Origin of the sequence: Clostridium porci (assembly GCF_009696375.1) — a bacterium.
Taxonomy (GTDB): Bacteria; Bacillota; Clostridia; order Lachnospirales; family Lachnospiraceae; genus Enterocloster; species Enterocloster porci.
Map to the genome: position 1 here is coordinate 113,098 of NZ_VUMD01000002.1, position 212,171 is coordinate 325,268.

Here is a 212,171-nt window from a genome sequence, read left to right on the forward strand (position 1 = left end):
CAAATTTATATTCTCTGTAAAAAAAGCAGCGTATTTAAATAGAAGCAACCAGAATAAATTATATATTATTCCGATGATCAGCCAGCTTGCCCGTCGTGTTTTCCACCTTCGCCTTCCCAGGCAGATTCCTATTTTGTAGTTAACAAGAATCGAAAAAAATAATAAAAAAAGATACCCGGGATGATCCTGTACTCCATAAAAATAGAATAAAAGACTGCCGGCAAAAAGACAAAGGTTTTTCCATTTGCCTGGACTTATGTAATAAAGCGTTAGAAATATAGGTAAAAAATGGAAGATAAATTTGAGACTACTGAAAACCATTTTTGATTCTCCTGCTAAGTGAATAGTTTCATTCATTGCCTATATATTAGACGATTGATATGATAAAAAAGTTGCAGTTGAACCTTTGTGTCTGCGGTGGCAGATAGCAGAACGTGCAACTGTGCCAATAGAAACAAACCCATGGAGAATCAGTGCCGCCGCTTCAAGCAAATGTAACGCTTTTCAATTAAAATCGTGGATGTTTCATCAAGTGTCAGTTCACTCACAGCCTCAGATACATTGAAAAACGGGATTGCGGATGTTGGCAAGAGCGCCATCTGCAATCTCTAAAAAAGACATACCTTTTCCGAAGAAGGAAACGGTCACGAATGTAGGTACTGATGATTTTGCATTTCGTAAAAGATACACCTATGGCACAATCATGGTCGATATTAAAACTTACTGGATGATCGATCTTCTTCGTTCGAGAGAGATTGATTACCTGCTTTTTTAAACGTTTCAGTGTTCATATGGATGAGGCTGCTTAAAGGTAATTGCCCTAATATACCTGTGCTGAAAATACGTTCAGCACAGGCGTATTTTAAGGGCGGCTCTTAGGATCTGGCAGGAGCCTTGCTGGGTTTCTCCTCAATAAAGGGCAGAAAGATCTCGCAAATATAGGCCTTTTCCGGGGCTGGAACAGAAACTCCGAAAACTTCCTCTGCATAAACAAGATGACGTTCAAGAATACCCATCAAAGCGGAGTGTTGATTGATAAATGCTTTCAGGTGAGAGTATTTTAGTGGCTCTCCTTTTATAACTCGTTCCAGCATGTGGGCGCTGTGGAAAATAAATTTCAGGGCAATCTCATCGGAATAGCTGAGATAAAGCTCAGACAGAATTTTATTTAATACGTTCAGAAGCGTGTCGGCGGCCTTGCCGGGGTTTAAAAACGTCAAAGATGGAGAAAGTACTTCGTGGATGATACGATTCAGGAACGAAGTGGTAACAGCACAAGACTGAGATGGAGCCGTAGTTTCGTCTCCTGAAGCCTCCGACATCAGTTCAATGAGAGAGCAGTGCTTATAAGCTGACTTTTCGACCATATGGAGCATGAGAGGCATGGAGGCGCCGGCTATATGCTCCGTTCGGATACCGGTGAGTTGATTCAAGTGGTGGTGCAGGTCTGTGAAGGGTGACATATCAGTAAAAATAATCAGACCAGCATTGTGGTCAGAGGAACGGGTGATGGCAGCCGCCTGTTCTAAAACCTGTTCCAGCGTCACAGAGGGGGTTAAGTCAATGCTGTGCACCAGGGGAAGTTGTACTGCATTGTTTAAAAATGATGCAATCCCTGAGGAGACTCCCTGGCCGTGAAAGATTGCGATAAAATGGACATTGCCGTTAGCAGTCCAGTTAACGGACAGATACAGATACATTGTAATGAAGCACAGCTCAGAGTCCGGAAGCGGCTTTCCTCCAGACTCTTCCAGCAAAGCTTTCAACTTACGGGCTTCTGCGTATTCCTTTGGATAGGCGCGCCGTATATCATTCAGGCTGGGTGGAGACGAAGAGTTTGGAATACATGTATCCTGACGTTTCAGAACGTTATGGAGATGGAGCAAAAGACCGTAATACAGGCGTGGGTTTTCCAAAGCGCGTTTATAGTTGGGAGAAGCCTCCAGCACACGGTCTACAGCCTGGCATAGAAAATCCGGGAAAGAGGCCCGGAGCTGTTCCATACTGTGGGACTGTGTAATACGCATGCGGTTGACGCAGCGGTTTATGTAACCTCCTACATCGGATATTTTCAGTGGCTCTGATGAGATGGGGAGCTTAGGATAGCCTAAAAAGTCTTCCGGAGCCACATCTTGATATATGGGAAGCTCCGGCTGTCCTTCTGGGGTGAAAGTCACATATGCTCCCTGCAGGCAGCTCAGGAGTTTTTGAATCTGCAGTACCTTTTCTTCTCTAGGGAGCGGCGTGGCTGTAACGGTGCAGGGGAGGTGGTGATAACTGATTTCAACAGAGGATGAGGCGTGACTGCCGGTTAGGTACTCCAGATATGCCAGAGAACAGATGCCCTTAACACAGCTTTTGAGCTCACCTATCTGTCCGGGATAAGAGGCATGAAGAAGGCAGGATAGCACATCCTGGTGAATACGCAGGGGAAGTTGAAGGCGTCTGGATTCCCGGCCGAACAAAAGTGTCAGATGCTCCAGCAGCTCTGCGGGGCCGCGATTTGCCAGATCGGGCAAGGGGATCAGCATTGGCATATTTCGCACAAAGCGCTCAATAGAAGGTGAGCCGGCAGGTTCCGTGGTGGTGGCTATGATCATAGCCTCGCCTTCCCGTACCATAGATGCTTCTCCCATGCGGCAAAATGTATTTTTCTCGATCAGAGTAGTTAGAAGCTCCTGAACTTTAGCGGAAAGCCTGTGAACTCCGTTCAGGCAGAGAATACCCCCCTTGGCCTGTTCAATGAGGCCTTGTTTCCCCTTTTCGGCGCCTGGAAGAAAATTTTTGCTATAACCGAAAATTTGGGCCATAAGAAGGTGAGGGGATTTTGAGAAATCCTGACAGTTCAGCAGGACAAATTTGCCGTCGGGGGAGAGACGGCCGCATTTTTTTGCGTACGCGTACATGGCTTTTGAAAAACACAGCTTTCCGATTCCCTCTTTGCCTGTTATCAATGTATGAATACCATGAGGAGGGTAGAGGACAGCTGCCTTGGCTTGCTGCACCGCGCGCTTCATGCTTCCGCTGCTTCCGATCATAGATTCCAGACTGTCTGCTGGACGTTCGTTAGAGATCTGGATGGCATTTTGGGAAGCTAGATAGTCTTCCAGGCGCTCCCCGCATGGAATGGTACTGGGGAAAAATACACGGGGGAAGGAGGTTGCCAGGGCTTCCCGGTGAAGAAACAAAGTGGGTTTGCCCAGACATTTGATCACAAGTCCCTGGCGGTATAGGCGGTTTAGCTCTCTTGATACATTTGTTCGATCCAGATTGGCTGCTGAGGCAAGGCCGGAAGCAGTTAGGCCTGTGATGTTTATGAAATTATTCTCTGCCGCCCGGAGCGTGTTTTCACGGATGAGTTCCAGAACCCGGTCAAGACGTCGAGGTGCGCTTTGATTCATAGTTCGTTCCTTTCCAAATAGTGTCAAAACAGCGTGATTATATAAATATAATAATACACATTAGATAAAATAGCAAATGGGATATATAATACAACTAAAATAACAATAAAATATAAAGAAATATTAAAAAATATAACAATAAATATAGGAAAAATCATATATTTGTGTGTTGTAAAAATGAATGCAGGTAATTTAAATGAACGGCAGCCTGGACAATGTGTGTTATTATTGGTGGAAAAGTTGATAAATCCATCCTAAGTATGTTAATTTCAAAAGCCCATATAGTGAAATAGATCTGGTTTTAACAGGAAAATAGATTTGACACACATTTGTGACAAAACAAAAAAGTGAAAAGTTTTACAGAAAAAAATGGACGTGATATATTCAGCGTAAGGCTAGAAAGGAGGTAGTTGAATGTATCGGGTATTGCTGTTGAGCCATGGAGAGCTGGCCCGGGAGCTTCTGCGGACTGTAGAGATGGTGATTGGAGGTCAGCCTGAGCAGGAGGTGGCGGCATTGCCGCTTCAGCCTGAGCAGGATATGAATGAGTACTACCGGGCGGTGGATGGGTTTGTGAAGGAATCCGGAGCTTGGGGGGGATGTATGGTCTTTACGGATATTGCAGGTGGAAGCCCTTTTATTACATCTGCAAAGGTGTACAGAAAGCGGGCCGGAACGATTAAAATGGATATCATCACAGGAATGAATCTTCCAATGGTGGTTGAGGCAGTCTCAAACCGGGGAAGCAATGATCTGGACGAGGCGCGGATAAGGGCGCTTCGAAATGGAATTGAGGGTATTCACGCATTTTCTTCCAAGCTACAGGATGTAGTGCGGGAGGAATAGATAGCAGAGCTAGGCTTGCAGAAGGGAAGGATTAGAAATGAAAATTGCGATGTGCAGAGTAGATGAACGTCTGGTACACGGGCAGGTGATTGCGTCCTGGTCCAAGATACTGAGTATAAAACAGATTCTGGTAATAGATGATCAGATGGCAAAGGATAGCTTTATGGGGACTGTTTTGGCTATGGCCGCTCCCTCTGGGGTTAAGGTGGAGCTGATCTGCGTAGACGAAGCGGTTCGCCGTATTAAGAAGGAGGGAGGGCAGGAAGGGGTGAATACCATGCTTCTGTTTAAAGTGCCGCAGTACGCGCTGGCTCTTGTGGAAAAGGGGATTGGGATAAAGGAGCTGAATATTGGAAATATGGGTGCAGGACCGTCCCGAAAGGCAATTTCGCGCAACGTATATGCCTCTCAAGCTGAGGTGGATATTTTTAAGAAGCTGCTGAATATGGGAATTAAGGTATACCTTCAGATGGTTCAGCAGGAGAGCCGGGTGGATATTGCTGCAAAACTGTAAACACAAAATCTATTATAGGAGGAGTGGGGATTATGCAACTGTTTCACGCATTGATTATTGCATTGCTTACATGGCTGGCAGCTACGGCGTTTCCAATGTGGCTCAGATGGTCCATGTATTTTGGCGCGCCGCTGGTAGCTGGCTTGGTGAATGGAATTCTTTTGGGGGATCTGACCTATGGGCTGCAGTGTGGAGGTACGATTATGATGGCCTATATTGGGCTGGTGGCTATCGGAGGCTCTCTTCCTTCTGACCTTTCGCTGGCCGGTTATCTGGGGGTGTATATGACGATGGCATCCCAAGCAGATCCATCGGTGGGGCTTCCCATTGCGGTATCTCTGGGCTTTCTAGGAATTCTTTGCTCCAACGCAAAGATGGCGCTGAATCCCATATGGGTTCATAAGGCCGATCAATATGCAGCTGAGGGAAATGACAAGGGAGTTGTCATGATGAACCGGTTGGCATCACAAATCGTACCCTTTATCACATATTTTCTTCCGGCTTTTTTTTGCGTTCTGTTCGGAGCTCCCTTTATGGACAAGATGCTGGCTATAGTGCCGGAGCAGGTGATTGGTATCCTTAAGCTGATCGGAGCCATGATTCCTGCTTTGGGTCTCGCTATGCTGATGAATATGATGAATAAGTGCTCTACAATTCCTTTCTTTTTTATAGGATTTGTACTTGCGGCGTATCTGAAGCTAGATATTATAGCCCTGGCAATTCTGGGAGCTGCCTTTGGCATGCTGCATCTGCTGTATACAAGAGGAAGGAGGATAGAAGAAAATGACTGAGGAAAAAAGAATTATTTTGGATAAGAAAACGCTTCGCCAGTCGTGGTGGAATTGGACCTGCTGGGGACAGATCTGCTATAACTTTGAGCGTATGATGGGGCTGGGATTCTGCCATTCTATGATCCCGATTTTAAAAAAGCTATACCCGGATGACAAGGTTAAAATGGCTGAGGGGATGAGCCGCCATCTGACCTATTATAATACAGAGAATACCTGGGGCTGCCTGATTCCCGGAATCGTAGCTGCTATGGAAGAAGAGAGGGCGAATGGAGCAGATGTGGAGGACGATGCGATCAGCAACATCAAAACTGCTTTAATGGGGCCCTTGGCCGGAGTGGGGGACGCCATTACTCAGGGTATAGTAAAGGTAATACTTCTGGCCATTGGCATTGACCTGGCTATGGAGGGTAATCCTCTGGGGCCATTGCTGTTTGTGCTTATATTTTCAGTGTATGCGCTGGGGGTTGGTTATACCTGTTATATGACTGGATATAAGATGGGGAAAAATGCGGTTGTGAAAATTCTGAGCGGAGGTCTAATCAAGGAGATTACGGAAGGCTGCGGTGCAATGGGAATGATGGTGCTGGGAGGGTTGGTGGCCACAAAAATTGGTATTACGACCCAGCTGTCCTTCACACTGGGAGAAAAGGTAACAGAAGTGCAGGCCCTTTTGGATCAGATTATACCCGCTTTACTGCCGCTGGTGCTGTTCTTTGGTGTGTATGGGCTTCTTAGAAGGGGTATCACACCTATGAAAACCATGGGAATGATATTTTTGGCGGGTATTGTATTGTCTCTCACAGGGGTTTTGGGTTGAGAGCCAACTTGGAATGGAGGAAAATGTATGATGATGGAACAGCATGAGAAAATATTTGGAACGAAAAAGCCTTTGATTGGTTGCCTGCACATGGCAGCTTTGCCTGGAAGCTATTATGCGGCCCCTTCTATGACGTACAGAGATCAGATTAGACGTCTGAAGGAGGACGCCAAGATTCTGATGGAGGAGGGATTTGATGCCTGTGTATTTGCGAATGAGGGTGACCGGCCTTATCTCTCTCAAGTAGGGCCAGAAACGATTGCTTCCTATGTACGGATTGCTGCGGAGGTAGCGGCGGATTTAACGATCCCATATGGCTGTGGGGTTTTGATTGATCCCATTGCTACATTGGCCGTGGCTAAGGCCATTGATGCGAAATACGTGCGTACTTATGTGACCGGGACATACAACGGACTGTTTGGCTGGCAGACCTTTAACCCTGGTGAGATTTTTCGCTATCAAAAGCAAATAGGTGCGGAACATGTGCGTGTGTACACTTACTTTGAGCCTCATGCGGGTACCAGCATGGATAAGAGACTGGTGGAGGAGCAGATCGACGGTGCGCTCATGAACCTGCCCATAGCTGGAGTTCTGATAGGAGGGTCCAGGGCGGGGCTGCCGCCTAAGGCTGCTGCATTGGGAAGCGTAAAGTCCCGGTTCCCGGATATGCCTTTGATTTTAGGAAGCGGCGGGCGTGTAGACAATATAAAGGAGCTTCTGGAATTTGCGGATGGTGTGATTATCGGCACCAGCATAAAAAAAGACGGGATTCTCTGGAATCAGATTGATCCGGTTCGGGCGGCTGCCTTTGTGAAGGCGGCCCGTGAGTTTACATAAAAGGAGATGCCGGAATCGCAGAAAATATGTTGACATAATATATTGACATATAATTAATAAAGGTGTACAGTAAATATAAATTTAAAATATTGATGTACAGGGGGGCAAGCATATGGCTTCAGATGACAAAAAACAAAAAGGGCTTCAGAAAAGCCTGGCACTGATTTTTGTTTATACAGTAGCGACGGGCTCTATCTTTACATATGTCAGCTACTGGGATTCCGTATTCTTTAATTATTGCGGCGCGGGTACGTTTCTTGCGTTTGCGCTTATGACACTGGCGATTTTGCCGATTGCACTTGTGTACAGCGAAATATCACCGCTTTTCCATACGGCCGGAGGAGAGCTGATCTACAATACTGTGGGTTTTAACAAGCATATAGGCTTTCTGGCTTCGTGGCTGATTATGGCGGCATGGATATCCGTTCCTCCGGCAGTTGTTATGGCGGTAGCCACCTTTATCAGCCATACCTTCGGGCTGGGGCTGACCTTTGGCACGACTATGCTGATTGGCGTCCTGATTTTGGTGCTTGTGTTTATTATGAGCATGCAGGATATACAGTTTCTGGTGAAGGCGCAGGCGACCTGCCTGTTCGCCAATATCGTTACAACTGTGATTACAGGTATGCTTCTGCTGTTCTCCGGTCACTGGAGTATTTCCAATATGGCAAATTTGTTTCAGACGAGTTTGGAACCCTCCGGCGGTTTTCCTGGCTGGGTGATTGGTATGGCTCTTTTGATCACTCCATTTTTCGGCTTTGAGACGGTTCCCCAGATGGTTGAGGAGGGAGACTTTCCTACCTCTAATACGAAAAAGGCAATCTGCGGCTCTGTGCTTACCTGCGGGGCTATCTACACCTTTTTCTTCTTCTGCGTAGCCGGTCTGGATTCCTTTTCCAATCTGCTGTCGGAAGATGCTCAGAATGGCTTTATGACCATTACCGCAATGAAGAACATACTTGGATGGAGCGTATGGCCGCTGATTTACGGGTGCATTTCGATTTTAATGGGCATGACGGCCTCAATCCTGGGCTTTTGGATGTCTACTGTAAGAATGATGTATTCCATGGGAAAGAAGAATTTCCTGCCGGAAATATTCACCAGGGTGAACAAGCATCAGCAGCCCATACTGCCTAATATTTTTCTTTTAGGAATCAGTCTTGCATTTATCCTTTTGCAGAATGCAACCACCTTTATGAACGACTTCTTTAATCTTATGTCCTTTGGATGTGCATGCGCCTACGCTCTGACAATGGTTTCCGCAGTCCGTATCCGCCACAAGCACCCGGAGTGGTATGCAAATAACAGGAACGTTGTTAAGGGAGGAGATTTCACCCGTATATTGGCTATGGCCATCATGATTGTGATTGCATTCTTCTGTACGCTTGGACAGGGCAGAGGCTCATGGATTTCCTTTGGAGTATATATGGGTGTAGGGGCGGCAATCTGGCTGTGGATGGCAGCGGTAAGATGGAAGAAGTCAAAGGTTATGATTGAGACACCGGATGGAGAAAAGGAATTTTAAAATAAGTGGAAGCGGCCGGGAATTTATCAGATTCTTGGCTGCATGGAAATTTTCAATAAGCCAAAGATGGGAAAGCGCTTGGAGTCAGCTCCAGGTTCTGACCCAAATATATATAATAAAGGAGAAACATTATGGCTAAGTTAGATGGGAAAGTTGCATTGATTACGGGCGCCGCAGCAGGGCTGGGCGAGGGCATTGCCACTGCTTACGCAAAGTACGGGGCAAAGCTGTGCATGGTGGATCTTTCTAAGGATGTGGAAAAGACCGCACAAAAGCTTCGCCAGGAATATGGCGCAGAGATTATCACGGTGATTGCTAATGTTGCCGATAAGGAGCAGATGAAGGCTGCTGCCGCCCAGACAATAGAAGCCTTCGGAGCGCTTAATGTGGCCTGCTGCAATGCCGGGGTATGCCGGCTTGCGCCCTTTGAGGAAATGCCGGATGAGATTCGGGATTTTCATATTGACGTTAATATTAAGGGAGTATGGAATACATGCCAGTCTGTGATTCCGTATATGCTTAAAAATGGCGGAGGAAATATTGTAATCGCTTCTTCTGTAACAGGCGATATTGTAGCTGATGCAGGAGAGGCCGCATATGCAATGACCAAGGCCGCTTTGGTTGGTCTTACCAAATGCCTGGCAGTTGAGTATGCGGATCGGAATATCCGTGTCAACTGCTCACAGCTTGGATATGCGAGAACCCCCATGGTAGAAAAGATGGCAGTAGAATCAAATCCGGCAGATCCGGAGAGGGCGATCATGGACATTGCTAAGGGAGTTCCAATGAAGCGTCTGGCAAAGCCGATAGAGGTTGGAGAACTGTTTGCGTTCCTCGGAAGCGATGAGTCCAGCTATTTAACAGGCTCTCAGATTGTTATTGATGGAGGCAGCACACTTCCTGAGACAATGAGCATTGGAACCAATTAGTCCACATCAGGTACGGTTTTGAGTAGCTATATTAGCTCCGTTCTCTTAGAGGCAGCCGAGATGTGATATGCTTGTAGACTTGCGCTTTGTTCAGGCCTTTGGGAAGGTGGCGGCCAGGCAGCTCTTAGGAGCGGCCTTTGGCCTATGCGCCTGATTCCGTGAAATTTAAATGGAACTGAAAACTTTGGAAACTAGTTTTAAAATTATCATAGGAGTAGGCAGGGATCAAAGCAAACCAGCAACCCACTGAGCTCAGCCGGTGGTTGCAATGATTGCTACAAAAATTGCCGCATATCCATAGCAAGCTTTTCTTCCAGGTTGATCAGACGTTTCGTAATATTTTTAGATTGCTCGCTGGCTGCCTTATATTGGTTTAAATATTTGTGGAGTGATTTAACGCCCATATTGCTGCCGTCTGTCATAAGATCCGCTATTGTCTGATCGGATTTATTCATAGCCAGTTTAACACGGCTCTTGCTCCATGACATGCTCTGTGCGATGGGATTAGAGGCTTTTCCCTCGTCATGATATTTCTCTAAAAGAATTTTTATTTCCTCTTTCATCTGTATATGCTGGTTTTTACATTCTGCTAGACATTGTTTTAAGGTATCGCTGTGGGTATAGTCCAAAACATCATCAATGGATGCAATCCCCATTTGGATGCCTGCGTCACATTCCCGAAGTAATTTTATGGTATCCTGCTCGATCATGTCCGGTTTATCTCCTTACTTTAGTCTGTAGAATTAGTCTGCCCATCTGAACCCAGATTATTCTGCTGTGATGATGGAATTGCGTTTAATGGATATATAGTGAATTAAGACAGATAATTATGCGGATGTCATTTATGTAGATAGCTTAGGTTAGCTAATTCTAACTTTTTTGTGAAAACCCTGGATCTGCAAACAAGAGTATGATATAATTACTACATAAATTTATAACCCCGGCAATGATAAGGCCATAGATAGCAATGGGCTATGAACCCCATTTAAAAAGCTTTTATTTAATTATAAAGGCGGAGATATAATTATTAATTTATTATAAGGAGGACGTACGATGAAATTACAAAAAGAATTTAATCAGTATTTGGCAGATTTGGCTGTCATGACCTTTAAGCTTCACAACCTGCACTGGAATGTAACCGGTTCCCAGTTCGTTCCTGTCCACGAGTTTACAGAAGCATTATATGATAAATTATTTGAATATTTTGATGCCATAGGCGAGCACCAGAAGATGTATGGCATTTTGCCGGATTGCAGGTTGAGCGAGTATTTAACGAACGCATCCATTCAGGAAGAGGATACAAGGCTGTTTACAGATAAAGAAGTGCTGTCTATTTTGAAGCAGGATTTATCTGCATTAAGGACAGAGGCAACGGCAATAAGGAATGCAAGCGATGAAGAAGGCTGGTTTTCTGCTGTCAGCCTATTGGAGGAGCATGTGGATTACTATAACAAACAGCTTTGGTTTATACAAGCTACCTTAGGTGTATAGCTGGATTCAATGTAATGTCTAAGTGAAGATTCAAAGTGGGAGGCACGTATTAAAGCGTGTCTTCCGCTTTTTTTTGGGCTATTTATGAATAACTGTTACTGAGCGTATAGAGCTGACTTCGTCCTGTGGAATGTATAAAACCAAGGTAAGAATAGATATTTGAAGCTGCTGGAAGCAGAGGAGAGAGCAAATGCTCTGAAAGGACTTTTGTATGTTTTGCGATCAGTTTTGAGAATAAGAAATATGAGTTGGACATAAATAAAAATGGATATATACATAAAATGAAAGGATCATACAATACTGATTCTAAATATTTTCTTATAATAAAAAAATATAGAAAAGAAATTGAATGTTTATGCAAATGCATGTAATACGAGTAGCATATGCAATCAAGCAGCGGATGTAGGCCTGATTTTGGTTGTAAAGCACAGGAAGAAGGGACTGTAATTACAGCTTTAGCCAGGCTTTTCCGTTGCCAAGAAAGGTTTTTAAACATGCAGTTAAATTTGACCACAGACTATGCGTTGAGATGTATGCTTTATCTTGCGGATAAGAAAGGCCTATCTACCTCGTTGGAGATAGGAAGAGCAGTGGGTTTGGAGCGGATGTTTGTTCAAAAGATTTTGCGCTCCCTGCGGGAGGCGAAGCTAGTCTGCAGTGAAAATGGAGGGTATGGCGGATATAAACTGGCGAAGGAGCCAGAGGACATCGTTTTGATGGAAATACTGATTCCGTTTGAAAAGACAATAAAAATAAACCGCTGTCTTGAGAAGGATGGATATTGTGGAAGGAGAGGCGTAGGGAACTGCTCTTTGCATGAGTTCTATAAAAAAGTACAGGGGCTGTTAGATGAATTTTTTCTTAATACAACACTTAGAGATGTGTTGGAACAGAAATTCCGGTTCTATCCTGAACAGACTCATTAACCTTCTGACGGGGGTGGATTCCTTGAGCGGGCAGGTGAATATTTAACCTTCAGGCAAGGCAGGATCGGGCTTGTAAATACGTCATATAAAGCAATGAACAATATAGGAATTATAGTTCTTATAGTTCAAAATAAAATAAGAAAGAGGTAGCGCTATGGCAGACAGAGGTTTTACAGATCAGTTAAAAGGAAAGGCAAAAGAAGTAATTGGTGAAGTGACGGGAGATGACAGGATAAAGGCCAAGGGCCTGGCAGAACAGGTGATTGGAAAAGCAAAGGAAGTTGCTGCTGATGTGAAAGATGCCATGGAGGACGTGGCTGAAAAGACCAGGGAGAAACTAAATAAAGAGTGAAAAAAAGCGTGGTAATTAAGATATTTGTAGCTATCGCGGTGCTGAGCTTGGTGACAGTCGTCGCGATTGTGGCATTTGTGTCTCAAAAAACTTCATCGCAAACATTTTTAATAATTGATGGGAATAAGGTTGACGAGAAGGAATACCGTTGTGCGATGTTTTCCGCTCGCGATGATATTCTGGCCCAAATGAACCAAAGCGGAGATCCTAAACTGATCTGGAACGCTCAAACTGATATAGGAGTCCCTTATGAAATGGTGGCAGAACGAGCCATCCAAATACTTCGGGAGTATTATGCTGTCAATTCTTTGGCAGTCGAATACGGCTATTTAGAGAGTGCCGGCTTTGGAACTCTTACAGAGCAGCTTAAGAGGGAAAATGAATACCGCGCTGCGGCCATTGCTGCCGGAGAGCTTGTTACCGGTCTGACCAGCTATGATTTCGATCAGTACATACAATACCGTATGGACGCGATTCGCCGCCAGTACTGCCAGGATGCTGGTAATCCGGGAATGGCTATATCTGAAACAGAATTGCGGCAGCAGTATGAGCAAGATAAAGGGAGCCTATATACACAGGCGGATGACCTTGACCTGAGCTACATTGAAATTGATACAAATGCTATGGAGCTGTCTGAGCAGGAGCTTTTAGAATTGGAGGCTGAGGTGGAACTCCTTCGTCAGGAGGCTGTGGAATGCGGTTCTTTGCAGGAGGCTTTGACACAGTTCCCGAATTTACGGCAGTATTGTGCTACACTGGCTATTGGCGGGAACGAATATGCCGCCTATGCTAAATCCTACGCGGCTCTGCTCTGTTATGCGGATGGATTGCAGACAGGGGATATTTCTGACCTGATCAGTGAATATGGGACGATTTTTCTGATTGAATGTACGAAAAGAGTAAAAAATGATTATGTACCCTTTGAAAGCCTCACCAGTGTGTTGGAACAGTCTGTTCGCAATCATAGATATGATTGTATGATCCAAGAACGTATCCTTCAATTAAAGGTAGAATACGATGCAGAAAAGCTGTATCAGTATACTGAAGAGCAACTTAGATAAACAAGCGAACGTTTTTATGTTGAAGCAGTTTACGTCCATTGTTGGCTATCGATGGTCAGCGGTATCCGATTCAAGTGTGGTAGCTGGCATTGATTGGCAAACTGTTCGAAAGCAGAAAGGAGTGTAAAAGACTGCATATTTTTCATAGCGAAGTATGTTGTTTCTTTACACTCCTTTATTTGACACTATAAATCACAGTGGTAATGAAAGGAGAAAAGAAAGGAAGATGAGAAGAAAGAAAAGAACGCTGGCTGCTGTTTTGTCTTTGACCATGATGTTAAGCAGCAACATGCCCTTAGCCGCCTTTGCAGAGGAGGCGGCAGCAACGTCCTTTGTTTCCGGCGGCACCGTTGAAGCACCTGCGCCGGCAGAGTCTGGCAGCGGCCATGAAGATGGGGACGCCGCTGATGCTGTGGGCGCCGAATCTACCACATATTATGTGAGTTCGACGAAAGGAAGCAACGAAAACGAGGGAACCAGTGCAGAACAAGCTTTCGCCAGCTTGTTGAAAATTAACGAGATTACTCTTCGGCCTGGTGATAAGGTTCTGTTGGAGCGGGGGTCAGTGTTCCAGAATGAATATCTTCATATAAAGGGATCGGGCAATGCCGATGCACCGATTATAATTGGCAGTTATGGAGACACCGCTTCGCCTCTGCCGCTGATAGCCACGAACGGTTACGGCGTTTGGTATCAGGATTATAATTTGGCCTCTTTGGATAGCACTACCCATGTACTGAGGGGCAATGTTTCTTCATGTATTCTGCTTTATGATGTGGAATATATTGAAATCAGTGATATTGCCATGACCAATGAGGGAAATTTTGCCAGCGGTGAAAGCTACAGCACCGCCGATAGAATGGACCGTACCGGCGTGGCTGCTGTAACCCAGAACATTGGAACAGCAGACCATATTGTGCTGCGAAACCTTGAGATCCGCAATGTGCAGGGCAATGTTTATAATAAGCACATGTGTAATGGCGGAATCTACATGGTATGCGCACAGCCGAAGGATACTGCTACCGGCATCTCAAAATATGATGACGTGTTGATCGAGGGCTGCACCCTGTCTAACGTCAACCGTTGGGGCATCGCAGTGGGATATACCTGCTATTGGGACAAATTCAGAACCAGGGAACTTGCGGATGAAGTCGTCATGGAGTATGGTTCCACCAATGTGGTTGTCCGCAATAACTATCTCTCCGATCTGGGAGGCGACGGAATCACTATGATGTATTGCTATCAGCCTCTGGTGGAGCGCAATGTGGTCACAGCTTTTTCGCGGGATATGAACAATTCCATCTACACCCACCCCGTCAGTAAAAAAAATGGCGGTAAAAACCGCGGCGGTATGCTGGCCGCTGGCATTTGGCCCTGGAAGTGCAAGACGCCGATTTTCCAGTACAATGAATGCTATGACGCACATTACAGTCAGGACAGCCAGGCATGGGATGCCGACTCCGGCGACGGCTGCGTCTATCAGTACAACTACTCATCCAATAATGCCGGAGGCTGTGTAATGTTCTGCCTGCAGCAGGCGGTTAACAGCGTATTTCGCTATAATATTAGCCAGAACGATTTGGGCGGTATTTTGAATCTGTCTGCAAATCCCAATGGAGAAATTTACAACAATGTGTTTTACATAAAGGAAAATGTTCCGGTCAATCGCATGCGAAACGGCACTACCAATATCTACAACAATATTTTCTACTATGCGGGCAGTGCACCGGCCCCGGAGAAGGTTTGCAACTGGAGCTGGATTAAAGGAACCTGGAGCAACAATATTTATTACAATTTTTCCAACATTCCCAACGACGTCAATGCCATTAGGGAGGACCCCCTGTTTGTCAATGGCGGCAGCGCTCCCGTGGGTGCTCAGGACAATGGTTTGGTGTATGACCGCAGCGTCTTTAACGGTTACAAATTGAAGGAGAACTCTCCCGCCATTGACGCCGGCAAACCGGTTAGCAATGCGGGCGAAAAAGACTTTTTCGGCAACAAGCTGGATAAGATGCCTGACATTGGCGCTTATGAGACTGGACTGTATACGGAGGATTCTAACGCTGCAATCATCCGTACGCCTTATATGATCACCGGCAGGGGAGCCAAGCAGACGCTCAATGTGCCCTCCCTGGAAAAGAATCCCACCACCACGGAGGAGGTACTGGCAAATATTGAAATTGCCTCAAAGGCTAACGCCAGTATTTTGAAAGATGGGGAAGAAGCTGAGCCTATGCTGGTAGAAGACGGCATGATTTTGCGAATCTCTGCGGAAAACGGTGTGTACAGGGACTATACCATCAAAATCAAAAACAGCTACGACTATGTTGAGGAATATTCTTCCGCCCAGGGAAATGTCTGGTTCTACCAATACAAATCCAAAGACGGTACTTATGAGAATATGACGGTACAGGATCAGTGGGGCGGATGGATGGAGAGTTATTCGAATGGTATGTCCAATACCTGGGCGACCGTCGCACGGGACAACAAATCCCACGATGGTATTCTTTCAGGACCTTTGTATAACAAAAATGGCTCCAATGTTGAAAGCGCCGTTATGGCATGGCGCGCTCCAAAATCCGGCAGCGTTACGCTAAGCTTCGGCGGCGGTTCTGTCTCCGGCGGCGCAAAGCTGCGCGGACAGACTTCGGGAGGCCCGTCTTACCTCAAAATAACAAAGAACGGCGACAGCATTATCACGCCTATCAACATGACCGATACCGGCGGCGCCTTCGTCAAGCTGGATTCTCAGGTGATTCAGGTCGAGCAAGGCGACTATATCTGCGTGGAATGCATGACGGAAGCGCAAGCAAGCAATCCTGGTTTCTACGTTTCTCCCGTTGTTTCCTATAACAACATAGGCGATGAGAAGGCTCCGTCTGTTCCGGCCAATGTAAGAGCCTCTCAGGTTCAAGACACGAAGGCAGTTATTAGCTGGGATGCTTCCACCGATAACGTAGGCGTAGAGGGCTATAACGTATATGTTGAAGGTGAATTTAAGGGCACGACCAAACGTAACAGCTATCAACTGACAGGTCTGACAAAAGGTAATGAATATACAGTAGAGGTTAATGCCTTTGACCTTGCAAACAATATTTCCGAAAAAGGCTCTGTCAAATTTACTGCAGAAGCACAGGAGCTGATCTACACCCTGCCGGAGCCTGTGAGCCTGAAGGGCACCGAAGGCGGCATTACGCTGGACGAGGAGGTTCTGGATGCAAGCAAAAGCTTGAATGCAATCACCATCACCGCTGAGTTTGTTGGGCCTGCCTCCCTTGGCTCTATCATCAGCTTTTCTGAAAGCAATGCGATGGGAAATCATTTCCATGTTTATGCAGACGGCGAGACCTTGGGGTATGAGCTGCGCGGTGAATGGGGCAATTACAGCGCTAAGGCCAACTGCCTGGAACCGGGTGCCGAAAACTCGATGGCATTTGTTGCCAACCCAAAGGACTATACCATTAAGTTATTTGCCGATGGTGAATTGGTGAATACCAAGCAGTTGAATGCTTCCTCATGGAAGATGCTGAAAGATTATGCTGCTATGGATGCAGTCACCATTGGCCAGACGCCCCGCAGCTATGTCAGTAAATATCCGTTTATTGGTGATATTCTGAACCTGAACGTATATTCTGTCCCCTTATCCGATCAAGATATAAAGGATAGAAGCAGTGAGACGGTGGATGTGCCTGTAACGGTAGAGAAGGAAAAGCAGTCGAAGGATTACAAGCCGAAAGCCAAAGATGAGGTGATTTATATTGGAGACGAGGTGTCTCTGGATGAAGGCAACATAGCGAATCTGGATGAGCTTCCTGATGATATACTGATAGAGGATATTACAGATTTAGACGAAATCCCAACAGATAGGCCAGGAAATTATAGAAACAAAGGAATGCTTAAAATCACATATTCCGATGGTTACGAAAAAATCCTGAAGGTGACGATCCGGGTGCTGTCTGAGGACGGAGTAGGAACCCCAAGCGAGGCAACTCCAAGTGAAGCAACCCCAAGCGAGGCCAAGGAAAGCGACGCAAAGCGATACGACCCCCTTCCTCAAAAAGTGAGAATTAAGCCAGGAGAAACTCTGGAGCCGGAGGAGGGAATCAAGAATAAGGATGAGCTCCCTTCTGATACAGAGTATAAGGATGTAACGCCTTCCAATGTAGACAAAACAAAGGATTATGAGGCAATTATCAAGGTGGTATATCCAGACGGCTCCTCAGAAGCGATCAAGGTTCCTGTGACGGTTTCTAAAGGCTCAAGGGGTACGGGCGGCAGCTGGAGCGGAAAAGCAGGCAGAAGCCAAAGCGGCGGCTCAGGCTCAAAAATAATCAATACCAGCAATGACCAGATCTACTCAGACCCGGATATGAGCGTAAGCAGCGGCTCCGTAGACGGAAGCTGGATTCTGGTAGACGGGGCTTCCAACAAATGGTCCTATCATACCTCAAAGGGGGCTTTGGCGAAAAATGGATGGATGTATATTTCCCATCCATCTGCCAAGGATGAATATGGGAAATTTAGATGGTTTAAGTTTAACGAAGACGGAATCATGGAGTATGGCTGGATCAAGAGCCAAAATGGGAAATGGTATCACCTCCATACAATTTCTGATGGAAATTTAGGAGTATTGCACAGAGGCTGGTATTATGAGCCGATGGACGGAAAGTGGTACTATCTTGACCAAAAGACAGGAGCAATGCGTGAGGGTTGGATACTGATAGACAACCAGTATTACTATTTTACAGAAGCGTCCAGTGATTTGCAGAAGGAGGACGTCTACTGGCACGATGACAATCACAGCAGGAGACCCTATGGCTCCATGTACCAGAATGAAAGAACCCCGGATAACTACTATGTAGATGCCAATGGAGTTTGGAAGCCGGAATCTTAAAGAGAGGTAATCTGTATCGGCGGTCGATCTGACCGCCGGTTTTTGCTGCTGAAATGGGCATCCCAGCTTCTTCACTGAATCCGCACTGCTTCGGCGGGGCAGCCGGTGCTGTGTGATTCTGTGTAAATCTCATTAATTCGTAATGGTTCTCGGCCTGTACTGCCAGAGTACAGGCGGAAAAAACAGAAAATGAATAGAAGCAAAGGCGTATGGTAAGCTGTTAGGAGAGGAGGAAGAGCCCTGACGGTCAGAAGGAATGCTTGCCATAGGCTTACAAGGCTAACAAATTCCTTGACAATGTATAAAATACGCTATAATATGGAAATGATTCCACAGGTGGGAAATGGGAAGGGAGGAGACGAAGTGAGTTACTTTTGTAAAAACAGGCGAATCTGGTCATTGCTTACAGCGCTGCTGGTGGCTTCTGTACTGCTTCTCTCCGGCCTTTTTATTGTTACACATGGGAAGCATGACTGTACAGGCGAGGACTGTAGGGTATGTTCGGAAATAAAAGTTTGCGTTTCCACGATACGCATTTTGTCAGAGGCTGTGGGAACGGGAGCAGCTGTGGTCTTTGTCTATATCGCTGCTCATAAGCTAGTATTTTCTTATATAGCCGGCTTCTTTCTATGCCCGGCTTCTTTGGTCAGCTTAAAAATCCGTTTAGATAATTGAAATATTCTCATAACAAGGCAGACAACATTTTGTAGAAACTGTTTGACACAAACGGGAGGATTATTTCATGAAGAAAAATTCAATAAAGTCACTAAATGTGCTGGCGATGACAGCGCTTCTTTCTGTTGCTGTGCTTTCTGGCTGCTCTGGCACAAAAGGCTTGGGGGAGACTTCCTCTGCAGCCGCTGCCACAGCAAAAGAGAGTGAAACTACAGCCGCTACTGAATCCAAGGAGGCTTTAACGGAAGCTGAGTCAAAGGATACAGGCGGCGGTAAGCTAAAGGTAATAGCCAGCTTTTATCCTATGTATGATTTTGCGGTTAAAATCGGCGGTGACAGGGCTGAGGTAGTGTGTATGGTTCCATCCGGTACAGAGCCTCATGATTGGGAACCCTCAGCCTCCGATCTTAAAAACCTGGAGGAAGCAGACCTTTTTGTTTATAATGGCGCTGGTATGGAGCATTGGGTGGAGGATGTGCTTGCCGGCCTGGATCATAAAGCTCTGGTAATTGCCGAGGCGTCTCAGGGACTGACCTTTCTGGAGGGACACAGCCATGAGGAAGAAGGGGAGGAGGAAGGCCATGATCACGGCCACTACGATCCCCATGTATGGCTCAGCCCTATGAATGGAAAAAAGGAGATGGAACATATTAAAAATGCCTACATAGAGGCAGATCCAGATCATAAGGATTATTATGAAGCGAACTATGAAACCTATGCTGCCAGGTTCGACCAGCTGGATCAGAGCTATAAGGATACTCTGGCCTCCCTTCCCAATAAGGATATTGTGGTATCGCATGAGGCTTTCGGTTATCTCTGCAATGCTTATGGTTTAAATCAGATGGGAATTGAGGGCCTTTCACCGGATTCGGAGCCAGATCCGGCAAGAATGGCAGAAATAATTGATTTTGTGAAGGAGAGAAATGTAAAGGTTATCTTTTTTGAAGAGCTGGTAAGCCCCAAGGTTGCTGAAGCCGTGGCAAAGGAGACGGGAGCCGTTACCCAGGTTTTAAATCCTTTGGAGGGCTTAAGCGATGAGGAGCTGAAAAAAGGCGCTGATTATTTTTCTGTGATGGAAGACAACCTGAAGCAGTTGGAAAATGCGCTGAAATAATACAGACGGGAGGAGAGAGGATGGATGCTATTGCAGTCAAGGGACTGGACTTCTCCTATGGAAGCGTTCAGGTTCTGAATCAGATTCATTTTACTGTTCCAGAAGGCAGGCTGTCTGTCCTGCTGGGACAAAACGGAGCAGGAAAAAGCACTCTTTTAAGGCTTTTGTTGGGAGAATTGACTTCCAATGGGGAAAAGGGAAGTATCTGGCTTCTGGGACAGCAGATCAGACAGTTTAGAAGCTGGCAGGAGATCAGCTATGTCCCTCAGAGAGGAATGGCATCCTATCAAAGTGTTCCGGCTTCTGTGGAGGAGGTTGTCCGGGCGAATCTGTACGCCCAGATTGGACCTTTCCGGTTGGCTGGAAGAAGGGAAAAGGAGCAGGTCCGGCAGGCCCTGCTCCAGGTGGGAATGGCGGATTTTGGCAAGCGGCTGATTGGGCGTCTGTCCGGCGGTCAGCAGCAGAGAATCCTTTTGGCAAGAGCTTTGGTAAATCGGCCCCGCCTTTTGCTTATGGATGAACCCACGTCAGGCATGGATGAGAAAAGCACAGAGGATTTCTATCAATTATTAAGAAGGATTAACCGGGAACAGGGCGTAACGGTGCTGATGGTAACTCACGACCGGAAACGGCTGGAAGCCATCGCTGACAATATCTGGCTTTTGAAGGAAGGCAATATGAAGCTGATTCAGGGGCGGGAGGAAACAGACAATGGAGATATTTAATTATGGTTTCATGCAGAGGGCTTTTATTGTGGGGCTTTTGCTGGCAGCTGTGATTCCATGTATCGGGATGGTGATTGTATGCAAACGCTTGTCCATGATTGGGGACGCTCTATCCCATACATCCCTTGCCGGAGTGGCGGCCGGTCTGATACTGGGAATGAATCCGGTTGCGGCGGCCGCCATAGCCTGCGTGATAGCTTCCCTGGGAATTGAACTCATACGGAGGAAGATGCCGAGATATTCAGAAATCTCCATTGCCGTCATTATGTCTGCTGGCGTAGGATTGGCTGGCGTACTTTCAGGCTTTGTAAAGAATGCGGCTAACTTCAATAGCTTTTTGTTCGGCAGTATTGTGGCAATCAGCGATTCGGAGCTGTATCTCGTGGTTGGCGTCAGCGCCGTTGCTCTTGCTATGTTCCTTCTGATGTACAAGGAATTATTTTATATATCCCTGGATGAACAGAGCGCAAGGCTGGCGGGAGTGCCAGTGGGCAGGGTGAATTTTTTGTTTACAATTTTGATTGCGGTAACGGTTTCCGTTGCAGCCAGGACAGTGGGGGCTTTGATCGTATCCTCCATGATGGTAGTGCCGGTTGCCTGTGCCATGCAGTTTGGAACGAATTACCGTCAGACTGTGCTTTTAGCGGTAATGTTTAACGTTCTATTTATGATGGCCGGACTGTTCGCCGCCTACTATCTGGGGTTAAAGCCAGGAGGAGCCATTGTTCTGACAGGCGTAGCCTTTCTGATATTGATATTTGCAGGAAAGAAGCTTTTAAGGATAAGGGGCTGATAGAAGGTTGGGGCTGAACGGCAGATAAAGAAAAAAAGAGAAGCATCAGGAGGGAGGGTATATGACAGATATTTACATTGTATCCGGCTTTTTGGGTGCAGGTAAGACTACCTTAATAAAGACTATGCTTCAAACTTTATTTAACAATAAGAAAATTGTTGTGATTGAAAATGAGTTTGGAGACGCAGGAATTGACGCGGGACTGCTCCGGGAATGCAGTCTGACAGTTACCAGTCTGAATGCAGGCTGCATCTGTTGCAGCCTGATGGGAGACTTTGAAAAATCAGTAGACCGGATTCTGAACCAGTATGAGCCGGATGCTATTGTGGTGGAGCCTTCTGGCGTTGGAAGGCTTTCTGACATCGCCAAAAGCTGCTTGCGGCTGGAGGAGGAGGGAAGGCTACGCCTTAAAAAAAACATTACAGTCGTAGACGTACGTACCTTTGATAAATACCTGAAAAACTATGGAGGGTTTTTTGAAGACCAGATTACATATGCGGATTTAGTTTTATTAAGCCATCAGACCCAGAGGCAGGAGGAGGCAGGGAGTGTGGAGAGAGCAATCCGGAAGATGAATCCTGAGGCCAGAGTTGAGACGGGCTTATGGGAGTGTATTCCTTGCGGGGCTTTTTTGGATGCTCATAGAAATGCTTCCCTTTTTCAGATGGAGATGGATCTTGCAGTGGCTATGAAGCCTGTCCGGGTCAGAGCGGCCAGACGTAAAAAGGGCTTTTTCCCGTTTTTCTTTGCCAGTGATATATTTTCTGCAGTTACCTTGGAATGTAAGGAAGCTTTTACGAAAGAACAGCTAAGGAAACGGGTGCTTCATGTAATCCAGAATGCGGATGGAGAAATTCTTAGGGGCAAAGGGATTGTAGCGAACGGCTCTCACAGCTGGATTTTCCATTTTGTACCGGATAGCCTGGAAATTGAGCCGGCAAATATAAAAGGAAGTCAGGTCTGTTTTATTGGAACGGGCCTGGATCAACAGCAGATACAGATATTATTTAGCGAGGAACCGTCATTATGAAGACACCTGTATGGGTTATAACCGGATTATTGGATTCGGGAAAAACCACCTTGATCAATAGACTGATTAAAGAGGAGCTGAGAGAGCTGAACCTTCTGATTCTCCAGTTTGAAGCTGGAGAGGAGCTGGTGAAGGAGAGGGAACGGATACAAAGGCTTATGTTTTCCAAAAGCCAGTTGGAACAGACGCCCCTGGATATTGCCGATGGACTGCTGCTTTACCTGGAACAGCACAGCCCGGATTTGCTCCTGATAGAGTGGAACGGAATGGAGCATTTTCATACTCTGGAGAAAATGCTTTTGCAGTTTTCTGCTAAAGCAGTTCTGTGTGTGGAAAAGGTCGTTTATGTTGTTAAGGATGAGGGCCTGCTAAAAAGACTTTGGGAGGCTGGCCCTGCCGCACGTTCGCAGATTGAAGGAAGCGATTTTGCCTATATCAGAACCAAAGAACATAAGCAGAACCGGAAAATCAAGGATATTCTGCATAGCTGTAATCCAGATATCCGGATTTTTACCGTTCAGAAATGGGAGCGCTTTTTGCAGAAAATGGTTCATTTCAGTATGCCGGCACAGCTATGGTTTCTTATGGCTTTGATGACAGCTATCGCCTGCATAACGGCCTTTACTCTGCTGAAGCCCTTTGAAATTTCAATGGGGCGGTTTATCAGTATATTTCTTGGAGTGTTTCTACAGGCGGTTCCATTTCTGGCGATTGGGGTTTTGCTATCCTCGGTGATTCAGTTTTACCTGCCTCAGGATTGGATTCAGCGCAGATTTCCCAAAACGCTTCTGGCTGGTCAGCTGTTCGCGGTGCTGGCGGGCTTCTGCCTTCCTGTGTGTGACTGCGCCTCCATACCGGTTTTTAAGAGCCTGGTAAAAAAGGGAGTTCCAATGCCTGCCGCCGTGACGTTTATGCTGGTATCCCCTGTGATTAATCCGGTGGTCATTCTTTCTACCTGGTATGCATTTAACGGTAATTACCGGATGCTTGCCGCAAGATGTGGTCTGGGTATTTTGTGCGCGGTGCTCTGTGGCCTGACCTATCTGGTAAAACCGCCTGAAGCGAATCTGGCAGAAGATGAGACGCCTTTTCCAGCAGGCTGCCGGAATTACAGTCTGCCTGTAGAGGAGAAAAGCCCTGTGGCGTATTTTCTGTGGATGCTTCGTCATGGGCAGAGTGAATTTTTTTCAGTGGGGAAATATCTTCTTATCGGAATTGCTGTGTCTGCTCTTTTTCAGGATATGCTTCCCCTGGCAGTGGCTGCCGGTAGAGGAACAGCTCCCTGGGCAGCTCTATTGCTGATGATGGGAATGTCCTTTGCCCTTTCTCTTTGCTCATCCTCCGACGCGGTGGTGGCAAGAAGCATGGCAGGCGGCCTCCCTGCGGGAAGCATTGTTGGCTTTCTGGTATTTGGGCCAATGATGGATATAAAAAATGCGGCTATGCTGCTTTCTGGCTTTAAGCCCGGCTTTGTCGCCCGGCTAAGCGTGACCACATTTCTGGTTTGCTTCATAGTAGTTTTAATGTTTATGCTGTGCGGAAGCGGAGGGATTCGGATATGACGTTAAAGGGTAAGGGAATGAACCTTCAAGTGCTGGCAGAATGCTGCTGCTATCTGTTTTTTGGACATCTTCTGTTTCAAATGACCTGGTCTGGAGACTATTTAAACTATGTAACTCCGCGAATGAAGCCCTATCTCTACGGGATGGTTTTGCTGATGCTTCTATGGGCTGCGGTGGAGGGAAGATATCTGCTGACTCCGCAGTATAAGATAAGGCTGGCTCGTTCCTGTGTTTTAATGATACCCATACTGCTCATTTCTCTTCGTCCTGGGCTTCCGGGAGGAAGCAGCATGATACGGGATTACGCGAGCTCAAAGATTGCCAGCACTCCCGGAACGGAGGAAGCAGCCCCTTTGCAGGCTGAAGGGGCTGGCACAGAAGCCGGCGGATATTTAAAAGAAGATTTTCAGGACAGCGCTGTTTTAGCCGGCGATGAAGAACGGCCCTGGTATGCCTTAAATGGTTTGGATGAGAATACAAAAACCATTGTAATTGCAGATGAGGACTACTATACCTGGATGTATGAGCTGGGCTCCTTTCCTGAAAAATATGAAGGCTACACAGTTGAGATGAAGGGTTTTATTTACCGGAGTCCGGAGATTAAAAAGGAACATGACTTTGCCTTGGTTCGCCTGTCCATGTGGTGCTGTGCGGCAGACCTGGCTCCGATGGGGCTTTTAGTTGACAACGGTGGAAAACAGGAATTACAGGATGATACATGGGTGGTGGTTAAAGGAAGCTTCGGAATCACTGAATATGGTTCTGACCCTATCCTGAAGGCCCAGAGCATAGAGCCGGCTGAGAAGCCGGAAGTAGAATATGTGTATCCCTATTTTTAAATCATGACAGGAAGGCTGCTAGTCTAAATCTCGTCCTGAACGTTCTCAGGCTTTCTTTTTACGGGAATTTCATGTATAATGAGATATAAAAGAGCAGAAGTGGGAGCCGGGACGTGTTGGAGAAGTATAAGCTTACTCTTCGGAAAAGCAGGAAGAAGCAGATAAAGCTGTGAAATCAGGATGTCTTTTGACATAGGATTATCCAATGTGTCGTAAGCCCCCTTACTTTAACTATGAGGAGTGTCAAGGAGGCTGCTTATGATACTAAGCGTCAGCAGAAGAACCGATGTGCCAAACTATTATTCTGACTGGTTCCTGAGGCGGATCAGAGAAGGCTTTCTTTATGTCAGCAACCCTGTAAATCCCCATCAAATCAGCCGGATTCATCTGTCGCCAGAGTTGGTGGACTGTATTGTTTTCTGGACTAAAAACCCTGTGGGGATTATAAACAGGCTAGAGGAATTGCAGAGCTATCAGTATTATTTTCAGTACACCATCACAGGCTATGGAAGAGATATTGAACCGAATCTTCCGGATAAAAAAGCATGCTTGATTCCTGCGTTCCAGAGGCTTTCTGGCATGCTTGGCATGGATAGAGTCATCTGGAGGTACGATCCGATCCTGCTGAATGAACGGTATACCTGGGAGTACCATATAAACGCCTTTTCTCAGATAGCCCGAAGCCTGAAAGGATATACAGAACACGTGGTTATCAGCTTCCTGGATCTTTACGCAAAAACAAAAAAGAACACCAGGGGGATGAATATAAAAGTAATGAATCAGGGGGAAATGACTTCTCTGGCAGGAAGGCTGGCAGCGATTGCGGCTGAAAATCATATGACAGTTCAGGCCTGCTGCGAGGATCTTGCTTTGAAGGGGACAGGCCTTTTTCAGGGAAGCTGTATTGATAAAAGACTCATAGAAAAACTTCTGGGCTGCAGAGTGAAGGTGAGTAAAGATCCAAACCAGAGAGTGGAGTGCGGCTGTGCAGCCAGTATTGATGTGGGAGCCTATGACACCTGCCTGAATGGGTGCAGATATTGCTATGCAAATTTTAACAGCGACCGGGTGAAAGCCAACGCTGGACTGTATGATGTAAATTCGCCTCTTTTATGCAAAAACCTTGGGCCGGAGGATAAAGTGACAGAGCGTAAGGCTATATCCTTAAAAGAGGAACAGCTGTCTCTATTTTAGAAAGTCTTAGGATACGCGGCTGGACGAAAAATAAGACTTTTCTCCAGACAATTCAATCAGAATGTGGCAGGATATCCTGGCTTAAACTTGGAAAGGAGACATAAAAGCAGGATTTGGCAGGATTGAGAAGAATAGGCTGTATATCAGAATCAGAAGAGTGGCTGGCCTATATCAGGAGGAAGGGAAATGCTGTATATACATAAGGTCCAATCTCCAGCAGGACTTTTGACCCTCGCAAGCCATGGAGAAAGCATCACAGGATTATGGATAGAAGGGCAGAAATATTACGGAAGCACGCTGGATAAAAGGCTTCTGAACACAGACAGGCAAGGAAGCCTGTGCCTTAAGAAAGGCTGGGAAAAAGAGAAAGGAGTGAAAGCTGGAGGAGATCTTCCGGTTTTTCAGGAGGCTGTCTGCTGGCTAGCAGCCTATTTTGCGGGAGAGGAGCCGGGGCCTTTGCCGCAATTAGCTCCCAGCGGGAGCCGATTCCGGCAGATGGTGTGGAGCCTGCTGCTGGAGATACCGAAGGGCCATACCACCACCTACGGAGCGATTGGAAGGGAGCTGGCCGTCAGGACAGGGCGGGTTCCTATGTCTGCACAGGCAATCGGAGGAGCAGTTGGGCATAACCCTATTTCCATTCTGATACCCTGTCACCGGGTGCTGGGGGCGGACGGCGGACTTAGAGGCTATGCCGGAGGCATTGAGGTCAAAAAAATGCTTCTGGCTCTGGAAGCGCTATGAAAAAGGGTTTCTTTTATTATGCAAATATGGTAAAATATCAGCACAAAGTAAATATTTACTAAATTTAATGTTAGCAATGCTTGAAGGATGAGGAACTATATGGCAACAATTAAGGATATAGCACATATTGCCGGAGTATCACCGACAACCGTATCAAGAGTATTAAGTCAGGATGAAACACTCTCTGTCAGTCAAGAGGTGAGATTGAAAATATTGCGGACGGCCCATGAATTAAAGTATGTATCGCCCAGAGTAAGACACATGCAAGAAAAAGAAAAGCTGGTGATCGGAATTGCGGATTGGCAAATTATTAGACAAGACAGAAAAAATATAAGAATAGCCTCGTTGAATACGATTATGGGAGCAATGTTAAAGAAAATTGATGTTCAGTTTGTCCGGATGGAGAAGAACAAGCCAGGACGGTATGACGGGATTATAGCATTAGGAATTTTTTCACCTGAAGAAATGGAGCAGTTGAAATTACAAAGTATTGCGATTGTATTTATAAATTCGGATGATAAAAATTATGAGTATGATTCAATTATAATGGATTTTAATCGTGGAATAGAAGAAGCATTCGAGTATTTACTCTACAAACGTCAATACCGGACAATCGGATATATTGGGGGCTTATTTAATGATGGGAATATACGTATAGGTTATAGGCGTTTGGAAAGCGTGAAAACACTTTTGCAGCAATATCATTGCCTGGAAGAAAGAAATTTATTTGTTGGAGAGTTCAGTAAAGAAGGCGGCTGCGCTATGGCGAAAAAAGCGATTGAGTCGGGGCATTTGCCGGAAGCCATGCTGCTTGGAAGTGATGAGATTGCAGAAGGAGCCATTGAAGTATTTCAAGAAGCGGGTTTACGTATTCCGAAGGATATTGCGGTCGTAATTTATGAAGATATCAAAACATTAGAATCGAAATGGCAGGAATATACACATATTAGTATGTTCCCGGATATTGTGTGGGAAACAGCAATTAAGCTCTTGCTGGAGCAAATCAGAGAACATCGAGTTGAGAGCATGAAGATCTTACTTCCAGGAAAACTGGTAATGGGAGAAAGTGCATAATTTTTATGATTTACCTGAATTAGTTTTAGATGAACTATTTTCAGGTTTTGATACTAAATCAATGATTGGGGCAAACAATATAACTGGATATTTTGCTGTATCAATAATAAAGGAAAGAGGCGATTAAGTATAAAGCTTAGTCGCTTTTTCTTTGCTCCCAATTTGTAATTTTTACCATACCCTGGACAAAGAGTCTGGGTATGCTTTAAGCTTGTAAGCGCTTGGGTATAATAACAGCTATAGTGAAAAAGAAAGGTAAATAATTAGTAAAATTATTATCAAGTGTGAATAGTCACATTGACATAAAGAAAATCATGATATATAATATAAAATAACATACTAAATATTTAGTAAATTTAAATGAAGCTATACGATGGGAGAGGAGAAAAGATGAAGAAGTTATTTATATTGCTAATGGAGGGAGCGATGCTTTTTTCTCTTGCTGCTTGCGGGGGAAAGCAAACAACGCAAAGCAGCACGGAAGAAATAAGCGGAACGGTAACACTTAAACTTGCGCATAATATGGATTTTGTAACGATACCGGATGCAGTAGCAGCAGCGGCAAAAGCATTAAATGAAAGGTATGCAGCTGAAGGTAAAGATTTGGAAATTGTAATTGAAAAGGATTACCAAAGAATTGGCTGGGATGAATACATGCAAAATATTATGTTTGCGACAAAAAATGGAGATGGTCCAGATATCTTTACTTTTTCAGGGAATATTTTAGATCAAGTAAGAAGCGGACTTTTGCTTGATATCAGTGACATTGATACAAGCAAATTCGTAGAAGGGGCCTTTGATCCGTTTACAGTAGATGGGAAAATCTATTCTATGCCATTTGATGTGCCAACCAGGGCATTATATTATGGGAAGGAGCCTTTAAGAAAACTGGGTTGGACGGATAAAGAAATAGAGGCTTTGCCAAAAAGGATTGCTGATGGAACGTTTACATGGGAGAATTTCATCTCACTTTGCAAGGAAGTGCAAGAAAAAGGAGCGGCAGAGTGGGGGATGCTTCACCGTCCGGGAGCAGGTGATGATTTTCTGGATATATTAAGCCTTTACGGTGGAGATTATTATACAGAAGAAGGAAAGCTGGTAGTAAACCAGGAAGCTATTACAAGCTATTTTCAATTTATGTATGATGCTGCCAATACATGGAACATTACTCCAAAGGATACAACACAGCGTGTTTGGACAGATATTCAGGCTATGGTTGGAGACGGAAGAGCATTTGCTTATTATGGCCCTGTGTTCTCCTCAACCTATATTGCAGATGAAATAAATATGACGCCAGAGGAATTAACGGATATGGTTGGGTTTGCGTTATTTCCAAAATCAGAATATAATGAAAAACCATTTACAGTTGCCGCTCCACAATCAGTAAGTATTAACGCTCATACAAAATATCCTGAAGTCTGTAAAGATTTATTGAAGGAAATCTATGAAGGTGACAGTGTAGAAGCCTTGGCGGTACATGGGGATACAATTTTTTCTTTAGCCTCGGTTAATGCCGCAAACGAAATGGATGCAATCAAACATAATCCTATTTTAGAGAGGATCGGATATATGTCAGATTATGTGAAAACAATTCCTCCGGTCGAAGGGAAAAATGTATTCAGAGATGAGCTTTATAAACAAATCCAATTACTCGAGCTTGGACAAACAACTGCAAAACAGGCATTTGAGGATTTCAAAACTCAGATTGAATTAAATGTGGACGGAGAAGTCATTTTTGAATAAAAAGCAGTGCTTTCAGGAGGGGATTATGACAGAGAAGAAAAGAAATCATATACGAAGGAATCTGCAGGCATATGGTTTTCTTTCACCATTTTTAATTTTAGTGTCTTTGCTTTACATTCTTCCGGCTATTTTGACAATAATTATGGCATTTACGGATCTTGACAGTGCATTTATTTGGGAATTTGTTGGATTAAAGAACTTTAAGAGGATCTTTAAAGATCCTAATACGATCGTAATTATAAAAAATACCTTCCTTTATGTAGGTATAACAATTATATTTACGATTTGTTTGCAGCTGTTTTTTTCAACGCTGACTACATATTTTATCAGAGACGAAAAAAAGGGAAGTTTTTTTAAGGCTTTACTGATGATACCAATGATTACTCCAACTGTAGTATATTCAGTGTTATGGATCTGGTTTTTTGATGCTTCAGAAACAGGAGCGGCTAATCAATTATTGCATGGAGTATTCGGTTTAGGGCCAGTAAACTGGATTGCTGATTATCCGTTTCAAATTGTAATTTTCGCACAGCTTTTAACAAGTGTAGCTTATGGAACAACCATCTATTCCAGCGCCATAAAAAGCATTCCTGAAAATCAATTTAAGGCGGCAAGAGTTGATGGAGCTGGAGAGCTGGAAATATTTAAGCATATTATATTACCAAATTTAAAGCCTCATATTTCTTTTATCTTACTTTGGGAATCGCTTGGTTTATTAACGAATTATACGGCAATTCTGCTGATTACGGATGGGGGACCAGGAATCAAAACAGAAGTATGGGCATTGTCTGCATATCATAAAGCCTTTGGCCAACTGGAGTATGGATATGGATCGGCTATTTCCTTATTGCTGATTTTTGTAGTTGCAGTCATTATGTGCCTGCTTTTAGCCATGAGTGATAAATCAAAAAAGGAGGTTGCACCACGTGAATAAGCATAAGAACGTAGCTTCCCGCGCCAAATTTGAAATCAGGCAGGAGCGCGTCGCGGTAATAATTATGACTCTTTGTATGCTGCCGATTATTTATATTTATGGCAAATTTTTCATATATGCTTTTCTGGATGACAGAACAGGCGCCTGGACGTTAGGGAATTTTAAATTTCTGACAAATTCTGTACAATTAGGGAAAGCAACCATTCAGCCAGTTGGAGCAGCGATGAAAAACACAATCGTGTTTACGGTCATTGTTACATTCTTTGAGGTTACATTCAGCTGTATGGCTGGCTATGCCCTGTCCCGGTTAGAGTTTGTGGGAAAACAGACGATTACACGTTCATTATTGATTCTGCGTATGTTCCCAGGTGTGCTGCTGTTAATTGGAGTAGTTTATGTTTTGATGACTTTGGGGATTGTGGATACGTTATTTGGAGTAATCATTGTTGCGGTGGCATTTAGGCTGCCAGGTTCATCCTTTATCATTCGGAGCTTTTTTGCTCAGGTACCAAGGGATATTGAAAATTCCGCTTTAATTGATGGCTGCAATCGTTTTAGCGCCTTTTTTCAGGTAATTATTTATTTGGTAAAGCCAGGTATCGCGTCAATTTCCATATTTTCATTTATGGCTGCATGGTCCAATTATTTATTGTTTAATGTATTGATTTTTAATTCAAAGACGCCGGTATTAGCTACATACTTGAGAATGGTATCTACAAATGATGAAATGATTGCAGATTATGGAGTATTTTGCGCAATGGCGTTAATTTACATGCTTCCAGTTGTGATTTTCTTCTTAATTTCACAGAAACAGCTGATGGAAGGTAATGTTTCAGGAGGAAAAGGTATATGATTCGTATAGAAGGAATTAGAAAAGAGTTTGGAAAAAACGTAGTTGCGCTGGACAATATTAATCTTAAGATTGAGGATTCTGAGTTTATTGCCCTGCTGGGACCTTCAGGCTGCGGAAAATCAACTACATTAAATTGTATAGCCGGTTTATTAGAGCCTTCTTCAGGGAAAATTTACTTTGATGATGAGGATGTAACAGCTCGTCAGCCCAAAGACAGAAATATCGGGATGGTATTTCAATCTTATGCGTTATACCCACATATGAAGGTAATTGATAATATTGCTTTTTCTTTGAAACAAAAGGGAATGAAAAAGGAAGAGCGTCACAACAAAGCTAGAGAAATTGCAAAGATGCTTCAAATCGAGCAGTATCTAGAGAGGAAGCCGTCTGAATTGTCAGGAGGACAACAGCAGCGGGTATCTATGGCAAGGGCTTTAGTGAAAAATCCTAAAATTTTATTATTAGATGAACCAATGTCCAATCTGGACGCAAGACTTAAAATTGAAATTCGTGACGAAATAAGAAGAATCCAGAGGGAAACGAAAATAACAGCGATTTTGGTAACTCACGATCAGGAAGAAGCAATGTCCATGGCTGATAAAATAGCGATTCTTGATAAAGGGAGCATTCAACAGTTTGACACACCAAAGATGCTGTACCATCATCCTAAAAATTTATTTGTTGCGCATTTTATGGGAAATCCACCTATGAACTTTATTGACGCAGAGCTTGCGAACGAGGGTGGAGCTGTTTATTTAAAGAGTGAATACTTCTATGTGAAGGTGAAAGAAGCCATGAATCAAACACTGCTTAAGTCCGTTGGGAAAAAAGTAGTGCTGGGTGTACGTTCTCATCAGGTTGACGTTTCCTTTAAAGAAAAGGAAGGTTATATTCCCATTCATGTGAGAATGATGGAAAATCTTGGTAAGGAAATTATGATTTCAGGCTATGTAGGTAAGGCCTTTGTTCGAATTACAATGCCGGATCAGCTTGATATAAATTCAGAAGAACTAAATGAGCTTTTTAAAAAGCAGGAAGGAACTGTCTTTATTGGCTTACATTCCGCATACCATGTTTTTGATAAGGAAACAGGCGTTAATCTTACCTGCTAATACAGAATGATAAATAGAGAGGGTATATGATGGATTTAATGGATTTATTAAAGGAATCGTATGGTAAAAAAATCATAGTTGGCGGACATCGAGGTCATAAATCAAATATACGAGAAAATACGATTTCAAACTTTTCTCAATTAGAAGGAAAAAAAATTCCATATATTGAAATTGACGTTCAATTAACAAGGGATTCCTGTGCAGTAATTTATCATGATGTGGATTTGTCACTTCAGACAGAGCTTACTGGTATGATTCGCGATTATACACTGGGAGAACTGAAAGAAAGGTTCGATATATGTACATTGGATGAAGCGGCAGCCTGGTGTAAAGAAAAGCAAATTGGAATTGCCCTGGAAATCAAGCTGCAGCCCTACGCCATGTGGGATGACAGAAAACCACTGGTGAAGGCCCTTGTAGAGGTAATTCAAAAATATGATTTTCACCGGATGTGTTATGTATTTGGGAAAGATTATGAAATGCTGAATTGGATAAAACGTGAGGATTCCAGAATTAATATTGGATTGATCGCTCCCTTTGTACCTAAGAAGCCAGTGGCTTTGATGAACGATATGCAGGCCATTATATACTTGAATTTTGTGGATCAACTTTCCAGAGAGCTGGTAGAGCAATTACATAAAGAGGGATTTCTTGTTGGCGGCTCTGTGGTCAATACAGAAGAGGCGCTTAAGATCGCAGTGGAGCTTGGCGTTGACCTGATTGAGAGTGATGATCCGGAACGAATATTGGGATTATCGGAGGAATGGTATGCTGGCTAACTATCATACACATACCAAATGGTGCAAACATGGCGAGGGGGAAATTGAAGACTATATTCAGGTGGCTCTTGATTATGGATTAAAAGAACTGGCCATCACTGAGCATGTTCCTCATAAGGATAACCTTGATAAGAGAAGGCTTCAATGGGAAGAATTTCCTGCCTTCGATGAAGCGTTAAATAAAGCGATTGATAAATATAAATACAAAATACATATGATCAAAGGATTTGAGTGTGAATATTATCCCGAAGTTATGGATACCTATCGCATGCTGAAAGAGGATTATGGGTATCAGCTTTTCATATTGGGGCAGCATAGAAGCGGAGCAAATCGAGAAATTGATAACTTTGCAAAAAAGGGAATGCAGGAAATGGAGCTATACGCAGATGAAATTTGCAGAGGTATTGAAACAGGACTGTTTGCCTTTTTAGCGCATCCGGATCTGGCAATTCAGGGCTACTCGCCTGGTTGGGATACTAATTGTGAAAAGATTATGCGTCGGATTTATAAAGTATGTGAAGCATTTGATATTCCGGTTGAAATTAATGCCAATGGACTGAGAGATCATCGTTCCTATCCAAGCATAGATGCCTTTCGTTTGTCAACTGAGTACCAACTTAAATATTTAATCAATTCTGACGCCCATACCCCGCAGTGTTTATGTGGTGAAAATATTGTAATGGCGGAAGCCTTTGCTCAAAATTTAAAATTGCCAATTACCGAATTATTACATTTACCGAAATAGAAGGGAGACTTTAAAGCAGGAGATTTAAAGCAGCGATATTTAGCAATAAATAGAGTGATTTGATTTACGGCCTACTTAAATGCTCAGCTATAAGTAGGCTGTTTTTACTAATAACTTATAGAAGAAAGGAAAGAAAATGACATTAGAAACCATAGATTGCTTAAGTAAATTGACGGCTATTTCAATCGTGTTTCGGATTGTTTTGTCAATGTTGTTAGGTGGTGTTTTGGGGTATGAGCGAGGAAAAAAGAGACGTCCGGCTGGATTGAGAACTTATTTAGTTGTATGTATTGGCTCATGCTTAGCTATGATGACTGGCGTATATTTGAATGAGCTGACAGGCGCAGGAGACGCGAGCCGCATAGCAGCTCAAGTAATAAGCGGTATCGGTTTTTTAGGGGCGGGAACCATACTTGTTACCAAGCAAAACCAAGTGAAGGGGCTGACCACGGCGGCTGGGTTATGGGCGGCGGCCTGTATTGGTTTAGCCCTGGGAGCAGGCTTTTACACAGGAGCAATCGTTGGCTTTGTCGCATTGTGGCTGGCATTAGGCATACTGAGCATTATGGACAATCATTTATACATAAATTCCAAGATGATTAATTTATATGGTGAATTTAAGGATATAAGCAGCTTTAGCTTATTTATTTCTGAAGTTAAAAAGGATTCGGGGGTAGTATGTGAAATTGAAACAACGAAAATGAAAAACTTAGATGGATTGAATACCATATCAGCCATTATGACATTAAAATTCAATGAAAAGAAAACGCATTCTCAGATAATTGAAGCATACGGACAAATGAATGGAGTGGTTTTTATAGAAGAATTATAAAAAAGATACATGGATATTTTTTTGTTTTCTAACTGAAAGAATGGACATTATAAATAAATAGACTTATAATTGACATAATTATATAAAAACCTGGAAGGAGACAAAACCATGAGTGAGTGTAACCACGACTGCGGCTCCTGCAGCGCAAGCTGTGATAGCCGTACACCTGATAAACAGCAATTTTTAGAGGCGCTGAATCCGGCCAGTACCGTGAAAAAGGTAATTGGCATCGTAAGTGGAAAGGGAGGGGTAGGGAAATCCCTGGTAACTGCCATGATGGCAGTAAGCTTGAACCGGAAGGGCAGTAAAACAGCCGTTTTGGACGCGGATATCACAGGCCCCTCCATCCCTATGGCATTCGGTATCAGCAGCGACCAAGCTGTAACCTCCCCTGACGGGAAGCTGATGATTCCGGTTAAGTCAATGGAAGGGGTTGAAATTATGTCCTCTAATCTTCTTCTGGATAAGGACACAGATCCGGTTATCTGGAGGGGGCCTGTTATTGCAGGCGCGGTAAGGCAGTTTTGGTCAGAGACGCTATGGCAGGATATTGATTATATGTTTGTGGATATGCCTCCAGGCACGGGAGATGTTCCCTTGACTGTATTTCAGTCCCTGCCTGTAGATGGTATTATTATTGTAACCTCTCCTCAGGAGCTGGTAAGTATGATCGTTTCCAAGGCAGTGAATATGGCTAAAAAAATGGATATCCCGATTGTGGGAATCGTAGAAAATATGAGCTATCTGGAATGTCCTGACTGTAAGAAGCAAATTAGCGTATTTGGAGAAAGCCATGTGGAGGAGGTGGCTCAAGAGCACGGATTAAAGGTGCTGGCAAAGCTCCCCATTGATCCGAAGATTGCCCAGATGGTAGACGCCGGCCGTGTGGAATATCTGGAGCTGCCGTGGCTTGACAGAGCAGTAGAGGCGGTGGAGGGCCTATAACGCAGAAGCGCAAGAGATAATCGATCATGAGGTAAAGCAATGAATATGAATATTAACATGAATCCAAACAGCGAACTCCATCAGTCCATTGTTAATGTGCCGGATCTGGTACAGGTGCCTGAGGTATGGATGAATCAGGCCCGGCAGTTCCAGCAGGCCATGATGAGGTATACCTGCGCCATACGTGAGGTCAAGACAAAGCTGGAGGTGCTCAATGACGAGCTGTCTGTGAAAAACCAGAGAAACCCCATTGAAATGATTAAATCCAGGGTAAAAAAGCCTATGAGCATTTTGGAAAAGCTGCAGAGAAGGGGTGTTGAGGTTTCTCTGGAGTCGATGGAAAAGAATCTGGATGACGTGGCCGGAATCCGCATTATCTGCTCCTTTGTGGATGATATATATGAGGTAGCGGAGATGCTGGTGCGTCAGGATGACGTCACTGTAATTGCTGTAAAGGATTATATAAAGAATCCCAAACCCAACGGCTACCGAAGCTATCATATGATTGTGGAGATTCCCGTATTTTTTTCTGATAGTAAGAAGCCGATAAGGGTGGAGGTGCAAATCCGAACCATTGCAATGGATTTCTGGGCAAGCCTGGAACATCAGCTTAAGTACAAAAAATCGTTGATTGATGAGAACGGAGGGATCAGCAGTCAGCTGAAGGCCTGTGCTGATGTCATCTCCGACACGGATCAGAAGATGCTTATGATACGAAAGCAGATCGAGGCCCAGGGAGTCAAAGTGAGCAAGGAATAGGATAAGTCAGGTCAATTACAAGGGCACAATCTTAAGGAGGCGGGAAGCTGACAAAAAACTTACGCTAGTAAAGGTAATAGGCCAGAGCTTCAACGATAGAAAAGCCGGCTTTTTTGTACAGGCACAGCGCCCCTTCATTGGTTTCTGAAACCTGAAGGAGTAGAGCTTTATAGCCTCTTGCTCCCAGCCATTGTGCAAGTTGGTTTAAGAATTGAAGGGCTAGACCCTGACGGCGGTATTCCGGCCGGGTTTCAAGTGCAAACAGGTATACACTGCTTCCCTGAATCATAAGATGGCAGGTGACTGCCGGAGGCCCTAAAGCGGTGCTATTGGAATCAGCCTTTTGCGAAAGTATGCCGCAGGAAGAATCAGAATTGCCATGCTTTGGTGGCGTGGGATAAGCTACATGCAGTGCTTTCGTCTGAAAGGAGGCGCCGGGCCATGCCCGCACGGTAACAGTCCCTTCTTCCATGGGATATTCCTCAAATGCGTCAGGCTCCCTATAAAATTGAAGCTCCATACAGCCGGTTCTATCCTGGAATCCAACGGAAGAGGAAAGGGGGAGACGCATCAGATATTCGCTGTGAGAATAGGCAGCATTCAAATGCTTAAGTATGTTCAATGCCTGGGGACACCGTTTATCTGTTACAAAGGCCAGCACAGGCTCTCCGTTTTCCAGGCTGTAATCCCAGACCCGATCCAGAAGCTGCGAAAAATACCCTTTTCCCCGGCGATCCGGGCAGGTAAAGGCAGAACATTCCCATAATCCTTTATCTATTTTACAGACAGCGAAATATGCAGCCACAGTCTTACATTCATCTTCAAGAATCCAGTATTCGTCGCCTTCCGCAGGGAAGGAGAGGGTAAGATTGTCAGACAGCCTGCACTGGTTGGTAAGATGGATCAGGGCCTGGGTCTCCCTTGGGGATAAGGTATGTGTATGACGAATGTACATAGGTGAACCTCCGGGTTTTTACGTAAAAGAAATATTCATGCTTATGCGGTGCTGGATCTGAAGCAAGTATATCATAAGCATGGTCTGCAATCAATGCTGTACCGGCAGGAGCAAGACGGATTGTCTGTAGCTGAGGTCTGCAAAGGAAGGTCAGAAAAAACAGCATCCTTATTACGAAGGACATGGAAATGAATGGCTATTTGAGCGGATTGTATTTCTTATGTTTTTCGTGGCCTATGCCTTGAATCTGGAATTATGAGGTGGTAGAATATAGGCCGTGTGCAGGTCTCCTTCCAACAGCTTGCTGGGAAGGAGACCCTTTGCGGCAGCGCCTGATGGACATGAGAGCATGCTCCTTTGGCGTGCTGCCTGTGCAAATAACAGCAGCAGGAGGATAAAGGTACAGGATGAAATACGTAAAGCAGATAGGTGTTATTTTAGGAATTACTATGCTGGGAGAAGTGTTGTATGTGGTTCTGCCTCTGCCGGTACCGGCAGGGGTTTATGGGCTTTTTCTTATGCTGGGCGCTTTGATAAGCGGCTTAGTGAAGCTGGAGAGCGTGGAAGGAACGGGAAACTTCCTTCTTGATACGATGTCCATGATGTTTATACCTGCAACGGTGGGCATCGTGGAAAGCTTTGGGGAAGTAAAGAAGGTGCTTGTTCCTTTTTTGGTAATTATAGCAGTTTCCACCATCCTGGTTATGATTGTTACAGGGAATATCGCTCAGTGGGTCATTGGCCGGAGCGGACAGGAAGAGGCTGCAAATGCCCTGGGAGTCCAGACCTTTAAAGCGTCAGAGGAAAAGGAGGGGATATAGGATGAGAGACAGTATCAGAGAAATACTTGGACAGTCACAGTATTTCGGCCTGGTCTTAAGCATAGGAGCCTATCTGTTTAGCTGCTGGCTGAAAAATAAAACAGGGCTTGCAGTTTTAAACCCGCTTTTAGTTGCTTCTGCATTGATTATTGGCTGTATTGTGGGAGTAGGAATGGATTATGAGACATATAATAAGGGTGCGGGATATTTAAGCTGGCTTCTGACGCCGGCTACGGTCTGTCTGGCTATTCCTCTGTACAAGCAGCTTCATCTCCTAAAAAAGCATAAAGCTGCTGTAGCTGCTGGAATTGTCTCAGGGGTAGGAACCAGCGCTGTAAGTATTTTTCTTATGTGCCGGGTTCTGGGAATGAGCCATACTCAATATGTAACGTTGCTGCCCAAGTCCATTACAACGGCAATCGGTATGGGGGTAAGCCAGGAGGCAGGAGGAATTGTTACACTGACGGTTGTGAGCATTATCCTCACAGGGGTGATTGGAAATATGGCGGGGGAGGCAATCATGAAGCGCTTTCATATCTGCCATCCGGTGGCAAAGGGCCTGGCTCTGGGCACCAGCGCCCATGCGGTAGGAACTGCAAAGGCGCTGGAGATGGGGGAAATAGAGGGAGCCATGAGCAGCCTTTCCATTGCAGTGGCAGGCCTTATGACTGTTATTGTAGTGCCCATAGCGGCAGGATGGCTATAGAGGCTTCGAAGATGAAAGGAGTTGTAAGTATGGTGAAACGAAAGGATGCAGCTGAAAAGGACACCTGGAGGCTGGAGGATATGGTTGCTGATGATGGAACCTGGGAGCGGCTGTTTAGGGAAGCCTCGGAGAAGGTATCTGGGTTTGAGAAATATAAGGAAAGGCTGAAGGAATCCCCGGATACGCTCTATTGCTGTCTTTTGATGGAGGATGAGCTGTCAAAAAATATAGAGCTTCTCTATGTATATGCCAGGATGCGTTCGGACGAGGATACGGCGGATCAGAAGTACCAGGATATGTTTTCAAGAGCTCAGTCTCTTTCCTTTCTATGGGCAGAGCGTTCTTCCTTTCTTATACCAGAAATTCTGGCAATGGATTCAGCGGTTTTGGAAGAGTATAGAAGCTCCGGCAACGGAATCAGCCATTTTGACCGTGTATTTGAGCAAATTCTGGCAAAACGCAGCCATACGCTTTCAAAAGAGATGGAGGAGCTATTGGCTCAATCCTATGAGGCGACCCAGGGGGCCAGTCAGATATTTACCATGTTTAACAATGCGGATATAAAATTCCCGGTGATTACAGGGGAGCATGGAGAAGCGCTTCCAATTACCCACGGCAGCTATAGTTCCCTTATGGAGAATCAGGATCGGAGAATCCGAAGGGACGCTTTTGAGGGGCTGTACCAGGTGTATAAGCAGTATTCCAACACATTGGCGGCTGCCTTTGCTGCCAATATAAAGCAGGCAGTATTTTATGCCAAAGCGAAAAAATATGCTTCCAGCAGGCAGTATTACCTGGCGGAAAATGAAGTTCCAGAGGCTGTATACGATAATCTGGTTCAGACTGTGAGAGAAAATCTTCACCTTCTTCACAGATATACAGGAATTAGAAAGCGGGTTCTGGGGGTAGATGAGCTTCACATGTATGATCTGTATGTGCCTATGGTGGCGGCAGTGGATCGGCATTATACCTTTGACGAGGCAAAGGAGATAGTGAAGAAGGGACTTGAGCCCTTAGGCAGTGAATATTTGCAGCTCTTGCAGGAGGGCTTTGACAACCGCTGGATCGATGTGTACGAAAATGAAGGAAAGCGCAGCGGAGCCTATTCCTGGGGGGCCTACGGAAGCCATCCCTATGTTCTGCTGAATTTTCATGGCACCTTAAATGATGTATTCACTCTTGCCCATGAGATGGGGCACTCCCTCCATTCCTGGTATTCGGATCACAATCAGCCCTTTACCTATGCCGGATATAAGATTTTTGTGGCAGAGGTTGCTTCTACCTGCAATGAGGCTCTGCTGATCCGCCATTTGTTAAAGAACCCGTCGGGATCTGAGGAAAAGGCGTATCTGCTGAACCATTTCCTGGAAAGCTTTCGTGGAACTTTGTTCAGGCAGACTATGTTTGCGGAGTTTGAATATATGGCTCACATAAAGGGCGCAGAGGGTGAAAGTCTGACTGCTCAACGGCTGTGTCAGCTCTACCGCCAGCTGAATGAGGAGTATTTTGGGCCGGAAATGACGGTGGATAACCAGATTGACTATGAGTGGGAGCGGATACCTCATTTCTATACGCCTTTTTATGTGTATCAGTATGCCACAGGGTTCTCAGCGGCTGTAGCAATCAGCAGTAAAATTATAAGGGGAGAGGAAGGAGCGCTGGAGGGCTATAAGAAGTTTTTAAGGGGGGGATGCTCCATGAAGCCAATCGAGCTTTTGCGGCTTTGCGGTGTGGATATGTCCTCACCGGAGCCGGTGAGGGAAGCCTTGACCTTTTTCGGAGCGCTTTTAGATGAATTTGAGAAATGCTGGCAGCAAAGACCATAGGGGGATTTATGACTGAAAGCACAGCTGGAATACCTGCTTGTGAGGAGAGGATTAAAAAAAGAGCAGATTTAACAGAGGGAAGGCCTGGAAGAAGCCTTCTCCTTTTTGCTATTCCCATGATTCTTGGTAATTTGTTCCAGCAGTTTTACAATATGGCAGATTCCATGATTGTGGGTAATTTTGTGGGGGAGGAAGCCCTGGCAGCTGTAGGGGCTTCCTATGCCTTGACCAATGTGTTTATTATGATAGCCATTGGGGGAGGTAACGGTGCGTCGGTACTGACCTCCCAGTATCTGGGAGCCAGACAGCATGGAAGGATGAAAACCTCCATTTCTACCGCTCTTATAACCTTTTTCTGCCTAAGCATCCTGCTGGGAAGCCTGGGTTTTTTACTAAATGGCTGGATTTTAAAAACTCTGGGTACTCCCTCAAATGTGCTGGGACAAGCCCGGCTGTATTTGGGAATCTATTTTCTGGGACTCCCCTTCCTGTTTATGTATAATGTACTTGCCTCAGTTTTTAATGCTCTGGGGGATTCCAGGACGCCCTTGTATCTGCTGATATTTTCATCGGTTCTCAATGTGATTTTGGATATTCTCTCTGTCGCCTGGCTGGGAATGGGAGTGGATGGCGTAGCCGCTGCGACCGTAATGGCCCAGGGGGTGCCGGCTTTGATTTCTTTTTGTATTCTGCTTAGAAAGCTGAAAGGATATGAGACAAGTCCCCAAGATCGTTTTCAGATTTACGACATGAGGATGCTGCTGGGCGGCGCTAAAATTGCGGTGCCTTCGATTCTTCAGCAGTCCATCGTGTCCATTGGAATGCTTTTAGTACAGTCTGTGGTAAATCGTTTCGGCTCAGGCGCACTGGCAGGCTATTCTGCAGGAAGCCGAATCGAATCCATCTGTATTGTGCCTATGATTGCCACAGGAAATGCTATGGCTACCTTTACAGCTCAGAATATGGGAGCGGGAAAGATGGAGCGGGTAAAGGCTGGATACCGGGCCAGCTACAGGATTGTGGCAGGTTTTGGCCTCTTGACGGCTGCTGCCGTTGGATTCTTTAACGGGCCTATGATAGCTGCCTTTCTGGGCGGAGAGATAAGTCCCGATGCCTATAGGGTAGGTACGGGCTATCTATCCTTTGTGGCCTGGTTTATAATTTTTATGGGACTGAAGGCATCTGCGGACGGAGTACTGAGAGGCGCCGGAGATGTGCTGGTGTTTACTCTTGCAAACCTGGTGAACCTAGGAATTCGGGTGTATGTGGCCTTTCACTTTGCGCCTGTATGGGGGGTGGCGGCTGTATGGTATGCGGTACCAATGGGGTGGATAGCTAACTATGTGATATCATGTTCCAGATACCTTTCAGGAAGCTGGAGGACGAAAAAGGTTATCTGAATGGGAGGATACAAAAAGGAGGATTTTTGGACAAACACATTCAGATAAGGAAGCGGAAGGGCTGCATCACAAAGCCTACAATGCTCCAGGCAATTCTCTTGTAAAGGGGAACGGGGGCGACGGTGACGTGCTCCGGTATCTCATAGGAGCCGTCTGCCAGAAGCCGGCGGCAGTCAGCCTGATAGGAATCCATGTAGCCGGAAAGCTCCTTTGTCAGCTGAGGGCTTTGAATTACAAGCATCAGCTCTGTATCCAGGTAGGTGCTGCGCAGGTCAAAATTGTAGGAGCCCACGGCGCAGAGCTCGTCGTCAATAACGACCGATTTTCCATGATAGGAAAGGCCTCCGTCGTATTCGTAGATGGTCATGCCGGTGCGGATAAATTGCTTCTTGTGTCTGGGATAGTCGCTGGAAGCAAAAAAGTTGTCGCCGTTTTCTACGGAATTGAGCATCATAGTGACTGGAACTCTGGCTGCAACTTCGGTCATGGTACGGTACATATCATCATTAAATACTGCGTAGGGGGTGTGAATGGTCACATCCTTTTTTGCGTTTTTCATCAGATGGGTCAGGGTGTAGAATACCACGGGCTCCTTGCTATAGATGGTGGTGGGGTTGGAGACCAGAGTAATTTTGCCGGTGGGAACAGTGTGCGTCTGGTAATAGGACAGGGCGCTGGAGCCGTTCAGTTCCGGCTTCTGTTCTTCTGGTGTCTGGCAATTAACACAGGACAGAAGTGTTGGATAGCTGGCGGCCAGATCCTCGTAGCGTGCTTCCAACAGGCTGATATAGCTTGCGATAGAAGTTTGTTGGGCCAGAGCTTCACGATCGTGGAACAGGGAGGTAATCTTTAGATTCCATACCTGATTAAAATAGGACTCCACCTGGTAGAGGGAGCTTTGTTTTCCTTTTTCTGTTCCGTGGGCTGTGTTATAGACTAAAACCTCCCGGTCATGGCTTCGGGAATTGGTGGGATAGGAGCCAATAAAATAATCGAAGGTGTTGCGTCCCCCCAGGATATATCCATAATCGTCTACAATAACATATTTATCGTGCATCCGTCCCTGGCTGGTCCAGGGTGTCAGAAGGTTCATTTTGTTATAAATTTTGATTTCCACATTGGGGTGGCTGGAAAGGGCGTAAAAGAGCTTATTGGGTTCCATGCGTACCAGCCCGGAAAAGCCGTCCACTAAAATCTGTACCTTTACTCCCTCCTGGGCCTTATGGAGAAGCACCGACATAATATCCCTGGGACTTTCCCCATCCCGGAAATCGAAGGTAGACAAAATAATCCGCTTCCTGGCCAGGCTCATGAGACGCATACGCTCATCCCAGGCGCTCTGGTTAGTTTCCAGAAGCATAGCCCGATCGCAGCTTGGTTCATCCTGATAGAAATCTGCTGTTTGGATAGCTTCTTTTGTATCTTCGGCAACAGATTTAGAGCGGAAGAAGGGCGCAGCTGCTCCGGCCACGAGATAAAGAAAGAAAGCCAGCAAAAGGTAGGCAGCCAGGTGCTTTTTGAGCCAGGAACTAATCATAAAAAACTCCTTTTACATAGTTTTAAAAGATAATGAAGCTACTATACTAAGAATCAGACTGAAAGTCAATGCGTAAGTTAAGGGAAGGGTTTCATATTGGAAGAGCTTTCTTTGAGACTGATGAAAAACTTGACAGGGGGAACCGAAGAAAGCAGAAGGAGAAGTTAATAATAAGTGAATTTTTAAGACAAATTAAAAAAGATAGATTAGTATTGGGATAATCCTAGTAATTATCAGGAAATAGATGTATAATAATATTAATAAAGTAATATTTATAACTTTCAAAAAGAATTGATGGGATAATTTTGAAAGGAGGTATGATTATGTGCCACAAGATAGAACAGCTGAGAAGGATACTGGATAACAGCAAATATACGGTGGCTCTCTGCGGATCAGGGATGATGGAAGAGGGCGGCTTTATAGGAATTAAAAAGCAGGATAAGGCCTATGATATAGAAAGCCGGTATGGTTACTGCGTGGAAGAAATGTATTCCAGCGCTTTCTACAACACCCGTCCGGAACAGTTTTTTGAATTTTATAAAAAGGAAATGCTGCTCCGTGCTCCAAAGGATACAGCCACAGGTCCGGCTTTGGCTGCTATGGAGCAGGCAGGAAGACTTCAGTGCGTGATTGACAGCAATATCTATGATAAAGCCCACAGAGGCGGCTGCCGCCGTGTGATCAATCTCCATGGCTCCATTTATGAGAATCAATGTCCCAGATGTAAGAAGAAATATTCTCTCGCATATATACTGGACGCGAAACGGGTACCGCTCTGTGATGAATGTAACGTTCCGGTGCGTCCTATGATATCTCTTATCGGAGAGATGGTAGACAGTCAGAATATGACTCAAACTACGGAGGAGATAACCAAGTCGGACACTCTGCTTCTTCTGGGAACCACCATGGCTTCTGAGGTGTTTCGGCAATATATTAAGTATTTTTCAGGGAGAAGCCTGGTGATCATCCACAAGGCGCCTCATTATTCAGATAAGGAAGCCACCATGGTAATTCTGGATCATCCTATGAATGTGCTTCCTCTTCTGGGATATGAGGAAAAGAAACAGGCAGAATCAAACGCATCCAGCTAAAAAAAGGCGAGTTCAGAAGCCGGAGGGGCTGAACTCTTTACGAAAATAAGATACAAAAAACACGGTTCCAGTAGCTATGAACGTCACTGGAACCGTATTCGTTTGTTTCAAAGGGGCTGATTTGTGTTTAGATTGCTAGTTCAGTTCTATTGTGCAATATCCCCATAACGATAGCTAAAAGGGGTGGGGAAGCAGCGCCAGGCTTATTGGATTTCAATGTATTTTGGAGCTTCCTCAGCTTTTGGCGTATCCTTGGGAACCTGGAGCTTTAAAACGCCGTTTTCAAAGCCGGCCCGGATATCCTCTTGCCTGGTGTGTTCGCCTACAAAAAAGGTTCTCTTGCAGGAGCTGGTGTAACGTTCCTTACGGATAACAGTGCCATGACCGTCGGTATTCTCGTTAGAAGCTGAAGTTTCGGCGGAAATCGTAAGATAACCGTCCTTTAGCTCAGCCTTGATATCTTCCTTCTTAAAGCCCGGCAGTTCAATTTCCAGCAGGTAGTTTCCGTCTCTCTCGGTAATATCGGTACGCATTACCGGAAGCTTTCTGCTGTCTTCAGATTTTTCAGAGGTCCCTGTGAAAAAGGGATCATTAAAAAATTCATCAAATAAATTAAGTCCATAGTTTCTTCTGGGTATTAACATCATAGTTGTATCCTCCTTACATTGATATAACTGTTTGTCTTGTTTTATTTGTTATATTTGTATTATAACATAATTATTAGCACTGTCAAGAGGTGAGTGCTAATTATTTGTGAAAAAATTGTGAAGTGCTGATTCTTCTTCATTTTGCGAGCTTTACGCTAATCTGTTCTCTTTTAAAGGGTTACGACACCATTCTAACACTATTTATATTCTTTCTTTTTCATTTATTAATAATACCCTTATTTTAAATAATTATCGTTTTCATTATGCACTAGTTAGCCTTTGTCAAAGACATTTCGTTTTCACAGAAAATTGATACAATAATATAGCGATATTAATAAATAAAAACCACTGATTTTTATTATGCGTCAACTATTGAGACAGACCCGCTGACTTAGAAAAAGGAGAAAGGCCTTGAACAATGTTTACAAATAGGATAAAGAGTGATATTCTGGATACAGCGTTATTGTGATAAATAACGGTTGGAGGTTAAGGATAAATGAAACTGATTCAGACGGTGGAGGCAGAGGGGGCGGTGCTCTGCCATGATATTACACAGATTGTCAGAGGGGTTACAAAGGGGGCCATATTCCGCAAGGGACATGTGGTTGCTAAGGAGGATATACCAGTACTGTTAAGCATCGGTAAGGATCGGCTCTATGTGTGGGAAAGGGAGGAGGGAATGCTTCATGAGAATGACGCAGCTGAAATCCTTTGTGCTATGTGCAAGGGCAGACATATGGAGCAATCCCAGGCTAAGGAAGGAAAGATAGAGCTTAGGGCAGCCTGCGACGGACTTTTGAAGGTGGATGATAAGGGTTTGAAGGCAATAAATGGCTTCGGGCAGATGATGATAGCTACACGCCATGGTAATTTCCCTGTGAAGAAGGGGGACAAGCTGGCAGGTACAAGAATCATCCCTCTAATCATAGAAGCAGAAAGGATGGAGGCGGCTAAAAAGGCGGCAGAGCAGGCGACGGGGGGGTTGCCGATTCTGGATTTGAAGCCCTTTGTACATAAAAAGGTAGGAATTATCACAACAGGAAACGAAGTATACTACGGGCGTATTCAGGATACCTTTACGCCTGTAATCGAAGAAAAGATGAAGGAATTTGATACGGAGCTTATGGATCATGCAATCTGGAATGACGACGATACCAAGATAACGGCCAGCATTCTGGATATGATTGAAAAAGGAGCGGATGTGGTAGTGTGTACCGGAGGAATGAGTGTAGATCCGGATGACAAAACGCCGCTTGCCATACGAAACACCGGAGCTCAAATCGTATCCTATGGCGCTCCGGTGCTGCCGGGGGCTATGTTTCTTTTGGCTTATTATCAGGCGAAAGAGAGAGACAACCCACGAACGGTGGCTATTATGGGTCTGCCTGGCTGTGTGATGTATGCAAAGCGCACCATATTTGATCTGGCGCTTCCAAGGGTGATGGCAGATGATAAAATAACGTCCGAGGAGCTGGCTGCCTTGGGTCAGGGAGGACTGTGCCTGGATTGTCCAGTCTGTACCTTTCCAAATTGCGGCTTCGGAAAAGGAGTATAACGATGGAATTTACACATTTTGACAGTCAGGGAAATGCTCTTATGGTAGATGTAGGAGATAAGGAAAATACAAGACGGGAGGCTGTAGCAAAGGGCAGCATTTTCATGAGCAGCCAGTGCTTTCAGAAGGTGAAGGAGAAGGCTATGGCAAAGGGCGATGTTCTGGGAGTGGCCAGGATAGCCGGAATGATGGGGGCTAAGAGAACCTCAGAGCTGATTCCGCTGTGCCATATATTGAACCTGACGAAGTTGTCCATTGAATTTACCTTAATTGAAGAAAAAAATGAGATTGTGGCTGCCTGTACAGCCAGAACCACAGGGAAAACCGGAGTGGAAATGGAGGCTCTAACCGGTGTGTCCGTAGCCCTTTTGACGGTTTATGATATGTGCAAGGCGGTGGATAAGACGATGGAAATTGGCAGCATTTATCTGGAGCGTAAAACAGGAGGGAAAAGCGGGGAATTTGTCAATCCCAGGAGCGACAGCTGAGTCAAAGGATAAGAGGGAGAATGAGGTGTAAGGATGTATGAAGGATTCTTTCGGAAGAACCATTGATTACATGAGGATTTCTATCACCGACCGGTGCAACCTACGGTGCAGGTATTGCATTCCGGAGGGAGTGGAGTGCGTGCCAAGATGGAAGATTCTAAGTCTGGAGGAGATAAAGGCTATTGCCATATGTGCTGCCGGTCTGGGGATTCGCTATATTAAGGTTACAGGAGGGGAGCCTCTGGTGCGCAGAGACTGCTGCCGGCTGATTGAAGGCCTAAAAGCCATTCCTGGTATCGAGAGAGTGACCATCACCACCAACGGAGTGCTTTTGGAGCGGTATCTGTATGAACTGGTGAGGGCAGGGATTGATGGAATTAACATCAGTCTGGATACGTTGGATCGGGAAATGTACCGGGACATAACAGGCTCGGACAATCTGGATAGGGTTCTGGACGTGATTAAAAAAGCCTCTGTGCTTCCTGTTTCCGTGAAGATTAATGCAGTATCCCTGGATTTTGAGCAGATGGCTGCAGGCAGGAGCAGACCTTACAGGCGCGATGGCTGGCAGCAGCTGGCAGAACTGGCCGGGGAGTATCCTGTAGATGTGCGTTTTATTGAGATGATGCCCATCGGTTATGGAAAGAATTTCAAAACCATTAACCATCAGGAGCTTTTGGAAGAGTTGAGAAGATGTTATCCGAAAATGGACAAGGATAATCGAACGCATGGCCCAGGGCCTGCTGTGTATTATCAGATACCGGGGTTTATGGGGAGCATCGGGCTGATCAGCGCTGTTCATGGAAGCTTCTGCGGGTCCTGTAACCGGATCAGGCTTACTTCCCAGGGATATTTAAAGGCATGCCTGTGCTATGAGGACGGAGTGGATTTAAGAAGCATTCTGAGAGACGGGCAGGAAAGTCAATTCCAGGAGGGACATTACCCTTTAAAGAGTAGACTGGAGGATGGGAGGCTTCAGGAAAAACTGAGGGCAGCTATGAGTCAGGTGATTTTGGATAAGCCAGGCGCTCATTGCTTTGAACATCTGGAACAGATTACGGAAGAGAATAATATGATTTCGATAGGAGGATAAAAGGGTGACACAACAGCAGACAGAGAAGGTCTGTCCTACAGGCGTGGTGAAAGCCGTCTGTATCAGCGATAGAAGGGGAATTGGGAAGAAGGCCGTAGAGGAAGGCCATTTTCTGGTGAATTTCGGGATTGAGGGGGATGCCCATGGAGGCAGCTGGCACCGTCAGGTAAGCCTGTTGTCCTATGATAAGGTAAAGGCGTTCAATGAGCAGGGAGCTGGTGTGGACGACGGGGCTTTTGGTGAGAATTTAGTGGTAGAGGGTCTGGATTTCAGAAAGCTTCCGGTTGGGACCAGGCTGTTTGCAGGGACAGCAGAGCTGGTGATGACTCAAATTGGAAAGGAGTGCCATTCTCATTGCGCCATTTACCATCGGATGGGAGATTGTATTATGCCAAGAGAAGGCGTTTTTGCCCAGGTTGTGAAGGAGGGAGTAATCCGGCCGGGAGATACGATGCGGGCTGAAGTTCCGGAGGAGAATCGTCCTTTTACTGCGGCAATTATTACGTTGAGCGATAAGGGAGCCAGAGGCGAACGAGAGGATGAGAGCGGGCCTGCGGCTAAGGAAATACTGGAGGCGGCCGGATATGAGGTGGTGGAATTGCTTTTGATACCGGATGAACCGGAGCAGTTAAAGACTCAGCTCATAAGGCTGGCTGACGGGCGTCAGGTGGATTTGATATTGACCAGCGGAGGGACAGGTTTCTCCTTAAGGGATCAGACGCCGGAAGCTACTCTGGCAGTGGCGGATCGCAATGCGCCTGGAATTGCTGAGGCGATCCGGTACAAATCGCTGCAGCTTACAGACAGGGCTATGCTTAGCAGAGGGGCGTCTGTGATTCGAGGTAAGACGTTGATTGTGAACCTGCCGGGAAGTCCTAAGGCAGTGAAGGAAAGCTTGGGATTTGTAATGGATACTTTGGAGCACGGTCTTGGGATTTTAAGAGGGAGCGCTTCGGAGTGTGCCAGGCAGTGAGGCAAATGTAGGATGTGGGCTTATCCCAGAAACGGATTTTTGAAAATCTATTATTTTGAGGATAAGGGCCATCTATTGATACAAAAATACATATAAAAAGGAGTATTGTATTATGAAGAAACAGCTTTTATTGATAGCAGCTGCCGTGACGGCAGCAGGTGTATTGTCTGGGTGTGCAGGCGCTGCCACGGAGACTGCTGCAGCGGTGACGGAGGCAGCTGCTGAGGCGGATCTGGAAGAGGCAGAGGCAGTCTCTGCCGGGGCGGAAGCTTCCGGGGAGGAGACACAACTTTTGGTGGCAGCGGCGGCAAGTCTTAAAAATGTTTATGAAGATGAGCTGATTCCAATGTTTCAGGAGAGGTATCCGGGCATTACCGTGAAGGGCGCCTATGACAGTTCAGGTAAGCTGCAGACTCAGATTGAGGAGGGATTGGAGGCGGATGTATTTATGTCAGCGGCTGTTAAGCAGATGACAGCTTTGGACGATAAGGGTATGATTGCTTCTGATACCATTACAAACCTGCTGGAAAATAAGATTGTTCTGATCGTTCCTTCAGGAAGCGGTTCTGAGATGACAAGGTTTGAGGATATTGAGAAGGCAGAAAGCATTGCCCTTGGCGATCCGGCTAGTGTTCCGGCAGGACAGTATGCAGAGGAAGCGCTGACAAGTCTGGGAATCTGGGATAATATTCAGGAGCGGGTTAGCTTTGGAACCAATGTAACAGAGGTTCTTAACCAGGTGGCCGCAGCTAGCGCTGACGCAGGTATTGTCTATGCCACAGACGCAGCCAGCATGGCGGATCAGGTGACGGTTATTGCAGAAGCGCCTGAAGGAAGCCTTGGAAAGAAGGTGATTTATCCGGTGGCAGTCGTTAAAAATACTGCCCATGAGGAGGCTGCAAAGAATTTTGTGGAATTTTTAAAAACAGACGAGGCCATAGCTGTATTTGAAGCCTACGGATTTACAAGAGGAGAGTAATAACCGTATGTTCCTCTTCTGCCGGCAGCTCTTTTGAAGGCGGAAGGTTCATCGGACATTCATGGGATTGCTGCGGCTGGCCCCCGGCGGATTCTGGCAGATAACCATGAATGAAAAGACACGAAGGGAGAAAGCGCTGTATATGGATTGGTCACCGGTATTCATATCAATGAGAACAGCCAGTCTGTCTATTTTTATCACATTTTTTCTGGGAATCCTTTCGGCTTGGGCTGTCATCAGCATGAAAAGCGAAATCTGCAAGCTTTTCTGGGATGTCCTGCTTACCCTGCCTTTGGTTTTGCCTCCTACGGTAGCCGGCTTCTTTCTTCTTTATATATTCGGAGTAAAGCGTCCGGCAGGCCAGTTTTTTATTGAATATTTCAGCGTTAAAATTGCATTTTCCTGGTCTGCTACGGTACTTGCAGCTGTAGTTATGTCATTTCCTCTTATGTACCGCTCTGCCAGAGGCGCGTTTGAACAGGTGGATCAGAACCTGGTGGCGGCAGCCAGAACCCTGGGAATGAGTGAGTGGAATATTTTCTGGAAGGTGCTGATAGCCAATGCGGTTCCCGGTGTGGTAAGCGGCGGCATACTGGCCTTTGCCAGAGGGCTGGGTGAGTTTGGAGCTACGGCTATGATTGCGGGAAATATTGCAGGTAAAACAAGAACCTTGCCTATGGCAGTGTACTCAGAGGTAGCTGCGGGAAATATGGACGCAGCCTACGGCTATGTGGCAATTATAATAGTGATTGCATTTATTTCCGTCGTTCTTATGAATCTGGCGGCGCTCCGTACAGGAAACGGAGCAGATAGGAGGAGCAGGAGTGAGAGATGAACAAAGTTTCCGAACATAGCCCTTGCTTAGGAGTAAGCATAAAAAAGAAATTAAAGGAGTTCAGCCTGGATGTAGAATTTGAGACAGGAAAGGGATGTCTGGGGATTTTGGGGCCCTCCGGCTGCGGCAAGAGCATGACGCTTAAATCTGTGGCAGGCATTGTAACGCCCGATAAGGGCCGTATTGCCCTTTCCTACTCCCGGGGAGAGGCGGCAGGCGGCCGCATTTTCTACGATTCCGCCCTGAAAATTAATGAAAAGCCTCAGAGGCGTCATGTGGGCTATCTCTTTCAGAACTACGCTCTGTTTCCTAACATGACAGTAGAGCAAAATATTGGCTCCGGTTTGCAAGCGGCAGGATACGCTGCAAGAGGATGGCCCGGAAGCCATAGGCCCATGCCGGCAGAGGCCCGGAAGCTGAAAATAAAGGAGATGATTGCCCGATTCCACCTAGCTGGCCTGGCAAAGCGGTATCCTTCCCAATTATCAGGCGGACAGCAGCAGAGGGTGGCTTTGGCAAGGATACTGGCTTATGAGCCGGAGATTCTTTTGCTGGATGAACCCTTTTCTGCCATGGATACCTACCTGCGGGAGGGACTTCGTCTGGAGCTGTCTAAGGTAATCAGGGATTATGCAGGAGTAACGGTCATGGTAACGCATGACAGAGATGAGGCTTACCAGCTTTGTGATGCCCTTCTTCTTCTGGATAAGGGACGAGTGCTGGTTGGAGGCCGTACCAGGGAAATATTTCAGAATCCAGTTACCTGCCAGGCAGCCCGGCTTACAGGCTGTAAAAATATATCCCGCATTGAACGGCTGGGGCCTTACTGCATCCGCGCTCTGGATTGGAAGGGCCTGGAGCTGTCCACAGAGGAAAGGGTGGAGGATGACATAACCGCGGTGGGAATCCGAGCCCATGACTTTAAGCCGCTGCCAGAGGGTGAGGAGTTCATCTGGCAGGAGAATCAGAAGGCGAATCTGATTCAGGTGACGGAGCCCAACATTTCTGAAATGCCCTTTGAGTGGTATGTAACTCTTGGAAATGGCCTCTGGTGGAAAACGGAAAAAGGTATTCATACCTGTAACGCCATGGGGGCAGTGCCGAAGTGGCTCAGAGTGGAGCCATCGGCAATACTGCTTTTAAAGGGAGAGATGGAGTGAAAAGAAACGTACTCTGGGTTTGGGAATCTTTCGCTTAGATTCTTAGGGCGTTATTAAGAACGAGATCCGCAAGTAGTGAAAATGTATCCTCTGAACATATGACTAGAGGAAAAACAGTCTAAACAGCCAGGATTAGAACTGGCAGTTCGGGCTGTTTTTACGTCTCCCAGAGGTGAAAGTTTTGGGAGCGCCTTTTCTTAAGCTTCATTTTGTGCTAAGATTACACAAGTAAACCTTGTGAGGGAACCACAAACGGATGAATCAACAAATGGTAATGAATAAACCTATTATTATGAAATTCCTGGAACAAGCGTCTGCCAGGGGGCGGCTCTGTTTGCTGCGGCCGATCAGCCCTATATGAGCCCCTTAACCCTTGTGAAGCTGGTAAGAGGAAGCTGGAGATATCCGGGGACGAGCTAAAAGATATTGATGTGCGGGAGGATTTAGATGGGTAAGGACAGCGGGGGGCTGATCAAGAAAGAAAGAGTGGGAAAGGTAAGGGAGAATGACTTTTCCCAGGGAAGTATAATAAAGAATATTTTGAAGCTGGCTTTGCCTATGACTCTGGCTCAGCTGATCAATGTTCTTTACAACATTGTAGATCGGATTTATATCGGCATGCTGCCGGAGCATGCAACCCTTTCCCTTACTGGGCTTGGGCTTTGCCTTCCGATTATTTCTATGGTCATTGCCTTTGCCAATCTTTTTGGAATGGGAGGTGCGCCGCTTTGTTCCATTGAACGGGGACGGGGCAATGTGAAGGAGGCGGAGGCTATCATGGGCAACTCCTTTGTACTGCTGGCAGGTGCCGGCGTTTTACTTACGGTTCTGGGGCTCATATGTAAGCGCCCCATGCTTTATTGTTTCGGAGCCAGCAGCGCCACCATAGATTATGCGGACGCTTACATAACAACCTACCTTATGGGTAATACATTTGTCATGATAGGACTGGGAATGAACAGCTTTATCAATGCACAGGGCTTTGGCCTGGTAGGAATGCTGAGTGTGCTGGTGGGAGCTGTATTAAATCTTATTCTGGACCCTGTTTTTATCTTTATATTCCATATGGGCGTAAAGGGAGCCGCATTGGCCACGATCCTGTCTCAGCTTGTATCTGCGGTTTGGATTCTCTCATTTTTAACGGGCAAGGGGGCCATATTAAAGCTGAGACCCAGCTCTATGAAGCTGAATGTCAGGCGTATTCTGCGTATTACCGGCTTGGGGATGTCAGGCTTCACCATGGCTATCACAAACAGTTCTGTGCAGATTATGTATAATGCCATGCTCCAGAGGTTTGGAGGCGATCTGTACGTGGGAGTTATGACTGTTATCAATTCCGTAAGGGAGGTTATCACCATGCCTGTCAGCGGACTTACCAACAGCGCCCAGCCTGTGATGGGCTTCAATTACGGAGCCGGGAAGTACGGAAGGGTTAGAAAGGCTATTGTATTTATGTCTTTTGTCTGTATTCTGTATACGATTGGCGTGTGGGGAATGGTGCATACCTTCCCGGAATTTTTTATTCGCATCTTTAACCGGGAGGGGGAGCTGGTGGAGGCGGGTGTTCCTGCCATGAGGGTGTATTTTTTCGGGTTTTTTATGATGTCTTTGCAGTTTGCGGGACAGTCCGTGTTTGTGGGGCTGGGGAAATCGAAAAAGGCTGTGTTCTTTTCTATATTTCGGAAGGTTGTAATTGTAATACCGCTGATTCTAATACTTCCTGCCGTATTGGGCCTGGGAACTACAGGGATACTGATGGCAGAACCTATATCCAACTTTATCGGAGGAGCCGCCTGCTTTGGAACTATGCTTTTCACCCTATGGCCTGAGCTGAAACGGGAGCCTAAAACCTAAAGCCTATAATACGAGGAGAGAAACCAATGAGAAAGTGCCTGCTAATAGCCGCAGCGGCAATAGGAACGGCCGCTGTGTTATTTACCACCGGATTTGCCCGGGCAGAGGAGCATGCCTCAGGAGAAGCCGGATATCTAAAATCAGCTACCTACTATTCTGATGATTGGGTAATTAACTTCTGGAACAGTGAGAGCAAACATATGGAAGAGGAGCTTGCACAGATCCGGGAGGACGGCTTCAACAATATCATTCTGGCAGTGCCATGGCGTGAATTTCAGCCAGGAATCTCACCCTGCACATACAATGATTATGCGTGGGAGAAGCTGGATCGTGTAATGAATGCGGCGTCTGCACAGAATTTGAGCGTAATGCTGCGGGTAGGCTACACCTGGGATTATGCAGGAAGGGACAATGTGCTGGAGCGCTACAAGAAGCTCATGTATGATGTATCTGCGCAAAAGGCATGGATGGAATATGTAGGTCGCCTGTATGAACGGGCCTCGGCTCATGAGAATTTTTGCGGAGGCTTTCTTACGTGGGAGGATTTTTGGAATTTTACGGACAGCAGCGCAGACCTTGGAAATACTGTGGAGGGAAGAAGGCTGGCTCAGGCTTCAGGCTATACGGACTATGCAAGGGCCAACTATAGCCTGGAGGAGCTGTCAAAGATGTACGGTCACAGCATCCGATCCTACGAGGAGCTGTATTTTCCTGATCAAAGCTCCTATGCGAGAAGGGTTTTTTATGAATTTTATGACCAGTTTTTAAATGATATGTTGGTTATGAGCCAGACGGTATTTCCAGGGTTGTCCATGGAGGTTCGCCTGGATGCAGATCCTGTTAATCGCCAGGACGGTATTAAGGAAGGCTTTATGCATACTTCTACCTACCCTTGCGGCAGCGCCGCTTACACCAGCGCTATGTACAGTGTGCCTATGGGCTTTGAAAATAAGAATGAGCGTGTCAGTGCGGCGGAGGCTTTGGAAAAAGCGCCTGTTTTCTTCAACCGTCTCAGAGTGTACAGCGGAGGCAAGCCTGCTTACATCGATCAGCTGCTTTTTACAGATAATACAATTGGCTATGAGCATAATGCACAGCTTCAGGATGACCAGAAGGCTTTGTATCTGGAAGGCCTTGCTCCCATTTTAAAAAATATGACTATGGGTTATGGGATTTGGACCTACCGGGATTACGGGGATAATAAATTATTTAATGCCCAGTTTGCCCTTGGGAGCGAGGGGTGGATGCTTTCAGGAGGCAGCTATCTGACGGAGTGGGAGGGCAGCAAGGCACTTTTGCTTCTGGAAGGAGGATCTGTAAGTCAGAGCATCGGCAATCGTATGACAGGAGCCATAGGTGAGAATGCCTTTGTCCGGTTCAAAGCAGAATCAGAGGACAGCAGCCGGATAACCATCAAGCTGGGAGGCCGCGTCAGAACTGTGGAGGTACAAGGAAGCCGCACAGTGGAGGTTCAGTTTAGAGGCTGCCGCGTCGGAGACCTTTCCATCAGCGTGAGCGGCGGCGCTCCAGTTTATGTGGATGATATACAGGTTTACACCTTTGTGACTCAGGGAGAGCTTTATAATCTGGACGGAACGGAGGGAGCCTGTATCGAGGCTTTGCGGCGGATGAATCAAAACCTGTAAACCGCACATACTATCCTTGTTTATTCCCGCAGGCAGACCAAGGCCGGGGAATCTGCCCCTGCGGCTGCCAAAAGGAAGGTAAATTCCCCGCATCTTGCGAAACGCCTGACCGGTAAAATGAAAACCATAACAAGGAGGTAATAACCATGACGAAGCTGGAATGTAGTGTAAAGACCTGTGTGCACAACGCCGATAATTGCTGCTGTAAGGCCGCGATTGCAGTAGATGGGGCTAAGGCTAAGAACGTAGATGATACCTGCTGTGCAAGCTTTGATGAGAACAGGGGAGGCGTTTTCACAAATCTGTTCAAAACGCCTGAGACCAGACTGGAAGTGGCCTGTGACGCTGTGAAATGTGTTTACAACGAGGATCAACGATGTGCTGCCGAGCATATCAGCATCAGCGGCAATGGGGCCTGTGACTGTACTGAAACAAAGTGCAGCACCTTTAAGGCCCAATAGGATATATCTGATTTGGGAAAGGATTCTCCGGCGGCTAAGGCGGCTGTGGGAGTCCTTTTCTAACATACAGTGATTCAGCTTGAGTTGTTAAGGCGGTTTCGTAATTTCTTAATTTTTCTGGTGAATTCTGAAAGAAAACCATTGACAAAGTTGATGCATTGTAGTAAAGTAACATAGGCTGTAGAAGCAGCTGGCAGGAAAGCAGGTATTCGCCTCACCCTGGCACGAGCAAGTGACCTGGGTTCATAGATGAAGTGATGTGCTGTGGCATTTCAGTGAAAATGCTTCGGCAGATGATTTTATGTGTGTAGGATGCGGATGGCCTGGCTGTCCGCTTTATTTTTGCCCTGGCATACAGGGCGGCTGATTCCTGAAAACATGCTTAAATATGGAGGTGTACGACTATTAGCGAATTAATGATTAACGAACAGATCAGAGACAGAGAAATACGGCTGATTGGCCAGGATGGAGAGCAGCTGGGCATTATGCCTGCGTCGGAGGCGTTTAAGCTGGCTCAGCAGGCTGAGCTGGATCTTGTGAAGATTGCTCCTACCGCAAAGCCGCCGGTATGTAAGATTATCGACTATGGAAAGTACCGCTACGAACTGGCCCGTAAGGAAAAGGAGGCCAGAAAGAAGCAGAAGATAATTGATATCAAGGAAGTTCGTTTGTCTCCTAACATTGACACCAATGATCTGAATACAAAGGTAGGAGCTGCCAGAAAGTTTTTGGAGAAGGGCGATAAGGTGAAGGTGACGCTTCGCTTCAGAGGCCGTGAGATGGCCCATATGTCCAAGTCCAAGTACATTCTGGACGATTTCGCTGAGAGTCTTAAAGATATTGCAGTCATCGATAAGCCCTCTAAGGTGGAAGGAAGAAGCATGATAATGTTTTTAACTGCAAAACGTTAAAATAGAAAGTTTTAAGGAGGAAATTATAATGCCAAAGTTAAAAACCAGCAGAGCAGCAGCAAAGCGCTTTAAAAAGACAGGTACAGGTAAGTTAGTCCGCAATAAAGCTTACAAGTCTCACATCTTAACTAAGAAGTCCACCAAAAGAAAAAGAAATCTTAGAAAAGATATTGTTACCGACGCTACCAACGCAAAGGTAATGAAGAAGATTTTACCATATCTGTAAGTTTGAATTGTAGAAGGAGGAATTACCGATGGCAAGAGTAAAAGGCGGTTTAAATGCAAAAAAGAAGCACAATAGAGTGCTGAAAATGGCAAAGGGCTACAGAGGAGCCCGCTCCAAACAGTATAGAATAGCAAAGCAGTCCGTTATGCGCGCGCTGACCAGCTCCTATGCAGGCAGAAAAGAGAGGAAGAGACAGTTTAGACAGCTGTGGATTGCGCGTATCAATGCGGCAGCCCGTATCAATGGACTGTCCTACAGCAAGTTCATGTATGGACTGAAGTTAGCTGAGGTAGAGATGAACCGCAAGGTTCTTTCCGATATGGCTATTAATGATGCAGAGGGATTTGCGAAGCTGGCTGAGCTGGCAAAGTCCAAAATTGCTTAATGCTCAGATAGAAGGGGTTAAGAAGAGAGGGAGCTGCAGAGACTGCGGCGCCCTCTTTTTTGGGATTACCCCAAAGAGGTATGCACGTTTTTGACTAATCCCATACCTAGTTCCATCTGCAAGAGCTGCTGTAAGAAAAAACTATCTAACAATATCTAACAATAAGAAAGCTCAATACTCAAATTAGAGAGAAATCATTAATAAATGTTGCTTTACAATAATCGCCATCCTATGATACACTGAAAAGGAAGAAGAATCAGGAACAATGATAGGAGTGGTCATGCCTATGCTGGAAATATCAGGTATATACAAGGCTTATCGCAGACAGGAAATTCTTAAGGGGGTCACTCTTACGGTAAAGCCTGGTGAATGTGTGGGTATTGTGGGATATAACGGCTGCGGCAAGACAACCCTTTTATCGATTTTGGCAGGAGCCAGGAAAGCGGACAGAGGAAGTATACGCTACAATGGTAGGGAAGCGGTAGGGTACCCAAGGGTATTTGCAGAGGAGGCAGCCTATGTCCCCCAGGAGAATCCTCTTATGGAGGATCTTACAGTCCGGGATAATCTGCTCTTATGGTACAGAGGCGGAAAAGCGGCTATGAGGCAGGATCTGGAGACAGGGGCAGGCGCCATGCTGGGAGTCGATAAGATGCTAAAGTGTACTGCAGGCAAGCTGTCGGGAGGCATGAAAAAACGGGTCAGCATTGCCTGTGCTCTCTCCAATCATGCGCCGGTGCTGATCCTGGACGAACCGGGAGCAGCATTGGATTTGGAGTGCAAGGAAATAATCAAGGAATACCTCAAAGAATATATGGCAGGAGGAGGAATGGTAATACTTGCCACCCACGAGCTGGGGGAGCTTTCTCTGTGCACCTCTGTTTATGCGCTAAAGGAAGGGCAATTAACGTCAATCGCAGCTGGAATGTCAGCAGAGGAGCTGATTCATCAGTTTCGATAAATATAATGGAGAATGAAGGGCACTGTTTGCCTGTATTCACCTACGAGGAGGAGAAGTAGAATGAAATGTACGAAATGTGGAGCTGAAACGGAAGGGGATGCTTTCTGTCCCAAGTGCAAAGAACCAACGGATGGACGGGAATCACAGGCGTCTGACAAGGAAGCTTTCGAACCGTCTGTTCAGGCAGAGGCAGAGCCTGAGGCTTTGCCCCAGGAGGCAGAGCCGGTTAATCGGTCAGATGAAGCAGGCTTGCAGCAGCAGGAGGAGCCTGCACAAAAAACGGCAGATGGAGCATCCGTACCTGCGGCAGCGCCTGCGCCCAACAAAAAGTTCACCAGAATCTTGACTGCTGTGATAGCTGTTTTGGCAGTGGTATCCATCGGAGCTTTGGCGTGCGTAAAGCTGACAGCCAGGGACCCGAAGCAGGTGGTAATTGACGCCTTTGAACATGTTTGGACCGAGGAGCAGTCCATTCCCTCTGAAGAGCTTTTTGGACGAAAGGCCTTTGCAGAGTCTGTACTGACAGCTAACAGCGAAACCGGCTTTACCTTGAAGATGGACAGCTGTTCTGACCCGGAGATTAACCAGTATGCAGGAAGCGGGCTCCGTTTTCAGGTAAAGAGTGATAAAACCAACAATAAAAGCAGTCTTAACGCCGGAGTGATTTACAATGGCATGGATCTGCTAAACCTGAATGGGTATTACGGGGATGAGACATTGATGGTATCTGTCCCGGAATTGTTTGAATCAGTGCTTACCATTGATTTAAGCGATGGATTGGGAGAGCGTATTGCAAATTCCCCATATTTTAGATCTCTGATGGAAGAAAACGGCGTGGATGTGGAAGGCTTTGCGGCCTATTTGTCTGAAGCGGTAGCGGAGGCAAAGCAGGAGCAGAAGGAAGGGAAAGCTCCATTTGATGTGGAAGCTCTCATAAGCCGTTACAAGGAAGGCTGCAAAGCGCAGGAGAACTTCAAGGCTGCCCTGACTGTGGAAAAAGCGGAAAAAGGTTCGTACACCATGAACGGCAGGGAGGTAAGCTGCCAGGGTTATCAGGTGAATATCAGCAAGGAATCCATGATAGATTTCTTAAGGACATCCTCGGATTTCTTCCTTCAGGATGAGACGCTAAAGCAGGAGTTTCTGAGACAGATGGAATCAACTGTGAGAATGACAGAGATTATGAGCGGGGGCAGTTCAGGGGCCAATGTACTGTCTGCTCAGGAGATGCAGAAACAGTCCTATGACGAGCTGGAGAAAGCATTAAATGATATGATCGACTACCTGGACGGCAGCCTTACAGACATTCAGATGACTGTCTATGTAGATAAGAAGGGGAATCTGGCAGCAGTGGAGGGCTTTACCCAGCTGCAACCGGAAGATGCTGGGGAGGAAGATCGAAAGAAGGTAGACCTAAGCTTTGGCTGTCAGCTTCAGGGCGGCTCCTATCTGCTCCAGAACTTTAAAGGCAATATAACTCTTCGCCAGGACGGTGAGGAAGTTCAGATAGATATTGTAAGACAGGGCTCCTATGATGGGAAAAAGCTGACTGACGATATTTCTGTAGACTTAAATGCAGCGGCAGAAGCTTATAGCTTTGTATACGGCAGCTCTTATAACTCAGAGACTGGCAGCTATCACACCTCGGCTGAATTGAGCGATCAGGAAACTCAATTTGTAAAAGCCTCCATAAGCGGCGTGATAGACCAGCTTGAAAAGGGCAAATCCATCCATATGGATATTGACGCTCTGGAAATCAGCGCTCTGGATAACTCTGTTAATGTCGTTCTCAGCGGTGAGTACTATTATCAGCCGTTGGAAGGTGAGGTTACGGCCTTAGAGGGAGAGCCCATGGATATTGTGGCAGCTACAGAGTCTGACTGGAATGATCTGGGAACAGAGATTGTGCTTAATGCATTTTCTCTAATTAGCCAGACAGGTATTAGCCAGTACTAAAAACAAAAGGATGGGGATCGATGTCTGCACGTTTGGTTTATCTCAAGCTTGAGTTAAAACGGGCATGTAAGAAGCTTCCTCACATCTATGCCGGGGCAATCGTGCTGTTACTGTTGGTGGGTACGATTGCTCTTTTGGCTGGAAAGATGCTGTATGGGGAGAAGGCGGTAGGAAGGATTGCCGTAGGAGTTGTGCTCCCTGAAGGCGACCTTGTTGCCGGCAAAGCAGTTTCTATGCTCAGTACGTTGGATAGTGTGAAAAGTATTTGTGACTTTACCTACATGGAGGCGGGAGAAGCGCTGGATCAGTTAAAGGAAGGAAAGCTATTTGCTGTGATGGAGGTGCCGGAAGGGTTTGTTCAGGATATAATAAATGGCACCAACACACCGGTTCAGATCCTGCTTCCCAAAGAAGCCGGACTGGAAAGCCGGATATTTAAAGAGCTTACAGATGCAGGAGGTACTATAGTAGGGGCCAGTCAGGCTGGTATCTATGCAGGAGATGAGCTCTGCCGCATCCACGGTCTGGTGTCCTCCATTCCGCAGGTGGAGGAGGAGCTAAACCGTATTTATTTGGGATACAGTCTGCCAAGGGCTGATTATTTTCGGAATGTCAGAGTAAGCGCCACCGGGGATGTGGATACACTCACTTTTTATGGAATCAGCGGTGTGTTGCTGTTCCTGCTCTTAAGCGTTGTTCCCGTATCCTCCTATTTGTCTCCACTTGAGTCTGCTATGAAGCAGAAATTACTTATAGTTGGGGTGGGTCCGGGAATGGTAACTACAGCCAGAATATTGGGACTGGGTTTTCTTATGGCTATGGTGGCTTTGCCTGTGGGAGCGGTAGCCCTGGCTGCCGGCTGGATAAGCTGGAGCCTGCCTGGAATGCTGCTCTTTGTGGAGGTTTGCCTGGCTGCCGCTGCCTTCGTGACAGCCTTATATCAGATAGCAGGTACATTGATGGGAGGAGTCATGTTGCTGTTTCTGGTTGTGTCAGTCATGCATTTTTTGGCTGGAGGATTTCTTCCTCTTGTATTTTTGCCTGCCTCCTTTCAGGCTGCAGCTCCCTTTCTTCCCACTTCCATACTTATGGAGGGCATAAAAAATATCGTAATACCGGAAGGGATACCGTTGACAGCGGTACGGCTGATAGTGTTGATTGTAGCCGGATTCCTGATAAGCGTTAGGGCGGAGGTGGTAAGAACGTGAAAACTATGTGGATGTGGTTCCTGATGTCCTGCAAACGCTACGGCAAGCACTTTGCCTTTCTTGGTATTCTTTTTTTACTGCCTATAGGGGCCCTGGCTGCCCGGCATATGCAGGGAAAAGGGGAGCAGGGCATAGGCATTGCCATCGCAGTGCAGGATAATGACAAGCTGGCGCGTCAGATAGCGGAACGTCTTGTAAACCGTAGTCTGGGAGAGAATGGTGGAATGTTCCGGTTTTATCTTTGTGAGGATGAGGAGCAGGTAAAGGAGGAGGTAGCCTCCAGAAGAGCGGAGTGTGGCTATGTTATATATGAAGGGCTTAAGGAAAAGCTGGATTCAGGAAGCTTCCGGCGAACCATTGGAGTGTATTCAGCTCCTTCTACAGTGGTAGCAGCCCTCTCCACAGAAACTGTGTTTGCAGCCTTAGTGGAAATCTACAACAGAGAGCTTCTGGAGGACTATGCCGGGAAGGGAGAGGTTTTTGAAACTCTGGGACTTCCGGGAAGCCAGGAGAGAGCCGCGCTCATAGAAGATGCGGGAACGCTTTATGACCGTAGGCTGACGGATGGCAGTACGTTCCGTTTTGAATACGCTTATTTGGGGCAGGAAAGGACAGCAGTTTCCTCTTCTGACCAGGAGTCTCCGGTATTCCCTGTAAGGGGAGTGGTGGCAGTGTACCTGTTTATCACCAGTCTTTACGCAGGAGTGGTGCTGGGGGAGGATGAAAGAAAAGGACTGTTCCTTCCGCTTTCCTACGGACATCGGCTGCCCTGTGCTCTGGCTTCTCTGGCGGCTCCTGTGGTTATGGCGGCGGTATCGGCTTTGCTGGCCCTGTGGATGGGGGGTAGCCTAAGCGTCATTTCGTTGGAGTTAGGAGCGATGGCCTGCTACTGTCTGAGTCTCATTGCCGTTTCCTGGCTTTTAAAGGCTGTTACCCGCAGTCCCCAGGTATTATGCAGTTCCATACCCTTTTTCACTATAGGAAGCTTTCTGTTTTGCCCTGTATTTATAGATGGAGGGCGTTTCATAGAGGGATTCCATCTCATTGGAAGACTGTTCCCTCCATGGTATTATCTGCGTTTTTTTAGTGTATAGCCATGTTCAAAGGACTAGCTCCAATAAAGTTCAAAAGAGTTAGCTTAATGCAAGGAGTACTCGTTTTCTGTATCTGTGGGAATAAAACAATGGCAGGTGGAATGGCCTGGATTTTAAGTAAAAACCTGCAATGATTGCATAGAAAATCCGATGCTCGTTCTGCCTGCCGCAGCTGTCATGGAAGACGGCTCCCTGATATTTTCTAAAAAAATAAGGAATCCTGAAACAGGATTCCTTATCTGTGCCTGCAGAAGATGGGAGTCGAACCCACAAGGTATTGCTACCACACGGACCTGAACCGTGCGCGTCTGCCAATTCCGCCACTTCTGCGTCTCGCTGCTTTTACAAGCAACGAAAATTATTATATAGTAGGATCACCCATTTGTCAACTGTATTTTACAAAATTTTCCCTGTCATTGCCAGATAAAGGAGCACACAGGTAAGAAGTATCATAAATGCTGTAAGAGCAATTCCAATGGTATTCTGTCTGGAACTGTGGGTGGAAGGCGGTACAAGGCCGGCCTTTCTCAGGGCAGTCACAATAGGTTTGTAAAGAAGCAGGGTGAACGCCATGTTAAGCCCTCCTTTAAAGAGGTTAAAGGGAAGGAATATAGGTATCAGCATGGCGGTTACAGCATCCCTGGGGTACCCCAGGTAAATAGGGGTGAGAAGGTAGTTCCATAAAAGCATGGCAATGGTAGAAGCGATGATGCCGAAAAGCAAACCCGTCGCCGCCCCTTTGAGGGTATGGTTCTTCTTATAATGCCAAGCAGCCAGGCAGGCGAAGCAGCAGCTGGACAGAATATTCATAATACAGCCGATGATGCCGGTGCTGCTGATGCTGATCATCTCTATCAAGCAAACGATGACAGATATAATCATAGCTGTCCAGGGGCCGAAGATAAAGCCTCCGATGGTAATCATTACATCCTTGGGCTCGTAGCTTAGAAACATGACAATGGGAATGCGTCCAATTACCACCATCAAGTAGGAGATGGCACATATCATAGCCACAGTCGTAAGCTTTTTTGTTTTTACATCCTGATTCATAATTAATACCTCCAGATAAATAATAAACACCTGAAAAGCCTATGCCTTTCAGGTGTCCAATGCTCACACTGCGTACCTTTGCCGGTTTGGCTATGCCACCGGTTCTTTCCGCCCTGGCTGACACATCTTCTTTCATCCAGACTATACTGTTGGTTCCGGAATCACACCGGATCGGCGCTGCTGCGCTCGCGGACTTTAACCGCCAGTCGGGAATTTCACCCTGCCCTGAAGACACATCCATATTCAAATGTCAGTATCAGTATAGATCTGCCGCTGGGATTTGTCAAAGTATATTTGTAAAAATGTGCATATTGATAAATATCTGAATACATGTTAAATTTGCATTGAAAGAATGATTCCTAGTTATTACTAATAAAATATTATAAAAAACTGTTGCCAAAAATTACTTTCTGTGCTATACTGTTATTTGTGTCGCGGGAGTGCTGGAACTGGCAGACAGGCAAGACTAAGGATCTTGTGGGTGTATGCTCGTGTGGGTTCAAGTCCCATCTCCCGCACCAGATAATGATAATCCGAACCCGGTTCCAATCGGGGACGGCTTCGGATTTTTAGTATATCTTGAGTGCTAAAGCAAAAGCGGCGGTATCATTTACGATACCGCCGCTTTTGTCATACGCTCCTTTTCTTTTCCGTTTCCTCTGCCCTCTGCGCTTTCCACTCCTCAAATTCTTTTTGTCCCTCCGGGCTTTCAAAGAGTTTTTGGATTTCTGGAAGTAAGCACCGGGCAAGGGCTTCTATTTCATGCTGGGGGATATTTGTGTCTGGTTGCTTTTTTGCCATATATCGCCTTTCTCTGTATTCAGTTGTCAAGGTACAATGCCGCCATGCTGCGGCGTGAAATGTTTTCTGTCATCAATCACCGTTCCCTTGTGTGTCGCTGCTGCCGTTCCAATTCCCTGCGGATTTCCGGCGGAATACGGTCAACCAGCCTTTGCATATCGTGCAGTTCACTTTCCAGCTTTGCCCGCTCCAGTGTATCTTTCATCTTGCCCCTTTTGCTGGCTTTGGCTCTGGCTTCCAACTGTTCATTTTCTGCCAAAAGGTCGTTTATCGTGACCTTGTATTTTTTGAGCTGCCCGGAGAAATTCTCCATCTGCGGGAACCACTTTTTCAGCAGGGAGAGGGCTTCCTCTTTCTTCTTTCCGGCGTTCAGCGGGTTAATTCCGTCAAGAGCCGCTTCAATCGCCCTTGCCTGTTTGGAGAGATTGACCGCCTGCTTGAACAGACGGGTGGGGATATGCTTCCTGCCTGTCTTGCTGGCACTTTCCCCACGCTCCAAGTCGGGATATTTCTCCACCATATAGGCGTGAAAATCGTCCTGCCATTTTGTGAGGTTGGCTCTGTTCCCGATAATCTCCTTTGCACACAGGCGGTTGTCCTCTGTCAGCGGGACAAAAACCAGATGCAGGTGGGGCGTTTTCTCGTCCATGTGTACCACCGCCGACACGATATTTTCTTTCCCTACCCGTCCGATTAAGAAATCAGCCGCCCTCTGGAAAAATTCCTGTATTTCCTTTGGGGACTTCTTCTTGAAAAATTCCGGGCTGGCGGTAATCAGCGTATCCACAAACCGGGTGCTGTCCCTGCGTGTCCGGCAGCCTGCTTGTTCAATACGGTTTTGAATGAAGTGGTAGTACCTGCCCTCCGGCTTAACGATGTGGAAATTGTACTTGCTCCGGTTGGTGTCAATGTCGGGATTGCTGGAATATTGTTCCTTTTGCCGTTCGTGATGGGCTTCCAGCGGTCTTGCCGGATTGCCCTTGTGCTTTTCAAATCGCAAAATTGCGTGTTGTGCCATGAAACTCCTTTCCCCGTTCCGTTCCTTTCCGTCGGCTTTTCTTTGAAAAGCCTGTTTTCACACAGGAAAATCCCGCAGAAAATATCTCGGATAGGATAGGAATGGATAAGATATAAATAAAATCGTTTTAATCTCTGTATTTCTATATACCGTCCGGTTTTCGTACTTCAAGAGGATTGATTATCGTACTCTATGAGTGCGGTTTTCAGTCCTCCGGCGTTCCATAACCGGATTTCTTGAAGTCGGTGTTTGAAACCGCTTCATAGGATTTTGGATAAATGCGGTTGGGTTTTCCACAGCCCTGCTTCTTAATGTCAATCAGTTCCGCATATTGCAGCTCCCGAAGGGTGTTGACCGCTTTCTGCCGTCCGCAGTGGAACAGCTCCACCACCTCGTTGATGGGATAGTACAGGTAAATGCGCCCATATTCGTCCGCCCATCCGTTTTCCGGGACAGGTCTGTCCGGCGCAGGATAAAGGCATACAGTACCTTTGCTTCGCTGGACAGGGGCGTGAATGTGGGAGCTTCAAAAAGGAAATTGGGAAGCCGGGTAAAGCTGACCACCTTTTCCGGCTGATGGATATAAATGGTGTTTGTCATATCGTGTTTTGTGGACGGTTAAAAGCCTATTTCCGGGAGCAGACGGTACTTTCTATTGCCTGCCCCTGTTGTATGCTTGCAAAGCCTTGTAAATCAAGGGATTTTCAGCCCCTAACTGTCCACACAAGACCTCCTTTTCCGTTCACTTTCTGTTTTCTGCCGCCTGTGAACTCTGGCGGCGCAGTCGGGACAGTATTTCGCCCGGTTGGACTTTGGGACAAACATTCTGCCGCAGACCGCACAGCGTTTCAGCTCCTTATCCCGGAAAATCTCTGCTTCCAGCGTTCCGATTTGCGGCAAGACCGACCAGCGGAACCACTTGCAGCAGACCGAGAAAGAAATGGTCTGGGGGCAGGTGTGGGTGTCCCCATCGTCAAGGAGCATACAGTTCCCGTCCTCATAACAGCAGCACTCCCGGCGGATCAGGGCGTTTGCCTGTTTCCTCTGTGCTGGTGCCATGCGGTAAAGGGAACCGTCCTGCTTGCGCTCTATGGGCGGCAGTCGTTTATATGGGTTCTCTCTCATGTGTTCCCTCCATTTTGCTTTCCGTTGCCGTTCTCCACGAAAAGGCTTCCTGCCCCATTCCTTCGGCGTGGTTCTCCTTTGGTACGCAAATGCGCTACTTCTCCGGGAGAGGTATTCCTTTTCGGACGGTCATTCTATTTTCAAGGTGCGGCTCATCGATGAACTACCCTAAGTCTACACGAAAAAAATGCAATTCCCGGAATCTTGCGAGAATTGCATTTTAGGGCAATATTCAATTTCAAAATTGCATTTCTGCAATTCTCCTGTATAATGGGAAGTAAGCAAAGGAGGTGCTGTGTATGGCTTTACCCAGGACACCTGGACAAAGGATTTCCGATTTATGCAACGGCAATCATATTTCTCAAAAGCAGCTTGCAGAGAAGATAGGCGTATCTGCTTCCCAGTTGAGCCGCATTGTTAGCGGAGAAACAAAGACGGTCAGCAGCGATATTCTCATAGGCGTGGCAAAGGAATTTAAGGTATCAACAGACTACATACTGGGATTGTCCACCGTGAGCGTCCGTAAAAGCTATGATATTTCTGAATTAGGCTTGTCTGAGGGGGCTGTGAGAGGGCTTGTGACAGGTATGGTCGATGCGCAAATCCTCAACCGCCTGTTGGAACACAGGAATTTTCCGAAACTGATGGATTTGATACGGATTTATTTTCAAGACACAGCGGCAAAGGGTATCATGGCAAGAAACCAGCTGATTGAACTGGCAACGGCTTCCTTGTCCGATCTTATGAAAGAACACCCGGAACATCGGGCAGAAGCAAGACAGGATTTGCAACTTCTGAACGCACAGAAGATGGGCGAACATGAGGCGGAGATTGAAAAAATCAAGAATGTATTCCTTGCCATCCTGCGGGATATTAAGAAAGATATGGACAGCGGAGAACAGCCGGGAGAAGTGGTCACCGACGCAATGCTTCAAACCATGAGGGACACGCTGGCAGAGCAACAGCAGGAGCCGCTTTCTATGGACGATGTAACTGCTATGATTGCCGGACAGATCGGACAGATTGTGCCGATGGACGCGGAAACCACCAAGCAGTTTCAAGCACTGGCAAAAAAGATGATGGGACAAGTGGGCAGTACACAAAATGAGGAAGAGCCATGAGCGATGTAATGACCCCGGAACAGCGAAGCCGGGCAATGAGCCATATTAAGGGAAAAGATACCAGTATTGAGGTTATACTACGGAAATCACTCTGGCACAAAGGCATACGGTATCGGAAAAATTATAAAAAACTGCCGGGTACGCCCGATATAGCTATAACCAAATACAGGATTGCCATCTTTTGTGACAGCGAGTTCTTTCACGGCTATAACTGGGAGATCAAGAAACAAAAGCTGGGCCATAACCGGGAATATTGGATCAAAAAGATCGAGCGTAATATGGCCCGTGACCGGGATAATGATTTCAAGCTAATTGCTATGGATTGGGTTCCCATGCACTTTTGGGGTCAGGAGATACAAAAACACACAGAAGAATGTGTGCAAGCCGTCGAAGATTTGATTTTTGAATTGCAGATGAGCCAATTTGATGTTATGATAGATGGCACAAGGGACTATATTGAAAACATAAAATAATTACTTTATATTTTCAATATATTTAATGATAAAATAAAAGGAGTACCCTTATGACAATATCAGAACAGATTAAAGTGCTTTGTGTACGCTGCAATATCAGTGTTGCAGAATTGGCAAGGCGTATGGGGACTACCCCTCAGAATTTCAACTCAAAAATGAAACGAGAGAGTTTTACAATCTCTGATTTAGAATATCTGGCAGAAACATTGGGGTGTTCTTTTGAACGCTATTTTGTCCTTCCAGATGGAGAAAAGGTTTAATGGGAGGATTGAATGAATTTATTACACTTTAAAGATAATCCCTCAAATCGGGATGTAATTTCCTTATTTTCCGGGGCAATGGGGCTGGATATTGGCCTTTCAAAAGCTGGCCTCAATATCGTAATCGGACAGGACTTTGACCCTGCTTGTGTCGCAACTATGCGTGCCAATGGGCACAAGGTTTTGGGTGGTGACATCCGTGAAATCAATGAAGAAGATTTGTTGGAACAGACTGGATTGGCACAGGGAGAACCTTTCCTGATTTGCGGTGGCCCACCCTGCCAGCCATTTTCTACTGCCGGCAAGCGGCTGGGGATTAACGACCCAAGGGGCAGCTTGTTTATGGATTTTATCCGAATGATTGACTATATCCATCCTCGTTTTTTCATTATGGAAAATGTAAAGGGGATTATGTCTGCCCCATTAAAGCATATGCCCCTTGCGGAGCGTGACAAAAACGCCCCTGAACAGCATTTAGGAACTGTATTAGATGTTATCCTCTCTGAATTTGATAAATTAGGATATAAAACGGTGTATGGGATTTTGGATGCCGTCAATTATGGCGTACCTCAATTCCGGGAACGGTTTGTGTTGATCGGAAGCCGGGACAATGAAGATCTTTTCCTGCCATTCCCGACACACTTCCAGATGCACCAAGACTCGCAATACCGCTGGCGTACCTTGAATGATACAATCCGGGATTTGGAAAATAATTGCGGGGAATGTGCTGCCTTTAGTAAAGACCGCCTTGCGTATCTCCGCCTTGTTCCGGAGGGCGGAAATTGGCGTGACCTACCGGAAGATATTCGGAAAGAGGCTATGGGCGGTGCTTATGGCTCTGGCGGAGGAAAGGTTGGTTTTTACCGGAGACTATCTTACAGCCAGCCTTCACCAACCTTAGTGACCTCCCCGGTACAAAAAGCAACCATGATGTGCCATCCAACCCAAGATAGGCCTTTGAGTATCCGGGAATATGCCCGTATCCAGCAATTTCCTGATGATTGGCAGTTCATGGGGACAAGCATTGCAAAATACAGGCAGATTGGCAACGCTGTACCGGTTGGGTTGGCATTAGCATTGGGAAATGCTTTGCTTTCTGTTGCGGATCAATCCGCTGAAATCCGCACAAAACGATTCAGAGGGACAGACATACATCAAAAGCTGAAACAAGCTATCGAAATAGGAGGAAGCTGCTATGCCAATAAACAGTAATTACAATGAAGAAGCTATTGTAGAAGCGATTGCAACTGCATTAGATAATTTCTACACTAATTTAATCAGCAACATTGACAAGCTTAACATCAAAAAGGTTATGAAGCGAAAGAACCCGTATTTGTTCCGGGCAAAAGCCATGAATGGGGCCGCACAGATCATTGATGCAATCCTTGCTGCCTTTGTGTCCTCATCCGAGGAAACAATATTTGGAAATGTTTTCTTTGAACCTATTGCTACCGCTGCTGCACAAGGACAGAAAGCATTGGCAGAAGGCGTTGACATTATGGTGGAGCGCGACAATACCATTTATGCCATCGCTGTAAAATCTGGCACAAGCGTTTTTAATGCGGACAGCCGCAAGAAACAGGAACAGAATTTCATGGCGGCAAGCAAACTGGCGCAGCAGGCGAAGAAACGCTTCGTCCCGATTGTTGGTTACGGTTATGGAAAGAAGAAAGCTTCCAACCGCGGGCTTCCCAAGTTCTATATGGAATTGGCAGGCAAGGATTTCTGGACGGAATTAACCGGAGATGAAGAATTCTACATAAAGCTAATCCGTTTCATGGACAGGCTGCCAGAGAAATATGTGGAAGAATTCGATGCTTCCTATCAAAAAGCTTCAAACCGGCTCGTTCGTGAGTTCACCCAAGAGTTTTGCTTTGAGGATGGTAGTATTGACTGGGAGAAGCTTGTTAAATTCAACTCTGGAAATTAACATCGGAGGGATAAGGCATGAGAGATGCACTAAAGAATGCTATACATAATGCAATTTTATTTGAATGCAAATTGCCGCATCAAGAAAGTGGCATAGATAAATCATGCCTTTCTTCCCAAAATGATATTTGTTTCAGTAATTCTAATCCCCAAGAAATTTCCAAAATTATCTATAATGGTATTGTGGAATTTGCAATCAACGAATATGAAATTGATTACACTGCTTTAGAGCGTGAACAGCGAAAAGCTATTCTTAGCCGTATCCGTTATAACCCAGAAGCATCTGAGGATACCAAGCTGAAGTATGGTTTTTATGGTGAAGTACTCTTGGATTTAATCTTGCGTGTGTTTTTAAATACGAGTGTTCTTGCCGCACGAGGATATTTTTATTCTCCTATTGAAAATAGCGAGGCTAAAGGTTTTGATGCTTTTCATTTAATGGAAAGAGAAGGAAATATTGACTTATGGTTTGGAGAAGCAAAATTCTATGTGCAATATAAAAGCGCAATAACCCCTGTGATGGAAAAATTAAGCACTTCACTTTCTGATGGATATTTGAATCGAAATTTACTTGCAATCATAGATGAGCGCCTCCATATCTCAACACACAATGAACAACTTGAAAACTTGTTAAATTCATGGGAAGAAAATCCGGATATTAATCTGTCACAAGAAATAAAGAATAGAGGAATTCGGCTAATATACCCTATATTTATTGCTTATCAAAAAAATAGCACTGATCAATATCATCAGAGCATAAAAAAGTGTATTGAGCATATTGCTTCAGAATATACACGGCTTAATATTATTGTACCCGCTTCGTTTGACTACCGGTTATTTTTTATTTTTTTACCACTGTCGGAAGTTAAGCAAATCAAGGAGAATGTGATAAAATGGATAGACTCACGAGAACCGCTAATATAATTAAAGCGCACTATTCATACAAAAAGAATTCAGATGCTGCAACTTTTGTAAAAGAAGTATGTGGCTTTTTTGACTTTATAAAAAATGAGCCTATCTCTGAAGCGGATATGAATTTCCTTATATTTTTGGCTAATGAAGCGGGAATCCCGCAATATTTTGACTTGTTCAAAGATAAGTTTACAGATTGCCGTATATCTGATGAAAATATCAAAACACTTACCATAAGTGCTCTATTTCATGATGCCAGCCTTATTAGAGGAAATAGCAAATTACATCGGTATCAAAAGAATGTTCTTGACAGTTTTAAAATCGGGCAACAAAATCGTTTTGTTTTGACTGCACCTACTTCTTTTGGGAAGACCTTTTTGGTATATGAAATTATACAAAAGATGCAGTATCAGAATGTCCTTTTGATTTTTCCGGCAATTAGCCTTTTATCCGAAAATTACGCCCGTTTATGCAAGTTGGACACATTTCAATCATATAAGATTCATTCCCTAAGCGAAGAAGAATTTAGTCTATCCGAAAGAAACATCTTTATTTTTACACCCGAACGGTTCTTGTCGTTTATGGATTCGCATCAACACCTTCACTTTGATTTTGCCTTTATTGATGAGGTTTACAAAATTGATAACAGTTTTATCATTGATCCGGAAACATCTGGCGAAAACGAACGTGATACCGCGTACCGTTTAGCATTGGAATTTATTTGTAATTTGACAAGCGATATGCTATTAGCTGGTCCATATATGGCACTTCCCCGACCCAGTACACAGCAACATAAATCGTTTAATAATTTTGCGGAAGATAATGGGTTTTCTTTTTTACGTTACAATCAATTTGAAATTGTTTCAAAGGAATACACAACAGTAAAAGGTAAACGTCAATATCATATAGATGAAATCCCAGTAGAAATTGGTTCTATAAGTAAAGGGCAGAAAATTGCCAATATAATTAAATCGTTAAGCACGCCTAAAGAAAATACGATTATTTATTGTGGCAGAAGAGCCGATACAGAAATGTATGCCAGAACTTTATTAAGGGATCAAATGCTGATTTCTTCTTTTCAAGAAACTTGTTCAGGGATAGAAAGTTCTACTTATGAAATATTTTTAAATCATTTGGAACACACATTTGGCAATGATTGGATTGTATTAAAAGCATTGAAAGGCCGGATAGGTATCCATCACAGCCTTATCCCCAAATACATCCAAAAAGAAATTATAAATTTATTTAATGAGGGGACATTACTATGCCTCTTTTCGACTACGACTATCACTGAAGGCGTAAACACTTCAGCAAAAAACATAATTATTACATCAAACAAAAAGGGCATAAAACCTCTACGGCAATTTGATGCTAAAAATATAGCTGGTCGTGCGGGTAGGTTTTACCAACACTATTCTGGAAGAGTTATAGATTTAAATAATAATTTTGAGGAAATTGTGAATGGACAACCTGAAATACTGGAACATAAAAACTATGATATAACTTTCCCGAAAACGGATGTTGATTACCAGATAACAAAAGATAAATATTTATCTGAAGTTGAACGCCAAGATAAAGAAGATATCCAAGCTCAGATTATTGCATCTGAAATCCCATCAGATGTATTTGATTGTTTCCGGGTTGTTGGACCAAAAGATAAATTAACACTATACGGTTATATTTCAAGTGTGCCATGGTGGACTATTGAAGATATTAAACGTGTTTCAATAACATTGGCAGGCAGCAATGCACACCGACTATATTGGCCCGGATTTCAAGCCATTATGGATATTATCTTGCCCGTTGTACGCGAAGAAAAACTTAAACAACTTATTGCAATACGAGTGGGACAGAATCAGTACTCATTGATAACAAGTCTATTGAGTTCATATCTTTCAGGTGGTTTTCTTTCAATGGTACAATATTATGTTGGGCGGAAAGATAATCCAAAAACAAAGGATGAAGCAATGCGGCAAGTAGCTGACTTCGTTTACAATGTCTTTAAGTATCATTTAGTAAAATATCTCGGCCTTTTTGATGTATTCTTCCGATATCAAATTTCAAAGTCAGAGAATATCGCTATGGAAGATGTGGCTGGATTGGGGTTACTTCTTCAAAAACTTGAATACAATGCCCTTTCTCCCAATGCACGTAAAGTAAGTGATTATGGAGTTCCGTTTAAACTGATAGACTGTTATGATAGTAAAACGCCGTATGATAAAGGTCAATTTGATGCTTATGAACAGCATATTGATCAAGAGATAAACAGATTATTCCAGTAATAGCCAATATACCCACTGCCACTCTTGAAACCGTCCAGCTTTTTGCCCATCCCCATCTGCAAAAACCTGCCCGTTTTCCTGCCGGGCAAAGCGAGCGTTTCCATCCGGCGAAACCCTCATTTTACCCGGCAGCCGTGACAGCAGGTATAACACACTACACTTTGCAAGCAAAGTCGTGTGCCAAAGGGGTACCCTTTGGAAACCCTATTTTGTCGGAGTGTGTAGCCACACTTCTTCCAAAATGCAAAATAAGCGGTTGCAATTTGCTGTAAGACCGCAGCCGGATTGACCGCTTATTATGTTGTAGCCCTCCTTGTTTTTCCTATCCGTTTTACGAGTATATTTCTTAAAAATATGCTTAATGCGGGTTGAAAGAAAACCGTAAAAGTGATATACTAAGCATAGAGGAAACAAGGAGGTTACAGCCCATGAAAGAATTAGGAGAACGCCTGCGGAGATTGCGGGAAAGCGTGAAGCTGTCGCAGGTAAAGATGGCGGAACTTTTGGGAGTGAAGCAGTCCAGTATCAACCGCTATGAGCAAGGGCAGTCGGCGCCCTCTTTGGAAACGCTTGTAAGGTATGCGGATTATTTTGATGTATCATTGGATTACCTGCTTGCCCGGACAGACAATCCGCAAGGCAAGCTATATGAACACCGTCCGAAGATTGCGCCAGGGAGTGAGGAAATGAAACAGTTTATTGAAATGTGTTTTGACCCGCAATCTCCGCTGAATGAAAAATTAAAACAGACGCTTCTTGAAATGATGGAGGTGGAGAGAAAATGAAAGGTGTGATTTATGCCCGTTATTCTTCTGACAACCAACGAGAAGAAAGTATTGAGGGACAGTTGCGGGAATGTAAGGAGTATGCAGAGCGCAACGATATAACAATTTTAGGGACTTATATTGACCGGGCATTGTCAGCAAAAACAGATAACCGCCCCGAATTTCAGCACATGATTAAAGACAGCGCAAAGGGCTTGTTTGATGTTGTACTTGTATGGAAATTAGACCGCTTTGCCCGGAACCGTTACGACAGCGCACGATATAAAAACCATTTGAAAAAGAACGGTGTGAAAGTCATTTCCGCAAGGGAAAATATCTCCGAGGGCAGCGAGGGAATTATTCTGGAAGCCATGTTGGAGGGGTATGCGGAATACTATTCTGCGGAGCTTTCTGAAAAGGTTATTCGGGGACTGACCGACAATGCGCTGAAATGTAAGTACAACGGCGGTACTGTTCCGATGGGATATTATATTGACGAACAACAGTATTATCAAATCGACCCCAAGACTGCCCCGGTGGTGCTGGAAATGTTTACAAAGTATAGCGAGGGAGCAACCATGCAGGAACTTGTCAATCTATTAAATGACAGAGGTATGCGTTCCATTCGTGGCGGGAAAATCACGCTGAATATTATGAACCATCTTTTGAAGAACCGCCGCTATATGGGCGAGTACAGTTATCGTGATGTAGTCAAGGAGGACGGTATTCCGGCGATTGTCCCGAAAGAATTATTTGAACGGGTACAGGAACGGCTGGCGAAGAACAAAAAGGCTCCCGCCCGTCACAAATCCGAGGACGATTACCTTTTGACAACGAAGCTGTACTGTGGGAAATGCGGCTCCTTTATGGTGGGAGAAAGCGGCACAAGCCATACGATGAAAGTACACCGTTATTATCGCTGTGTGAATACCAAGAAAAAGAAGCTCTGCGACAAGAAAGCGGTCAAGAAAGACTGGATTGAAGATTTGGTTGTCAACTATACCATGAAAGCAATTATGAATGATGAAGTCATGGAACGGCTGATTGATACGCTGATGGAATTGCAGAAGAAAGAAAGCACCGACCTGCCCCTTTTGAAAAAGCAGCTTGCAGAAACGGAAAAAGGTATTAATAATATGCTCAACGCCATTCAAGCGGGGATTTTTACCCCATCCACCAAGCAAAGACTGGACGAGTTGGAGGAAACTAAAAGTCAGCTTGAAGTCAGCATTTTGCAGGAGGAAATGCACAAGCCCCTGCTTACAAGAGAACAGATAGCATTTTTCATTTACCGTTTCCGCAAACTTGATGTGACAAAGCGGGAACAACGGCAAAGACTGATTGACAGTTTTGTAAATGCGGTGTATCTTTATGAGGACAAGATAATCCTTACTTTCAACTATAAGGACGGTTCTAAGACTATCACGTTGGCGGAGATTGAGGGTTCGGATTTATCCGTACTCGGTGCATTGACTGGATAGTCCGAAAACCTTATATAATAAGGCTTTTCGGACTTTCTTTTTTGTTTTAGTCTTTGGGAACAAATCCATTTTGTTCCCAAAAAACAGAATTCTGGGAACACTTTTGGGAACAACTTGTTAGGCTAAAGCCTTTTCAAGCATATCTTCCGTCTGTGTTTTATTATATCTGTTGTAACAATAATTCCTAAGTGTAGTTTTCTCATTCTCATGTCCGGCGATACGTCTGACCTCATCAATATTGATTCCATCGTCCAGTAATTTTGAAACAAATGTTTTACGAAGCTTGTGTTGACTTTTAGGAATTGTCTTCATTTTATCACATATGCGGTACAGCTTCTTTTCTACCGCTTCGTATCCCATATGGAAATCCTCATAAAATTCAGACTGAAAAATAAATTCACCTGTAAGGTTATGTAGCTTATTATATTCGTTCAATTCATTCAATAATTCCCTGGCATTATGAACCAGATAAATTTTCCTTTTTCCTGCTTTTGTTTTAGTTCTCTCTACCAGATGTGGAATCTTTTTTGTCGGTTTACCGTTTTTATCAAACTCAAAATCAAAAACATACTGACGGTTTATACTTAAATAAGTTCCGCTCTTTGATAAGTCGGAATATTTTAATCCTAGTAGTTCTGCCCGTCTTAATCCGGTTTTTAGCATAAAGCATATTGCAATGCCTGTTGCTGTTCCATCATGTGCCAAATTCCAAAGTTCCTCTATTTCATCAACAAAGAATACCTGTGTTTCTGGTTCTTCTTTTTCTTCTTGTATGAACTTCTTTTTGCTAATAAGATTTTTGCTATATGGATTAGCTTTAATATAACCTTGTTCAGTGGCATATTCTAAAATCTGCCGTACTGGTGAGGTAGCGTTATAATATTGGTGTACATTAAAATTATATTTATCATTTAAAGCATTTACCCATTCTTTCAGTTCTAAGCTTGTAATACTTCCTAGCGGTTTCTCAATTAAATCATGGGATAATTCTTCTTCCAGGCAGTATTTTTTCCAATCGTACCATAGACGAGTTGGATTTGAGCTTCTACCATCTAGTTGCTTTTCCCTGCTCCATTTAGAATAAAGACTTTTCAAAGTTAAGACTTTTTGTATGGCTTTAACTGGTATAATCGCTTCTTCTTTAAAATACCATGCTGCAAGTTTGTCAAGCAAATCTTCGTAGGTGGGAGCTATCAGTTTATGTCGGCCTTCTTTTTTAGTCATATCATCAACATATGTTGCATACCGTCCATCTTTCAAAGTACTGATTTTTCTATTATGCTTTTTTAATGCTTTTGTTCTATTATCCATAATTGTATCTTTTATCTTACGGATAATGTTATCATTTACTCCATTTATTAAATTGCCAATGTCCATTTCTGACTTATCTAACATTATTTCCATTTCTCCTGCCAATCAATGTTACCCAACCTCTAATGATTGGCTGTTATTTAAGTCACTTTAATTATAACATAGAAACAAAGTGAAAAACAGTCTTGTCATTTCTGGTCGGTTGAGTAAAATTTCTTTTTGATTACTTTTTATAGTGGTGTGATGCTATAAATGCGGCCGCGGACGGAGGAGGAGCATCGCCGTGGTGCCTCTCCGTCTCGTGGATATAATGTAGTGAAAATTGGAAAATGGAACTAAAATAATTAATTTATTTTATAGGGACGGAATATCCCACTAGGAGTTATGAATAAGCATGGCTACCCTCCGGAGGACGAACGTTAGGGACATTGTCCCTTTAATAAGATGATGGCAATGAGGAGGGCTGGATATGGGTAACCAAATAATTAGAGTGGCTAGATATACTAGCGGAAGCATAAATAGCATTGGACGTGAAGAATACAGACATAAATATAATCATAAGAATACGAGCATAGACGAGGCCAGAAGCCGTCTTAATATTACTTTAGGTAATAAAGATAGAAAGACCTTATATCAGCTCTGGAAAACGCATATAGAACATTATGGATTAAATTATGCAGGAAAGAAAAATCAAATTGCCATGGAACAGATTGTTATAACTGCCTCACCAGATTTTTTTAAGCAGCTAGGATGGGATAAAATTGTTGCCAGGGAATGGGACAAAACAGATATTCCAAAAGAAATTTGTCAGTATTTTAATGATTCGCTGAAATTCGTAAAAGAGTACATAGGAAAAGAAAATCTGCTTTCTGCAACGCTTCATTTCGACGAAGAGACACCACATCTCCATGTTGATTATATTCCAGTTATTTGCGGTAAAAGGAAACGCAAGGACGTATACTTAAAGGACGAACAAGGACGCTGTATTCGGAATGAAAGAGGCCATGCTATAAGGGCAAAAGGTTCAGATGGCAAAACACTTTATGAATATGTTGATGAGCCGTCAAGTATTAACAGAAGCCAATTCTGGGCAGAGCGTGGAGGAAGACAGTCATACAGACAGATGCAGGATTTATTTCATGAGCAAGTGGCAAGTAAATATGGTTTAGAACGTGGCAATCGTGGTACGGACAGAAAACATGAAGAACAGTCCATATATAAGGCCAAATTATTAAAAAAACAGATTGAACAGAAACAGGAGGCAATATTAACGTTGGGCAGATTAGAAAATCAAACAGTTGATGAATTAGCAAAGGTTTTACAAAAAAGTCCGCATGTTCTTGGGCGGATTAATCAATCAATTAAAATAGCCATGGGAGAGAAACCACCAAATCAGATTATTACAGTGAACCGGGAACGTGGCAGATAAATAAAGGAGATTATATCAATGACAATAAATGATGATGATTTGCAAATAATTATTGAACAAGTTTTAATGGACGAGCGAGAACAGATATATCTTGAATGGATAGACACAGAAGATATTATTATACCCTCTTTGACAATCAAGCAGCCTTGGCATAGGAAAAAGCCTATAGCTGTTATGGATTTAGAAGACTGGGAACAGTATAGGGCTAATGTAAAAGAGGTCTTACAGGCTTTGTATTATGCTTATATGCGTCTGAAGCTTTTTGAACAGGCTCAAAGAGATACAGCTATATCATTTGATGAATATATCAAGAAAGAAGTATTAGCATATGATTCAGAAGAATTTGAACGGGTACGGGAACATTTTGAGACACAATGTATAGATTCAAGTGAAGCAGATATAGAATTGTAAGTATGGGCACCCTTTCAGAGTGCCCAAATTGTTATTACATTACAAGATTAGCACCATCAAAGACCAGTGAAATGCAGGTTTTGCCATCTTCGGATTCAATTCCTACATGGTTTGCCAAATTAAACAGCATTTTTATAAGTCTGCTATTTTCTGCAATATCATATCCAATATCATTTTTAAGTGTGGCTATTATAACAGAATCATGGGCTTCCTCTATAATGAGAAGGGAGCATGTTTTTTTTGCATATTCCTGCAATATTGGTAATATTGCGACTTTAATCCATTCTAAAGAATGTGTAGTTTGTTCCTGTACAGTCTTTTTTTTGAGCATATCAATAAATTCAGATACCTCTTTTGCTTCGCCCTCTGATAAAGTTTCAATTTTTGCTTCCATTTCATTGATAAAGCCTATTTCATGCTGATAGTCATAAGTTTCCATCAATTTCCTCCATTTATAAACTTTTTTGTAAGTACCTCACTATATTATACCTCACTATATAGTGAATTACTAGATAGATATTTACTGGATATAATGGAATCAATAAAGGGTGGTGAGGATATGGCACATTTGCATATGAGAATCAATGAACTTTTAGAAGAACGTGAAATCAGTAAAAATACAATATGTAAAGAACTGGATATACCACGTTCAAATTTTAACAGATATTGTCGTGACGAGTTTCAAAGAATCGATGCAAATTTAGTATGTAAATTGTGTGAATATTTTGATTGCAACTTAGGAGATTTAATTGAATTTGTAAAAGATTAAAGCAGGCTATTATAAGCCTCTTTTTTTGTTTACAGCTTTTTCGTTACTCTTTAGAATATGCAGTACACAACACCACAATTTTTTCTCAACAATAAGAAAGGTGATAAAACAAATGTTTTTATCATTATACAGGCGGTGGAGAGCTTGTCCCACCGCCAAAATCCATATTACACAGACTACACATTTTTACTCATGTAAAAGCAAGCATTTCAAAAAATAAGATATACTTATAATATTAATGAAAATATTTAATAAATAAAGATACTCAAAGTTAACTCAATAGCAAACGAGTCTCACATATTGTTGATGGAACATAAATATGTTCTATAAAATTTATGGAGGTAAAAAATATAATGAGTGACTATATTAGATTGAACTTTGATATTTCCTCACAGTTTAGGGACAAAATCAGACAGCAGGCAAAGTCATATGGTATGACTACAGCCCAATATTGCAGAATGGTTTTAATGCAAGCTATTGAAACTGGAGGTGATTTGCATGTCAGAGAAAACAGTCACAACACCAACCCTATGTGAGGTACAGACACAAATTCCATTCTTGCCAAAAGAAAAAATGCTCTCCATAATAGCGGAGCATACAACGGCAGGCCATATAAAAGAATGGGCATATATACTACATGATAAAGATATAAAAGAAGATGGCACGCCTAAAGAACCACATTGGCATATTGAACTAAGGTTGACGAGAGGTAGACGTCTTACAGATATCGCTTCATGGTTTGGATTGCCTACGATGTGTATACAAACAAGTAAAAGTGGAAGGTATGAACCTATGCTACAATACCTTATTCATGAAAATTTTTCGGAAAAACATCAATATGCTGAAAGTGAAGTGGTTGCTAATTTCAATTATTCTGAGCGTTTGCAAGCTATACGGGATATGCAAGCCAAAAAAGATGCAAAAAAAGCTGCTGACGAACGAATAGGCGAAATTATTGAGTTAATAGCAAATGGTACGGTTCGTGAATTTAACATTGATGAATTTGTAACTGCCAGGGAATATGATAAATACCGAAGTCATATAAAAAATGCTTTAGAATATAGGAGCATAATTTTAGAGAAACAGAACACACGGAATATGGAAGTTATTTATATATATGGTAAAGGTGGCACAGGAAAAAGTTCGTTTGCAGAGACTATAGCAAAAGAGCGAGGTTTTAGTTTTAAGCGTTCTGCCTCTGAAAGAGACCCTCTTGCAACATACAAAGGTCAAGACTCATTCGCGTTAGACGATGTAAGAGGTAATACATTTGAATTTCAGGATTGGCAAGGCGTTTTAGATAATTTTCAAGATAGACCTGGTTCAAGCAGGTTTCATGATAAACACTTTACAGAATGTAAATTACTATTTATTACTACTACGGATTCAGCGGAAGATTTTTGGAAGGAAATGTCTGCAAAGAGACCTAATGAAGACCCACATCAGTTTTTTAGGAGAATTAAAACAGTTATACATATGACAGGAGATGAAATTCTATGCAAGAGGTATGATGAAGAAACACATCGTTTCGGAAAAGAGCATATCATGGAAAATGATACATACAGTAGATTTGATGTACATTCAGAAACAGCCGAGGAACAAAAAGAAAAACTTGCCCACTCGCTAGGTGTAGACAAGTCTAGGTTAAAACAAAAAATCAAAGTGGAAAAGCCAGAAGGAGTTATAGGTGAACCGATTCCGTTTGAAGCCGTATATCCTACAATTCCTAAAGATATTATAGAACAGGTAAAACATGACCCATGGAAATATCTTGAGGCACACCCTGAACACAAAGCTGTACCACTTAATCAGTTATAAACATAGAATGTAAGAAATTCAAAGCCGGAAACGGCTTTTTTGTTTATCATTCTGGGAACAAATTTGGGAACAAATTTGGGAACAAATGATAACATTATCCTCGGAACCCTCCATTTCTCTAGTGTTTTACTGCTTAGAGATGGGTTCAAGTCCCATCTCCCGCATTATGATTTTGAGAGGGAATCCTTGATTTACAAGGGTTCCCAATTTGTTATTGGGAAAAGAGGATTGAATGCTGAGCAGGTGCATTTGAGTCATGGATTGGGTTTAAAGCTGCCGCTTAGCTGGGAGCGGCAAATTTCATGGGCTTGGATAAAAAGGAAAGGGAATAGAGGTTTCTGCGGATAACCGGGTGGAATTTAAGGTTTATAGATGGAGAAATACTCTGGAGGGCGTGAAGAAGTTTAAGGTCAGCGGCTTAGAATAGGAAAGGGAAGCTCTCTCGGATACAGGAGAGAGCTGTTTCAGAAAGAGAGAAAGCGGGGATAGGGAGAGCCGGCTATAAAACGGAAGGAGCCTCTGCAATATGACGTGCCGGAATCCGTATGGTTACTTCAGTTCCCTCTCCCAGGCGGCTTGTAAAGCGCAGGCCATATTGGCTTCCATACAGGCTCTTAAGCCTGAGATTTGTGTTATAGAGGCCGATATGCCCAGGCGCCACAGGCCGTATGGCACTGTTTGATTTATCTCCTTCTGCTACATCGTTAAGCAGGTCGTCCAGCCTCTTGGGAGAAATACCAGCCCCGTCATCTGAAATAATAAATTCAATATCATTGCCGGAACGCCAGCCTGTCAGAAGAATGCTTCCCCGTTTTTCCTCCTTGGCCATAATGCCGTGGAGAAAGGCATTCTCAATAATTGGTTGAAAGGTCAGCTTTGGAATGGTATACTCATACAACTCCTCCGATACATCTATGACAAAGTCCACGCGGTTTTCATAGCGCATATTTTGAAGCTTTACATAGAGCCTGGCATGCTCAAGCTCCTTCGCAATCGGATTGATCAGCTCCCTCCGGCTCAGCGTCAGTTTGTAGAAGCGGGACAGAGTCTGGATCGCTTCTGTGACCTCCTGGCTTCTTCCTGTGTGGGCCAGCCAGTTAATCATATCCAACGTATTGTAGAGAAAATGAGGATTTACCTGGGCCTGCAGCGCCCTGAATTCTGCCATTCTAAGCTCCTCGGATGTATTCCTCTGTCTGTCCATCAGTGAACTGATTTCCCCAGTCATATAGTTGTAGGTGTCTGTAAGAATACCAATCTCATCACAGCCTGTATCGGATATGTTCATAGGCTGAGGCCTGCCGGTGCGGACCTTTTCCATCTGTAGGGCTACGGCAATAATGCGGTTGGCAATGGAATTGGATAGATAAAATGCAAAGAAAAGGGCAGCAGCTGCAAAAAACAGATAAATTCCCCCGAAATAAATCAGCATAGACTGTCCTGCGTATGTAATGTGGGCAGCCGGAATGATGGATACCATGTATAAGTCCGTGTCAGGAATGGGAAAATAGGCTCCATAGGCGGAGCCTTCCAGAAAGGAAACAAGGGAAAAATTTTCTGCCCTCCCTATCCGTTGCTCAAGTTGAGCATGGGGGACAAAATACTTGCTGGCCAGCGCCAAATCTGTGGATGAAACAATTAAATCCTGGTCATTGATAATATAGGACGCTTCGTCTGTGGCAGAGGTATTGTTTCTGAGGATGCTGTCAAAGCTCTCTGAGGAGAGATACAAAGCAATATATGCGGAGGCTTGTTCCTTCTGTAGGCTGCGGCCATCTGGAGCCTGATAGGGAATGCGTATCATATAAGCTAGTTTGCCGTCTGATTCAAGCTCCTTTTGTGTAAGATACTGTTCAGGACAAAGAAAACGATTGTATTTGCCGGCGCTGAATCTGTCGTACCAATGGCTGCTGCTGACAGAGGATACAGGGGTAAAGAGGGGACTTTCGGGTTTGTTATACTGCGTCAAATCTCCGTAGATAGAATCATCATAATAAATCTTAACAGCTGTTACAAGGGAGCGGTTCTTTGTGCTGTCCACCAGATGGTACAGGCTGGTGAGGCGGGAGGGAGAGATTCGCATTTGTCCAGCCTGTTCTTTTGGTACATGAAAGGTATCCTGTACAGTTATAGTATTGGCAATAGCGCCGGCAGCATGGGATACATGGGCGATCAGGTTTTCAATGGAACTGACTGTCTGAATGGAAAGAGCCTGCTCCGAGCGTATTCTGTTTTCTATAACAATGCCATAAATACGCATAAAAAGGAAGCCTGACAGCACTGCTGTAGGCAGCAGAATCAGGAGGGTGTGGGATATAACCAGCTTGGTTTTTAATTTCATGTCATAGGTGTAATGGTGAATCAGCTGTTTAACCGGGTGTTTCATGAGAGCATTTTCTCCCTGTATTCAGAAGGGGATAAGCCAACCAGCTTTTTGAAGGTTTTACTGTAATAGTTGCCATCGCTGTAGCCCACCTTGGAGGAGATATCCGCGATTTTGTATCTGGGATCGCTTAAAAGCTGCTTGGACATTTTAATTCGGTAATCTGTCAGGTACTGGTTTAAGGTCTGTCCTGTTTCATTTTTAAAAATGGTGCACACATAGCTGGAGGACAGATGAACGTATTGGCTTACATCCGGTACCGACAGGGAAGGTACGGCATAGTTTTTATGAATATATTCTTTTACCTGAAAAACGACCGGATTTTCTCTGCTGCCCTGTCGTAGCCTTTCAAAATAAAGCCGCAGCTTTGCGCACAGCAGGTTATGAAGCTCCTGTAAGATGGTACAGCCTGTCACGCCCTCCCATATGGATTCTGAATCGAGGCCCTCCTTCTGCCACAGGGAAACATAGCTGCTAAGTCCAATCTCGTCCAGTTTGCTAAGATATCGGTAATAGATATCCCTTACATGACTAGGGAGCAGCATTTGGCTGGGTTTGACAGAGGTAAAAAGCTGTTTTGCCAGGGCCAGGGCTTTCTCCTCCTGACGGTTGGTCAGGGCAAAGGTAAAATCCATCATCACATCCGAGGGTGGACGAAATACCTCGTTACCTTCTCTGTAGGTGAGAATTGTTCCATATTCATGAAAAAAGCCCGTTTTTAAATATTCTTCCGCTTCCTTGTAGGATAAATGGGCCTTGTGCGCACCGCTGACAACTGGACCAACTGAGATGAAGAAGGGGCAGAAGTTCTTCATAATTTCGCGGATGAACAGAGCGCAGGAATAGATAGACTCATCCCTGGGCCGGGCAGAGGAATAAAGAAAGATGGTTATATAGCGATCCCCATGGATATGGTAAATCTGAGCCAGATCAACCTTTGCCAGATATGTATTTAAATCGCCCTGCAGTTGGCTGACGGCGTGTTCAGGCAGCTCTGTAACAGGTGCCAGGCAGTCAATTAAAACAGCTGCAAACCATGTAGAGGGACTAATGGGGAGATCCAGCTCCCTGATGAGAGCATCCAGATTCTTAAGGCCGCCTTGCTCCGGCTCCATTAAGAGCATGGTAAGGTGGTTCCACTGCTCCTTTTCGTGGGCCAGGGCAGCTGCCCGATGGATGGAACGGGCCTTGCAGCTGTCTGCCGCTTCCTGTATGGCAGAAGCCAACTCCTCCATATCCAGAGGCTTTTCCACATAGCTGACAGCCTTCAGCTTGATAGCAGCTTTCAGGTATTCCTTATCCGAGTAGGCGCTCATAAAAATGATAACGGCACTAGGGCGCTGTTCTAACAGTTTTTCTGCCATTTCTACGCCGTTCATCCGGGGCATGCGCACATCCGTCAGAACAATATCGGCCTCCTTATCAAGGGCTGTATTAAGTCCATGAATTCCGTCGTCCTCCAAAAAAACCTGCGTAATGCCCAGGCCTTCCAAATCCAGGCTGTCTTTTATTCCTTCCCTTGTAAGTTTTTCATCGTCTATAATCAGAAGCTTCATGGAACGCTGCCTCCATTCTGATGTGGAATTAAATTTGTATTAATACAACTATTTTATCAAGAATTGGCAGATTTGCAATCAAAATAAGAAAAATAACCGGAAGGTCTGTTTCTATATCTACAGTAGTTTTGGGATATTTTACTTTTTATAAATATTACAGAAAATAAAAAAATATTACCATAGATATCCTGCTTTTCCTGGTGTATAATTAAGAACATCAAAAGGAAATCAAAGGATAAGCAGATAAGCGCTGTCAGATCCTAGCTTACTGTAAGTAAAAATTCCCCCACGGATCTGACGGTGATTCTCTATAAATCAAGATACGGAGGTGAGATTAGATGAAGCGTGTAATGGTAAAATTCGATCAGGCAGAGCAGATTATTAATTTTGTCAGAATTATCTGCCGATATGACTATGACGCGGATGTAAGATGCGGCAGCCGTATCGTTGATGCAAAATCCGTTGTTGGGGTATTATCCCTGGCTAAGTCCAAGACAGTCGAGTTGATTCTTCATACAGAAGAATGTGACAGACTTCTGGAGGAAATCGCTCCCTTTGCCGCATAAGCAAGGCCTTATGGGGACAATCTTGAATGAAAGACAGATACGGGCCGGCGCAGATATGCTGCCGGCCTTCTTGTTATAGCCCAAGCTTCCGGATTCGGCCATGTCGTGGGGCGCATATCAGGCGGTCAAGCTATATCTGGAAACAGGAGGCAAAATAACAGCGGATCAGCGTATTCGACGCTATAACTCCAGAGCTATATTGACTTTTATACAGGTATGTAGTATACTGAGGCAAGAAAATTGAAAAGGGGTGCTGGATTGAACCGGCTGAGACGGAACCTGCGGATTTCGAACCCTGAAACCTGATCTGGATAATGCCAGCGTAGGAAATGCCTAGACCTTTGTCTTATAAGCCCTGCCCGGTTTTTATCCGGGAAGGGCTTTTACAATTTTTAAAAAGAGGAAAAGGAGAAGATATGATGAATGCAAGCGTTGCAATTCAGTCCCTGCCAGAGGCAGCCAATGACAGTGAGCTAATCCGCATTATAGATGAGGTGATTGATTACATTAAGAGCACCGGTCTTAGCTATTACGTAGGTCCCTTTGAAACAACCATTGAGGGAGATTATGATCAGCTTATGGATATTGTAAAGGAGTGCCAGCATATTGCGGTAAGAGCCGGGGCGCCTTCTGTGGCCGCCTATATCAAGGTTTCCTACCGCCCGGAAGGAGATGTGCTTTCGATTGAAACAAAGGTTGCAAAGCACCACCAGTAGGATCTGGTCCTGCTCAGCCCTTTTTCTGATCCTGATAGTATGGCAGCTTGTGACGTGGACAGGGCTGGTAGGGGAGTTTATGCTTCCGTCGCCGGTTCAGGTGGCGAGGGCCTTTGCGGATGAGTTTGGGGCATTGATGCGCAATGCCGGCACTACCTTGATGGAAGCCTTCTCAGGTCTTATGATAGGAGTGGCGGTAGGCTTTGGAGCGGCTGTAGTGATGGATCATTGCAGGCGGCTTTATCAGGCCTTCTATCCTCTCATTGTGCTGACGCAGACGGTGCCGGCCATTGCCATTGCGCCCCTTCTTGTCCTGTGGTTTGGCTACGAAATGACGCCGAAGATTATATTAATTGTTATAACTACATTCTTTCCGATTGCCGTAGGACTTCTCAACGGCTTTCAGGCGGCAGACCCTGCCGCTGTGAACCTGCTTAGGGCTATGGGTGCGGGCAGGCTTCAGATATTTCGTTATATTAAGCTTCCGGGAGCCATGGGGCCTTTTTTTTCAGGACTTAAGATATCCGCTTCCTATGCGGTGGTGGGAGCGGTGATTTCTGAGTGGCTGGGCGGCTTTAATGGCCTGGGCGTCTATATGCTCAGAGTTAAAAAGGCATTTTCTTTTGATAAAATGTTTGCGGTTATTTTTTTGATTTCTGCTATTAGCCTGCTGCTCATGTGGGCAGTGGAGCGATTACAGAAGCTTTGCATGCCCTGGGAGGCATTTCAAAGAAAATAATGGATATGGATGGTAGATAAAAGACAGATGAGGAGAAAAACGATGAAAAAAGGATTTGTTATAGCGGCAGCAGCAGTCTGCCTTCTGACAGCAGCATGCAGTCATCCGTCTGGAGCCGGATCGCTTGGCGCAAAAGCAGAGGGGGAGGGGCTTAAGGAGCTTACCTTTGTGCTGGATTGGACACCCAATACGAACCATACGGGACTTTATGTAGCACAGGAGAAGGGGTATTTTGCAGAGGAAGGGCTCAAAGTAAATCTGGTACAGCCGCCGGAAGATGGCGCAGAGGTGCTGACGGCATCTGGCAAGGCTCAGTTTGGAATTTCCTTCCAGGATGGCCTGGCTCCTGCTCTGGCTGGGGATAATGCTCTGCCAGTAACTGCAGTAGCCAGTGTGATTCAGCATAATACATCCGGTATCATTTCACGTAAGGGAGAGGGAATGGACAGGCCCAGGGGAATGGAGGGCAAAAAATACGCCACCTGGAATTTGCCTGTGGAAAAGGCGATGGTGCAGAATGTGGTGGAAGGCGATGGGGGAGATTTCTCTCTGGTAGAGCTCATTCCCAGTACAGTGACAGATGAGGTGTCAGCTCTTAAGTCGAAGTCTGTGGATGCCATTTGGGTTTTCTATGGATGGGCCGGAGTGAAGATGGAGCTGGAAAATCTGGAGACAGATTACTTTGCCTTTTCTGATTTGAATCCTGTTTTTGATTATTATACGCCTGTAATTATTGGAAATAACGAGTTTTTAGAGAGTCAGCCGGAGACTGCCAAAGCATTTTTAAGGGCGGTGGCAAAAGGCTATGAGGATGCGGCGGCCGATCCTGAGGGAGCGGCAAAGATTCTCTGCAAGGCAGCGCCTGAGCTGGATGAGAAGCTGGTTCTTGCCAGTCAGAAGTATTTGGCTGACCGGTATAAGGATGACGCGCCTAAGTGGGGCTATATTGATCCTGACAGATGGAACCGGTTTTATACATGGCTTGGTGAAAATGGATTGACGGAGACCAGGATTCCCGAAAACACAGGATTTTCCAATGAATATCTGCCGGAATAAGGAAAAGGGAGAAGCCAGGGCAGTTTTTGAAAAGCTGGATTGACCGGGAGGAGAAAGGATGGGATATTTAACGGTAGAAGGTATTCGAAAATCCTTTGACGGCGAGGTGATCATTGAGGATATTTCACTAGAGCTTCATACAGGCGAGCTGGTATCTCTTTTAGGAGTCAGCGGAGGGGGAAAGACAACTCTTTTTAATGTGGCGTCCGGGCTTTTAAATCCGGATAAGGGCCGAATTCTTCTGGATGGTGAGGATATTACAGGCAAGCCGGGGCATGTGAGCTATATGCTTCAAAAGGATCTTTTGCTCCCCTACCGGACCGTTGAGGATAATGTGGCTCTTCCGTTGCTGGTCAAGGGAATGAAAAAAAAGGAGGCCAGGGAGAAGGCAGGCAGCTATTTTAAACAGTTTGGCCTGGAGGGAACCCAGAAGCGTTATCCGGCCCAGCTTTCCGGAGGCATGCGCCAGCGGGCGGCCCTCCTTCGTACCTATCTGTTTTCTAACAGCGTAGCTCTTTTGGATGAGCCTTTTTCGGCTCTGGATATGCTGACTAAGCAGGGAATTCATGAATGGTATCTGGACGTAATGGAGCAGATTCAGCTTTCTACCCTGTTTATCACCCATGATATTGATGAGGCAATTTTGCTGTCGGATCGTATTTATCTGCTGACAGGGCGGCCGGGGCGCATTACCAAAGAGGTGGCTATTAAGGAGCCAAAGCCAAGGCGGAAGGACTTTAAGCTGACGGAGGACTTTCTGGAGTATAAGAGAGAGATTCTGCATCATTTAGAATCGGAGACAGGAGCAGCCGGTTGGTAGAGATACCGGGCTGCTCCAGCTTTTTACAAATCCAGCTTTAAATCTCCTGGCTTAATCCAGCCAAGCTTCCTCAATATTTCCCCGAATAGCAAGGTCAGAAGAGCCGGAAGGACAAAGCATACAAGGAGGATACCTAACCACATCCTGGAGCCTTTTTCCATAGCTGTGAATACGCCGATAGGGCCTACCAGGCCACAGGTACCCATACCGGAGGCAGTATGTATGTTTTCCATTTTGAATATGACAGTGGCGACAGGGCCCGTTATCATAGAGGCCAGCGTAGGCGGGATCCAGATTCGCGGGTTTAATACAATGTTGCCCATCTGCAGCATACTGGTTCCCAGTCCCTGAGCTAAGAGGCCACCGATTTTATTTTCCCGGTAGCTCATAACTGCAAAACCAATCATCTGAGCGCAGCACCCGGCTGTGGCAGCGCCTCCGGCCAAGCCATCCAGCGTCAGGGCAATACAGATGGCTGCGCTGCTGATGGGAAGGGTCAGAGCGATCCCGATCAGGGCAGATACCAGAATACCCATGAGAAACGGCTGCATGTCTGTGGCAGTTTTTACTATATTGCCGAACCAGGTCATGAACCGGCCGATACCAGGACCTGCAAGCTGGGCTGCCAGAACCCCTGAAATAATGGTTACACCGGGAGTTATAATAATATCCAGACGGGTTTCCTTGGACACGATTTTTCCCAGCTCAGAGGCAATGACGGTAGCTGCCAGCGCGCCTACAGGACCGCCAAGAGCATTGCCGGCAATACCTACCGTGGCTGCGGAGAACAATACCAGCTGAGGAGCTTTTAAAGCGTGGGCAATGGCAATACCCAGAGCTGCCCCTGTGGCGCTTTTTGCGTAATCTGCAATCACGTTGAAAAGCTCTACGCCGGTTTGCTGTCCCAGGGTTGCGAAGATAGTGCCGATTAGCAGGGAAGAGAAAAGACCAAAGGCCATAGCGCCAAGAGCGTCTATCAGGTAGGCCTGTACGGTGATGTTAACATTTTTACGCTTCAAAAAGTTTTTGATTGTACCTTTCATACTCGGATTCTCCCTTTTACCCAGATTTTAGTGAAGCTTGGGTTTGGTTAGGGATTTTATCACAAATTTATAAAAATGCAAGTATTTTGTTGAAAATTCCATTATATCGTTAAAAAAATAACAGATTGAAATTTTATATAGGCTGGGATATAATGATACAAACAGGGGATTGGCAGTGATATGTATCCCCTAAAAGAGTCCAAAAGATAGGCTCTAAGCGCTTACAACGAGGTGAATGGTTATCGATATTGAATTGCAGATGTTATATGGACTTCAGGAGCTTCGCACGCCTGTTACAGACAGGCTGCTAGTTTTTGTTACCTCTCTGGCAGATAAGGGCTGGCTGTGGCTTCTTTTGGGGAGTGTGCTGTTTGCAGTGCCAAAGACCAGGAGACTGGGCGGGTGCATGTTGGTATCCATGGGAATCGGTGCGCTGCTTGGCAATGTCTTGCTGAAAAATATTGTAGCTCGCCCGCGCCCCTGCTGGCTGGAGCCATCGGTGCAGCTTCTGATTCACAGCCCAAAGGATTTTTCCTTCCCATCAGGACATACCCTTGTTAGCTTTGAGGGTGCGGTTTCCATCTATTTATTTAATAAAAAGTGGGGTCTTCCAGCATGTATGCTGGCTCTGCTGATTGCATTTTCAAGGCTTTATCTTTTTGTGCATTTTCCTACGGATGTGCTGGCTGGAGCCGCTATGGGGACTGTAATTGCATATTGTGTGTTCAAAGGGCAGGGTCTGAGAGATAGACGAGAAAGCAGGCGCCCACGGTCTTATGATTGAGGTTCATTTTCGAATATACTAAAAGACAGGGGGGAGGAAGGAATGGTAGAATTTGAAAACAGATATTATGAAGATGAGAAAATGACGGAGGTATATGTCCGTAGAATACTCTGCGGGAGGGTCAGAAGGTATGGACTGGCTTGTACGGTCTTAGGGACGGTTATGCTTGCGGCTTATATGGTGGAGCAAAATTATATTTGGATTGGGATTGACGCGGCGGCATTGATTGTATCTGTGGCTGTGATGCTGCTTACCCCTGTATATACGCTGAGACAGATGAGAGAGCATGAAAGGCGGATACATAATGGGAAACAGGTTGAAACCGTAATTACCTTTGGAGATAAGATACAGGTAGTGGAAGGAAGCCTTGCTTTGGCGGTTGAATATTCCCAAATCATGAAGGTTTATGATTGGGAAAAAATGTATGTTTTAATGATTAGCAGACAAAATGGCATTATCATTCATCCGGATGGGTTTGTAAAGGGAAGCCTGGATGAGTTCAGGGGGTTTATAAAAGATAAATGTGTTAACGCCAAGGTGGCGCTGTAAGGTTTGGATAAATGGGAGAGGAAGGAAACGAGAGGAAAGCAAAAAAACACTTGCATATTTATTAAAAATGTGTATAGTATATAGATGTTACAAATAAATACATAGAAGCAGAGTAGGCATATGTGCGTTAAGTGCCGGCTGAACAGGGAGTTGTCAGCTGGACGAAAGGGGAAGGGTACGTAATTGTATCAGGACCCCTGCGGTACATAAGCCGCATCCCGCTGCAACAGAGATAGAAATAAGCGGCCTGTCTGCGTGTTATGCACATAATGCATGTGTTTACCATGCTTCAGGCTGCTTTTTATAATTATCTCCGTTTGTGGTTTGAGAGGTCTGCAAAGGAGGTAATTTTATGAAGAAATTAGCAACTTTGTTTACTGGCTCCTGGCAGGAGCTAAAGCAAGTAAGGACGATTACCATCTGTGCCATGTTGGCTGCCGTAGGAATAGCCCTGGGGTCTGTGAGCATACAGATGGAGCATATGCGGATTAGCTTTGCGGGGATTCCTGTTATGATTTCCGGATATCTCTTCGGCCCGGTTGTGGGAAGCGTTTTTGCCGGAGCGCTGGATATCCTCAAATATCTGGTAAAGCCTGTGGGAGCGTTTTTTCCCGCTTTAACCTTTGTTATGGTTTTAAAAGGGTGCATCTACGGCTGCTTTTTCTACCAAAGGCCCTTAAGCCTTTTTAGAGTGCTGGCGGCCCTCTTTGTCTCTGGACTGGTGTGCAATGTCATACTGAATACTCTTTGCCTTTCGGTTCTTTACGGAAAGGCGTTTATGACACTGCTGCCGCCCCGCATCCTTCAGAACCTGATTCTCTGGCCCATTGATTCTCTCATTTTCTTTCATGTTTCTAAGCTTCTGGAGATGGCAGGCGTGTTTCGGGTTTTTAGGAAAAACAAAGTATCTGTAAACTAAGGACTGATTTGGGCATTTCTTAACTGGAGCCTGACGCCTGCTTAGCGGGCGTCCTGTGACAGGTTCCGCTTCAGCTTTCCAAAGGAGATAATAAACAAAAGAACTGTGGTACACACAGCGATTGTATCTGCAATCGGTTCTGCCATGAATACGGCCAATACCTTATTTTCAAAGAAGTTAGGCAGGATATAAATAAGCGGTATCAGCAGGATAACCTTGCGCAGCAATGCAAGAAACAGGGAAGTTTTACTGTCTCCCAAAGCAATGAAGGTCTGCTGGCAGGCCAGCTGTGCGCCGAACAGCAGAACGGCAGCCATATAAATATGGATGGACCAGGTGCTGAAGGAGATTAAAGCGGCGTCCTTTGTAAAGATATTGATGAAAACCATAGGCGCAAACATGCAGATAAGCCACATAGCTGTAGAATATCCCATACAGACTGACAGAAGAAGCCGAAAGGCCCTGCTGACACGCTCCAGCTTTTTTGCTCCATAATTAAAGCTGATTATGGGCTGTGCGCCCTGGGTCATTCCCTGAAGAGGCAGAAGGGAGAACTGCATTACGCTTCCCATAATGGTCATAGCTCCTACAGCTACGTCGCCGCCGTACTTTAAAAGAGAGGTATTGAAGCAGATATTCAGTATGCTCTCTGTAAACTGCATCACAAAGGGAGCAGCTCCAAGAGCAATGGCAGGAAACAGGATCTCCTTCTTAGGACGCATATACCGAAGACGGATGTTAAGGTAGCTTTTTCTGGAAATTAAAAATAGCACTACCCAGGCGGAAGAGATCCCCTGGGATATAATCGTAGCAAGAGCGGCGCCCCGCACTCCCATGTGAAAGCCAAACATGAGGATAGGATCTAAAATAATGTTGCAGATTGCGCCGATTAACACAGTCAGCATACCGGTTTTTGCATATCCCTGGGCGTTGATGAAGGCATTCAGCCCCAGCGCCAGCTGTACGAAAATAGTGCCCAGTGCGTAAATCTGCATATAGGACCAGCCGTATTCTATCGTATTATCGCTGGCTCCGAACATAAGAAGAATCCGGCGGCCGAATATAAGAAAAAAGGCGGTGAGAACAACTGCAATTCCAATCAGCGCAGCGGTACAGTTGCCCAGAATATGCTCAGCCTCCTCCTTATTGCCCTTTCCAAGCATGATGGAGGCTCTGGGAGCTCCTCCCATGCTGACCAGGGCGGCAAAGGCGGAGATTGCCATGATCACAGGAAAGGTTACGCCTACTCCGGTTAGGGCATTGGCCCCTACGTTGGGAAGATGCCCGATGTACATACGATCAACCATGTTGTATAGAACGTTAATGATCTGTGCCGCAATGGCAGGAACAGCCAGTTGAAAAAGAAGCTTTCCGACGCTTCCTGACCCAAGATCGACTTCCTTGGCCTCGTTTTTATTTGCCATAACTACTCAACCCCTTCTGCAATAGATAAAAGTAAATAATGATTAACTATAGCTCTAAAAGTGGAGAATGTCAATGGTGGAATTTTGCCAAGAGCTCCTAAAAGGCCGCTGCTAAGGCAGCGGCTGCTTCTTGTGAAATAGCAGCAGCAATCCCATATAGCACAGACTGATAAGGCCGATATGAATGGAGGTTTCTATAAACACCGGCAGCTGGTAAAAGCAGGAAAACGCCTGGGAAAAGGCCAGATAGATGCCGATGGACACAAGCAGAAGGAGGGCTGGCTTTATAATCATATTGATGCTGTCCCACCGAAAGGGAACCAGCTGTTTAACGGTCAGAAAGCTCATAAGAGCCAGAGCCAGCTCACTGGCCAGCATGCCGTAGAGATAGCCCAGTATACCGAAATTGGGGATCGCAAAGAGGACAAAGGCCAGCCGTATGACCATAGCGCACACATTTTGTAAAAAGGTGACGGAGGTTTTTCCAAGGCCGTTTAAAATGCTCCCCATAGTAGTAGCCAAATACATGAAGGGACAGAGCCAGGAGAGAATAGTGATAAAGCGGCCTGCGTTCTGGTCGTGAAATACGCTGATGCCCAACTGGTTTCCAAAGAGAGTAAAGACACCGATGCATAGGATTCCCATATAGCAGCTGTAGCGCAGAGACATGGAAATGATGGAGGAAATTCTGCCTTCATTGCCGTCTGCCTGGGCTTCAGCTACTGTTGGAAGCAAAAGCACAGCCATGGAGTTGGTGATGGCAGAGGGGAAAAGGATAAAGGGAAGAGCCATGCTGGTAAGGACTCCGTAAATAGACAGAGCCTCAGAGTTAGAAAGACCAGAGCGCATCAGCTTATTGGGAATCCAGATTGCTTCTGCACTTCCAAGAACATTGAGGATCAGGCGGTTACCCATGAGCGGAAGGGCCAAAGCCATCAGGGGAGCTGCGGCTGAGGGAAAGGAAAGCCTGGACTGGGAGGACTGGGTCTGGCTGCCCTTTGGCGGAAAGAAGCCCAGGGCCAGCATGGTGAACAGGGCAGAAGCCATTTCTCCGATTAAATGTCCATAGACGGCCAGGCTGACAGTAATCTCCCGTCCGGAGTCCAGCCAGACAGTGGCAATTAGAAATACGGCCCCCATGCGGATAATCTGCTCCGCTACCTGAGAGAAGGCAGGGACATTGGCTTTTTGCATACCGTAGTAGTATCCGTTGATGCAGGCATGCAGGGCGGCAAAGGGCACGGAAACTGCCATTACAGGGAGATAAGGGGCGCATCTTGGCTCCAGAAGAAGCCTTCGTGCCAGAAAGCCGGCGTTGCTGTAAATGCCCCAGGCCAGGAATAAAGACAGGGCCATAGCGATCAAAAGGCCTGTCTTAAAGACAGCCTTTCCCTTAGTCTGGTTGGCAGCCACATATTGGGACAGGGCAGTCTGGATGGAACCAGCGCATACTGCAAAGCAGATGGAAAATATGGGGTGCACCATATTATAAATCCCCAGTCCCTCAGCTCCGATGGTTCTGGACATGAAAATTCGGTAAAAAAATCCCAGAATCCTGCATATGAAACCAGTGGAGGTGAGGAGCAAAGTGCCGGTTATAAAGGCCATCTTTCGGGGAGAAAGCCTTTTGGCAGCCGGATCGGACGCAGTAAAAGGATTCTTCATGAAAGCTCCAAAGGGTGAGAATTATTGAAAGTATATGTGGGGGCTGAAAGGATTATTCGATTCAGGAGCGTGAAATGATTAACCTATGCTGGCAGTATCAAATAAAATACAGGTATTCATATTGAAATTGTAGGAATACTATGATATAGTAGGAAATGTAGATGAAGCTTTTAACTTTAGGACTACAGAAAGGCGGATTTTTTAATTATGAAGCAGGTAATTTATATGGACAATGCGGCTACTACAAAAACAAGGCCGGAAGTGGTGGAGGCAATGCTCCCTTATTTTACGGAGCGCTATGGAAATCCCTCATCCATATATGATTTTTCCACAGAGAGCAAGCGTGCCGTGAGCCATGCCAGAGAAACCATTGCCAAGTCCCTTGGGGCGCAAACCAATGAAATATATTTTACAGCAGGAGGCAGCGAGGCAGATAACTGGGCTCTGATTGCTACTGCTGAGGCATATGAAGGAAAGGGGAAGCACATCATCACCAGCAAGATTGAGCATCATGCAGTCCTTCATACCTGTCAGTATCTGGAGAAGCGTGGCTTTGAGGTGACGTATCTGGATGTAGATGAGTATGGCACAGTAAAACTGGATGAGCTTAAGAAAGCGATCCGTCCCGACACGATTCTTATCTCTATCATGTTTGCAAATAACGAAATCGGCACCATTGAACCGATCAAGGAAATCGGAACGATTGCGAAAGAGCATGGAATTTTATTTCATACAGATGCGGTACAGGCCTACGGCCATGTGCCTATTAATGTAGACGAGTACAATATTGATATGTTAAGTTCCAGCGGACACAAGCTGAACGGGCCTAAGGGAATCGGCTTCCTTTATATCCGTAAAGGTGTGAAGATCCGTTCCTTTATCCATGGAGGAGCTCAAGAACGCAAGCGCCGGGCAGGTACGGAAAATGTACCTGGCATCGTAGGCTACGGAAAGGCAGTGGAGATTGCCATGGCCAATATGGAAGAAAGGACGAAAAAGGAGACGGAGCTCCGGGATTATCTGATGAAGCGGGTGATGGACGAGGTGCCCTTTGCCAGAATTAATGGTTCCCGTACCAGCCGCCTTCCTAACAACGTGAATTTCGCTTTCCAGTTTATTGAGGGAGAATCCCTTCTGATTAAGCTGGATATGGCGGGAATCTGCGGTTCCAGCGGCTCTGCATGTACTTCGGGCTCTCTGGATCCGTCCCATGTGCTGCTGGCTATCGGCCTGCCTCATGAGATTGCCCACGGCTCTCTCCGCCTGACCCTCAGCGAGGAGAATACCAGAGAAGAGATTGACTATGTGGCAGAGCAGATTAAGGAAGTTGTAGCCTATCTGCGGGGAATGTCCCCTCTGTATGAGGACTATATGAGAAAAAATTCGAAAAAGAGAGTTGGATAAGCAGAGATGCAGAGAACCGGTTATGCGGATATCTGATAAGCGTCGGACAGAAATAACAATAATGGAATGTTACAGGAGGAATATAGATGTACACAGAAAAAGTAATGGATCACTTTGAACACCCAAGAAATGTGGGTGAATTAGAAAACCCAAGCGGCATGGGAACCGTAGGCAATCCCAAATGCGGCGATATTATGCGAATTTATCTGGATATTGATGAAAATCAGGTGATACGGGACGTAAAGTTCAAAACCTTTGGCTGCGGCGCTGCCGTCGCAACCAGCAGCATGGCTACAGAGCTGGTAAAGGGTAAGACAATTCAAGAAGCCATGACAGTGACCAACAAGGCTGTGATGGAAGCCCTTGATGGCTTACCTCCCGTAAAGGTACACTGCTCTTTGCTGGCGGAGGAGGCGATCCATGCCGCGCTTTGGGATTATGCGCAGAAGAACGGAATTACCATAGAAGGTTTGGAGCCGCCGAAGGATAATATTGAGGAAGAGGAAGACGGGGAAGACTATTGAGAAAGAGAGTAGTAGTGGGCATGTCAGGAGGAGTGGACTCCTCCGTGGCTGCCTGGCTGTTAAAGGAGCAGGGCTACGATGTAATTGGCGTAACCATGCAGATATGGCAGGATAAGGAATCTGAGGTTCAGGAGGCAGAGGGAGGATGCTGCGGCTTAAGTGCTGTGGATGATGCCCGCCGTGTTGCTATGGATCTGGGGATTCCTTATTATGTCATGAATTTTAAAGAGGAATTCAGAGAGCATGTGATGGATTATTTTGCAGAGGAGTATACTCATGGCCGCACGCCCAATCCCTGCATCGCATGCAACCGCTTCGTGAAATGGGAATCCCTTCTGCAGAGAAGCTTAGGGCTGGGCGCGGACTATATTGCCACCGGTCATTACGCCCAGATAGAGAAGCTGCCGGGAGGACGCTATGGGCTGAAAACCTCGGTGACAGCTGCCAAGGATCAGACCTATGCCCTCTATAATCTGACCCAGGAACAGCTTTCCCATACCCTGATGCCTGTAGGAGGCTACCATAAGGAAGAGATCCGATCGATAGCTGACAGGATCGGTCTTCAGGTGGCAGGAAAGCCTGACAGTCAGGAGATCTGCTTTATCCCTGATCATGATTATGCCGGCTTTATCGAGGAATATACAGGAGAGCGGCTCCCACAGGGGAATTTTGTGGATTTGCAGGGAAATATTTTAGGACGTCACAAGGGTATTTCCCACTATACCATTGGTCAGCGCAAAGGGCTGAACCTTTCCATGGGACGCCCGGTATTTGTGGTGGAAATCCGCCCGGAAACGAATGAGGTCGTTATAGGAGAGTCCGAGGACGTATTTACCAATGTTTTGTGCTGCAGTAAGCTGAATTGGATAGCGATTGAGGGCCTTGAGGGAAAGTCTGTGGAGGTAATGGCAAAAATACGGTACAGCCACCGGGGCGCACCTTGTACCATTCGCCAGGTAGGAGAAGATCTGGTAGAGTGTACCTTCCATGAGCCGGTTCGTGCAGCTACGCCGGGACAGGCCGTGGTATTTTATGACGGACCCTATGTAGTTGGCGGAGGAACAATTATATGAGAAAGAAACTAAACCTTAGAAGAACCATACGTCGCAGTGTGATGACTGGGGCTGTTTTAGGCTGCGCTCTGGCAGCTGCGGGGTGCAGCCAATATACAGCCGGAGAAGGTATGAGAGCCCAGGCGGAAGCTCTCCGGCCTGAGAGCCGGGAGACAGGCCCGGATCAGAGCATAGCCGGCTTTGGACAGGAGGAGAGGGAGTCCTTGGCTGCGGCTGAGACCAGCAGGCTGGAGACAGAGCGTACCACAGCTTCCGTACCGGAATTTGAGGCGGAGGAGGATATGGTTTATGTAAAAACCCCTGGAGGCGGAAGCGTCCGGATACGCTCTGCCTGCGATACCTCAGACGGCTCCAATATCCTGACTTATGTAGTCCCAGGTACTAAGCTTCTTCGTACCGGCAAAAACGATCAGTGGACCAGAGTAAACTATAAGGGCTTTTCTGGCTACATTGCCACAGCTTACATATCCACTGAGGCGCCGGAGCAGAAAGAGGCCTTTGATAAGGTGTTGTCAGACAGTCCGGTTTCTCTGGACGGTTCTTGGAAATACGCAAAGTTCTCTAAGATCAATTCCGGTTCAGCCACTATGTATCGCTCTCATGCTGCGGAAAGAAAGGATATAACAATCTGTGTCAATGCAGGTCATGGCACCTTAGGAGGCTCCTCGGTAAAGACACTTTGCCATCCAGACGGCACACCCAAGGTGACTGGGGGGACGACCGGAGCGGGAGCAGTCACGGCAGTAGCAGTATCTAGTGGGATGACATTTCTGGATGGCACTCCTGAGAGCAGAGTAACTCTTGCAATGGCAAACGTTTTCAAGGATAAGCTGCTGGCGGCAGGATATGATGTGCTGATGATACGGGAGAGCGACGACGTACAGCTCGATAATGTGGCAAGAACTGTGATTGCCAACAATGCCAGTGACTGTCACATTGCTCTCCACTGGGATTCCACAGAGTCTGACAAGGGAGCATTTTATATGAGTGTGCCGAATGTGGAGTCCTATCGGAACATGGAGCCTGTAAAATCCAACTGGCAGAAGCATAACGCATTAGGTGAAAGCCTGGTGGCAGGTCTTAAGGGAAAGGGAGTTAAGATATTTTCCGGCGGCTCCATGGCGATGGATCTGACCCAGACCTCCTATTCAACAGTACCCTCCATTGATATTGAACTGGGAGACAGGGCCTCTGATTACTCACAGGCCACGCTGGACAAGCTTGGGGACGGTCTGGTAGCAGGGGTCAATCAATATTTTGGAAGATAAGGCGGAAATGATTAACATTTTCTTACAGTCTCTTTTTTTATATAGACAAATAGCTGGATGTGCTCTAAAATATAAATAATAACTTACTATTTGTTTCTATTTATTAAGGAGGAGGTTTATTTATGAAATTAATGAAACGCATGATGGCAGTGGCATTGACGGCAGCCCTGCTGTGTCCTATGACTGCATATGCGGCCCAGTCGTCTGAAGCCATGGAGCTTTACAGGAAGGTTTATGAAAAAAGCCAGACGATAACCGATATGAATGCTTTCTATGATTTCAATTTAAAGATGACCGGCCCCTCTGCCAGCGGGCAGGAGACAGAGAGCATCGAGATGCGCCTTGAGATGAATGCAAAGCTTAGCAATATGAAAGATCCGGCCAATATGCGTTATATGACCTATACCAGGATGACCGTGCCGGAGCTTGGAGAGGTAACCAGTTCCATGTACTATTTAAACAACTATTGCTATATGGATATGCTGGGGCAGAAGGTGAAATATCCTATGGATCTGAGTCAGATAATGGAGCAGGCTTTAGCAACTTCCGGGACCATTGAGGTAAGCGAAGGGCTGATGAAGGATATAAATATGTGGAGTGAGGGCGAGAATACGGTTCTTGGCTATACCATCGATGATTCCAAGATGAACGAATATCTTAAGACCGTACTGGGGGCTTCCGGTCTGAACGAGATGCTGGACGGGATGGACTTAAAGCTTCGCAATACCAGCGGCGAGTATGTAGTAAATGCCAATAACGACATCCTTAAGATGCGGCTGAAGCTGGCCATGGATATGACCATGGATGGTCAGACCTATACCATCACCATGGATGGAGATATAGGAATTGCAGATCCCGGTCAGCCGGTAGATGTTCCCCTTCCAAATCCAGCGGAATATACAGAAATTTCCACTCCTGCGGCATAAATATAAAAAATTCATGCCAACTACTACACAAAACACTTTTTTTAGTGTATAATGCAGTAGTTGGCATTTTTAAGTTCTAGAAAGAGAAGCAAAGGAGGAGTACCCAAGTGGCTGAAGGGTCTGGCTTCGAACACCAGTAGGCCGGTAGCACCGGCGCGAGGGTTCAAATCCCTCCTCCTCCGTTATGAAAGGTGCCAGCAGCATAGGGACAGGGTTCTTCGGAGTCCTGCTTCCCTTTTTTTCCTATTTATGCATAGCCTGTGCAGAATATCAAATGGACTTTGCAGCGGAAGATACCATTACAGCGTCATATTTTGGGAAATAGGACATGATAAAGGCTGAAAGAACACTGCTTGACTTTTCGTGTGGGCAGTGTTCTGCGTTTTGCTTCCCATTTACCAGCAGCGCGCTGGATTTGACCATAGCAGTCTTTGGCTCCGCATAGGGACTGCCTTGTATAAGGCTTAGCTTGGCTCTCTGCGCATAAGTAAAGGGGAGGGCTTAATATGAAGGAAAATTTTTAAATTTAATTATTGAGCCGGTATTCCGGAAACGGCAGCCGGAATGGTAAAGTCTACAGCACCCATATAACCAGGAGCCACATCGTACTCGTTAAAGGCAATAACCAGCTCGCCCTTATCGTTGAAATAGTAGCTTTCCTCACCGGTCAGCTCCTTAAAATCATCCTCTGGCATATCAGAGTTGTAGAAATACACAATATTCTCATCAGATGCCATTTGCTGAGCCATCTGTTCTTTAATGTTGTCGCTGATGGCGGTTAAGGTATCCTGATTATTTTGAAGGAGCTCTTTAAGCGTCACCACATTTCCGGTGGCTTTATCAATGGTAAAGATCTTTACATACTGGCTTCCGCTGGCCATAGTGACAGTGGTATTAATTCTTATGGAAAGATATTTGTCGTTATCAGTTACCACCTCGTAGGAGGAATCCATGGCATAGTGGCCCTCTCCGTTAAGCTGGGAGACTTCCTGCTCATAGGAGGCGATAAGCTGGTTGGCATATTCCTCAATGGACTGATTGGCAGGTATCTCAGAGCCTGATTGATTTTCCTGTGTAACCTGGGGGATTTGTATATCAGCTTCAAAATTTTCTTTTTTATCTTCATAGGTTCTGAACGTCACTACCCTGGCGATGGAGCCGATAACGGGTAGTTTCTCCATTGCGCTGGCAATGGAAGGATTGAGATTGGTAAGCGCTGTAATAGCCAGTACGGCAGCCGCAGCCGTAGCTCCAGTATTTTTAAATAATTTCATAATAATTACACCTTTCGTTTCTTTTTTTGCCTGGTCAATCCCTTTCTGAATCCGTGTTTTTGCCTGTGGCGGTACGAGGATATTTTTATATTCTTGCTTCAGCATTTCTAACTGCCTTTCGTCTTTTTGACTCATATCTGTAACTCCTTTCCTGAAAGTGTCCATTTTCTGTTGGCTTTTTGTGTTCAGACTAAAAATATTCCAGAGCCTGACTGTACTGCTCTGCCTCCAGATTCAGCCGGAGCTTCTTTAAGGCCCGGTATAGCCTGGCCTTTACTGTATTTAGATTTTCTCCTACAATGTCCGCAATGTCCTCCAGCTTTAAATCTTCAAAATACCGCAGAAGTATTACGGTTCTGCTTTTGTCATCCAGCTGTTTTAGGAGCTCTGTAAGATTGCTCTCGCTGTAGCTGTCCTCTACAGGAACCTCCGGCAGTTCCTCCACCGGAGTTTCTTTTCTCTGCCTGCGCAGCATATCCAGACTGACATTGATGACAATCCGGTATATCCAGGTAGCCAGATACTCCCTCTCCTTAACTTTGCCGCAGTCTCTGATGGCCCGGTAGGCGCTTTCCTGAACTGCGTCCAGAGCATCCTCCTTGTTGTGAAGATAGCTGTATGCCAGCCGGTAATACTTTTCATAAGACTCAGTAAGCATCTGTTCTGTCTCAGATGTAAGATTTCTTAACCCCATTGAGTGGCCTCCTTTCCGTCCTCTCTGTCTGTTAGACGTAAGAGAGGCGGATAAAGTTACATGTATTTTTTATTTTTATATTTTATGTAATGTTTTTTAAAAATACAAGAAATAGTTCCTTTGAAAGACTTGTGATTCACAGTATGAAACATAAACTGGCCGGGAAAGAGAAGCGCAGGCTGCTTTCGTTGTCTTTTTTCACAAATAATGGTATATTACTTATGTAACTGAAGCAGAGACAAAGAGCATATGTGAGGTATACATAAGATGAGAAAAGATGAGAAGGCAGATATAGAGCTGGACAGAGATTATGAAGCCATCAGGCAGATCCCTCCGGCTTTGGACGAGGGCTCTGAAAGAAAGAAAAGCCCATCCGCCTCCAGCTCCTTTGCCAGAGGACGCACCGGGAGCATAATGGTGGGAGGAGCCAGAGGAAATAGAGGGGAAGGCGCGGGAGCCAACAGGCGGGGCAAAGGGGAAGCGTCTTATAGGGACAAAGGAGCTAAGAGGCGCAGCAGAGGCCGGAGGGCCAAAATGAAGGAGGCGGTGTACCGGCAGTCAGAGGAGGACGTTCTTTTGATAAGTAAAGCCACCGGCTGCTGCAAAAGCAGAGGGGGATTGGTTTTTGCATTGCTTTTGGCATTTGTATTGGGGGCAGGAGCTGGCCTTGGAGGCGGATACTATCTCTGGGGCTGGGAACGCCCATATATGGTGGATTTAAAGGCTGTGGAGGTTCCTGGCTGGGTAACTCAGGATTTTATCAGAAAAAATATTTTTTCCCGGCCAGATGTAAGCCGGAAGCGGGTGAACAATATTGTGATTCATTATGTGGCAAACCCAGGCTCCACGGCCCGCAAGAACAGGGATTATTTTGACAGTCTGGCAGATCAGGATCCCCAGTCCGGCAAAGCCTCGGCCAGCAGCCATTTCATAGTGGGACTGGAGGGAGAGGTTATCCAGTGCGTCCCAATTACGGAAATTGCCTACGCCAACGCTCCCAGAAATGAGGATACCGTTTCCATTGAGGTCTGCCATCCCGATGATACAGGCAAATTCAATGACGCAACCTATAAGTCCCTGGTAAACTTAACTGCCTGGCTGTGCAGAGAGCTGAAGCTGGCACCCAAGGATGTTATCCGGCATTATGATGTGAATGGAAAAGAATGCCCCAGGTATTTTGTAAAAAACCAGGATGCCTGGAAGCAGTTCTTAAAAGATGTGAAGGATGCAATGCCTTAGAGATCTGGAGAATTATTTCTATAAGGCTTCCATTTTCGGAATCCTTTGGTGGAAAACCGCATAATATTTAAACCCGCACTCTGTAAGCAGATCCCTGCAGCGCTGGAAGGAAAAGCCAAGATATTCGGGAGTATGAGCGTCAGAGCCAATGGTTATCAGCTCGCCGCCCATTTCCCGGTAGCGAAGCAGAATGTCCTTTCCGGGGTTGGGCTGGTTCAGGCCATATTTAAAGCCTCCTGTGTTGCACTCCAGAGCTTTACCGTGGTCTATAAGCGTTTTTAAAAGAGGATCGATCCATTGGCCAAACTGCTGGTAGGAGAAGAAACCATTCTGGTGGGGAGCGTAGCGCACCGCATAGTCCAGATGTCCGAAGGAGTCAAAGCAGTCGTACAAATGCTGCGCCCGTGTCAGGGAGGCTTTGAAAAAGGCTTCTAATCCCGGCACTTCCCCATAGGTATCCCAGAACTCTGAATCATATGGATCCATTCTCTTTACAAAGTGGCTGGAGCCAATGATAAAATCAAAGGAGGAGCCATACCTGGCTATAAACTGATGGAGATAAGCGTGCAGGTGGGCCTGAAGACCCAGCTCAATTCCGATATTGAGCCGTATCCGGTTTTTATATTCTTCCTTAAGCTTTCTTAGAGCTTCCAGATAGGCAGGTACATCCAGGATAAAGTTGTCGTCACAGAACCCGCTGTCATAGTCGTGATGATCCGTGATGCATAATTCCTTCATGCCAAGCCCTATGGCTTTCTCAATCTGAAGCCGCACCGGTGTGTTGGAGTCACCGGAAAATTCAGTGTGCAGATGGCAGTCGCAAATCATGGGAAATACTCCTTTTTAATGGTATGGAAGCAGTTTCTGCTTTCTATGCCATTATATCAGAATCTGGAGGAAAGACAACACAAAGGTATTTGATATTGATTTATTAACTATAGGAGGCTATGGAAAAAAATAAAAAAGGACTTGCCATTTTATAAGAAAAAGATTACAATGTATTAAGGTTGATTATTATTTAACAATAATATAATTTTTAACAAACTAGGAGGAATTGAATCATGGCAGTAAAAGTAGCGATTAATGGTTTTGGACGTATTGGACGTCTGGCATTCCGTCAGATGTTCGGAGCAGAAGGCTATGATGTAGTAGCGATTAACGATTTGACAGATCCTAAGATGTTAGCCCATCTGTTAAAGTATGATACAGCACAGGGCGGATACGCAGGGCATATCGGCGAGGGCCTCCATACAGTTGAAGCTGGCGAAGATTTCATTACAGTAGACGGCAAGAAGATTACCATCTATAAGGAAGCCAAGGCTGCTGAGCTTCCATGGGGCGAAATCGGTGTGGACGTAGTTCTGGAGTGTACCGGTTTCTATTGCTCTAAGGACAAAGCACAGGCTCACCTTGACGCAGGCGCTAAGAAGGTAGTTATCTCCGCGCCGGCCGGCAATGACCTTCCTACGATTGTATATAGTGTAAACGAGAAAACTCTTACAGCGGATGACAAGATCATCTCTGCTGCTTCCTGTACCACCAACTGCCTGGCTCCTATGGCTAAGGCTCTGAATGACTATGCTCCCGTTCAGAGCGGTATCATGTCCACCATTCACGCATATACAGGCGATCAGATGATTCTGGACGGACCTCACAGAAAGGGCGACTTAAGAAGAGCAAGAGCGGGCGCAGCTAACATTGTTCCTAATTCTACCGGCGCGGCTAAGGCGATTGGCCTGGTAATTCCAGAACTGAACGGCAAGCTGATCGGATCTGCTCAGCGTGTGCCTGTACCAACCGGTTCCACTACTATCTTAACAGCTGTTGTTAAGAAGGCAGGCGTTACCAAGGAGGGCATCAATGCTGCTATGAAGGCTGCTGCTTCCGAGTCCTTTGGATATAACGAGGATCAAATTGTTTCCTCCGACGTTATTGGCATGAAGTATGGCTCTCTCTTTGATGCAACTCAGACCATGGTAGCTCAGATTTCCGATGATCTGTATGAGGTACAGGTTGTTTCATGGTATGATAATGAGAACTCCTATACCAGCCAGATGGTTAGAACCATTAAGTACTTTGCTGAGTTAGGATAAGCATGCGAATGGGGTGAGGCTTTCCTAAACCTGGCGCCGCTGCTGCAGGGATTTAGTAATGGATTGGATATTCGACCGGACTTTTCTAATTGGATGTCCAAAGGATAAGCACCCAATCTCCATAAACGGAACCTCTAAAGCAGCCTGCAAATAAGAAGTAAGTAGACTCATGAAGGGTCCGGTCGTTTGGACCGGGCCCTATGTTTTTCTCTCATACTGAAAGGAGATATAAACCATGTTAAATAAAAAGACAGTAGACGATTTAAAAGATTTAAAGGGTAAAAAGGTTCTGGTACGCTGCGATTTCAACGTACCCTTAAAGGAGGGTGTGATTCAGAATTATAATCGTATCGACGGCGCTATCCCGACAATTAAAAAGCTGCTGGATCAGGGAGCTAAGGTGATCCTTTGCTCTCATCTGGGTAAGCCAAAGGGTGAGCCTGTGCCTGAGATGAGCCTTGCTCCTGTTGCTCCCGCACTCAGCGAGAGATTGGGTGTAGAGGTTAAATTCGCGGATGATGCCAGGGTTACAGGGCCTGAGACACAGAAGGCTGCCTCTGAGTTAAAGGACGGGGAGGTGCTGCTTCTGCAGAATACCCGTTATAGAATCGAAGAGACAAAGTTTAAAGACGGTGACGCAGCTTCAGAGGGCTATGCCAAGGAGCTGGCTGATTTAAGCGACGGTATTTTCGTAAATGACGCATTCGGTACAGCCCACAGGGCCCACTGCTCCAACGTAGGAGTAACCAGATACACCAAGGAGAACGTAGTAGGCTACCTGATGGAGAAGGAGATTAAGTTCCTGGGACAGGCAGTTGAGAATCCGGTTCGTCCTTTTGTTGCTATTCTGGGAGGAGCTAAGGTGTCTGACAAGATCAATGTGATCAACAATCTGCTGGATAAGGTTGATACGCTGATTATCGGCGGCGGCATGGCCTATACCTTTGCCAAGGCACAGGGCCAGGAGATCGGCAATTCCCTGTGTGAGTCTGATAAGCTGGATTACGCTTTGGAGATGATTAAGAAGGCTGAGGAGAAAGGGGTTAAGCTGCTCCTTCCTGTTGACCATGTAGAGGGCAGGGAGTTCTCCAATGAGACAGAGCGCAAGGTAGTGGATGTGCTTGAGGCAGGCTGGTCAGGATTTGATATCGGACCTAAGACCATTGAACGTTATAAGGATGCCTTAAAGGGCGCTAAGACCGTTGTATGGAATGGGCCTATGGGCGTGTTTGAATTTTCCAACTTTGCGGAGGGAACACTGGAGGTATGCCGTGCGGTTGCTGAGCTGTCTGACGCTACCACTGTGATCGGCGGCGGAGATTCTGTCAATGCTGTAAAGAGATTGGGCTTTGCCGATAAGATGACGCACATCTCCACAGGCGGCGGCGCTTCCCTGGAATTTTTAGAGGGCAAGGAGCTGCCAGGCGTGGCTGCGGCTGATAACAGATAAGATTCGTTAAGTTCGGGCTTCCCGGATATCTAGATATAAAAGGAGAGGGAACTATTATGGCAAGAAAGAAAATTATTGCAGGAAATTGGAAGATGAACATGACTCCAACGGAAGCAGTCGCTTTGGTAAATCAGCTGAAGCCTTTGGTAGCCAATGACGAGGCGGATGTAGTATTTTGTGTACCTGCGATTGACATCATACCAGCTATGGAGGCGGCGAAGGGCAGCAATATCTCTATCGGAGCTGAGAATATGTACTATGAGGAGAAGGGAGCTTATACAGGCGAGATTTCTCCGGCTATGCTGGTTGACGCAGGCGTTCAGTACGTTATCATCGGGCATTCCGAGAGACGTGAGTATTTTGCGGAGACAGACGAGACTGTGAATAAGAAGGTGCTAAAGGCTTTTGAGCACAATCTTACCCCTATTATTTGCTGCGGCGAAACTCTGACACAGAGAGAGCAGGGAATCACCATTGACTGGATACGCCAGCAGATTAAAATTGCATTTTTAAATGTGACCGCAGACCAGGCTAAGAAAGCTGTTATCGCCTACGAGCCAATCTGGGCGATTGGAACCGGAAAGGTTGCAACCACAGAGCAGGCTCAGGAGGTTTGCGCAGCCATCCGCGCTTGTATTGGAGAAATCTATGACAAGGAGACGGCAGAGGCTATCCGTATCCAGTACGGCGGCTCTGTATCCGCTTCCTCCGCTCCGGAGCTTTTTGCCCAGGCTGATATTGACGGCGGCTTGGTAGGAGGCGCTTCCCTTAAGCCGGATTTTGGAAGCATTGTAAACTATAAGTTATAAGTGGAGGAGAATGCCCTGGAGCCGGGATTTTTGGCTTCAGGGCATCCCGATTTAAAGGAGATATTCTATGATGAGCAAGAAACCAACCGTATTGATGATACTTGATGGCTATGGCCTCAATGACAACTGTGATCATAATGCTGTGTGCGAGGGCAAAACACCTGTAATGGATCAGCTTATGAGCCAGTATCCCTTTGTAAAAGGAGAGGCCAGCGGTATGGCAGTAGGCCTTCCGGAGGGCCAGATGGGCAACTCTGAGGTAGGCCACCTGAATATGGGGGCAGGCCGTATTGTGTATCAGGAGCTTACAAGAATTACCAAATCCATTCAGGACGGAGATTTCTTCCAGGTGCCGGAGTTCCTGAAAGCAGTTGAGAACTGCAGGGTACATGACTCTGCCCTGCATCTGTTTGGCCTGGTATCCGACGGCGGCGTTCACAGCCATAACACACACATCTATGGACTTTTAGAGCTGGCTAAAAGAAGCGGCTTAAAAAAGGTATATGTACACTGTTTTCTGGATGGCCGTGATACGCCGCCGGAATCGGGCAAGGGCTATGTGGAAGAGCTAGAAACGAAGATGAAGGAGATAGGCGTGGGCGAGGTAGCCTCTGTAATGGGACGCTACTATGCCATGGATCGTGATAAGAGATGGGATCGTGTGGAGCTGGCCTACAATGCGCTTACCAAAGGCCAGGGCAATACAGCGGCCAGCGCGGCAGAAGGAATACAGGCGTCCTATGAAGCTGGGAAGCCAGATGAATTTGTGCTGCCCTTTGTAGTTGAAAAGGCAGGTAAGCCGGTTGCGGCCATACAGGACAAGGATTCCGTCATTTTCTTTAACTTCCGTCCTGACCGTGCAAGAGAGCTTACCCATGCCTTCTGTGACGGAGATTTTGATGGCTTTGAAAGGGCTAAAAAGCTCGATTTGGTATTTGTGTGCTTTACTGACTATGATGAAACCATAACAGACAAGCTGGTAGCATTTAAGAAGGAGAGCATTACCAATACCTTTGGAGAATTTTTGGCGGCCCATGGTAAAACTCAGGTGAGAATTGCGGAAACAGAGAAATACGCTCACGTGACTTTTTTCTTTAACGGAGGTGTGGAGGAGCCCAACCAGGGTGAGGACAGAATCCTCGTACCATCACCAAAGGAAGTGGCTACCTACGACTTAAAACCAGAGATGAGCGCTTATGGAGTATGCGATAAGCTGGTGGAAGCGATCCAATCGGGAAGGTATGATGTTATCATTATAAACTTTGCCAACCCCGACATGGTAGGCCATACAGGAGTTGAGGAAGCGGCTATTAAGGCTGTGGAGGCAGTGGACGTGTGCGTAGGCCGGGCTGTGGAGGCCATCAAGGAAGCAGACGGAGTAATGTTTATCTGCGCAGATCATGGAAATGCAGAGCAGCTGGTGGATTATAAGACCGGAGAGCCGTTTACCGCCCATACCACCAATCCTGTTCCTTTTATTCTGGTAAATGCTGAACCAGGCATAAGGCTTCGGGAGGGAGGCGCACTCTGTGATATTGCTCCTACTCTGATTGATTTAATGGGAATGGAGCAGCCGAGGGAAATGACTGGTAAATCCTTGCTGATAAAATAAACGGTATAAGAGAGCAGAAAATAAAAGGCTGCGGGAGCATCTCTTACGGAGGGGTCTCACAGCCTTTCACTAATAAGCCTTTAAAGGCGTTTTTGATTGACAAATACCAGCTGAGATGCTAATATTCATATAAACTAAGTGGGTTAGTATAATTGCGGAGGATAAGCACTGAAAACGCAGGCAGAGGCAGAAGGCTTTTTAAATATCAAGGCTATGGGGATGTGTGCATTCCCATGGAAATGCCTATGTGTTGCCAGGATATCATTAGAGCCTCCTGCTTCAAGGGCTTTCTGGGGAAAATACATGTCAGCAGTTATGCGATAGAAGGGTATGGAGCAGGGCGCTCAAGCCCTCTTTTTTTATGTTCCATAAAGGGGACAGTGAAAGAGTACAATGGGGCTGAAAGAATAGCCGGCCGGCTTCGGTGCTTGTAAAGAACCGCAACCGGCCGAATGCCATCCAGGACAAAAAGTATTTTGGGGCTATCCACTTGCATGACGTCTATCACTACATCTTACCAGGAGGACATAGTAATGGCATACCAGATTGAAACACGATGTATTCGCGGGGATGAGCACAGAGAAGGCAGGCATCCCTTTGGCGCGGTTGCGGTTCCGATTTACCAGACGGCAACCTTCTCTCATCCAGGAATTGGAGAATCCACAGGCTATAATTATACAAGAGAGAGCAACCCTACCCGGGCGGAGCTGGAGCATATTGTTTCTTCTATGGAGGGAGCCCTGGACACGGTGGCCTGCTCCTCTGGCATGGCTGCAATTAGCTTGTGTATGGAGCTATTGGGGTCAGGAGACCATATTATTTGCTCTGAGGATTTATATGGGGGCTCTGTGAGAATGTTCCAGACCACAGGGAGAGAGAGGGGGCAGACCTTTTCCTATGTGGATACCTCAGACGCAGAGCTGGTAGAGAAGGCTGTTACAGAGCAAACAAAGGCGCTCTACATTGAAACGCCCAGCAATCCTACGATGCAGATTACGGATTTAAAAAGAATGCGCAGGCTTGCAGACAAATACCATCTGCTTCTAATTGTGGACAATACCTTTCTGTCCCCGTATTTTCAGAATCCCATTGCTTTTGGAGCGGATTTGGTTATACATAGTGGAACCAAATTTTTAGGCGGACACAATGATACGCTGGCTGGCTTTCTATGTACCTCTCGGAAGGAGCTGGCGGAACGAATCCGCTATCTTTACAAAACCACAGGAGCCGGACTGGCTCCCTTTGACAGCTTTTTGATGCTTCGGGGAATCAAAACCCTGGCTGTGCGGATGGAACGCCAGCAGAGCAATGCCATGAAGCTGGCCCATTGGCTGCAACGGCATGAGAAGGTACGCAAGGTCTATTATGCAGGCCTGCCGGAGCACCCCGGCTATGAGGTGAACCAAAAGCAGGCAAGGGGATTTGGAAGCATGATCTCCTTTCAGACAGATACGCAGGAGACTGCCAGGAGAATCCTTGAAAGGGTCAGGCTGATTGCCTACGCAGAGAGCCTTGGAGGAGTGGAGTCCCTGATTACCTACCCTATGCTGCAGACCCATGGCGACCTACCGGCTAAGGTGAGGGAAAAGCTTGGAATTACGGAACGGTTTCTCCGAATGTCTGTGGGAATTGAGCATGTGGAAGATCTGATTGCGGACTTGGAGCAGGCATTGGCATAGTAGCCGGCGTATAACTAATACCTGAAACTATAACAGGAAGGAATGAAGTGAATGGATGAAAGAAGTTTGGAGATCACCTGGGAGGAATTGACAGCATTGAAAAGACAGGATGTTCTGTTAGTGGATATCCGCAATGAGATGGCAGTGGCATATGGGATGATTCCTGGCTCGGTGCATATTCCAGAAAGGGAGCTGGAGAACCGCATGAACGAGCTTTCTCCAGATAAAAAAATAGTTTTGTATTGTGCAAAAGGAATTTTTAGCCAGGATATGGCTGAGAGTCTGAGGGAAGGAGGATGGGATGCTTACAGCCTGGCTGGAGGATATACCGGCTGGCTTCTGTCTGATATGAGAAGGGAGCAGCAACGGGAGAAAGAACGGTCGGAGCAAGGGAATAGAGAGCCTGCAAGGTCAGAAAAGATCGAGAAAAGCATACAGAAGCGCTTCCATAAGGAATTATTCTCTAAATTTGCTCGTGCTATTAAAGAGTACAGTCTTGTGCAGGAGAATGACAGAATTGCAGTCTGTATCTCCGGCGGGAAGGATTCTATGCTGATGGCGAAGCTGTTCCAGGAGCTGAAGCGTCATAATGAATGTCCGTTTGAATTGGTATTTATGGTGATGGACCCCGGATACAGTGTGGAAAACCGTCAGATTATCGAAAATAACGCCAGGCTGCTGGACATTCCCATTACCGTGTTTGAATCGGATATTTTCGGAGCAGTATATAATGTGGAAAAGTCTCCCTGCTATCTATGCGCACGGATGCGCAGAGGGCATTTGTACAATAAGGCCAAGGAATTGGGCTGCAATAAAATTGCGCTGGGGCATCATTATGATGATGTAATAGAAACAATCCTTATGGGGATGCTGTACTCCGGCCAGGTGCAAACGATGATGCCGAAGCTCCACAGCTCTAATTTTGAAGGAATGGAGTTGATTCGTCCCTTGTATCTAATAAGGGAGGATGATATTAAGCGCTGGCGTGATTATAATGACTTGTATTTTATTCAATGCGCCTGCCGGTTTACAGACACCTGCTCTACCTGCCATCCAGACGGGCAGGGAGGCTCTAAGCGGATGGAGGTAAAGAAGCTGATTGCCAGGATGAAAGAACATAATCCGTTTGTAGAGAATAATATTTTTAGAAGTGTGGAAAATGTAAATTTAGATACAGTCATTGCCTACAAGGAGCATGGAAAACGGCATCATTTTCTGGAAGACTACGTTTCTGGTGGGGAAAGGCTTTAAATAACATAGTCATCGCCTGGCTGATCCGGGCGCATTAAATCCGCAATGGTAATACTGTCCAGATATTCGTTAATTACCTTATCCAGTCCTTGCCACATAGGCAATGTCCGGCAGGACGATTTTCTTGGGCAGGAGTCCTGATCAGAATCAAGGCAAGCGACAGGAGAGAGGGAAGGCTCGGTAATACGCAGAATGCTGCCTACCGTATACTGCTCTGGCGATTTTGTCAGCCGGTAGCCGCCGCCCTTTCCGCGAAGGCCTTTCAAGAATTTATGTTTTACGAGGATTTTTAAAATTCCCTCCAGATATTTTTCGGATATTTCCTGCCGTTCCGCTGTTTCCTTCAAGGGAATATAGCGGTCTGACTGGTGCTCAGCCAAATCGATCATGATACGAAGGGCATAACGTCCTTTTGTTGAAACCAGCATATAAAGTTCCTCCGGTTATTTTTAAACCTATTATACAATAGGGGAAATAGGAAAATCAAGCCTTAAGTCATAAATAACGATAAAAGAGTATTGACAAAGGAATGTTCCGGGTATATAATTCCTATAAACATACTTAGAATATAGGTAATATTAAGCAGGCATTTTAATACGGTTCTTATCGTAAGCTTGTGAAGGAAATGAAAAAATATTTTAAACAGGGAGGAAAAGGCTATGAGTAAATTTTTCACTTCTGCAGATCAGCTGATTGGCAAGACCCCTCTTTTAGAGCTGGTTCACATTGAGCAGGCTGAGGGACTGGAAGCACGTATTCTGGGAAAGCTGGAATATTTTAATCCGGCTGGCTCTGTAAAGGATCGGATTGCAAAGGCCATGATCGAGGATGCTGAGGCAAAGGGAAGGCTGAAGCCGGGCTCTGTTATTATTGAGCCTACGTCCGGGAATACAGGCATTGGGCTGGCTTCCGTTGCGGCGGCCAGAGGCTACCGGCTGATTATTGTTATGCCGGATACGATGAGCATAGAACGCCGCCAGCTGATGAAGGCCTACGGAGCGGAGTTGGTATTGACAGAAGGCTCAAAGGGAATGAAGGGAGCCATCGCAAAAGCAGAGGAGCTCTCAAAAGAGCTTCCTGACAGCTTTATTCCAGGCCAGTTTGACAATCCGGCAAATCCAGAGATACACAGAACGACCACCGGGCCTGAAATCTGGGAGGCTTTAGACGGGAAGGTTGACATTTTCGTTGCAGGGGTAGGTACTGGGGGTACTGTGACAGGTGTGGGAACATATTTAAAAAGCCGGAAGCCGGATGTGAAAATTGTTGCGGTAGAGCCGGCCGGTTCTCCGGTTTTAAGTAAGGGTACTCCAGGTTCCCACAAAATTCAGGGAATCGGGGCAGGCTTTGTTCCTTCTGTTTTGGATACTGGCATTTATGACGAAATTATTCCTGTAGAAAATGAAGCGGCATTTGCTACTGGAAGACAGATTGGAAAGGCGGAGGGTATATTGGTGGGGATTTCCTCAGGAGCAGCGGTATGGGCTGCGATTCAGTTAGCAAAACGTCCGGAAAATAAGGGGAAAACGATTGTTGCACTGCTGCCTGACACGGGAGAAAGATATCTATCCACACCCTTGTTTGAAGCATAAAGGTACAAATGAAAGGAAGCTCTTAAGTGAGGCCTCACAGAGAGCAGGCTTTAGAAGAATTAAAAAATCATATAAATGTTACGGCGGCAGCTCCAGGTTTCGGGCTGCCGCTGTTTATGCCCATGAAAAAAGGAGTGCTCTGTGAGAAAGTGAAAGTGCCAGAGTAAAAGAGGATGTATTTCTTGTGGAAAAAAAACAGGTTTTATGATACACTAATAAACACCTGTTGCTCTGGAAAGATAACCTGAACCGAGTAACTGGCGTATAAATAAATGATGGAAGTAAGAGAGATATGAAAACAAGCACGCTGATAAAAAGATTTGCCCCATATTACCGCAGGTATCTGGGAGTTATGACAATGGATTTATTCTGCGCCTCCCTCACAACTGTTTGTGAGCTGACGCTTCCTTTGATTTTGCGGTATATTACCAACCTTGGCATGAATGATTTATCCGCCCTTACCCTTCGTTCCATTCTGATGATCGGAGGCTTCTACTTTGTGCTGCGTATGATTGACGGCGCGGCCAGCTTTTATATGGCCTATACGGGCCACGTGATGGGAGCGGCTATCGAAACGGATATGCGTAATGACGCATTTCAGCATCTCCAAAAGCTGTCGGACAATTATTTTAATAACACCAAGGTAGGACAGATCATGTCCCGGATTACCAGTGATTTATTTGATGTGACAGAATTTGCCCATCACTGTCCAGAGGAATTTTTCATTGCCTTTTTAAAAATCGTTATCTCCTTTTTAATTCTGTCACGTATCAATCTTCTGCTGACAATCATTATATTTGGAATGATCCCGATTATGATTTTGTCCTGCTCTTATTTCAATATGCAGGTAAAGCATGCCTTTAAGCGTCAGAGAAATCATATTGGAGAGCTGAATGCCAGAATTGAGGATAGTCTTTTGGGTAATAAGGTGGTTCGGGCCTTTGCCAATGAGGCGGTGGAAATTGAAAAATTCAGCCGTGACAACAAGGAATTTTTAAATATTAAGCGCCACACCTACAAATATATGGCGGCTTTTCAAAACACCATCCGTATGTTTGACGGGCTAATGTATGTGGTGGTGATCATAGCCGGCGGACTTTTTATGATAAACAGGCTGATTGTACCGGCGGATTTGGTAGCCTATACCCTGTATGTGACAACGCTTCTTGCCACCATCCGCCGGATCATTGAGTTTGCAGAGCAGTTTCAGAGAGGGATGACAGGTATAGAGCGGTTTACGGAGCTGATGGACGCAGGAATCGATATTTTTGATGAGGAGGGGGCAGCTCCGCTTTGCGACGTGAAGGGACAGATTACATTGAAACACGTATCCTTTGAATATCCAGATGACCATACCCCAGTGCTTTCCGATATTAATTTGACCATAGAGCCGGGAGAAAAGGTGGCTCTGGTGGGACCGTCGGGAAGCGGAAAAACAACTCTGTGCAATCTTATTCCACGCTTTTATGATCCGACCGAGGGAGACATCCTTCTGGATGGAAAGAATCTCAGGAGGATAACTCTTCAAAGCCTGAGAAGTAGTATAGGTGTGGTTCAGCAAGAGGTGTATCTCTTTTCCGGAAGCATCTATGAAAATATCGCCTACGGCAAGCCGGGAGCCACGCGGCAGGAGGTTATTCAGGCGGCAAAGCTGGCCGGAGCCCATGAATTTATTGAAAATTTAAAGGACGGCTATGATACCTATGTAGGAGAGCGCGGTGTAAAGCTTTCCGGCGGGCAGAAGCAGAGGATCAGTATAGCGCGTGTATTCTTAAAGGAACCAAGGGTGCTGTTGCTGGACGAGGCCACTGCTGCCCTTGACAATGAAAGCGAGCATTTGGTGGCTGAGTCTCTGGATAAGCTGGCGGCAGGCAGAACAACTCTTACAATCGCTCACAGGCTGACGACCATTCGAGGGGCTGATCGGATTCTGGTGCTTTCAGGAAGCCAGATTGCGGAAGAAGGAAATCATGAGGAATTGATGCAGAAAAAGGGCTTATATTATCAGCTGTATACCACGGCAGATATTTCAGATCAGGGAATTGTATAAAGGAGAATTTATAGTATGAAGATAGCGATTGCTGTTGACAGCAACAGCGGAATAACGCAGAGGGAGGCTGAGGAGCTGGGGCTCCATGTGTTGCCCATGCCTTTTATGATTGACGGAACGGTGTATTATGAGGGAATAGATTTAACATCTGAGGAGTTTTACAGGAAAATGGAAGAGGGCGCAGATATTACTACCTCACAGCCCTCTCCTAAGGATGTGACGGAGGTATGGGATCGTCTGCTTGAGGAACATGACGAGGTAGTGTATATTCCGATGTCCAGCGGCTTAAGTGGCTCCTGCCAGACGGCCTTGATGCTGGCGGAGGATTATGACGGCAGAGTCCATGTGGTGAACAATCAGAGAATTTCCGTAACCCAAAGGCAGTCGGCTATAGACGCCAGGGATTTGGCCGCAAAGGGATACGCAGGAGCCGGTATTCGGGAGATTTTGGAACGGGTAAAATTTGAGAGCACTATTTATATTACAGTAGATACATTAAAATATTTAAAAAAGGGAGGCAGGATTACTCCTGCCGCCGCAGCCCTGGGAACCCTTCTGAAGATTAAGCCGGTGCTGACCATTCAGGGAGAGAAGCTGGACGCGTTTTCTAAGGCAAGAACCATGAAGCAGGCAAAAACCACCATGCTGTCTGCTCTGGCCCATGATTTGGAGGAGCGTCTGGGTGATAAAAGCGCTGAGCACACCTATCTTCAGATTGCACACACATGCAGCCAGGAGGCGGCAAAGGAGTTGGAGGAAACGGTAAGGGAGCTGTATCCTGGTGCATCTGTTTATGGAGCTTCCTTGTCCCTGAGCATTGGATGCCATATTGGACCAGGAGCCCTGGCGGTAGCCTGTACCAGGAAATTAAAGGAGCTGGAGTAGGTGACAGATAAGAAATGGCTGCTTTGGCTTCAGGCCCGCGGCATAAGCATGAAGGTACCAATGGCTCTGATTATGATAGCCTTGGCTGTGATTCCCTTAGTGACTCAGTCAGGAATTATGCTTGGCTCTTTTAATCAGGGGCAGCTGGATGCCAGAAGCATTGAGATACAGAATCAGTGCGTGGTTCTTAGCAATAAGATGACACGATCCGGTTATATGACAGCGGAGAAGAAGAACAACGTAATTTTGGACAACCAGATGCAGACGATTTCCGAGGTGTACAACGGAAGAATCGTAATTGTCAACAGCAATTTTAAGGTGATAACAGACACCTTTAATCTGGCAACCGGAAAGTTTTATATATCCGAGGAGGTGATCAAATGCTTCGGAGGAGAGAACAGCAGTCATTATAACAAGGATATGGAGTATCTGGCCCAGACAATTCCTGTTTATGACCCGGCAAATGAAAAGCGTGTAAATGGCGTAATTGTTATTACTGCCTCCACAGAGAACCTATTGTCCCTTACGGATAAGGTCATGGGGAAATCTCAGTTCTTTATTGTGTGTATTACTCTGGTGCTGGCAATTCTGGCTTTTCTGGCCGCTCAGATACTCATGGGGCCTTTTAAGCGGCTGCAGCGGACCTTTGACCGTGTGGCTCACGGGGATTTGGACGCGGATATTACAGAGGATGCTTACAGTGAAACAAGACAGCTTTCCTTGTCGGTTCAGAAATCCTTGAGCAAGCTGAAGGCTGTGGATCAGTCCCGCCAGGAGTTTGTGTCCAATGTGTCTCATGAGCTTAAGACGCCTATTACTTCGATCCGGGTGCTGGCAGATTCCCTGATGGGCATGGAGGACGTACCTGTGGAGTTGTATCGGGAGTTTATGACAGATATTTCCGATGAAATTGACAGGGAGAATCAAATTATAGACGATCTTTTGACCTTGGTAAAGATGGATAAGTCTGCTGACAGCCAAATGAATATGGAGCAGGTGAATATTAACGGGGAGATGGAGCTTATTTTAAAACGGCTGCGCCCCATTGCAAAGCGGGGTAATGTAGAATTAATCCTGGAGAGCATCCGAGATGTAACGGCAGATGTGGATAAGGTAAAGATTTCACTGGCGATCACCAATTTGGTAGAAAATGCGATTAAGTATAATGTGGACGGCGGTACGGTACGGGTAACCCTGGACGCGGATCACAAGTATTTCTACATCAAGGTGGCAGATACAGGAATCGGTATACCTGAGGACTGTGTGGATCGTATATTTGAGCGTTTCTTTCGTGTGGACAAGGCGCGATCTAGGGAGGTGGGGGGAACTGGTTTAGGCCTGTCTATCACGAAAAACGTAATTCAGATGCACCATGGCGTGGTGGAGGTAGAAAGCATGCCAGGAGAGGGGACTACCTTTAACGTAAGGATTCCCTTGAATTATGTGCCCAGACAGGAGGCGAAATCATGAGTAATTTCAGAGGACTTCGGCTTTTGCTGCTGTTTTGGGTATTGGCTTTGCTGCTGACCGGCTGTGAGACCAGGGAGCAGCCAACGCCAGATCCGAAAGAGGGAAAATACGTCATTTACTATATGAATGCAGCTGGGACTAAGCTGGTACCCAGAGCATATGAGGCGTCCTCGGAGAGCCACGAGGGACTGATAGAGGAACTGATGGAGCAGTTTTTAAAGGTTCCCAAGGATTTGGACGCTCAGCCGGCCCTTACAGACAAGGTGACTTACCAGTACAGCCATCTAAAGGATCAGGTGCTGTATCTCTACTTTGATGTGAATTATACAACCATGAAGCCGGAGCGGGAAATTCTGTGCAGAGCAGCCCTTACAAGAATGCTGACTCAGGTAGAGGGAATTGATTATATCAATATTTACTGCGGTGACCAGCCTCTAATGGATCGCCAGGGTAATCTGGTAGGGATATTGTCCGGCAGTGATTTTATTATGGATACCAGCAATGTAAATGCTTATGAAAAAACGGAGCTGACCCTGTATTTTGCAAATGAGGCAGGAGATAAGCTGGTGGCTGAAAAGAGAGAGGTAATGCATAATATCAATACCTCTATGGAACAGCTGATTGTAGAGCAGCTGATCGCTGGTCCGGGAGAGGAGGGACATTCCCCAACCCTGCCGCCGAATTGCAAGATACTCAGCATTTCCGTGACGGATAATGTGTGCTATATTAACTTTGACTCGGCATTTTTGGGGACAGCTCTGGCTGTGAATGAGTATATTCCGATATATTCCATAGTGGATTCTCTGTCGGAGCGGACTGCCATTACAAGAGTGCAGATTATGGTCAATGGATCTCAGAATGTGATGTTCAGGGATGTAGTGTCCCTGAATACCACCTTTGAGCGGAGCCAGGATTATATTGAAGGGGCCCGATAGGAAAGGAATCCTGAAAGATGGTGCAGGGCCTGAGGATACTCATAGGAACATAGCAGTTGAAGGGAAAATAAATTAAATATGAAAAGACCGCTTGTGACGGCAGCAGCAGGATTTGTACTTGGAGAGGTGCTTGCCCTGCAATATAAACAGGCGGCGGCTTCATACCCTCTGGAGCGGTTGGTTTGGACTCTTGTGCCGGCAATGGTGTTGGCTTTTGGAGCAGGACTGGTCAAAACAGAGAGGCTGGGGCTGTTCGGTTTTCGGAAGGTAAGACTGTTTAGGCGTATGGCCTGGAACCGGAAAACAACGATGCAGGGCGGAGGCGCTGGTAAGAGAGCGCTTCTGCTCTTTTTTGCGCTCCTCTTATCCGGGGGCTTCTGTGGATATGAAAGGAGCCTGCAGGTTAAGACGGAACTGGATAGAGAGGAGGAGATTGCAGGAGCCTTTCAAGGAGCTAAGGTAACAGTAACCGGAAGGATACATAAGGCAGAACATATGCCGGATCGCATGACAGTGGTATTGGAGGGAGTGTGTGTGAAAGCTGGCAGAAAGGAGGGACGGTTAAAGCGGGTGATGGTATATTTGAATAAGGAATGGGGAGACGGTCTGTACAACAGTGAAAATCTGGAGTATAGGCCAGATCGGGACTATGAGCTGGCGGTAGGGATGGAGGCAGAGGTGAGAGGAAGGTTGGATATTGTGGAAGGGTCCAGAAATCCAGGAGAATTTGATTTTAATAGATATTACCGATCAAAAGGAATTGTATGCAGGATGCTGGGGGAGGAGATTGAGACAGTGGGAGGCGAAGCCATACCCTATTATAACAGCTTAGCCCGGCTCCGGCTGTTGTGCTCCTGTATTTTGGATCGAATTTGTCTGCCGGAGGATAGCCCTATGTTTAAAGCGGTTCTTCTGGGGGATACTGCATGGATGGAGCCCCAGGTGAGGTCTATGTATCAGAGAAACGGCATTTCCCATCTTCTGGCTGTCAGCGGACAGCATCTGGCAATTATCGGGGGAGGGCTCTATGTGATATTAAGAAAATGCGGCCTTACATTTAAGACAGCAGGGGCTGTTGCCGGGATAATGGTTGTCAGCTTTGGGATTATGACAGGATCGTCCGGTTCTGCCATGAGAGCAGTTATTATGATACTGTGCCTGTGGCTGGCTGCGGCAGCAGGAAGAAGCTATGATACCCTTTCGGCTTTAGGACTGGCTGCTTTGGCACTGCTTTTCAGACAGCCCTATCTGCTGTTTCAAAGTGGATTTCAGCTTTCCTTTGGAGCGGTACTGGCCATCGGAGGGATGGGAGGCTGGATGATTAAGACTTGGGATATTGAAAAGGGATGGCAGAAAACTCTGGCTGTCAGCCTTTGTGTGCAGATGGTAATTACGCCTGTGGCGCTGTATCATTTTTATTTGTATCCTCTGTATGGGATTCTGATGAATCTTCTGGTAATCCCCCTCATATCGATTTTGATGTATTCGGGGATACTGGGGATTATATTAGGAAGCGTTTGGATTCAGGGAGGAGCAGCTGCTGCTGGAGCCGGGCATTATATTTTAAGGGTGTATGAATGGCTATGCAGGATGGCAGAGAGGCTGCCGGGATACAGCCTTGTGATTGGAAGGCCCCAGTGGTGGCAGATAGCGCTTTATGCGGCTGGGGTAGCCGGGATGCTGTATGGGGGTATGGTCTGGATGGGCAGAGGAGCAGACAGGATCATGGACAGCGGCAGTAAAAAGGCAGGAGATGAGAAAACAGTGAAAGTGTCTCATAGGATAAGCTGGCCAGTCCCCATAAAGGGTCTGGTGTTTGGCGCTTGTACCTACAGCCTGTGCTTTCTGGCGCTGCTTCCTGTACCGGTGAAGGGACTGGAGGTGGTTTGCCTGGATGTAGGGCAAGGAGATGGGATTGTGATGGAAACAAAGGATGGGGTAATTCTTGTGGACGGAGGGAGCAGCAGTGAGAAAAGTCTGGGAGATAAGACATTGGAGCCCTTTTTAAAAAGCAGGGGAATCGACGTGATTGATTACAGTATTGTCAGCCATGGAGACATCGATCATATAAGCGGGCTCTTATATCTGATAGAAGAATCGAAGGATGTGAAAATAAAACATCTTATCCTGCCGGCACCAGGGCGGGGCCAGGCTGTATACCAGAGACTGGAGCAGGCAGCAGCCGAAAAGGGAATCGGTGTCAGGTATATGAAGCCGGGGGATAAAATAGAGCTGGGGCAATTAAGGCTTTCCTGTCTGTATGCCGGAGGCGCTTTTGCTGCTTCCAAAGAGGATCGCAATGCCCATTCCCTGGTATTCTGTGCAGATTACAAAGCGTTTCACATGCTTTTTACCGGAGATATGGGAATGGAGCAGGAGCAGGAGCTATTGATACAGCTTTCAGGTAATGGCAGGGATAAAATGACGGCTCCATCCCTTCGGCTGCTTCAGAGGGAACATCTGGGGCATATAACTGTCTTAAAGACGGCTCATCATGGTTCCGCGAATTCCAGCTCACAGGAGTTTTTAGAGCGCCTTTCACCAAAGCTTGCTGTTATATCCTACGGCAGAGGCAATTCTTACGGTCATCCCTCCCCCCAGGTGCTGGATCGGTTTGAGGCTTTGGAGATACCGGTGCTGGAGACAGGCATCGGAGGGGCAGTAATCCTTAAAACGGATGGAAGCAGGCTTAGACAGAAATATTTTTTTGATGATTAACGGTACAGACAGCTGTTATATTACCTGTGGTAAAATATGTAGGATACGTCAAACGTAAAGAATATAGTGAGGTGTACTATATGAGTCTGGAGCAGATATTGGAGTACTGTTTTGAACATTTTGAGGGAACTGTTATGGCAGAAAGTTGGGGGCGAGAAGGGAGTGTTCTATAATCCTGGTTATAGATTAAAACGTGAGGTATATGTGCTGACAGTCAAAGAAAAGGACGCAGAGCATGATACAGACTCCAATCTGAACAGAGCTTTGAGCAAATTAAGCCTCTTATGCAGGAGTCGCATGAATATTCAATGACAAAGTTTCGGTAAAGAAGGGCGTTCCTGATTAAGGAATCACCCCCCCACCCGAAAAATATAAACGGTCTGGGTGGCCAGTCTCGCAGCTAGGGCGATTGCTACCGGGAACGCTCTAGCACATACTCCAACAGGGCATCACATCCCTTTGTGATGTCTTCCCAGGTGACGTCAAAATTTCCTGTGTACCAAGGGTCGGACACATCACGGTCAGACTGGATAAATTCCAGCAGCTTATAAATCTTTTTGTCAGGGTCTCCGCCTGCAATCCGTTCCATATTCTGTATATTCCAGCTGTCCATACCGATCAGGTAATCAAAGGAAGAATAATCGGACGTTTGCATCTGCTTCGCATGATGTCCGTCACAGGCTATCCCCGCTTGTTTCAGCTTTTCCCTGGTTCCCCGGTGGACCGGATTTCCCAGCTCCTCAGAGGAGGTTCCAGCAGAATCCAAATAGAACATGGAGGTTAAACTCCGCTTTTCAACTAACGATTTGAAATAGTAGTATGCCATGGGGCTTCGACAGATATTGCCGTGGCACACAAAAAGTATTTTTATCATGCATTTTACCTCTTTATAAGTCGTTTCATCTCTAATTTTTGTTTGTTATCAATAAATTTAAAGGATTTTGATTCATAAATCTACGCCTTTCTACATAGGTTTTCGAGCAAGTGGCTTACTAAATGGAGTACTTGGATAAGGCTTTTCGCCCTGTCCAGACCACTTTTTATTCACTCAAAACACTTATCCGAAGCGTCATACCTTGGTTTTCTTCTGTCTGTTTCCCACTGAAAGATACAATCTGCGCCATGGATTCTTCGGCTTTCTTGTAACTGTTGTGGGTATACACATTTAAGGTGACGCTTTCATCAGAATGCCCCATTCAATACTGCAGGTTCTCTAAATCCATACCTGCACTTGCCATGTTCGTTTAAAACGTGTGTCGAAATACATGCGGTAGCCTTTTTCTTCTCTAAATCTGCTATTTCTTTATCCAAACTACCAACTCATCCAAAGGGCAATTCAAAGTGCAAATTTTGCCCTTTAGAATGTTATCCATTGCACTTTGTATGGCACTATCGTTCTGCTTCGGAACATAATCCACATGCAGATATCGGTTCTTAAGTTCATAATCAGTACCTAAAATCAAATTACCGAAAAGCATTTCCAAAAACTTTGTTGTAGCGTGAATGCTATTTTGAAGGTCATTGTAGTTTGCTCTTACCAGTGCATTACGGAAGTACCGGGAATTTTTCTCAAAAGCATCGTTATTCACCTTGAACCCAAATGTTTTCATGTATTTAAACATAAAAACGGCTGTGCCTCTGGTATTGCCGTCCTGGAATGGATGAATGCGTTCAAATCTCACATGGAAGTCCAGAATATCCTCAAAAGCTTTTTCTTTTTGTGTATTGTACTCTGTAAGCAAAGCTTTCATTTTACCGGCAACTTCTTCCGGAAGTGCAGTATCCATGCCGCCAACTTCATTCGGCATCTTTTTATAATCGCCCACAGCGAACCAATTGTTTCTGGAAGCGCTGGTGCCGTTCTTCAGGAGCAGATGAAGTTCTTTAATGAATTTCTCTGTCAGTGTTGCTTTTGCATTGTCAATCATCATATCAATGCAACGAAAGTGATTCGCTGTTTCAGTAACTGAAAGGTATCGCATCTGCTCTCATTTGCTATAAATCGAATCAATAATTACACCAATCTACTGTATAGTATATCATATCATCGGCAATAAATTCAATTATCTTTGCATAATAAATTGAATTTTTGCCGTTTCCGGTAATTATGTTCTATTCACTTTCTTGCCATTCTCCTTATAATCTGAATAGAAAGTGACAAAAATGATTAGAATGAAATAAAAGTGTGATGAAAATCACATTTTTATAGCAAACTCTATTTTTGAGGTTTATCAGCAAATTTCTGCATAAAGAAACCAGCCCATTTCCGAGCTGGTTCCAATTCATTTTATGTATTATAAATTACTTCCCCTAAAACTACTTCCTCCGCCTGCATCTTCAGCATATTCATAAGCTTCACCTAAGCCATAGCGTTCGTTTCCTTATCCGGTGCCAGATTCTTTTCAAGCAGTCCTGACATAATACCCCCCCTATCCTTTTTCCTCTGCAATCTGAGGTTGGTTTACTCAGCAGTTGACTTAGCAGGCATAAGAGAGGCGCACCATTTAGATAAGGCACCTCTCTTATGCTGTACTGATCTTGAATGTGGCAGTCTGTTTCTATTAAAAATTATACCGTATTACTTCTCTATACTCTTGGTACATGCTCTGATTTCTCTCATCTCCCCCGTCCAGATTGGCACTGTAAAAAATTGGGGGCTTTTCGATCCCTGAATCTACCATTTTCTGGGCAAGTTCTGCTACAATAGTATTGAGCATCGCTGCTCCGATCACGGTGGATGTGGGTGATACTTTCTGTTCTAATCCGCTAATTTTAACACAGGCATCGCCGATATCACCGTGGTTGTCAAGTATGATATCTGCAAGCTCAAATACCCGTTTCCCGGAGGGGTGCCTGGAGGTTACTGATTTTGAATAGGAAAGGTTGGTGACAGCGATTACATGGGCTTTCTTTTCTTTTGCCTCGGCAGCAATTTCTATTGCTACGGGATTTCGTCCGGACACGGAGTGTACGATCAGTACGTCGCCGGATTGAAAATCGGCCTTGCTCTCTGCCAGCATTTTTCCATAGCCAGTACAGCGCTCCATTTTACTCGTCAGGGTGATGGGGCTTGAATCGAGCATAAGCTCTCTTCCGAATATGGGATTAAAAAGCATAAGTCCGCCAGCGCGGTAATACAGTTCTTCACTTAAGATACCTGCATGACTTGCCCCAAAAGTGTAAATGGTAGATTTGTTTTTCACACATTCATAGAGCATATCGACTGCCTTTTTAATATTTTCACATTCCTCGGTCTCGACCGTCTTGAGAAGCTCGTAAATACGATCTATATATTTGAAACTCATAAAATATTCACCTTTTTATTGTCAGCTAATTTATGTTATACCCATCCGGGCATCCCGTAACTCAGATGCTCCCCGTGGGCGCGCTCTGCGCGATAAGATATGGCTTATCCGATTAAACGGGCAATCAGTCCTTCAATAATTCCCCACAAGGAGAAATCCTGTCCTCCATAAACCAGCATCCACTGTTGGATCGTGTTGTTGAAGAAATAGGAACCAAAGCCCACGAGGAACACCATGATAATACCGGAAACTGCTGCGCCTATCACGCAGCCTCGCACTCCTCCGGTGGCATTTCCAATGATAGCGGCGCATCCAATCTCAAAGAAGCATGTGGAGACAAGTGGAATAACAACGGTGGGGAACATGCCAGCAGTGAGCAGAATTGTAATTATTGAAGTCACCATTGCCACTAAGAAGCCGATCACAAGGGCATTTGGCGCGTACGGGAAAATCACAGGTACGTCGAGTGCAGGGATTGCATTTGGAACGAATTTATCTGCAATTCCTTTGAAGGCAGGAACAATCTCTGCTATCAACATACGCACGCCCTGGAGCATGATCGTGATACCAACTCCAAAGTAGATAGCGTGGGTGAAAATGTATGTAAAGATGCCGGTTTTCCCCTCAGCATATTCCCATACCTGTGCTGGATCGTAGCCATTGGCAATCAGGATGCAGTACATGACAATATATGTAACCGCGATCGCGAAGGAACCGGTGATAGCAATTTCCCGCAAAAATCCAAGTGAGGAGGGTATATTAAGGTCCTCAGTAGATTTTTCCTTGTTCCCCACAGCTTTTCCGAGAAGACCGGAAATTACGGACAGACAGGTTGTCGGGTGTCCGATTGTGAAGGAATCATCCCCTGTTACGTTCTTTACAAATGGTCTCATAAGGTTTGGTGAAACTACCATATAAAGTGCTGTGAAAGCAGCGGCAAGTATGATCAGTTTTCCGCCTGTGAGGCCTGCATCAACTCCAGCTGCGATAAAAACGTATGGGAACCAGTATAACATATGCCCTGTCAGGAATACGGATTTCCAGCGTGTGAAGCGCGCGATGAGCAGGTTGATGGCAAAGGCTGCGATCATAACGATCCCAATCTCAGTGCCGTACATTGTGCCGATGTCAACGGTTTTTGATTCTACTGCCTGCGGCACAATCGTGTTAAAAGCGGTGGATATACCGTCAATGGAACTTCCAGTGATAAGGCCTGTACCAGTGGACAGGATAAAGAAGCCGACTGCTGTCATGACGGTTCCGCGGACAATCTCAGAAAAGGATTTTTTCTGAAGGATCAGTCCAATACATGCGATCAATGCGATAAAAATTGCCCCCTGACCAAAAATCTCATTGATGATAAAATTGAAGACTCCCATAACATCCTCCTTTGCTTAACTATTTTAATGTCTCGAAATAAGCGAGTGTTTTCTCTTCCACTTCTTGTTTGTTCATGAAGTTGTTGAAAACGACGATAGGAACTTTTGCGCGCTCTTCAATGCGCTGTGCGAGCTCTTTTGAGATAAAGATAACATCGCAGTCATTTGCGCAGCAGGTTGCCACGTCTCCGCAGAAGGCTTCAATCTCTACGTTGTGCTGTTTTGCAATGGCCTCAACGTTCATGCGCAGCATGAGGGAAGAACCGCAGCCGTAGCCGCATACTGTCTGAATCTTTGGCTTTTTCATAATGTGTCACCTCCATTTTGTTTCATTATTTTTCTATTCCTGAAATAAAGAATATAATTCTTCTTTATTTTTGCAGGCTTCTATTTTATCAATACTGTTGCTCTCCATCAGCTTTTCAGCAATTCCCTGAAGCTGTTTGATGTGGGATGTGCGGTCAGTGCAGGCCAGGCACATCACGACGGAGACAGGTCCGTTTTCACTGTGAAAATCAATCGGTTCTTTGAAGGTTGCAATTGATATGTCTGTGTGGAGAACAGAGCTTCCGGGTGAAGCGTGAGCCAATGCAAAGCCAGGCATTAATACAATGTATGGACCGAGCTTATCAACGCTCTCGATCATCTGATGAATGTACTCTTCTGTGATTGACTTGTTCGTGACAAGCGGAGCTGCCGCTGTCTGGATGGCTTCCTGCCAGGTGGCGGCTGTCTGCCCGATTAGGATATTGTTTAAAGATATATTGGCTGACATAAGTTTCTCCTTTCAAATGGATGTTAATCGTGTAGTTCTAAAATGTCTTTGATTGTGAGATCCTTTTCTTTTAGGCGTTTTAGGTTTTCCTCTTTCCCAAGGATGTAGGCAAGATTGATCAGATCGCTGTCCTCTTTGCGATTGTTTATTCCAAGGACGACTACTGCATAGATCTTCTTTTTATTAAAGTTGCCGAAGATCACTGGCTTTTTTAAGAGAAGCAGCGCAGAGCAGTTTCTGTGGATACCATCGTTCACTCCGGCGTGCACATAGGCAATTTCCGGGGTGAGTACCATGTAAGTACCGTAATTGTTTACTGCATTTATCATTTCGTCCACATACCTCTGCTCAATATCCCCCTTTTTTAGCAGAGGAGACGAGGCGATCTGTATGGCTTCGTTCCAAGAATCACACGCATCAAGAATCTGTATATCCTGAGGTGAGATGTAGTTTCCGATGCAATGTCTGTCTACTTGGAGTGAGTAGGAGTTCAAAAAGGTGGAGCACATCAAAGAGTAAGAATCGTGATATAATTTTTGACGTATTTGCTCCAAATCCTTTTGAGTCAATAAAGGCTCCACAACGATTACTGGGATGTGGTCGTGAGAGTAATCGTTGGCTGATACAATCAGATCGATTTTGTTTGCCTGCAAATACTCATCCACATCACTCAGTGAGCAGGGACCCCATATATTGCAGTCAGGGAGAGCACGTTCAAGACGCAGCTTTAGCATTGCGCTTGTGGCGACTCCATAGGAGCAGATAATGAGGATATCAAGAGATACAGCTTCCTTAATGCTTGTCTCGTAGATGGAAGTCAGATACATGGCAATGTATGCGATTTCGTTTTCATCAAAAACAATGCCGTATTTTTCTTCTACTTTACACATTTCATGCAAAGTAAATTCAAACATTAAAGAGACAGACATTTTGACCTCATTTAGTAGTTCATTGCGGATATGGATGTGACTGCGGCTGCGGTAAATGGCAGCTCTTAGGTGGACGGTCAATCCGTCTATGATCTCACGGAGAGAATCGCGCTCAATAGGGTGTACCTGAGCCAGTGAGGAGATCAGCTCCTGGGATATCATTTGTGCTTCATCCTGCATGCTCGTATTTAATATAGGCTGATTTGTTCTCTCAGCCTGAATAAGAGAGCATATAAAGTACTGCTCAGAGTCAGTGGAAAAATATTGTTCAATGACTTTTTTGAGATCGGAATCATCTTTGTATACCCAATTTTTTCTCAAGGAGTGACCGTTTTCAATACGGCTTAAAGTGTATGAGAGTATAAGCTGTATTCTTTTAAAGTCCACGAACTGTATCTTTTTTAGCTCCTGGATGTCATTGACAATTGCAGCAGCAATTGGGAAATTTGTCTGGATGGATTTGTCCTCTGAGAAAAGATTGTATATCTCTTCTTTGCAAAGCTCCATTCCAAGAAGCTCTAAAAATTGAAATCGGATACTTTTTTCCTCACCTTTTAAATGAAGTCCTCTGCCGGGTATCTTCTCGATCGTCAGCGTGTTCCTGCGAAGCCGCTGTTCCAGGGAATCAAATTGATTGATTACAGTCTGCCTGCTCACAAGGCATACTTTTGCCAATTCCTGGAAGGTCGTGGTCTCACGGATGAGCAGCAGGGCAATGACCAGATTTTCTCGTTCTTTTTTGTTGTAGAACCTGGTGTTAGCTGTTTTTAAAAGCTTAGACAGTTTTCGCTTTTCTTCGGGTGTACAGTTGAGAAAAACGCCTTTCCCAGTCTTTCTTGAGAGAGAAAGTCCTGATTCTTTTAAAAATGCTCCGATGGATGACAGATCATTTCTGCATGTGCGGTCACTGATAGAAAATTTCATGGCAATATTGAGGATCGTCACATAATCGGTCTGTTTTATCAGGTATTCCAGGATCTCTTTTTGTCTTTTTGAAACAGTAATCATAGCGCTTCTCCTTTATCTGATTATCTATAAAAATCCCCTGTTTATCAATAAAAAATGTATTCAATCGTTCTGGCAATTTTTTTATTATCAGATCTCGGATCAGATACTATATCTAGCAGCTGAAAAACTTGTATCCTATGCTCATTTAAAAAACATGTGTCAGAGTGTATGCTGTAGGATGGTTTTTATCTATGGAGAATCGAAGAAAATGAGAAAGGAATGACTGTCAAAGGGCAGGAGAAATAAAAAAAATGACCGCTTCCCCGCTCATTTAATGATACGAATCGTGGACAAGACAAGAATGTGCCAGTTTATTGAAATAGAGTTTATATAAAACTTTACAAATTCTTTTTTCTGTTGACTTTTAAAAACTGTATCAAAAGGGTGGAAAATTCGCTGTTCCTTCCGTCCTGTGCCACGAACTGAAATAGGCATGGAAGTTTTCCGTATCGAAAAGACTGTTTGCCATGTACTGCCTCCGTTTTCAATAAGGGTCTGGAACTATCCCAGAAAGCATTTTTCATTTTCAGGCAAGGGATCTGAAAATAGAAAAATCGCAAGTAGGTACTCACTTGCTGTGCATACTACCGTATCTTTTCCTACTTGCATAGCGTTGCAGAAATCTAAAACTGCCCATAAATGAATGGGAGATGTTTGCTCCTAGCCCCTAATTCAAAATTTTCCTTCTATACGTTGTATGTTTTATTTTACTATGAATCATAGTTTAAAAAGGCTTCCATAATGTACAGGAAACAAGGAGCATGGAAGCCTGACAGAGGCAATGAAAGGGGCGGATGCATTTGTAGGCGTTTCTTGTCCCGGTCTGGTAACAAAGGAAATGGCAGGTGTCATGAATAAGGGAATTACCTCTTAACCGGCAAGTAGCAGATGTGGTTGCCAAGGCTGTAGCTGAAACAGCGAAGATGGAAGGGATAGCAAGGGCTAATGGATCATGAGGAAATTAGCCAATAGAGCTGAACATAGATTCTGCGCTATTGGCTATTTCTTTGTAGCCGTATTTTCCTTAAAGAGGGCTGACAGATTGCGGGAGGCATGGAATTGGCCGCAGCTTTCCCGGTTGGCAAGGTAAAAGGGAAGATTCATTTTAACAGGAAGGCGGTGACCTCCTTCGATGCGGTCGATTAGGATTTTGGCTGTCATTTGTCCCATTTCCTCCACCGGCATGTGGATCGTGGTAAGCATGGGTGAGAGATACTGGGCTGTGTCAATGTCATCAATGCTGATGATAGATATATCCTCAGGAATCCGGCAGCCGATTTCCTGAATGGCCCTCATGGCTCCGATGGCTGTCACATCATTGCTGCAAAACAGAGCGGATACGTCCGCGCCCTGCTCAATTAGCTGCCTGACTCCGAGGTATCCTCCCTCAGGGGAAAGGGGGACATCAGCCACATATGCTTTTTTAAACGGAAGGCCGTGGGAGCTTAAGGCGGTGCGGTAGCCGGTATAGCGCTCCTCCTCCTGGGTTTCTCCGATATATCCGATTCTGGTATGCCCCAGTCTTACAAGATGGGTTATAGCCGTAAGGGAGGCCTGATAGCCGTCGCTGATGACCTGGTCATATCTGGCATCCAGGCTGTTAAGCCCTGTATAGGCGACACAGTTGAAATGTTTTTTCAGAAAGCTGAGTGTCTGCTTGTGGCAGCGTCCCAGTACCACAACACCGTCTACGTGGTTGTCTGTGATAAAGCGGAAGGTGCTGGGATGATGGATGTCAATGGCAGTGAAGGAGTATTTGAGTATGTAATTGTGCCGGAACGCCTCCTGTTCAATGCTGCGGGCCAGTCTGGAAAAGAAAAGGTCTGACTTTGAAGCTTCTGTTCTGGCAAATAGACAGGCGATGGAGCGGGAGAGGGGTTCTAAAGCCCCTGCGCTTTTCAGCTTTAAATCGCGGGCCATACGGTTGGGAGTATACCCTGTGCGCCGTACAATTTCCCAGATTCGGTCCTGAACCTCCTTGCTGGCAGCGTTTGTGCTGCTTTTATTAATGACCCTGGAAACGGTGGAGATGGATACGCCGGCTTCCTTGGCGATTTCTTTTAATGTCATAAACCAGTCTCCTTTCATTACGTGTAGTGCTAAGCCAATCTAATGTGATACAAAGGGCCTGAAGCTGAGTCAACGAGCCTTTCGATTACCTGAATGCAGCTCTCTGCTTTTATTTCCTATAAGTATATATTAAGTATACATGAAAAGGGCGCAAAAGACCATAGGCGCATACGCAAACGTTTGTGTAAAATTGTACGCAAACGTTTGAGAAAAAACTTTACAAAAATTACTGTCGATATGGTAACATAAAATCAAATCATTCAGGTATGCAACAGTAAGAGAAAGAAAGGCGGAAGTGCATGGCAGAAAATGTATTGGTTGTTCATGGAGGCGGGCCCACTGCTGTTATTAATTCCTCCCTGTATGGAGTGATAGAAGAAGCGAGGGAAAGCGGCAGGATTGATAAGGTCTATGGAGCCATAGGAGGCAGCGAGGGGATTTTGAGGGAGCGCTTTATGGATCTTTTGAAATTTCCGGAGGAAAAGTTAAAGCTGCTTTTGGAAACACCGGCTACGTCCATCGGCTCCTCCAGGTATGCGCTGGAGCAGAAGGACTACGAGGCCATGGTGGATATATTTAAAAAGCATGAAATTCAATATGTGCTTTTAAACGGTGGAAACGGCACGATGGATACCTGCGGACGCATTTACGAGGCATGCAAGGGGGAGGGAATCCGGGTGGTGGGGATTCCAAAGACCATCGATAATGATATTGCCATTACAGACCATACGCCGGGCTATGGAAGCGCTGCCAGATACATAGCGGGAACGACTGCCGAGGTTGGAGTGGATGTGAAGTCCCTGCCGATTCATGTATGTATCCTTGAGGCCATGGGGCGCAACGCAGGCTGGATTACAGCCGCCTCAGCGCTGGCCAGAAAGCAGCCGGGGGATGCTCCCCATCTTATCTATCTGCCGGAGAGGCCTTTTCATGAGGATGAGTTTTTGGAGGATGTAAAACGGCTTTATGAGGAAAAGGGCGGTGTCGTAGTGGTGGTCAGCGAGGGACTAAAGAATGAGCTGGGAGAGCCTGTGGTTCCTCCAATCTTTAAGACGGAACGGGCTACCTATTACGGTGATGTGGGTGCTTTTCTGGCGGAGCTGGTGATCCGAAAGCTGGGAATTAAGGCCAGAAGCGAGAAGCCGGGTATTTGCGGAAGAGCTTCCATTCCATGGCAGTCCCCGGTTGACAGGGACGAGGCTATTCTTGCAGGACGGGAGGCTTTAAAGGCCGCGATGGAAGGCAAGAGCGGCGTTATGGTCGGCTTTATCCGTGATGTGGAAAAGGAAGAGGCCGGCGGCGTTTACCAGATGCGTGTTGAGACAATCCCCATCAAAGAGGTAATGATGTATGAGAGGACGATTCCGGCTTCTTACATAAACCAGAGAGGGAACGACGTGACAGATGAATTTATCCGCTGGTGCAGACCCTTAATTGGGCCTGAATTACGGGACTTTATTGATTTTAAAGAGGAATATGAAAAACGATGAGGCTAGGAGCAGGGAGAGGAGAAGGATGAAGCATATTTTTTTGAATTTAAAACGGTTTGATATTCCAAAGGAATACGGAGGAGTCAACAGCATTGCTCCGATTTGGGAATGGGGAAGCTATATCGTTTCCAGCATTCAGGAGCGGCTGAAAAAGTACGAGAAGGATAGCGTGGAATTTGCCGTATATTTCCCGGAGGCCCATTTGATTCCGGCTGTCCAGGCCCTTTGTGAGAACAGTCCGGTAAAGGTTGGCTGTCAGAGCGTTTATCGGGATGATACGGCGGTGGACGGTGGCTTCGGAGCGTTTACTGCCAACCGGACGGCTAATGGAGCAAGGGCCATCGGCTGCACGACCACCATGATCGGCCACTGTGAGGAGCGTAAGGACAAGGCGGGAATCCTGGCCGAGGCTGGAGTGACGGATAGGAAGGCAGTAAACCGTATTCTGAATCAGGAGATAAAAAGGGCTGTTTCTGCTGGGCTTTCTGTGCTATACTGTATTGGAGAGTCCTCCCAGGAGCAGGAAAGATGGAAAGAGGTTCTAAAGGAGCAGATCGATGTTGGCCTGGAAGGTGTGGATAAGAGCAGGATCGTAATTGCCTATGAACCTATCTGGGCCATTGGGCCGGGCAAGATTCCGCCGGATAAGGATTATATTACGATGATTGGCTCCTATATCAAGGAAATTACAGAGGGCTGTGATGTAGTATATGGGGGCGGCTTAAAGGTGGATAACGCCAGGATGCTGGCCGGCGTGCCGGTGATGGATGGAGGGCTCATAGCTTTGACCAGGTTTCAGGGCGAGATTGGCTTTTATCCGGAAGAATATCTGGAAATCATCAAGACCTATATGGGTTATTAAAGGAGGGCAATTATGAAGTTATCATTTGAATACGGCGCTGGCTTAATGACAGCGGAGCTTCCGGATACGACAGATGTATTTATCCCAGGCGAAACAGTGGCGGATCCACCCTGTATTCCTGAGGATAAGCTGGTGGAGGAGACGCTCAAGTCCATCCGCAATCCTATGGGTATGGAGCCTCTTTCCAAGCTGGCACACAAGGGTTCCAAGATTACCATCATCTTCCCGGACCGGGTAAAGGGCGGAGAGCAGCCTACCTCTCACAGGAAGATTGCCATTAAGCTCATCCTTCAGGAGCTGTACGAGGCAGGCGTTGACAAAAAGGATATCCTGCTCATCTGCTCCAACGGGCTTCACAGAAAAAATACGGAGCAGGAAATCCATAATGTGCTGGGTGATGAACTGTTTCACGCCTTTTGGCATACGCACCAGATCATCAACCATGACAGTGAGGACTATGAGCATCTTGTGGATTTGGGAACAACCGGCAGGGGCGATCCTGTCCTGATGAACAAATATGTTTATGACAGCGATGTCGCCATCCTGATCGGCCATACCCAGGGGAACCCCTACGGCGGCTATTCAGGAGGCTATAAGCATTGTTCCACAGGCATCACCCACTGGCGTTCCATCGCCTCCCACCACGTTCCTGAGGTCATGCACCGGAACGATTTTACTCCGGTCAGCGGTACGTCGCTTATGAGAACAAAGTTTGATGAGATTGGCCAGCATATGGAGAAGTGCATGGGCAAGAAGTTTTTTTGCTGTGACGCGGTGCTGGACACCCGATCCCGGCAGATCGAAATTAACAGCGGATATGCAAAGGTAATGCAGCCTCATTCCTGGAAAGCGGCTGATAAGAGGACCTATGTTCCTTGGGCTGAGAAAAAGTATGACGTAATGATCTTTGGCGCACCGCAGTTCTTCCATTACGGAGAAGGAATGGGAACGAACCCGATTATGCTGATGCAGGCGATTTCCGCACAGGTTATCAGACATAAGCGAATTATGAGCGATCATTGCGTGATCATCTGCTCATCCATCTGTAACGGCTATTTCCATGATGAGCTGTGGCCATATACCAGAGAGATGTATGAGATGTTCCAGCATGACTACATGAATACGCTGCCAGATATGAACCGCTATGGCGAGTATTTCGCGACCAATGAGGAATACATCAGAAAATACCGTTACTGCAACGCTTTCCATCCCTTCCATGGCTTCTCCATGATCAGCTGCGGACATATAGCGGAGATGAATACATCCGCCATTTATATCTGCGGGGCTCAGGAGCCGGGCTACGCAAGAGGTATGGGCTTAAAGACGAGGGCCACCATTGAGGAGGCCTTGGAGGATGCGAAGAAGAAATTTGTAGGGCCTAATCCAAATATTCTTGCCCTTCCCCAGACCTTCAAGCTAAGCGCCGTTCATCTGATGATGAAGAACGAGGTATACGACGGCAAAGGGGCAGAGGACTGTGCCTGTGCCGCTCATATGCATGGATGATATACGTCCCGGAGCTGCCTATTAAGCAGCTCCGGGCTATTGGCGTCGTCCTGCTTATGACTGGGAAAGCAGCTGCGCTTCGGTAAGAAAGTGAACCGGAGCAGGCTTTTAAAAATTTGCCTGAAAGGGGGTATTTTTGTGAAGACATTAATTAAAAATGTATCCGTATATCATAACCATCGCTTTGAGCCTCTGGAGCTTCTGCTAGAGAACGGAAAAATTTCACGTATGGGGGATTGTCAGGGAGAAGCTTGTGATGAGGTTATTGACGGGGAAGGAAAACGAGTGGCGCCAGGCTTTTTCGATATTCATACCCATGGTGCGGTGGGAGTAGATGTAAATGGAGCCGACGCAGAGGGCTTTGAGAAAATCTGCCGGTTTTTTGCCTCTCAGGGGACGACCAGCTGGCTTTGTTCTGTGTTGACGGACACGGAAGAACATACAATGCATGCCATCCGCATGTATAAGGAATGGAAGAAGCTTAAGCACAGGGGGGCGGAACTGGTAGGAATTCATCTGGAGGGACCCTTTTTGTGTCCGGCTTATAAGGGCGCAATGCCGGAGCATCTGTTAAAAAAGCCTGATATGAAGCTTTTAAAGGCGTATCAGGAGGAAGCGGAGGGCGAGGTGCGCTACATCACCGTATCGCCTGAGGTGGAAGGGATTGTGGATTTTATTCCTTACATAAAGAGCCTGGGAATCCAGGTAGCCATTGGTCATTCGGGCGCCGGCTATGAAACTGCCAGAAAGGCCATCCGCAATGGAGCGCTGGGAGCTACCCATACAGGAAATGCCATGAAGCTGCTCCATCAGCATTTTCCCGCAATATGGGGAGCTGTCCTGGAGGATGACGACGTGTACTGCGAGATAATTTGCGACGGCAGGCATCTCCATCCGGGTACGGTGCGCTTTATTATCAAGATCAAGGGCTTAAACCGTGTAGTAGCTGTTACGGATTCCATCATGGCTGCGGGGCTGCCGGACGGCAGCTATAAGCTGGGAGTGAATGACGTGGTAGTTGTGGATGGGGATGCAAAGCTGGCCTCAGACGGAACGCGGGCAGGCAGCACACTGACGACCGGAATGGCTCTTAAGAATCTTCTGAAATTTACGGGACGCTCCCTGGCAGAGCTGATTCCCATGCTGACAGAGAACCCGGCCAGACTCATCGGCGTCTATGACAGGGTAGGCTCCATTGAACCGGGAAAAGACGCGGATCTGGTCTTTTTGGATGAGGACTGTCAGGTAGTACGCACGCTGGTCAAAGGAAAGGTGTGCTATACAAAGGACAGATAGAAACGATAGAAAAGAACAGGAAAGAGATGATTAGCAAATGGATGGATATTTGTATATATTATTCTGGATCGTGAGCTTTGGAGCCTCCATTGCCGGCGCGATCTGCGGAATTGGCGGCGGAGTCATTATCAAGCCGGCTCTGGACGCCTTTGGAGTGTTAAGCGTTCCGACCATTAGCTTCCTGTCCGGCTGCACGGTGCTGGCTATGACATTCTATTCTGTAATTAAGGGAAAGCTGAGCGGGGAATCCCTGATTGATATTAAGACCGGAACGCCTCTGGCTATAGGGGCCGCCATAGGAGGCGTTGCCGGCAAATCCATGTTTCAGGCTGTGTCCGCCAGCTGTGCGGATAAAGATACGGTGGGAGCGGTTCAGGCAGGCTGCCTGCTCATCATTACGCTGGGAACATTGATTTATACCATTAAGAAGGATCGGATTAAGACGCTTTACATAACCAACGCTGCCGCTTGTGTGGTGATTGGAGTAGTCTTGGGGATTTTCTCTTCCTTTCTGGGAATCGGAGGAGGCCCTATTAACCTGGTGGCGCTGTTTTATTTTTTTTCAATGGAGACGAAGGCAGCAGCGCAGAATTCCCTGTATATCATCCTGTTTTCCCAAATTGCCAGCCTTCTTAATTCCCTGATTACCAAAACTGTGCCGGAATTCTCTTTCTGGCTGCTGGTGCTTATGGTGATCGGTGGCATTTTGGGCGGAATAAGCGGGCGAAGCATCAATAAGAAGATAGACTCCAATGTGGTAGATAAGCTGTTTATTTTTCTAATGGCGGTGATTATTGGAATTAATATCTATAATATTTATCAGTTTATCTGATGAGATGAATGGATGCTGCTGATTTATTTCGCAAAAATCCTATTTACCTATTGACAAAGTAGGGAAATTGGTGTATGATACCACCATAGAATTTGAGAAAGCGTTAAAAAGGAGGCAAAAAGCAATGGCAATTAGACATACAGTTATCACAAGCTGCTTCATGTGTTGTTGTCGAATGCTGATCTCCCGGGCATATAATATGGCCAGGCGCTTTGGCGTACTTTGCTTTGCGCCTGCACAAAGCACTTAAAAGAAAGTGTAAGATTTGCCATTTGCCCGGGAGCTTTAAAAAGCCTCGGTTTTTTTGTGCTCAAATTCGACTATCATAATTTCAGAAAAGAGGGTTTGCTATGAGTGAGTATAAGTTTGAAACATTGCAGCTACACGTTGGTCAGGAAGAACCGGACCCTGCTACGGATGCCAGAGCGGTTCCGATTTATCAGACGACTTCTTATGTGTTTAGAAATTCTGCCCATGCGGCTGCCAGATTTGATCTTTCAGATGCCGGAAACATCTATGGCCGCCTTACCAATTCGACTCAGGATGTTCTGGAAAAAAGACTGGCTGCTTTGGAAGGAGGAGCAGCAGCTTTGGCTCTGGCTTCCGGCGCGGCAGCTATCTCGTATGTGATAGAGGCCCTTGCCTCAGACGGCGGGCATATTGTATCTCAGAAAACCATTTATGGAGGCAGCTACAACCTTTTAGAGCATACCCTTCCTCATTTTGGCATTACCACTACCTTCGTGGATGTACATAAGCTGGAAGAGGTGGAACAGGCAATTCAGGAGAATACAAGGGCCATCTATCTAGAAACCCTGGGAAATCCAAACAGCGATATTCCTGATATTGACGCGATTGCAAAGCTAGCTCATAAGCATGGACTTCCTCTGGTAATTGATAATACATTTGGAACGCCTTATCTGATTCGTCCCATTGAGCATGGGGCCGATATAGTTGTACATTCCGCTACTAAATTTATTGGCGGGCATGGAACCACCCTTGGAGGAGTGATTGTGGATTCAGGGAAATTTGACTGGAAGGCAAGCGGAAAATATCCGGCGATTGCCGAGGCAAATCCCAGCTACCATGGAATCTCCTTTGTTGACGCAGCTGGGCCTGCGGCCTTTGTGACTTATATCCGCGCGATTCTTCTTCGCGATACGGGTGCGGCTATTTCTCCCTTTAATGCGTTTCTTCTGCTGCAGGGAGTTGAAACCCTGTCTCTCCGTCTGGAGCGGCATGCGGAAAATACAAAGAAGGTAGTGGAGTATCTGGCAAAGCATCCCAAGGTGGAGCATGTCAATCATCCGTCCCTTCCTGCCCATCCCGATCATTCCCTGTATCAGAAGTATTTTCCGAAGGGCGGAGCCTCGATTTTCACCTTTGAGATTCAAGGAGGTCAGGAGGAAGCCCACAAATTTATTGACAGCTTAAAGATTTTCTCCCTTCTGGCAAATGTGGCGGATGTAAAGAGTCTGGTGATTCACCCGGCTACCACAACCCACTCTCAGCTAACCCAGGAGGAGCTGCTCGATCAGGGAATCAAGCCCAATACGATCCGCCTGTCCATTGGGACAGAACATATTGATGATATTATCGCCGATCTGGAGCGGGGATTTCAGGCGGTATAAGAGTGGAATTAAGAATGAAAGGGGGAAATAATTCTGAGGATAGATGTGCTGGCTGATTATCTGCCGTTGTATGGAAAGGCTGCGTTATTGACAGTCAGGCTTGGGCTGACGGGAGTTGTTTTCTCCATTCTGCTTGGACTTGTGTGCGCATTGATTCAATATTTTAAAATTCCGGTTCTTCGCAGGGTTGTGTCTGTGTATGTTGAGTTAAGCCGTAATACGCCCCTTTTGATTCAGCTGTTCTTTATCTATTATGGAATACCAAAGCTTGGAATACCGACAGAGGCTGCAGCCTGTGGTATAGCGGGCCTGACCTTTCTGGGAGGGGGATACATGGCGGAAGCCTTCCGAAGCGGGCTGGAGGCAATACCGGATATGCAAAGAGAATGTGCTTACAGTCTGGGAATGAGCCGGTTTCAGGCAATGTGGTATATTATTCTGCCCCAGGCTGTTTCCATTAGTGTTCCTGCTTTTGCTGCAAATGTGATTTTCCTTTTGAAAGAGACCAGTGTTTTCAGCGCAATCAGCCTGATGGATCTGATGTTTACAGCCAAGGATTTAATTGGCCTGTATTATAAAACAACAGAGAGCCTGTTTCTCTTAGTTGTGTTTTATTTGATGATTCTGCTTCCAGTTTCTATATTGGGGAGTTTCCTGGAAAGGAGGCTGCGCTATGCCGGATTTGGGACTTGACGTGCTGCTTAAAGGGAAGAATCTGGTCAGGCTTCTGGGAGGTCTGGGGGTAGCGCTTAAAATTAGCCTGATTTCTGTGGCTCTTAGCATTCCCCTTGGAATACTGCTGGGAGCGCTGATGACATGGAGGAATCCTATAATCAGAGGGGGGCTGAGAGTGTATCTGGAGACGATCCGAATCCTTCCGCAGATGGTTTTGCTGTTTCTCCTTTATTTTGGAACAACCAGAGCCTTTGGCTGGAATCTCACGGGAGAAATGGCAGCTGTCATTGTATTTACCCTGTGGGGAACTGCGGAAATGAGCGATCTGGTGCGCAGTGCGCTGCTCTCTATCCCTGTTCACCAATACGAAAGCAGCGCAGCCCTGGGCCTTGGAAAAGTACAGACTTATCTGTATATTATCATTCCCCAGGCTGTACGTAGACTGATTCCTCTGTCGATGAATCTGATCACCCGAATGATTAAAACAACCAGTCTGGTTCTGATGATCGGAGTGGTGGAGGTACTGAAAGTGGCGCAGCAGATAATAGAAGCAAACCGGATGTCCAGTCCCAACGCGGCTTTTGGAGTTTATCTTTTTATATTTATCTTATATTTTCTTGCCTGCTGGCCCATCAGCCTGTTTGCAAAATATCTGGAACAAAAATGGAGATGAAGCCTTATGAGTGAAATGCTGTTATCTGTAAAAAACCTTACCAAGTGCTATGGGAAAAGCAAGGTATTGGATCACATTGATTTTCAGGTTCGTCAGGGAGAGGTCATTGTGGTGGTGGGACCCAGCGGCTGCGGAAAGAGTACCCTGCTGCGGTGTATCAATGCGCTGGAGCCGATTCAGGAGGGCGAAATCAGACTGGATGAGGAGATTGTGAATCCAGGCGCTAAGAAGCTGGCAGAGCTTCGGCAGAGGATCGGTATGGTGTTTCAAAGCTATGAGCTGTTCCCTCACCTGACTGTGCTGGATAATGTTATGCTTGCTCCCTGTAAGGTACAGAAGCGGAAAAAGGATGAGGTTCGTCAGGAGGCATATGCCCTCCTGGAGCGGGTTGGCCTTAAGGAAAAGGCCGGCAGCTACCCCAGGGAACTGTCAGGCGGACAAAAGCAGAGGGCAGCCATTGTCAGAGCACTCTGTATGGGGCCGGAGCTGCTGCTTTTTGACGAGGTCACAGCTTCTCTTGACCCGGAAATGGTTCGTGAGGTTCTGGACGTGATGCTTGGTCTGGCAGCTGCCGGAAAAACGATGATAATTGTAACCCATGAGATGCAGTTTGCAAGAGCTGTGGCGGATCGGATTTTGTTTCTGGACGGTGGGAAGGTCATAGAGGATACTCTGCCGGAGGAATTTTTTGTGCGGCCCAAAACAGAACGGGCAAGAAAATTTTTACATACGTTTGAATTTGAAACAGTGAAGGCCCATGGTAAGGGGGCTTTAGCTGAATGAGGAGGAATATTATGAAGAAATTAAGGAGACTTACAGCGCTGACCTTTTCTATCATCCTGGCGTTTTCGCTGTCTGCCTGCAAAAGCAGCAGCCCCGAAGGTGCAGGCAGCGCCTCAGAGGGCGGCAGTCATGTGGTTTATCGCACGCTGGATGAAATTAAGGCAGCTGGAACCATCAATATCGGCGTGTTTTCTGATAAGAATCCATTTGGCTTTGTAGATGAAAATGGAGAATACCAAGGCTATGATGTTTATTTTGCCAACCGAATCGGAGCGGATCTTGGCGTAAACGTAAATTTTGTTTCCACAGAAGCAGCAAATCGCATCGAGTATCTTCAGACGGGCAAGGTGGACGTCATTCTCGCGAATTTTACGGTTACTGAGGAGCGGGCGGAGGAAGTGGATTTTGCCCTTCCTTATATGAAGGTTGCTCTGGGAGTGGTATCTCCTGCTGCCAATACAATTACGACTCTGGATAACTGGAAGGATGAAGATGCGATGATCGTTATTTCCGGCACTACGGCGGAGACATATCTGACTAAAAATTATCCTAATATTACCCTTCAAAAATATGATACCTATGCAAATGCAAAAAACGCACTGGAGAATGGCAATGCCGTGGCATGGGCCAATGATAACACGGAGGTTATCGCCTTTGCATTGCAAAACCATGGATATACGGTTGGGATACCCTCTCTTGGCAGTCAGGACACAATCGCTCCTGCAGTTTCCAAGGGCAACAGCACCCTGCTGGATTGGATCAACGAAGAGATAAAACGTCTTGGGGATGAGCAGTTCTTCCACGCAAACTATGAGGCGACGCTGGTTGACACCTATGGCAGTGATTATGAGGACAGCCTTGTTGTGGAAGGGGGCGTAGTTAATCAATAATATATATCCTAATTGCTCCGTACCATTCGTACAGAGTTACGGAGGGGGAAGCATAAGCTACCAAAAGCTTGGAAGTTCTTCAAGCTGATAAAAGTGGTAGCAAAGGTTCCACACAGCTGTTCCTGATTATGGAGGACGGTGGGATAGAACTTATGTAGCAGCGAAGAGGCTATATTCATTTGGAAATTTCAGTAAATATGTTCGGCCAGACTATATCAGAATTGATATTAGTGAAAATCCGTATGGAAATTTATATTTATCTGCATATCAAAATCCAAAAACAAGGCAATTTACAATTTCAACCAATTAATGCAAAAAATGGAGAATAAATAACATTGAGGATGCAAGGGGGGGCATCCTGGAAGTGCAGAACGTCGGAAGGACTGGCGGTCTGCATTTTTTTGTATTAAATAAATAAAAATATTCTATAAATGAAGCATAATAATATTATATATGATAAAATAAGCGATATGTAGTATGATATATAGGTAATATCAAAGCGGTAGGGGGATGGTTGATGGAAATTTACTGATGATTGTTGTACTATCGTTTATACAGTTGAAGGCGGGTGATAAGCGTGACTAAAGGTTCAGGAAGCCATTTTTATCCTATAAGGGCTGTAGCTGAGAGAAAGAGGAACCGTAGGCCCTAAGGAAGAAAACAGATGTACAGAAAGAAAATTGTGTGATATAATTTTTCATTAGAAAGGTCTGCTTTCTTTGTGTTTTTGTAATGCCTGTTTGGACATTGACAGCTTGATAGGAAGATGATTGATTATGGAGCCGGCGCCAGGCTGGCTTTGTAATAGATACAGGCCTGTGTATGCAGGTGAAAAATAACTGAAGGGGAAGTAATGCTCTGACCCAAAGAAAGGAAATCATTATGTATAATCCAAAATCATTAAAAGCAGAAGAATTTATCTGCCACGAGGAAATTCTTGAAACCCTTGCCTATGGGGAAAAGAATAAGGATAATGTGGAATTAATTGATTCCATTATCCAAAAAGCCCGGCTTTTAAAAGGGTTGAATCACAGGGAAGCCTCGGTGCTGCTGGCCTGCGAGATGCCGGACAAGATTGAAGAGATGTATAGCATTGCAGAGGAGATTAAGAAAAAATTATACGGGAACCGCATCGTCATGTTTGCGCCTCTTTATCTATCCAACTACTGCATTAACGGCTGTACCTACTGTCCCTACCATGGAAAGAACAAACACATTACCAGGAAGAAGCTGACCCAGGAGGAGGTTGTCAAGGAGGTAACTGCTTTGCAGGATATGGGACATAAGCGCCTGGCTCTGGAGGCAGGGGAAGATCCGGTTCACAATCCCATCGAGTACATACTGGAATGCATTCAGACGATTTATTCGGTGAAGCATAAAAACGGAGCAATCCGCAGGGTCAATGTCAACATTGCGGCAACTACGGTTGAAAATTACCGAAGGCTTAAGGAAGCTGGAATCGGAACCTATATCCTGTTTCAGGAAACCTATCACAAGGAGAGCTATGAGCTGCTCCATCCCACTGGGCCAAAGCATGATTACAATTATCATACCGAGGCTATGGATCGTGCCATGGAGGGAGGCATCGATGATGTGGGCCTGGGAGTTCTGTTTGGGCTGGAGCGGTACAAATATGAGTTTGCAGGCCTTCTGATGCATGCGGAGCATTTGGAGGCGGTTCACGGCGTGGGTCCTCATACCATCAGCGTGCCCCGCATTAAGCATGCGGACGATATTGATCCATCTGTGTTTGATAACAGTATAGATGACGAGGTATTTGCAAAGCTCTGCGCCCTCATCCGCCTGGCTGTTCCTTATACAGGCATGATTATTTCCACCAGAGAGAGCCAGAGAGTAAGGGAAAAGGTCATCCGTCTGGGCGTATCACAGATAAGCGGAGCCTCTAGAACCAGCGTAGGCGGCTACCAGGAAAAGGAGCGTCCCACAGACACAGAGCAGTTTGACGTTTCCGACCAGAGAAGCCTGGACGAAGTAGTGCGCTGGCTGATGGAAATGGGATATATCCCCTCATTTTGTACAGCATGCTATCGGGAGGGGCGTACAGGAGATCGGTTTATGAGCCTATGCAAGAGCGGACAGATTCAAAACTGCTGCCATCCCAACGCGCTAATGACTCTGAAGGAGTTTCTTATGGATTATGCTTCAGAGGAGACCAGGGCCCTGGGAGAGAAAATGATACAGGATGAGCTTGCCAATATACCTAAGGATAAGGTGAGGGAGGTCTGTCGGGAGCATTTGGAGAAGATTGAGCGGGGAATCCGTGATTTTCGTTTCTGAACGATAGATTTCATTCGTTTAAGTGGGGCAATTTGTGTTATACTGAAAACGGCAAATAAGTATAATAGCACAGATTTTTATGGAAGGATAACCTTTGCATGCAGACACTGAATCAGGATATCAAGAACCGCACGTTCAAGCCTGTATATCTTTTATACGGCGAGGAAGCATATCTGAAACATAATTACAAAAGCCGTCTGAGGGAGGCCGTCACATCCGGGGACACTATGAATTACAATTACTATGAGGGCAAAGGGGCTGATGTGAATAAAATCATTGGCCTTTCCGACACTATGCCCTTTTTTGCGGATAAGCGTCTGATTCTACTGGAGGATACCGGCTTTTTCAAAGGCGGAGCCGCAGGGGAGGAGCTAGCGGCCTATGCAGAGCGGATTCCAGAGAGCACCTGTATTGTGTTTGTAGAGTCGGAGGTAGATAAACGGAGCAAGCTATATAAGGCAGTGAAAAAATACGGCTATCCGGCAGAGCTGTCCCGCCAGGCTCCGGGGCAGCTGTCCAGGTGGGCGGCGGGGCTTCTCTCTAAAAACGGGAGGAAGATAACAGGCCGCACCATGGAATATTTTTTAAGCAGGGTGGGAGACGATATGGAGAATATCAGCTCAGAGCTGGAAAAGCTTACCTGTTATACCCTGGGCAGGGATGTGATTACAAAGGAGGATGTGGACGCAGTCTGCGTTCCGCAGGTGACGAATAAGATATTCGATATGATAACGGCCATCACCAGCCAAAACACCAGAGGGGCAATGGATTTGTATGAGGATTTGCTTACCTTGAAGGAGCCGCCTATGCGGATTCTGTTCCTGATTGCAAGACAGTTTAACCAGATTCTCCAGGTAAAGGAGCTAATGGGAACCGGGATGGAGAAGGGGGCCATTGCTTCTAAGCTTAAGCTGCAGCCCTTTGTAACAGGGAAGCTTATGCTTCAGGCCAGGATATTTTCCAGAGAACAGATTCTTTCTTATGTGAAGTTCTGTGTGGATATGGAGGAGCACGTAAAGACAGGAAGGCTTCCGGATCGCATGGCAGTGGAGCTTTTGATAACGAATCAATACTGAGCGGTAAAGGTTTGGGAAAGGATGAAGAGAATGGAGAAGGACAGCATGGAAAAGGATTGTATTGAAGCAAGCGCTCTGGAGCATATTAAGATTCAGACGAAACAGGTGTTAAAGGAACTGCTGGAGACGGCCCATATGAAGCCAGGGCAGATTCTAGTTGTGGGATGCTCCTCCAGCGAGATTGCCAGCTTTAAAATCGGCTCTCATTCCAGCGGTGATATTGGGAGAGCGGTTTTCACGGCTCTCCATGAGGAGCTGGCTCCTATGGGAATTTATCTGGCAGCCCAATGCTGCGAGCATTTGAATCGTGCGGTGATATTGGAGGCGGAGGCTGCGAAGCAATATGGCTGGGAGCCGGTAAATGTAGTGCCCCAGCTAAAGGCTGGGGGCTCCTTTGGGACGGCTGCCTGGGCTGCTCTTAAGGAGCCGGTGGCAGTGGAGCGCATTAGAGCTCATGCTGGAATCGATATTGGAGATACGTTAATCGGCATGCATCTTAAGGAGGTAGCGGTGCCTGTTCGGATTCAGACAAAGGAAATCGGAAGCGCCCATATAGTCTGTGCCAGAACCAGGCCCAAATTTATCGGAGGAATGCGGGCGTGCTATGATGAGAGCCGTATGTAGAAGCTGTAGCGTCGTATGTTTACGTTCCTGTTTTCGACGGCCGTCTGGATACGGGTATGGCGATACAGCGGTAAGGGATAGGAAGTGCCAGTGTTCATGAAATCAATCTGCTGCACAATAGGCAGTTCAATTTCCGGTAACCTCAAGAGGGCGTCCCAAAAGTCATTGTAGACTTTCGAGATGCCCTCTTGAAGTTCGATTTGCAGATGGAAGTATTCAGCTTCCCTCGTTCACAATTTCTTCCAGTACCCGAATCAAATCCTGGAGCGATTCCAGGCGTACATTACGTTCCAGAATGCAGTTTTTCAGGTCGATTGAAAGAGTTTCAAATTTGTCCCGTATAGTCGGGGAGACATAGGATGCCATTTCACTCACCTCAATCATAGTATGTGAGAATCCATAATCTTTATGCGTTTTACTGTAATTTTACGGGGGGAAGCTAGTTGGAAGGGATGCAGTAAAGACCCCTTCCGGCGGGTCAGTCCGAAAGGGGCCTAATGTCTGAAATTCATTCTCTATTTTAATTAAGCGATAGAATTAACGGCCTTGGATAAACGGGATACTTTACGGGAAGAAGTGTTACTGTGGTAAACTCCCTTAGAAGTAGCCTTATCAATCTCAGAGGTAGCAGCCAGCAGCGCAGCCTGGGCAGCAGCCTTGTCCCCGGCAGCAACAGCAGCGTTCACCTTTTTGATCGAAGTTTTAACCCTGGAGCGGATCGCCTTGTTTCTAGCAGCCTTAGTTTCGTTTACTAAGATTCTCTTCTTTGCAGATTTAATGTTAGCCAATGAAATACACCTCCGTTCTTAAAATAAATAGTTTCTTTGTGTTTTCCATCAAAGTCTGGACACGGACAGTTCAATGTAAACATACTTTTATATTCTATCGAATTTGCCGGAAAATGTCAAGGAGTATTTGGGAGAATTTCACGACAAACGCAAGAATGAATAAATGGTAAATGAATCTGAGTTTTTATGCGATTCCATAGTATAAGCTGTGATTTTTTAGAAAGGCTGCCGGATCTGGCAAGGCATACATAATATTGGCAATTTAAGACCAAAATAACCATGAGATGGAAGAAAAACAGCTGAGAGGTGAACGCATATGCAGGAACATGAAGTCGTAGAAATGTTGAATACGGCAGAGCAGGGACAATTTGAGGTCAGAACCGATCTTGCTCTGGAGCAGAAGGAGAGCTTTCAGGGAGACGGAGGGGAAATATCCGGCGTTAAGCTGAAGGAATGGCGGCGTCAGAAAAGCCAGGTAAAGCTGACTGAGGTGAAAATCCTCAACGATCAGGGAGCGCAAGCTATGGGAAAGCCGAAGGGCACCTACCTGACTCTGGAGGCAGACCGGCTTTCCAAGGGGGATGATGAGTACCACAGCGAAATAGCGGAGGAGCTGGCCCGTCAGATACGGCGACTTACAGGGGAGATGATTAACTGGAAGAGGAATGCTTTGCCTTCCATACTTGTGGTAGGCTTGGGAAATGCCTCAGTAACCCCGGACTCCCTGGGGCCGAGGGTTCTGGGAAATCTCCAGGTGACCAGGCACCTGGAGGGACAATATGGGGATTCCTTCCTTAAGGACAGGGGACTTTTGGCATTGAGCGGAATCGCTCCTGGTGTAATGGCCCAGACTGGTATGGAGACTGCGGAAATCCTGATGGGAATTATCAGCCAGATACACCCGGATTTGATTATTGCCATCGATGCCCTGGCAGCCAGAAGCGTGCGTAGACTTGGCACTACCATACAGCTTACGGATACTGGCATACATCCGGGCTCCGGCGTAGGAAACCACCGCCACAGCCTTACAAAGGAAAGTATGGGTGTGCCTGTGCTGGCAATCGGAGTGCCTACGGTTGTGGGGGCGGCGGCCATCGTTCATGATACGGTGTCCGCTCTGGTAAGGGTGCTGTCTCAGAATGACAGCACCAAAGGGACAGGAAGCTGGATTGAGGAAATGGATCCCGACCAGCAATACCAGCTGATCAGGGAGCTTCTGGAGCCGGAGTTTGGCCCATTGTATGTAACCCCGCCGGATATCGATCAGTCAGTGAAGCAGCTGAGCTTTACCATATCAGAGGGGATTCATCAGGCTGTGTTTGCACGGAATAGTCAAAGCCTTCGTCCTGAGAAGTGATTGGATTGGAAGGGATGAATAAAGCCGCAATATCTATGGGATTGCTGCATATCATATTACGAGAGCATGCTTGAAATTCGAAGCTGCTCCAGAATAACGTCAGGTGGAATATGATATGAGATTAAGACGTGGAGGCATGGACCGGCTGATACGCCGGTTTATTGCCGGCACGGTCCTGATGCTCCTGCTCCTTCTTTGGGGACGCTATATCAGCCAGGGGGCAGGCGCTGTTATAAAAATGGATCTCAGGCAGCTCCTTCAGGCAGGAGGCCAGTGGCTAGTAGAGGCCATCTGGAACCACGCTGGCCCGCTGAGCCCGGATGCAGGATACAGAATCGGAGAACGTTTCAGAATCGAAGGAGATGAGAAAATCCCAGATCCAGATCCATCCTACCGGAAATATCAGGCTGTGAAAGCCTTTTACCAGGAGCATCAGTATCTGGCCTGGTACGGCAATGAGGAATCAGGGCAGCAGACAACAGACCCACAGACGGCGGCTGCCTCGAAATCCGCCTCTGACGGGAGAGAAGCAGCGGGAGAGGGAGACATTTCAGGCGGTCAGCCGGGGGCTTTTCTGATCGGCTCTATGAACCGTCCGATTACAGGCTCCACCTATGTGATGGAGCAGCTGATGGATTATGATTTTCTTATGAAGCATTTTTACAGTGTACATACCTCTACCACGGCAGGCAGGGAGCTGATGAATGCCAAAGTCTTGTTGGAGAAGGACCTGACTCTGGAGAAGGACAGCTCCAAACCCCAGATACTGATCTACCACACCCATTCCCAGGAGGCCTTTAAGGATTCCGGGCCAGGACAGACTGTGATAGGTTTGGGGGAGTATCTGACAAGGCTGCTGGAGGCAAAGGGCTATCGTGTCTATCATGACAAGTCGGTATATGATTTGAAGAACGGGGAGCTGGACCGAAGCAAGGCCTACAATTATGCCCTGGAAGGCATTGCCAGTATCCTCCAGAAGAATCCTTCGATTCAGGTGGTGCTGGACATCCACCGGGACGGCGTAGGAGAAAATCTGCATATGGTGACTCAGGTGGACGGCAAGGATACAGCCCAGATTATGTTTTTTAACGGATTAAGTCAGACGCCGGAAGGCCCCATCGAGTATCTTCAAAATCCTTTCCGGGAGGATAACCTGGCCTTCAGCCTGCAGATGCAGCTGGATGCGGAAGCCTACTATCCCGGCCTTACCAGGAAGATTTATCTGAAGGGCCTGCGCTACAACCAGCATCTTCGTCCGTGCTCCAGCCTCATCGAGGTAGGCGCTCAGACGAATACCTATCAGGAAGCCCTGAATGCCATGGAGCCTTTGTCAGAGCTTCTGGATATGGTTCTGGGGGGCGAAAGAAATTAGACGGGAAGGGGGATGATAAATCAGAAAAAGGGGAGACGCTGCCGGATTAGGGAGGAAGCAAAGGAAGATTTTTAAGTTGCATACGAACTTAAAAAATGGTATATTTTACTAAGCAGATTCAGAGAAAGACAAGCTAGAAAGGAACGACAATGGCGTACGTTGATCAGAATAAAATCCGCAATTTTTGTATAATAGCACACATTGACCACGGAAAATCCACCCTTGCGGATCGCATCATTGAAAAGACCGGCCTTTTAACCAGCAGAGAAATGCAGGAGCAGGTGCTGGATAATATGGATTTGGAGCGGGAACGGGGAATTACCATCAAGTCTCAGGCAGTTCGCACCATCTATAAGGCCCAGGATGGTAATGAATATATATTTAATCTTATTGACACGCCGGGCCATGTGGATTTTAATTACGAGGTGTCACGAAGTCTGGCGGCCTGCGACGGCGCGGTTCTGGTGGTGGACGCTTCCCAGGGAATTGAGGCCCAGACCTTAGCCAATGTATATCTGGCTTTGGATCACGATCTGGATGTGTTCCCTGTAATTAATAAAATTGACCTTCCAAGTGCGGACCCAGCCCGTGTTGCAGCTGAGATCGAGGATGTGATCGGACTGGATGCCAGCGATGCTCCCCGAATTTCCGCAAAGACAGGCGTTAATATAGAAGAAGTGCTAGAGGCTATTGTACACAAGATTCCGGCTCCTAAGGGAGACCCCAAGAAGCCCCTTCAGGCCCTGATATTTGATTCTGTTTACGATTCCTACAAGGGCGTGATTATTTTTTCGCGCATTATGGAGGGGACTGTTAAGAAGGGAACTCCGATCCGCATGATGGCTACCGGCGCGGAGGCGGATATTGTGGAGGTAGGGTATTTCGGCGCAGGCCAATTTATTCCCTGTGAGGAGTTAAGCGCGGGGATGGTAGGCTATATGACGGCAAGCATCAAAAATGTTCGGGATACGCAGGTGGGCGACACTGTAACCAACAGAACGAATCCGGCTGCTGAGCCTCTTCCAGGATATAAAAAGGTAACTCCTATGGTTTACTGCGGCCTTTACCCTGCAGACGGCGCCAAATATAATGATCTGCGGGAGGCGCTGGAGAAGCTCCAGCTAAACGATGCCTCTCTCTTTTATGAGCCTGAGACCTCAATAGCCTTAGGCTTTGGCTTCCGCTGCGGCTTCCTAGGCCTTCTGCATCTGGAGATTATACAAGAGCGTTTAGAGCGTGAATATAATCTGGATCTAGTGACCACAGCCCCCAGCGTCGTCTACCGTGTTCACAAAACCTCCGGGGAAACGATGGAGCTGACGAATCCTTCTAATCTGCCCGATCCTACGGAGATTGACTATATGGAGGAGCCAATCGTCAGCGCTGAAATCATGGTGACAACAGAGTTTGTAGGTTCAATCATGACGCTATGTCAGGAACGCCGGGGCGTTTATCTGGGAATGGAATATATGGAGACTACAAGAGCCCTGCTTAAGTACGAGCTTCCTCTCAATGAAATCATCTATGATTTCTTTGACGCTTTAAAATCCCGTTCCAGAGGTTACGCTTCCTTCGACTATGAGCTGAAGGAGTACCAGCGCTCCAGCCTTATAAAGCTGGATATCCTGGTCAATAAGGAGGAGGTGGACGCCCTTTCCTTCATTGTTCACGCGGATTCTGCATATGAGAGGGGAAGGAAGATGTGTGAGAAGCTAAAAGAGGAGATTCCCAGGCACCTGTTTGAAATTCCCATTCAGGCAGCCGCAGGCGGTAAAATAATTGCAAGAGAAACGGTAAAGGCTGTTCGCAAGGACGTTCTTGCAAAATGCTATGGAGGAGACATCAGCCGTAAGAGAAAGCTTTTAGAGAAGCAGAAGGAAGGAAAAAAGCGCATGCGCCAGATAGGAAGCGTAGAAATCCCTCAGAAGGCATTTATGAGTGTACTGAAGCTGGACGAGCAGTAATTCCAGTCAATGTTCGGCTATCCTATGACAGGGCGGTATGTAAAAGAGATGAAGGAAGCTATGACAAATAGACAGAAGAAACCATTGGAACTGTATGTCCATATCCCCTTTTGCGCCAGCAAATGCCTGTACTGTGATTTTCTCTCCTTTAGGGCTCTGCGCTCCGTACAGGAGGAATATATAATGCAGCTGATAAGGGAAATCCGGGCTCAGGGCGCCTGCTGCCGTGAATATCAGGTTACAACGGTTTTTATAGGAGGAGGCACTCCTTCTGTTATAGATCCCTTACTCATCCGTGATTTAATGCAGTCTCTGTTTGAGAATTTCCATATAGCTGGGGATGCGGAGATTACCATTGAGGTAAATCCGGGAACCCTGCTGCAGAGAAAGCTTCCTGTATACCGGGCGCTGGGCATCAACCGGGTAAGCATCGGCCTCCAGTCTGCCAATAACCGGGAGCTGCAGTATCTAGGAAGAATCCACACCTTCGAGGAATTTTTAAAAAGCTTCCAGTATGCCAGAATGTCCGGATTTTCCAATATTAATATCGATTTGATGAGCAGTATTCCGGGCCAAACTATGGATTCCTGGAGAAATACGCTGAAAAAGGTGACGATGCTGAAGCCTGAACATATTTCCGCTTACAGTCTGATTGTGGAGGAAGGAACCCCCTTTTTTGAGATGTACGGTGAAGGCGCCAACGCATGTGGGCAATCTCCCTCTCTTCCGGATGAAGATACGGAAAACAGGCTCTATCATCTGACCAGAAGCTTTCTGGCAGAGCAGGGCTATGGCCGTTATGAGATATCCAACTACTCCAGGCCCGGATGGGAATGCAGACATAATATAGGTTATTGGACTCAGATTCCATATCTTGGGCTGGGCCTTGGGGCAGCCTCCTATATAAAGGGCTGCCGCTTTGCCAACGAGCGGGATATGGATGCGTATCTTAGCCTGGATTTTAGTGAAGCCTTTCGGGACAACGCTCTGTCCTGCCTGCGTGGTGCTGTGCATCACCTTACCAGAGAGGAAAAAATGGAGGAATTTATGTTTCTGGGACTTAGGATGATAAGGGGCGTTTCAGAGCTTGAGTTTGTATCCATGTTTGGGATCAAGCTGGAGCATGTCTATGGAGCGGTGATGAAACAGCTTATAGACAACGGCCTTTTGCAGAAAAAAGGGGTGTGGATCTCCCTTACAGAGTGGGGGATGGATGTAAGTAACCTTGTTCTGAGGGAATTTCTGTTAGACTAAGGCTGGAAGCAGGGCAGGCAAAGGGAGGAAGTATGGCTGACAAAAGCATAAAAGAACAAAGCATAAGAGAACAATACCGGACGCGCTTAAACGGTCTTACAGATCCCAAATACAGGGAGTTTCACAGAAGGCTTCTGCCGGGGGTGGAGGGAGTGCTGGGAGTGAGAACTCCTGAGCTTAGAAGGCTGGCCAGGGAGCTTTTAAAGGATGGCTGGCAGGCCTATATTAGCCAGGTTTCTGACGCATGGAGGGAAAAGGGGCAGGGGGAGGACGGCGTATACTATGATGAAATCATCCTATGGGCTTTGTGTGTGTGCGGCGGCTGCAAAACCTGGGATACAGCCAGGAGCTATGTAGAAGAATTCATTCCGGCTATTGATAATTGGGCTTCCTGCGACCTTTTTTGCAGTTCCTTGAAGCTGTCCTCCAGATACAAGGAGGAGGTCTGGGAGTTTATTCAGCCCTATCTTTTGTCTGGCAGTGAGTATGAGCTGCGCTTTGGCCTAGTTATGCTGTTGAACCATTTTGCACAACGGGCCTATGCAAAGCAGGCCCTGGCAGCTATCGATAAAATCCGTCACGAGGGCTATTACGTCAAAATGGCTCAGGCATGGGCTATCTCCGTATATTTTGTAAAATGTCAGGAGTCCACTATGGATTATCTGCGAAATAGCCATCTGGACGATTGGACTTATAACAAAGCGCTTCAGAAAATTACAGAGTCCTGCCGGGTGGACCAGGAAACAAAGGCAGCAATCCGCAGTATGAAACGGCCTGTGAAAACCAATAGCGCCGTCAGATAGCCTGTGGAGCGGAGAAAATAATAATATAATCATTGTAAAAAAGAAAAGAAATATTATACGCATATTGAAAATATATATGCAATATGCTATATTAAGTTCAGAAGAATAAGGATGCTGAGAGAATGAGAGCATAGTAAGAACAACAGAAATGTTGCTTTATGGCTATGCTCTTTTTTATGGGTCAAAAGGGGGAGGTTGATGGAACAGAAATTTTATGATTTGATTGAGGCGAATCCGGTTATTGCGGCAGTAAAGGACATGGAGGGGTTGGATGCCTGCTGTGCCAGGGAAGAAATTAAAGTTGTATTTATCCTGTTTGGAGATATCTGTAATATCGGCAGTATTGTCCGGCAGATTAAGGCGAAAAAAAAGGCAGCAATGGTGCATATCGATTTAATCACCGGACTCAGCGGCAGAGAGGTAGCGGTGGATTTTATTAAAAGCAATACGGAGACGGACGGCATCATTTCTACAAAGCCTGCCCTTATCAAACGGGCCAGAGAATTGTCATTGCATACCACCCTGAGAATCTTCATTCTGGATTCTATGGCATTTGAAAATATCGAGAGACAGATGGCGGCAGCAAGACCGGATCTCATAGAAATTTTGCCCGGGCTAATGCCGAAGGTAATCCGCAGGGTGTGCAAGCTGGTAAAAATACCGGTGATTGCGGGGGGTCTGATATCCGATAAGGAGGATGTGATGGCAGCCCTTTCAGCAGGGGCTATTTCCGTTACCACAACCAATCATAAGGTTTGGAGGATGTAATGATGGGGGACAAAACCGGTGCCTTAGGGGATAGGGATTGGTTTATGTAAAAAAGATACACGTGGAGTGTATCGGAAAATAAGAAGGAGGTTTTTATGGCAAAGTATGTAATGGCGCTGGATTCAGGCACAACAAGCAACCGATGTATCCTTTTTAATGAAAAGGGAGAAATGTGCAGTGTTGCCCAGAAGGAGTTCACACAGTATTTTCCGAAGCCGGGCTGGGTAGAGCATGACGCAAACGAGATCTGGTCTACACAGTTGGGAGTAGCGGTGGAGGCTATGTCGAAGATAGGGGCTGCGGCAGAGGATATCGCTGCAATCGGCATTACCAATCAGCGTGAAACCACCATTGTATGGGATAGGGAAACAGGGGAGCCTGTATACCATGCAATTGTCTGGCAGTGCCGCAGGACCTCCGAGTATTGTGACAGTCTAAAGGAGAAGGGCCTGGTTGAGTCCTTCCGCGCCAAGACAGGACTTGTGATCGACGCTTACTTTTCAGGAACCAAATTGAAATGGATTCTGGATCATGTGGAAGGCGTGAGAGAGCGGGCTGAGAAGGGAGAGCTGCTCTTTGGAACCGTGGAAACCTGGTTAATTTGGAAGCTGACAAAGGGAGCTGTTCATGTAACCGATTATTCCAACGCATCACGTACCATGCTGTTTAACATTAATTCTCTGGAATGGGATGCTGAGATCCTGAAAGAACTTAATATTCCCAGATCCATGCTTCCGGAGGCAAGGCCCTCCAGCTGGGTGTACGGCAAGTCGGATTCCAGCTTTTTCGGAGGTGAGATACCTATTGGAGGAGCCGCAGGCGATCAGCAGGCGGCCCTGTTCGGGCAGACCTGCTTCCAACCAGGAGAGGCTAAGAATACATATGGAACTGGCTGCTTCATGCTGATGAACACGGGAGAAAAGCCTGTATTTTCCAAAAACGGTCTTGTGACCACCATTGCCTGGGGATTGGACGGAAAGGTTAATTATGCGCTGGAGGGCTCCATCTTCGTAGCGGGCGCTGCTATTCAGTGGCTGAGAGACGAGATGAAGCTTATTGATTCCTCGCCGGATTCCGAGTACATGGCAAGGAAGGTTAAGGATACCAACGGCTGCTATGTTGTGCCGGCTTTTACAGGGCTGGGGGCCCCTCACTGGGATCAGTATGCCAGAGGAACCATTGTGGGACTTACACGTGGGGTGAACAAATATCATATAATCCGCGCGACTCTGGACTCCCTGTGCTATCAGACCAATGACGTTCTCCAGGCTATGAGGGCTGATTCCGGCATTGAACTGGCAGCCCTTAAGGCAGACGGAGGAGCAAGCGCCAACAACTATCTGATGCAGACCCAAGCCGATATCATCAACGCGCCTGTGAACCGCCCTCAGTGTGTAGAGACAACCGCTATGGGCGCTGCCTATCTGGCAGGTCTGGCAGTTGGCTATTGGGCCAGCAAGGAAGAGGTTGTAAAGAACTGGGCGATTGACAGAACCTTTACGCCGGAAATCAGCGAAGAAAAGAGAGGGGAGATGGTAGCCGGATGGAATAAGGCAGTGAAGTGCTCCTATGGATGGGCGAAGGAGAACTAGGCAAAGGGGATATGGGAGGTAAGCGCTAATAAGGGGTATTTCGGCTGGGAGAAGCTGTGAAAGGCCGTAATCTGCCTGTTATTCAAAAAGGGGGTACTATATGTTAGTGTATATAGCGGAATTTTTAGGAACTATGATACTTATCCTTTTAGGTGACGGCGTTGTAGCTAACGTAACGCTGAACAAAACCGGTATGAAGGGCGCAGGCTCGATTCAAATTACTTTGGCATGGGGGTTGGCGGTTATGATTCCTGCATGTATCTTCGGAGCAGCCTCCGGAGCACATTTTAATCCGGCTCTTACCATTGCTCTGGCAGTGGACGGAAGTCTTTCGTGGTCATTGGTGCCTGGATATATGATAGCTCAGTTTTCAGGCGCATTCTTGGGTGCGTGCCTGGTATATGTATTGTTTAAGGATCAGTTTGACGCCACAGATTCATCAGCAACCAAGCTGGGCGTCTTTTCAACCGGTCCGTCCGTACCCAGCATGGGGCGCAACATGTTGAGTGAAATAATCGGAACATTTGTGCTTGTATTTGCCATCAAGGGCATTGGACAGGTGGGAGCAGTTCCTCCAGGAGTTGATAAGTTTCTGGTGTTTGGTATTATCGTATCCATTGGAATGTCTCTGGGAGGCCTGACAGGCTATGCAATCAATCCGGCCCGTGACTTAGGACCGCGTATTGCCCATGCAGTTCTTCCAATTAAGGGTAAAGGAGCTTCCAACTGGGGCTATGCGCCTGTAGTTATTGTCGGACCGGTTGTTGGAGCAGTGGCGGGTGCATTGCTGTACAGCGCTATTCCGTGGGCATAGGCATTATAACAGCTGTTGCTTAAAGCAGCTCCTAGGGCGTATGCCGGGGGTAAAATTCTATAATCATTGCGTGAGAATGGAGCAGGGCAAAAAGGTATGGAAGCATACCTTGTTTACCCTGCTTTTTTCAGGAGCAGCTTGAGTGCCAAAGGAGGCGCCTGGCCGGTTGCTCTACATTCTGGAAGATGAAGCAATAAGGAGGAAAATGGATATGGATGATTTGTCATATACCATAGTATATAAAACGATTGCAGCAGAAAGGAAGAAAAACTATGTATGACGTTATTATCATCGGGGCAGGTGTGGCCGGCTCTGCGTCAGCCAGAGAGCTTTCCCGGTATAAGATAAATGCCTGTGTTCTGGAGAAGGAGGAGGATGTATGCTGCGGAACCTCCAAGGCAAACAGCGCCATTGTACATGCGGGCTATGACGCGGCGGAGGGCTCCCTCATGGCAAAGCTGAATGTAGAGGGAAACGAGATGATGCCAAAGCTGGCAAAAGAGCTGGATTTTCCATTTAAGCAGTGCGGCTCTTTGGTAGTGTGCTTGGATGAGAAGGAGCTTCCCGGTTTGCAGGCTCTTTACGAGAGAGGCCTGAAAAACGGCGTCAGGGCTTTGGAGGTTATTACAGATAAGGGCAGGATTCACGCCATGGAGCCAAACCTGACAGATGAGGTGGCAGGCGTTCTCTATGCGCCTACGGCCGGTATTGTATGTCCCTTTAATTTAAATATAGCGTTAGCCGAAAATGCCTGTATCAATGGGATCGCTTTTAAATTTAACACAGAAGTAAGGCGTATTTGCAGACTAGAGGGAGGCTGGGCTCTGGAAACCAGTCAGGGATTCTATAAAGCCAAATATGTGGTCAATGCGGCCGGCCTGTACGCGGATGTGTTCCATAATATGGTCAGTGAAACCAAGATTCATATTACACCCAGACGGGGCGACTACTGTTTGCTTGACAAGAATGCGGGAAGCCATGTTTCCCACACGATTTTTGCGCTTCCTGGGAAATATGGCAAGGGCGTACTGGTATCGCCAACCGTTCACGGCAACCTGATTGTAGGGCCTACTGCTGTTGATATAACGGATAAGGAGGCTACAGCTACCACAAGGGAGGGGATGGATGAGTTGATTGAAAAGGGGGGGATGAATGTAAAGGATCTTCCTATGAGACAGGTGATCACATCCTTTGCCGGACTGCGTGCTCATGAGGACGGACACGAGTTTATAATTAAGGAGCTGGAGGACGCTCCTGGATTTGTGGACTGCGCTGGTATCGAATCGCCGGGACTTACCAGCTGTCCGGCCATCGGAAAAATGGTAGCGGAAATCCTGGCAAGAAAAATGGGGCTTGAGCTTAATCCCGGCTTTCATGGTACAAGGAAGGGAATTCTGAGTCCCAATGAATTGACAAAGAAAGAGAGAATGAAGCTGATTAAGGAAAAGCCGGCCTATGGAAATATTGTCTGCCGCTGTGAGTTGGTAACGGAAGGAGAAATCCTGGATGCCATACACCGCCCCTTAGGAGCCCGATCCTTAGATGGAATCAAGCGCAGAACCAGAGCCGGGATGGGACGATGCCAGTCAGGCTTTTGCTCTCCTCGGTCAATGGATATTCTGCGCCGGGAGCTGGGGCTTCCTATGGGGGAGATAACCAAGGCCGGAGGGAAGTCAAAGCTTGTAGTGGGAACGAATAAGGACAGAATTTAAAAGGAGGCGCGCTTAAGATGAAGGAATATGATATCGTTGTGATTGGCGGAGGGCCTGCAGGTCTGGCTGCGGCAGTAGCAGCAAGGGATAATGGAATCCAACGTATTCTTATCCTGGAACGGGACAATGAACTGGGAGGAATCCTGAATCAGTGTATTCACAATGGATTCGGATTGCATACCTTTAAGGAGGAGCTTACAGGGCCGGAGTACGCGGCCCGGTATGAGGAGCAGATTTATGAGAGGAAGATTGAGTATAAGCTGAATACTATGGTGGTGGATATCAGCCATGAGAAGGTGGTTACGGCCATGAACCGGGAGGAGGGATTGTTTGAGCTTCAGGCGGAGGCAATCATTCTTGCTATGGGGTGCAGGGAGAGAGCCAGAGGGTCCCTTAATATTCCAGGCTACCGTCCGGCAGGTATCTTCTCCGCAGGCACAGCCCAGCGCCTGGTGAATATGGAGGGTTTCATGCCCGGACGTGAAGTGGTAATCCTGGGCTCCGGCGATATTGGGCTGATTATGGCAAGGCGTATGACGCTGGAGGGAGCCAAGGTTAAGGTAGTAGCAGAGCTGATGCCTTATTCCGGCGGATTAAAGAGAAATATCGTACAGTGTCTTGATGATTATAACATTCCGCTGAAGCTGAGCCATACAGTGGTGAATATCAGAGGAAAGGAACGGCTAAAAGGAGTTACCCTGGCTGCTGTGGACCAGAGGGGAAGGCCCATTCCAGGGACAGAGGAGGATTACGCCTGCGATACCCTTCTGTTGTCCGTAGGCCTGATACCTGAAAATGAGCTATCCCTTGGAATGGGAGTTAAGATAAGCCGGATCACCGCAGGCCCAGTTGTAAACGAGAGCCTGGAGACCAGCGTTGAGGGTGTATTTGCCTGTGGAAATGTGCTCCATGTCCATGATTTGGTGGATTTCGTGTCTGAGGAGGCGGCCGCAGCCGGTAAAAACGCGGCCAGGTATGTCAGAGGCGGACGGAGAGCTCATAAGGACCGGGAGATAAACCTGCAGGCCGTGGACGGAGTGCGCTACACAGTGCCCTGTACTATAAACCCGGAACGTATGGAGGATATCCAGATCGTACGCTTCCGTGTGGGAAAGGTTTATAAAAACTGCTGCATCGGAGTATACTTTAACAATAAGCAGGCTCTGCTTAGAAAACGCCCTGTGATGGCTCCCGGCGAGATGGAGGAGATAAAGCTGGAAAAAGCACAGCTACGGTTGCATCCGGAGCTTAAAACTATTACAATAAAGGTAGAGGAGGCGTAGACCATGGAAAAAAGAGCGCTTATTTGTATCGGTTGTCCCATGGGCTGTCCACTGACCGTGGAACTGGAAGAAGGGGAGATATTAAAGGTAACAGGTCACACCTGTAAGCGCGGTGAGGTATATGCTAAAAAAGAAGTGCTAAGTCCTTCCAGGATTGTTACCTCTACGGTATGGGTGGAGGACAGTAAGGCGAAGATGGTTTCTGTAAAGACGAAGGAGGACATACCAAAGGATAAAATCTTCCAGTGCATAAGAGCCCTAAAGGGCATTACTGTGAAAGGGCCTGTCCACATAGGAGATGTGATAGTGCCTGATGTGGCAGGAACAGGAGTGGATATCATAGCTACAAAGGAAGCGTAGCTGCGGGGATGACAGACGCCCTTAGGCGGCGTCCCGTTTACCCCGGTGCTACTAAGGCTTTAGTTGGTTTCTAAAGCATGGCTTTTTAATGTGATTGTGAAGGAATAAAGAGACAGATAAACATTATAATAATTGGCGCCGCCAGATAATGGCGGCTGAATGGAGATTTCTATGGAAAAGAAAGAACTGGACATCAATAATATGAACGGCATAACGGAGGAAGAAGATAGGACCTGCGGCCTCAATGACATGAATTGCATGGAGGGCAGAGAAGATAAGACCTGCAGCCTTAATGACATGAATTGTGTCGAGAACGAAGCGTATAAAACTTGTAGCCTGAACGACATGAACTGCTTAGGAGAATAAAAATAAGAAGAGTATGACCTGAATGATAGCCCCAAAGCCAAGATCCAAGGGCCAGGGATTTGAGCAGGGTGGAAGCTTCTGAAATATTATAGAGGTTGGAAGCGATAGGAAAAAGTACCGGAATAAGCTTGAGAAATCTATCGCTTATCCGGTACTTTTATGTAGTTCACTATTTGTTTCCAATAATTGTGACAATCATCTTATTTGGCAGACAAACGATGGTGTCGCTGCTTAAATGCTTTTGACCCTGGTGAATACACACCTTGTCAGGGCAGCTGGCCTGGCTGCACCAGATTTGTCTGTCCTTAACAATCAGGTGGTTAAAGCCCCCGCTGCTTCCTGTGATCGTCACTTCTGTGTCTTTGCTCAGATCCAGCTGTTCCACAACCTCTCCGTCCACGGTTATCTCAGCGGTAGCAGCCGGTGCAGGGCGAAAGAACCGAATCATCCCCAAGGCGGCCAAGGCAATCAGCAGAAGCGTTGCGATCAGTATGAAATCCCGTTTCTGTAATAGCTTCATTATTCTGCTGCCTGCTTCAGACAGTCCTCCAGGCCATTAACAAAGGGATAAATATTGATGCTGACAGAAGCGATGGTATCCATTGCGTAGCCTTGTTCATTGGCAAGGCCGGAAACCTTCTGATGTTCAATTACATAGTTTGCCACAGAATTGGCCTGTTCAGCCCAGGTAGGGCCTGACTCAGTCATTACGTACTGGCCGTCCATGGAAAGCTTTCTCTTACTCTCGCCTTTTTCATTAAAGGCATCCCAAGAGCAGGAGGTGATAATGCCGTCCTCCACGGTGATGGACACACGCTCTTTCCAGCCTGAATCATCGAACTGGGAAGCTTCATAGGTGTAAGCGCCGTCTGTCAGAGGATATTCCGGCCGGGCGTTTGTAATGGGTCCTCTCAAGGTACGGTACAGAGGGCCGGAGATAGCGATTACGATAAGGGAGAGAAGGGCCATAATAACAATACCGGCAATGCTTTTGGATGTCTGTTTCATTGGTTCTTTGCTCATTGTAACACTCCTTGCGTATAGTAGTTTTCCATCCAGAAAACGGATATTGTTTATATTATCATAAAATATGCGGATGTACAATCAGTTTTCCCTGGAATCATGGAACTAATTATGGTATAATATCGCGAGATATAATACCGCGCTGGTTCAGTGACACGGGAAAGCGTGGCAGAACACCAAGCTGAACCATGTGAATATCCCCAGGAGGGATGACGTTCACGGAGAAATACCATAGCTGGAGAATTGGGTATAATAGCCCCAGTTGTGTTCCGGGTTGATCCGGTGATAGGCGAAGGAGTGTTTCATCATATGGAGGCTGGGGGCTATAGGCAGCGGAAATATATGACCAGGAGAATATCCATGTCCGTAAAAAAAAATATATTAACAAAAAAGCTGGCTCTGCTGGGCCTTTTAATCGCTCTGGCTGTTGTTCTGGGATACGTGGAATCCCTGGTTCCCGTCTATCTGGGCGCGCCTGGGGTGAAGCTGGGGCTGGCAAACCTGGTTACGATGGTAAGCCTTTACTGTATGGGAGTGAGGGAAACGATCCTCGTAAACGGAGTGCGGATTCTGTTTACCGGTTTTATCTTTGGCCCGCCCTCTGCCATTCTTTTTGGAGGCGCGGGGGCCGTATTAAGCCTTTTGGTTATGTATGTGTGTAAAAAATACCGTCTTTTTGGAATGGTGGGCGTAAGCATACTGGGAGGAGTGGCCCACAATGTGGGGCAGTTTCTGATGGCAGCCTTTGTGGTTCATACCTTTGGAGTATTTTCCTATCTGCCAGTGCTTCTGGCGGCTGGAACAGCGGCAGGAGCGCTGGTGGGGCTTTTGGGAGGCATGATTGTACTGCGTGTGAGCGGTATTTTAAAAAATTTTTAATATAGATCCGAAAAAATGACATTGTCACCTGAGGAGGCGGGAGATATAATAAAAAGGATTTAAAACAGAAAGAAGAGAAGAGGGAGGGTTTTGCTATGGTTTATAAAGCGATAGAGGGGCTGGTGCGGTATGGCCTGAACAGGGGACTTATTCAGGAAGCGGATGCCATATACGCCAGGAATCAGATTCTGGACGCGCTGATGCTGGATGAATTTGAGATGCCGGAGGGGACGGTTCCCTGCGAGGATTTAGAGGCCATACTTAAGGAGCTTTTGGACTATGCCGCAGAGACGGGAGTTCTAAAGGAGGACAGCGTGGTATATCGGGATCTGCTGGATACTAGGCTTATGAACTGCCTGATGCCAAGACCCAGCGAGGTAGAGAGGGAATTCTGGCGCTATTATGAGGAGTCTCCGAAGGAAGCTACGGACTGGTACTATAAGCTGAGCCAGGACTCCGATTACATACGCCGCTATCGTATTAAAAAGGATATGAAGTGGGTTACAAAGACGCCCTACGGGAACCTGGACATCACCGTGAATCTGTCTAAGCCGGAAAAGGACCCAAAGGCAATTGCGGCAGCAAAGCTGGCTAAGCAGAGCGGTTATCCCAAGTGTCAGCTATGCATGGAAAATGTAGGCTATGCAGGCCGCGGGAATCATCCTCCGAGAAACAACCACAGAATTATTTCTATTAGGATGAATGGCAGCCAGTGGGGCTTCCAGTATTCCCCATATGTATATTATAATGAGCATTGCATCGTATTTAATGGTCAGCATGTTCCAATGAAAATAGACAGAGCCACCTTTCAGAAGCTGTTTGATTTTATTAAGCAGTTTCCCCACTATTTTCTGGGCTCCAATGCGGATCTCCCAATTGTAGGAGGGTCGATACTGAGCCATGATCACTTCCAGGGAGGGAGATATACCTTTGCGATGGCCGAAGCAGGAATTGAACGATATTTTACCATGAAAGGATATGAAGATGTTGAGGCGGGAATTGTGTTCTGGCCGATGTCGGTTCTGCGTCTGCGGGCAAAGAGTACGGAGCGCCTCATTGAGCTGGGAGATAAGATTCTTACCTGCTGGAGAGGGTATACGGACGAGGAGGCATTTATTTTTGCTGAAACAGATGGGGAGCCTCATAACACCATCACCCCCATTGCCCGCAAGGCAGGAGAGCTGTATGAGCTGGATTTGGTGCTGCGCAATAATATTACCACAGATGAATTTCCTCTGGGCGTATATCATCCCCACCAGGAGCTGCATCATATAAAGAAGGAGAATATCGGCCTGATTGAGGTTATGGGCTTGGCTGTATTGCCCTCTCGGCTTAAGACTGAGCTGACGGCACTGGCAGATTATATTATCAATGGGAAGGATATTCGCGGCGACGAGGAGCTTGGGAAGCATGCAGACTGGGTGGAGGGATTCCTTTCTGCTTATAAGCAGAAGGGGATTGCTGTCACTGGAGAGAATGTGGAGCAGATTCTTAAGGAGGAAGTAGGGCATGTGTTTGCACGGGTGCTGGAGCATGCAGGCGTGTACAAATGCGATGAAGAGGGGCGCAGGCGATTTAGTAAATTTTTAAAGACGGCTGGCTTTAAGGAAGCCTAGAAGGCGCACCCTCGTTTTTAAAGCTTGCTTCTTATTTTTCTGTGTGGGGCAGGCGGCCTCTTAAAAACCGCTTTTTCAACTCTCTCCAGTGAAAGGGAAGCAAGGGATATATATAGCTCTTTCCCGCGATAGTCCGATTGAATATAATGGAGCATACTGCAAAGCTGGTTCCCAGAATATAGCCCCAGATATTAAATAGGGCGGTCAGTATTAAAATGATAATGCGCATAAATTTCATGGCATAGCCCAGCTCGAAGCTGGCCTGAGAATAGTTTGCAATGGTTACAAAGGCCATATACAGCATAGTCTCGGTGTTAAACCACCCGGATTTTACAGCATATTCTCCCAACACAATACCGGCGATAACACTGAGGGGAGTTGTCAGCATATTGGGAGTATTGATAGCTGCCAGTCTCAAGCCGTCAATGGCAAATTCCAGTATCAGAAGCTGCCATATGAGAGGGACGTTTAATGGGTCTGAAAGCTGGATAAAGGCCAGCCAGTCTGGTATAAGATTGGTGTTCTGTATAAGGAGCAGCCAGGTGGGCGTCAGCATCAGGGAAAGGATGGATATTGCCATCCTGGATAGACGCAGATAGGTGCCTGTAATAGGTGGAAAATAGTAGTCGTCTGCTTCCTCAATGATGTCAAAAACGGAGGAGGGCAGTATCATAGCTGAGGGGGAGTTGTCTACCAGAATAACGATATTTCCCTCCAGCAAAGAGGCGGCTGCTGTATCCGGCCGTTCGGAGAACTTAAATTTAGGAAAGGGATTGAACCATTTGTGGGGGAAGATGCACTCTGCCAGACTTTCCTGGTTCATTGTAAGGGCATCTACCTTCAGCTTTTTAATCCGGCTTTTGATGGTGTCCAAGAGCTTGTTATCCACCCGGCTTTCCATGTAGCAGATGGCTATATCTGTGTGGGAGCTTTCGCCTGCCGTCATGATTTCTATGGTAAGCTTGGGATCTCGGATACGGCGGCGTATAAGAGCTGTATTAAAGATTAGCGTTTCCACAAATCCGTCTCTGGAACCCCGCATTACTTTATCCTTTTCCGGTTCGCTGACTCCTCTTGCAGGGTAGGTACGGCAGTCGATGGTAATGCATTTATCATAACCGTCGATGAACAGGCAGGAGACCCCGGAGAGAAGCTGGATAATCATGTCGGTATCGTTGGTTAGAAGGCCGATTTCCCCGTAGGGTACATACCGTTTGGAAAAGCTGTGAGCGTCCTGGGGCATATCCTCCGGCTTAATGGAGGAGAAGGCCTGAAGAATTTTAAGCAGAGAATCATCTTTTGTAAAGCCATCTATAAAGTAGAGACAGGCTTCCCGGCCTCCTATATGGATGATCCGGTAGACCACGTCAAAATTTGTCTGGACATTCAGCTTCTTGTGAAGGTACGTAATATTGTCTGTTAAATTTGGAGAAAAATTCATGGTTTTTTCCTTTCTGTTTTTGAACAGCCTTGAATGAAAATCAAATGTAAAGTAAGTATGTACCAAATTGCTCCAAAATATTCAGATAGCATGGGCCTGCCTGATGTGCACAGATGGAAGAATTTTATATAAAAATTGGGATTTGAAAGAAAAAAATTCACTATTATGCACAAAGAAGCATTGACAAATGACAGAATCAGTGCTATAGTGTCCATGTAAGAAGCACAAAGGAGTGCCTTACAGGTTTTGTTTGGTATGGGGATGCCAGATAAACTAATAGTGTGACGGTTTTAGATCGTGACTGAGAGCTGCTTTCTGTGGGGGAAAGGCAGCTCTCGCTTTTTATGCTATCGTTCAGCCGTAGGCTTTTGATGATCTACTTTGAGCTTTGGCAGGCTAAGGAAGCTGCTTTAGATACTGCGTACGGTAGTAATGTGGCGACAATCCCACATTTCTCTTAAAGGCTTTGGAAAATGTAAAGGAATCACTATAGCCTACAGCATAGGCAATATTCTGAATCGAAAACTCTCCCTTCTCTAGCATGAGACGCGCCTGCTTCATACGGTAGGAAACAAGATATTCCTGTGGTGTGCGGCCGGTGGCGTTTTTAAACAGCCTTGTCATATAGCTGCGCTCCAGGCCGCAGACATGGGCGAGCTCGTCCATATGAAAAGGCTCGCTGTATTTGACATGAATATAGCCTATAATTTTTTTAATATAGGCCAGCTTGTGGTTGACCGTAGTCATACATTCATTTGTTGAAAGACACTTGAGACAGTCAAATAATTCATAGGTTTTCCCAATACAATATAATTCCCTGTGGTGGCTGGACAGAAATTCCTTCATGATGGATTCCACGTTATTTGGATATTCGGAGGATATAAAAACAGGATTCGCTTTGTGCAGCCCTGAAGCCTGAAAGGATTCATGGGCCTGGGGGCCATCCAGATGGATCCATATATAATTCCAGGGATCCTTGCTGTCTGCTATATAGTATGCCAGTATATCAGGCGGGATAATGAAGCCCTGATGGGCACAGACGGGATAGTCCTTATCCTCTATAGTCAGAGTTCCCTTCCCGGATATAAGATAATGGAAAATATAATGGCTTCGGATAATGGGGCCGTAGGAGTAGGAAGGCGGACAAGCCTGGCAGCCTATTTCATATAGCTGAAGATCGGCGCAGGAATCATAATTGATAAAATAGCGTTCATCATAGGTTTTTTTAAAGGCCATTGACAGCTCCTTTCCTGGTAAGTAAGGTTTTATGAAAACAGGTCATTAAGACATTTTACCATATGTTTTTCGGCTAAAGCAATGATCAAAAGACACAAATTGACATGTGAAAGCGATAAGCTGACATTTTCATAGAATAAAAAATATGCTTCAATAGAAATATAAAAATGTTGCAGAAGGGAGAAGAATGATGATGAAACGATGGATCTGTTTTGTGGCCGGCACAATATTAGCGGCAGGAATGATGGCTGGATGCGGCAGCTCAGGCAATGAGCAGGAACAGGGGATGTCCCAGGCAGCGGCTGATATGGCAAAGGCCGGCGCTTCAGGGACAGAAGGTACTGTCACAATCAGCTATGGATGCTGGGATTCCAATCAGGGGGAGCTGCTTCGCACAGTGGCCGATGAATTTGAAAAGGAAAACCCGAATATTAAAATTGATATTCAGGTAAATAGCTGGGATAATTACTGGACGGCACTGGAAGCTGCGGCAACCGGAGGTTCCCTTCCAGATACCTTCTGGATGCACTCCAACAATATCTATTATTATGGAGCCAATGACCAGCTGATGGATCTGACCCCATACATTGAAGCGAGCGATAAGGTAGATCTTTCAAATTACCCGGAAGGCTTAGCGGGAATATACAATATAAATGGCAAACAGTATGCGGTGCCAAAGGATTACGATACCATAGCCCTCTGGTATAATAAAACTTTATTTGACGAAGCGGGAATTGCCTATCCAGATGATACCTGGACCTGGGCGGATTTAAAGGAAGCGGCAAAGCGTCTCACGAAGGATGACAAAAGCCAGTATGGCTTCTGCGCAGGCTTACATAATCAGGAGGGATATTATAATTTTGTATATCAGAACGGCGGGGAAATTATCACGAAGGACAAGAAATCAGGATATGATGAATCAGCCACCGTTTCAGGAATTGAAGAGTATTTCAGCTATGTAAAGGAAGGGTTGTCACCGGAGATTTACGACGATAAGGCGCGGGCTGAGGCGATTGAAAACGGACTGTGCGCCATGGGGTTATTTGGCTCATGGAATTTATCCGGATTTGCTTCGTCAGATTTTATGAAGGAGAATTTTGACTGTGCGGTTCTGCCTATGTCCAATGAGGGCGGGAGGGCCTCTATTTTTAACGGTCTCGGAAATGGGATGTCTGCTACCTGTGAACATCCAGATGAAGCATGGAAATGGATTGAATATTTAAGCAGCAGGGAAGGGCAAATCCGTCAGGCTGAGCTTGGTATTGCCATTTCTGCATATAATGGCTCCTCCGATGCCTTTGCAAAAGCATATCCTATGTTTAACACCCAGTGCTATATTGATATGGTAGACTATGCTCAGATTCGTCCCTACTCCAATCAGACCAGCATTTGGGAGGATAAGGCATATGAGCTTTTAAAAAATGCCTATGCCGGTAAGGAGGATACTCTGACGGCCTGCCAGAATGTAGCCAATATGATGAACGAAGCGCTGGCGGCAGAGGATTAATCGAATCAGTATTGTGTCAGGTATTGCAGCAGTGAAGCACACTGCTGCAATTTTATAGAAGGTGGATTATGAAAAAGAAAAAAATTAGAATTCCCAGGAAAACATGGAATGAATGGCTCTGGGGCTGGGGAATGGTTTTTCCCACCATATTGGGATTGATTGTTTTAAATATCATACCAATTTTTCAGACATTTTATTTAAGCTTTTTCAAAAGCGGCGCCTTTGGAAAGGGAAATACCTTTGTAGGTCTGGAGAATTATAAGAAAATGCTTCAGGATACCCAGGTGTGGTGTGCGGTTCGCAATACCCTTGGCTATACTTGTCTGGTAGTGCCTGCTGCTACTGCGATTGCTCTTTTTCTGGCAGTTGCGTTAAATGGGAATATTAAGGGGAAGGGGGCGTACCGAACTATCTACTTTATCCCTATGGTGGCGGCTCCGGCTGCGGTTACAATGGTCTGGAAGTGGCTGTATAATGATAAATTTGGTCTATTGAACCATGTGCTGAACCGGTTGGGCGTTGGAAGTGTGAGCTGGATTGATAATCCCAGGATTGCTTTGCTTTCGGTAGCGGTCATTGGCATATGGAGCTCCATCGGATATAGTATGGTTCTGCTGCTGGCAGGGCTGCAGGAAATACCATCAGATTATTATGAGGCATCTGATATAGATGGGGCCGGTTCTGTGTGTCAGTTTTTTAACATTACGCTTCCTCTGATTTCACCTACCCTGTTTTTTGTGCTTGTGACAAGCATCATAACGGCAATGCAGGTGTTTGATGTGATTTATATGATGGTTGGAGTGAGCAGCCCGTCTTACGACAGTACAGTATCACTTGTATATTTATTTTATAATAACTCCTTTAAGTATTCCGGCAAGGGATATGGATCTGCCATTGTCATGCTGCTTTTGGCCATTATTATGATAATCACGGTGATTCAGACCAGACTGCAGAAACGATGGGTAAATTATATGTAGGAGGTGCGAATATATGAAGAGAAAAAGGAATATATCCATATTCTGTCTGCATATTGTTCTGCTTTTGGGGGCATGTGTAATGATGATGCCCTTTGTGTGGATGGTTCTTACTTCCTTTAAAACAGTGACGGAAGCTACTTCTATGAATCCATTTCATTTTTTTCCTAAGGAATTGAAATGGGAAAACTATGAGAAGGTAATCGGGGAAAATGATTTCCTGCGTTTGTATCTTAATACCTTTGCAATGATGGCAATACGTGTGGGATGTGCGGTTCTGTTCAGCGCTATGGCTGCCTATGCCTTTGCAAGGCTTAAATTTCCAGGCAGGGATTTCTTGTTTGGCCTGGTGCTGTTTCAGATGATGGTACCAGTTCAGATTTTTGTCATACCACAGTATTTGATGATTGATAAGATGGGAATGAGAAATACTGTCTTTGCTTTGGTTTTCCCAGGATTGGTCAGCGCCTTCGGAACCTTTTTGCTCAGGCAGTTTTTCATGGGACTGCCCAAGGAGCTGGAGGAATCCGCCAGGTTAGACGGCTGTAATATCGGACAGACCTTTTGGAGGATTATGCTGCCGCTTACAAAATCAGGGCTGGTGGCACTTTCGATTTTTACCGCATTGTTTTCCTTTAAGGATCTTATGTGGCCCATGATTGTAAATTCCAATGCCGGCGCCTCGACTCTGTCTGCTGCCCTGGCAAAAATATCAAGCGCTTATTCCGTAAATTATCCGGAGCTGATGGCTGCGGCTGTACTGGCAATCTGGCCTATGCTGCTGCTCTATATCATCTTTCAGAGGCAGTTTATTGAAGGGATTGCTACGTCAGGAGGGAAATTATAGATGGCTGTAAAATATTCAGAACAATCAAAGGAATTTCATTTGTTTAACGGACAGATTAGCTATATTCTGCAAATCCTGCCCAATGGGGCCGTGGGCAATCTGTATTTTGGGAAACGGATTCGTCATAAGGAGGACTTTTCTTATCTGCTGGAGGGGGGGAGCCGTTCTCTTGCGGTTTATACAAAGGAGCGGGATTATTTTTTCAGTCCACAGTACAGCAGGATGGAATACCCCTGCGTGGGAACCGGAGACTTCAGAGAGCCTGCTTTTGAGCTGAGACAGGAAAATGGGAGCAGGATTACTCATTTTCAATACAGCTCCCACAGAATTTATAAAGGGAAAGAGAAGTTGGAGGGACTTCCTGCTCTATATGTGGAGGCCGAGCCGGAGGCAGAGAGCCTTGAAATCCGGTTGACAGACGAAGCCCTGAATCTGGACTGTATTCTGAAATATAGCATTTTCCGGGATTTCCCAGCTATAACAAGAAGCGTTAACTTCAGCAACAGGGGAGAGGAAAGGGTAGTGCTGGAAAGAGTCTTAAGCGCCAGTGTAGATTTTGCGGATTCTGCTTATGAATCAGTACAGCTGTCCGGCGCCTGGGCAAGGGAGAGAAGCGTGGTTGTCAGAACGCTGGAGCAGGGGCTGCAGGGCATTGGGAGCAGGAGGGGAAGCAGCAGTGCGGAGCAGAATCCGTTTTTGGCTATAAAGCGCCCCTATACAAATGAACGCAGCGGGGAGGTTTATGGCTTTAGCCTGATTTACAGCGGAAATCATATAGAGCAGGCAGAGGTTGACACCTGTGGCATGACCAGGGTTCAGATTGGTATTCATCCAGATGGCTTTGAATGGCCTTTGAATAGGGGGGAAAGCTTCCAGAGTCCAGAGGCTGTGCTGGTTTACTCAGAACAGGGACTGAACGGGATGAGCCAGGTCTTTCACAGGCTGTACCGTACAAGACTGGTTCGCGGATACTGGAGGGACAGGGAACGGCCCATTCTTATCAATAACTGGGAAGCAACCGGCCCGGAATTTACGGAAGAAAAGCTGGTTGAAATAGCCATAAAAGGAAAGGAGCTTGGCATAGAGCTGTTTGTTCTGGACGACGGCTGGTTTGGAAACCGAGAGGATGACTGCAGGGGACTAGGCGACTGGTATGTGAAGAACATGGATAAGCTGCCAGGGGGAATTCAGGGTATTGCAGAAAAAATAAACGGACTTGGAATGAAGTTCGGCTTGTGGTTTGAACCGGAAATGGTCAATAAGGACTCGGATCTTTACCGAAGCCATCCGGATTGGATCCTCTGTCCACCTGAAAGAACCCCTTCACCCAGCAGAAATCAGTACGTTCTGGATTTTTCACGCAGTGAGGTTGTAGATTATATCTACAGAATGATGGAAGCAGTGTTATCGCAAGCGCCTGTCAGCTATGTTAAATGGGATATGAACCGCTATATGACCGAGTGCTATTCCAGAGCAAAGAAGCCTCAGGATCAGGGAAAGGTCATGCATCAGTATATTTTAGGTGTTTATGGGCTGTATGAAAGGCTGATACAGAGATTCCCGGAGATCTTGTTTGAATCCTGCTCCAGCGGAGGGGCCCGTTATGATCCTGGTATGCTGTACTACGCTCCACAGGTATGGACCAGCGATGATACAGATGCAATTGAGCGTATAAAAATACAGTACGGAACTTCCTATGTGTACCCCCTGTCAACAATGGGGGCTCACGTGTCAGAGGTGCCTAACCAGCAGGTGGGGCGTGTTACGCCCTTTGAAACAAGGGCCAATGTGGCTATGTTCGGAGTATTTGGCTATGAACTTGACTTAAGCAGATTAAGGGAAGAAGAAGCCCGGATAGTCCGTTCCCAAATTATGTTTGCAAAGCGCCACCGCAGGTTGATTATGACCGGAGATTTTTACCGTCTTTCCAGTCCGTTTCAGGGAAATGATGGGGCATGGATGGTGGTGTCTGAGGATAAACGGGAGGCATTAGTGGGCTGGTACCGTATATCGGGGATACCGAATGGGGGCTGGATTCGCGTAAAGCTGGCCGGACTGGCTCCGGAAAGAAATTATATCCTGGATTCGGATGAGTCTGTCCTTTATGGAGGTGATGAGCTGATGAATGTGGGAATGGTGATAAAGGAAAGGGAACTGTGTAATTCTGGAGGGGATTACAGCTCCAGAATCTATTTTCTGAAAAGTGAAGAATAAATGATGACAGGTTTTTAAGGCGTCCCTCTGGTTTGGGTAACTGAACCAGGGGGATTTTCAGCTATGGGTAGATCCGCAGCTTCAGGCTGCCCAGGTTTTTAAACTTTCTATTGACATATTTCCTACAGGAATAGTATGATAATTCTGTAAGGATAAAAGGAAGCAGACAGATTTATACTAAAATAAAGGAAGTGACAATACATGCTGATATCAACGAAGGGACGTTATGCCTTAAGAACAATGATAGATTTGGCCCTGAATGGGGACGGGGAGCCGGTAAAGATAAAGGACATCGCAAAACGGCAGGATATATCGGGGAAGTATCTGGAGCAGATTGTCGCCATTTTATCAAGAGCCGGGTATGTGCGCAGCATCCGGGGAAATCAGGGCGGGTACTATCTTTCCCGGCCTGCTTCGGAATATACGGTGGGAATGATTCTGAGAGTTACCGAAGGCAGCTTGGCTCCGGTGGATTGCTTGTCAGGGGACGAAAATCCCTGCGCCAAACAGGCAGAATGCGTTACTTTAAAGATCTGGCAGGAGCTGGACGAAGCGATTGCAGGGGTGGTGAACCAGTATACGCTGGAGGATTTGACCCAGTGGCAGAAGAATATGAAGAATAATTACGTGATATAATACATTTAGTAAAATGATACCAGGGGATGGATTTATGAATCGAATCATGGGGATAATTGCATTTATTAATAAATGGAAAAGGCATAAGCATGTGAGAATGGGCCTTACCTTGGCAGCGGTTATACTGTCAGCTTTTGTACAGGCCTACGTGCTTCAGGTGTTTGTCCGTCCAGCAGGCATTATATCCGGCGGGTTTACAGGGCTTTCCATGCTGATAGAGAGTCTGGGAGGACTGAAGGGAGTCTGTATTCCTATGCAGGTGTCCATGCTGGTGTTCAATATTCCGGTAGCTCTGATGTGCTGTAAGGGAATCAGCATTCGGTTTACAGTATGTTCCTTGCTTCAGGTAGTACTGAGCAGTATCTTTTTGCAGATATTGAATTTTTATCCTATATTCAATGATGAGGTTTTAAACGTCATTTTCGGCGGCGTGCTTTTTGGAGGCGGGATTGTAATTGCCCTAAAGGGAAACGCCTCCACCGGCGGCACGGATTTTATTGCTCTATACGTGTCCAATAAGACAGGACGGTCCATATGGACCTATGTATTTTTTGGAAACGCAGTGATGTACTGCCTTTACGGTTCTGTTTTTGGCTGGAAATATGCGGGGTATTCGATCATTTTTCAGTTCATATCCACCCGTATGATTTCCGCCTTTCACCACAGATACGATCTGGTTACTTTGCAGGCTACAACCATGAAAGGGCCTGAGGTAGTGGACGCCTATATCCGGCATTCCCACCATGGAATCTCCTGCACAGAGTCCATAGGCGGATACAGTAAAAAGAAAATGTATCTTCTGAATACGGTTATTTCTTCTTATGAGGTAAATGACGCGGTTCATGTGATGCAGGAAGCAGACGAGCATGTCATTATCAATGTGATAAAAACGGAGCAGTTTGTGGGACGGTTCTACAGGGCGCCTATGGAGTGATGGGGCCGGAGCTTGGTAAAGGGCAATTTTAAGGCCAACCGTGTCACGAAATTGGTCGCCGCGAAAATGCTGCACAATAATAGGGCTGTAGCATAACGGGTATTTACGGGCATGGTTCGCCAAAAGCACGGTTTCAGTAGAAAGGCACCTGGAACCGTGTTTTTTGATTCAGAGAGGCTGTTTTTGTCCATGCTCCGAATATCTGCATGGTATGACAAGGCCCATAACGAGCCGCATAAGCTGTTTCGCTCAGGAAGCCTGTTAGAGCTCAAGCTTTGTAGCCTCTCCCTTATATGATTAAACAGAAACTCAGGCTTTTGTTTTTGAACCTGGGCTTTAGGGCAGCCTGTGAAGTGGAGAGCGACGCTCTGGCGGTTTAGGTTGTAATCCTTATCAATTATGGATATAATGGAGAAGATGAAAATTATAAATAAACTTTATAAAACCTGACAGAATGTGAATCATGGAGGTCTCATATGAAACATGGATTTTTAAGAGCAGCAGCAGCAACCCCTAAGATTAGGGTAGCTGACCCTGTATACAATGCGGAACAGATTATAGAGTTAATAAGCCAGGGGCACAAACGGGGAGTCAAGCTTATGGCATTTCCAGAACTGTGTCTTACAGGGTACACCTGCGGGGATTTGTTTCTGCAGTCCTCTCTGCTGGAAAAGGCCAGAGAGGGGCTAAAGACTGTTATTGATTCCACGAGGGGGAAGGATACCCTTGTATTTTTCGGGCTTCCCTGGGAGCACGGAGGAAAGCTTTATAATGTGGCGGCAGCCGTACAGAATGGACGCTTTCTGGGGATGATTCCGAAGCAGAACCTTCCGAATTATTCGGAGTTTTATGAAGCACGCCATTTCTGTCCAGGCGCCGGACGGCCTGTTATGACAGAATGGGAAGGAGGGCAAGTCCCTATGGGAGCAAATCTGCTGTTCAAATGCTCGGATATGCCGGGATTAACGGTAGCGGCGGAGGTTTGTGAGGATGTCTGGGTTCCCTGCCCGCCAAGCATAGGCCACGCTATGGCCGGGGCTACGGTGGTAGTCAACTGCTCCGCTAGTGATGAAACGACTGGTAAGGATATGTACCGTCATGAGCTCATATGCAGTCAGTCAGCACGGCTTGTGTGTGGGTATGTCTATGCCAATGCCGGAGAGGGGGAGTCAACTCAGGATCTGGTATTTGGAGGCCAGAACATAATTGCGGAAAACGGCGCTTGTCTGGTGGAATCCAGACGGTTTTCCAATGAGAGCATCTGTGCGGATATGGATCTGGAACGTCTGGCTTCAGACCGCAGACGGATGAATACCTATCCGGCAGCAGACAGTGTAAGAGAGAAGGGCGGCTATCAGGTAGTGGAGTTTGCTTTCCGGAACCCAGAGGCTGGCAAGGCAACGGAGGCTCCGGCTGGGCCAGCTGGGAAAGCGGCTGCCGGGATCACGAAAGGGCCTGACGTTACGCCTGGCCCTATCCTTCGCTTTGTAGATCCGACCCCCTTTGTTCCCCATGATGAAGGCCAGCGCAGCCGCCGCTGCGAGGAGATTCTGTCCATCCAGGCCATGGGACTGAAAAAGCGCCTGGAGCATACAGAGTGCAGGAACGTAGTGGTAGGCTTGTCAGGAGGGTTGGATTCCACGTTAGCTTTGCTTGTAGCCATAAGGGCCTTTGAACTTCTTAAATTGCCAAGAACCAGTATTCACTGTGTGACTATGCCCTGTTTTGGCACTACCGGCAGAACCTATGCCAATGCCTGCTCACTGGCGGCTAAGGTGGGAGCCAGCCTGAAGGAAATTAATATCCGTCAGTCTGTGACCCGGCATTTTGCAGACATTGGACAGGCTTTAGATAACCATGACGTAACCTATGAAAACGGGCAGGCCAGAGAGAGAACCCAGGTTCTGATGGATGTGGCGAATCAGCTTGGAGGCCTGGTGATCGGAACGGGAGATATGTCGGAGCTAGCTCTTGGCTGGGCCACCTATAACGGAGATCACATGTCCATGTATGGTGTAAATGCCTCAGTACCCAAGACCCTGGTACGCCATCTGGTGCGCTACTATGCGGATACATGCAATGAAGAGGAGCTGTCCCGTGTGCTTATGGATATTTTGGATACGCCGGTGAGCCCTGAGCTTCTTCCTCCTGAGGATGGACAGATCGCTCAGAAAACGGAGGATCTGGTAGGCCCCTACGAGCTTCACGATTTTTATTTATATTATGTACTGCGCTACGGATACAGGCCCTCCAAGATATATCGTTTGGCTATGCAGGCATTTGACGGGCGGTATAACAGAGAAACTATTCTGAAATGGCTGAAGGTATTTTACAGACGGTTTTTCAGCCAGCAGTTTAAGCGTTCCTGTCTGCCTGACGGCCCGAAAGTGGGATCTGTGGCTGTATCTCCCAGAGGGGATCTGCGGATGCCAAGCGACGCCAGCAGCAGATTATGGCTGGAGGAGATTGAAAATATCCGGTAGCTGGCTGTGAATGAGCATTGATATGGTACCGGCTATGGGACTCTTGGGAGGCTGACGGATGGAGCCGCGCAAAATAAGGTATACAGGAGAGAAGCAAATTATGATAAACAGTACCTCGAACAGGCAGGTAAAACGGGTCGCAGACTTAAGGGGGAAGGCGAAAGTCCGCAGAGAGGAGGGAATGTTCGTGGCAGAGGGCCTGCGCATGTGCCGTGAGCTGTCTCCGGGGGAGGTGGATACCCTCTTTGTAACGGAGGACTTTCAGAAAGACAGAGAGAACCGCCGATGGCTGACACATTTTCAATATGAGACTGTGACGGATGTAGTGATGAAGTCGATGGCTGACACCCAGTCCCCCCAGGGAGTGCTGGCTATCGTCAGGCAGAGAAATTATAGCCTGGAGGATATTTTGAGTACACCTTTAAAGCAGGCCCTGCTGATTCTGGAAACCCTCCAGGATCCGGGAAACCTGGGTACCATCCTCAGAGCAGGAGAGGGCGCGGGAATAACAGGAGTGATCATGAACCGTGAAACTGCGGATATTTACAATCCCAAAGTAATTCGCTCTACCATGGGCTCTATACTGCGGGTTCCCTTTGTGTATGTAGAGGATCTTAAGCCTGCCTGTGAAGTGATTAAAAGGGAGGGCGTCCGGCTTTTTGCGGCCCACCTCAAGGGAATGAATAATTATGACCAAGAAGATTATACTGACAATGTGGGCTTTTTAATCGGCAACGAGGCCAGGGGATTGACTGAGGAAACGGCCGCTCTGGCCGATGCTTATGTGAAGATTCCCATGGCAGGAAGGGTGGAATCCCTGAATGCTGCCATAGCCGCCTCTGTCCTGATGTTCGAAGCTGCAAGACAGCGGAGAAACAAGTGGTTTCCCTCTGGATAGATGAGGCTGACCGGGAGATATGGTCTGAAGCCCCGGAAAGGAGAAGGTTCCATGACATCAATGGGATGGCTGGTATTGCTGCTGATATTTTTAGGACTGGAGCTGGCATTTGCAGCTCTGACCTCCCTATGGTTTGCTGCAGGGGCTTTAGGGGCGTTTATTACTGCTCTGGCAGGAGGAAGTATGGAGCTGCAGCTGGTAATTTTTACTGTGGTTTCTTTTCTTGCTCTTATGTTAATTCGTCCTGCTGCATTTTTTATCGGCAGTCACAGGAAGGCAGGTGCTGACCATGAAAATGCAGCTGGATTTAAGTAAAGAATACGGTCTTGTTCTGGAGGGAGGAGGCGCCAGAGGGGCTTATCAGGTGGGAGCCTGGAAGGCCCTCTGGGAGGCAGGGGTAAAGATAAAGGGAATGGCCGGAACTTCTGTAGGAGCTTTGAACGGAGCTTTAATCTGCATGGATGATTTTGACAAGGCCAGGCAGATCTGGGAGACCATCAGCTACTCTAGGGTTATGGATGTGGATGATCAGCTGATGGACCAGCTTATGAGCTTCCGATTGAAAAGTCTGCCCGTTGTAAGCCTTTCAGAGGTAATAGCAGGGGCCAAGCGTATTTTAAAGGACAGAGGCTTTGATATTGCCCCTCTAAGGAGCCTGATAGAGGAGGTGGTGGACGAAGATAGCATCCGCAGCTCCAGCAGGGAGCTGTATGTAGTTACCTATTCCCTTTCTGACCGCCAGCCTCTGGTGGTCAATGTAAAGGAGGCGCCTGAGGGGGAGATTGCGGATATGCTTATGGCTAGCGCTTACCTTATAGGCTTTCGGAGAGAAAAACTGGGGGGAAAGTACTATATGGATGGAGGCGGTATTAACAACGTGCCTGCTGACGTGCTCATTGAAAAGGGGTATAAGGATATTATCATTTTGCGGATATATGGCTATGGCGTGGATACGGAGCGCAAACTGGAGGTGCCGGAGGATGTGTCCCTCTATCATGTGGCTCCCCGGCAGGAGTTAGGAGGTATGCTGGAGTTTGACAGAAAGCGGGCCAGAAGGAATATGCTTTTGGGATATTTTGACGCTCAGAGAATGCTTTATGGGCTGGCAGGCAGGAGCTACTATTTGGATGCTTCTGAGAAGGAGGCCTATTACTTTGATAAGATGATGACGGAAATTCATTTGCTTTTGACCTGGCTGAAGCCAGAGCGGGCGGATAAGGGAGATTTGGAAGCTGTCCAGGGAGGCTACCGGATTTATACGGAAAAGGTGATGCCTGCGCTGGCAAAGGAGCTTAAGCTGAAGCCGGGATGGGACTATAAGGATCTATATCTGTCTCTTTTGGAAGCCCTGGCAAAGCAGTTCCGCATCAGCCGCTTTAAGATTTATACGGTGGAGGAGCTTTTGGGCCTGATTTACAGGAAAGCTGGTCAGGATCTGCTAAAGGAAAGGTTTCTGGTTCTTGACAGAGGTTTTTAACCATGGTATATTATGCATGATTGATGAATAAATATAAAGCTCCAGAGTTTCCCTGATTTGTGGAGCGCTCTGGAGATATTAGTCATCAAAGATAGTTTTAGGCATGTGTGAGCCATAGGCAGCGAAAGGTATATATGCATAAAAATCCACATTATAATGGAGGAGGAAAGTCATGAATTTAAAAGGGAGACATTTTTTAACATTAAAGGATTATACGCCGGAGGAAATTACATACCTGTTGGATTTGTCTGCAAAGTTAAAGGAGAAGAAGAAAAAGGGAATTTTAGTGGACACGCTGAGGGGAAAGAACATAGCCCTGATTTTTGAAAAGACCAGTACCAGGACACGGTGTGCCTTTGAGGTGGCAGCCCATGATTTGGGGATGGGGACTACCTATCTGGAACCGTCGGGCTCCCAGATTGGAAAAAAGGAGAGCATTGCAGATACGGCCAGAGTGCTGGGGAGGATGTACGAGGGCATTGAGTACAGAGGCTTCGGTCAGGAAATCGTGGAGGAGCTTGCCAAATATGCCGGGGTTCCTGTGTGGAATGGCCTTACAAATGAGGATCATCCGACCCAGATGCTGGCAGATCTTCTGACCATTCGTGAACATTTGGGATATTTAAAGGGGGTAAAGCTTGTATATATGGGCGACGCGCGGTATAATATGGGTAACTCCCTGATGATTGCCTGCGCAAAGATGGGAATGCACTTTGTTGCTTGCGGGCCTGCCAAATATTTCCCGGCTCCCAAATTGTTGAAGGAATGTGAAGTATTTGCAGCAGCCAGCGGCGGTTCCATCACTCTTACAGAGGATATTTGGGAGGCAACCAGGGGAGCGGATGTGATCGATACGGATGTCTGGGTGTCCATGGGAGAACCCGATCAGGTTTGGGAGGAGCGGATTAAGGAGCTGACTCCTTATAAGGTTACAAAAGCCGTTATGGAGAATGCGGGACCCCAGTCCATTTTCCTCCATTGCCTGCCCTCCTTCCATGATTTGAAAACAAAAATTGGAAGGGAGATGGGAGAGCGGTTTCACGTATCGGAGCTGGAGGTAACAGATGAGGTGTTCGAGTCCAGCCAGTCAGTGGTTTTCGATGAGGCTGAGAACCGGATGCATACGATTAAAGCAGTTATGCTTGCTACGTTAGGAGAATAATTCATATGCAAAGTCAGAGAGGGCGGGGAGAACGTCATGCCGGTATTTTTCTGGATGGAGTTCACCTGATACTGGGAATTGCCATTGTGATTCTGGCTGTGCTGTCATTTATGAACCCGGAGGGAAATCTTATGCTTTTCCCTCTGGTGTTTGTGCTGGCTGCGCTGCTGAATGCTATCAGTGGGATTTTCGAGCTTAAAACCAGGAGTCATAATAAGAAGCGGCTGCGCGGGGGGCTCCTTCAGATGGCTTTGGCTGCGGGTTTTGGAGCATTAGGCGTTTTAAGCGCTATTAGTATCTGGATATGAGGTAGCTGATGAAATCAGAAATATTGAAAATGCTGAAAACATCCTCAGGCTACCTGTCGGGCCAGCAGCTGTGCGAGAAGTTCGGCGTATCCCGTACGGCTGTATGGAAGGTCATACGGCAGCTGGAGGAGGAAGGCTATAAAATTGAGGCGGTCCGCAATAAGGGCTACCGCCTTACAGGGGAAGCGGATGTAATTACCCAGGCTGAGCTTCAGTCCATGCTGCAAACACGATGGATTGGGAACAGGCTGGAATATTTTGATGAAACGGATTCTACAAATATACGGGCCAGAAAGCTGGCAGAGGAAGGGGCTCCTCATGGGACTCTGGTAGTGGCTGACAGCCAGCGTACAGGCAAGGGGCGCAGAGGAAGGGCCTGGATCTCCCCTAGGGGGGTGGGGATCTGGATGAGCCTGGTGCTTCGCCCTCCCATATGTCCTGCCGGCGCTTCCATGCTGACTTTGGTTGCAGGGATGGCTGTGGTGAAGGGAGTAAGAAAAAGCACCGGATTGAAGGCCATGATAAAATGGCCTAACGACGCGATTCTTTCAGGGAAAAAAATCTGTGGCATTCTTACGGAGATGAGCACAGAGGAGGATCGTATCCGATATGTCATTACCGGCATCGGTATCAACGTAAATGTGTCCAGCTTTCCTGAGGAAATTGCAGAGAAGGCTACTTCTCTTAAGGAGGAATTGGGGGAAGCTGTAAAAAGAAGCCTTGTGATAGCGGCAGTGGCGGAGGCCTTTGAGGAATTCTATGACAGTTTCCTTAAAACTCATGATATGTCATGCCTTATGGAAGATTACAATAAGGCCCTTGTCAATCGGAACCGGCAGGTAACGGTACTGGATTCCAGGGGCCAGTATCAGGGAAGGGCTCTGGGGATCGATCCGGAGGGAAGCCTTTTGGTTCAGAGAAGGGATGGGACAGTGGAGTCTGTTATCTCCGGCGAAGTATCGGTAAGAGGTATCTATGGTTATGTATAGTACGGAACATTTTTATGACGGCCTCCAGGCGCTGGAGCGAGAGGACTCGCCCTTAGACAGAAGGGAACGCTTAAAGGCTATGGAAAAGCCTCTTCTTTTCTGGTATGCAGCAAGGGCTCGCTCTCTGCCCTGGAGAGATAAGCCCTTGCCCTACAGGGTATGGATATCGGAGATTATGCTTCAGCAAACGCGCGTAGAGGCAGTGAAGCCCTATTTTGAGAGGTTTATGGAGGCCTTTCCTACAATCCGGGCTTTGGCGGAGGCAGAGGATGACTATCTTATGAAGCTGTGGGAGGGCCTGGGATATTATAACCGGGCCAGAAATTTAAAGAAGGCGGCCCGGATTTTGACGGATACATATGGGGGCTGCCTTCCTGCGTCCTTTGAAGAATTGATTCGGCTTCCTGGAATCGGCAGCTATACAGCGGGAGCCATAGCCTCCATTGCCTTTAATATACCGACGCCTGCGGTGGACGGTAATGTGCTTCGGGTTATATCCAGAGTTCTGGGAGACAGGGAGGATATCAGAAAGGCTTCCGTAAAAGGCAGGATGGAGATGGAATTAAAGGAGATTATGCCTAAGGATAAGGCCAGCCAATACAATCAGGGCCTGATTGAAATTGGTGCGCTGGTGTGTATTCCAGGAGGAGAGCCCAAATGCGGAGAGTGCCCTTTGTACTCCGTCTGCCTTACAGGAAGAAATGGCTGGTGGAAGGAGATACCCTACAAATCACCACAGAAAAAACGCAGGATTGAGGAGCGAACCGTATTTATTATCGAATATCAGGATAAGGTGGCTATCCACAAGCGGCCTCCTAGTGGGCTTTTGGCTGCCCTTTATGAGCTCCCGAATGTGGAGGGCCGGCCCTTGGCGGGAGAGGTTCCTTTTGTTTTAGGAATAAAGAAGGGGCAGGTAGAGTCTGTGACGGAGCTTCCTGCTTCCAGGCATGTATTTTCGCATGTAGAGTGGCATATGACAGGCTACAGGGTGGTTCTAAGGCCTCCAGAGGATAAAAATGCCCGGACTGTGTTTGAAGGGAAAGCGGAACCTGGCTGTGACAGCTTCGGGGAAAACGTGGGCGAAGGGCTTTTAGGATGGTTGTTTGTAACCAGGGAGGAATTGGCAGGAACCTATCCTCTTCCCAATGCATTTAATCCATATACAAAGCTTATTGGATAAGTTTTACAAAGTTGGATACAATGAAAGGGAGGAATGCAGAATGAAGAAAATGCTTTTTGTATTTAACCCGCGTTCAGGAAAGGAGCAGATCCGGGGCAGCCTTCTTGATATACTGGACATATTTTCCAGGGCGGGCTATGAGCTGAGGGTTCATGTCACCCAGAGCCCCAGAGATGCCATAGAGATCGTCGCCAGGTACGGCAGCCGTGTGGAGGTTGTAGTGTGCAGCGGAGGGGATGGTACTCTTAATGAAACGGTTTCCGGCATGATGAGGCTTAAGAAAATGCCGCTGCTAGGCTATATTCCCGCAGGCTCAACCAATGATTTTGCCGCAAGCTTAAACCTTCCTAAGCGGATGCCTCTGGCAGCGGAGGAAATCGTGGAGGGAAAGCCCTTTGCCATTGACATAGGAAGCTTTTGTGACGACCGGTACTTTATGTATATTGCAGCCTTTGGAGCATTTACAGAGGTAGCTTATCTCACCAGCCAGGACAGAAAGAACCTTCTGGGGCATCAGGCCTATATGTTGGAGGGGGTAAAAAGCCTTGCGGGAATCAAGCCTTACCCTATGCGGGTAGAGTGGGAGGGAAATGTTCTGGAGGATAGCTTTGCCTTTGGCATGGTGACCAATACCAGAAGCGTAGGAGGCTTTAAAGGGCTGGTAAACCAGTCAGTAGCTCTCAATGATGGCATGTTTGAGGTGCTGCTGATCCGCATGCCCAGGACGCCGGTGGATTTGAGCAATATAATATCCTATATGTTCCTGAAGGAAGCGCCCAATGAGTACGTGCGCAAATTTAAAACTTCCTCCATCAGGTTTACATCTGAAGGTCAAGTGGATTGGGTGCTGGATGGGGAGTACGGCGGGGCAAGGACAGAGGTAAAAATTAGGAATTTAAAGGAGAAAATCCACATTCTTTTAAAATAATAAAAAATACAAAATATGTCGAAATCTGTTGAAATCTCGATTTTGATAGTATATAATGATAAAATGTGGAGATCTCCACATTTACCTTTAAGCGAAAGGACGTTTATCAGTGGAAAAGGACGATTTTTTAAAGAAGCTGGAAAAGCTGGTCGAAGCTGCGAAGGCCAAGCACAATACGCTGGATGCAGGGGAGATTAATGATTTTTTTGTCGGGGATAATCTGACTCCGGAGCAGATGGATCAAATTTACAGCTATCTGGAAGGCAGAAACGTAGATGTCGTTCCAGTGCTGGACGAGGCGATGCTCAGCGAGGACACTGCTCTTTTGGAGGATATTGATTTAGACCTTGACTTAGATGATGACAGCTTTGTCAAAGAGGCAGAGGAAGAAGAAATCGACTTGGATGCGGTGGACTTGTTGGAAGGAATCGGAACGGAAGACCCGGTTCGCATGTACCTGAAAGAGATTGGCACGGTGCCTCTTCTTACTGCTGCAGAGGAACTATCCCTGGCACAGCGCAAGGCAGACGGAGATGAGTATGCCAAGGAACGCCTGATTGAGGCCAATTTGCGTCTGGTAGTCAGCATTGCAAAACGGTATACCGGCAGAGGGATGAGCTTTCTGGATTTGGTTCAGGAGGGAAATCTGGGCCTGATCAAGGGAGTGGAGAAATTCGACTATACGAAAGGATATAAGCTAAGTACATATGCTACATGGTGGATTCGCCAGTCGGTTACAAGGGCTTTGGCGGATCAGGCGCGTACAATACGCGTACCGGTGCATATGGTTGAAACCATCAATAAAATGTCTAAAATGCAGAGAAAGCTGACTCTGGAGCTGGGGTATGAGCCTTCCGTGGCAGAGCTTGCGGAAGCTCTGGATATGACAGAGGATAAGGTCATGGAAATTATGCAGATTGCCAGAGAGCCTGCGTCCTTGGAAACCCCTATTGGCGAGGAGGATGATTCCAATCTGGGTGATTTCGTGGCTGACAATAATGTGCTTACGCCTGAGGGCAATGTAGAGTCTGTCATGCTTCGGGAGCATATTGACACATTGCTGAAGGATTTAAAGGAGAGAGAGCGTCAGGTGATTGTCCTTCGATTCGGACTGGAGGACGGACATCCCCGCACGCTGGAGGAAGTAGGCAAGGAATTTAACGTTACCAGGGAGCGCATCCGCCAGATAGAGGCGAAGGCTCTGCGGAAGCTGCGCAATCCGGTGAGAAGTAAGCGAATCAGGGATTTTCTGTAGCTGGTAAGGCATGAAGCATAAAAGAGGCCGCCCCTTAAGACGGCCTCTTTTTCGGCCCGGCGGACAGGGCTAGTGCAGGGCAGGCTTTATTGCTGCCAGGTGTTTCTTTGAAGTGAAGGGAGGGATAAATCTATGACACACTCAGTACAGAAGCGCAATTATCAGAAGGAGCTGGATAAGCTTATAGAGGCTCTTGGGAAGGAGGGAAGGAGGCCAAGGCTCCTTCTTCATAGCTGCTGCGCTCCGTGCAGCAGCTATGTGCTGGAGTATTTGTCCCGGTATTTTGAAGTGACGGTGTACTATTATAACCCTAATATTTTTCCGCCTGAGGAGTATGAGGCCAGGGCGAAAGAGCAGCAGCGTCTCATCAGGGAAATGAAGCTGTCTGAAGCTGTGGACTTTGAGACGGGAGAATACCGGCCGGAGGACTTTTATGCCATTGCCAGGGGGCATGAAAAGGAAGCTGAGGGAGGGGAGCGGTGCTTTGCCTGCTATGAGCTGCGCCTGGAGCATGCTGCTTGCAGGGCGGCGGCGGGCGGATATGACTATTTTACTACAACGCTTTCCATCAGTCCCTTAAAGAATGCCGAAAAGCTGAATGAGCTTGGCTGCCGGATGGCTGAGAGATGGGGGGTGCCTTATCTTGTGTCAGATTTTAAGAAGAAGAATGGATATAAGCGGTCTGTGGAGCTGTCCTTAAAGTATGGTCTTTACAGGCAGAATTACTGTGGCTGCGTCTACTCCAGGGAGGAGGCATTAAGGCGGGGGAAACAGGCGGAACAGGTGCAGGCTTTGGAGTAAAACATTTCCTTGATTAACTTGACATAGACAGGCAGATGTAATAAAATCGTTTCTAGTAGACATAAGCAAATGATGTGTCCGCGAGTATAAAATAGTGATAAGGAGAATCGTATTATGCTTAGTAAAAAATTAACAGTTGTAAATCCATCCGGGCTGCATTTAAGGCCGGCAGGCGTTCTTTCCCAAACAGCCATGAAGTTTAAGTGTGATGTAATCATCGAATGTGGAGAGAAGAAAATTGCTGCTAAGAGCGTTCTCAATGTAATGGCGGCAGGGATCAAGACAGGCACTGAGATCAATCTGATCTGCGACGGCGAGGATGAAGCAGCAGCTATGGAAACTCTGTCCCAGGCAATCAAGAGCGGATTAGGAGAGATGTAATCAGCCTGGCGCAAGGAGAAAGCTGGTAGAGCCTTCATAAATAAATTATGGATTAACAGGTGATGCTGTAAGGGCATCACTTTTTTTGTGTATAAACATGTTGATTGTGGAAAATATACAAAAATGAATGATATAAATTGTGTAAGGTGTGGAAAAGATGTGAGTTTGCAGAAAAAGCGACATATGTCGTTTGGATGAAAGAAAAAAAATCATACAATTTACTTACACCAAGAGCTGCAGAAGCGATAAGCAAATTACTCAAAAGCTTCTGTTCATGTACAGAGAGAAGGTGAAACAGTGGAATCAAAGCAGGAATTTATAGAGCACATTCAAAAATTGGGGAAAGGACATTTTCATTACCTGAATGCCCTGTTTGAAAGGTGTCCGGACTATGTGATCAAGCATATGAGATATATGGAGATTCCCAAGGGCTATACGCTAATCCAGGCAGGAATGCCCTGTGAATATGTGTATATCATTTTGAAGGGGAAGGTCAGCGGACTGGATTTGCAGATGCTTGGAAATGTATACATGTTTATGGAATATTCGGAAACAGAGGTGCTGGGAGATTATGAAGTTTTTGGAGATATTAAAGACTACCGGGTGACGATCCGCGCCACAGCCCCCTGTGAATTACTGGCCATTTCTGCCTCTGCATATCTCAAATGGATGAAGGAGGACATTAATGCTTTGTTTATGAGAACCCGGAATCTTATGAGCAACCTAACCTATCAAACCTCCGAAGAGCGCAAGTACCGGTTTTTGGGATGTAAGGAACGGCTGATTCTCTACCTGATTGAAGTATTTGAAAGAGTGCCTAAAAGAAGTTTCTGCAAGATAAAAAAGACGCAGCCGGAGCTTGCAGAGCGAATCGGATTTACCGTGAGAACCATTCAGAGAAATATACAAAGTCTTGAAAAGGACGGACTGATCACAACGGAGCTCGGAAAGATCTGCCTTACAAAAGAACAATATCTAAGACTTAAGGAGCATACAAAACAAAATCTGCTCAACTGAAATGAGTGACAGGAAATGCAGCCCATGATGCAAAATAAGAAAAAGGAGAAAGCAAAATGAAAATACCAACACCACATATTGAAGCAGGCAAGGAGCAAATTGCAAAAAGCGTATTGATGCCAGGAGATCCCTTAAGAGCAAAATTTATTGCGGAGCGCTTCCTGGAAAATTATGAATGTGTAAACAGGGTAAGAAACATGCTGGCGTATACAGGGGAATACCGTGGAAAAAGAATTACCGTCTTTGGAAGCGGTATGGGAATGCCTTCCATTGGAATTTATTCCTACGAGCTGTTCCATTGCTATGGGGTTGATCAGATTATCAGAATCGGTACAGCAGGCTCCTTAAGTGACAAGGCAAAGCTGAGAGATGTTGTAATCGGTGTGGGGGCAAGCACAGTGACATCCTATGCCGAGCAGTACAAGCTTCCGGGAGTATTCGCTCCCATAGCGGATTTCGGCCTTGCCAGAGCCGCAGCAGAAGCCGGAGAAAGGCTTGGAATTAAAACTGTAGCAGGAAATATTCTTTCCTCTGATCTTTTCTACGATGATGACCCGGAGGATATGGAAAAATGGGCGAAAATGGGTATACTGGCTGCTGAGATGGAATCCGCAGCGCTGTACATGAACGCTGCGAGAGCAGGCAAAAAAGCCCTTTGTATACTGACGATTTCGGACAGCATCTTTACCGGAGAAGGGCTGTCCAGTGAAGAACGCCAGACAGGCTTTACAGATATGATGAAGATTGCATTGGAAATCGCATAAAAGAAAGCAGGTGGGCAAATGAGAAAATGGGCGAGGGTAATACCTGCGGCGCTGGCTCTTTGCATGATGACAGGCTGCGGAATGCCCCAAAAGGATGATTCTGTTTTTCGCGTCTCCATGGTTGCGGGAACAGGAGGAATTAATGATCAGTCTTTTAACCAGTCAGCCTGGGAAGGACTGCAGTCACTGAAAGAGCATACAGGCGCAGATGTAAGGGTTCTGGAATCCAAGCAGACTGCGGATTACCTGACAAATCTGGACAGGGCAACTGATACATACAGTGACCTGATCTGGGGAATTGGATACGATCAGGCGGACGCTCTGGCAACGATTGCGAAAATGAATCCAGATATCAGCTTTGCCATTGTAGATACGACCTATGAGGAATGTCCCCATAATATTTCCGGCGTGACCTTCCGGGCGGAAGAGTCCTCTTTTCTGGTGGGATATATTGCAGGAATGAGCACGGCTACAGGGAAGGTGGGATATGTAGGGCCTATGAAGAGCTTCAATAATGATTTGTTCCAGTACGGCTATCTTGCAGGTGTAGCCTATGCGTCAAGGGCTCGGGGCATTCAGGTGGAAGTACAGCAGCAGTTTGCGGAAAGCTACTCTGACGCAGCCAAGGCCAAAGCAATCGCAAATAAGATGTACACAAGCGGCTGCGATATTATTTTTCATTCTGCGGGAGGCGCAGGATACGGTGTCATTGAGTCCGCAAAGGAGAACGGTGCATTTGTCATTGGCGTTGATACGGATCAGTCCTATCTTGCGCCGGAGAATGTGCTGACCTCCGCCATGAAGAATGTAAATATTGCGGTGGAGCTGCTCTCTACGATGGCTATGGACGGAGAGAAGATCGGAGGAAAAACCTTCAGCTATGGACTGGCAGAGGGCTGCGTAGGCATTCCGAAAGAAAATCCGAACATGTCTCCGGAAATTTATGAGGAAGCAATGAAAATACAGAAAATGATCATTGACGGGAAGCTGATCCCTCCGGCAACGGAAGACGCATATAAGACATTTCTAGCTGAATTAAAGGGACAGGAGGGATAAGAATGGAAGTTAGGAAAGATTATGCGGTTCAGATGCATGATATTACCATTCGATTCGGAGCCTATACTGCATTGGATAAGGTTCAGCTTGATGTAAAGAAGGGCTCTATTCATGCGGTTTTAGGAGAAAACGGCGCCGGAAAAACAACACTTATGAATATTTTGTACGGCTTGTACCAGGCAAATGAGGGAGAAATCTATATGTATGGGGAAAAAACAGATATGAAAAATCCCAACGTTGCCATTGCTCATGGAATCGGCATGGTACACCAGCATTTCATGCTTGTGGACAATTTTACAGTTGCTCAGAATATCATTCTTGGACAGGAAACAACCAGAAAATTTGGGGTTGTGGATCTGGAATGCGCCAAAAAGAAAGTGCTGGAGCTGGTGAAAAAATACGGTCTGGAGGTAGATCCGGATGCCTATATTTCTGATATTTCCGTCGGTATGCAGCAGAGGGTGGAAATTCTGAAAACTCTTTACAGAGGTGTGGATGTCCTGATTCTGGATGAGCCGACAGCCGTTCTCACCCCTCAGGAGATCCATGATCTGATTGATATTATGCACAAGCTGGTGGATGACGGAAAAACCATTATTATTATTACCCATAAGCTAAAGGAGATTAAAGCCTCTGCCGATTACTGCACCATTATCCGGCGCGGAAAATATATTAAGACAGTGGATGTAAAGCAGGTTTCCCAGGAAGAGCTGGCGGATATGATGGTGGGCCACAGAGTAAAGCTGGTGGTTGACAAGGAAAAGGCGAATCCGGGAGATGTGGTTTTGGAGATCGACGGCCTATCCGCCAAAGACAGCCGCGGCGTGTATGTCCTGAATAACCTGTCCTTGAAGGTAAGGCGCGGGGAGATTTTCGGAATTGCGGGAATTGATGGAAACGGGCAGAAGGAGCTTGTGGAGGCCATCACGAACCTGATCCGTGTGGAAAGCGGAACCATTAAGATCAACGGCCAGAGAATTGAGAACAGGACCACCAGAGAAACGATGGACGCGAAAGTGTCTACTATTCATGAAGACAGGCAGAAACGGGGCCTGGTACTTGATTTTTCAGTAGAGGAAAATACGGTGCTGGATACCTATATGAAAGCACCCTTCTCGAAACATGGCATTCTGAATAAAAATGAAATCCGAACCTTTGCTTCCGGCCTCTTAAAAGAGTATGATGTCCGTCCGGATAACTGTGAAGCCCTTGCAATACGCGGCCTGTCCGGCGGTAATCAGCAGAAGGTCATCATTGGACGTGAAATTGCCAACAATCCTGACCTGCTCATTGCTGTACAGCCCACAAGGGGATTGGACGTAGGCGCCATAGAATATGTGCATAAGATGCTTGTCAAAGAGCGTAACAAAGGGAAAGCGGTTCTTCTGATCTCTCTTGAACTGGATGAAGTCATGAATGTTTCGGATACCATTGGAATCATCTACGGCGGTTCGATCCGCTGCGTTGTAGAACCGGAGGAAGTAGATGAGAAAACAATCGGTTTGATTATGGCGGGAGGTACGTTAGATGGAAAAAACAGCTAAATTACTCAAGAAACCGATTGCAGCGACCTTGATTGCCATCTTGTTTGGATTTCTTGTGTCTGCTGTCATTCTGGGGATGGCCGGATACAATCCGTTTTCTGCATTTAGCGCTTTGATAAATGGCATCTTTGGAAGGCCAAAGTATATATCCAATGTCCTTATTAAGAGCACTCCGTTGATCCTGACAGGAGTGAGCGTGTCCTTTGCCTATAAAATGGGATTATTTAATATTGGAGCAGAAGGACAGTATATAGTGGGCGCACTTGCTGCAAATATAGTAGGAATTGTCTGTGATTTCCATCCGGTGATCCAGATCCCTTTGGTACTGCTGGCAGGCGTCCTTGCAGGAGCCATCTACGGAGGGATTGCAGGCTGGCTTAAAGCAAGATTCAGCATCAATGAGGTTATCACCGGTATCATGCTGAACTGGATCGCCTTATACCTTTCCAACTTTGTGTGCAAAATGGAGGCTTTTCATAAGCCGGACACAGATGGTACCTACAGGATCAATGAATCCGGTTTTATCTCCTTCTTTACGAACTGGAAGACAACGGAGGCTGCCGGGGATTTTATGAAGGGGCATCCGGTTCTTGGGGATATTCTTAGGACTGATGTGAATGCAGGTATCCTGATTGCCCTTGCCCTGACGCTTGTGATCTCCTTTATTCTTTTTAAAACAACAAAGGGATATGAGCTGCGTGCAGTAGGGCTCAACAAAGCTGCGGCAGAATTTGCCGGAATCAATGTGAAGAGAAATATGATCCAGACCATGGTGATTGCCGGAGCGCTGGCAGGAATTGCGGCAGCAATTTCAATTTCAGGCAATAACCCCCACAATATTACACAATTATCAGCCTTTGAATCCTACGGTTTGAATGGACTTTCCGTTGCGTTTATTGCCGGCGGCTCCCCTATCGGATGTATTTTTTCAGGCCTGCTGTTTGGCGGCTTGCTTTACGGCGGACAGTCTGTGCAGTATTTCACAGGCGCACCGTCAGAGATTATCGATATTATGATTGGCATTATTATATTCCTGATCGCTTTAAAGGATATAATACGGGTTTTTGCTGAGAAATTGACGAAATGAGGTGGATATAATCATGATAAATACGATTACATTATTAATAGGCGTAACCCTGATGTATTCCACTCCTCTGATTTTTGGGGCGCTTGGCGGCGTTATATCTGAACGCTCCGGTGTAATTAACATTGGAATTGAGGGAATGATGACCATCGGCGCCTTTGTGGGGGCGGCTGTGGGCTATTACAGCGGCAATCCATGGGCCGGCCTACTGTGCGCAGGGATTGCAGGAGGGGCTCTGGCTCTGCTTCACGGGATTGCTTCTATCTCTTTCCGGGCGGATCAGACGATCAGCGGTGTTGCCATAAATCTGTTAGGACCGGCGCTGGCCGTGTTTTTCTGCAGGCTTACCTTTGACGGAGCTACCGTATCTTATCCTGTTCCCAACAAGCTGCCCAAGCTCCTGGGCAGCGGTGTCAGAGGGATGAAGGCAAATCTGAATATCGACATTATGGTTCTGGTAGCATTGGCATTTGCGGTTGTGATGTGGTTTGTTCTCTACCGTACCAAATGGGGAATGAGAATCCTTGCGGTAGGCGAGAATCCGGCAGCAGCAGATACCCTTGGCATCAATGTCTACAGAACTCGGTATATCTGCGTGATCCTATCCGGCATTCTGGCTGGCATTGGCGGCTCTGCCGTAACTCTTGGGATTGTAGCGCAGTTTTCCCAGACTGCGATAGCAGGGCAGGGATTCATCGCGCTGGCGGCCGTTATTTTTGGAAAATGGAAACCACAGGGTGTATACAAGGCATGTCTGATCTTTGGCTTTGCCCAGGCTTTGACTGTGGTTCTCGGCGGCGGGGCAATTTCCATTCCAACAGAGATTCTTGCCATGCTGCCCTATGTGTTGACCGTTGTAAGTCTTATTATGTTTGTAGGCAAATCGGTTGCTCCAAAAGCGGACGGCGTAGCCTATGTAAAAGGTAAGAGATAAAAAAACACAGGAAGCAATGATGTCAGATAAAAGCAGGATGCAGCAAGATAGACAGAAAAAATAGAATCTAGAAGGTTATAAGAGGTAGGTTGAAAATGAAAACGTTTAAACGAATTTTTACAATCGTAATTGATTCCCTTGGAGCTGGCGCCCTGCCGGACGCGGGGGACTATGGAGATACAGGAGCAGACACCCTGGGACATATTTCGGAATCCATGAAGGAATTTCACATTCCGAATCTCCAGAAATTAGGAATAGCAAATCTTCATCCTTTAAAACAGGCAGCAGCTGTAGAGCATCCTCTTGGATACTATATGTATCTCAATGAGGCAAGTACCGGAAAGGACACGATGACAGGGCATTGGGAAATGATGGGGCTTCATATTACAAAGCCCTTCCGTACATTTACGGAAACCGGTTTTCCAAAGGAGCTGCTGGACGAGCTGTCCAGAAGAACGGGGCGCGTCATTATCGGCAATAAGAGCGCCAGCGGAACCGAAATCCTGGACGAGCTTGCAGAGGAGGAAATCGCCACAGGGCACATGATTGTCTATACTTCTGCGGACTCTGTACTGCAGATTTGTGGAAATGAAGAAACCTTTGGATTAGAGGAGCTTTACCGCTGCTGTGAGATTGCAAGAGAGATCACCATGAAAGACCAGTGGAAGGTGGGCCGTGTCATTGCCAGACCATATGTAGGCAAGAAGAAGGGAGAATTTAAGCGCACCAGCAACCGCCATGATTATGCGCTGAAGCCTTATGGAAGAACTGCGCTGAATGCATTAAAGGACGCGGGGCTGGACGTGATCTCCGTAGGAAAAATCTTCGATATTTTTGACGGGGAAGGCCTTACGGAATCCAATAAATCCCAAAGCTCCGTTCATGGAATGGAGCAGACCATAGAGATAGCAGGAAGGGACTTTAAAGGTCTGTGTTATGTGAATCTGGTGGATTTTGACGCACTGTGGGGACACCGCCGGGATGTAGAAGGGTATGCAAAGGAGCTGGAGAAATTTGACGAGAAATTAGGGGAGCTGTTGACTGTGCTTCGTGAGGATGACCTGCTGATCCTCACTGCAGACCATGGAAACGATCCTACCCATACAGGAACTGACCATACAAGAGAGCGAGTTCCCTTTATTGCTTATTCCCCGTCCATGGAAGGTTGCGGCAGGCTGGAGGATATGGAGACATTTGCTGTGATTGGAGCGACCATTGCGGAGAACTTCGGGGTTGACATGCCAGAGGGCACCATAGGAAGCTCTGTTCTTAAGGACCTTGTGTAAGAAAAAAGATGCCAGCCCCTTTTTATAAAGGAATACTGTGCAGAAGGATGGTAAAACATGAGTAATCATATGATCATAGAACTGGTTGGATATATCAGCTCAATCCTGGTGCTGATTGCATTTCTTATGTCATCTGTGGTGAAGCTGAGAATTGTGAATTCTATCGGCTCTTTTATGTTTGCTGTATATGCTTTGCTTATTCAGTCTTATCCCACAGCCTTGATGAATTTCTGTCTGGTAGGTATCAATATTTATTACCTGTTGCGCCTTAAAAAGCCTGACAGACAGTTTGACCTGATAAAAGGCAATGTGGATGAAGCATTTTTTGATTATTTTCTGGAGCGCTATAGAGAGGATATAACAAGCTGTTTTCCCGGCCAGAACCTGGAGGTAAGGGGAAATGCTGCTTATCTTGTTTGTTGTGACGCAACGCCTGCAGGGATGATGCTAGGAAACAGGCAAAAAGACGGAACTCTGGAGGTGCTGCTTGACTATTCCACACCGGCATATCGTGACTGCTCCGTGGGGGAATATCTGTATTCAAAGCTGCAGAAGCAGGGAATCCGTAAACTGGTATTTTCCGGGAACGAAGAAAACCATGAAACGTATCTAAGGAAGATGGGATTTGTCAGAGAAAATGGTGTTTATGTTAAAAAGCTGTAGTAAGTATGGGGATGATGAAACATAGAAACAGGATAGTATATGGAATAAAAATCAGACCCGTCAGAACCAAAACACAGTTCCAAGTGGCTCCTAGCTATGGAACTGTGTTTTTTTGCTGTTAGGGCAAAGCCCTGTTTTGCATTGTGGAGTTTTTCAGTGTCTGCTTCTCCTTGACAGATGCACTAAGCCGGTGGTCTTGACTCTTGGCCGATGTATTCCAGCGGGTTTGACTTTTTTCTGCATCTATTTTATACTTGGCATAGTGGATTCACATTGGCTACCGGGGAATATTTAAGAAATTGCCATAAGGACAGAGCAGGAGAGGGATATGATTGCATTAAGGGCGGAGGATGTAAGGACGTTTACCTCCAAGCTGTTTGTAAAGGAAGATTTTGACCAGTTTTTAGTTAAGGAGATCGAGATTGTAACCTTTAACCGTTTTACCATAGATGGGCACATACGACAGGGATATTTTGGAGAGGAGGAGTTGGAGGAGCGCAAAATTGAGGAGTTTTCTTCCTGGAAAATGCTCCGTCCTATATGCTTCACCTTGATCAAGGGAAAGAAGCTGCCAGGCAGCTTCCGCATTGTGCTGCAGCTGAGTCCGGGAGCAGTAGAGAAGTTTGTAAAAAACTCAGGCTTGGGTATCACTGAAAGCCAGATTCAAGGCCTTTATCTTAATATCCGGTACGAGGAGGGAGTCCTGTACTGCGTTACAGGCACCTCCCTCTATGTATTTACACTGGACAAAGCTCTGGAAACAGAGTGGGACAGGACAGTGGAACGGTTCATGCGGGAGCATGATATTGTATGTGTAAGATAATCCGGCGGAAAGGTGAATACCGGCTAACTAGTATTGCCAAGCTTATTTTATGCTATATTAATAAAAATGAGATTTGCTGATATGTCAAGAGGAAGATGAAAAAGACGTTCAGCAGTCCGAAAGTACAGGATCCGTTTATGGGAAGTTAAAAGCGCTTTTATAGTGGGAAGAGGAAGAGATATGGACAGCTATATATACCAAAATAATTTAAAAATTAAATGTAATATTGAATTAAACCAGATATATCATTTTTCTGTCTCAGAACAGATTGGAGACCACGCATTTGCGGAACTTTCAGCAGGCATAGAGACGGATTCTCTGGAGTTGTTAGGGCAGGAGATGAATAGCCAGCCAATTATGATTTATTCTACAAAAGGCAACACAGAGGATTTGATTTTTTCAGGCGTGATATGCAGAATTTGTGTAGAAAAGAAAGCTTCCTATGACGTTATATACATTGCGGCATATTCAGTCTCTCGGTTAATGGACTTAGAACGAAAAAGCAGATCATTTCAAGGTATAACAAATGGGTCGGTTGTGGGATTAATCCAAAAAGTTGCCGAGGAAAATGAATTCCAAATCATATGCTCAGGAAAAGATGAAATCGTTACAAGCCCATTTATACAGTATAAGGAAACAGATTGGGAATTTCTTTTAAGGCTGTCTACGCATCTTCATTTGCCTCTTTTAGCGGCAAGCGATTATGCTGGCAAAGGGATTTATGTCGGTTTTAAAGAGCACAGTATACCTTTAGAAGTAACCCCATCAAAGGAAATATGGCGAATGGATGCTGAGCAGGCAGGCTCTGCAAATGGGAGAGGAAGGGCGGGTACATATTTTGAGGTGGTTACGGGCCAGATACTCCATGTGGGTCAGAGTGTAAGCTATAAGAATGAACGATTATGGACATATGAAGCATCAATGGAATTAAAGAATGGGGTTTTACAGTGTAAATATAAATTGGCAGGAAAAGACTATCGTTCATTTTCAACCGTTTATAATTCCCATATCAAAGGGGTATCCCTGACCGGTACAGTGTTGGAGCGGTCAGGAGAGACTGTAAAAATACATTTGGATATGGATGAAGAACAGGCTGCTGAAAAAGCTTTTCCATATTTGTGGCTTCCAGAGCATGGAAACATGGTGTATTGTATGCCCGAAACGGGAAGTAAGATCCGGCTGTTGATTCCAGGAGAGGATGAACGGGAAGCAATTGGAATTCACTGTGTAAGACAAAATGGACAAGTATGTGAAGATACGCAGAATCCCAATACCCGTTGCTTTCAATCCGGTGAAAATAAAAAAATAACGCTGCAGCCGTCACTTATAGGGATAACGGCAGATAGTGAAGGGTCTAATATCATATTACAGGATGGGGCAGGCGGCATTATCAGCAGCAGTGAAGAAGTTTTGATTCAGGCAAAAGGCGAAGTTTATTTGCAGGGAAGCGAGGTTGAATTGACGGCTCCTGCCGAAGTTACCGCTATTAAGCGGCAGCTGGGATCGCCAACAGTCGTAAATATCTGCCATAATCTGGATTCGATAGGGAGATACAGCACCTTTAAAAATCTTGGGGAATTAAAGACTCAGACCATATCGGAAAAAAGTAAACGCTCAACAGGAATAGAGGTAATAGTGAATAAGAAGAAAAAGGAAAAAGTGGAGAAGGAAAGAGAAAAACTGAAATTTAAACTAAAAGAGCTAATGGAGGACAATGACGCAGGAAATGGTTATGAGCTTGGAGCCTCCATAGTGAATATTATTTCTGCCATTCCACAATGTGTTGGGCAGGATCAAATATCTCAGATTGCATTAGGGCTTCGCCCGATTAAGGGAAGGATGAAGGGGGATTAATATGGCATATTCAGTAACAAATGGAGCTGTGGGGAAAAGTCCGTTGATTGATAAAATGAATCAGCTGCCTGTAGCTCAGGTGAAGCGTATGGCTTCAAAGCAAATGGAACAACTGGTATTTGGACATAGGAATAAGATATATCCGCCCATTCCGGTTTCCTTTGACGCTTGTAAAAAGGAAGTAAAAACACAGCTGCACAGATATCAGGAAAAGAGGTAAGTGGGATGGATCAATCTAAGAAAAAGCGGTCTTTGTTCAATGAACGTCTTTTGGTGGATATACCGGAAGCTTATCAGGTTATGGATATTAAGAAGGCGGAAATGATGTATCCTTATGAAAAAAGGCCGCAGATTATGTTAGAAGATAAGGCTGGGGCAAGATTATGTACGTTTTCATTACTGAAAGAACAGAGACTATCGAAAAATCAGGTGGAGGAGGCAATCCAGTCTATTACCAAAATTATCTTAAGCCTGTATCCTTCAAGCTTGCTGCGGAAACCAGAAGTATTAAGACGGAAAGAAGGGGGATGTGGTTGGTTTGCCTTTCAGACATCCCAAAGGGAAGGAAAATTGTATAACATTATGTACGTTTTCCCGGTTGATGGATGGATGATGCTTGGCACCATGGGATGCAGGATGGAGGACGAAGCAGGAAAAAAGAATATGATAGAAATCATGAATTCTTTGGAGATACCCGAAGTGGAGCCTTCCTATGTAAAAGCCCGAAAGCTGCTGTTCTCTTAAAAATGGGGGTGTTAAACAGAATGAAGAGAGGTATCTGTGTGGACAAAGAAATTATTGCTTTACGGGGATATTATCAAAGCCGGACAAGGATATATGATTTAATGAAAGATGAAATCCCTATCTGCGGGAAGAAAGTCCGCTTTGTTCCATTTCCTCTTTTTGATGGAAAGGTCTGCGCATGGTTACCTGAGGATTTTGTAGTAATGCCAGAGCGAATTGCAAATGTTAGATACATAACGGAATACCGCCCGCCAGTAATCTTAACCAATATGAGATATGACGAAAATTTTTGTTTTCATTTACTTACGGAGGAAGCGCTTCAGGGAGATGCTTCATTGGATGCATACATCCGGAAAATGAAGGATGCCATATTGCTGCATGCCCCTGAAACCGTGATGTATGACCAGGGAGATATTGTTTCAGACAAACTGAAAGGAAAATGGTTTGAATACAAAAACTTTACGTTAGATGAAGAAACATATCATTTACAGTTCTTAATTTCTTTCGGAGCCTATCTGCTGGCGGGAGCATTTAATTGCAGGATGATGTTTTATGAGGAATGGAAAAAAGCGGTAATCCAATCGTTGGAATATATGGAAATTGGGGAAAAGGAGGAGAAAAGAAATGAAGGCAGATAAAATTCAAATTTCATCGTTTGATTTTCTGACAATCGATTGCCTGGAAATAGACCAGCAAATCGGACAACATGCAACAGGGCTAATATCCGGATATATTTGTGATAAAGAGACTGAAGAATATAAAAGGCGTGTGTTGGAAAACAGGTGGATAACAGTTACCGCAGAGGATGAAAACGGAGAGAAAAAGCTTGTGATGGGAGGAATCATTGCTGGTTTTTCCTTTGAAACGGAGCCTCATGCCACAAGGATGAAGTTGGTTTTAAAAAGCGGAACCTATTTGATGGATGGCGCGCCACATTTTCGATCCTTTCAGGATCTGAATGTTACTTATCTGGAGGTAATGAACAGCATCAATGAATGCTATGGCAGCTATGGCGTGATTGCAGAACCGTGTATTGAGAAAACGAAGATTGATTTCTTATTACAGTATAAAGAAACAGACTGGGAATTTATCAAGAGGCTGGCCAGCCTCTTTGGACTGGAGATTACACCGGCGATTACCAGAGAGGGGGTATTTTACTATGTAGGAAATGCAAGCTATGCCACCTATCAACTGTCAGGGACAGCTGATTGCATCAGTAAAAACCTTGACGCATTTATGGCCCAGGGAGCAAAGGGGATAGGTGGATTGAAGGAACAGGATTATCTGGAATACCGTATTTCATCAAGAGAGCTTTATGATTTATGGGATTTGCTTATCTTCAGGAACGAAGGGGGATATATCCATCGGATTCACAGGGAATATAAGCAAGGAGAGTTATATAACATCTACACACTTCGACCAGCCAATGGAATGAAGACAGCCCGTCTCTTTAATGAATGTCAGGCAGGATGCTCCTTTCAGGCGTCTGTAAGCAATGTGATGCAGGATATGGTTCAGATCTCAATCGCAAATGATGAAAATAGCAGCCAGACAGTGAGCAAATGGTTCCCGTTTTCGACCGGGTATTCCTCACCGGACGGGGCGGGATGGTACTGTATGCCGGAGCTTGGGGATCGTGTCCGCCTGCAAATCCCGGACTGTATGGAGGAGCATGGCTATGTGATAAGCGCGGTTCATCTGGAGACCGGGGAAGACAGAAAAGAACCGGAGCATAAGTCCTTTAAAACGAAATATGGGAAGGAATTGCTGTTCACTCCCGACAGTGTGGAGCTGACCAACCATCAGGGGATGTCCATTAAAATCAAAGACGGGGAAGGCATACAGATAGTCAGCAGCCAGGACATCTCCATATCAGCCGGGGGAAGGATGACCATATCCAGCGAAGGTTCATCCCTTGTTGTTGCCGGAACCAAATGCGTGGACATCAGGCAGGGCAGCGCCGGTCTCCATATGGATCAGGATGTTACATTTACCGGAGGGAAGTTCAGGATACAATGAGAAGCCGAGAGGATGAAATACTGCATATTGCACAGCCGATTATTTCAGAACAGTTTCATAAAAGCATCCAAAAGACCGTTCTGTTTTGCGAGCAGAATAGTGAGAAGGTGGTGAAGGGATTTTTAGACGCTCTTTACACAGCACTGGAACATGCGTTTTTGCAGCAGGATCGGAAGAGAAAAAATAAAATAAAGTATGTGCAGTTCTCACATCTGTTCAGCAGCTTGTTTATGGGGAGATATTGGATCCGGATTGACATGCTGGACGGAGGCTTTTACAGCGATGGTTCCAGCCCGGAATCCTACTGGGACGCAGGAATCGTTTACCGCTTATTTGAGGAGGATATCCGGGAAATAAGAAAAGAGCTGGAGCAGAGGATCCCCAGAATCCGTGAATATGAAATAGACGCAATCCGTTATGCGTATGCGCCCTGTTATCATAGAATCGCAAAGGCCCTGTTAGAGACGCTGCTGGAGGAAACAGCCGCAAATGGAGGGCTCCTGTGGGAAGAAAGCCGGTGGGAGGAAACGACGCAGATTTTATTTGGAGAGTATATGGGGCAGGCGGATCTACTGTTTACCTTATGGAAAGGGGGAAAAGGCGGATGAGATATTTCAGGATTTATACAGATGACAGAAATCCTCTTCCCCGGATTCTGAACTGGAATTCCCTTGTAAAACCGGGCAGGCGGGCAGAACAGAGCATTTATGAAGCTCTGGGGAGGAACAATTATTTAAAAGTGGAGCTAAACAGGGAGTGCCAGTTTATGGACATCCTCTGCTATCCCTGCTTCCTGGCGTCAAAGGATATGGCTGACCTGATCCGCCTATACTGCCCTAACACCCGGTTTAAAAACATGTTTTTATACGATGAAGCCAACCAGAGGACGGCGCATTACCTGGTTCCACAGCTGGAGGAGATAGACTGTCTGCATGAAAGGAGTGAATTGAGCCGGGATAAAAGCGAGATAACAAGGGGGATCCTGGTAAAGGAAAGGATAGAAGGCCATCCAATCTTTCGGATTGGCCAGATAGAAGGGCGCTATACCATCGCCAATCTGGAGTTTATAGAAAGTGCATACAGGAGGGAAGTAAGGGGTATGAAAATAGAGGAATTTACAGTACAATGAGAGGGGGACTCCGAAATGGGCTGGATAGACTGGTCGTGGTGGATGAAGGAAGAGGAGAAGCCGGCGGAGCCATTGGTATTAGGGGCGGAGCTGGAATGTGAGTACGGCTCCCAAAGAAGCTTTTTAATGGTGGAAACGGACGGGATCAGCATAAACGACCTGCCGAAGGCATGCGTGGAGGACAGCATTGCCCACAGGAATATCCATCCCTTTGGGAAATGCCTGAAAAACGATGAGTGCTATTTTAAGATGGATCTAGAGGAGCGCTGGGTCAACGCGGAGCCGCAAACAGAGAGGGTAAATGGGAAGGAAATCATAACAACCAGCTCCACGCTCATCTGCAAAGCGTCGGGAATGGCAATCCGGGCGGTCACATCAGGCCAGGATGGGAGGTTTGCGCGGTTTCAACAATTCCTGAGAAATATGGAGCGTAAATACCCAGGGCTGAGAGAAACCCTGGAGGATCCATATGGAAGCGTATATCTGGAAGGGAACTATGAAATGGCGCTGCAGTTTTTGGAGGAACAGATAGAAGGCCGGGAGGAAGGGCTGGAAATCGTTACATTATATGACCCTAAGAACCTGGAAGGAGCATACATACTAGCGGCGTTGGAGCGGCTGATGACGGACTGCGAAGTAAGGTCATTTGAAGGTTTCATGAACGACTTAAGAGATACAGCCAACCAGCACGGAATGCAGGGAAAGGAGGGATGGGATCAAAACTATCTAAATGAGGCGATGATGGAGCTGCTGAGGAAGGATTGTAAGGAGACAGCGGAGCGGATCGAAACAAACCCGGTGTACCGTGGGATTGAAAAGCAAAAGATGTTTGGGAGCTGGCTGAGGGAATGCACGGAGGCATTTGCGTATACGACAGTCATGTATTCGTCAGCGTTGGCTGAGGGAAATAGCTCAGGCAGAAGGATGGAGGGGGATAAGGGAAGGGGAGCGGTTAAAAAGGGAGAGGAGAAGGGGAAAGAGAGTGGAAGTGTGAAGGGCTCTTCCGAAATGGGAGGGGAGAGAGTTGACGGTAAGGGGGGTAGTAAGAGTGGTAGTAAGAGTGGCTCAGGAAGCAAATTCCAAGAAGTATTTGACCTAGCAGACAACTATACTTTAAGTGATGATACCTTTGACAATCATATACTCGATAGACATGGACCTAATTCTACATACGGAAACAAATCACATTTTAATGCAGATTTTGATATTAGAAATAGTATTGATAGTACATTGACAGGGGACAACTTCATTGTAGGTCCTAATACTGCTGGAAGAGAAGGTTATATTTTTGAACAAACATTTTCCAATCCAATAGGGACAAATAGCAAAGGGAAACCATTATATACTTTAAAAGTAGTTATTGATGAGGCTGGAAATGTAATTACTGCGTTTCCCAAAAAGTAGTAGGAGGTTGTTGTAATGAACTTTTACATAGGTAATTCAATAGATGAGATTAATGAACAAGATGTCAACGTAGAATTTTGCGATGAGTTGATTGATTTTATCTATAAAATGAGTGGACAAGTATCCTTTGATATGAGTAAATTGTACCAGATTGATCCTTATGATGATGTTGAAGTTTCTAAAAATGATTTGTTTCAAATCGCCGAAATATGCAAATATATATTGGACACAGCATTGCTTCAGAATTATGAAGAACCAGATGAAGGCAGACAAATGGTGCAAGACTTATTAGAGATTATCCAAAAAGCGATGACAAGTGATTTAGGACTAGTTTCGATAGGAGATTGATGATTTGCATTATGTAATAAAATTGTAACATTTCCCTTGACACTTCCAAAACATCCATGTTACAATGGCACCCACCAGGGGGTATAAGGGGGATAAGCTGCTCCGTAATACCTAAACAAAAACACATAATAGGAGATGTTCCGTAGCTACTATGGGCTATAGTGCATCTCCTATTTTTCTGTTACATGGAAATCCTGATAAAATTGTCCCAAAGCATAATAAATTTTTGAACAGTAGTGAAAGTTATGCCATACCATACTTCTCCCAACGGCTCTGCCGGTGGGGGTTTTCCGGCTTATGCCGCCGAAGGACGGCATAAGCCCTTTAACCTGCACTATTTTCGACCCTAATATTTTTCTTATATTTTCTAAAAGTATCTTCTTTCACATTTCCCCAACAAGCCCTAAAAAGTCTATCATGGGTAACTCCTCGACTTCGCTCTTAAAATCGCACACAGGGGCAACACAGGCTCTCACAGGGGCAAGAGAAAGTTGATTTGTCTGTCTAAAAAATGAATTTGTGCATATTTACGGTTTTTTCTCTGTTTTTGGTCTATGGCATAAAGCCAATTCTGTCTTCACATCGCCAAAGTTTCCTCCGATTTTTCAAAACAAAAATTTTGACTTGCAACTGTTCTTTTTCAGAGTTAACATCACACACCACGAAGGAGATTTCTTCTGCTTCATGTCCTGTGTTCTACAGGATGTATCCATCTCCATGAAAGTCAGCGGTGTTCCTTTGCGGAATATTTTGTGCCTGACCAGAAGTGGATAGGCTATACCACTCTTGCACACTTGGTTGCTGAAAAGATGCGTAATTCCGAGAAAGATGCTTAATAGTTGAGATTGCCACTATTTTGCCAAACATTGAGATTGGGGTTGATTTTATGGTAAAAGAAAATTTTATTTATGTGGGTATCGATTTACACAAAGAAACCCACACAGCAGTTATGATTGACTGCTACAATCAAAAGCTTGGAGAGATTACTTTTCCAAACAGACCAGCCGATTTTCCTAAGCTGGTAACAAAGGTTAAAAAATGTAATACTGATGCAAAAGAAGTAGTCTATGGTCTGGAGAATGCTTATGGTTACGGCAGACCTTTAGCGGTGTGGCTGATTGATAAGGGGTATTTTGTAAAGGATGTAAATACCGCTATCTCACATCGACAGGCAAAGCACCGGGGTGCCATGTATCGCAAAAGTGACAGTGATGATGCGGAAGCCATTGCACTTGCAACATTAAACATGCTTGATAAGCTTCCGGATGCTTGTCTGAACGATGCGTACTGGTCACTTGGTCAGTTGGTGCATCGTAGGGACAATATCATGAAACAGCGAACCAGACTGGTTAATCAGTTGCACGAGCAGTTGTGTATTGCGTATCCGTCGTATAAGTCATTTTTTAATGACATCAGTAGACCTACTGCACTGTACTTCTGGGAGCATTATCCATCCAGAAAGTATCTTAGGGGTAAGTCTGTGGAAGATTTACGTAAGGAACTTGTTCCCGTCAGCCACAATAGATGTTCGACCAAAAACTGTGAGAAAATCTTGGATGCGGTAGCAAGTGACAAGGTAAAAAATAATGCTTACCAAGATGCCAGGGACATGGTGACTCTTAGCATTGTCAGTGATTTACAGCACTATGACAGCCAACTGGCAGAGGTAGACAAGATGCTGGAACAGATGTATAAGATGCTTGGCTGCACGCTTACAACCATTCCCGGTGTAAATGTTATCACAGCAGTGAAGATTCTTGCTGAAATCGGTGATATCAAACGCTTTAGTAATGCTAATAAGTTGGCACAGTTTGCAGGAATTGCACCACTTCATTTATCATCTAGCGGTAAGGGGAAAGATGTAGCTACCAAGCAGGGTAACAGACGATTGCAGGCAACCATTTATTTCCTTGCAATCCAGATGGTGCAGGTATCCTCAAAGGGTACACCGAGAAATTCGGTGGTACGGGCATATTATGAGAAACGTAAGGCAGAGGGAAAAACCAGTCAGCAGGCACTGATTTGCATTTCAAGACGGTTAATCAGTATTATTTATGGAATGTTAAAGCATGGTACGGAATATCGTATGCCAGTGGTGGAAAGTGCTGGCGAAAAGTAGTGAAATAATGGCAAATATGTAGTAGAATTTTAAGCAGATGTGATAGTCAGCTTTGGGAAGTGTACGCATTTTCCGGAAGAGTGGCATCGGCTTGGATTATTATAAGGGTAAAGAGTTTATGTCAAGAGTGGTAGTAACACCAAAGCAACTTTTGCGTCTGAAGAAAAATTATTATCACATTTTGATAAGCATGGCGGTGAGTTTAAAGGAATATTTAATACGGCAGACGAATATTTGCAAGGTGCACAAGATGTAATGCAAAATGGATATAAAGTTGAATATGCATACAAAGGTGAAATAAGAACCGGATATGTTCAATTTATGGGTAATAATAGCAAGGGCAATGCAAAGTTTGCTTTTGTTGGTACTAATAATGAGGGTTATATTACTACATTCCATACTGAGAGTGGAAAATCATTTTGGAAGATGTTGAATGGAGAAAATACACCTGTTATTAATCCTAAATAGAGAGAAGGGTGATACACATGAAATATGATTGCGAAATAATAAATATTGTCGAAGATGAAGTTACAGTTAGAATCGGAGATGCATGTATCACAGGATTTGTTAATTGTGGAATCATGAAAAAAATAGGACAGGAGGCAATCGTTGAGGTATTACTATATGATGATTTAGAAATTGCACAGTGTGATGAAAAAAAACTTAGCATAGAAAGGAAAAATCAAACTTTCGAATATTCACTTTTTGGAATATTGGATATTGATAGAGGAATTTTGAAGTCTGTAATCAATTTTGAAATAGATAAAGAAGAGTTATACGATTATGGGTACTTGGACGGTAAACAAGTAAAAATAGATGTATTAAGAATTGATTTAGATTTTGAATAATTTAAAAACTGGAGAATAGTCATGAAATACAAAACTTTCTCCAGTTTATATTTCAAATTGTGCATAAGGGCAGTTGAAAGTAGCTGTAACAATTTTGTCCCTATTCCCATTGACGCCCCATAAATATCCATGTTACAATGGCACTCACCAGGGGGTATAAGGGGGCTGAAAAGTTCTCGTAATACCTAAATAAAAACACATAATGGGAGATGTTCCGTAGCTACTATGGGCTATGGCGCATCTCCTATTTTTCTGCTACATGGCAATCCCGATAAAATTGTCCCCAAGCATAACAAATTTTTGAACAGCAGAGAAAGTTATGCCATACCACATTTCTCCCAACGGCTCTGCCGGTGGGTGTTTTCCGGCGTATGCCATCCTCTGGTGGCACACGCCCTTTAACCTGCACACATTTCGACCCTACTATTTTTCTCAATTTTCAGAAAAAAGTGGTTGTTTCACATCGAGCCAACGAGCCGATATACTTGGCTCATGGTACATCTTCCGATACCAGCTGGAAAAGGGCAACACGGGTGGTCACGGTGCGTCACAGGGGCAAGAGACTTGCGGCGAGCGAGCGGAAGGAAACAACTCACGGATAAATTCGTCTGTCTGCCTGAAAATGATGGCAGGATTCTACCTGCATAGGTTTGTACCCGGTAGTTTCTCTGAAGAAAACCTGGAAATGGCTTAAAATTGTGCTTTTGGTTGTAACAATGCAGGAAACCAGCATAAAGTTTTTGGAGAATCCGCAAAAAGGTATTCAAAAAACAGGGGTATCCAGCATAACAATTTTACGGCTCCGTCACCCGGAGCAGTCCTCCTTTCATGGGCGAATTGTTCACCGTGGGTAGCAGAATACCGGAAATGAAAAAGCTGGGTGCCACCAAGCCACCCAGAAGAAAATTTTTCGACCCTGAGAGGAATGTTGGCAGTAAGGATATGGTAAGAAATATGCAAGGAAAAAAAAATTGATTTCCAAGACGGTTCCATGGTAAAATGGCGCACACCAGGGGGTTTAAGGGGGAGGAAACACAGCGGAATCTTCAGAAAAAAACAGACAGCAGATACACATAGAAAACAGGAACAGCACATGCCGCCGCTCCTCATGAAGTATGGCGGCATGTGTTGTTCCTGTTTTAAAGACTGTTGGTTAATTTCATGGCACGAATACCATCCTTAACACCACAGGTGTAAAGATAAGCGGTTTCTTTTGCATGGCGTTCTGTGGTTAAATCGAAGAACCGGCTGATGGTTTTTCGCTCTTTTTTGGTCAGCCGTTTCAGGATTGCCTCCACCCGGTCTAACATCTGTGATTCTTCCTGCCTGCCGTCTGCCTTGGGATGGGACAGTTCCTGCCAATGCAGTTCCATCCGTTCGTAGATGATATATTCTATCCATTCTTTCTCGCTCATTGCGTTCACCTCCCTTCGCACCACAGAGGATACCGGAAGGCTCCGCAGAAGTCGATACCACAATGCACCAAACCAGAGGACAGATTTTAAAGCACCTTACACAAATCGGAAAATCCATCAGAAAAAGGACTTGAATCCGTTCGTCACCAGAGGTAACATACGACACACCTCGAAAGAGGAATAACCTGTAGAAACCTTTGGTTATAGGGACGGATAGGCTTTTCCCCCCTTGCGATGGCCGTAGCTTTTGCGCGTAAATCGGCATATAACGCTTATCAGTTGAGGTTGCCGGCGATATCTGTGGCTGGAGATGGAGACAGGAAGTGGAGGAAGGATGATACTTGAGGAAAGAAAACATTATTTATGTGGGGATAGATCTGCATAAGGAAACCCACACAGCGGTCATGCTGGACTGCTGGAACCACAAGCTGGGAGAGATCACGATCGAGAACAAACCGGCGGAATTTCATAAGCTGACGAGAAAAGTCAGCCGGTTTGTAACAGAGGAAAAGACAGCCGTTTACGGCTTGGAGAACGCTTACGGCTATGGCCGCACACTGGCGGTATGGCTGCTTGAAAAAGGATTTCTTGTGAAAGATGTAAACACGGCCTTGTCCTATGCCCAGAGAAAAAGTGTCCCAATGTATCAAAAAAGCGACAGCTATGATGCGGAAGCGGTGGCGCTGGTGCTGATTAATCTGCTGGACAAACTGCCGGATGCCGCCCCGGATGATAAATACTGGACGCTGAGCCAACTCGTGAACCGGAGGGATAACATCAACATTCATCAGCAGAGACTAAAGAACCAGATGCATGAACAGCTCTGCATGGCATATCCAAGCTATAAGAAATTCTTCCAGGACATTGGTCGCCCAACTGCTTTATATTTTTTTCATGAATACCCATCACCGGTCCATCTGCGAGGAAAGACCGCAGAGGAACTGGCGGGAGAACTGCGCCCGGTGAGCCACAATAACTGTTCTGTCAAACGGGCGGAAAAGATACTGGAACTGGTAAAGTCCGATGGAGAAACCTGCCGTGACTGTCAGGAAAGCCGAGACATCATCACCAGAAGTCTGGCATATGATTTGGAACATTACCGTAAACAGATGGAGGAAGTGGAGGCGGCAATCGAAGCCATGCTCCCTGAATTTGGCTGTACCCTTATAACCATGCCGGGAATCGATATTATCACAGCGGCGAATATCCTTGCAGAGATAGGAAACATTGACCGTTTTCCCAACGCAAAAAAACTGGCGAAGTTCGCCGGAATCGCACCCATCAATTTTTCCTCAGCAGGAAAAGGGAAGGATGTGTGCCCAAAACAGGGAAACCGGAGATTACAGGCCATCTTTTATTTTCTTGCAATCCAGATGGTGCAGGTAGCGCCCAGCGGAACGCCGAGGAATGCGTTATTTCGTGAATATTTCCTGAAAAGGCTGGAGGAAGGCAAGAATAAGCCCCAGGCGTTAATCTGCATCGCCAGACGCTTAGTAAATATCGTATACGGAATGTTAAAGAACCACACGGAATACCGGGAGCCGGAGAGCAAAACAGGGGACGAAACTGTTTGAAAGAGGCCATAGGAACGCTTATAATGGAGAGAAGAACAGCAGAAGAAGGAATCCCCCTTGTTCTTTTTCTGCTTTAGTATTTAAAGATTTAGAACTGCCAGATCCTTAAGGACAGTCCGCTTTTTCCAAAGAAGGGATGGAAAAGGCGCAAAAAGCATAAGGGTTGAGTGTCTATGCCAAGGGGGGAAGTAAGGGTGGTACATCAACATCAAGACCTACATGGAGACAATCGGAGCTCGATGCAGCAAAGGATTTCCCGGATTATGATGCTCAAAAATCATTTATTAATGGAGAAGAGGTTCCGTATGGAACAAAAGGAAGTGTACGTCCTGATTATTACAAGGATGGATTTAGTGTAGATATAAAAAATTATAATGTAGAAAGTGCAAGTGGTAGAAGTAATCTTGCGCGGAATATAGAAAAGCAGTATTATCAAAGAATAGAAAATTTGCCCGATGGAACAAAGCAATCAGTTATGATTGATGTTAGAGGTCAAAATGTTTCAGATGCCGCTTTAAATGCGTTGTATGATGACATTATGCAGAGAACGAATAACTGTGTCGAAATACTGTTTAAGATGGACTAGGAGGATAGCATGGCAGTTGGATTTAAGGTAAAATTTTATTGGTATCAAATAGGACATGGTGATTTTTTGCAGTCATTCTTTTCTACAGTAGCATATAATTTAGAAAATGAGAACTGGGGAAGTCGTTTTCCGGTAATTATGAACGAATTATATCAAGGGAAATTAGAACACGAAAATATAGATAGGGCATTAGAGGAATTGAGTATAATCAAGAAAGAGTTACAAACATTCAGTCCTGAAAAGGTAGTATGGGATATAGAAGATTTGTCAAAACAGCCTCCATGGGGAAGTGATATTAGTAAAGACATCACAGATTTATCTAATTATTTTGTAACAAGTGATGGGAATGATTTTCTAACCGTTTTTGCTCATGCATTAGAGAAAGCAAAAGAAATAAATACTGAAATAGAAATCAAATCCATGTAATAATTTTGTAATATTTTTCACTTGACGATCCTCAAACGCCCATGTTACAATGGCACTCACCAGGGGGTATAAGGGGGAAGATAGAACTTCTCAATATCTAATTTAAACACAGTATCGGAGGTATTCTTAGGCTTAAAAAGTCTCGGAATACCTCCGATTTTTCTGTAATTATTTCAAATCTGCCAGTTGCATTAGCAGAGAAAAACAGCACTGCATCGCCATACGGAATACTACCGAAGTATAGGCGGCGTTCTGAGCATGAATGCTGGCTATCCATTTCTTGATGATATTCCGCTGTTCTTCGGATAAGTCGAGATTTTCATATTGCTCACAAAGTTCTGCTTCTTCCGCTGTCGCTTCCAGATATTCGGTATCTTGCTGCAGATTCTGATAAACATTGTTATGCTCCCGTTCTTCCAGATGCATAAAAAGAAGTTGGGAAAAATCTATATCTCTCATTAGGCGAACCTCCTTTCCGAGATGAAATCTCTGACACAGACGATACCGAAAAAGCAGAAATCAATCCATTCACAGAATCCAATAAAAATCGTTGCTGAAAATATGGCAGAATAAACAAAACCATTTTGATGGCATAAAAAATCAGAGAAAAGAGGGAAATGTTATGCCATAGTAGTTTTCCCCAACGGCTCTGCCGGTGGGCGTTTTAGCGAGTGGTGCCGTCTTTTTGGCACCACTCCTTTAACCTGCACACATTTCGACCCTACTATTTTCTCAATTTTCGGAAAAATGTAGTTGTTTCACATCGGGTCAACGAGCCGATATATCTGGTTCATGGTACATCTTTTCGAGTTCGGCCGGAAAAGGGCAACACGGGCGGTCACGGCGCGTCACAAAGGCAAGAGAATTGCGGCGAGCGAGCGGAAGGAAACAACTCACGGATAAATTCGTCTGTCTGCCTGAAAATGATGGCAGGATTCTACCTGCATAGGTTTGTACCCGGTAGTTTCTCTGAAGAAAACCTGGAAATGGCTTAAAATTGTGCTTTTTGGCCGTAACAATGCAGGAAACCAGCATAAAGTTTTTGGAGAATCCGCAAAAAGGTATTCAAAAAACAGGGGTATCCAGCATAACAATTTTGCGGCTCC

The 212,171-nt window shown here is 45.9% G+C and carries 200 protein-coding genes, 3 tRNA genes, 1 pseudogene and 3 riboswitches (1 of these 207 running past the window's edge); of the genes and pseudogenes, 165 read left to right on the top strand and 39 right to left on the bottom strand.

Features of this window, described 5'->3' with window-relative positions; genetic code table 11:
- Both FYJ39_RS02775 and FYJ39_RS02780 read right to left on the bottom strand, forming a co-directional pair.
- Nucleotides 1-321, bottom strand: the 5' portion of a protein-coding gene (locus FYJ39_RS02775) for an MBOAT family O-acyltransferase (RefSeq protein ID WP_154470935.1). It extends 1,098 nt beyond the left edge of the window; only the first 321 of its 1,419 coding nucleotides appear in the window; the start codon lies at nucleotides 319-321; its stop codon lies beyond the left edge, outside the window.
- Between the two features lie 554 nt (nucleotides 322-875).
- Complete coding sequence (locus FYJ39_RS02780) at nucleotides 876-3,401, bottom strand: sigma 54-interacting transcriptional regulator (RefSeq protein WP_154470936.1); 2,526 nt, start codon at nucleotides 3,399-3,401, stop codon at nucleotides 876-878.
- Nucleotides 3,402-3,815: 414 nt separating this feature from the next.
- Between FYJ39_RS02780 and FYJ39_RS02785 the strand changes: the two genes are divergently transcribed.
- The 7 genes from FYJ39_RS02785 to ucpA all read left to right on the top strand — a co-directional run bounded on the left by FYJ39_RS02785 (nucleotide 3,816) and on the right by ucpA (nucleotide 9,660).
- Entirely contained in the window at nucleotides 3,816-4,247 is a 432-nt protein-coding gene (locus FYJ39_RS02785) for a PTS sugar transporter subunit IIA (RefSeq protein WP_154470937.1), read from the top strand.
- 37 nt (nucleotides 4,248-4,284) lie between these two features.
- On the top strand, nucleotides 4,285-4,761 hold the full coding sequence (locus tag FYJ39_RS02790) for a PTS system mannose/fructose/N-acetylgalactosamine-transporter subunit IIB (RefSeq protein ID WP_154470938.1): 477 nt from the start codon (nucleotides 4,285-4,287) through the stop codon (nucleotides 4,759-4,761).
- A gap of 32 nt (nucleotides 4,762-4,793) precedes the next feature.
- A complete protein-coding gene (locus FYJ39_RS02795) occupies nucleotides 4,794-5,552 on the top strand; it encodes a PTS mannose/fructose/sorbose/N-acetylgalactosamine transporter subunit IIC (RefSeq protein WP_154470939.1) in 759 nt (252 codons plus the stop codon).
- Complete coding sequence (locus FYJ39_RS02800; protein WP_154470940.1) at nucleotides 5,545-6,369, top strand: PTS system mannose/fructose/sorbose family transporter subunit IID; 825 nt, start codon at nucleotides 5,545-5,547, stop codon at nucleotides 6,367-6,369. Before FYJ39_RS02795 ends, FYJ39_RS02800 begins: the two co-directional genes overlap by 8 nt.
- 27 nt (nucleotides 6,370-6,396) lie before the next feature.
- Nucleotides 6,397-7,206 (top strand): BtpA/SgcQ family protein, encoded by an 810-nt coding sequence (locus FYJ39_RS02805; RefSeq protein WP_154470941.1) that lies wholly within the window; start codon nucleotides 6,397-6,399, stop codon nucleotides 7,204-7,206.
- Nucleotides 7,207-7,318: 112 nt separating this feature from the next.
- Nucleotides 7,319-8,731, top strand: a complete 1,413-nt coding sequence (locus FYJ39_RS02810) for an APC family permease (protein WP_154470942.1) — start codon at nucleotides 7,319-7,321, stop codon at nucleotides 8,729-8,731.
- Nucleotides 8,732-8,862: 131 nt separating this feature from the next.
- Entirely contained in the window at nucleotides 8,863-9,660 is a 798-nt protein-coding gene (ucpA, locus tag FYJ39_RS02815) for an SDR family oxidoreductase UcpA (protein ID WP_154470943.1), read from the top strand.
- 275 nt (nucleotides 9,661-9,935) lie between these two features.
- Here the strand turns inward: ucpA and FYJ39_RS02820 are convergent, their stop codons facing one another.
- A complete protein-coding gene (locus FYJ39_RS02820; RefSeq protein WP_154470944.1) occupies nucleotides 9,936-10,370 on the bottom strand; it encodes a hypothetical protein in 435 nt (144 codons plus the stop codon).
- Nucleotides 10,371-10,713: 343 nt separating this feature from the next.
- Here FYJ39_RS02820 and FYJ39_RS02825 point away from each other — a divergent pair, with 343 nt between their 5' ends.
- The 24 genes from FYJ39_RS02825 to FYJ39_RS02940 all read left to right on the top strand — a co-directional run bounded on the left by FYJ39_RS02825 (nucleotide 10,714) and on the right by FYJ39_RS02940 (nucleotide 36,836).
- Complete coding sequence (locus FYJ39_RS02825; protein WP_154470945.1) at nucleotides 10,714-11,151, top strand: Dps family protein; 438 nt, start codon at nucleotides 10,714-10,716, stop codon at nucleotides 11,149-11,151.
- 494 nt (nucleotides 11,152-11,645) lie between these two features.
- A complete protein-coding gene (locus tag FYJ39_RS02830) occupies nucleotides 11,646-12,077 on the top strand; it encodes an RrF2 family transcriptional regulator (protein ID WP_154470946.1) in 432 nt (143 codons plus the stop codon).
- Nucleotides 12,078-12,231: 154 nt separating this feature from the next.
- Nucleotides 12,232-12,429 carry a CsbD family protein gene (locus tag FYJ39_RS02835; protein WP_154470947.1) on the top strand — a complete coding sequence of 66 codons (198 nt, stop codon included), beginning with the start codon at nucleotides 12,232-12,234 and terminating at the stop codon, nucleotides 12,427-12,429.
- Complete coding sequence (locus FYJ39_RS02840; RefSeq protein ID WP_154470948.1) at nucleotides 12,426-13,490, top strand: hypothetical protein; 1,065 nt, start codon at nucleotides 12,426-12,428, stop codon at nucleotides 13,488-13,490. Before FYJ39_RS02835 ends, FYJ39_RS02840 begins: the two co-directional genes overlap by 4 nt.
- Nucleotides 13,491-13,716: 226 nt before the next feature.
- Nucleotides 13,717-18,384, top strand: coding sequence for a Rib/alpha-like domain-containing protein (locus tag FYJ39_RS02845; protein ID WP_195840361.1), 4,668 nt, complete (start codon nucleotides 13,717-13,719; stop codon nucleotides 18,382-18,384).
- 363 nt (nucleotides 18,385-18,747) lie between these two features.
- The gene (locus tag FYJ39_RS02850; RefSeq protein ID WP_287847247.1) at nucleotides 18,748-19,059 is read left to right on the top strand and encodes an AraC family transcriptional regulator; all 312 of its coding nucleotides are present in this window, start codon (nucleotides 18,748-18,750) and stop codon (nucleotides 19,057-19,059) included.
- A 67-nt stretch (nucleotides 19,060-19,126) separates the two neighbouring features.
- On the top strand, nucleotides 19,127-20,173 hold the full coding sequence (locus tag FYJ39_RS02855) for a metal ABC transporter substrate-binding protein (RefSeq protein WP_154470950.1): 1,047 nt from the start codon (nucleotides 19,127-19,129) through the stop codon (nucleotides 20,171-20,173).
- A gap of 20 nt (nucleotides 20,174-20,193) precedes the next feature.
- The gene (locus FYJ39_RS02860; RefSeq protein WP_154470951.1) at nucleotides 20,194-20,898 is read left to right on the top strand and encodes a metal ABC transporter ATP-binding protein; all 705 of its coding nucleotides are present in this window, start codon (nucleotides 20,194-20,196) and stop codon (nucleotides 20,896-20,898) included.
- Complete coding sequence (locus FYJ39_RS02865) at nucleotides 20,885-21,691, top strand: metal ABC transporter permease (RefSeq protein WP_154470952.1); 807 nt, start codon at nucleotides 20,885-20,887, stop codon at nucleotides 21,689-21,691. Before FYJ39_RS02860 ends, FYJ39_RS02865 begins: the two co-directional genes overlap by 14 nt.
- Before the next feature lie 61 nt (nucleotides 21,692-21,752).
- The gene (locus FYJ39_RS02870) at nucleotides 21,753-22,721 is read left to right on the top strand and encodes a CobW family GTP-binding protein (RefSeq protein WP_154470953.1); all 969 of its coding nucleotides are present in this window, start codon (nucleotides 21,753-21,755) and stop codon (nucleotides 22,719-22,721) included.
- Nucleotides 22,718-24,283, top strand: a complete 1,566-nt coding sequence (locus FYJ39_RS02875; RefSeq protein WP_154470954.1) for a permease — start codon at nucleotides 22,718-22,720, stop codon at nucleotides 24,281-24,283. Before FYJ39_RS02870 ends, FYJ39_RS02875 begins: the two co-directional genes overlap by 4 nt.
- Nucleotides 24,280-25,122 carry a TIGR03943 family putative permease subunit gene (locus tag FYJ39_RS02880; protein WP_154470955.1) on the top strand — a complete coding sequence of 281 codons (843 nt, stop codon included), beginning with the start codon at nucleotides 24,280-24,282 and terminating at the stop codon, nucleotides 25,120-25,122. Before FYJ39_RS02875 ends, FYJ39_RS02880 begins: the two co-directional genes overlap by 4 nt.
- Before the next feature lie 258 nt (nucleotides 25,123-25,380).
- On the top strand, nucleotides 25,381-26,316 hold the full coding sequence (locus FYJ39_RS02885; protein WP_154470956.1) for a DUF1848 domain-containing protein: 936 nt from the start codon (nucleotides 25,381-25,383) through the stop codon (nucleotides 26,314-26,316).
- 186 nt (nucleotides 26,317-26,502) lie between these two features.
- Nucleotides 26,503-27,060 carry a methylated-DNA--[protein]-cysteine S-methyltransferase gene (locus FYJ39_RS02890; RefSeq protein WP_154470957.1) on the top strand — a complete coding sequence of 186 codons (558 nt, stop codon included), beginning with the start codon at nucleotides 26,503-26,505 and terminating at the stop codon, nucleotides 27,058-27,060.
- A gap of 99 nt (nucleotides 27,061-27,159) precedes the next feature.
- The gene (locus FYJ39_RS02895; RefSeq protein WP_154470958.1) at nucleotides 27,160-28,134 is read left to right on the top strand and encodes a LacI family DNA-binding transcriptional regulator; all 975 of its coding nucleotides are present in this window, start codon (nucleotides 27,160-27,162) and stop codon (nucleotides 28,132-28,134) included.
- A gap of 390 nt (nucleotides 28,135-28,524) precedes the next feature.
- Entirely contained in the window at nucleotides 28,525-29,877 is a 1,353-nt protein-coding gene (locus FYJ39_RS02900) for an ABC transporter substrate-binding protein (RefSeq protein WP_195840362.1), read from the top strand.
- A 25-nt stretch (nucleotides 29,878-29,902) separates the two neighbouring features.
- Nucleotides 29,903-30,811 carry a carbohydrate ABC transporter permease gene (locus FYJ39_RS02905; RefSeq protein WP_154470960.1) on the top strand — a complete coding sequence of 303 codons (909 nt, stop codon included), beginning with the start codon at nucleotides 29,903-29,905 and terminating at the stop codon, nucleotides 30,809-30,811.
- On the top strand, nucleotides 30,804-31,664 hold the full coding sequence (locus tag FYJ39_RS02910; RefSeq protein WP_328597512.1) for a carbohydrate ABC transporter permease: 861 nt from the start codon (nucleotides 30,804-30,806) through the stop codon (nucleotides 31,662-31,664). Before FYJ39_RS02905 ends, FYJ39_RS02910 begins: the two co-directional genes overlap by 8 nt.
- Nucleotides 31,661-32,776 carry an ABC transporter ATP-binding protein gene (locus FYJ39_RS02915; protein WP_154470961.1) on the top strand — a complete coding sequence of 372 codons (1,116 nt, stop codon included), beginning with the start codon at nucleotides 31,661-31,663 and terminating at the stop codon, nucleotides 32,774-32,776. Before FYJ39_RS02910 ends, FYJ39_RS02915 begins: the two co-directional genes overlap by 4 nt.
- A gap of 26 nt (nucleotides 32,777-32,802) precedes the next feature.
- Nucleotides 32,803-33,555, top strand: a complete 753-nt coding sequence (locus tag FYJ39_RS02920) for a glycerophosphodiester phosphodiesterase (protein ID WP_154470962.1) — start codon at nucleotides 32,803-32,805, stop codon at nucleotides 33,553-33,555.
- Complete coding sequence (locus FYJ39_RS02925) at nucleotides 33,545-34,300, top strand: PHP domain-containing protein (protein WP_195840363.1); 756 nt, start codon at nucleotides 33,545-33,547, stop codon at nucleotides 34,298-34,300. The genes FYJ39_RS02920 and FYJ39_RS02925 overlap by 11 nt, the downstream gene beginning before the upstream one ends.
- Nucleotides 34,301-34,436: 136 nt before the next feature.
- Nucleotides 34,437-35,132 carry an MgtC/SapB family protein gene (locus FYJ39_RS02930; protein WP_154470964.1) on the top strand — a complete coding sequence of 232 codons (696 nt, stop codon included), beginning with the start codon at nucleotides 34,437-34,439 and terminating at the stop codon, nucleotides 35,130-35,132.
- Nucleotides 35,133-35,240: 108 nt separating this feature from the next.
- A complete protein-coding gene (locus FYJ39_RS02935) occupies nucleotides 35,241-36,077 on the top strand; it encodes an Mrp/NBP35 family ATP-binding protein (RefSeq protein WP_154470965.1) in 837 nt (278 codons plus the stop codon).
- 45 nt (nucleotides 36,078-36,122) lie between these two features.
- Nucleotides 36,123-36,836, top strand: coding sequence for a GTP pyrophosphokinase (locus FYJ39_RS02940; protein WP_154471123.1), 714 nt, complete (start codon nucleotides 36,123-36,125; stop codon nucleotides 36,834-36,836).
- Between the two features lie 64 nt (nucleotides 36,837-36,900).
- On the opposite strand, the gene FYJ39_RS02945 is transcribed toward FYJ39_RS02940, so the two are convergent.
- Nucleotides 36,901-37,791: a GNAT family N-acetyltransferase gene (locus tag FYJ39_RS02945; RefSeq protein ID WP_154470966.1), complete on the bottom strand. Its 891-nt coding sequence runs from the start codon at nucleotides 37,789-37,791 to the stop codon at nucleotides 36,901-36,903.
- 407 nt (nucleotides 37,792-38,198) lie between these two features.
- Here FYJ39_RS02945 and FYJ39_RS02950 point away from each other — a divergent pair, with 407 nt between their 5' ends.
- Genes FYJ39_RS02950 through FYJ39_RS02965 form a run of 4 tightly spaced genes read left to right on the top strand, consistent with a single transcriptional unit; the run spans nucleotide 38,199 to nucleotide 42,544 of the window.
- Nucleotides 38,199-38,612 (top strand): CidA/LrgA family protein, encoded by a 414-nt coding sequence (locus tag FYJ39_RS02950; protein ID WP_154470967.1) that lies wholly within the window; start codon nucleotides 38,199-38,201, stop codon nucleotides 38,610-38,612.
- A gap of 1 nt (nucleotide 38,613) precedes the next feature.
- Nucleotides 38,614-39,318, top strand: a complete 705-nt coding sequence (locus tag FYJ39_RS02955) for an LrgB family protein (RefSeq protein WP_154470968.1) — start codon at nucleotides 38,614-38,616, stop codon at nucleotides 39,316-39,318.
- A 29-nt stretch (nucleotides 39,319-39,347) separates the two neighbouring features.
- On the top strand, nucleotides 39,348-41,144 hold the full coding sequence (pepF, locus tag FYJ39_RS02960; RefSeq protein ID WP_154470969.1) for an oligoendopeptidase F: 1,797 nt from the start codon (nucleotides 39,348-39,350) through the stop codon (nucleotides 41,142-41,144).
- Between the two features lie 8 nt (nucleotides 41,145-41,152).
- Nucleotides 41,153-42,544, top strand: coding sequence for an MATE family efflux transporter (locus FYJ39_RS02965; protein ID WP_154470970.1), 1,392 nt, complete (start codon nucleotides 41,153-41,155; stop codon nucleotides 42,542-42,544).
- Nucleotides 42,545-42,584: 40 nt separating this feature from the next.
- Here FYJ39_RS02965 and FYJ39_RS02970 read toward each other — a convergent pair whose 3' ends face one another.
- Entirely contained in the window at nucleotides 42,585-44,081 is a 1,497-nt protein-coding gene (locus tag FYJ39_RS02970) for a phospholipase D family protein (RefSeq protein WP_154470971.1), read from the bottom strand.
- 323 nt (nucleotides 44,082-44,404) lie between these two features.
- Between FYJ39_RS02970 and FYJ39_RS02975 the strand changes: the two genes are divergently transcribed.
- Nucleotides 44,405-45,172 carry an SIR2 family NAD-dependent protein deacylase gene (locus FYJ39_RS02975; RefSeq protein ID WP_154470972.1) on the top strand — a complete coding sequence of 256 codons (768 nt, stop codon included), beginning with the start codon at nucleotides 44,405-44,407 and terminating at the stop codon, nucleotides 45,170-45,172.
- 203 nt (nucleotides 45,173-45,375) lie between these two features.
- Here FYJ39_RS02975 and FYJ39_RS02980 read toward each other — a convergent pair whose 3' ends face one another.
- Nucleotides 45,376-45,819: an Hsp20/alpha crystallin family protein gene (locus FYJ39_RS02980; RefSeq protein ID WP_154470973.1), complete on the bottom strand. Its 444-nt coding sequence runs from the start codon at nucleotides 45,817-45,819 to the stop codon at nucleotides 45,376-45,378.
- Nucleotides 45,820-46,315: 496 nt separating this feature from the next.
- Between FYJ39_RS02980 and FYJ39_RS02985 the strand changes: the two genes are divergently transcribed.
- The 17 genes from FYJ39_RS02985 to FYJ39_RS03065 all read left to right on the top strand — a co-directional run bounded on the left by FYJ39_RS02985 (nucleotide 46,316) and on the right by FYJ39_RS03065 (nucleotide 63,604).
- A complete protein-coding gene (locus FYJ39_RS02985) occupies nucleotides 46,316-47,374 on the top strand; it encodes a molybdopterin-binding protein (RefSeq protein ID WP_154470974.1) in 1,059 nt (352 codons plus the stop codon).
- 2 nt (nucleotides 47,375-47,376) lie between these two features.
- Entirely contained in the window at nucleotides 47,377-47,862 is a 486-nt protein-coding gene (gene moaC, locus FYJ39_RS02990; protein WP_154470975.1) for a cyclic pyranopterin monophosphate synthase MoaC, read from the top strand.
- Nucleotides 47,863-47,899: 37 nt separating this feature from the next.
- Nucleotides 47,900-48,955 (top strand): GTP 3',8-cyclase MoaA, encoded by a 1,056-nt coding sequence (gene moaA / locus FYJ39_RS02995; RefSeq protein WP_154470976.1) that lies wholly within the window; start codon nucleotides 47,900-47,902, stop codon nucleotides 48,953-48,955.
- A gap of 4 nt (nucleotides 48,956-48,959) precedes the next feature.
- Entirely contained in the window at nucleotides 48,960-49,928 is a 969-nt protein-coding gene (locus FYJ39_RS03000) for an MOSC domain-containing protein (protein ID WP_287847173.1), read from the top strand.
- Nucleotides 49,929-50,040: 112 nt separating this feature from the next.
- Complete coding sequence (modA, locus tag FYJ39_RS03005; protein ID WP_154470977.1) at nucleotides 50,041-50,907, top strand: molybdate ABC transporter substrate-binding protein; 867 nt, start codon at nucleotides 50,041-50,043, stop codon at nucleotides 50,905-50,907.
- 142 nt (nucleotides 50,908-51,049) lie between these two features.
- On the top strand, nucleotides 51,050-51,742 hold the full coding sequence (gene modB, locus FYJ39_RS03010) for a molybdate ABC transporter permease subunit (protein ID WP_154471125.1): 693 nt from the start codon (nucleotides 51,050-51,052) through the stop codon (nucleotides 51,740-51,742).
- Nucleotides 51,739-52,902 carry a sulfate/molybdate ABC transporter ATP-binding protein gene (locus FYJ39_RS03015; protein ID WP_154470978.1) on the top strand — a complete coding sequence of 388 codons (1,164 nt, stop codon included), beginning with the start codon at nucleotides 51,739-51,741 and terminating at the stop codon, nucleotides 52,900-52,902. Before modB ends, FYJ39_RS03015 begins: the two co-directional genes overlap by 4 nt.
- A 447-nt stretch (nucleotides 52,903-53,349) precedes the next feature.
- Entirely contained in the window at nucleotides 53,350-54,756 is a 1,407-nt protein-coding gene (locus tag FYJ39_RS03020; protein ID WP_154470979.1) for an MATE family efflux transporter, read from the top strand.
- A gap of 26 nt (nucleotides 54,757-54,782) precedes the next feature.
- Complete coding sequence (locus FYJ39_RS03025) at nucleotides 54,783-56,402, top strand: hypothetical protein (protein WP_154470980.1); 1,620 nt, start codon at nucleotides 54,783-54,785, stop codon at nucleotides 56,400-56,402.
- A 146-nt stretch (nucleotides 56,403-56,548) separates the two neighbouring features.
- Nucleotides 56,549-56,863, top strand: a complete 315-nt coding sequence (locus tag FYJ39_RS03030; RefSeq protein WP_154470981.1) for a DUF1540 domain-containing protein — start codon at nucleotides 56,549-56,551, stop codon at nucleotides 56,861-56,863.
- Between the two features lie 416 nt (nucleotides 56,864-57,279).
- Complete coding sequence (gene infC, locus FYJ39_RS03035) at nucleotides 57,280-57,774, top strand: translation initiation factor IF-3 (RefSeq protein WP_154470982.1); 495 nt, start codon at nucleotides 57,280-57,282, stop codon at nucleotides 57,772-57,774.
- 28 nt (nucleotides 57,775-57,802) lie between these two features.
- Complete coding sequence (gene rpmI / locus FYJ39_RS03040) at nucleotides 57,803-58,000, top strand: 50S ribosomal protein L35 (protein ID WP_002603682.1); 198 nt, start codon at nucleotides 57,803-57,805, stop codon at nucleotides 57,998-58,000.
- Nucleotides 58,001-58,028: 28 nt separating this feature from the next.
- On the top strand, nucleotides 58,029-58,385 hold the full coding sequence (gene rplT / locus FYJ39_RS03045) for a 50S ribosomal protein L20 (protein WP_154470983.1): 357 nt from the start codon (nucleotides 58,029-58,031) through the stop codon (nucleotides 58,383-58,385).
- A 286-nt stretch (nucleotides 58,386-58,671) separates the two neighbouring features.
- Nucleotides 58,672-59,346: an ABC transporter ATP-binding protein gene (locus FYJ39_RS03050; protein WP_154470984.1), complete on the top strand. Its 675-nt coding sequence runs from the start codon at nucleotides 58,672-58,674 to the stop codon at nucleotides 59,344-59,346.
- 60 nt (nucleotides 59,347-59,406) lie between these two features.
- Entirely contained in the window at nucleotides 59,407-61,302 is a 1,896-nt protein-coding gene (locus tag FYJ39_RS03055) for a zinc ribbon domain-containing protein (protein ID WP_154470985.1), read from the top strand.
- Nucleotides 61,303-61,322: 20 nt separating this feature from the next.
- On the top strand, nucleotides 61,323-62,510 hold the full coding sequence (locus FYJ39_RS03060) for an ABC transporter permease (protein ID WP_154470986.1): 1,188 nt from the start codon (nucleotides 61,323-61,325) through the stop codon (nucleotides 62,508-62,510).
- The gene (locus FYJ39_RS03065) at nucleotides 62,507-63,604 is read left to right on the top strand and encodes a hypothetical protein (protein ID WP_353847260.1); all 1,098 of its coding nucleotides are present in this window, start codon (nucleotides 62,507-62,509) and stop codon (nucleotides 63,602-63,604) included. Before FYJ39_RS03060 ends, FYJ39_RS03065 begins: the two co-directional genes overlap by 4 nt.
- Nucleotides 63,605-63,850: 246 nt before the next feature.
- Here the strand turns inward: FYJ39_RS03065 and FYJ39_RS03070 are convergent.
- Together FYJ39_RS03070 and FYJ39_RS03075 are read right to left on the bottom strand one after the other, a co-directional pair.
- Nucleotides 63,851-63,934: transfer RNA gene (locus FYJ39_RS03070), tRNA-Leu, on the bottom strand.
- A gap of 66 nt (nucleotides 63,935-64,000) precedes the next feature.
- The gene (locus FYJ39_RS03075; protein ID WP_154470987.1) at nucleotides 64,001-64,654 is read right to left on the bottom strand and encodes an ECF transporter S component; all 654 of its coding nucleotides are present in this window, start codon (nucleotides 64,652-64,654) and stop codon (nucleotides 64,001-64,003) included.
- A gap of 120 nt (nucleotides 64,655-64,774) precedes the next feature.
- Nucleotides 64,775-64,891, bottom strand: a riboswitch (FMN riboswitch).
- A gap of 197 nt (nucleotides 64,892-65,088) precedes the next feature.
- Here FYJ39_RS03075 and FYJ39_RS03080 point away from each other — a divergent pair.
- Nucleotides 65,089-65,175 (top strand) — tRNA-Leu (locus tag FYJ39_RS03080).
- A gap of 109 nt (nucleotides 65,176-65,284) precedes the next feature.
- Here the strand turns inward: FYJ39_RS03080 and FYJ39_RS20425 are convergent.
- The 4 genes and pseudogenes from FYJ39_RS20425 to FYJ39_RS03100 form a co-directional block, all read right to left on the bottom strand.
- Nucleotides 65,285-65,455 (bottom strand): hypothetical protein, encoded by a 171-nt coding sequence (locus tag FYJ39_RS20425; protein ID WP_195840364.1) that lies wholly within the window; start codon nucleotides 65,453-65,455, stop codon nucleotides 65,285-65,287.
- A gap of 76 nt (nucleotides 65,456-65,531) precedes the next feature.
- Nucleotides 65,532-66,473 (bottom strand): MobV family relaxase, encoded by a 942-nt coding sequence (gene mobV, locus FYJ39_RS03085; RefSeq protein WP_154470988.1) that lies wholly within the window; start codon nucleotides 66,471-66,473, stop codon nucleotides 65,532-65,534.
- Nucleotides 66,474-66,678: 205 nt separating this feature from the next.
- Nucleotides 66,679-67,073 (bottom strand): annotated as a pseudogene (locus tag FYJ39_RS03095) (replication initiator protein A).
- Between the two features lie 111 nt (nucleotides 67,074-67,184).
- Nucleotides 67,185-67,598 (bottom strand): cysteine-rich VLP domain-containing protein, encoded by a 414-nt coding sequence (locus FYJ39_RS03100; protein ID WP_154470989.1) that lies wholly within the window; start codon nucleotides 67,596-67,598, stop codon nucleotides 67,185-67,187.
- A gap of 299 nt (nucleotides 67,599-67,897) precedes the next feature.
- On the opposite strand from FYJ39_RS03100, the gene FYJ39_RS03105 reads away from it, so the two are divergent.
- From FYJ39_RS03105 to FYJ39_RS03145, 9 genes are all read left to right on the top strand, one after another.
- Nucleotides 67,898-68,719 (top strand): helix-turn-helix domain-containing protein, encoded by an 822-nt coding sequence (locus FYJ39_RS03105; protein ID WP_154470990.1) that lies wholly within the window; start codon nucleotides 67,898-67,900, stop codon nucleotides 68,717-68,719.
- Nucleotides 68,716-69,192 (top strand): very short patch repair endonuclease, encoded by a 477-nt coding sequence (locus FYJ39_RS03110; protein WP_154470991.1) that lies wholly within the window; start codon nucleotides 68,716-68,718, stop codon nucleotides 69,190-69,192. Before FYJ39_RS03105 ends, FYJ39_RS03110 begins: the two co-directional genes overlap by 4 nt.
- A gap of 50 nt (nucleotides 69,193-69,242) precedes the next feature.
- Nucleotides 69,243-69,452 (top strand): helix-turn-helix domain-containing protein, encoded by a 210-nt coding sequence (locus tag FYJ39_RS03115; RefSeq protein WP_154470992.1) that lies wholly within the window; start codon nucleotides 69,243-69,245, stop codon nucleotides 69,450-69,452.
- Nucleotides 69,453-69,464: 12 nt separating this feature from the next.
- Nucleotides 69,465-70,664, top strand: a complete 1,200-nt coding sequence (locus tag FYJ39_RS03120) for a DNA cytosine methyltransferase (protein ID WP_154470993.1) — start codon at nucleotides 69,465-69,467, stop codon at nucleotides 70,662-70,664.
- On the top strand, nucleotides 70,648-71,382 hold the full coding sequence (locus FYJ39_RS03125) for a PmeII family type II restriction endonuclease (RefSeq protein WP_154470994.1): 735 nt from the start codon (nucleotides 70,648-70,650) through the stop codon (nucleotides 71,380-71,382). Before FYJ39_RS03120 ends, FYJ39_RS03125 begins: the two co-directional genes overlap by 17 nt.
- Before the next feature lie 17 nt (nucleotides 71,383-71,399).
- The gene (locus tag FYJ39_RS03130; protein WP_154470995.1) at nucleotides 71,400-72,305 is read left to right on the top strand and encodes a HamA C-terminal domain-containing protein; all 906 of its coding nucleotides are present in this window, start codon (nucleotides 71,400-71,402) and stop codon (nucleotides 72,303-72,305) included.
- Entirely contained in the window at nucleotides 72,275-74,575 is a 2,301-nt protein-coding gene (locus tag FYJ39_RS03135; protein ID WP_154470996.1) for a DEAD/DEAH box helicase family protein, read from the top strand. The genes FYJ39_RS03130 and FYJ39_RS03135 overlap by 31 nt, the downstream gene beginning before the upstream one ends.
- 428 nt (nucleotides 74,576-75,003) lie before the next feature.
- A complete protein-coding gene (locus FYJ39_RS03140) occupies nucleotides 75,004-75,360 on the top strand; it encodes a helix-turn-helix domain-containing protein (protein WP_117548279.1) in 357 nt (118 codons plus the stop codon).
- On the top strand, nucleotides 75,357-76,820 hold the full coding sequence (locus tag FYJ39_RS03145; protein ID WP_154470997.1) for a recombinase family protein: 1,464 nt from the start codon (nucleotides 75,357-75,359) through the stop codon (nucleotides 76,818-76,820). Before FYJ39_RS03140 ends, FYJ39_RS03145 begins: the two co-directional genes overlap by 4 nt.
- A gap of 117 nt (nucleotides 76,821-76,937) precedes the next feature.
- Here the strand turns inward: FYJ39_RS03145 and FYJ39_RS03150 are convergent, their stop codons facing one another.
- Nucleotides 76,938-78,215 (bottom strand): tyrosine-type recombinase/integrase, encoded by a 1,278-nt coding sequence (locus tag FYJ39_RS03150; protein WP_195840365.1) that lies wholly within the window; start codon nucleotides 78,213-78,215, stop codon nucleotides 76,938-76,940.
- A 385-nt stretch (nucleotides 78,216-78,600) separates the two neighbouring features.
- Here FYJ39_RS03150 and mobV (FYJ39_RS03155) point away from each other — a divergent pair, with 385 nt between their 5' ends.
- Both mobV (FYJ39_RS03155) and FYJ39_RS03160 read left to right on the top strand, forming a co-directional pair.
- On the top strand, nucleotides 78,601-79,560 hold the full coding sequence (gene mobV, locus FYJ39_RS03155) for a MobV family relaxase (RefSeq protein WP_154470999.1): 960 nt from the start codon (nucleotides 78,601-78,603) through the stop codon (nucleotides 79,558-79,560).
- A gap of 18 nt (nucleotides 79,561-79,578) precedes the next feature.
- Entirely contained in the window at nucleotides 79,579-79,971 is a 393-nt protein-coding gene (locus FYJ39_RS03160; RefSeq protein ID WP_154471000.1) for a hypothetical protein, read from the top strand.
- A gap of 34 nt (nucleotides 79,972-80,005) precedes the next feature.
- Here the strand turns inward: FYJ39_RS03160 and FYJ39_RS03165 are convergent, their stop codons facing one another.
- Nucleotides 80,006-80,410 carry a hypothetical protein gene (locus FYJ39_RS03165; RefSeq protein WP_154471001.1) on the bottom strand — a complete coding sequence of 135 codons (405 nt, stop codon included), beginning with the start codon at nucleotides 80,408-80,410 and terminating at the stop codon, nucleotides 80,006-80,008.
- Between the two features lie 120 nt (nucleotides 80,411-80,530).
- Between FYJ39_RS03165 and FYJ39_RS03170 the strand changes: the two genes are divergently transcribed.
- Both FYJ39_RS03170 and FYJ39_RS03175 read left to right on the top strand, forming a co-directional pair.
- Nucleotides 80,531-80,740 (top strand): helix-turn-helix domain-containing protein, encoded by a 210-nt coding sequence (locus FYJ39_RS03170; protein WP_081034142.1) that lies wholly within the window; start codon nucleotides 80,531-80,533, stop codon nucleotides 80,738-80,740.
- Nucleotides 80,741-81,238: 498 nt separating this feature from the next.
- Nucleotides 81,239-82,558: a Rep family protein gene (locus FYJ39_RS03175; RefSeq protein WP_154471002.1), complete on the top strand. Its 1,320-nt coding sequence runs from the start codon at nucleotides 81,239-81,241 to the stop codon at nucleotides 82,556-82,558.
- Nucleotides 82,559-83,057: 499 nt separating this feature from the next.
- Here the strand turns inward: FYJ39_RS03175 and FYJ39_RS03180 are convergent, their stop codons facing one another.
- Nucleotides 83,058-84,944, bottom strand: a complete 1,887-nt coding sequence (locus FYJ39_RS03180; protein WP_154471003.1) for a cache domain-containing sensor histidine kinase — start codon at nucleotides 84,942-84,944, stop codon at nucleotides 83,058-83,060.
- Nucleotides 84,941-86,497, bottom strand: a complete 1,557-nt coding sequence (locus tag FYJ39_RS03185; protein WP_154471004.1) for a response regulator — start codon at nucleotides 86,495-86,497, stop codon at nucleotides 84,941-84,943. Before FYJ39_RS03185 ends, FYJ39_RS03180 begins: the two co-directional genes overlap by 4 nt.
- Before the next feature lie 338 nt (nucleotides 86,498-86,835).
- On the opposite strand from FYJ39_RS03185, the gene FYJ39_RS03190 reads away from it, so the two are divergent.
- The 5 genes from FYJ39_RS03190 (at nucleotide 86,836) to FYJ39_RS03210 (ending at nucleotide 90,394) form a co-directional block, all read left to right on the top strand.
- Nucleotides 86,836-87,063, top strand: a complete 228-nt coding sequence (locus FYJ39_RS03190) for an HPr family phosphocarrier protein (protein WP_154471005.1) — start codon at nucleotides 86,836-86,838, stop codon at nucleotides 87,061-87,063.
- A gap of 236 nt (nucleotides 87,064-87,299) precedes the next feature.
- Nucleotides 87,300-87,409, top strand: a riboswitch (TPP riboswitch).
- 73 nt (nucleotides 87,410-87,482) lie between these two features.
- Nucleotides 87,483-87,779, top strand: a complete 297-nt coding sequence (locus tag FYJ39_RS03195; RefSeq protein WP_154471127.1) for a thiamine-binding protein — start codon at nucleotides 87,483-87,485, stop codon at nucleotides 87,777-87,779.
- The gene (locus tag FYJ39_RS03200; protein ID WP_154471006.1) at nucleotides 87,748-88,518 is read left to right on the top strand and encodes an ABC transporter permease; all 771 of its coding nucleotides are present in this window, start codon (nucleotides 87,748-87,750) and stop codon (nucleotides 88,516-88,518) included. The genes FYJ39_RS03195 and FYJ39_RS03200 overlap by 32 nt, the downstream gene beginning before the upstream one ends.
- Nucleotides 88,519-88,560: 42 nt before the next feature.
- Nucleotides 88,561-89,574: an ABC transporter substrate-binding protein gene (locus FYJ39_RS03205; RefSeq protein WP_154471007.1), complete on the top strand. Its 1,014-nt coding sequence runs from the start codon at nucleotides 88,561-88,563 to the stop codon at nucleotides 89,572-89,574.
- A 58-nt stretch (nucleotides 89,575-89,632) separates the two neighbouring features.
- Nucleotides 89,633-90,394, top strand: a complete 762-nt coding sequence (locus FYJ39_RS03210; protein WP_154471008.1) for an ABC transporter ATP-binding protein — start codon at nucleotides 89,633-89,635, stop codon at nucleotides 90,392-90,394.
- 23 nt (nucleotides 90,395-90,417) lie between these two features.
- Here the strand turns inward: FYJ39_RS03210 and FYJ39_RS03215 are convergent, their stop codons facing one another.
- A complete protein-coding gene (locus tag FYJ39_RS03215) occupies nucleotides 90,418-91,437 on the bottom strand; it encodes a PTS transporter subunit IIC (protein WP_154471009.1) in 1,020 nt (339 codons plus the stop codon).
- A 235-nt stretch (nucleotides 91,438-91,672) separates the two neighbouring features.
- Here FYJ39_RS03215 and FYJ39_RS03220 point away from each other — a divergent pair, with 235 nt between their 5' ends.
- From FYJ39_RS03220 to FYJ39_RS03230, 3 genes are all read left to right on the top strand, one after another.
- Nucleotides 91,673-92,221 carry a phosphatase PAP2 family protein gene (locus FYJ39_RS03220; protein ID WP_154471010.1) on the top strand — a complete coding sequence of 183 codons (549 nt, stop codon included), beginning with the start codon at nucleotides 91,673-91,675 and terminating at the stop codon, nucleotides 92,219-92,221.
- Between the two features lie 42 nt (nucleotides 92,222-92,263).
- Nucleotides 92,264-92,770 carry a YcxB family protein gene (locus tag FYJ39_RS03225; protein ID WP_154471011.1) on the top strand — a complete coding sequence of 169 codons (507 nt, stop codon included), beginning with the start codon at nucleotides 92,264-92,266 and terminating at the stop codon, nucleotides 92,768-92,770.
- A 106-nt stretch (nucleotides 92,771-92,876) separates the two neighbouring features.
- A riboswitch (THF riboswitch) is annotated at nucleotides 92,877-92,996 on the top strand.
- Between the two features lie 126 nt (nucleotides 92,997-93,122).
- The gene (locus tag FYJ39_RS03230) at nucleotides 93,123-93,689 is read left to right on the top strand and encodes a folate family ECF transporter S component (protein WP_154471012.1); all 567 of its coding nucleotides are present in this window, start codon (nucleotides 93,123-93,125) and stop codon (nucleotides 93,687-93,689) included.
- Between the two features lie 41 nt (nucleotides 93,690-93,730).
- Here the strand turns inward: FYJ39_RS03230 and FYJ39_RS03235 are convergent, their stop codons facing one another.
- Nucleotides 93,731-95,113 carry an MATE family efflux transporter gene (locus FYJ39_RS03235; RefSeq protein WP_154471013.1) on the bottom strand — a complete coding sequence of 461 codons (1,383 nt, stop codon included), beginning with the start codon at nucleotides 95,111-95,113 and terminating at the stop codon, nucleotides 93,731-93,733.
- 111 nt (nucleotides 95,114-95,224) lie between these two features.
- Nucleotides 95,225-96,778 (bottom strand): polysaccharide biosynthesis protein, encoded by a 1,554-nt coding sequence (locus tag FYJ39_RS03240; protein ID WP_154471014.1) that lies wholly within the window; start codon nucleotides 96,776-96,778, stop codon nucleotides 95,225-95,227.
- A gap of 207 nt (nucleotides 96,779-96,985) precedes the next feature.
- On the opposite strand from FYJ39_RS03240, the gene nifS reads away from it, so the two are divergent.
- From nifS to FYJ39_RS03270, 6 genes are all read left to right on the top strand, one after another.
- Nucleotides 96,986-98,182: a cysteine desulfurase NifS gene (nifS, locus tag FYJ39_RS03245; protein ID WP_154471015.1), complete on the top strand. Its 1,197-nt coding sequence runs from the start codon at nucleotides 96,986-96,988 to the stop codon at nucleotides 98,180-98,182.
- Between the two features lie 86 nt (nucleotides 98,183-98,268).
- Nucleotides 98,269-98,706, top strand: a complete 438-nt coding sequence (nifU, locus tag FYJ39_RS03250) for a Fe-S cluster assembly scaffold protein NifU (RefSeq protein ID WP_154471016.1) — start codon at nucleotides 98,269-98,271, stop codon at nucleotides 98,704-98,706.
- A gap of 20 nt (nucleotides 98,707-98,726) precedes the next feature.
- The gene (gene mnmA / locus FYJ39_RS03255) at nucleotides 98,727-99,779 is read left to right on the top strand and encodes a tRNA 2-thiouridine(34) synthase MnmA (RefSeq protein ID WP_407923823.1); all 1,053 of its coding nucleotides are present in this window, start codon (nucleotides 98,727-98,729) and stop codon (nucleotides 99,777-99,779) included.
- Nucleotides 99,776-101,047, top strand: a complete 1,272-nt coding sequence (locus FYJ39_RS03260) for an N-acetylmuramoyl-L-alanine amidase (RefSeq protein WP_154471018.1) — start codon at nucleotides 99,776-99,778, stop codon at nucleotides 101,045-101,047. Before mnmA ends, FYJ39_RS03260 begins: the two co-directional genes overlap by 4 nt.
- A gap of 122 nt (nucleotides 101,048-101,169) precedes the next feature.
- Nucleotides 101,170-101,973: a DUF6612 family protein gene (locus FYJ39_RS03265; RefSeq protein ID WP_154471019.1), complete on the top strand. Its 804-nt coding sequence runs from the start codon at nucleotides 101,170-101,172 to the stop codon at nucleotides 101,971-101,973.
- Between the two features lie 93 nt (nucleotides 101,974-102,066).
- A tRNA-Ser gene (locus FYJ39_RS03270) sits at nucleotides 102,067-102,155 on the top strand.
- Nucleotides 102,156-102,503: 348 nt separating this feature from the next.
- Here the strand turns inward: FYJ39_RS03270 and FYJ39_RS03275 are convergent.
- Both FYJ39_RS03275 and FYJ39_RS03280 read right to left on the bottom strand, forming a co-directional pair.
- A complete protein-coding gene (locus FYJ39_RS03275) occupies nucleotides 102,504-103,382 on the bottom strand; it encodes a DUF3298 and DUF4163 domain-containing protein (protein WP_154471020.1) in 879 nt (292 codons plus the stop codon).
- 55 nt (nucleotides 103,383-103,437) lie between these two features.
- Nucleotides 103,438-103,941 carry an RNA polymerase sigma factor gene (locus FYJ39_RS03280; RefSeq protein WP_195840366.1) on the bottom strand — a complete coding sequence of 168 codons (504 nt, stop codon included), beginning with the start codon at nucleotides 103,939-103,941 and terminating at the stop codon, nucleotides 103,438-103,440.
- A 267-nt stretch (nucleotides 103,942-104,208) separates the two neighbouring features.
- On the opposite strand from FYJ39_RS03280, the gene FYJ39_RS03285 reads away from it, so the two are divergent.
- Nucleotides 104,209-105,180 carry a peptidoglycan recognition protein family protein gene (locus FYJ39_RS03285; protein ID WP_154471021.1) on the top strand — a complete coding sequence of 324 codons (972 nt, stop codon included), beginning with the start codon at nucleotides 104,209-104,211 and terminating at the stop codon, nucleotides 105,178-105,180.
- Between the two features lie 18 nt (nucleotides 105,181-105,198).
- Here FYJ39_RS03285 and FYJ39_RS03290 read toward each other — a convergent pair whose 3' ends face one another.
- Nucleotides 105,199-106,008, bottom strand: a complete 810-nt coding sequence (locus FYJ39_RS03290) for a histidinol-phosphatase HisJ family protein (protein WP_154471022.1) — start codon at nucleotides 106,006-106,008, stop codon at nucleotides 105,199-105,201.
- Between the two features lie 233 nt (nucleotides 106,009-106,241).
- On the opposite strand from FYJ39_RS03290, the gene gap reads away from it, so the two are divergent.
- The 6 genes from gap to FYJ39_RS03320 all read left to right on the top strand — a co-directional run bounded on the left by gap (nucleotide 106,242) and on the right by FYJ39_RS03320 (nucleotide 114,074).
- On the top strand, nucleotides 106,242-107,273 hold the full coding sequence (gene gap, locus FYJ39_RS03295; protein ID WP_154471023.1) for a type I glyceraldehyde-3-phosphate dehydrogenase: 1,032 nt from the start codon (nucleotides 106,242-106,244) through the stop codon (nucleotides 107,271-107,273).
- A gap of 235 nt (nucleotides 107,274-107,508) precedes the next feature.
- On the top strand, nucleotides 107,509-108,723 hold the full coding sequence (locus FYJ39_RS03300; RefSeq protein WP_154471024.1) for a phosphoglycerate kinase: 1,215 nt from the start codon (nucleotides 107,509-107,511) through the stop codon (nucleotides 108,721-108,723).
- Between the two features lie 56 nt (nucleotides 108,724-108,779).
- Entirely contained in the window at nucleotides 108,780-109,532 is a 753-nt protein-coding gene (gene tpiA, locus FYJ39_RS03305) for a triose-phosphate isomerase (RefSeq protein ID WP_154471025.1), read from the top strand.
- Between the two features lie 70 nt (nucleotides 109,533-109,602).
- The gene (gene gpmI, locus FYJ39_RS03310) at nucleotides 109,603-111,144 is read left to right on the top strand and encodes a 2,3-bisphosphoglycerate-independent phosphoglycerate mutase (protein WP_154471128.1); all 1,542 of its coding nucleotides are present in this window, start codon (nucleotides 109,603-109,605) and stop codon (nucleotides 111,142-111,144) included.
- A 533-nt stretch (nucleotides 111,145-111,677) separates the two neighbouring features.
- Nucleotides 111,678-112,823, top strand: a complete 1,146-nt coding sequence (locus FYJ39_RS03315; RefSeq protein WP_154471026.1) for a trans-sulfuration enzyme family protein — start codon at nucleotides 111,678-111,680, stop codon at nucleotides 112,821-112,823.
- A 51-nt stretch (nucleotides 112,824-112,874) separates the two neighbouring features.
- On the top strand, nucleotides 112,875-114,074 hold the full coding sequence (locus FYJ39_RS03320; RefSeq protein ID WP_154471027.1) for a rhodanese-like domain-containing protein: 1,200 nt from the start codon (nucleotides 112,875-112,877) through the stop codon (nucleotides 114,072-114,074).
- Here FYJ39_RS03320 and FYJ39_RS03325 read toward each other — a convergent pair.
- Nucleotides 114,071-114,502, bottom strand: coding sequence for an RrF2 family transcriptional regulator (locus tag FYJ39_RS03325; protein WP_154471028.1), 432 nt, complete (start codon nucleotides 114,500-114,502; stop codon nucleotides 114,071-114,073). The genes FYJ39_RS03320 and FYJ39_RS03325 overlap by 4 nt on opposite strands.
- Before the next feature lie 231 nt (nucleotides 114,503-114,733).
- On the opposite strand from FYJ39_RS03325, the gene cysK reads away from it, so the two are divergent.
- The 7 genes from cysK (at nucleotide 114,734) to FYJ39_RS21320 (ending at nucleotide 124,036) form a co-directional block, all read left to right on the top strand.
- Nucleotides 114,734-115,666: a cysteine synthase A gene (gene cysK / locus FYJ39_RS03330; protein WP_154471029.1), complete on the top strand. Its 933-nt coding sequence runs from the start codon at nucleotides 114,734-114,736 to the stop codon at nucleotides 115,664-115,666.
- Between the two features lie 292 nt (nucleotides 115,667-115,958).
- The gene (locus tag FYJ39_RS03335) at nucleotides 115,959-117,716 is read left to right on the top strand and encodes an ABC transporter ATP-binding protein (RefSeq protein WP_154471030.1); all 1,758 of its coding nucleotides are present in this window, start codon (nucleotides 115,959-115,961) and stop codon (nucleotides 117,714-117,716) included.
- Between the two features lie 15 nt (nucleotides 117,717-117,731).
- Complete coding sequence (locus tag FYJ39_RS03340; RefSeq protein ID WP_154471031.1) at nucleotides 117,732-118,601, top strand: DegV family protein; 870 nt, start codon at nucleotides 117,732-117,734, stop codon at nucleotides 118,599-118,601.
- Nucleotides 118,602-120,071 carry a sensor histidine kinase gene (locus FYJ39_RS03345; protein ID WP_178257744.1) on the top strand — a complete coding sequence of 490 codons (1,470 nt, stop codon included), beginning with the start codon at nucleotides 118,602-118,604 and terminating at the stop codon, nucleotides 120,069-120,071.
- Nucleotides 120,068-121,006 (top strand): GerMN domain-containing protein, encoded by a 939-nt coding sequence (locus tag FYJ39_RS03350; protein WP_154471032.1) that lies wholly within the window; start codon nucleotides 120,068-120,070, stop codon nucleotides 121,004-121,006. Before FYJ39_RS03345 ends, FYJ39_RS03350 begins: the two co-directional genes overlap by 4 nt.
- A gap of 78 nt (nucleotides 121,007-121,084) precedes the next feature.
- On the top strand, nucleotides 121,085-123,724 hold the full coding sequence (locus tag FYJ39_RS03355; protein WP_154471033.1) for a DNA internalization-related competence protein ComEC/Rec2: 2,640 nt from the start codon (nucleotides 121,085-121,087) through the stop codon (nucleotides 123,722-123,724).
- Between the two features lie 162 nt (nucleotides 123,725-123,886).
- On the top strand, nucleotides 123,887-124,036 hold the full coding sequence (locus tag FYJ39_RS21320) for a hypothetical protein (protein WP_328597513.1): 150 nt from the start codon (nucleotides 123,887-123,889) through the stop codon (nucleotides 124,034-124,036).
- 100 nt (nucleotides 124,037-124,136) lie between these two features.
- Here FYJ39_RS21320 and FYJ39_RS03360 read toward each other — a convergent pair whose 3' ends face one another.
- The 8 genes from FYJ39_RS03360 to FYJ39_RS03395 form a co-directional block, all read right to left on the bottom strand.
- Nucleotides 124,137-124,598 carry a low molecular weight protein-tyrosine-phosphatase gene (locus FYJ39_RS03360; RefSeq protein ID WP_154471034.1) on the bottom strand — a complete coding sequence of 154 codons (462 nt, stop codon included), beginning with the start codon at nucleotides 124,596-124,598 and terminating at the stop codon, nucleotides 124,137-124,139.
- Between the two features lie 421 nt (nucleotides 124,599-125,019).
- The gene (locus FYJ39_RS21450; protein WP_407923821.1) at nucleotides 125,020-125,706 is read right to left on the bottom strand and encodes a Fic family protein; all 687 of its coding nucleotides are present in this window, start codon (nucleotides 125,704-125,706) and stop codon (nucleotides 125,020-125,022) included.
- A 579-nt stretch (nucleotides 125,707-126,285) separates the two neighbouring features.
- Nucleotides 126,286-127,029, bottom strand: coding sequence for an SIS domain-containing protein (locus FYJ39_RS03370; protein ID WP_154471035.1), 744 nt, complete (start codon nucleotides 127,027-127,029; stop codon nucleotides 126,286-126,288).
- A 104-nt stretch (nucleotides 127,030-127,133) separates the two neighbouring features.
- Nucleotides 127,134-128,408, bottom strand: a complete 1,275-nt coding sequence (locus tag FYJ39_RS03375) for a PTS ascorbate transporter subunit IIC (protein ID WP_154471036.1) — start codon at nucleotides 128,406-128,408, stop codon at nucleotides 127,134-127,136.
- 19 nt (nucleotides 128,409-128,427) lie between these two features.
- Complete coding sequence (locus FYJ39_RS03380) at nucleotides 128,428-128,715, bottom strand: PTS sugar transporter subunit IIB (protein ID WP_154471037.1); 288 nt, start codon at nucleotides 128,713-128,715, stop codon at nucleotides 128,428-128,430.
- Nucleotides 128,716-128,748: 33 nt separating this feature from the next.
- Nucleotides 128,749-129,183 carry a PTS sugar transporter subunit IIA gene (locus FYJ39_RS03385; RefSeq protein ID WP_154471038.1) on the bottom strand — a complete coding sequence of 145 codons (435 nt, stop codon included), beginning with the start codon at nucleotides 129,181-129,183 and terminating at the stop codon, nucleotides 128,749-128,751.
- 23 nt (nucleotides 129,184-129,206) lie between these two features.
- On the bottom strand, nucleotides 129,207-131,120 hold the full coding sequence (locus FYJ39_RS03390; protein WP_154471039.1) for a BglG family transcription antiterminator: 1,914 nt from the start codon (nucleotides 131,118-131,120) through the stop codon (nucleotides 129,207-129,209).
- Nucleotides 131,121-132,119: 999 nt separating this feature from the next.
- Nucleotides 132,120-133,190: a LacI family DNA-binding transcriptional regulator gene (locus FYJ39_RS03395; RefSeq protein ID WP_154471040.1), complete on the bottom strand. Its 1,071-nt coding sequence runs from the start codon at nucleotides 133,188-133,190 to the stop codon at nucleotides 132,120-132,122.
- Between the two features lie 299 nt (nucleotides 133,191-133,489).
- On the opposite strand from FYJ39_RS03395, the gene FYJ39_RS03400 reads away from it, so the two are divergent.
- From FYJ39_RS03400 to FYJ39_RS03460, 13 genes are all read left to right on the top strand, one after another.
- The gene (locus FYJ39_RS03400) at nucleotides 133,490-134,680 is read left to right on the top strand and encodes a diphosphate--fructose-6-phosphate 1-phosphotransferase (RefSeq protein WP_154471041.1); all 1,191 of its coding nucleotides are present in this window, start codon (nucleotides 133,490-133,492) and stop codon (nucleotides 134,678-134,680) included.
- Between the two features lie 25 nt (nucleotides 134,681-134,705).
- A complete protein-coding gene (locus FYJ39_RS03405) occupies nucleotides 134,706-135,542 on the top strand; it encodes a triose-phosphate isomerase (protein ID WP_154471042.1) in 837 nt (278 codons plus the stop codon).
- A 12-nt stretch (nucleotides 135,543-135,554) separates the two neighbouring features.
- Nucleotides 135,555-137,048 carry a lactate racemase domain-containing protein gene (locus FYJ39_RS03410; protein ID WP_154471043.1) on the top strand — a complete coding sequence of 498 codons (1,494 nt, stop codon included), beginning with the start codon at nucleotides 135,555-135,557 and terminating at the stop codon, nucleotides 137,046-137,048.
- 138 nt (nucleotides 137,049-137,186) lie between these two features.
- On the top strand, nucleotides 137,187-138,344 hold the full coding sequence (nagA, locus tag FYJ39_RS03415; RefSeq protein WP_287847793.1) for an N-acetylglucosamine-6-phosphate deacetylase: 1,158 nt from the start codon (nucleotides 137,187-137,189) through the stop codon (nucleotides 138,342-138,344).
- Between the two features lie 37 nt (nucleotides 138,345-138,381).
- A complete protein-coding gene (locus FYJ39_RS03420) occupies nucleotides 138,382-139,176 on the top strand; it encodes a sulfite exporter TauE/SafE family protein (protein WP_154471044.1) in 795 nt (264 codons plus the stop codon).
- Nucleotides 139,177-139,526: 350 nt separating this feature from the next.
- On the top strand, nucleotides 139,527-140,807 hold the full coding sequence (locus tag FYJ39_RS03425) for an O-acetylhomoserine aminocarboxypropyltransferase/cysteine synthase family protein (protein ID WP_154471045.1): 1,281 nt from the start codon (nucleotides 139,527-139,529) through the stop codon (nucleotides 140,805-140,807).
- Nucleotides 140,808-140,852: 45 nt separating this feature from the next.
- Nucleotides 140,853-141,500 carry an amino acid ABC transporter permease gene (locus FYJ39_RS03430; RefSeq protein ID WP_456236679.1) on the top strand — a complete coding sequence of 216 codons (648 nt, stop codon included), beginning with the start codon at nucleotides 140,853-140,855 and terminating at the stop codon, nucleotides 141,498-141,500.
- Entirely contained in the window at nucleotides 141,481-142,155 is a 675-nt protein-coding gene (locus FYJ39_RS03435; RefSeq protein ID WP_154471047.1) for an amino acid ABC transporter permease, read from the top strand. Before FYJ39_RS03430 ends, FYJ39_RS03435 begins: the two co-directional genes overlap by 20 nt.
- Nucleotides 142,156-142,161: 6 nt before the next feature.
- Nucleotides 142,162-142,938, top strand: coding sequence for an amino acid ABC transporter ATP-binding protein (locus FYJ39_RS03440; protein WP_154471048.1), 777 nt, complete (start codon nucleotides 142,162-142,164; stop codon nucleotides 142,936-142,938).
- Nucleotides 142,939-142,949: 11 nt separating this feature from the next.
- Nucleotides 142,950-143,828, top strand: a complete 879-nt coding sequence (locus tag FYJ39_RS03445; RefSeq protein ID WP_154471049.1) for a transporter substrate-binding domain-containing protein — start codon at nucleotides 142,950-142,952, stop codon at nucleotides 143,826-143,828.
- Between the two features lie 882 nt (nucleotides 143,829-144,710).
- Nucleotides 144,711-146,126 carry a [FeFe] hydrogenase H-cluster radical SAM maturase HydG gene (gene hydG / locus FYJ39_RS03450; protein WP_154471050.1) on the top strand — a complete coding sequence of 472 codons (1,416 nt, stop codon included), beginning with the start codon at nucleotides 144,711-144,713 and terminating at the stop codon, nucleotides 146,124-146,126.
- 98 nt (nucleotides 146,127-146,224) lie between these two features.
- The gene (gene holA / locus FYJ39_RS03455) at nucleotides 146,225-147,202 is read left to right on the top strand and encodes a DNA polymerase III subunit delta (RefSeq protein WP_154471051.1); all 978 of its coding nucleotides are present in this window, start codon (nucleotides 146,225-146,227) and stop codon (nucleotides 147,200-147,202) included.
- Nucleotides 147,203-147,247: 45 nt separating this feature from the next.
- Nucleotides 147,248-147,826, top strand: a complete 579-nt coding sequence (locus FYJ39_RS03460) for a TIGR01440 family protein (RefSeq protein WP_407923824.1) — start codon at nucleotides 147,248-147,250, stop codon at nucleotides 147,824-147,826.
- A 216-nt stretch (nucleotides 147,827-148,042) separates the two neighbouring features.
- Here the strand turns inward: FYJ39_RS03460 and FYJ39_RS03465 are convergent, their stop codons facing one another.
- Together FYJ39_RS03465 and rpsT are read right to left on the bottom strand one after the other, a co-directional pair.
- Nucleotides 148,043-148,192 carry a molecular chaperone GroEL gene (locus tag FYJ39_RS03465; RefSeq protein ID WP_154471131.1) on the bottom strand — a complete coding sequence of 50 codons (150 nt, stop codon included), beginning with the start codon at nucleotides 148,190-148,192 and terminating at the stop codon, nucleotides 148,043-148,045.
- Between the two features lie 158 nt (nucleotides 148,193-148,350).
- Nucleotides 148,351-148,614, bottom strand: a complete 264-nt coding sequence (gene rpsT, locus FYJ39_RS03470; protein WP_154471053.1) for a 30S ribosomal protein S20 — start codon at nucleotides 148,612-148,614, stop codon at nucleotides 148,351-148,353.
- 316 nt (nucleotides 148,615-148,930) lie between these two features.
- On the opposite strand from rpsT, the gene gpr reads away from it, so the two are divergent.
- From gpr to FYJ39_RS03535, 13 genes are all read left to right on the top strand, one after another.
- A complete protein-coding gene (gene gpr, locus FYJ39_RS03475) occupies nucleotides 148,931-149,971 on the top strand; it encodes a GPR endopeptidase (RefSeq protein WP_154471054.1) in 1,041 nt (346 codons plus the stop codon).
- Nucleotides 149,972-150,086: 115 nt separating this feature from the next.
- Nucleotides 150,087-151,343, top strand: coding sequence for a stage II sporulation protein P (locus FYJ39_RS03480; RefSeq protein ID WP_154471055.1), 1,257 nt, complete (start codon nucleotides 150,087-150,089; stop codon nucleotides 151,341-151,343).
- A gap of 149 nt (nucleotides 151,344-151,492) precedes the next feature.
- Nucleotides 151,493-153,307: a translation elongation factor 4 gene (lepA, locus tag FYJ39_RS03485; protein ID WP_154471056.1), complete on the top strand. Its 1,815-nt coding sequence runs from the start codon at nucleotides 151,493-151,495 to the stop codon at nucleotides 153,305-153,307.
- Between the two features lie 60 nt (nucleotides 153,308-153,367).
- Complete coding sequence (gene hemW / locus FYJ39_RS03490; protein WP_154471132.1) at nucleotides 153,368-154,561, top strand: radical SAM family heme chaperone HemW; 1,194 nt, start codon at nucleotides 153,368-153,370, stop codon at nucleotides 154,559-154,561.
- A gap of 32 nt (nucleotides 154,562-154,593) precedes the next feature.
- Nucleotides 154,594-155,364 (top strand): DNA alkylation repair protein, encoded by a 771-nt coding sequence (locus FYJ39_RS03495; RefSeq protein WP_154471057.1) that lies wholly within the window; start codon nucleotides 154,594-154,596, stop codon nucleotides 155,362-155,364.
- Between the two features lie 198 nt (nucleotides 155,365-155,562).
- On the top strand, nucleotides 155,563-156,132 hold the full coding sequence (locus FYJ39_RS03500) for a glycerol-3-phosphate responsive antiterminator (RefSeq protein WP_154471058.1): 570 nt from the start codon (nucleotides 155,563-155,565) through the stop codon (nucleotides 156,130-156,132).
- Nucleotides 156,133-156,227: 95 nt separating this feature from the next.
- Nucleotides 156,228-157,724: a glycerol kinase GlpK gene (glpK, locus tag FYJ39_RS03505; RefSeq protein ID WP_154471059.1), complete on the top strand. Its 1,497-nt coding sequence runs from the start codon at nucleotides 156,228-156,230 to the stop codon at nucleotides 157,722-157,724.
- A 100-nt stretch (nucleotides 157,725-157,824) separates the two neighbouring features.
- Nucleotides 157,825-158,538, top strand: coding sequence for an MIP/aquaporin family protein (locus tag FYJ39_RS03510; RefSeq protein WP_154471060.1), 714 nt, complete (start codon nucleotides 157,825-157,827; stop codon nucleotides 158,536-158,538).
- A 142-nt stretch (nucleotides 158,539-158,680) separates the two neighbouring features.
- A complete protein-coding gene (locus FYJ39_RS03515; protein WP_154471061.1) occupies nucleotides 158,681-158,818 on the top strand; it encodes a hypothetical protein in 138 nt (45 codons plus the stop codon).
- Nucleotides 158,811-160,250, top strand: coding sequence for an NAD(P)/FAD-dependent oxidoreductase (locus FYJ39_RS03520; protein WP_154471062.1), 1,440 nt, complete (start codon nucleotides 158,811-158,813; stop codon nucleotides 160,248-160,250). The genes FYJ39_RS03515 and FYJ39_RS03520 overlap by 8 nt, the downstream gene beginning before the upstream one ends.
- Before the next feature lie 17 nt (nucleotides 160,251-160,267).
- Nucleotides 160,268-161,533, top strand: a complete 1,266-nt coding sequence (locus FYJ39_RS03525) for an NAD(P)/FAD-dependent oxidoreductase (protein ID WP_154471063.1) — start codon at nucleotides 160,268-160,270, stop codon at nucleotides 161,531-161,533.
- A gap of 3 nt (nucleotides 161,534-161,536) precedes the next feature.
- Entirely contained in the window at nucleotides 161,537-161,893 is a 357-nt protein-coding gene (locus FYJ39_RS03530; protein ID WP_154471064.1) for a DUF1667 domain-containing protein, read from the top strand.
- A gap of 171 nt (nucleotides 161,894-162,064) precedes the next feature.
- Nucleotides 162,065-162,259, top strand: coding sequence for a hypothetical protein (locus FYJ39_RS03535; RefSeq protein ID WP_154471065.1), 195 nt, complete (start codon nucleotides 162,065-162,067; stop codon nucleotides 162,257-162,259).
- A gap of 169 nt (nucleotides 162,260-162,428) precedes the next feature.
- On the opposite strand, the gene FYJ39_RS03540 is transcribed toward FYJ39_RS03535, so the two are convergent.
- Both FYJ39_RS03540 and FYJ39_RS03545 read right to left on the bottom strand, forming a co-directional pair.
- Complete coding sequence (locus FYJ39_RS03540; protein WP_154471066.1) at nucleotides 162,429-162,779, bottom strand: NusG domain II-containing protein; 351 nt, start codon at nucleotides 162,777-162,779, stop codon at nucleotides 162,429-162,431.
- Nucleotides 162,779-163,282, bottom strand: coding sequence for a hypothetical protein (locus tag FYJ39_RS03545; protein WP_154471067.1), 504 nt, complete (start codon nucleotides 163,280-163,282; stop codon nucleotides 162,779-162,781). Before FYJ39_RS03545 ends, FYJ39_RS03540 begins: the two co-directional genes overlap by 1 nt.
- A gap of 360 nt (nucleotides 163,283-163,642) precedes the next feature.
- Here FYJ39_RS03545 and FYJ39_RS03550 point away from each other — a divergent pair, with 360 nt between their 5' ends.
- Complete coding sequence (locus FYJ39_RS03550) at nucleotides 163,643-164,161, top strand: Gx transporter family protein (RefSeq protein WP_235919726.1); 519 nt, start codon at nucleotides 163,643-163,645, stop codon at nucleotides 164,159-164,161.
- Between the two features lie 95 nt (nucleotides 164,162-164,256).
- Nucleotides 164,257-165,777, top strand: a complete 1,521-nt coding sequence (gene galT / locus FYJ39_RS03555; RefSeq protein WP_154471069.1) for a UDP-glucose--hexose-1-phosphate uridylyltransferase — start codon at nucleotides 164,257-164,259, stop codon at nucleotides 165,775-165,777.
- A gap of 31 nt (nucleotides 165,778-165,808) precedes the next feature.
- On the opposite strand, the gene FYJ39_RS03560 is transcribed toward galT, so the two are convergent.
- Both FYJ39_RS03560 and FYJ39_RS03565 read right to left on the bottom strand, forming a co-directional pair.
- Nucleotides 165,809-167,218: a spore germination protein gene (locus FYJ39_RS03560; RefSeq protein ID WP_154471070.1), complete on the bottom strand. Its 1,410-nt coding sequence runs from the start codon at nucleotides 167,216-167,218 to the stop codon at nucleotides 165,809-165,811.
- 396 nt (nucleotides 167,219-167,614) lie between these two features.
- Nucleotides 167,615-168,454, bottom strand: a complete 840-nt coding sequence (locus tag FYJ39_RS03565; RefSeq protein WP_154471071.1) for an AraC family transcriptional regulator — start codon at nucleotides 168,452-168,454, stop codon at nucleotides 167,615-167,617.
- Nucleotides 168,455-168,641: 187 nt separating this feature from the next.
- Here FYJ39_RS03565 and FYJ39_RS03570 point away from each other — a divergent pair, with 187 nt between their 5' ends.
- The 39 genes from FYJ39_RS03570 (at nucleotide 168,642) to FYJ39_RS03760 (ending at nucleotide 207,064) form a co-directional block, all read left to right on the top strand.
- Nucleotides 168,642-169,961, top strand: coding sequence for an ABC transporter substrate-binding protein (locus tag FYJ39_RS03570; RefSeq protein ID WP_235919727.1), 1,320 nt, complete (start codon nucleotides 168,642-168,644; stop codon nucleotides 169,959-169,961).
- Nucleotides 169,962-170,029: 68 nt separating this feature from the next.
- Nucleotides 170,030-170,938: a carbohydrate ABC transporter permease gene (locus tag FYJ39_RS03575; RefSeq protein ID WP_154471072.1), complete on the top strand. Its 909-nt coding sequence runs from the start codon at nucleotides 170,030-170,032 to the stop codon at nucleotides 170,936-170,938.
- A gap of 13 nt (nucleotides 170,939-170,951) precedes the next feature.
- Nucleotides 170,952-171,782: a carbohydrate ABC transporter permease gene (locus tag FYJ39_RS03580; protein WP_154471073.1), complete on the top strand. Its 831-nt coding sequence runs from the start codon at nucleotides 170,952-170,954 to the stop codon at nucleotides 171,780-171,782.
- Entirely contained in the window at nucleotides 171,783-173,996 is a 2,214-nt protein-coding gene (locus FYJ39_RS03585) for an alpha-galactosidase (RefSeq protein WP_154471074.1), read from the top strand.
- A 201-nt stretch (nucleotides 173,997-174,197) separates the two neighbouring features.
- Nucleotides 174,198-174,632, top strand: a complete 435-nt coding sequence (locus tag FYJ39_RS03590; protein ID WP_154471075.1) for an RrF2 family transcriptional regulator — start codon at nucleotides 174,198-174,200, stop codon at nucleotides 174,630-174,632.
- Nucleotides 174,633-174,666: 34 nt separating this feature from the next.
- Nucleotides 174,667-175,566, top strand: coding sequence for a YitT family protein (locus FYJ39_RS03595; protein WP_154471076.1), 900 nt, complete (start codon nucleotides 174,667-174,669; stop codon nucleotides 175,564-175,566).
- A 476-nt stretch (nucleotides 175,567-176,042) separates the two neighbouring features.
- Nucleotides 176,043-178,049, top strand: coding sequence for an NAD(+) synthase (locus FYJ39_RS03600; protein WP_154471077.1), 2,007 nt, complete (start codon nucleotides 176,043-176,045; stop codon nucleotides 178,047-178,049).
- A gap of 100 nt (nucleotides 178,050-178,149) precedes the next feature.
- Nucleotides 178,150-178,947: a TrmH family RNA methyltransferase gene (locus FYJ39_RS03605; RefSeq protein ID WP_154471078.1), complete on the top strand. Its 798-nt coding sequence runs from the start codon at nucleotides 178,150-178,152 to the stop codon at nucleotides 178,945-178,947.
- 51 nt (nucleotides 178,948-178,998) lie between these two features.
- Entirely contained in the window at nucleotides 178,999-179,262 is a 264-nt protein-coding gene (locus FYJ39_RS03610) for an NfeD family protein (RefSeq protein WP_154471079.1), read from the top strand.
- The gene (locus tag FYJ39_RS03615; RefSeq protein ID WP_154471080.1) at nucleotides 179,237-180,424 is read left to right on the top strand and encodes a patatin-like phospholipase family protein; all 1,188 of its coding nucleotides are present in this window, start codon (nucleotides 179,237-179,239) and stop codon (nucleotides 180,422-180,424) included. The genes FYJ39_RS03610 and FYJ39_RS03615 overlap by 26 nt, the downstream gene beginning before the upstream one ends.
- A gap of 172 nt (nucleotides 180,425-180,596) precedes the next feature.
- Nucleotides 180,597-181,586: an ornithine carbamoyltransferase gene (gene argF, locus FYJ39_RS03620; RefSeq protein ID WP_154471081.1), complete on the top strand. Its 990-nt coding sequence runs from the start codon at nucleotides 180,597-180,599 to the stop codon at nucleotides 181,584-181,586.
- A gap of 5 nt (nucleotides 181,587-181,591) precedes the next feature.
- Entirely contained in the window at nucleotides 181,592-181,894 is a 303-nt protein-coding gene (locus tag FYJ39_RS03625) for a DUF6637 family protein (RefSeq protein WP_154471082.1), read from the top strand.
- Between the two features lie 8 nt (nucleotides 181,895-181,902).
- Entirely contained in the window at nucleotides 181,903-182,883 is a 981-nt protein-coding gene (locus tag FYJ39_RS03630) for a biotin--[acetyl-CoA-carboxylase] ligase (RefSeq protein ID WP_154471083.1), read from the top strand.
- Entirely contained in the window at nucleotides 182,870-184,063 is a 1,194-nt protein-coding gene (gene mutY / locus FYJ39_RS03635; RefSeq protein ID WP_154471084.1) for an A/G-specific adenine glycosylase, read from the top strand. Before FYJ39_RS03630 ends, mutY begins: the two co-directional genes overlap by 14 nt.
- A 40-nt stretch (nucleotides 184,064-184,103) precedes the next feature.
- Nucleotides 184,104-184,991, top strand: coding sequence for a diacylglycerol/lipid kinase family protein (locus FYJ39_RS03640; RefSeq protein WP_154471085.1), 888 nt, complete (start codon nucleotides 184,104-184,106; stop codon nucleotides 184,989-184,991).
- A gap of 109 nt (nucleotides 184,992-185,100) precedes the next feature.
- Nucleotides 185,101-186,246 (top strand): RNA polymerase sigma factor RpoD, encoded by a 1,146-nt coding sequence (gene rpoD / locus FYJ39_RS03645; protein ID WP_178258762.1) that lies wholly within the window; start codon nucleotides 185,101-185,103, stop codon nucleotides 186,244-186,246.
- A gap of 132 nt (nucleotides 186,247-186,378) precedes the next feature.
- Complete coding sequence (locus FYJ39_RS03650; RefSeq protein ID WP_154471086.1) at nucleotides 186,379-187,047, top strand: epoxyqueuosine reductase QueH; 669 nt, start codon at nucleotides 186,379-186,381, stop codon at nucleotides 187,045-187,047.
- A 114-nt stretch (nucleotides 187,048-187,161) separates the two neighbouring features.
- Nucleotides 187,162-187,428 (top strand): HPr family phosphocarrier protein, encoded by a 267-nt coding sequence (locus FYJ39_RS03655; RefSeq protein WP_154471087.1) that lies wholly within the window; start codon nucleotides 187,162-187,164, stop codon nucleotides 187,426-187,428.
- Between the two features lie 297 nt (nucleotides 187,429-187,725).
- The gene (locus FYJ39_RS03660; protein WP_154471088.1) at nucleotides 187,726-188,445 is read left to right on the top strand and encodes a Crp/Fnr family transcriptional regulator; all 720 of its coding nucleotides are present in this window, start codon (nucleotides 187,726-187,728) and stop codon (nucleotides 188,443-188,445) included.
- A gap of 56 nt (nucleotides 188,446-188,501) precedes the next feature.
- A complete protein-coding gene (deoD, locus tag FYJ39_RS03665; protein WP_154471089.1) occupies nucleotides 188,502-189,209 on the top strand; it encodes a purine-nucleoside phosphorylase in 708 nt (235 codons plus the stop codon).
- An 18-nt stretch (nucleotides 189,210-189,227) separates the two neighbouring features.
- On the top strand, nucleotides 189,228-190,265 hold the full coding sequence (locus tag FYJ39_RS03670) for a BMP family lipoprotein (protein WP_154471090.1): 1,038 nt from the start codon (nucleotides 189,228-189,230) through the stop codon (nucleotides 190,263-190,265).
- Between the two features lie 2 nt (nucleotides 190,266-190,267).
- Complete coding sequence (locus FYJ39_RS03675) at nucleotides 190,268-191,809, top strand: ABC transporter ATP-binding protein (protein ID WP_154471091.1); 1,542 nt, start codon at nucleotides 190,268-190,270, stop codon at nucleotides 191,807-191,809.
- Nucleotides 191,793-192,896, top strand: a complete 1,104-nt coding sequence (locus FYJ39_RS03680) for an ABC transporter permease (protein WP_154471092.1) — start codon at nucleotides 191,793-191,795, stop codon at nucleotides 192,894-192,896. The genes FYJ39_RS03675 and FYJ39_RS03680 overlap by 17 nt, the downstream gene beginning before the upstream one ends.
- A gap of 13 nt (nucleotides 192,897-192,909) precedes the next feature.
- Nucleotides 192,910-193,827: an ABC transporter permease gene (locus tag FYJ39_RS03685; RefSeq protein ID WP_154471093.1), complete on the top strand. Its 918-nt coding sequence runs from the start codon at nucleotides 192,910-192,912 to the stop codon at nucleotides 193,825-193,827.
- A gap of 95 nt (nucleotides 193,828-193,922) precedes the next feature.
- Nucleotides 193,923-195,113, top strand: coding sequence for a phosphopentomutase (locus tag FYJ39_RS03690; protein ID WP_154471094.1), 1,191 nt, complete (start codon nucleotides 193,923-193,925; stop codon nucleotides 195,111-195,113).
- A 57-nt stretch (nucleotides 195,114-195,170) separates the two neighbouring features.
- Nucleotides 195,171-195,776, top strand: coding sequence for a YgjV family protein (locus FYJ39_RS03695; protein ID WP_154471095.1), 606 nt, complete (start codon nucleotides 195,171-195,173; stop codon nucleotides 195,774-195,776).
- Nucleotides 195,777-196,104: 328 nt separating this feature from the next.
- Complete coding sequence (locus FYJ39_RS03700) at nucleotides 196,105-196,599, top strand: DUF5721 family protein (RefSeq protein WP_154471096.1); 495 nt, start codon at nucleotides 196,105-196,107, stop codon at nucleotides 196,597-196,599.
- Between the two features lie 180 nt (nucleotides 196,600-196,779).
- Nucleotides 196,780-198,453, top strand: coding sequence for a hypothetical protein (locus tag FYJ39_RS03705; protein ID WP_154471097.1), 1,674 nt, complete (start codon nucleotides 196,780-196,782; stop codon nucleotides 198,451-198,453).
- A 1-nt stretch (nucleotide 198,454) separates the two neighbouring features.
- Nucleotides 198,455-198,673, top strand: coding sequence for a hypothetical protein (locus tag FYJ39_RS03710; RefSeq protein WP_154471098.1), 219 nt, complete (start codon nucleotides 198,455-198,457; stop codon nucleotides 198,671-198,673).
- 5 nt (nucleotides 198,674-198,678) lie between these two features.
- Nucleotides 198,679-199,197, top strand: a complete 519-nt coding sequence (locus FYJ39_RS03715) for a hypothetical protein (protein ID WP_154471099.1) — start codon at nucleotides 198,679-198,681, stop codon at nucleotides 199,195-199,197.
- Between the two features lie 20 nt (nucleotides 199,198-199,217).
- A complete protein-coding gene (locus FYJ39_RS03720; protein WP_154471100.1) occupies nucleotides 199,218-199,835 on the top strand; it encodes a hypothetical protein in 618 nt (205 codons plus the stop codon).
- Nucleotides 199,822-201,216 carry a hypothetical protein gene (locus FYJ39_RS03725; protein WP_154471101.1) on the top strand — a complete coding sequence of 465 codons (1,395 nt, stop codon included), beginning with the start codon at nucleotides 199,822-199,824 and terminating at the stop codon, nucleotides 201,214-201,216. Before FYJ39_RS03720 ends, FYJ39_RS03725 begins: the two co-directional genes overlap by 14 nt.
- Complete coding sequence (locus tag FYJ39_RS03730; RefSeq protein ID WP_154471102.1) at nucleotides 201,213-201,824, top strand: hypothetical protein; 612 nt, start codon at nucleotides 201,213-201,215, stop codon at nucleotides 201,822-201,824. Before FYJ39_RS03725 ends, FYJ39_RS03730 begins: the two co-directional genes overlap by 4 nt.
- Complete coding sequence (locus FYJ39_RS03735) at nucleotides 201,821-202,345, top strand: hypothetical protein (RefSeq protein ID WP_154471103.1); 525 nt, start codon at nucleotides 201,821-201,823, stop codon at nucleotides 202,343-202,345. Before FYJ39_RS03730 ends, FYJ39_RS03735 begins: the two co-directional genes overlap by 4 nt.
- A gap of 15 nt (nucleotides 202,346-202,360) precedes the next feature.
- Nucleotides 202,361-203,749 (top strand): PAAR-like protein, encoded by a 1,389-nt coding sequence (locus FYJ39_RS03740; RefSeq protein ID WP_154471104.1) that lies wholly within the window; start codon nucleotides 202,361-202,363, stop codon nucleotides 203,747-203,749.
- 15 nt (nucleotides 203,750-203,764) lie between these two features.
- Complete coding sequence (locus tag FYJ39_RS03745; protein WP_148446564.1) at nucleotides 203,765-204,097, top strand: hypothetical protein; 333 nt, start codon at nucleotides 203,765-203,767, stop codon at nucleotides 204,095-204,097.
- An 886-nt stretch (nucleotides 204,098-204,983) separates the two neighbouring features.
- On the top strand, nucleotides 204,984-206,216 hold the full coding sequence (locus FYJ39_RS03750; protein ID WP_154471105.1) for an IS110 family RNA-guided transposase: 1,233 nt from the start codon (nucleotides 204,984-204,986) through the stop codon (nucleotides 206,214-206,216).
- A gap of 255 nt (nucleotides 206,217-206,471) precedes the next feature.
- Nucleotides 206,472-206,684 carry a hypothetical protein gene (locus FYJ39_RS03755; RefSeq protein ID WP_195840367.1) on the top strand — a complete coding sequence of 71 codons (213 nt, stop codon included), beginning with the start codon at nucleotides 206,472-206,474 and terminating at the stop codon, nucleotides 206,682-206,684.
- Between the two features lie 17 nt (nucleotides 206,685-206,701).
- A complete protein-coding gene (locus FYJ39_RS03760) occupies nucleotides 206,702-207,064 on the top strand; it encodes a hypothetical protein (protein ID WP_154471107.1) in 363 nt (120 codons plus the stop codon).
- 1,139 nt (nucleotides 207,065-208,203) lie between these two features.
- On the opposite strand, the gene FYJ39_RS03765 is transcribed toward FYJ39_RS03760, so the two are convergent.
- Nucleotides 208,204-208,479, bottom strand: coding sequence for a hypothetical protein (locus FYJ39_RS03765; RefSeq protein ID WP_154471108.1), 276 nt, complete (start codon nucleotides 208,477-208,479; stop codon nucleotides 208,204-208,206).
- Nucleotides 208,480-208,820: 341 nt separating this feature from the next.
- Here FYJ39_RS03765 and FYJ39_RS03770 point away from each other — a divergent pair, with 341 nt between their 5' ends.
- From FYJ39_RS03770 to FYJ39_RS03780, 3 genes are all read left to right on the top strand, one after another.
- Nucleotides 208,821-210,053, top strand: coding sequence for an IS110 family RNA-guided transposase (locus tag FYJ39_RS03770; RefSeq protein WP_154471109.1), 1,233 nt, complete (start codon nucleotides 208,821-208,823; stop codon nucleotides 210,051-210,053).
- Between the two features lie 163 nt (nucleotides 210,054-210,216).
- Nucleotides 210,217-210,639: a hypothetical protein gene (locus FYJ39_RS03775; RefSeq protein WP_154471110.1), complete on the top strand. Its 423-nt coding sequence runs from the start codon at nucleotides 210,217-210,219 to the stop codon at nucleotides 210,637-210,639.
- 9 nt (nucleotides 210,640-210,648) lie between these two features.
- Entirely contained in the window at nucleotides 210,649-211,065 is a 417-nt protein-coding gene (locus FYJ39_RS03780; RefSeq protein ID WP_154471111.1) for an immunity 70 family protein, read from the top strand.
- Between the two features lie 168 nt (nucleotides 211,066-211,233).
- Here the strand turns inward: FYJ39_RS03780 and FYJ39_RS03785 are convergent, their stop codons facing one another.
- On the bottom strand, nucleotides 211,234-211,524 hold the full coding sequence (locus FYJ39_RS03785; RefSeq protein WP_154471112.1) for a hypothetical protein: 291 nt from the start codon (nucleotides 211,522-211,524) through the stop codon (nucleotides 211,234-211,236).
- Nucleotides 211,525-212,171 lie beyond the last annotated feature (647 nt).

What these genes read in the sequence shown, in the direction of transcription:
- FYJ39_RS02780 (WP_154470936.1), bottom strand. Translation starts at nt 3,401, where the DNA reads ATGAATCAAAGCGCACCTCGACGTCTTGACCGGGTTCTGGAACTCATC.
- FYJ39_RS02785 (WP_154470937.1), top strand. Translation starts at nt 3,816, where the DNA reads ATGTATCGGGTATTGCTGTTGAGCCATGGAGAGCTGGCCCGGGAGCTT.
- FYJ39_RS02790 (WP_154470938.1), top strand. Translation starts at nt 4,285, where the DNA reads ATGAAAATTGCGATGTGCAGAGTAGATGAACGTCTGGTACACGGGCAG.
- FYJ39_RS02795 (WP_154470939.1), top strand. Translation starts at nt 4,794, where the DNA reads ATGCAACTGTTTCACGCATTGATTATTGCATTGCTTACATGGCTGGCA.
- FYJ39_RS02800 (WP_154470940.1), top strand. Translation starts at nt 5,545, where the DNA reads ATGACTGAGGAAAAAAGAATTATTTTGGATAAGAAAACGCTTCGCCAG.
- FYJ39_RS02805 (WP_154470941.1), top strand. Translation starts at nt 6,397, where the DNA reads ATGATGATGGAACAGCATGAGAAAATATTTGGAACGAAAAAGCCTTTG.
- FYJ39_RS02810 (WP_154470942.1), top strand. Translation starts at nt 7,319, where the DNA reads ATGGCTTCAGATGACAAAAAACAAAAAGGGCTTCAGAAAAGCCTGGCA.
- ucpA (WP_154470943.1), top strand. Translation starts at nt 8,863, where the DNA reads ATGGCTAAGTTAGATGGGAAAGTTGCATTGATTACGGGCGCCGCAGCA.
- FYJ39_RS02820 (WP_154470944.1), bottom strand. Translation starts at nt 10,370, where the DNA reads ATGATCGAGCAGGATACCATAAAATTACTTCGGGAATGTGACGCAGGC.
- FYJ39_RS02825 (WP_154470945.1), top strand. Translation starts at nt 10,714, where the DNA reads ATGAAATTACAAAAAGAATTTAATCAGTATTTGGCAGATTTGGCTGTC.
- FYJ39_RS02830 (WP_154470946.1), top strand. Translation starts at nt 11,646, where the DNA reads ATGCAGTTAAATTTGACCACAGACTATGCGTTGAGATGTATGCTTTAT.
- FYJ39_RS02835 (WP_154470947.1), top strand. Translation starts at nt 12,232, where the DNA reads ATGGCAGACAGAGGTTTTACAGATCAGTTAAAAGGAAAGGCAAAAGAA.
- FYJ39_RS02845 (WP_195840361.1), top strand. Translation starts at nt 13,717, where the DNA reads ATGAGAAGAAAGAAAAGAACGCTGGCTGCTGTTTTGTCTTTGACCATG.
- FYJ39_RS02855 (WP_154470950.1), top strand. Translation starts at nt 19,127, where the DNA reads ATGAAGAAAAATTCAATAAAGTCACTAAATGTGCTGGCGATGACAGCG.
- FYJ39_RS02860 (WP_154470951.1), top strand. Translation starts at nt 20,194, where the DNA reads ATGGATGCTATTGCAGTCAAGGGACTGGACTTCTCCTATGGAAGCGTT.
- FYJ39_RS02865 (WP_154470952.1), top strand. Translation starts at nt 20,885, where the DNA reads ATGGAGATATTTAATTATGGTTTCATGCAGAGGGCTTTTATTGTGGGG.
- FYJ39_RS02870 (WP_154470953.1), top strand. Translation starts at nt 21,753, where the DNA reads ATGACAGATATTTACATTGTATCCGGCTTTTTGGGTGCAGGTAAGACT.
- FYJ39_RS02875 (WP_154470954.1), top strand. Translation starts at nt 22,718, where the DNA reads ATGAAGACACCTGTATGGGTTATAACCGGATTATTGGATTCGGGAAAA.
- FYJ39_RS02880 (WP_154470955.1), top strand. Translation starts at nt 24,280, where the DNA reads ATGACGTTAAAGGGTAAGGGAATGAACCTTCAAGTGCTGGCAGAATGC.
- FYJ39_RS02885 (WP_154470956.1), top strand. Translation starts at nt 25,381, where the DNA reads ATGATACTAAGCGTCAGCAGAAGAACCGATGTGCCAAACTATTATTCT.
- FYJ39_RS02890 (WP_154470957.1), top strand. Translation starts at nt 26,503, where the DNA reads ATGCTGTATATACATAAGGTCCAATCTCCAGCAGGACTTTTGACCCTC.
- FYJ39_RS02895 (WP_154470958.1), top strand. Translation starts at nt 27,160, where the DNA reads ATGGCAACAATTAAGGATATAGCACATATTGCCGGAGTATCACCGACA.
- FYJ39_RS02900 (WP_195840362.1), top strand. Translation starts at nt 28,525, where the DNA reads ATGAAGAAGTTATTTATATTGCTAATGGAGGGAGCGATGCTTTTTTCT.
- FYJ39_RS02905 (WP_154470960.1), top strand. Translation starts at nt 29,903, where the DNA reads ATGACAGAGAAGAAAAGAAATCATATACGAAGGAATCTGCAGGCATAT.
- FYJ39_RS02915 (WP_154470961.1), top strand. Translation starts at nt 31,661, where the DNA reads ATGATTCGTATAGAAGGAATTAGAAAAGAGTTTGGAAAAAACGTAGTT.
- FYJ39_RS02920 (WP_154470962.1), top strand. Translation starts at nt 32,803, where the DNA reads ATGATGGATTTAATGGATTTATTAAAGGAATCGTATGGTAAAAAAATC.
- FYJ39_RS02925 (WP_195840363.1), top strand. Translation starts at nt 33,545, where the DNA reads ATGCTGGCTAACTATCATACACATACCAAATGGTGCAAACATGGCGAG.
- FYJ39_RS02930 (WP_154470964.1), top strand. Translation starts at nt 34,437, where the DNA reads ATGACATTAGAAACCATAGATTGCTTAAGTAAATTGACGGCTATTTCA.
- FYJ39_RS02935 (WP_154470965.1), top strand. Translation starts at nt 35,241, where the DNA reads ATGAGTGAGTGTAACCACGACTGCGGCTCCTGCAGCGCAAGCTGTGAT.
- FYJ39_RS02940 (WP_154471123.1), top strand. Translation starts at nt 36,123, where the DNA reads ATGAATATTAACATGAATCCAAACAGCGAACTCCATCAGTCCATTGTT.
- FYJ39_RS02945 (WP_154470966.1), bottom strand. Translation starts at nt 37,791, where the DNA reads ATGTACATTCGTCATACACATACCTTATCCCCAAGGGAGACCCAGGCC.
- FYJ39_RS02950 (WP_154470967.1), top strand. Translation starts at nt 38,199, where the DNA reads ATGAAATACGTAAAGCAGATAGGTGTTATTTTAGGAATTACTATGCTG.
- FYJ39_RS02955 (WP_154470968.1), top strand. Translation starts at nt 38,614, where the DNA reads ATGAGAGACAGTATCAGAGAAATACTTGGACAGTCACAGTATTTCGGC.
- pepF (WP_154470969.1), top strand. Translation starts at nt 39,348, where the DNA reads ATGGTGAAACGAAAGGATGCAGCTGAAAAGGACACCTGGAGGCTGGAG.
- FYJ39_RS02965 (WP_154470970.1), top strand. Translation starts at nt 41,153, where the DNA reads ATGACTGAAAGCACAGCTGGAATACCTGCTTGTGAGGAGAGGATTAAA.
- FYJ39_RS02970 (WP_154470971.1), bottom strand. Translation starts at nt 44,081, where the DNA reads ATGATTAGTTCCTGGCTCAAAAAGCACCTGGCTGCCTACCTTTTGCTG.
- FYJ39_RS02975 (WP_154470972.1), top strand. Translation starts at nt 44,405, where the DNA reads ATGTGCCACAAGATAGAACAGCTGAGAAGGATACTGGATAACAGCAAA.
- FYJ39_RS02980 (WP_154470973.1), bottom strand. Translation starts at nt 45,819, where the DNA reads ATGATGTTAATACCCAGAAGAAACTATGGACTTAATTTATTTGATGAA.
- FYJ39_RS02985 (WP_154470974.1), top strand. Translation starts at nt 46,316, where the DNA reads ATGAAACTGATTCAGACGGTGGAGGCAGAGGGGGCGGTGCTCTGCCAT.
- moaC (WP_154470975.1), top strand. Translation starts at nt 47,377, where the DNA reads ATGGAATTTACACATTTTGACAGTCAGGGAAATGCTCTTATGGTAGAT.
- moaA (WP_154470976.1), top strand. Translation starts at nt 47,900, where the DNA reads ATGAAGGATTCTTTCGGAAGAACCATTGATTACATGAGGATTTCTATC.
- modA (WP_154470977.1), top strand. Translation starts at nt 50,041, where the DNA reads ATGAAGAAACAGCTTTTATTGATAGCAGCTGCCGTGACGGCAGCAGGT.
- modB (WP_154471125.1), top strand. Translation starts at nt 51,050, where the DNA reads ATGGATTGGTCACCGGTATTCATATCAATGAGAACAGCCAGTCTGTCT.
- FYJ39_RS03015 (WP_154470978.1), top strand. Translation starts at nt 51,739, where the DNA reads ATGAACAAAGTTTCCGAACATAGCCCTTGCTTAGGAGTAAGCATAAAA.
- FYJ39_RS03020 (WP_154470979.1), top strand. Translation starts at nt 53,350, where the DNA reads ATGGGTAAGGACAGCGGGGGGCTGATCAAGAAAGAAAGAGTGGGAAAG.
- FYJ39_RS03025 (WP_154470980.1), top strand. Translation starts at nt 54,783, where the DNA reads ATGAGAAAGTGCCTGCTAATAGCCGCAGCGGCAATAGGAACGGCCGCT.
- FYJ39_RS03030 (WP_154470981.1), top strand. Translation starts at nt 56,549, where the DNA reads ATGACGAAGCTGGAATGTAGTGTAAAGACCTGTGTGCACAACGCCGAT.
- infC (WP_154470982.1), top strand. Translation starts at nt 57,280, where the DNA reads ATGATTAACGAACAGATCAGAGACAGAGAAATACGGCTGATTGGCCAG.
- rpmI (WP_002603682.1), top strand. Translation starts at nt 57,803, where the DNA reads ATGCCAAAGTTAAAAACCAGCAGAGCAGCAGCAAAGCGCTTTAAAAAG.
- rplT (WP_154470983.1), top strand. Translation starts at nt 58,029, where the DNA reads ATGGCAAGAGTAAAAGGCGGTTTAAATGCAAAAAAGAAGCACAATAGA.
- FYJ39_RS03050 (WP_154470984.1), top strand. Translation starts at nt 58,672, where the DNA reads ATGCTGGAAATATCAGGTATATACAAGGCTTATCGCAGACAGGAAATT.
- FYJ39_RS03055 (WP_154470985.1), top strand. Translation starts at nt 59,407, where the DNA reads ATGAAATGTACGAAATGTGGAGCTGAAACGGAAGGGGATGCTTTCTGT.
- FYJ39_RS03060 (WP_154470986.1), top strand. Translation starts at nt 61,323, where the DNA reads ATGTCTGCACGTTTGGTTTATCTCAAGCTTGAGTTAAAACGGGCATGT.
- FYJ39_RS03075 (WP_154470987.1), bottom strand. Translation starts at nt 64,654, where the DNA reads ATGAATCAGGATGTAAAAACAAAAAAGCTTACGACTGTGGCTATGATA.
- FYJ39_RS20425 (WP_195840364.1), bottom strand. Translation starts at nt 65,455, where the DNA reads ATGGCAAAAAAGCAACCAGACACAAATATCCCCCAGCATGAAATAGAA.
- mobV (WP_154470988.1), bottom strand. Translation starts at nt 66,473, where the DNA reads ATGGCACAACACGCAATTTTGCGATTTGAAAAGCACAAGGGCAATCCG.
- FYJ39_RS03100 (WP_154470989.1), bottom strand. Translation starts at nt 67,598, where the DNA reads ATGAGAGAGAACCCATATAAACGACTGCCGCCCATAGAGCGCAAGCAG.
- FYJ39_RS03105 (WP_154470990.1), top strand. Translation starts at nt 67,898, where the DNA reads ATGGCTTTACCCAGGACACCTGGACAAAGGATTTCCGATTTATGCAAC.
- FYJ39_RS03110 (WP_154470991.1), top strand. Translation starts at nt 68,716, where the DNA reads ATGAGCGATGTAATGACCCCGGAACAGCGAAGCCGGGCAATGAGCCAT.
- FYJ39_RS03115 (WP_154470992.1), top strand. Translation starts at nt 69,243, where the DNA reads ATGACAATATCAGAACAGATTAAAGTGCTTTGTGTACGCTGCAATATC.
- FYJ39_RS03120 (WP_154470993.1), top strand. Translation starts at nt 69,465, where the DNA reads ATGAATTTATTACACTTTAAAGATAATCCCTCAAATCGGGATGTAATT.
- FYJ39_RS03125 (WP_154470994.1), top strand. Translation starts at nt 70,648, where the DNA reads ATGCCAATAAACAGTAATTACAATGAAGAAGCTATTGTAGAAGCGATT.
- FYJ39_RS03130 (WP_154470995.1), top strand. Translation starts at nt 71,400, where the DNA reads ATGAGAGATGCACTAAAGAATGCTATACATAATGCAATTTTATTTGAA.
- FYJ39_RS03135 (WP_154470996.1), top strand. Translation starts at nt 72,275, where the DNA reads ATGGATAGACTCACGAGAACCGCTAATATAATTAAAGCGCACTATTCA.
- FYJ39_RS03140 (WP_117548279.1), top strand. Translation starts at nt 75,004, where the DNA reads ATGAAAGAATTAGGAGAACGCCTGCGGAGATTGCGGGAAAGCGTGAAG.
- FYJ39_RS03145 (WP_154470997.1), top strand. Translation starts at nt 75,357, where the DNA reads ATGAAAGGTGTGATTTATGCCCGTTATTCTTCTGACAACCAACGAGAA.
- FYJ39_RS03150 (WP_195840365.1), bottom strand. Translation starts at nt 78,215, where the DNA reads ATGTTAGATAAGTCAGAAATGGACATTGGCAATTTAATAAATGGAGTA.
- mobV (WP_154470999.1), top strand. Translation starts at nt 78,601, where the DNA reads ATGGGTAACCAAATAATTAGAGTGGCTAGATATACTAGCGGAAGCATA.
- FYJ39_RS03160 (WP_154471000.1), top strand. Translation starts at nt 79,579, where the DNA reads ATGACAATAAATGATGATGATTTGCAAATAATTATTGAACAAGTTTTA.
- FYJ39_RS03165 (WP_154471001.1), bottom strand. Translation starts at nt 80,410, where the DNA reads ATGGAAACTTATGACTATCAGCATGAAATAGGCTTTATCAATGAAATG.
- FYJ39_RS03170 (WP_081034142.1), top strand. Translation starts at nt 80,531, where the DNA reads ATGGCACATTTGCATATGAGAATCAATGAACTTTTAGAAGAACGTGAA.
- FYJ39_RS03175 (WP_154471002.1), top strand. Translation starts at nt 81,239, where the DNA reads ATGTCAGAGAAAACAGTCACAACACCAACCCTATGTGAGGTACAGACA.
- FYJ39_RS03180 (WP_154471003.1), bottom strand. Translation starts at nt 84,944, where the DNA reads ATGAAACACCCGGTTAAACAGCTGATTCACCATTACACCTATGACATG.
- FYJ39_RS03185 (WP_154471004.1), bottom strand. Translation starts at nt 86,497, where the DNA reads ATGAAGCTTCTGATTATAGACGATGAAAAACTTACAAGGGAAGGAATA.
- FYJ39_RS03190 (WP_154471005.1), top strand. Translation starts at nt 86,836, where the DNA reads ATGAAGCGTGTAATGGTAAAATTCGATCAGGCAGAGCAGATTATTAAT.
- FYJ39_RS03195 (WP_154471127.1), top strand. Translation starts at nt 87,483, where the DNA reads ATGAATGCAAGCGTTGCAATTCAGTCCCTGCCAGAGGCAGCCAATGAC.
- FYJ39_RS03205 (WP_154471007.1), top strand. Translation starts at nt 88,561, where the DNA reads ATGAAAAAAGGATTTGTTATAGCGGCAGCAGCAGTCTGCCTTCTGACA.
- FYJ39_RS03210 (WP_154471008.1), top strand. Translation starts at nt 89,633, where the DNA reads ATGGGATATTTAACGGTAGAAGGTATTCGAAAATCCTTTGACGGCGAG.
- FYJ39_RS03215 (WP_154471009.1), bottom strand. Translation starts at nt 91,437, where the DNA reads ATGAAAGGTACAATCAAAAACTTTTTGAAGCGTAAAAATGTTAACATC.
- FYJ39_RS03220 (WP_154471010.1), top strand. Translation starts at nt 91,673, where the DNA reads ATGGTTATCGATATTGAATTGCAGATGTTATATGGACTTCAGGAGCTT.
- FYJ39_RS03225 (WP_154471011.1), top strand. Translation starts at nt 92,264, where the DNA reads ATGGTAGAATTTGAAAACAGATATTATGAAGATGAGAAAATGACGGAG.
- FYJ39_RS03230 (WP_154471012.1), top strand. Translation starts at nt 93,123, where the DNA reads ATGAAGAAATTAGCAACTTTGTTTACTGGCTCCTGGCAGGAGCTAAAG.
- FYJ39_RS03235 (WP_154471013.1), bottom strand. Translation starts at nt 95,113, where the DNA reads ATGGCAAATAAAAACGAGGCCAAGGAAGTCGATCTTGGGTCAGGAAGC.
- FYJ39_RS03240 (WP_154471014.1), bottom strand. Translation starts at nt 96,778, where the DNA reads ATGAAGAATCCTTTTACTGCGTCCGATCCGGCTGCCAAAAGGCTTTCT.
- nifS (WP_154471015.1), top strand. Translation starts at nt 96,986, where the DNA reads ATGAAGCAGGTAATTTATATGGACAATGCGGCTACTACAAAAACAAGG.
- nifU (WP_154471016.1), top strand. Translation starts at nt 98,269, where the DNA reads ATGTACACAGAAAAAGTAATGGATCACTTTGAACACCCAAGAAATGTG.
- mnmA (WP_407923823.1), top strand. Translation starts at nt 98,727, where the DNA reads ATGTCAGGAGGAGTGGACTCCTCCGTGGCTGCCTGGCTGTTAAAGGAG.
- FYJ39_RS03260 (WP_154471018.1), top strand. Translation starts at nt 99,776, where the DNA reads ATGAGAAAGAAACTAAACCTTAGAAGAACCATACGTCGCAGTGTGATG.
- FYJ39_RS03265 (WP_154471019.1), top strand. Translation starts at nt 101,170, where the DNA reads ATGAAATTAATGAAACGCATGATGGCAGTGGCATTGACGGCAGCCCTG.
- FYJ39_RS03275 (WP_154471020.1), bottom strand. Translation starts at nt 103,382, where the DNA reads ATGAGTCAAAAAGACGAAAGGCAGTTAGAAATGCTGAAGCAAGAATAT.
- FYJ39_RS03280 (WP_195840366.1), bottom strand. Translation starts at nt 103,941, where the DNA reads ATGGGGTTAAGAAATCTTACATCTGAGACAGAACAGATGCTTACTGAG.
- FYJ39_RS03285 (WP_154471021.1), top strand. Translation starts at nt 104,209, where the DNA reads ATGAGAAAAGATGAGAAGGCAGATATAGAGCTGGACAGAGATTATGAA.
- FYJ39_RS03290 (WP_154471022.1), bottom strand. Translation starts at nt 106,008, where the DNA reads ATGATTTGCGACTGCCATCTGCACACTGAATTTTCCGGTGACTCCAAC.
- gap (WP_154471023.1), top strand. Translation starts at nt 106,242, where the DNA reads ATGGCAGTAAAAGTAGCGATTAATGGTTTTGGACGTATTGGACGTCTG.
- FYJ39_RS03300 (WP_154471024.1), top strand. Translation starts at nt 107,509, where the DNA reads ATGTTAAATAAAAAGACAGTAGACGATTTAAAAGATTTAAAGGGTAAA.
- tpiA (WP_154471025.1), top strand. Translation starts at nt 108,780, where the DNA reads ATGGCAAGAAAGAAAATTATTGCAGGAAATTGGAAGATGAACATGACT.
- gpmI (WP_154471128.1), top strand. Translation starts at nt 109,603, where the DNA reads ATGAGCAAGAAACCAACCGTATTGATGATACTTGATGGCTATGGCCTC.
- FYJ39_RS03315 (WP_154471026.1), top strand. Translation starts at nt 111,678, where the DNA reads ATGGCATACCAGATTGAAACACGATGTATTCGCGGGGATGAGCACAGA.
- FYJ39_RS03320 (WP_154471027.1), top strand. Translation starts at nt 112,875, where the DNA reads ATGGATGAAAGAAGTTTGGAGATCACCTGGGAGGAATTGACAGCATTG.
- FYJ39_RS03325 (WP_154471028.1), bottom strand. Translation starts at nt 114,502, where the DNA reads ATGCTGGTTTCAACAAAAGGACGTTATGCCCTTCGTATCATGATCGAT.
- cysK (WP_154471029.1), top strand. Translation starts at nt 114,734, where the DNA reads ATGAGTAAATTTTTCACTTCTGCAGATCAGCTGATTGGCAAGACCCCT.
- FYJ39_RS03335 (WP_154471030.1), top strand. Translation starts at nt 115,959, where the DNA reads ATGAAAACAAGCACGCTGATAAAAAGATTTGCCCCATATTACCGCAGG.
- FYJ39_RS03340 (WP_154471031.1), top strand. Translation starts at nt 117,732, where the DNA reads ATGAAGATAGCGATTGCTGTTGACAGCAACAGCGGAATAACGCAGAGG.
- FYJ39_RS03350 (WP_154471032.1), top strand. Translation starts at nt 120,068, where the DNA reads ATGAGTAATTTCAGAGGACTTCGGCTTTTGCTGCTGTTTTGGGTATTG.
- FYJ39_RS03355 (WP_154471033.1), top strand. Translation starts at nt 121,085, where the DNA reads ATGAAAAGACCGCTTGTGACGGCAGCAGCAGGATTTGTACTTGGAGAG.
- FYJ39_RS03360 (WP_154471034.1), bottom strand. Translation starts at nt 124,598, where the DNA reads ATGATAAAAATACTTTTTGTGTGCCACGGCAATATCTGTCGAAGCCCC.
- FYJ39_RS21450 (WP_407923821.1), bottom strand. Translation starts at nt 125,706, where the DNA reads ATGCGATACCTTTCAGTTACTGAAACAGCGAATCACTTTCGTTGCATT.
- FYJ39_RS03370 (WP_154471035.1), bottom strand. Translation starts at nt 127,029, where the DNA reads ATGAGTTTCAAATATATAGATCGTATTTACGAGCTTCTCAAGACGGTC.
- FYJ39_RS03375 (WP_154471036.1), bottom strand. Translation starts at nt 128,408, where the DNA reads ATGGGAGTCTTCAATTTTATCATCAATGAGATTTTTGGTCAGGGGGCA.
- FYJ39_RS03380 (WP_154471037.1), bottom strand. Translation starts at nt 128,715, where the DNA reads ATGAAAAAGCCAAAGATTCAGACAGTATGCGGCTACGGCTGCGGTTCT.
- FYJ39_RS03385 (WP_154471038.1), bottom strand. Translation starts at nt 129,183, where the DNA reads ATGTCAGCCAATATATCTTTAAACAATATCCTAATCGGGCAGACAGCC.
- FYJ39_RS03390 (WP_154471039.1), bottom strand. Translation starts at nt 131,120, where the DNA reads ATGATTACTGTTTCAAAAAGACAAAAAGAGATCCTGGAATACCTGATA.
- FYJ39_RS03395 (WP_154471040.1), bottom strand. Translation starts at nt 133,190, where the DNA reads ATGACATTAAAAGAAATCGCCAAGGAAGCCGGCGTATCCATCTCCACC.
- FYJ39_RS03400 (WP_154471041.1), top strand. Translation starts at nt 133,490, where the DNA reads ATGGCAGAAAATGTATTGGTTGTTCATGGAGGCGGGCCCACTGCTGTT.
- FYJ39_RS03405 (WP_154471042.1), top strand. Translation starts at nt 134,706, where the DNA reads ATGAAGCATATTTTTTTGAATTTAAAACGGTTTGATATTCCAAAGGAA.
- FYJ39_RS03410 (WP_154471043.1), top strand. Translation starts at nt 135,555, where the DNA reads ATGAAGTTATCATTTGAATACGGCGCTGGCTTAATGACAGCGGAGCTT.
- FYJ39_RS03420 (WP_154471044.1), top strand. Translation starts at nt 138,382, where the DNA reads ATGGATGGATATTTGTATATATTATTCTGGATCGTGAGCTTTGGAGCC.
- FYJ39_RS03425 (WP_154471045.1), top strand. Translation starts at nt 139,527, where the DNA reads ATGAGTGAGTATAAGTTTGAAACATTGCAGCTACACGTTGGTCAGGAA.
- FYJ39_RS03435 (WP_154471047.1), top strand. Translation starts at nt 141,481, where the DNA reads ATGCCGGATTTGGGACTTGACGTGCTGCTTAAAGGGAAGAATCTGGTC.
- FYJ39_RS03440 (WP_154471048.1), top strand. Translation starts at nt 142,162, where the DNA reads ATGAGTGAAATGCTGTTATCTGTAAAAAACCTTACCAAGTGCTATGGG.
- FYJ39_RS03445 (WP_154471049.1), top strand. Translation starts at nt 142,950, where the DNA reads ATGAAGAAATTAAGGAGACTTACAGCGCTGACCTTTTCTATCATCCTG.
- hydG (WP_154471050.1), top strand. Translation starts at nt 144,711, where the DNA reads ATGTATAATCCAAAATCATTAAAAGCAGAAGAATTTATCTGCCACGAG.
- holA (WP_154471051.1), top strand. Translation starts at nt 146,225, where the DNA reads ATGCAGACACTGAATCAGGATATCAAGAACCGCACGTTCAAGCCTGTA.
- FYJ39_RS03460 (WP_407923824.1), top strand. Translation starts at nt 147,248, where the DNA reads ATGGAAAAGGATTGTATTGAAGCAAGCGCTCTGGAGCATATTAAGATT.
- FYJ39_RS03465 (WP_154471131.1), bottom strand. Translation starts at nt 148,192, where the DNA reads ATGGCATCCTATGTCTCCCCGACTATACGGGACAAATTTGAAACTCTT.
- gpr (WP_154471054.1), top strand. Translation starts at nt 148,931, where the DNA reads ATGCAGGAACATGAAGTCGTAGAAATGTTGAATACGGCAGAGCAGGGA.
- FYJ39_RS03480 (WP_154471055.1), top strand. Translation starts at nt 150,087, where the DNA reads ATGAGATTAAGACGTGGAGGCATGGACCGGCTGATACGCCGGTTTATT.
- lepA (WP_154471056.1), top strand. Translation starts at nt 151,493, where the DNA reads ATGGCGTACGTTGATCAGAATAAAATCCGCAATTTTTGTATAATAGCA.
- hemW (WP_154471132.1), top strand. Translation starts at nt 153,368, where the DNA reads ATGACAAATAGACAGAAGAAACCATTGGAACTGTATGTCCATATCCCC.
- FYJ39_RS03495 (WP_154471057.1), top strand. Translation starts at nt 154,594, where the DNA reads ATGGCTGACAAAAGCATAAAAGAACAAAGCATAAGAGAACAATACCGG.
- FYJ39_RS03500 (WP_154471058.1), top strand. Translation starts at nt 155,563, where the DNA reads ATGGAACAGAAATTTTATGATTTGATTGAGGCGAATCCGGTTATTGCG.
- glpK (WP_154471059.1), top strand. Translation starts at nt 156,228, where the DNA reads ATGGCAAAGTATGTAATGGCGCTGGATTCAGGCACAACAAGCAACCGA.
- FYJ39_RS03510 (WP_154471060.1), top strand. Translation starts at nt 157,825, where the DNA reads ATGTTAGTGTATATAGCGGAATTTTTAGGAACTATGATACTTATCCTT.
- FYJ39_RS03520 (WP_154471062.1), top strand. Translation starts at nt 158,811, where the DNA reads ATGTATGACGTTATTATCATCGGGGCAGGTGTGGCCGGCTCTGCGTCA.
- FYJ39_RS03525 (WP_154471063.1), top strand. Translation starts at nt 160,268, where the DNA reads ATGAAGGAATATGATATCGTTGTGATTGGCGGAGGGCCTGCAGGTCTG.
- FYJ39_RS03530 (WP_154471064.1), top strand. Translation starts at nt 161,537, where the DNA reads ATGGAAAAAAGAGCGCTTATTTGTATCGGTTGTCCCATGGGCTGTCCA.
- FYJ39_RS03535 (WP_154471065.1), top strand. Translation starts at nt 162,065, where the DNA reads ATGGAAAAGAAAGAACTGGACATCAATAATATGAACGGCATAACGGAG.
- FYJ39_RS03540 (WP_154471066.1), bottom strand. Translation starts at nt 162,779, where the DNA reads ATGAAGCTATTACAGAAACGGGATTTCATACTGATCGCAACGCTTCTG.
- FYJ39_RS03545 (WP_154471067.1), bottom strand. Translation starts at nt 163,282, where the DNA reads ATGAGCAAAGAACCAATGAAACAGACATCCAAAAGCATTGCCGGTATT.
- FYJ39_RS03550 (WP_235919726.1), top strand. Translation starts at nt 163,643, where the DNA reads ATGTCCGTAAAAAAAAATATATTAACAAAAAAGCTGGCTCTGCTGGGC.
- galT (WP_154471069.1), top strand. Translation starts at nt 164,257, where the DNA reads ATGGTTTATAAAGCGATAGAGGGGCTGGTGCGGTATGGCCTGAACAGG.
- FYJ39_RS03560 (WP_154471070.1), bottom strand. Translation starts at nt 167,218, where the DNA reads ATGAATTTTTCTCCAAATTTAACAGACAATATTACGTACCTTCACAAG.
- FYJ39_RS03565 (WP_154471071.1), bottom strand. Translation starts at nt 168,454, where the DNA reads ATGGCCTTTAAAAAAACCTATGATGAACGCTATTTTATCAATTATGAT.
- FYJ39_RS03570 (WP_235919727.1), top strand. Translation starts at nt 168,642, where the DNA reads ATGATGATGAAACGATGGATCTGTTTTGTGGCCGGCACAATATTAGCG.
- FYJ39_RS03575 (WP_154471072.1), top strand. Translation starts at nt 170,030, where the DNA reads ATGAAAAAGAAAAAAATTAGAATTCCCAGGAAAACATGGAATGAATGG.
- FYJ39_RS03580 (WP_154471073.1), top strand. Translation starts at nt 170,952, where the DNA reads ATGAAGAGAAAAAGGAATATATCCATATTCTGTCTGCATATTGTTCTG.
- FYJ39_RS03585 (WP_154471074.1), top strand. Translation starts at nt 171,783, where the DNA reads ATGGCTGTAAAATATTCAGAACAATCAAAGGAATTTCATTTGTTTAAC.
- FYJ39_RS03590 (WP_154471075.1), top strand. Translation starts at nt 174,198, where the DNA reads ATGCTGATATCAACGAAGGGACGTTATGCCTTAAGAACAATGATAGAT.
- FYJ39_RS03595 (WP_154471076.1), top strand. Translation starts at nt 174,667, where the DNA reads ATGAATCGAATCATGGGGATAATTGCATTTATTAATAAATGGAAAAGG.
- FYJ39_RS03600 (WP_154471077.1), top strand. Translation starts at nt 176,043, where the DNA reads ATGAAACATGGATTTTTAAGAGCAGCAGCAGCAACCCCTAAGATTAGG.
- FYJ39_RS03605 (WP_154471078.1), top strand. Translation starts at nt 178,150, where the DNA reads ATGATAAACAGTACCTCGAACAGGCAGGTAAAACGGGTCGCAGACTTA.
- FYJ39_RS03610 (WP_154471079.1), top strand. Translation starts at nt 178,999, where the DNA reads ATGACATCAATGGGATGGCTGGTATTGCTGCTGATATTTTTAGGACTG.
- FYJ39_RS03615 (WP_154471080.1), top strand. Translation starts at nt 179,237, where the DNA reads ATGAAAATGCAGCTGGATTTAAGTAAAGAATACGGTCTTGTTCTGGAG.
- argF (WP_154471081.1), top strand. Translation starts at nt 180,597, where the DNA reads ATGAATTTAAAAGGGAGACATTTTTTAACATTAAAGGATTATACGCCG.
- FYJ39_RS03625 (WP_154471082.1), top strand. Translation starts at nt 181,592, where the DNA reads ATGCAAAGTCAGAGAGGGCGGGGAGAACGTCATGCCGGTATTTTTCTG.
- FYJ39_RS03630 (WP_154471083.1), top strand. Translation starts at nt 181,903, where the DNA reads ATGAAATCAGAAATATTGAAAATGCTGAAAACATCCTCAGGCTACCTG.
- mutY (WP_154471084.1), top strand. Translation starts at nt 182,870, where the DNA reads ATGGTTATGTATAGTACGGAACATTTTTATGACGGCCTCCAGGCGCTG.
- FYJ39_RS03640 (WP_154471085.1), top strand. Translation starts at nt 184,104, where the DNA reads ATGAAGAAAATGCTTTTTGTATTTAACCCGCGTTCAGGAAAGGAGCAG.
- FYJ39_RS03650 (WP_154471086.1), top strand. Translation starts at nt 186,379, where the DNA reads ATGACACACTCAGTACAGAAGCGCAATTATCAGAAGGAGCTGGATAAG.
- FYJ39_RS03655 (WP_154471087.1), top strand. Translation starts at nt 187,162, where the DNA reads ATGCTTAGTAAAAAATTAACAGTTGTAAATCCATCCGGGCTGCATTTA.
- deoD (WP_154471089.1), top strand. Translation starts at nt 188,502, where the DNA reads ATGAAAATACCAACACCACATATTGAAGCAGGCAAGGAGCAAATTGCA.
- FYJ39_RS03670 (WP_154471090.1), top strand. Translation starts at nt 189,228, where the DNA reads ATGAGAAAATGGGCGAGGGTAATACCTGCGGCGCTGGCTCTTTGCATG.
- FYJ39_RS03675 (WP_154471091.1), top strand. Translation starts at nt 190,268, where the DNA reads ATGGAAGTTAGGAAAGATTATGCGGTTCAGATGCATGATATTACCATT.
- FYJ39_RS03680 (WP_154471092.1), top strand. Translation starts at nt 191,793, where the DNA reads ATGGAAAAAACAGCTAAATTACTCAAGAAACCGATTGCAGCGACCTTG.
- FYJ39_RS03685 (WP_154471093.1), top strand. Translation starts at nt 192,910, where the DNA reads ATGATAAATACGATTACATTATTAATAGGCGTAACCCTGATGTATTCC.
- FYJ39_RS03690 (WP_154471094.1), top strand. Translation starts at nt 193,923, where the DNA reads ATGAAAACGTTTAAACGAATTTTTACAATCGTAATTGATTCCCTTGGA.
- FYJ39_RS03695 (WP_154471095.1), top strand. Translation starts at nt 195,171, where the DNA reads ATGAGTAATCATATGATCATAGAACTGGTTGGATATATCAGCTCAATC.
- FYJ39_RS03700 (WP_154471096.1), top strand. Translation starts at nt 196,105, where the DNA reads ATGATTGCATTAAGGGCGGAGGATGTAAGGACGTTTACCTCCAAGCTG.
- FYJ39_RS03705 (WP_154471097.1), top strand. Translation starts at nt 196,780, where the DNA reads ATGGACAGCTATATATACCAAAATAATTTAAAAATTAAATGTAATATT.
- FYJ39_RS03710 (WP_154471098.1), top strand. Translation starts at nt 198,455, where the DNA reads ATGGCATATTCAGTAACAAATGGAGCTGTGGGGAAAAGTCCGTTGATT.
- FYJ39_RS03715 (WP_154471099.1), top strand. Translation starts at nt 198,679, where the DNA reads ATGGATCAATCTAAGAAAAAGCGGTCTTTGTTCAATGAACGTCTTTTG.
- FYJ39_RS03720 (WP_154471100.1), top strand. Translation starts at nt 199,218, where the DNA reads ATGAAGAGAGGTATCTGTGTGGACAAAGAAATTATTGCTTTACGGGGA.
- FYJ39_RS03725 (WP_154471101.1), top strand. Translation starts at nt 199,822, where the DNA reads ATGAAGGCAGATAAAATTCAAATTTCATCGTTTGATTTTCTGACAATC.
- FYJ39_RS03730 (WP_154471102.1), top strand. Translation starts at nt 201,213, where the DNA reads ATGAGAAGCCGAGAGGATGAAATACTGCATATTGCACAGCCGATTATT.
- FYJ39_RS03735 (WP_154471103.1), top strand. Translation starts at nt 201,821, where the DNA reads ATGAGATATTTCAGGATTTATACAGATGACAGAAATCCTCTTCCCCGG.
- FYJ39_RS03740 (WP_154471104.1), top strand. Translation starts at nt 202,361, where the DNA reads ATGGGCTGGATAGACTGGTCGTGGTGGATGAAGGAAGAGGAGAAGCCG.
- FYJ39_RS03745 (WP_148446564.1), top strand. Translation starts at nt 203,765, where the DNA reads ATGAACTTTTACATAGGTAATTCAATAGATGAGATTAATGAACAAGAT.
- FYJ39_RS03750 (WP_154471105.1), top strand. Translation starts at nt 204,984, where the DNA reads ATGGTAAAAGAAAATTTTATTTATGTGGGTATCGATTTACACAAAGAA.
- FYJ39_RS03755 (WP_195840367.1), top strand. Translation starts at nt 206,472, where the DNA reads ATGCAAAATGGATATAAAGTTGAATATGCATACAAAGGTGAAATAAGA.
- FYJ39_RS03760 (WP_154471107.1), top strand. Translation starts at nt 206,702, where the DNA reads ATGAAATATGATTGCGAAATAATAAATATTGTCGAAGATGAAGTTACA.
- FYJ39_RS03765 (WP_154471108.1), bottom strand. Translation starts at nt 208,479, where the DNA reads ATGAGCGAGAAAGAATGGATAGAATATATCATCTACGAACGGATGGAA.
- FYJ39_RS03780 (WP_154471111.1), top strand. Translation starts at nt 210,649, where the DNA reads ATGGCAGTTGGATTTAAGGTAAAATTTTATTGGTATCAAATAGGACAT.
- FYJ39_RS03785 (WP_154471112.1), bottom strand. Translation starts at nt 211,524, where the DNA reads ATGAGAGATATAGATTTTTCCCAACTTCTTTTTATGCATCTGGAAGAA.